The organism is Methylomonas sp. LWB (assembly GCF_001856095.1).
Classification (GTDB): Bacteria; Pseudomonadota; Gammaproteobacteria; order Methylococcales; family Methylomonadaceae; genus Methylomonas; species Methylomonas koyamae_A.
In genome coordinates this window covers 1-194,717 of record NZ_MKMC01000089.1, presented here as the reverse complement: position 1 = coordinate 194,717, position 194,717 = coordinate 1, and the positions used below count along the sequence as shown (strand labels likewise).

At 55.4% G+C, this 194,717-nt stretch carries 182 protein-coding genes and 1 other RNA gene; 115 read left to right on the top strand and 68 right to left on the bottom strand.

The annotated features are described in order from the left end of the window. The 3 genes from BJL95_RS22635 to BJL95_RS22630 all read left to right on the top strand — a co-directional run. On the top strand, positions 1-430 hold a 430-nt coding region (locus BJL95_RS22635; RefSeq protein WP_139306269.1), incomplete at its 5' end, for a transposase. Positions 431-451: 21 nt separating this feature from the next. Further along, complete coding sequence (locus BJL95_RS24350) at positions 452-670, top strand: BrnT family toxin (RefSeq protein ID WP_302848355.1); 219 nt, start codon at positions 452-454, stop codon at positions 668-670. Beyond that, positions 654-959 (top strand): BrnA antitoxin family protein, encoded by a 306-nt coding sequence (locus tag BJL95_RS22630; RefSeq protein ID WP_071160840.1) that lies wholly within the window; start codon positions 654-656, stop codon positions 957-959. The genes BJL95_RS24350 and BJL95_RS22630 overlap by 17 nt, the downstream gene beginning before the upstream one ends. A gap of 6 nt (positions 960-965) precedes the next feature. On the opposite strand, the gene BJL95_RS25365 is transcribed toward BJL95_RS22630, so the two are convergent. The 8 genes from BJL95_RS25365 to dnaA all read right to left on the bottom strand — a co-directional run bounded on the left by BJL95_RS25365 (position 966) and on the right by dnaA (position 12,382). Beyond that, the gene (locus BJL95_RS25365; RefSeq protein ID WP_175463776.1) at positions 966-1,136 is read right to left on the bottom strand and encodes a hypothetical protein; all 171 of its coding nucleotides are present in this window, start codon (positions 1,134-1,136) and stop codon (positions 966-968) included. A 110-nt stretch (positions 1,137-1,246) separates the two neighbouring features. Continuing rightward, positions 1,247-2,590: a hypothetical protein gene (locus BJL95_RS22620; protein WP_071160838.1), complete on the bottom strand. Its 1,344-nt coding sequence runs from the start codon at positions 2,588-2,590 to the stop codon at positions 1,247-1,249. Between the two features lie 11 nt (positions 2,591-2,601). Further along, positions 2,602-4,590: an ATP-binding protein gene (locus BJL95_RS22615; RefSeq protein WP_071160837.1), complete on the bottom strand. Its 1,989-nt coding sequence runs from the start codon at positions 4,588-4,590 to the stop codon at positions 2,602-2,604. Next, positions 4,587-5,420, bottom strand: coding sequence for a Dam family site-specific DNA-(adenine-N6)-methyltransferase (locus tag BJL95_RS22610; RefSeq protein ID WP_071160836.1), 834 nt, complete (start codon positions 5,418-5,420; stop codon positions 4,587-4,589). Before BJL95_RS22610 ends, BJL95_RS22615 begins: the two co-directional genes overlap by 4 nt. A 20-nt stretch (positions 5,421-5,440) precedes the next feature. Further along, complete coding sequence (gene gyrB / locus BJL95_RS22605) at positions 5,441-7,846, bottom strand: DNA topoisomerase (ATP-hydrolyzing) subunit B (protein WP_071160835.1); 2,406 nt, start codon at positions 7,844-7,846, stop codon at positions 5,441-5,443. A gap of 115 nt (positions 7,847-7,961) precedes the next feature. Beyond that, complete coding sequence (recF, locus tag BJL95_RS22600; RefSeq protein WP_071160834.1) at positions 7,962-9,035, bottom strand: DNA replication/repair protein RecF; 1,074 nt, start codon at positions 9,033-9,035, stop codon at positions 7,962-7,964. A gap of 8 nt (positions 9,036-9,043) precedes the next feature. Then, positions 9,044-10,147 carry a DNA polymerase III subunit beta gene (dnaN, locus tag BJL95_RS22595; RefSeq protein ID WP_071160833.1) on the bottom strand — a complete coding sequence of 368 codons (1,104 nt, stop codon included), beginning with the start codon at positions 10,145-10,147 and terminating at the stop codon, positions 9,044-9,046. 918 nt (positions 10,148-11,065) lie between these two features. After that, the gene (gene dnaA, locus BJL95_RS22590) at positions 11,066-12,382 is read right to left on the bottom strand and encodes a chromosomal replication initiator protein DnaA (protein WP_064031437.1); all 1,317 of its coding nucleotides are present in this window, start codon (positions 12,380-12,382) and stop codon (positions 11,066-11,068) included. Between the two features lie 119 nt (positions 12,383-12,501). Between dnaA and gmk the strand changes: the two genes are divergently transcribed. The 10 genes from gmk to BJL95_RS22540 all read left to right on the top strand — a co-directional run bounded on the left by gmk (position 12,502) and on the right by BJL95_RS22540 (position 21,794). Then, the gene (gmk, locus tag BJL95_RS22585; RefSeq protein ID WP_064031438.1) at positions 12,502-13,116 is read left to right on the top strand and encodes a guanylate kinase; all 615 of its coding nucleotides are present in this window, start codon (positions 12,502-12,504) and stop codon (positions 13,114-13,116) included. A gap of 15 nt (positions 13,117-13,131) precedes the next feature. After that, entirely contained in the window at positions 13,132-13,584 is a 453-nt protein-coding gene (locus tag BJL95_RS22580; RefSeq protein ID WP_071160832.1) for a hypothetical protein, read from the top strand. A 350-nt stretch (positions 13,585-13,934) separates the two neighbouring features. Further along, entirely contained in the window at positions 13,935-15,221 is a 1,287-nt protein-coding gene (gene hemL / locus BJL95_RS22575; RefSeq protein WP_071160848.1) for a glutamate-1-semialdehyde 2,1-aminomutase, read from the top strand. Positions 15,222-15,298: 77 nt separating this feature from the next. Then, a complete protein-coding gene (locus BJL95_RS22570; protein WP_071160831.1) occupies positions 15,299-15,547 on the top strand; it encodes a DUF1640 domain-containing protein in 249 nt (82 codons plus the stop codon). A gap of 886 nt (positions 15,548-16,433) precedes the next feature. After that, on the top strand, positions 16,434-17,111 hold the full coding sequence (locus BJL95_RS22565; protein ID WP_071160830.1) for a lamin tail domain-containing protein: 678 nt from the start codon (positions 16,434-16,436) through the stop codon (positions 17,109-17,111). Positions 17,112-17,160: 49 nt separating this feature from the next. Then, a complete protein-coding gene (locus BJL95_RS22560) occupies positions 17,161-18,120 on the top strand; it encodes an SdiA-regulated domain-containing protein (protein ID WP_071160829.1) in 960 nt (319 codons plus the stop codon). Positions 18,121-18,367: 247 nt separating this feature from the next. Further along, on the top strand, positions 18,368-19,639 hold the full coding sequence (locus tag BJL95_RS22555; RefSeq protein ID WP_254786883.1) for a DNA recombination protein RmuC: 1,272 nt from the start codon (positions 18,368-18,370) through the stop codon (positions 19,637-19,639). Further along, positions 19,636-21,090: a DUF3375 domain-containing protein gene (locus BJL95_RS22550; protein ID WP_071160828.1), complete on the top strand. Its 1,455-nt coding sequence runs from the start codon at positions 19,636-19,638 to the stop codon at positions 21,088-21,090. Before BJL95_RS22555 ends, BJL95_RS22550 begins: the two co-directional genes overlap by 4 nt. A gap of 83 nt (positions 21,091-21,173) precedes the next feature. After that, entirely contained in the window at positions 21,174-21,407 is a 234-nt protein-coding gene (locus tag BJL95_RS22545; RefSeq protein ID WP_064031447.1) for a type II toxin-antitoxin system Phd/YefM family antitoxin, read from the top strand. Next, positions 21,408-21,794 carry a type II toxin-antitoxin system VapC family toxin gene (locus BJL95_RS22540; RefSeq protein ID WP_071160827.1) on the top strand — a complete coding sequence of 129 codons (387 nt, stop codon included), beginning with the start codon at positions 21,408-21,410 and terminating at the stop codon, positions 21,792-21,794. A 78-nt stretch (positions 21,795-21,872) separates the two neighbouring features. Here the strand turns inward: BJL95_RS22540 and BJL95_RS25570 are convergent, their stop codons facing one another. From BJL95_RS25570 to BJL95_RS22515, 5 genes are all read right to left on the bottom strand, one after another. Beyond that, complete coding sequence (locus tag BJL95_RS25570; protein WP_071160826.1) at positions 21,873-22,061, bottom strand: hypothetical protein; 189 nt, start codon at positions 22,059-22,061, stop codon at positions 21,873-21,875. A gap of 118 nt (positions 22,062-22,179) precedes the next feature. Beyond that, positions 22,180-24,753: a S8 family peptidase gene (locus BJL95_RS22530; RefSeq protein WP_071160825.1), complete on the bottom strand. Its 2,574-nt coding sequence runs from the start codon at positions 24,751-24,753 to the stop codon at positions 22,180-22,182. Continuing rightward, a complete protein-coding gene (locus BJL95_RS22525) occupies positions 24,753-25,724 on the bottom strand; it encodes an AAA family ATPase (protein ID WP_071160824.1) in 972 nt (323 codons plus the stop codon). Before BJL95_RS22525 ends, BJL95_RS22530 begins: the two co-directional genes overlap by 1 nt. Positions 25,725-25,911: 187 nt before the next feature. Beyond that, complete coding sequence (locus BJL95_RS22520; RefSeq protein WP_071160823.1) at positions 25,912-26,247, bottom strand: type II toxin-antitoxin system RelE/ParE family toxin; 336 nt, start codon at positions 26,245-26,247, stop codon at positions 25,912-25,914. Beyond that, the gene (locus BJL95_RS22515) at positions 26,247-26,522 is read right to left on the bottom strand and encodes a type II toxin-antitoxin system Phd/YefM family antitoxin (RefSeq protein ID WP_071160822.1); all 276 of its coding nucleotides are present in this window, start codon (positions 26,520-26,522) and stop codon (positions 26,247-26,249) included. The genes BJL95_RS22520 and BJL95_RS22515 overlap by 1 nt, the downstream gene beginning before the upstream one ends. Before the next feature lie 144 nt (positions 26,523-26,666). Here BJL95_RS22515 and BJL95_RS22510 point away from each other — a divergent pair, with 144 nt between their 5' ends. From BJL95_RS22510 to BJL95_RS22500, 3 genes are all read left to right on the top strand, one after another. Continuing rightward, positions 26,667-27,299: a DUF4194 domain-containing protein gene (locus BJL95_RS22510; RefSeq protein ID WP_071160821.1), complete on the top strand. Its 633-nt coding sequence runs from the start codon at positions 26,667-26,669 to the stop codon at positions 27,297-27,299. 175 nt (positions 27,300-27,474) lie between these two features. Further along, positions 27,475-30,852, top strand: a complete 3,378-nt coding sequence (locus BJL95_RS22505; RefSeq protein WP_071160820.1) for an ATP-binding protein — start codon at positions 27,475-27,477, stop codon at positions 30,850-30,852. Then, positions 30,849-32,039 (top strand): Wadjet anti-phage system protein JetD domain-containing protein, encoded by a 1,191-nt coding sequence (locus tag BJL95_RS22500; protein WP_071160819.1) that lies wholly within the window; start codon positions 30,849-30,851, stop codon positions 32,037-32,039. Before BJL95_RS22505 ends, BJL95_RS22500 begins: the two co-directional genes overlap by 4 nt. Before the next feature lie 61 nt (positions 32,040-32,100). Here the strand turns inward: BJL95_RS22500 and BJL95_RS22495 are convergent, their stop codons facing one another. Continuing rightward, positions 32,101-32,493 (bottom strand): DUF5675 family protein, encoded by a 393-nt coding sequence (locus BJL95_RS22495; RefSeq protein WP_064031469.1) that lies wholly within the window; start codon positions 32,491-32,493, stop codon positions 32,101-32,103. Positions 32,494-32,741: 248 nt separating this feature from the next. Here BJL95_RS22495 and BJL95_RS22485 point away from each other — a divergent pair, with 248 nt between their 5' ends. After that, positions 32,742-33,128 (top strand): hypothetical protein, encoded by a 387-nt coding sequence (locus BJL95_RS22485; protein ID WP_064031468.1) that lies wholly within the window; start codon positions 32,742-32,744, stop codon positions 33,126-33,128. Between the two features lie 42 nt (positions 33,129-33,170). On the opposite strand, the gene BJL95_RS22480 is transcribed toward BJL95_RS22485, so the two are convergent. The 3 genes from BJL95_RS22480 to recC all read right to left on the bottom strand — a co-directional run bounded on the left by BJL95_RS22480 (position 33,171) and on the right by recC (position 40,065). Next, complete coding sequence (locus BJL95_RS22480; RefSeq protein WP_071160817.1) at positions 33,171-33,356, bottom strand: YjfB family protein; 186 nt, start codon at positions 33,354-33,356, stop codon at positions 33,171-33,173. A gap of 102 nt (positions 33,357-33,458) precedes the next feature. Continuing rightward, positions 33,459-36,977, bottom strand: coding sequence for an exodeoxyribonuclease V subunit beta (gene recB / locus BJL95_RS22475; protein WP_071160816.1), 3,519 nt, complete (start codon positions 36,975-36,977; stop codon positions 33,459-33,461). Then, on the bottom strand, positions 36,967-40,065 hold the full coding sequence (recC, locus tag BJL95_RS22470) for an exodeoxyribonuclease V subunit gamma (RefSeq protein ID WP_071160815.1): 3,099 nt from the start codon (positions 40,063-40,065) through the stop codon (positions 36,967-36,969). Before recC ends, recB begins: the two co-directional genes overlap by 11 nt. A gap of 79 nt (positions 40,066-40,144) precedes the next feature. Between recC and BJL95_RS22465 the strand changes: the two genes are divergently transcribed. The 3 genes from BJL95_RS22465 (at position 40,145) to BJL95_RS22455 (ending at position 42,116) form a co-directional block, all read left to right on the top strand. After that, positions 40,145-40,735 (top strand): DUF4124 domain-containing protein, encoded by a 591-nt coding sequence (locus BJL95_RS22465; RefSeq protein WP_064031464.1) that lies wholly within the window; start codon positions 40,145-40,147, stop codon positions 40,733-40,735. Next, complete coding sequence (locus BJL95_RS22460) at positions 40,732-41,565, top strand: SDR family oxidoreductase (protein WP_064031463.1); 834 nt, start codon at positions 40,732-40,734, stop codon at positions 41,563-41,565. The genes BJL95_RS22465 and BJL95_RS22460 overlap by 4 nt, the downstream gene beginning before the upstream one ends. 164 nt (positions 41,566-41,729) lie before the next feature. Further along, a complete protein-coding gene (locus BJL95_RS22455) occupies positions 41,730-42,116 on the top strand; it encodes a hypothetical protein (protein WP_064031462.1) in 387 nt (128 codons plus the stop codon). Positions 42,117-42,151: 35 nt separating this feature from the next. Here the strand turns inward: BJL95_RS22455 and BJL95_RS22450 are convergent, their stop codons facing one another. Further along, positions 42,152-42,991: a hypothetical protein gene (locus BJL95_RS22450; RefSeq protein WP_071160814.1), complete on the bottom strand. Its 840-nt coding sequence runs from the start codon at positions 42,989-42,991 to the stop codon at positions 42,152-42,154. 99 nt (positions 42,992-43,090) lie between these two features. On the opposite strand from BJL95_RS22450, the gene BJL95_RS22445 reads away from it, so the two are divergent. Continuing rightward, a complete protein-coding gene (locus tag BJL95_RS22445) occupies positions 43,091-43,537 on the top strand; it encodes an Rsd/AlgQ family anti-sigma factor (protein ID WP_254786882.1) in 447 nt (148 codons plus the stop codon). A 40-nt stretch (positions 43,538-43,577) separates the two neighbouring features. Here BJL95_RS22445 and BJL95_RS22440 read toward each other — a convergent pair whose 3' ends face one another. Then, positions 43,578-46,208 (bottom strand): UPF0182 family protein, encoded by a 2,631-nt coding sequence (locus BJL95_RS22440; protein WP_071160812.1) that lies wholly within the window; start codon positions 46,206-46,208, stop codon positions 43,578-43,580. A gap of 238 nt (positions 46,209-46,446) precedes the next feature. Between BJL95_RS22440 and BJL95_RS22435 the strand changes: the two genes are divergently transcribed. Next, a complete protein-coding gene (locus BJL95_RS22435) occupies positions 46,447-48,099 on the top strand; it encodes a multicopper oxidase family protein (protein ID WP_254786881.1) in 1,653 nt (550 codons plus the stop codon). Positions 48,100-48,141: 42 nt separating this feature from the next. Here BJL95_RS22435 and BJL95_RS22430 read toward each other — a convergent pair whose 3' ends face one another. Then, the gene (locus BJL95_RS22430; protein WP_064031459.1) at positions 48,142-49,866 is read right to left on the bottom strand and encodes a multicopper oxidase domain-containing protein; all 1,725 of its coding nucleotides are present in this window, start codon (positions 49,864-49,866) and stop codon (positions 48,142-48,144) included. A gap of 229 nt (positions 49,867-50,095) precedes the next feature. On the opposite strand from BJL95_RS22430, the gene BJL95_RS22420 reads away from it, so the two are divergent. Then, the gene (locus BJL95_RS22420; RefSeq protein WP_071160810.1) at positions 50,096-51,790 is read left to right on the top strand and encodes an exo-beta-1,3-glucanase; all 1,695 of its coding nucleotides are present in this window, start codon (positions 50,096-50,098) and stop codon (positions 51,788-51,790) included. 211 nt (positions 51,791-52,001) lie between these two features. Further along, entirely contained in the window at positions 52,002-52,688 is a 687-nt protein-coding gene (locus tag BJL95_RS22415) for a hypothetical protein (RefSeq protein ID WP_064031456.1), read from the top strand. Between the two features lie 53 nt (positions 52,689-52,741). Here BJL95_RS22415 and BJL95_RS22410 read toward each other — a convergent pair whose 3' ends face one another. The 4 genes from BJL95_RS22410 to BJL95_RS22395 form a co-directional block, all read right to left on the bottom strand. Continuing rightward, the gene (locus BJL95_RS22410) at positions 52,742-54,061 is read right to left on the bottom strand and encodes a GGDEF domain-containing protein (RefSeq protein WP_064031455.1); all 1,320 of its coding nucleotides are present in this window, start codon (positions 54,059-54,061) and stop codon (positions 52,742-52,744) included. A 14-nt stretch (positions 54,062-54,075) separates the two neighbouring features. After that, on the bottom strand, positions 54,076-55,602 hold the full coding sequence (locus BJL95_RS22405; RefSeq protein WP_071160809.1) for a GGDEF domain-containing protein: 1,527 nt from the start codon (positions 55,600-55,602) through the stop codon (positions 54,076-54,078). Positions 55,603-55,710: 108 nt separating this feature from the next. Then, positions 55,711-56,316, bottom strand: coding sequence for a thiol:disulfide interchange protein DsbA/DsbL (locus BJL95_RS22400; protein WP_071160808.1), 606 nt, complete (start codon positions 56,314-56,316; stop codon positions 55,711-55,713). A gap of 370 nt (positions 56,317-56,686) precedes the next feature. Beyond that, positions 56,687-57,358: a cytochrome c gene (locus BJL95_RS22395; protein ID WP_071160807.1), complete on the bottom strand. Its 672-nt coding sequence runs from the start codon at positions 57,356-57,358 to the stop codon at positions 56,687-56,689. 112 nt (positions 57,359-57,470) lie between these two features. Here BJL95_RS22395 and yihA point away from each other — a divergent pair, with 112 nt between their 5' ends. The 7 genes from yihA (at position 57,471) to BJL95_RS22355 (ending at position 65,659) form a co-directional block, all read left to right on the top strand. Then, positions 57,471-58,085: a ribosome biogenesis GTP-binding protein YihA/YsxC gene (yihA, locus tag BJL95_RS22390; RefSeq protein ID WP_071160806.1), complete on the top strand. Its 615-nt coding sequence runs from the start codon at positions 57,471-57,473 to the stop codon at positions 58,083-58,085. Positions 58,086-58,211: 126 nt separating this feature from the next. After that, on the top strand, positions 58,212-60,563 hold the full coding sequence (locus tag BJL95_RS22385; protein ID WP_071160805.1) for a penicillin acylase family protein: 2,352 nt from the start codon (positions 58,212-58,214) through the stop codon (positions 60,561-60,563). Positions 60,564-60,621: 58 nt separating this feature from the next. Further along, on the top strand, positions 60,622-62,211 hold the full coding sequence (lnt, locus tag BJL95_RS22380; RefSeq protein WP_071160804.1) for an apolipoprotein N-acyltransferase: 1,590 nt from the start codon (positions 60,622-60,624) through the stop codon (positions 62,209-62,211). Between the two features lie 253 nt (positions 62,212-62,464). Beyond that, entirely contained in the window at positions 62,465-63,097 is a 633-nt protein-coding gene (locus BJL95_RS22375; RefSeq protein WP_071160803.1) for a hypothetical protein, read from the top strand. Positions 63,098-63,640: 543 nt separating this feature from the next. Next, positions 63,641-64,114, top strand: coding sequence for a type II toxin-antitoxin system VapC family toxin (locus BJL95_RS22370; RefSeq protein ID WP_071160802.1), 474 nt, complete (start codon positions 63,641-63,643; stop codon positions 64,112-64,114). Positions 64,115-64,630: 516 nt separating this feature from the next. Next, positions 64,631-64,888 (top strand): hypothetical protein, encoded by a 258-nt coding sequence (locus BJL95_RS22360; protein ID WP_071160800.1) that lies wholly within the window; start codon positions 64,631-64,633, stop codon positions 64,886-64,888. A gap of 543 nt (positions 64,889-65,431) precedes the next feature. Then, positions 65,432-65,659 carry an addiction module protein gene (locus BJL95_RS22355; RefSeq protein ID WP_071160799.1) on the top strand — a complete coding sequence of 76 codons (228 nt, stop codon included), beginning with the start codon at positions 65,432-65,434 and terminating at the stop codon, positions 65,657-65,659. Positions 65,660-66,069: 410 nt separating this feature from the next. On the opposite strand, the gene BJL95_RS25360 is transcribed toward BJL95_RS22355, so the two are convergent. Continuing rightward, positions 66,070-66,246 (bottom strand): hypothetical protein, encoded by a 177-nt coding sequence (locus BJL95_RS25360; RefSeq protein ID WP_175463775.1) that lies wholly within the window; start codon positions 66,244-66,246, stop codon positions 66,070-66,072. A 211-nt stretch (positions 66,247-66,457) separates the two neighbouring features. Then, positions 66,458-67,507, bottom strand: a complete 1,050-nt coding sequence (locus tag BJL95_RS22350) for a low specificity L-threonine aldolase (RefSeq protein ID WP_071160798.1) — start codon at positions 67,505-67,507, stop codon at positions 66,458-66,460. An 83-nt stretch (positions 67,508-67,590) separates the two neighbouring features. Here BJL95_RS22350 and BJL95_RS22345 point away from each other — a divergent pair, with 83 nt between their 5' ends. From BJL95_RS22345 to BJL95_RS22325, 6 genes are all read left to right on the top strand, one after another. Next, positions 67,591-68,571, top strand: coding sequence for a phosphotransferase (locus tag BJL95_RS22345; RefSeq protein WP_071160797.1), 981 nt, complete (start codon positions 67,591-67,593; stop codon positions 68,569-68,571). Next, positions 68,553-69,431, top strand: a complete 879-nt coding sequence (locus BJL95_RS22340) for a 3'(2'),5'-bisphosphate nucleotidase CysQ (protein ID WP_071160796.1) — start codon at positions 68,553-68,555, stop codon at positions 69,429-69,431. The genes BJL95_RS22345 and BJL95_RS22340 overlap by 19 nt, the downstream gene beginning before the upstream one ends. Before the next feature lie 144 nt (positions 69,432-69,575). Beyond that, a complete protein-coding gene (locus BJL95_RS22335) occupies positions 69,576-69,833 on the top strand; it encodes a type II toxin-antitoxin system RelE/ParE family toxin (protein ID WP_217631724.1) in 258 nt (85 codons plus the stop codon). 9 nt (positions 69,834-69,842) lie between these two features. Next, complete coding sequence (locus BJL95_RS22330) at positions 69,843-70,160, top strand: HigA family addiction module antitoxin (RefSeq protein ID WP_071160795.1); 318 nt, start codon at positions 69,843-69,845, stop codon at positions 70,158-70,160. A gap of 147 nt (positions 70,161-70,307) precedes the next feature. Then, the gene (locus BJL95_RS24335) at positions 70,308-70,478 is read left to right on the top strand and encodes a hypothetical protein (RefSeq protein WP_217631722.1); all 171 of its coding nucleotides are present in this window, start codon (positions 70,308-70,310) and stop codon (positions 70,476-70,478) included. Positions 70,479-70,611: 133 nt separating this feature from the next. Continuing rightward, positions 70,612-71,196, top strand: coding sequence for an NUDIX hydrolase (locus tag BJL95_RS22325; protein ID WP_071160794.1), 585 nt, complete (start codon positions 70,612-70,614; stop codon positions 71,194-71,196). A gap of 107 nt (positions 71,197-71,303) precedes the next feature. Here the strand turns inward: BJL95_RS22325 and BJL95_RS22320 are convergent, their stop codons facing one another. The 5 genes from BJL95_RS22320 to BJL95_RS22305 form a co-directional block, all read right to left on the bottom strand. Then, a complete protein-coding gene (locus BJL95_RS22320; RefSeq protein WP_071160793.1) occupies positions 71,304-71,933 on the bottom strand; it encodes a hypothetical protein in 630 nt (209 codons plus the stop codon). A 167-nt stretch (positions 71,934-72,100) separates the two neighbouring features. After that, the gene (locus BJL95_RS25355) at positions 72,101-72,268 is read right to left on the bottom strand and encodes a hypothetical protein (protein ID WP_175463774.1); all 168 of its coding nucleotides are present in this window, start codon (positions 72,266-72,268) and stop codon (positions 72,101-72,103) included. Beyond that, a complete protein-coding gene (locus BJL95_RS22315) occupies positions 72,249-72,818 on the bottom strand; it encodes a class IV adenylate cyclase (RefSeq protein ID WP_071160792.1) in 570 nt (189 codons plus the stop codon). Before BJL95_RS22315 ends, BJL95_RS25355 begins: the two co-directional genes overlap by 20 nt. A gap of 14 nt (positions 72,819-72,832) precedes the next feature. Further along, positions 72,833-73,489, bottom strand: coding sequence for an FMN-binding negative transcriptional regulator (locus BJL95_RS22310; protein WP_071160791.1), 657 nt, complete (start codon positions 73,487-73,489; stop codon positions 72,833-72,835). A gap of 44 nt (positions 73,490-73,533) precedes the next feature. Further along, complete coding sequence (locus tag BJL95_RS22305; RefSeq protein ID WP_071160790.1) at positions 73,534-74,187, bottom strand: transglutaminase family protein; 654 nt, start codon at positions 74,185-74,187, stop codon at positions 73,534-73,536. A 196-nt stretch (positions 74,188-74,383) separates the two neighbouring features. Between BJL95_RS22305 and BJL95_RS22300 the strand changes: the two genes are divergently transcribed. From BJL95_RS22300 to BJL95_RS22250, 12 genes are all read left to right on the top strand, one after another. Next, complete coding sequence (locus BJL95_RS22300) at positions 74,384-75,763, top strand: L-serine ammonia-lyase (RefSeq protein ID WP_071160789.1); 1,380 nt, start codon at positions 74,384-74,386, stop codon at positions 75,761-75,763. A gap of 174 nt (positions 75,764-75,937) precedes the next feature. After that, on the top strand, positions 75,938-76,357 hold the full coding sequence (locus BJL95_RS22295) for a transposase (RefSeq protein WP_368086619.1): 420 nt from the start codon (positions 75,938-75,940) through the stop codon (positions 76,355-76,357). A gap of 177 nt (positions 76,358-76,534) precedes the next feature. Continuing rightward, on the top strand, positions 76,535-77,128 hold the full coding sequence (locus BJL95_RS22290; RefSeq protein WP_139306386.1) for a hypothetical protein: 594 nt from the start codon (positions 76,535-76,537) through the stop codon (positions 77,126-77,128). 94 nt (positions 77,129-77,222) lie between these two features. Further along, positions 77,223-77,489, top strand: coding sequence for a hypothetical protein (locus BJL95_RS22285; protein ID WP_071160787.1), 267 nt, complete (start codon positions 77,223-77,225; stop codon positions 77,487-77,489). Between the two features lie 691 nt (positions 77,490-78,180). After that, the gene (locus BJL95_RS22280) at positions 78,181-78,579 is read left to right on the top strand and encodes an MbcA/ParS/Xre antitoxin family protein (RefSeq protein WP_071160786.1); all 399 of its coding nucleotides are present in this window, start codon (positions 78,181-78,183) and stop codon (positions 78,577-78,579) included. Between the two features lie 2 nt (positions 78,580-78,581). After that, positions 78,582-79,307, top strand: a complete 726-nt coding sequence (locus BJL95_RS22275; protein ID WP_254786880.1) for an RES family NAD+ phosphorylase — start codon at positions 78,582-78,584, stop codon at positions 79,305-79,307. Positions 79,308-79,309: 2 nt separating this feature from the next. Beyond that, complete coding sequence (locus tag BJL95_RS22270; protein WP_071160785.1) at positions 79,310-79,783, top strand: MEKHLA domain-containing protein; 474 nt, start codon at positions 79,310-79,312, stop codon at positions 79,781-79,783. Between the two features lie 183 nt (positions 79,784-79,966). Further along, the gene (locus BJL95_RS22265) at positions 79,967-80,572 is read left to right on the top strand and encodes a choice-of-anchor R domain-containing protein (RefSeq protein ID WP_071160784.1); all 606 of its coding nucleotides are present in this window, start codon (positions 79,967-79,969) and stop codon (positions 80,570-80,572) included. Positions 80,573-80,586: 14 nt separating this feature from the next. Next, entirely contained in the window at positions 80,587-81,483 is an 897-nt protein-coding gene (locus BJL95_RS22260; protein WP_083386215.1) for a hypothetical protein, read from the top strand. A 110-nt stretch (positions 81,484-81,593) separates the two neighbouring features. Continuing rightward, entirely contained in the window at positions 81,594-81,752 is a 159-nt protein-coding gene (gene tatA, locus BJL95_RS24330) for a twin-arginine translocase TatA/TatE family subunit (RefSeq protein ID WP_083386214.1), read from the top strand. Between the two features lie 506 nt (positions 81,753-82,258). Beyond that, positions 82,259-83,077, top strand: coding sequence for a hypothetical protein (locus BJL95_RS22255; protein WP_071160782.1), 819 nt, complete (start codon positions 82,259-82,261; stop codon positions 83,075-83,077). Positions 83,078-83,256: 179 nt separating this feature from the next. Continuing rightward, positions 83,257-85,422 carry a zeta toxin family protein gene (locus BJL95_RS22250; protein WP_071160781.1) on the top strand — a complete coding sequence of 722 codons (2,166 nt, stop codon included), beginning with the start codon at positions 83,257-83,259 and terminating at the stop codon, positions 85,420-85,422. A gap of 588 nt (positions 85,423-86,010) precedes the next feature. Here BJL95_RS22250 and BJL95_RS22245 read toward each other — a convergent pair. From BJL95_RS22245 to BJL95_RS22235, 3 genes are all read right to left on the bottom strand, one after another. Further along, positions 86,011-86,373: a hypothetical protein gene (locus BJL95_RS22245; protein ID WP_071160780.1), complete on the bottom strand. Its 363-nt coding sequence runs from the start codon at positions 86,371-86,373 to the stop codon at positions 86,011-86,013. 37 nt (positions 86,374-86,410) lie between these two features. Next, a complete protein-coding gene (locus BJL95_RS22240) occupies positions 86,411-86,863 on the bottom strand; it encodes a TerB family tellurite resistance protein (RefSeq protein ID WP_071160779.1) in 453 nt (150 codons plus the stop codon). A 66-nt stretch (positions 86,864-86,929) separates the two neighbouring features. Beyond that, entirely contained in the window at positions 86,930-87,490 is a 561-nt protein-coding gene (locus BJL95_RS22235; protein WP_071160778.1) for a Uma2 family endonuclease, read from the bottom strand. A 336-nt stretch (positions 87,491-87,826) separates the two neighbouring features. Between BJL95_RS22235 and BJL95_RS22230 the strand changes: the two genes are divergently transcribed. Together BJL95_RS22230 and BJL95_RS22225 are read left to right on the top strand one after the other, a co-directional pair. Next, a complete protein-coding gene (locus BJL95_RS22230; RefSeq protein ID WP_071160777.1) occupies positions 87,827-89,701 on the top strand; it encodes an alpha-amylase family glycosyl hydrolase in 1,875 nt (624 codons plus the stop codon). An 83-nt stretch (positions 89,702-89,784) separates the two neighbouring features. Then, positions 89,785-90,255, top strand: coding sequence for a CreA family protein (locus BJL95_RS22225; RefSeq protein WP_071160776.1), 471 nt, complete (start codon positions 89,785-89,787; stop codon positions 90,253-90,255). A 7-nt stretch (positions 90,256-90,262) separates the two neighbouring features. Here the strand turns inward: BJL95_RS22225 and BJL95_RS22220 are convergent, their stop codons facing one another. The 3 genes from BJL95_RS22220 to BJL95_RS22210 form a co-directional block, all read right to left on the bottom strand. Next, the gene (locus BJL95_RS22220; protein WP_071160775.1) at positions 90,263-92,200 is read right to left on the bottom strand and encodes an ATP-binding protein; all 1,938 of its coding nucleotides are present in this window, start codon (positions 92,198-92,200) and stop codon (positions 90,263-90,265) included. Continuing rightward, on the bottom strand, positions 92,197-92,709 hold the full coding sequence (locus BJL95_RS22215) for a YfiR family protein (RefSeq protein WP_082885511.1): 513 nt from the start codon (positions 92,707-92,709) through the stop codon (positions 92,197-92,199). Before BJL95_RS22215 ends, BJL95_RS22220 begins: the two co-directional genes overlap by 4 nt. 164 nt (positions 92,710-92,873) lie before the next feature. Continuing rightward, a complete protein-coding gene (locus tag BJL95_RS22210) occupies positions 92,874-93,725 on the bottom strand; it encodes an aldo/keto reductase (protein ID WP_071160774.1) in 852 nt (283 codons plus the stop codon). Between the two features lie 142 nt (positions 93,726-93,867). Here BJL95_RS22210 and BJL95_RS22205 point away from each other — a divergent pair, with 142 nt between their 5' ends. After that, complete coding sequence (locus BJL95_RS22205; protein WP_175463773.1) at positions 93,868-94,341, top strand: hypothetical protein; 474 nt, start codon at positions 93,868-93,870, stop codon at positions 94,339-94,341. 13 nt (positions 94,342-94,354) lie between these two features. On the opposite strand, the gene BJL95_RS22200 is transcribed toward BJL95_RS22205, so the two are convergent. Then, the gene (locus BJL95_RS22200) at positions 94,355-94,975 is read right to left on the bottom strand and encodes a zinc ribbon domain-containing protein (RefSeq protein WP_231883649.1); all 621 of its coding nucleotides are present in this window, start codon (positions 94,973-94,975) and stop codon (positions 94,355-94,357) included. A gap of 232 nt (positions 94,976-95,207) precedes the next feature. On the opposite strand from BJL95_RS22200, the gene BJL95_RS22195 reads away from it, so the two are divergent. From BJL95_RS22195 to BJL95_RS22180, 3 genes are all read left to right on the top strand, one after another. Continuing rightward, positions 95,208-95,729, top strand: a complete 522-nt coding sequence (locus tag BJL95_RS22195) for a GNAT family N-acetyltransferase (RefSeq protein ID WP_071160772.1) — start codon at positions 95,208-95,210, stop codon at positions 95,727-95,729. 231 nt (positions 95,730-95,960) lie between these two features. Beyond that, positions 95,961-96,797: a matrixin family metalloprotease gene (locus BJL95_RS22185; protein ID WP_083386212.1), complete on the top strand. Its 837-nt coding sequence runs from the start codon at positions 95,961-95,963 to the stop codon at positions 96,795-96,797. 302 nt (positions 96,798-97,099) lie between these two features. Then, on the top strand, positions 97,100-97,783 hold the full coding sequence (locus tag BJL95_RS22180) for a hypothetical protein (RefSeq protein WP_071160769.1): 684 nt from the start codon (positions 97,100-97,102) through the stop codon (positions 97,781-97,783). A 249-nt stretch (positions 97,784-98,032) separates the two neighbouring features. On the opposite strand, the gene BJL95_RS22175 is transcribed toward BJL95_RS22180, so the two are convergent. The 9 genes from BJL95_RS22175 to BJL95_RS22140 form a co-directional block, all read right to left on the bottom strand. Then, positions 98,033-98,881: a hypothetical protein gene (locus BJL95_RS22175; protein ID WP_071160768.1), complete on the bottom strand. Its 849-nt coding sequence runs from the start codon at positions 98,879-98,881 to the stop codon at positions 98,033-98,035. Next, the gene (locus tag BJL95_RS22170; RefSeq protein ID WP_071160767.1) at positions 98,878-100,467 is read right to left on the bottom strand and encodes an AAA family ATPase; all 1,590 of its coding nucleotides are present in this window, start codon (positions 100,465-100,467) and stop codon (positions 98,878-98,880) included. Before BJL95_RS22170 ends, BJL95_RS22175 begins: the two co-directional genes overlap by 4 nt. Positions 100,468-100,488: 21 nt before the next feature. Then, a complete protein-coding gene (locus BJL95_RS25350) occupies positions 100,489-102,249 on the bottom strand; it encodes a restriction endonuclease subunit S (protein ID WP_175463772.1) in 1,761 nt (586 codons plus the stop codon). Beyond that, complete coding sequence (locus tag BJL95_RS22160; RefSeq protein ID WP_254786878.1) at positions 102,246-103,277, bottom strand: class I SAM-dependent DNA methyltransferase; 1,032 nt, start codon at positions 103,275-103,277, stop codon at positions 102,246-102,248. The genes BJL95_RS25350 and BJL95_RS22160 overlap by 4 nt, the downstream gene beginning before the upstream one ends. Then, complete coding sequence (locus BJL95_RS25840) at positions 103,168-103,749, bottom strand: type I restriction-modification system subunit M N-terminal domain-containing protein (RefSeq protein WP_254786877.1); 582 nt, start codon at positions 103,747-103,749, stop codon at positions 103,168-103,170. Before BJL95_RS25840 ends, BJL95_RS22160 begins: the two co-directional genes overlap by 110 nt. Before the next feature lie 137 nt (positions 103,750-103,886). Continuing rightward, positions 103,887-107,294 carry a type I restriction-modification system endonuclease gene (gene hsdR / locus BJL95_RS22155; RefSeq protein WP_071160765.1) on the bottom strand — a complete coding sequence of 1,136 codons (3,408 nt, stop codon included), beginning with the start codon at positions 107,292-107,294 and terminating at the stop codon, positions 103,887-103,889. Positions 107,295-107,326: 32 nt separating this feature from the next. Then, entirely contained in the window at positions 107,327-109,711 is a 2,385-nt protein-coding gene (locus BJL95_RS22150) for a Lon protease family protein (RefSeq protein WP_071160764.1), read from the bottom strand. Positions 109,712-109,715: 4 nt separating this feature from the next. After that, positions 109,716-110,324, bottom strand: coding sequence for a GTP cyclohydrolase II (ribA, locus tag BJL95_RS22145; RefSeq protein ID WP_071160763.1), 609 nt, complete (start codon positions 110,322-110,324; stop codon positions 109,716-109,718). Between the two features lie 58 nt (positions 110,325-110,382). Continuing rightward, a complete protein-coding gene (locus BJL95_RS22140) occupies positions 110,383-110,631 on the bottom strand; it encodes a hypothetical protein (RefSeq protein WP_071160845.1) in 249 nt (82 codons plus the stop codon). A gap of 65 nt (positions 110,632-110,696) precedes the next feature. Between BJL95_RS22140 and mnmG the strand changes: the two genes are divergently transcribed. The 24 genes from mnmG to rimK all read left to right on the top strand — a co-directional run bounded on the left by mnmG (position 110,697) and on the right by rimK (position 133,454). Next, complete coding sequence (gene mnmG / locus BJL95_RS22135; RefSeq protein WP_071160762.1) at positions 110,697-112,568, top strand: tRNA uridine-5-carboxymethylaminomethyl(34) synthesis enzyme MnmG; 1,872 nt, start codon at positions 110,697-110,699, stop codon at positions 112,566-112,568. Then, positions 112,568-113,194, top strand: coding sequence for a 16S rRNA (guanine(527)-N(7))-methyltransferase RsmG (rsmG, locus tag BJL95_RS22130; RefSeq protein ID WP_071160761.1), 627 nt, complete (start codon positions 112,568-112,570; stop codon positions 113,192-113,194). Before mnmG ends, rsmG begins: the two co-directional genes overlap by 1 nt. After that, complete coding sequence (locus BJL95_RS22125) at positions 113,187-113,963, top strand: ParA family protein (protein WP_071160760.1); 777 nt, start codon at positions 113,187-113,189, stop codon at positions 113,961-113,963. The genes rsmG and BJL95_RS22125 overlap by 8 nt, the downstream gene beginning before the upstream one ends. Further along, the gene (locus BJL95_RS22120; RefSeq protein WP_071160759.1) at positions 113,960-114,814 is read left to right on the top strand and encodes a ParB/RepB/Spo0J family partition protein; all 855 of its coding nucleotides are present in this window, start codon (positions 113,960-113,962) and stop codon (positions 114,812-114,814) included. The genes BJL95_RS22125 and BJL95_RS22120 overlap by 4 nt, the downstream gene beginning before the upstream one ends. Before the next feature lie 373 nt (positions 114,815-115,187). Beyond that, complete coding sequence (locus BJL95_RS22115) at positions 115,188-115,556, top strand: ATP synthase subunit I (RefSeq protein ID WP_071160758.1); 369 nt, start codon at positions 115,188-115,190, stop codon at positions 115,554-115,556. A 16-nt stretch (positions 115,557-115,572) separates the two neighbouring features. Continuing rightward, a complete protein-coding gene (atpB, locus tag BJL95_RS22110; RefSeq protein ID WP_071160757.1) occupies positions 115,573-116,340 on the top strand; it encodes a F0F1 ATP synthase subunit A in 768 nt (255 codons plus the stop codon). A 42-nt stretch (positions 116,341-116,382) separates the two neighbouring features. Then, positions 116,383-116,667: a F0F1 ATP synthase subunit C gene (gene atpE, locus BJL95_RS22105; RefSeq protein WP_064028301.1), complete on the top strand. Its 285-nt coding sequence runs from the start codon at positions 116,383-116,385 to the stop codon at positions 116,665-116,667. Positions 116,668-116,745: 78 nt separating this feature from the next. Beyond that, positions 116,746-117,219 carry a F0F1 ATP synthase subunit B gene (locus BJL95_RS22100; RefSeq protein WP_064028299.1) on the top strand — a complete coding sequence of 158 codons (474 nt, stop codon included), beginning with the start codon at positions 116,746-116,748 and terminating at the stop codon, positions 117,217-117,219. Between the two features lie 3 nt (positions 117,220-117,222). Beyond that, complete coding sequence (locus tag BJL95_RS22095; protein WP_064028297.1) at positions 117,223-117,753, top strand: F0F1 ATP synthase subunit delta; 531 nt, start codon at positions 117,223-117,225, stop codon at positions 117,751-117,753. Positions 117,754-117,774: 21 nt separating this feature from the next. Continuing rightward, positions 117,775-119,316 (top strand): F0F1 ATP synthase subunit alpha, encoded by a 1,542-nt coding sequence (atpA, locus tag BJL95_RS22090; RefSeq protein WP_064028295.1) that lies wholly within the window; start codon positions 117,775-117,777, stop codon positions 119,314-119,316. Between the two features lie 11 nt (positions 119,317-119,327). Further along, positions 119,328-120,191 carry a F0F1 ATP synthase subunit gamma gene (atpG, locus tag BJL95_RS22085; RefSeq protein ID WP_071160756.1) on the top strand — a complete coding sequence of 288 codons (864 nt, stop codon included), beginning with the start codon at positions 119,328-119,330 and terminating at the stop codon, positions 120,189-120,191. Between the two features lie 45 nt (positions 120,192-120,236). Beyond that, the gene (gene atpD / locus BJL95_RS22080; protein WP_064028291.1) at positions 120,237-121,610 is read left to right on the top strand and encodes a F0F1 ATP synthase subunit beta; all 1,374 of its coding nucleotides are present in this window, start codon (positions 120,237-120,239) and stop codon (positions 121,608-121,610) included. Between the two features lie 22 nt (positions 121,611-121,632). Further along, the gene (locus tag BJL95_RS22075; RefSeq protein ID WP_064028288.1) at positions 121,633-122,055 is read left to right on the top strand and encodes a F0F1 ATP synthase subunit epsilon; all 423 of its coding nucleotides are present in this window, start codon (positions 121,633-121,635) and stop codon (positions 122,053-122,055) included. 71 nt (positions 122,056-122,126) lie between these two features. Continuing rightward, the gene (glmU, locus tag BJL95_RS22070; protein ID WP_071160755.1) at positions 122,127-123,548 is read left to right on the top strand and encodes a bifunctional UDP-N-acetylglucosamine diphosphorylase/glucosamine-1-phosphate N-acetyltransferase GlmU; all 1,422 of its coding nucleotides are present in this window, start codon (positions 122,127-122,129) and stop codon (positions 123,546-123,548) included. 1 nt (position 123,549) lies between these two features. Next, entirely contained in the window at positions 123,550-125,385 is a 1,836-nt protein-coding gene (gene glmS / locus BJL95_RS22065) for a glutamine--fructose-6-phosphate transaminase (isomerizing) (protein ID WP_071160754.1), read from the top strand. A 360-nt stretch (positions 125,386-125,745) separates the two neighbouring features. Beyond that, complete coding sequence (locus tag BJL95_RS22060) at positions 125,746-126,948, top strand: AAA family ATPase (protein WP_071160753.1); 1,203 nt, start codon at positions 125,746-125,748, stop codon at positions 126,946-126,948. Next, positions 126,945-127,541 (top strand): DUF4276 family protein, encoded by a 597-nt coding sequence (locus BJL95_RS22055; RefSeq protein ID WP_071160752.1) that lies wholly within the window; start codon positions 126,945-126,947, stop codon positions 127,539-127,541. The genes BJL95_RS22060 and BJL95_RS22055 overlap by 4 nt, the downstream gene beginning before the upstream one ends. Positions 127,542-127,907: 366 nt before the next feature. After that, positions 127,908-128,378, top strand: a complete 471-nt coding sequence (locus BJL95_RS22050; protein ID WP_071160751.1) for a hypothetical protein — start codon at positions 127,908-127,910, stop codon at positions 128,376-128,378. 786 nt (positions 128,379-129,164) lie between these two features. Further along, entirely contained in the window at positions 129,165-129,659 is a 495-nt protein-coding gene (locus BJL95_RS22045) for an aspartate carbamoyltransferase (protein ID WP_071160750.1), read from the top strand. A gap of 665 nt (positions 129,660-130,324) precedes the next feature. After that, positions 130,325-130,675: RNase P RNA component class A (gene rnpB, locus BJL95_RS22040), an RNA gene on the top strand. A 27-nt stretch (positions 130,676-130,702) separates the two neighbouring features. Then, positions 130,703-131,326 (top strand): methylthioribulose 1-phosphate dehydratase, encoded by a 624-nt coding sequence (locus BJL95_RS22035; protein ID WP_083386211.1) that lies wholly within the window; start codon positions 130,703-130,705, stop codon positions 131,324-131,326. After that, positions 131,323-131,880 carry an acireductone dioxygenase gene (locus BJL95_RS22030; RefSeq protein ID WP_071160748.1) on the top strand — a complete coding sequence of 186 codons (558 nt, stop codon included), beginning with the start codon at positions 131,323-131,325 and terminating at the stop codon, positions 131,878-131,880. The genes BJL95_RS22035 and BJL95_RS22030 overlap by 4 nt, the downstream gene beginning before the upstream one ends. Further along, positions 131,877-132,551, top strand: coding sequence for an acireductone synthase (mtnC, locus tag BJL95_RS22025; RefSeq protein WP_071160747.1), 675 nt, complete (start codon positions 131,877-131,879; stop codon positions 132,549-132,551). Before BJL95_RS22030 ends, mtnC begins: the two co-directional genes overlap by 4 nt. A gap of 15 nt (positions 132,552-132,566) precedes the next feature. Next, positions 132,567-133,454: a 30S ribosomal protein S6--L-glutamate ligase gene (rimK, locus tag BJL95_RS22020; protein WP_064028416.1), complete on the top strand. Its 888-nt coding sequence runs from the start codon at positions 132,567-132,569 to the stop codon at positions 133,452-133,454. A gap of 10 nt (positions 133,455-133,464) precedes the next feature. Here rimK and BJL95_RS22015 read toward each other — a convergent pair whose 3' ends face one another. Both BJL95_RS22015 and BJL95_RS22010 read right to left on the bottom strand, forming a co-directional pair. After that, the gene (locus BJL95_RS22015; protein WP_071160746.1) at positions 133,465-134,697 is read right to left on the bottom strand and encodes a sialidase family protein; all 1,233 of its coding nucleotides are present in this window, start codon (positions 134,695-134,697) and stop codon (positions 133,465-133,467) included. 144 nt (positions 134,698-134,841) lie between these two features. Then, positions 134,842-137,262, bottom strand: a complete 2,421-nt coding sequence (locus tag BJL95_RS22010) for a TonB-dependent receptor (RefSeq protein ID WP_071160745.1) — start codon at positions 137,260-137,262, stop codon at positions 134,842-134,844. 404 nt (positions 137,263-137,666) lie between these two features. Here BJL95_RS22010 and BJL95_RS22005 point away from each other — a divergent pair, with 404 nt between their 5' ends. Beyond that, on the top strand, positions 137,667-138,155 hold the full coding sequence (locus BJL95_RS22005; RefSeq protein ID WP_071160844.1) for a hypothetical protein: 489 nt from the start codon (positions 137,667-137,669) through the stop codon (positions 138,153-138,155). Positions 138,156-138,182: 27 nt separating this feature from the next. Here the strand turns inward: BJL95_RS22005 and BJL95_RS22000 are convergent, their stop codons facing one another. Genes BJL95_RS22000 through BJL95_RS21990 form a run of 3 tightly spaced genes read right to left on the bottom strand, consistent with a single transcriptional unit; the run spans position 138,183 to position 140,074 of the window. Next, positions 138,183-138,593, bottom strand: a complete 411-nt coding sequence (locus BJL95_RS22000) for a biopolymer transporter ExbD (protein WP_064028409.1) — start codon at positions 138,591-138,593, stop codon at positions 138,183-138,185. Positions 138,594-138,596: 3 nt separating this feature from the next. Further along, positions 138,597-139,265: a MotA/TolQ/ExbB proton channel family protein gene (locus tag BJL95_RS21995; RefSeq protein ID WP_064028407.1), complete on the bottom strand. Its 669-nt coding sequence runs from the start codon at positions 139,263-139,265 to the stop codon at positions 138,597-138,599. Between the two features lie 14 nt (positions 139,266-139,279). Then, positions 139,280-140,074, bottom strand: coding sequence for an energy transducer TonB (locus tag BJL95_RS21990; RefSeq protein ID WP_064028405.1), 795 nt, complete (start codon positions 140,072-140,074; stop codon positions 139,280-139,282). A gap of 236 nt (positions 140,075-140,310) precedes the next feature. Between BJL95_RS21990 and BJL95_RS21985 the strand changes: the two genes are divergently transcribed. Then, positions 140,311-142,197 carry a potassium transporter Kup gene (locus BJL95_RS21985; protein ID WP_064028403.1) on the top strand — a complete coding sequence of 629 codons (1,887 nt, stop codon included), beginning with the start codon at positions 140,311-140,313 and terminating at the stop codon, positions 142,195-142,197. Between the two features lie 65 nt (positions 142,198-142,262). Here the strand turns inward: BJL95_RS21985 and BJL95_RS21980 are convergent, their stop codons facing one another. Continuing rightward, positions 142,263-142,721: a hypothetical protein gene (locus tag BJL95_RS21980; RefSeq protein WP_071160744.1), complete on the bottom strand. Its 459-nt coding sequence runs from the start codon at positions 142,719-142,721 to the stop codon at positions 142,263-142,265. Positions 142,722-142,820: 99 nt separating this feature from the next. Here BJL95_RS21980 and BJL95_RS21975 point away from each other — a divergent pair, with 99 nt between their 5' ends. The 10 genes from BJL95_RS21975 to BJL95_RS21930 all read left to right on the top strand — a co-directional run bounded on the left by BJL95_RS21975 (position 142,821) and on the right by BJL95_RS21930 (position 152,425). Further along, positions 142,821-143,054 (top strand): hypothetical protein, encoded by a 234-nt coding sequence (locus BJL95_RS21975; RefSeq protein WP_139306385.1) that lies wholly within the window; start codon positions 142,821-142,823, stop codon positions 143,052-143,054. A 20-nt stretch (positions 143,055-143,074) separates the two neighbouring features. Then, a complete protein-coding gene (mmoX, locus tag BJL95_RS21970; protein ID WP_064028395.1) occupies positions 143,075-144,658 on the top strand; it encodes an aromatic/alkene monooxygenase hydroxylase subunit alpha in 1,584 nt (527 codons plus the stop codon). 35 nt (positions 144,659-144,693) lie between these two features. Beyond that, positions 144,694-145,872, top strand: coding sequence for an aromatic/alkene monooxygenase hydroxylase subunit beta (mmoY, locus tag BJL95_RS21965; protein ID WP_064028393.1), 1,179 nt, complete (start codon positions 144,694-144,696; stop codon positions 145,870-145,872). Between the two features lie 10 nt (positions 145,873-145,882). Beyond that, positions 145,883-146,305 carry a methane monooxygenase regulator MmoB gene (mmoB, locus tag BJL95_RS21960; RefSeq protein ID WP_064028391.1) on the top strand — a complete coding sequence of 141 codons (423 nt, stop codon included), beginning with the start codon at positions 145,883-145,885 and terminating at the stop codon, positions 146,303-146,305. A gap of 12 nt (positions 146,306-146,317) precedes the next feature. Beyond that, positions 146,318-146,821: an aromatic/alkene monooxygenase hydroxylase subunit gamma gene (mmoZ, locus tag BJL95_RS21955; RefSeq protein ID WP_064028389.1), complete on the top strand. Its 504-nt coding sequence runs from the start codon at positions 146,318-146,320 to the stop codon at positions 146,819-146,821. 170 nt (positions 146,822-146,991) lie between these two features. After that, on the top strand, positions 146,992-147,255 hold the full coding sequence (gene mmoD, locus BJL95_RS21950) for a soluble methane monooxygenase-binding protein MmoD (RefSeq protein WP_064028387.1): 264 nt from the start codon (positions 146,992-146,994) through the stop codon (positions 147,253-147,255). 1 nt (position 147,256) lies between these two features. After that, the gene (gene mmoC / locus BJL95_RS21945) at positions 147,257-148,288 is read left to right on the top strand and encodes an aromatic/alkene monooxygenase hydroxylase FAD-binding subunit MmoC (RefSeq protein WP_231883651.1); all 1,032 of its coding nucleotides are present in this window, start codon (positions 147,257-147,259) and stop codon (positions 148,286-148,288) included. A gap of 5 nt (positions 148,289-148,293) precedes the next feature. Next, positions 148,294-148,581, top strand: coding sequence for a hypothetical protein (locus BJL95_RS21940; RefSeq protein WP_064028385.1), 288 nt, complete (start codon positions 148,294-148,296; stop codon positions 148,579-148,581). 188 nt (positions 148,582-148,769) lie between these two features. After that, positions 148,770-150,452: a chaperonin GroEL gene (groEL, locus tag BJL95_RS21935; RefSeq protein WP_071160743.1), complete on the top strand. Its 1,683-nt coding sequence runs from the start codon at positions 148,770-148,772 to the stop codon at positions 150,450-150,452. 224 nt (positions 150,453-150,676) lie between these two features. Then, positions 150,677-152,425 carry a sigma-54-dependent Fis family transcriptional regulator gene (locus BJL95_RS21930; protein WP_071160742.1) on the top strand — a complete coding sequence of 583 codons (1,749 nt, stop codon included), beginning with the start codon at positions 150,677-150,679 and terminating at the stop codon, positions 152,423-152,425. 11 nt (positions 152,426-152,436) lie between these two features. On the opposite strand, the gene BJL95_RS21925 is transcribed toward BJL95_RS21930, so the two are convergent. Next, positions 152,437-153,303 (bottom strand): fumarylacetoacetate hydrolase family protein, encoded by an 867-nt coding sequence (locus BJL95_RS21925; protein WP_071160741.1) that lies wholly within the window; start codon positions 153,301-153,303, stop codon positions 152,437-152,439. A gap of 150 nt (positions 153,304-153,453) precedes the next feature. Between BJL95_RS21925 and trpE the strand changes: the two genes are divergently transcribed. Further along, positions 153,454-154,938, top strand: a complete 1,485-nt coding sequence (gene trpE, locus BJL95_RS21920; RefSeq protein WP_071160740.1) for an anthranilate synthase component I — start codon at positions 153,454-153,456, stop codon at positions 154,936-154,938. After that, positions 154,935-155,525, top strand: a complete 591-nt coding sequence (locus BJL95_RS21915) for an aminodeoxychorismate/anthranilate synthase component II (RefSeq protein ID WP_071160739.1) — start codon at positions 154,935-154,937, stop codon at positions 155,523-155,525. Before trpE ends, BJL95_RS21915 begins: the two co-directional genes overlap by 4 nt. An 86-nt stretch (positions 155,526-155,611) precedes the next feature. Here BJL95_RS21915 and BJL95_RS21910 read toward each other — a convergent pair whose 3' ends face one another. The 6 genes from BJL95_RS21910 to rlmH are packed head-to-tail and all read right to left on the bottom strand — an operon-like array spanning position 155,612 to position 163,385. Next, complete coding sequence (locus BJL95_RS21910) at positions 155,612-156,208, bottom strand: outer membrane protein assembly factor BamC (protein ID WP_064028373.1); 597 nt, start codon at positions 156,206-156,208, stop codon at positions 155,612-155,614. Between the two features lie 5 nt (positions 156,209-156,213). Further along, complete coding sequence (locus tag BJL95_RS21905) at positions 156,214-157,032, bottom strand: carbon-nitrogen hydrolase family protein (protein ID WP_064028371.1); 819 nt, start codon at positions 157,030-157,032, stop codon at positions 156,214-156,216. Between the two features lie 49 nt (positions 157,033-157,081). Next, positions 157,082-160,876: a YhdP family protein gene (locus tag BJL95_RS21900; protein ID WP_254786885.1), complete on the bottom strand. Its 3,795-nt coding sequence runs from the start codon at positions 160,874-160,876 to the stop codon at positions 157,082-157,084. 12 nt (positions 160,877-160,888) lie between these two features. Then, the gene (rng, locus tag BJL95_RS21895; RefSeq protein ID WP_064028367.1) at positions 160,889-162,346 is read right to left on the bottom strand and encodes a ribonuclease G; all 1,458 of its coding nucleotides are present in this window, start codon (positions 162,344-162,346) and stop codon (positions 160,889-160,891) included. Further along, positions 162,343-162,918, bottom strand: coding sequence for a nucleoside triphosphate pyrophosphatase (locus BJL95_RS21890; RefSeq protein WP_071160737.1), 576 nt, complete (start codon positions 162,916-162,918; stop codon positions 162,343-162,345). Before BJL95_RS21890 ends, rng begins: the two co-directional genes overlap by 4 nt. Before the next feature lie 2 nt (positions 162,919-162,920). Beyond that, positions 162,921-163,385, bottom strand: a complete 465-nt coding sequence (gene rlmH, locus BJL95_RS21885) for a 23S rRNA (pseudouridine(1915)-N(3))-methyltransferase RlmH (RefSeq protein WP_071160736.1) — start codon at positions 163,383-163,385, stop codon at positions 162,921-162,923. Positions 163,386-163,623: 238 nt separating this feature from the next. Here rlmH and BJL95_RS21880 point away from each other — a divergent pair, with 238 nt between their 5' ends. From BJL95_RS21880 to BJL95_RS21850, 7 genes are all read left to right on the top strand, one after another. Further along, complete coding sequence (locus BJL95_RS21880) at positions 163,624-165,096, top strand: NuoM family protein (protein WP_071160735.1); 1,473 nt, start codon at positions 163,624-163,626, stop codon at positions 165,094-165,096. 62 nt (positions 165,097-165,158) lie between these two features. After that, positions 165,159-168,323 (top strand): DUF2309 domain-containing protein, encoded by a 3,165-nt coding sequence (locus BJL95_RS21875; protein WP_071160734.1) that lies wholly within the window; start codon positions 165,159-165,161, stop codon positions 168,321-168,323. Then, positions 168,320-169,891 (top strand): proton-conducting transporter membrane subunit, encoded by a 1,572-nt coding sequence (locus BJL95_RS21870; protein WP_071160733.1) that lies wholly within the window; start codon positions 168,320-168,322, stop codon positions 169,889-169,891. The genes BJL95_RS21875 and BJL95_RS21870 overlap by 4 nt, the downstream gene beginning before the upstream one ends. Next, positions 169,888-171,429, top strand: coding sequence for a NuoM family protein (locus BJL95_RS21865; RefSeq protein ID WP_071160732.1), 1,542 nt, complete (start codon positions 169,888-169,890; stop codon positions 171,427-171,429). The genes BJL95_RS21870 and BJL95_RS21865 overlap by 4 nt, the downstream gene beginning before the upstream one ends. Next, the gene (locus BJL95_RS21860; RefSeq protein WP_071160731.1) at positions 171,422-172,957 is read left to right on the top strand and encodes a NuoM family protein; all 1,536 of its coding nucleotides are present in this window, start codon (positions 171,422-171,424) and stop codon (positions 172,955-172,957) included. The genes BJL95_RS21865 and BJL95_RS21860 overlap by 8 nt, the downstream gene beginning before the upstream one ends. A gap of 174 nt (positions 172,958-173,131) precedes the next feature. Beyond that, entirely contained in the window at positions 173,132-173,764 is a 633-nt protein-coding gene (gene can / locus BJL95_RS21855; RefSeq protein WP_064024003.1) for a carbonate dehydratase, read from the top strand. Positions 173,765-173,795: 31 nt separating this feature from the next. Then, entirely contained in the window at positions 173,796-175,355 is a 1,560-nt protein-coding gene (locus BJL95_RS21850) for a SulP family inorganic anion transporter (protein WP_071160730.1), read from the top strand. On the opposite strand, the gene BJL95_RS21845 is transcribed toward BJL95_RS21850, so the two are convergent. The 3 genes from BJL95_RS21845 to ubiA all read right to left on the bottom strand — a co-directional run bounded on the left by BJL95_RS21845 (position 175,344) and on the right by ubiA (position 177,577). Then, positions 175,344-175,805, bottom strand: a complete 462-nt coding sequence (locus BJL95_RS21845; RefSeq protein WP_071160843.1) for a nucleoside deaminase — start codon at positions 175,803-175,805, stop codon at positions 175,344-175,346. The genes BJL95_RS21850 and BJL95_RS21845 overlap by 12 nt on opposite strands. A 72-nt stretch (positions 175,806-175,877) precedes the next feature. Beyond that, the gene (locus BJL95_RS21840) at positions 175,878-176,624 is read right to left on the bottom strand and encodes an MgtC/SapB family protein (RefSeq protein WP_071160729.1); all 747 of its coding nucleotides are present in this window, start codon (positions 176,622-176,624) and stop codon (positions 175,878-175,880) included. 89 nt (positions 176,625-176,713) lie between these two features. Further along, entirely contained in the window at positions 176,714-177,577 is an 864-nt protein-coding gene (gene ubiA, locus BJL95_RS21835; RefSeq protein ID WP_071160728.1) for a 4-hydroxybenzoate octaprenyltransferase, read from the bottom strand. Positions 177,578-177,889: 312 nt separating this feature from the next. Between ubiA and BJL95_RS21830 the strand changes: the two genes are divergently transcribed. Both BJL95_RS21830 and BJL95_RS21825 read left to right on the top strand, forming a co-directional pair. After that, positions 177,890-178,729, top strand: a complete 840-nt coding sequence (locus tag BJL95_RS21830) for a hypothetical protein (RefSeq protein ID WP_139306384.1) — start codon at positions 177,890-177,892, stop codon at positions 178,727-178,729. A gap of 672 nt (positions 178,730-179,401) precedes the next feature. Then, on the top strand, positions 179,402-179,995 hold the full coding sequence (locus BJL95_RS21825) for a hypothetical protein (protein WP_071160726.1): 594 nt from the start codon (positions 179,402-179,404) through the stop codon (positions 179,993-179,995). 218 nt (positions 179,996-180,213) lie between these two features. Here BJL95_RS21825 and BJL95_RS21820 read toward each other — a convergent pair whose 3' ends face one another. From BJL95_RS21820 to hldE, 3 genes are read right to left on the bottom strand one after another with little or no spacing between them, the layout of a single operon-like run. Next, positions 180,214-180,480 (bottom strand): hypothetical protein, encoded by a 267-nt coding sequence (locus BJL95_RS21820; RefSeq protein WP_071160725.1) that lies wholly within the window; start codon positions 180,478-180,480, stop codon positions 180,214-180,216. After that, positions 180,470-180,748 carry a toxin gene (locus BJL95_RS21815; RefSeq protein ID WP_071160724.1) on the bottom strand — a complete coding sequence of 93 codons (279 nt, stop codon included), beginning with the start codon at positions 180,746-180,748 and terminating at the stop codon, positions 180,470-180,472. Before BJL95_RS21815 ends, BJL95_RS21820 begins: the two co-directional genes overlap by 11 nt. A 41-nt stretch (positions 180,749-180,789) precedes the next feature. Then, positions 180,790-182,220: a bifunctional D-glycero-beta-D-manno-heptose-7-phosphate kinase/D-glycero-beta-D-manno-heptose 1-phosphate adenylyltransferase HldE gene (hldE, locus tag BJL95_RS21810; RefSeq protein ID WP_071160723.1), complete on the bottom strand. Its 1,431-nt coding sequence runs from the start codon at positions 182,218-182,220 to the stop codon at positions 180,790-180,792. Between the two features lie 73 nt (positions 182,221-182,293). On the opposite strand from hldE, the gene arsC reads away from it, so the two are divergent. The 3 genes from arsC to BJL95_RS21795 all read left to right on the top strand — a co-directional run bounded on the left by arsC (position 182,294) and on the right by BJL95_RS21795 (position 184,146). Continuing rightward, the gene (arsC, locus tag BJL95_RS21805; protein WP_071160722.1) at positions 182,294-182,641 is read left to right on the top strand and encodes an arsenate reductase (glutaredoxin); all 348 of its coding nucleotides are present in this window, start codon (positions 182,294-182,296) and stop codon (positions 182,639-182,641) included. Between the two features lie 10 nt (positions 182,642-182,651). Then, complete coding sequence (wrbA, locus tag BJL95_RS21800; protein ID WP_071160721.1) at positions 182,652-183,248, top strand: NAD(P)H:quinone oxidoreductase; 597 nt, start codon at positions 182,652-182,654, stop codon at positions 183,246-183,248. Between the two features lie 64 nt (positions 183,249-183,312). Continuing rightward, entirely contained in the window at positions 183,313-184,146 is an 834-nt protein-coding gene (locus BJL95_RS21795; RefSeq protein ID WP_071160720.1) for a thymidylate synthase, read from the top strand. Between the two features lie 88 nt (positions 184,147-184,234). Here BJL95_RS21795 and smbP read toward each other — a convergent pair whose 3' ends face one another. Continuing rightward, positions 184,235-184,570, bottom strand: a complete 336-nt coding sequence (gene smbP, locus BJL95_RS21790; RefSeq protein ID WP_064023990.1) for a small metal-binding protein SmbP — start codon at positions 184,568-184,570, stop codon at positions 184,235-184,237. 99 nt (positions 184,571-184,669) lie between these two features. Between smbP and nth the strand changes: the two genes are divergently transcribed. From nth to BJL95_RS21765, 5 genes are all read left to right on the top strand, one after another. Beyond that, on the top strand, positions 184,670-185,305 hold the full coding sequence (gene nth, locus BJL95_RS21785; RefSeq protein ID WP_071160719.1) for an endonuclease III: 636 nt from the start codon (positions 184,670-184,672) through the stop codon (positions 185,303-185,305). 105 nt (positions 185,306-185,410) lie between these two features. Next, entirely contained in the window at positions 185,411-185,956 is a 546-nt protein-coding gene (locus tag BJL95_RS21780) for a hypothetical protein (RefSeq protein WP_071160842.1), read from the top strand. Between the two features lie 29 nt (positions 185,957-185,985). After that, positions 185,986-186,549 (top strand): DedA family protein, encoded by a 564-nt coding sequence (locus BJL95_RS21775; RefSeq protein WP_064023988.1) that lies wholly within the window; start codon positions 185,986-185,988, stop codon positions 186,547-186,549. Between the two features lie 3 nt (positions 186,550-186,552). Then, a complete protein-coding gene (locus tag BJL95_RS21770; protein WP_071160718.1) occupies positions 186,553-187,404 on the top strand; it encodes a DUF692 domain-containing protein in 852 nt (283 codons plus the stop codon). After that, entirely contained in the window at positions 187,404-188,159 is a 756-nt protein-coding gene (locus BJL95_RS21765) for a DUF2063 domain-containing protein (RefSeq protein ID WP_064023986.1), read from the top strand. The genes BJL95_RS21770 and BJL95_RS21765 overlap by 1 nt, the downstream gene beginning before the upstream one ends. Here BJL95_RS21765 and BJL95_RS21760 read toward each other — a convergent pair. Continuing rightward, positions 188,140-188,472, bottom strand: a complete 333-nt coding sequence (locus BJL95_RS21760; protein ID WP_064023985.1) for an ASCH domain-containing protein — start codon at positions 188,470-188,472, stop codon at positions 188,140-188,142. The genes BJL95_RS21765 and BJL95_RS21760 overlap by 20 nt on opposite strands. Positions 188,473-188,799: 327 nt before the next feature. Between BJL95_RS21760 and BJL95_RS21755 the strand changes: the two genes are divergently transcribed. From BJL95_RS21755 to BJL95_RS24310, 5 genes are all read left to right on the top strand, one after another. Further along, positions 188,800-189,828 (top strand): methyl-accepting chemotaxis protein, encoded by a 1,029-nt coding sequence (locus BJL95_RS21755; RefSeq protein WP_064023984.1) that lies wholly within the window; start codon positions 188,800-188,802, stop codon positions 189,826-189,828. An 11-nt stretch (positions 189,829-189,839) separates the two neighbouring features. Next, positions 189,840-190,208: a response regulator gene (locus BJL95_RS21750; protein ID WP_064023983.1), complete on the top strand. Its 369-nt coding sequence runs from the start codon at positions 189,840-189,842 to the stop codon at positions 190,206-190,208. Positions 190,209-190,264: 56 nt separating this feature from the next. After that, positions 190,265-190,552: a lipid asymmetry maintenance protein MlaB gene (locus BJL95_RS21745; RefSeq protein WP_064023982.1), complete on the top strand. Its 288-nt coding sequence runs from the start codon at positions 190,265-190,267 to the stop codon at positions 190,550-190,552. Between the two features lie 12 nt (positions 190,553-190,564). Beyond that, on the top strand, positions 190,565-192,736 hold the full coding sequence (locus BJL95_RS21740; RefSeq protein ID WP_071160841.1) for a chemotaxis protein CheA: 2,172 nt from the start codon (positions 190,565-190,567) through the stop codon (positions 192,734-192,736). Positions 192,737-192,750: 14 nt separating this feature from the next. Then, a partial coding sequence (locus BJL95_RS24310; protein ID WP_083386209.1) for an MCP four helix bundle domain-containing protein occupies positions 192,751-194,717 on the top strand: 1,967 nt, incomplete at its 3' end.

Here is a 194,717-nt window from a genome sequence, read left to right as displayed (position 1 = left end):
CGTCGAACAGCGTGGGCAGCGGCGCCAGGAGCAAAGCCGACCGGTTTTGGTCAAAATCGAAGCCCTGCTGCTACAACATCTGCATGCGGTAATCCCCGGTAGTTTGCTGGGCAAGGCTTTGCATTACTTGTCATCGCAGTGGTCCAAACTGATCCGCTTCGTCGACAACGGCGCTTGGCCCATCGACAACAACCTCTGCGAAAACGCCATACGCCCCTTCGTGGTGGGCCGCCGCAATTGGTTGTTTTGCGATACGGTGGCCGGCGCCCGTGCCAGCGCTAATCTTTACTCGTTGATCGAAACCTGCAAGGCCAATAGCGTCGACCCTTACACCTATCTGGTCGATCTGTTCCGAAAGCTTCCCACCGCAAAAACTGTCGAAGAGTTCGAAGCGCTGTTGCCTTGGAATCTCGACGCCCTAACGGACTAATCGCACGCCAACGGTTAAGTCATTGTCCGTTTCAGTTCTAGTGCGTCCTTCAAAGATCGCTTACCCTTGATCATGGAAGACACCCGCCAGGATTATGGCGAACGGCGCTTCAGAGCATTCGGCAGGATTGAAGACCGTCTTTTTGCCGTGGTGTTTACCACCCGTGACGATGCCCTGCATATCATCAGTTTTAGAAAAGCGAATAAACGAGAGGAAAAACGCTATGGCCAATCGAATTAACCCCGCTTCGCTCGACGAGGATAACCCGGAGTGGACAGAACAAGACTTTGCCCGCGCTCGCCCGTCATCAGAGGTGCTACCGGAACTTTTTGGTGCGGAAATGGCAGCTGAAATGCTAAAACCCAAAGGCGGCAGGCCGCGCAAGGCTAATCCCAAAGTGTTTACCGCCATTCGTTTGGATGCCGATATTGTCGAGGCTTTCAAGGCAACCGGAAGCGGCTGGCAAACCCGCATTAATGACGCCCTGAAAACGTGGTTGAAAGAACACCCGGAAAATAGAGCGGGCTGATTTTCATCAGCTTTCACCATAAATTACGACGGGGCCGGTATGCTCGTTGTACAGCAGATAGTAGGCATTGCCCTCGTAATCACCCAGCAACGGTGAGTCGAACAAATCCGCCGCTTGTCTCGTTCCCACCTGCTGCGTGGTAAAGCCGAGCTTGTCCGCGACGCGGTTGAACTCCAAAGTTATAAAAATCTCCAATGAATGCTTTCAACTTTTGTTTACAAACGATCTAAAGCTTTATTTTTTCTACGTTCAGTAAACTAGATCAACAATCGTAAGTTTGAAACCAATTATGGTGACTGCTCCTCGATAAATCGCTGCAAAATGCTCGCCGATGGATAGCTAGACATTGATGCGATTCCGTTTGCAAGTTCAACTGGAAACAAAGCTCCCTCAAACTTATGGCTAACAAGACTCGGGATCGTAGCAACTATACGTTGCAGCCCAATTAGCTGCTCCTTTGTTGGCATCGAAACATCATCCAGATAATCTCCCGTTGGTATGTTCAATACCATGTATGTACCCGGATCAATCTTCAGATAGACCTTCTCACCCCAATTAGTTCTTTTCCCGTAAGGATTAGCAAGGTCCGGGGATCGATGAACTTCCCGGCGGACAAATTCGTGCGACAGCACAGCAAACGAAGGCGATTGATCTCGTTCATGTGGCTGCGCAAAGCGGACTATTGATGCCAAATGATCGAAAAAGGCACCACTTTTTTCCTGACCTATTACATGTACTGGCCTAGAAAGATCTTTTGCATGTTGTAAAAACGCTCGAATATTCGGGACTAACTTCGAGTATTGACTTCGCAACGTAAGTGGACCGTCCTTGATAAACAGAGTGTCAGTGACAAGACTTTTGTCCGTATGCCCCCACAGCACGCGAATTGCGGTAAAAAGCATCAGGGTTTCCATGATCAGCATATAGGCAGACGCCACGGAATCTGGAGCGCTTTCCTCATCCATATCGAGATGAAACCCGATCATATCTGTCAAGAAGACTGTGTTTGTGCAGTTTGGGCATACATCTTCGTCTGCATTCTGTGGTAGTCCCTGGACAATATCCTCGTGGCAGTGGGGGCACTGAAACCCCGGCGAATTAGATGTATTGGCTTTGTCCCATTTCTTATAGGCAATCCACTTAAGCGTTTCGTAGAAGGCTCCGCCCTCATCAATTTTCATCGAATCGCGGACGATATGCCTTACCGCATCATAGTTAGAGCCAAGTACTGTTCTAATGTTTTTCAACGGAAAAACGGTAGCGTGGAAGACGGCGCTTCCGGTCAGAACATCCTGAAGTAGCAGAGGGTGAGGATGATCTTTATCTATGGCTTCGAGGCGGACGCGATCAACAGTCAACAAGGCTGTTTTAACGAATGCAACTTCTCGCGGAGGCTTTTGCTCTGATTGAATAGAAACAAAGGAGCCGTCAACAGCCCAAACATTTCGTAGTGGTGTTACACCCTCTGCGCTATATGTTTCCCAAAGCGTATTTGTTGGATCCTGTTCCTCAGCCTTAGCGGCTTCAAACTCACTTACTAATGCACGTACCCATTCACTCCGGATAACCGCCAAGTGGCCGAGTTTTGAGGCTGATTCCCCTGGCAATCTCGCTCCAGCTGAATATGGCATCGCAATACTCCCTAAGATGCGGTGGCTTCAAAACGATGAGCTTGAACCGGTATCACAAAGCGATGAGACATGGTGAGCATACGCATATAACCCGGAGTTTTAGCCCGAAGAATATCCTCCTCAATACCTGAAAATGCTATCTGGACTCGAGAAAGGCTCCTTGTTTCATCCTGGCTTGAAAGATGACCAACAAAGAAATTTTCAGTTTGAGCCAGAAGTTCACTATTGATCGTTGAAGGTGATTGTGTTGAATACACCATTCCTATATGGAACTTGGCTCCCTCTTTCGCAAACCTGGCATACACACCGGTCAAGTCCTTCGTCTGTGGGGGGAATAGGTTATGGGCTTCTTCGAAATAGAGTTGAACAAAATGACCACCTAAACTATTGCCAACAAACTTCTGCTCTTGATGGCTAAAAACTGCTTTGGACAGCATATCAGCAAAGTAACGCCGTATCTGGTCTGTTGCATTTCCAAGGTCGAGAATTACGGTCTTTCCTGCATCCAATAGCGTCAGGATATCCGCAATAAAATCACCCGCGTCAGGGGCATGATATGTCATATATCCACGCAAAATCGTAGGCCCAGAACCGCTTGCCGGACTTAGAAACTCAAGCAACGCAGCATCATCAGCATCAAACATTCCTTTCCCGCTTGATGACTGAAGAGAAGGATCGTTTGCGTTTTCTCGCCGGAATTGAGCAATTACCTCAAGCTCACTTACCAATGCATCGAGGCTTTGTGGTTCACTCGGTGGTACGGAATTTCTAACTGCCTGATATGCGGCAGTTCGGAGTGAATTATTGAAATGTGGGTCAAAATTTTTCGCGTTTCTGGATGTGAGACCTTTGGTACGCAGACGTGACTCATCTGCTTGGAATCCTGCTTTCTTCAGGATTGCCCAATACATTTGAATCTTTCTAATTGGCCGAGTCTTTTCGTCTGGCCCTATTGTCGCGATCGACTCAATCGATGGCAGCTTCACGTTAGCAAAGCTGCGGACGTAGTTCGACATCTTGTTGTCCTGCTCCAGCATCGAGGCAATGATTTCGATGCAAGATTCAGGCTTCTCATAGAAATTAAGACGGAGCGGTTTCGACGGGGTCGCTGGTCTCTTTGTTAATGCATAGACTTCGCATCGGGATTCGTAAGCTGAACGAATCGATTTATTCCCATCTTGTGGGTTGTCATTGGCGTACTCGCCGTTGATATCAAAAATCAACTGTCCAATACTGTTGTCAGACTTTGTTGATTCCAAAATGCCCTGAGCAATAAGTTTAACGACATTGGATTTACCCAGCCGAGTTTTACCGAACATGGCGGTTCGACAGCCACGGAAGTCCCTGATCGATATGTTGACAGGAATGTTACTAATGCCGCCGTTACTGGAAAGACCGCATTCCATAGTGCGTAGCCTGCCGACCTCAAACTGCTGTTCTGGCTTAACAGTTCCATTAACAATCACTTTGAGTAAGGCTTCATCTGGAGCAAACACTTTATATCGATGAGCACTGACCACATTATTCACATCACCCGAGAATGCTAAGCACTGCATATTGGTAGGATCCGCGTAGAACATACCCAACACATCACAATCAAGAGCGCCCCACTGAAGTTCACTTTGAGTCCAACGGTCGAGCTCAGGCATGGACTTTTTATGGAGTTCGAAATAGGTTTGTTGTACTTGATTACTCAAGGGTGTAGGGGATACTCCCGTTACACGGAGCAGAGTGAAATGGGGGGGTGCATTTCCTGCACTGACAGGAGTCATTATCAAAAACGAACCACGCGGAATTCCTCCAACAGCAAGTTTGTAAGGATCGCTGGTGATGATCTTCGCTGCGTCGTACCCTAATTCCAAGACATAACCAACAAAGCGCATTTTATCGACCTGACGAGCCGCCTCTACTTGCGCCTCTCGGTCTAAGAAAACTCTTAGCGCCTCGATAGGATTACCCTGGGTTGCCGTAGCATTAACCATTTGAAAAAGATCTGTCATGACTGTCCATCGCCTGAGGTAAAAGAAATGATCATTTCGTCGAACTGCTTTCTATGCTTCGATAAAGCAGATATAGAAGAAAAACGTGAAGTTGTATTTAGCTTGAAACCGTAATTTTCGTAAAGGTCCCGAATCGACGAGTGATTTGCATTTGTCGATAGGATATGAACTCCTCGATTCTTGGCGCGGATCAAAGCTTCTGCCAATCGCTCTTGATCCTGCCAAGAGAAGAGTTTTTCGTTGTATTTCACGAAACCGTTGAAGTTATGCCTAACAGTATAAGGAGGATCCGCAAATATAAAATCATCCGTCTGTGCCTCGTCTATAAGAATCTCAAAATCTGCAGAACGAATGTCAGCACTTTCAAGTAGCTTTGCTATCAAATCAAAACGATCACTGGAGAGCAAAACAGAGTCTTTCGTGCCTCTGGGTACATTGAATTCACCGCGAAGATTCACGCGGTAAATTCCATTAAAGCATGTCCGATTAAGATAAATCATTCTTGAGGCACGCCGGATAACATCTTTGGGATGCGAGCCTCTCATTAAATAGAAATACTCATCCGAATGCTGACGACTGTGATATTGCAAGCTTTTCACAACCGCCTTCCAGTTCTCTTTAATTCCACGATAAGCGGCAATCAAATCGGGATTGGCATCGCCAAGTAGGGAGCAACTTGGCTGAAGGTAAAAGAACACCGACCCACCACCAAGAAAGGGTTCGATATACCTATTAAAGTTCTTAGGGATCAAATCCGCATGACGTTGAACAAACCAACGTTTTCCCCCTGCCCACTTTAGAAACGGCGTTATTTCAAACCTGTCAGTCACGACTGCGTTGAAAACAAAAGCTACACATCCAAATTCGCCACATCCAGCGCGTTCTTAACGATGAAATCCCGGCGCGGTTCGACGACGTCGCCCATTAGCGTGGTGAAGATTTCGTCGGCGGCGATCACGTCGTTGATGGTGACTTGCAGCAGGCGGCGGCTGTTGCTGTCCAGCGTGGTTTCCCAGAGTTGTTCCGGGTTCATTTCGCCCAAACCTTTGTAGCGTTGGATGTGCTGGCCTTTTTTGACTTCCTTCATCATCCATTCGAAGGCTTCCTTGAAGTTGGCGACGCTTTGTTCCCGCTCGCCCATCCGCATCACTGAATCCGGACCGAACAGGCTCAGGGTTTGCTCGGCGTAGCGGGCGATTTTTTGATAGTCCATGCCGGTAAAGAAGGTTGAGTGCAGCACGAAGCTTTTGGTGATGCCGTGCAGGCGCTTGTTGACGGTGATGTCGAAGTCGTCGGCACCGTGATATTTAACCTCGGTGCTGAATACGGCCTTGTGGTCGCCGCTGTTGAGCTTCTGTTCCAAATCGGCAAACCAGGCGCTCAGTTTCGCTTCGTCGGCCTTGGCGGTGGCGTCCAGGGGCTGTAAATAGGTCATTTGTTCCAGATACAGGTCGTCGTAGCGTCTGGACAGGCGATTTATGACCGCCATGACCTCGGCGAATTCGGTTGCCAGCTTTTCCAGGCCCTGGCCCTGGATGATCGGCGTATCGGCGTCGGTTTGCAGTTGGGCCTTGTCCAGCGCCAATTGGATCAGGTATTGATTCAAGGCGCTGTCGTCCTTGACGTAATGTTCTTGTTTGCCTTTTTTGACTTTATACAGCGGCGGTTGGGCGATGTAGATATGGCCGCGTTCGACCAGCTCCGGCAATTGCCGATAGAAGAAGGTCAGCAGCAGGGTGCGGATGTGCGAGCCGTCGACGTCGGCGTCGGTCATGATGATGATGCGGTGGTAGCGCAGTTTGTCGACGTTGTATTCGTCCTTGCCGATGCCGCAGCCCAGCGCGGTAATCAAGGTGCCGACTTCTTCCGATGAAATCATTCTGTCGAAGCGGGCGCGTTCCACGTTCAGAATTTTACCTTTCAGCGGCAGGATGGCCTGGGTGCGGCGGTCGCGGCCTTGTTTGGCGGAACCGCCGGCCGAGTCCCCTTCCACGATGAACAGTTCGGACAAGGCCGGGTCTTTTTCCTGACAGTCGGCCAATTTACCGGGCAGGCCGGCGATATCCAGCGTGGTTTTGCGGCGAGTCATTTCGCGGGCCTTGCGGGCCGCTTCGCGGGCGCGGGCGGCGTCGATAATCTTGCCGGCGATTGCTTTAGCAACTTGAGGCTGCTCCAGCAGAAATTCCTGGAGTTTCTCGTTCATCGTCGATTCGACCAGCGGTTTGACTTCCGAGGACACCAGTTTGTCCTTGGTTTGCGACGAGAACTTGGGATCGGGGACTTTCACCGACAATACGGCGGTCAAACCTTCGCGAGCATCGTCGCCGGTGGTGGCGACCTTTTCCTTTTTAGCCAGACCGTTGCTTTCGATGTATTGGTTGATGGTGCGAGTCAGCGCGGCCCGGAAGCCGGCCAAGTGGGTACCGCCATCGCGTTGCGGAATATTGTTGGTGTAGCAGAACACATTTTCCTGATAGGAATCGTTCCATTGCATCGCGACTTCAACAGTGACGCCTTCTTTCTCGGCCTGGAAGTGAAACACTTTTTCGAACAGCGGGGTTTTGTTTTTATTCAGGTGTTGCACGAAGGCGCTGATGCCGCCTTCGAATTCGAACACGTCTTCCTTGCCGGTGCGCTCGTCGCGTAGCGAGATTCTGACGCCGGAGTTGAGGAAGGATAATTCGCGCAGCCGTTTGGCAAGTATGTCGTAGTGGAATTCGATGTTGGTGAAGATGGTCGGGCTGGGCTTGAAGTTGATGTAGGTGCCGCTGCCTTCGGCATCGCCAACGATGGCCAGCGGTGCGACCGGTTCGCCGAGCACATATTTTTGCATGTGCAATTTACCGTTCTTGCGCACCTTCAATGTCAGCTCTTCGGATAACGCATTCACGACCGAAACCCCGACGCCGTGCAAGCCGCCTGACACCTTGTAGGCGTTGTCGTCGAACTTACCGCCGGCGTGCAAGACGGTCATGATGACTTCGGCGGCGGAACGGCCTTCTTCCTTGTGAATATCGACCGGGATACCGCGACCGTCGTCGTAGACCGATACCGAACCGTTTTCGTGTATCACCACATCGACACCTTTACAGTAGCCGGCCAAGGCTTCGTCAATGGAATTGTCGACTACTTCGAACACCATGTGATGCAAGCCGGAACCGTCGTCGGTATCGCCTATGTACATGCCGGGACGTTTTCTGACCGCATCCAGGCCTTTCAGTACTGTGATGTTCGAACTGTCGTATTGTTCACTCATGGTGTGTTCCGTAATGTAGGGTTTTGCCGCATTGACGCCAGAGGGGATCTATTCCTGCATCGTTGCTTCTGCTGGTGAGAGTTATAGTTATTGTGTTGTCTTGTCCGCGTTGCGATCACGGCGTTTGAATTCTTCCGTGTTCCACGTGAAACCTTTTATAAGTTTTGAGAGGCGCCAAATCGCCGAAGTCGGAAAAATCGGTACTGGTGATAAAGACTTGGCAGTTCAGTTCAGCCAGATATTTTAACAATTTTGACTTGTTTTCTGTATCCAATTCCGCCGCCAAGTCGTCGATCAAAATGCAGCAGGCATTCGGGCTAATCCGGTTCAACAACGTTACTTGCGCCATCAGTAAAGCCAGTACATAGAGCTTTTGCTGTCCTCTGGATAGGAAGTCCTTGGCTGGGCGTTTGTCGCAATAACAAATGAAGTCTGCGCGATGCGGTCCGCTATGGGTAAATCCGTAACGCAGATCTCTATCCAAATCCTGTTTCAGGTAATGTTCCAATTCGTTTTCATCAGGCCATCCCGGATGAAAACGAACATCCGCTTGAACGTCCGTTAAAAATTGCCGTGCGGTTTCGTTAAACACCGGCAACAGTTCGTCAACATAGGCTTGTCGAAATTGGTTGATGACCTTGCCGTGCTCGGCCAACTCTCGGTCCCACGCCGGAATTTGTCTGAGTTGGCGAGACTTCAACAGACTGTTACGTTGCTGCAGTGCCTTGGCGTATTTCCGCCAATGACCCAGAAACTGTTTGTGCTGATTGAAAATCCCCCAATCCAGAAACTCGCGGCGAACTTGCGGACCTGCATCAAGCAGGCGGTAACTCTTTGGGTCGATCAACTGTACGGGCAGTGCATAGGCCAAATCCGACTTTTGCCGATTCTCGCCGTCGATGCGAATTTCGCATTGCTTGGCGTCGATTTGAATCCCAATCCGACTTAGCGATTGGCCTTGCTGGCGATTTTGCGCGGACACCACCAGGTGGGTTTGGTCGAAGGCAATGGCTTGCTTGATATGCGTGGTGCGAAAGGACCGGGCGCGCCCAAGAATGAAAATGGCTTCCAGCAACGAACTTTTGCCGCTGGCATTGGCGCCGGTAATCAGGTTGATTGCCGGCGAAGGAGTAAGGCTGGCTTCACGGATGTTTCTAACCGAAAAAACATCCAGTGCGATCAAGGTCATTGTCCCGCTTACAGGCGCATCGGCATGACAATGAATTTAAATAAGGGTTGTTCGGGTTCTTCGATAAAACAACTGCTGGCATTGCCCGCTATCGTCAGCACCGCCAATTCGGAATCAAGATTCGAAACCGCATCCAGCATGTATTGCGAGTTGAAGGAAATACTCAGCGTCTGACCGTGATAATCGATGATCAGTTCTTCTTCCGCTTCGTCGTGTTCCGGGTTATGCGTGCTCAGCTTAAGAACGTCGCCGCCGATGTCGAAGGTCACGCCCTTGTATTTTTCGTTGGACAAGATCGCCACCCGAGTCAGGGCGTCGCGCAACACCTGCTTTTGAATCAGCAACGGCGTCATGAAAGATTGGTTGAAGACTTTACTGAAGTCGGGAAACTTGGCATCTATCAGCTTTGAGGAGAATACCACATCTTTGAATTGGACCTTGATATGGTTGGCCGAGAACTGTACATCCAATTCCGCTTCGGGATCGTCCAGCAAACGGTTTAGCTCCTGAACCGCTTTGCGGGGAATGATGATGCGCGATTCGTAGCCGGTGGCGAAACCGATGTCGTCCTCGAAAATCGCCAAGCGATGGCCGTCGGACGCCACCAGTTTCATCTTCGAATTACTGACGTGAAGCAATAAACCGTTCAGGTAATACCTGACATCCTGGTTGGCCATGCAAAACAGGGTTTTATCCAGGCCCTTCTTAAATTTGCTGGCATTCAACGCAAACCGGTATTCGTATTCCGATTCGTTAAACTCCGGATAATGCTCCGCCGGCAAGGTGCTCAACGAAAATCGGCTACGGCCCGAGGATAGTTTTACCTTGTCTTCATGCAACTCGAACTTGAGCTCCGCACCGCCAGGCAATAACCGGCAAATATCTAAAAACTTGCGAGCCGGTACCGTGATGACGCCAGGGTTTTCTATCGATTCACAATAGACCTTGCTGACGATTTGGATTTCGGTATCGGTACCGGTCATCACCAGAGAACTTTCATCCGCCCACAACAACACGTTGGAAAGAATAGGCATGGTCTGGCGCTTTTCTATAACACTGACGATTTGCTGCAACGATGGCAGAATCAGATCTCGGCTAATAACAAATTTCATAGATATCTATTTTTTATTTTTACTATTAACAAGTCGCAAAGCTGTGGAAAACCCGATTTACACAATATAAAACAAACGATTGTCTTGTACGTAACAAGGCGGCGATCCCGGCCCATAGCCTGTTGACGATTTGTGGACAACGAGAGATGGCAACTTTATCCACAAGTTTCGTGCCAAGAGCGCCAGGTCCTAATGACAGGGTTTTCCACAATTGGTCGGCGTATTATCGTGGAAAAAGCTAGTGCGTGCTTGACGGTTTTCGTCACCCGCGCAAATCTCGAAAAACGAGTTCCACGGGCTTTGTCTGTCTGTTTACCGACTTTTCGTTTCGACCGTCTCGCGTCGAATTAATCAATAACAATGTAAAAGAAATATAGTTTATTACTGCTATTAGCAAGCCCTTTGGTTGTGGGTAAGCCCAATTTTAGAAGTGCTTTCATAGTCTTAGTGTCTGGCGAATCTTGTCTTTTCGGGTAGGTAACGCCTGTGCGGCAACTGTGGACAACTTCGAGTCTTGAAGTTATGCACAGCTGAACCACAATCTACTCGGTGGGATAAAGACAGGATAGTCAACAGCAGAAATGACGGTTTCTCGACGCGCGAATCGACGGTGTAGGCAATGGATTAGGCCGAAGATACCCGTTTGATTGGCGGCTGTTCGAGCGGGAAGGACTAATTTTTAGGGATTGGAGAAATAAGAAGTTTGCGACAAACATCGTTCGCGTTTCGGTCAAGCGAGTAATTCGAAAGATTGCCGTCGGAATGACCGGTCTTTCCGCGCGAATGGGGATACGACCGAGAAACAGGAAGAGCGATCGATGCCTGAACTTCGAGGTTTAGTGTTTGAGCCGGCGTGGTGGCTTTGGGCGGAAAGCGCCCGGAGTTGGCGGCAGCGAGCGATATCGCCCGCTGCAAGGCTTAGTGCGACAGCGTGCGCAGCAGGTTTTTGTAGTCTTCCGCCATTTTGACGTCTTCGTCCTTGAGTTCGGCGACTCGTTTGCAAGCATTGATAACGGTGGTGTGGTCGCGGCCGCCGAAAGCATCGCCGATTTCCGGGTAGCTGTGCGAAGTCAGTTCCCTGGCTAAAGTCATGGCGATTTGTCTAGGGCGGGTAATCGACTGCTTGCGGTTTTTCGACGATAAGTCGGCGACCCGGATTTTGAAGTATTCGGCGACGGTTTTTTGGATATTGTCGATGCTGACCAGTTTGTCCTGCAAGCTGATCAAATCGTGCAAGGCTTCCTTGGTAAATTCGACGGTGATGTCGCGGCCGGTGAATTGCGAATTCGCGACCACCCGCCGTAGCGCGCCTTCCAAATCCCGCACGTTGGACGGAATGCGCTTGGCGATGAAAAACGCCACGTCGTGGCTAAGGTCCACGCCAACCTGTTGGGCTTTCTTGATTAAAATCGCGGTGCGGGTTTCCAGGTCGGGCGGTTCTATCGCCACCGGCAAACCCCAACTGAAGCGGGATTTCAAACGGTCTTCCAGGCCCTCGATTTCCTTCGGGTACTTATCGCAAGTTAGTACCACTTGATGTTTTTGGTCGAGCAGGTTATTAAAGGTGTGGAAAAACTCTTCCTGCGAACGTTCCTTGCCGGCCAGAAATTGAATATCGTCCATTAACAACACGTCGATGTTGCGATAGTAATCCTTGAAATGATTGATCTGGTTTTGCTGCAAGGCCTTGACCATATCCTGCACGAATTTTTCCGAATGCAGGTAGACGATGTTGGCGTCCGGTTTTTTCTGCAGCACTGCATTGCCGATAGCGTGCATCAAATGGGTTTTGCCCAAGCCGGAACTGCCGTAAATAAAGAGCGGGTTGTACACCTTGCCGATGTTGTCGGAAACCGTGACTGATGCGGCGCGCGCCAATTGGTTGGATTTACCCTCGACGAAGCTTTCGAAGGTGAACGCCTTGTTTAAAAAATTGGGTTGGTTTTTTTTCTGAACCGGACTTTTGTTCAGCGTTTGCGTTTTGATCGCCGACGCTTTCTTGCTGCCGATTTCGAAATGCACCGCTAGCGTGGCGTTGGAAAATTCGTTGACCGCGTCTTCGATGCGGGTCAGAAAATGTTGCTTGATATGATCAATGATGAAGCGATTGGGCGCGAGCAGTTTTAACTGGCTGTCGGTTTCCACCGCTTGCAGTGGCCGGATCCACGTATTCAGGTCGGTGCCGGGAATTTCATGTTCCAGCTTGGCCAGGCAGTTGTTCCAAATCACACTCATCGGGGGTGTCTAAGACGTCTAAAAAAGACGGCAAATGATAGCACAGCGGCGGGATAGGGCTTGACTCTTGGTCGTTATCAGAAAAGAATGGCGGCCGCATCGATTTCCAGCTTTTTACAATGACTACCGGCAAACTTTACATCGTTTCCGCGCCTTCCGGCGCAGGGAAAACCAGTTTGGTCAAACGTTTGACCGCCGAACTGGACGGTCTGACCGTATCGATTTCGCATACGACGCGGCCGATGCGGGTTGGCGAACAAAACGGCGTCGATTATTTTTTCGTGTCGCTTGACGAATTCAAAGCCATGATAGAACGGCAGGCCTTTCTCGAACACGCTCAGGTATTCGACAATTTCTATGGCACCGCTCAACGGACCGTCGAATTGGCGTTGGCGGACGGTACCGATGTGATTTTGGAAATCGATTGGCAAGGCGCTCAACAAGTTAGGAATATGCTGCCGGACAGCGAGTCGATCTTTGTCCTGCCGCCGTCGATCGAGATTTTAAAACAGCGCTTGCGCGGGCGCGGTCAGGATACCGAGGAAACCATTGCCCGCCGGATGCAAGACGCCGTCACCGAAATCAGCCACTATCCGGAATTCGATTATCTGGTGGTCAACGACGACTTCGAAACCGCGCTAAACCAATTAAAAAGCATCGTGATCGCCAACCGGGTCGCTCAGCGGCGACAACAGCAACAAATTGCCGGTTTGCTGGAAAACTTACTCAACTAACTATAGATAAGCCACATGAAGACCATCCATCCCAAATCAAAACTTATCGGCGCGGTTCTGCTATCCGTGGCGGCCTTGACGATCACCGCTTGTTCGGAGGATAAGTCGCAGCCGGCCGGTTCGGAAAAATCCGCTGCCAAGGCCAAGGCGCCGGAGAAAAAACACGTCGAGCACGGCGAAGCCACCGACACCGCCAAGTTTCGATTCGAAAAGGAATTCGCACAAAAATGTACTGAACGCGAATTGCGTAACTCGAACAATCCTGATGTGGATAAACCGCGCTTGGAAGAAAGCTGCGGCTGTATCGCTCGGCATATGTCCGAAGACTTGGCAGATACCGAAGCCGAAAAGTATTTGAAAGAACACGAAGATACCCACTCGCTGCAAATCAAGTTCGATGCGGCGGCCTATTTTTGCCTGCAAAACAAACCGGTACCTAAAGGTCCGCATTTGTTCGGCAAGCCTTAGTAAACCCCAACCGGTTTAGGTTGATGCTGGTCAACGATAAACCAGCATTCGCCTCCGAAAACTAATACCCGCGGTAGTGGCTTCAGTCACAATCGGTCCGGTCGAGCGGCTCAATGCGAACAGCCCCGACAATTTCTAGCCGGAGCAATGAGTTCGGGATTAACGGAAAACGGTGGATTCCGTTTTTGGCGAGGTAGAAAAACCGCTAACCGAATTAAATTGTTCGGAGTCTCCTCGGGTTTTAACCTTATTTCACAGTCAACCGCTTGAAAACTAGTGTGCCGGAGAATGGCCGGAAATGCCCTTTTCCCTCGATTAGCGATAGCGATTTGCCAACGGATTTTTTCATCATGACCTCATCCAGCGAACTTTTTTCTCAAGCTCAACAAGTCATTCCCGGCGGCGTCAACTCGCCGGTGCGGGCCTTCAAGGGTGTCAGTGGCACGCCGGTGTATTTCGATCGCGCTCAAGGCGCTTACGTCTGGGACGCCGAAGGCAAACGCTATATCGATTACGTCGGTTCCTGGGGGCCGATGATTTTGGGTCATGCCCATCCGGCCGTGATCGATGCAGTCAAACTCAGCGCGGAAAAAGGTCTGAGTTTCGGCGCGCCGACCGAGATCGAAACGCTGATGGCTCAAACGGTTTGCGAGTTGCTGCCTTCGATAGAAATGATCCGCATGGTTAGCTCCGGCACCGAAGCCACCATGAGCGCGTTGCGCTTGGCGCGCGGTTACACCGGCCGCGACAAGATCGTCAAATTCGAAGGCTGCTATCACGGCCATTCCGATTCCTTATTAGTAAAAGCCGGTTCCGGCGCATTGACGTTAGGCGTACCCAGCTCGCCCGGCGTGCCGGCCGCGCTGGCCGCCGATACCATCACGCTGGCTTATAATGACAGCGACGCGGTGAAGCAGACCTTTGTCGAAGTCGGCGACAAAATCGCTTGCATCATCGTCGAACCGGTGGCCGGCAACATGAACTGCATTCCGCCGGAACCGGGCTTTTTACAAACCTTGCGGGAAGTCTGCGACCAGTACGGCAGCGTATTGATCTTCGACGAAGTAATGACTGGTTTCCGCGTCGGCTTACAAGGCGCGCAAGGTCTATATGGCATCAAACCGGATTTGACCACGCTGGGTAAAATCATCGGCGGCGGCCTGCCGGTCGGCGCTTTCGGCGGCAGCCGCAAGATCATGGAATATCTGGCACCGCTGGGCCCGGTTTATCAAGCCGGCACGCTGTCCGGGTGTCCTGTGGCGATGGCCGCCGGATTGAAAACCCTGGAATTGATTTCCGTATCCGGTTTCTACGAGGCCTTGACCGCCAAAACCACGCAATTGCTGGCCGGCTTGCAGAACGCCGCCGATCAGGCTGGCATCGCTTTCACGACCAATCAGGTCGGGGCGATGTTCGGATTGTTTTTCACTGAAGAAAAAACCGTCAGCCGTTTCGCGCAAGTGATGGCCTGTGACGTCGAGAGTTTCAAACATTTCTTCCATGCGATGTTGGAACACGGAGTTTATCTGGCGCCGTCGGCGTTCGAGGCCGGTTTCGTTTCTGCCGCGCATATGGATGAGGATTTGCAGGCGACCGTAGATGCTGCGGCTGAGGTATTTAAGTACCTGCGGAATTGAATGTAGCGTATGGTTTCAATCCCTGAAAACTCACTCAGTTCTGATACACTGACACGCACATTGAAAGGAGATATGCAATGGCTACTGTGACTTTTGATACTCACAAATTTGTGCGTAAGTTGAAAGAAGCCGGTTTTGACGAAAAACAGGCGGAAGCTGTATCGGAAGCTTTTCGTGACGCCCAAACCGAAGCCGATCCGCTCACCAAAAAGGATTTGCAAATCGAGCTTGCGCCGGTCAAATCGGATTTATTGATCGTCAAATGGATGCTCGGCTTGGTATTTGCCGCCGAAGTCATGCCGCTGCTTGCCAAGCTTTTGGCTTGAACATAAGTTTGCTTATCTGGCCTACAAGCTAGTCTGAACATATTCACTAAATTGTAATTTTTAGTTGTTATGCTTCTTGACTTTTGTAAGCATTATGCTTTCAAGGAAAGCAAATAAAAAAACAGCTATTTGCATTGATTATTGCATCCGCTCTTCTTTCAGGTTGTCTGCCTTTGTCTTGGCGAAATCAGGGGCATCAAGAGTTTTCGGTTATAACGAGCAATAACGTAAATACTGCTAAGACAACTTGCGATCTTAGAAATGCTAAAGGTCATTGGACTACTTCTCCAGATGCAACCATCGTTATTCAACAAGATGACTTACCCATATATATAAGATGTGAAAATAAGAGGAAATGGGGAGCTTCTCGGGCAAACCTTGTTTTGGTAAACCAAGAATTATGGAAAAATTGGTCACGGCAAGGGTTCCAAGCTTAATTCAAAATGAAGTTCAAGAGATTGCTCGTCATCCTGGTATTACTTGCTTTCTTTTTTGTGATGTCCTCGATTTTGTGAATGACTCGCAAGACAAGTATCCGCGCTATGTTTATGTGGATATGAATAAAAGGTAAATTTGCCGAATATTCCTAACGCGTAACCCTGATAAAAACCGCAATGTAGGGCGGATAAGCATAGCGCCATCCGCCGATTAAATGCTGGAATGGCTTTTTGTGGTGGATGACGCTACGCTTATCCACCCTACGTTAATTCAATCCGCAACGATTTATCTCCATGTCCAACTACACCCGTAATCGGTGTGGGCAAGACGCTGCAAAAGTAATAACCGCGTCACATTTTTTTTGTACCTTCCAGCGGGGATCGGCTTTCGCCGCGCAAGCGGCCGATCCGTCCCTTGTTCCCCCAATTCAACAATTTCGGAAGGTACCATGTCAGTCAAAAAATTCCGCCGCGCCGCGGCTTTCGGCATATTCGCCGCTTCCTCGCTGTTCGCCGCGACCGCTTCGGCGTCCACCGTGGCCGTTACCGAATGGATGTATAACGGTGACGAGTTTATCGAATTCACCAACCTGACCAACGCGGCTGTCGATTTCAGCGGCTGGAGCTACGACGACGATTCACGTTCTCCCGGCACGGTCAGCCTCTCGGCTTTCGGCTTAGTCGCGGCTGGCGAGTCAGTGATTCTGGCGGAAAACGATGCCGCTACGTTCAGGAGCCACTGGAATTTGTCGGCGTCGGTCAAAATCATTGGCGGTAACACGGTAAATCTCGGCCGCAACGACGAAATCAATCTTTATAACGCCGCCAACATGCTGATCGACCGGCTGAGTTACGGCGACGGCAATTTTCCCGGCACGATCCGTACTCAAAATGTCAGCGGCAATCCCGGCAACTTGGCCGTCTTGGATCAAGACAACGTAACTTCGGACTGGGTATTGTCTAGCGTAGGTGACAGTTTCGGCTCCATAGCCAGCGTGTCCGGCGAATTTGTCGCCAACCCCGGCAGATTCGCGTTGGCGCCGGCGGCCGTGCCGGTTCCGGCGGCGTTTCCGTTAATGTTGAGCGGATTGGCTCTGTTCTCGATAGGTCGTAAGAAACGCGCATAGGCTTCAGCTACCCCGTTTTGTTATTTATCTTTTTTCAGGAATTTAGTCTATGAAACTCCAATCCTTGATCGGAGCGATCGCGCTGGCGGTCAGTGCCGGCGGCGTCCAAGCGGCAAGCTCTTTGAATTTGGCCAACTACCAATTAACCGGCAACTACGCGCTGGATACCTTGGGTGGTATCGGTCTGGAAGCCTCGGCGGTGACTTACGCCAGCGACCGCAACACGCTGTTCTTCGTCGGCGACGAAGGCCTCGGCGTCGTCGAAGTGTCGTTGACCGGGCAAACCCTGGGTTCCATGGCGTTCAATTGGGCGGGAACCGGGAGCAGCAATAACGATGCCGAAGGCCTGACCTATTTGGGCAATGGCCGGCTGGTCGTTGTCGACGAACGTCCGCAAGTGGCTTATCAATTTACCTACAGTGCCGGCGGCAGCGTGGCGCTAAACAATCAGCCGAAAGTGGCGATCACCGGCAGCACGGCCAGTGTCGGCAATGTCGGAACCGAAGGCATCAGCGTCGATCCGCGCGACGGCAGCTTTTACTCGGTCAAGCAAGACAATCCGGCGCAGTTGCGTAAAAGTACGCTGGACTTTGCGGTCGGCTACGGCACCGCATCGACGACGACGCTGTTTTCCGGTAGCGGTTCGTTGTTTGGCTTGAACAGTCTGTCCGACGTGCAAAACTTGTCCGCCGTCGATAGTTTGGCCGGCGGCGCGGGGGCCGACAACTTGCTGATTCTGAGTCTGGATTCAAAAATGTTGGTGGAATTGACGACGGCCGGTCAAATAGTCAGCAGCTTCGATCTGTCCTCCGTTACCCAGCAAGCCATCGAAGGCGTCACCGTGGATACGCTAGGTAACATCTACTTGGTTGCCGAGAACAACGGCAGCTCCTACCCCAACTCGCGCTTGTTCGTGCTGACGCCGACCGCGGTTCCGTTACCGGGCGCGTTGTGGTTGTTCGGTTCGGCCTTGGCCGGTATCCTCGCGGTTCGCCGTAAATCAGCCTAACCGGCGTTCTTTCTAGCAAGCCCGACGGCAGGCCGAATTCCGGCTTGCCGTCGTCGCGCCGGTTTTTCCAGACTGTCGGCGCCGACTTCCCTTACAATTGACCGACTCGTCCAATCCGGTTCAATTCACCCCTCAAGCACGCGTCGGCGTTGCATCGAAAATGACATTCTTGGAAATCACTCCGTGGCTTTGGCCAGCGAGTCTCGCCGTTGCCGCATCGCTTGGCTACTTTATTGGCGCCCGCCTGATGGGCGCACGGCGCCAGACCCTGCAAGCGGAAATCGATCTGCAACAACAGGTTTTACAGCAACAATCCGTAAAGCTGGCGGTGGCCGAGGAAAGGCTAAGCCTATTGAATCGGCGCGAATCCGAGTTGCAAGCCTTGCAACAACAGCTTCTGGCATTGAAAACCGAAAACGCCGAACTTAATACCCGCCAGCAGGAGCAGCATAAACACAACGAAGAGAAAATCCGCCTACTGCAAGATGCGGAAAATCAGTTAAAAACCCAGTTCGAGAATCTGGCGCACAGGATCTTCGAAGAACGCGGCAAGCAGTTTGTCGAGCATAATAAAGTCAGTATCGAAGGCTTGGTGGCGCCGTTGAAACAGCAACTCGGCGAATTCAAAAGTCGCGTCGAAAGCGTCTACGACAACGAAACCAAGGATCGCATCTCGCTACGCGAGGAAATCGTCTCGTTGCGCCGCGATACTCAGAAGATGAACCAGGAAGCGCTGAATTTGACCCGGGCGTTGAAAGGCGACCACAAGGCGCAAGGCAACTGGGGCGAGATGATTCTGGAAAAGGTGCTGGAACAATCCGGCCTGCGCAAGGGCATCGAATACGAAACCCAGGGTGCTTTCCGCGACGAAGACAACCGACTGTTCAAACCCGACGTGATTGTCCGCTTGCCGGACAACAAGGATGTCGTCATAGATTCCAAAGTCTCGTTGAACGCTTACGAGCGCTACTGTTCCAGCGAAGACGATGCTGAACGTAGCGAAGCGCTGAAACAACACGTCGAAGCGGTGCGCGCCCACATCAAAGGCCTCAGCGGCAAGGATTATTCCAGCCTGAAAGGCCTGCGTTCGCTGGACTTCGTGCTGCTATTCATGCCGATCGAAGCCGCCTTCATGGCCGCGTTTCAAGGCGACGAAAAACTATTCAACGACGCCTTCGAACACAAAATCGTCGTCGTCACGCCAACCACCTTGCTCGCGACGCTACGCACGATCCAAAACATCTGGCGTTACGAGCAGCAAAACGAAAACGCCCGGTTGATTGCCGACAAGGCCGGCGCACTGTACGACAAGATCCGCGGCTTCGTCGAAGACATCGAAAAACTCGGCCACCAACTCGGCACCGTGCAAAAAACCTACGACGGCATCGTCAACAAACTCAGCAGTGGCCAGGGCAATCTGTTGCGCCAAGCCGGCGCACTCGAAGAACTGGGCGTGAAAGTGAAAAAGAAACTACCCAAGAGCCTGACCGAACAAATGGATGCGGACGACGCCGAATGAGCCTGGACTACGCCACGCTGGAGCTGCTGAAACAAAACCACCCGGCTTGGCGCTTATTACGCTCCGACCATGCGCCGCTGATCGCCAGCTTCCTGCACCGGGTCTTCGTCGCCCCCAATCAGCGTCTGATCGGTCAGGCCGATCTGGCCGAAGCGCTGGAAGATGAGTTGTTTGCGTTACGCGAACGGCTGGGTAACGATGCTTTCCCTAAGCCCGCGCTGGACTATCTGAACGACTGGGCCGGCAACGACAAGGCTTGGTTGCGCAAGTTTTACCGGCAAGGTTCCGACGACCCGTTTTTCGACCTGACGCCAGCCACCGAAAAAGCCATCGCTTGGTTGGGCAGCCTGTCCGAGCGCGCGTTCGTCGGCACCGAATCGCGCTTATTAACGTTGTTCGAACTGCTCAAGCAAATCAGCGCAGGCAGCGAAACCGATCCGGAGACCCGTATCGCCGAACTACGCAAGCGCCGTGCCGACATCGACGCCGAAATTGCCAGAGCCGAGGCAGGCGAACTGGCCTTGCTGGACGACACCGCGTTGAAGGACCGCTTCCAGCAATTCACCGGGCTGGCCCGTGAACTGCTGGGCGACTTTCGCGAAGTTGAACATAACTTTCGCGGCCTGGACCGGCGAGTGCGGGAGCGCATCGCTTTGTGGGAAGGCGGCAAGGGCGAACTGCTGCAAGACATCATGGGCGAACGCGACGCCATAGCCGACTCCGACCAAGGCCGCAGTTTCCGCGCCTTCTGGGATTTTCTAATGTCCAGCCGCCGCCAGGAAGAATTGTCGGCCTTGCTGGAACGGGTGTTGGCTTTGGAGCCTGTCGCCGAACTCAAGCCCGACGCCCGCATTCGCCGGGTGCATTACGATTGGTTGGAAGCCGGCGAGCATACCCAGCGCACCGTCGCCGAACTGAGCCGGCAATTGCGCCGCTTTCTCGACGACCAGGCCTGGCTGGAAAATCGCCGGATCATGGAAATCCTGCACGGCATCGAAGCCAAGGCCGTGGCCTTACGCGAAAATCAACCCGCCGGTGAAGTCATGATCATCGCCGAAGCCGCCGCCGACATCGAGCTGCCGATGGAACGGCCGCTACACACGCCACCGGTCAAACCGCGCATCGAAAGCATCGTCCCGCAAACCGGCGACGAAGACCTGGACGCCGCCGCGCTGTTCTCGCAAATCGTCATCGACAAGACGCAACTGGCCCGCCACATCCGCCACGCCCTGCAAGACAAACCGCAAATCACGCTGGCCGAACTCTGCCGCGCCCGCCCGCTGCAACACGGCCTGGCGGAACTGGTCGCCTATCTGCAACTCGGCGGCGACAGCTTTAAAACCACGGTCGATGAAGGCGTGGAGGATGTGATCGTTTGGCAGGCTGTGGATGGCGAAGGACGGGAATTAAGTAAACAGGCGAAGTTGCCAAGGGTGATTTTTGTCCGGTGACTGCTCAATAAAAGGTTGCGTTGCCCCGATGCTGGGGTTTGCTATACTGGCTTGGTCTAATCACTTGGTCAAGGAGCATGCTCATGAGCACTTATACGCTTTATAACGCCAAAACCCATTTATCCAGCTTGGTCGAACAAGCATTTGCCGGTGAGGAAGTGATCATCGCCAAGGGCAAAGTGCCGTTAGTCAAGCTGGTGCCGATCACCGAAAGTCGTCCACAACGGCGATTCGGCGCCATGAAAGGTCAAGCTCCGGTGACCGAAGCCTTCTTCGAGGCATTACCGGACGACGAATTGGATGCTTGGGCGCAATAGATGAATGCGCTGTTGGATACCCATACTTTGTTGTGGTGGTTGGACGGCGACGAGAAGCTATCTTGGATTGCAAAAGAATGGATTGCCGAGCCCAGCCATGTCGTTCTGGTCAGCGCCGCTTCGGCCTGGGAGATCGCCGCCAAGGTGCGTATCGGCAAATTGCCGGGTGCCGAAGCCGTGGTCGATAGCTATCAGGATTGCCTGAAGGAACAAGGTTTTACCCCGCTGGCTATCACAACCGACCACGCTTTGCGAGCCGGCAGCCTGCCCGGCCCGCACCGCGACCCTTTCGACCGAATGTTGATCGCCCAAGCTCAGGCCGAGAATATTGCCTTGATCAGCAATGAGGTGTTGTTCGATAGCTATGGGGTTAGGCGGATTTGGTGAATGGAGATCAGATAATTCATGTTGCCGCGACTCGAATCAATTGAGGTATTTAAATGTGGCTGGGCAATGCTTTTCTGCTCACCATTTTAGAGGTAATTGCTTTAATTCCGCGTGGGCACATAAAGCGTGCCCACCGGGCTGTGAGTGATCGCAAGACCTGACCCCAATTTTCTTCTTGAGTTCGCCTTTGTCGATGAATTTGGTCAACTGCGCCAAAGCATTTTGATAATTGGCGAAGCGCTGTTTCCAGCGAATGTTTTGGTGCATATTGGTTTCTGAAGTTGTGGTGTTTGGAGAAAACTAGCCCATCGGGTGCGTTACATACCGTGAACCGTATCGATCACGTTTAATGCGGTCGCAAACTTACCGACACTCTATATTAGCGCTATTGAATCTTGATTTGAGTTTGAATTCGACTGCGAACTTCCTGATAAATATGAATAGAAACACCTTCCTTGACTTCCATGGTAACTGCTAGTGCATAGGGAATTTGTTCGTCCAGTTTATCGATTGCGTCGGCATTGCATTGCACAGGAATGACCAATTCATCGCCATCCTGATAATAAGATACCTTACTACTTTCCAATATTTCATGTTGAACGGTGCCACGCCTGACCTGATTCCATTCTGCCTCTTGTCTGCTTAATCCGAGAGCATCGGTATTTTTAGGGGCATCAAAAAACAGTTTTGCTTGGCGTAAATAGCGATGGTTAGGATTGATTGGTGTGAACCACGCCAGAGTAATGGTTAAACGCCGCCACTGTTTGGAGTTTGCCAAGGAAGGTGGCAGCGGAAAACGGTATTCGTGGACTTGTTTCTCGCCAATATGCCCACAGCCGATCACTGTCGCGCGTTGTTCCGTGCAAGCCAGAACCCTTGAGATATTGGCGTTGCCGTAACCAATAAATTTGCTGGCATAACTTTTAAACTGTCGAGAGTTGGCTGGTGTCTTTAGATGCTGATCCAATACGTCTTCGGCTCCTTCCCTGGATGCGCCATGCACTAGCAAAGCTTTGATAAGAACGGCAATTTGATCTTCCTTTATGGCTTCGGGCATTTGCCGCCTAAGACTTTCGATGACATCATAAATTTTAGCGCCAGCACGGGAAGCCAATGCCGTAGCGTTACTGCTACCGCGTGTGTAACTCGAAGCTGATAGATTACCTGTATTATCTTCAACAGCAACTTGTTGTCCTGGTGGCGAACCGGATAAAGAAGCACTAAATATGGTTCCAATGGGTGGCGAGTTAAATAGTTGCCTGCCACCTGGCAGTAAAATATCCGGTTTGATTGAGCGTCGAAAGCCCTGGCCTAAGCAGTTTGTGGGGCTAAATAATTTCCTTATCGGAAGAATATCAACGCGCTGGCCTAAATATGAAAAGCTGGAGCTATCATTATGGCTGGCCCCTACAGTAACAGCATTCAACGATTCGGCAGGACTAATAATCCGACGACGATGTGCCGTCTCGTTGATTTTAGCCAGCGTTATTTGAGTTTTTTCCGCTTCGCTCAAGCGATTGAACTCGCCCTCAGAAACACCGAGATCAATCGGTTCACTGATGTTGCCGGTGCTAACGCAAAATAGCACTTTATATTTCCACGACAGCCAGTCTAATAATCTCGCACAAGGACTTGGCGTATGAATAAACGGCCGAAATAAGTCGCCAAAAGAAAGATTAATGATCTTTACCGTATCGGCCTGGGCGGGAACCTCTCCTTCGCCTTCGAACATACGCCGGACGGCACGTTCGATGCGATCTTCATAAAAAATCTCATCCGGTACATGTTCATGCCGATTAGGCGTATGCGGGTCAGGTTGCAAAATTGGGCGAAAATAAACCGGTCTAGTTAACGGAACTTCGTTGGCATCCAACTCACCGTGTATGACTAACGAAGCCATCGCAGTGCCATGTTTTCTGTCGCCGGCTTGATATTCGTTTTCCAGTTCATCGGCATCGTCCAAAATTAACCGGTCTTTTAGCCATGTATGTTGGCTAAACGGTACGCCGTCTAAAATTGCAACTATCGGATCGCCACTGACTGGATATTTCGGCGCAGTTTCTATTGGCGCCGTTTCATCGGGCGAGCTGGTCAACGATTGTCCGGTTGGGCGGAAAAACATAATCGACGGCAGCTTCAATAAGTTGATGTCCAACTCGTTGCGATCAATCTTTTCGACTATGGATTGAATGCTATTTCTGGATAGTTGGGCTTTTGCCGCATGAAAGCCGATTTCCGAGTACTCAAGAAAAGGACTGATTAACTGTCCGGACAATTCTTCCAATAAGGTTTTAAAAACAGCTTCGTTTTGTTTTCTGGCCTGTCTATCCTTACGGTAAAAAAATTCGACTTGAAAATTCATGCGTTCATGTGCCGTGTCCTCGTATTCCAAATCTTCGCGCCAAATATCGAGAACACGGGTTTCGATCAATTGCTCTTGTATGCCCCAGCGCCGAATAACTTTGATTTGGGAAAATACGTCTCTCCATTTAGCTTTACCCGAAGGTAAATCGTTCGTTTTTTGCCATAAGTTCCATAAATTTAGCAATTCGACCAAACCTTGTTGCTTGGTCATGGCAAGGTATAACCGGCCTTCAACTTGTTTGTCCGTTTTCTGTTGTTTACTATCCCTGTTGAAGAAATATTCGTCCGGCTCGAATTCCTTGTCCCATTCGGCTAGCCATTCCAACCCAGGCGTATTGGCAATCGCGCGTTGAAAATCTTCTATGCGCCCAGCCGTTTCAATCACCAACACCATTTCCGGTTCCAAGCCTGCGATTGAAGCGGACAACATCGCCTGATCGGCTCGAAATTGTTTTTCCAAGTTTTCAAACTGCGGCGTTAAGCGCGAAATTTGTATTTGTTTTGCTGGGACATTCGGTGTCGAGAAGCCCGGCCTTCCCTTTGGAGGATCAACAATTTTTGCTTGGGGAAAAATCAATAAAGGTAATTCGGCCATTACTCCGTTCCTTGTTGTTTAGGCTTATATCGGCTTTGCCATTGATGCAATACGGCAGTAGTAATATTTTTGGCGTTATTGGTTTGTTTGCTCAATATTGCTCGCCTGACAATAGTTAGACAGACTTCTTCAATTTCGGAAAAGTTTGTCCCCAGCATTTTCTTAGCCATCGTTTCTGCGGCTAAGCCAAATTTGACCGATGTTTTTTGTTCCATTGCGGCAATGAATAAAGCAATTTTATCCCGTGAAGGAAGGGGCAATTCAACTCTCACCTGAAAGCGCCGCCACACGGCTTTGTCCAACAATTCCGGATGATTGCTGGCTGCGATAACTACCACATAATCCGGCAAATCATCCAATTGCAGCAGCAAAGAACTCACCACCCGTTTGATTTCACCGGTTTCATGGGTATCGCCGCGCTCTTTACCTATCGTTTCAAATTCATCCAAAAACAAAACGCAACGCTGAGTTTTCACATAATCGATGATTTGTTTTAATCGACTGGCGGTTTCCCCCAAATAACTACCAATTAACGTGTCATAACGAATGGAAACTAGGGGATACATCAATTCGGTAGCTATCGCTTCGGCCAAACTAGTTTTGCCGTTACCGGGAGGGCCTACCAGCAAAATTCTATTTCTGGCTGACAAGCTATAGGCGTGCAACAATTCGGAACGGTGCTGTTCTTCGATTAAATCATTAATTTGTTCCAGTGCTAGCTCCGGAACAAAGACTGTGGATAACAATCGCTTTGGCGTTACTTCATAAACTAGGTCATTTTGTTTTTGCGACGTAATAGAACGCTGCGGTACCAGTTCGGTGCCGAAAGAATTTTGTAGCCGGTCCGCTAGAATCCGATGCCCTTTATCACGCTCGTCAGCAATTAAGGATTCCGCCGCTTTGCGAAAAGCTACCTGATCTCCTCGACTGCCGGAGCGAATCAGGCTCACTAAAACGTCCGCTCTAGCCATAAATTTTTTTCCAAAAATACATTAATTTTTCGTTTTACCAAAAATAGTGCGGGTCTTTTATTAACATTACTAGCCAAACTTATTGTCTGATATTTAATCAGCGTTCCTAAAACTTGAGTCGTTCACAGTTGAATGAACTTCATCAAAGGCTGACAAGCGCTTACTGAATAAAAAATTCCCTAATAGTTTATCCACCCAGCAACCGCCTCGCCAGCAAAGCCTGCATGTCGCGCCTGCCATCGGCGATAAGATATACATAGACTCGTCGGGCTATGATGCGATAGACGATGCGGTAGGGTTTGAAGAAGACTTGGCGGTATTCTTGAACGCCGATGGCCGCAAGCTCTTTCGGGAAGTTGCCGCGTTCCGGGAAACTCGCCAAGTCGTCCAGCGTTTGCAACAACTTGTCCAAGACGGCATCGGCATTGGCCGGTGTATCGAATTCGGCGATGTAATCGTACAGGCTTTCCAAATCCTGCTCGGCACCGCGAGTCAACAAGACTTGATAAGATGCTGCGGGCATTAGCTGCTAGTCTTTTTCGCGCGAAGTCGGGCGGCTACTTCGGCCACGGGTTTGACGTTGCCGCTCTCGATTTCCCGGTTGCCCAAGGCCAATATTTTCAATAAGGCCAGGGTTTCCTGGGTTTCCTCGTAGGAGGCCACATCCTGCAATACCGCCTTGGCTTCGCCGTTTTGGGTAATGACCAAAGGTTCGCGGCATTCGGCCAGTTTTAACAGCACTTCGGCGGCGTTGGCTTTCAGGTAACTGATCGGTTTGACTTGAGATGAGTAACGCATGACTGCCTCGAACTTTTTAGAAAGGACTTAATATAGTCTTTAAAAAGTTCTTAGGCAATGCTTGCGCGTGTAAAGCAAGTAGGTTCGATTTCTCCGTCTCTTCCCCGTAAAATCCCCTACTTTATCCCAGCGATCCCAAACGCGATGACAGAAACCGAGCTCGAAGCCGCACCCCAATACGACCTGTCGGCCGTGGTCATTCCATTATTGAAAGGTGTGGTCTATCAGGAAAACGACGGCGGCCTTTGGAATGCCTTGTTGAATCTGCAAGCCAGGGTGCGGGATTACGTGGCGGTGTTGGGTTTGGAGTTGGTGCTGGACGAAGCCGAAGGATATGCGTTCTTGCGTTCGCGTCAGACCGATTCCGAGGACGACGAGGCGGCGCCGAAGTTGCCGCGTTTGATTGCGCGGCGGCCGTTGTCGTTTCCGGTCAGTTTGCTGTTGGCGCTGTTGCGCAAGCGTTTGGCCGAGTTCGACCGCGGCGGCGGCGAGACTCGGCTGGTCTTGTCGCGCGAGGACATCGTCGAATTGATCCGGGTGTTCTCGCCGCAACGCAGCAACGAGGCTAGGCTGATCGATCAGATCGAAACCCATATTAATAAGGTGGTGGAACTGGGCTTCTTGCGCAAGCTCAAGACCAGCGCCAATCAAGCCGCCAGTTACGAGGTCAGGCGGATACTCAAGGCTTTTGTCGATGCGCAGTGGTTGTCCGAGTTCGACGCCCGATTGGCCGAATACCAAGCGCAATGGGTTGGCGGCGGGGAAGGCGGAGAGTGATCATGCGTAGATTTATCCGTATCGCCCTTTCCCGCTGGGACAATGCCATTAGGTATATCGTGGTTTATCCCCCTCTTTTGCAAAGGGGGAGGCAGCTGAAGCCAAGCGATATTTCCACCGTTAGACAGGGCTTCCATTCCGTTTTACAGCGTCTCAAGCCAAATTCCGCTACGCGATGATCACCAATAACGACCTGCAACTCTCCCTGGATTTCGTCGACGATGACGCCTTGTCCGGCTTCCGGCTGCAACGTCTGGAAGTCTATAATTGGGGAACCTTCGACGGCCGGGTTTGGGTCTTGAACTTGAATGGCCGCAACGCTTTGTTGACCGGCGACATCGGTTCCGGCAAATCCACTTTGGTCGATGCGGTGACCACTTTATTGGTACCGGCCCAGCGCATCGCTTACAACAAAGCCGCCGGCGCCGACGCCAAGGAGCGCAGCCTGCGTTCCTATGTGTTGGGCCATTACAAATCCGAACGCAACGAGGTCAGCGGCAGCGCCAAGCCAGTGGCCTTGCGCGGCGACAACAGTTATTCGGTGATCTTGGGCGTTTTCCACAACGCCGGCTACGACCAGACCGTGACGCTGGCCCAAGTGTTCTGGATCAGCGACCGCCAGGGCCAGCCGGCGCGGCTGTTCGTCGGCGCCGAACGGGACTTGAGCATAGCTCGCGATTTTTCCGACTTCGGCAGCGACATCGGTCAACTGCGCAAGAAGCTGCGCGGCTTGGGCGCGGAGTTGCATGACAGCTTTCCGCCTTATGGCGCCTGGTTCCGCCGTCGTTTCGGCATCGACAACGAGCAAGCGCTGGAATTGTTCCATCAAACCGTGTCGATGAAGTCGGTCGGCAATCTGACCGATTTTGTGCGCAGCCACATGCTGGAACCCTCGGATGTCGCGCCGCGCATCACCGCTTTGATCAACCATTTCGACGACCTGAACCGCGCCCACGACGCGGTTTTGAAGGCCAAGCGGCAGATGAGCCTGTTAACGCCTCTAGTCGCCGATTGCCAGCGTCACACTCAACTCAACGAGCAAACCGAAATCCTGCGCGCCTGCCGCGAAGCCTTGCGGCCGTTTTTTGCAGGCCTGAAGCGCGGCTTGCTGGAAAAACGGCTGGCCGGCTTGGACGAGGAATTGGCCAAGCAGAACGCCCAACTGGAGCGGCTGAGCGAGCGCAAGCGACAACAGCAAATGCAGGCGGGCGAACTGCAACGCCATATTGCCGCCAACGGCGGCGACCGCATCGCTCAATTGGGATTGGAAATCGAGCGTCTGCAAGATGATATGGCCCGCCGCCGCGATAAATCCGCCCGCTACGAAAAACTGCTGCAAAGCTTGGATTTGCCGGCGCCGGTAGACGCCGAAGCCTTTCTGGCGCAGCAAGTCCGTTTTCTGGAGTTACGGGACAGTGCGTCCGCGCGCGAAGCCGATCTGCAAAACCAGGCTAGCGAAATCGGCGTGGCGTTTGCGCAAGGCCGCAACGAACATCAACTCCTGCAAGCCGAATTGACCAGCCTGAAGGCCCGGCGTAGCAATATCGACGACGCGCAAATCAAAATGCGCCAGGCGCTTTGTGAAGCGCTGAATCTGGCCGAGGACCGGATGCCGTTCGCCGGCGAATTGATCCAGGTGCGCGATGAAGACAGGGATTGGGAAGGCGCCGCCGAACGCATGTTGCGCAATTTCGGCCTATCGCTGCTGGTGCCGGATGCGCATTATTCGGCGGTAGCCGATTGGGTGGATCAAACCCATTTGCGCGGCCGGCTGGTCTACTTCCGGGTCAGGCCCGGCCAGCGCGCCGAGCTGCCGGAGCCGCACCGCGATTCGTTGGCGCGCAAATTGGCGATTAAACCCGATTCGGCGTTTTACGATTGGCTGGAGCGCGAGATCGGTCACCGCTTCGACGTAGCTTGCTGCGCGACCCAGGAGCAATTCCGCCGCGAGCAAAAAGCCATCACCCGCGCCGGCCAGATCAAGGCACCCGGCGAACGCCACGAAAAAGACGACCGCCACCGCCTGGACGACCGCAGCCGCTATGTGTTGGGCTGGTCCAATGCCGCCAAGATAGCCGCGTTGGAAGCCAAGGCCAAGCTATTGGAAAATCAGCTAGCCGATCTGGCCGGTCGCTTGGCCGACATCGCCAAAGCACAAGCCACGGTCAAGGCGCAATTGGAAACCTTAAGCAAGCTGGGCGAATACCGCGATTTCCGCGAACTGGACTGGCAGCCTTTGGCTGCGGAGATTGCTCGGCTGGAACACGAGAAGCGCGAGCTGGAAGCGGCGTCCGATCTGCTCAAGCAACTGACGGAGCGGCTGGAAGCGCTGCAACATGCTTTGGCCGATACCGAGCACGCGTTGAACGACAAAATCAAGGAAATCGGCGCCACCGAGCAACGCAAACAGGCCGCCGAAGCGTTGCTGACGCAGACTTCCGACATCCTGAACGAAGCCGGCGACGCACACGCCGCGCATTACCCGGCTCTGGAAGTGCTGCGCGGCGAAGTGCTGGCCGAACGGCAAGTCACGGTGGAGTCCTGCGACAACCGCGAACGCGAGATGCGCGATTGGTTGCAGACCAAAATCGAAAACGAGACCAAAAAGCTCAATTATCTGCGCGACAAGATCATCGACGCGATGCGCGGCTATTGCGCGGCCTTCCCTTTGGAAACCCAGGAAGTCGACGTCGGCATCGCCGCTGCCCAGGAATATCAAACCATGCTGGAAGGTTTACAAAGCGACGACTTGCCGCGCTTCGAGGCTCGCTTCAAGGAATTGCTCAACGAAAACACCATCCGCGAGGTCGCCAATTTCCAGTCGCAACTGGCCCGCGAGCGGGAAACCATCAAGGAGCGCATCGCCCTGATCAACGAGTCCTTGACTCAGATCGACTACAACACCAACCGCTTCATCGTGCTGGAAGCGCAACCGACGCCGGACGCCGACGTGCGCGACTTTCAAAGCGAGTTACGCGCCTGCACCGAGGGCGCGCTGACCGGTTCCGACGACGAGCAATATTCGGAAAACAAGTTTCTGGAAGTCAAAAAAATCATCGAGCGTTTTCGCGGCCGCGAGGGCCAGGCCGAGCAAGACCGGCGTTGGACAGCCAAGGTTACCGACGTGCGCAATTGGTTCAATTTCGGCGCCAGCGAGCGTTGGCGCGAGGACAACAGCGAGCACGAGCATTATTCCGACTCCGGCGGTAAATCCGGCGGCCAGAAGGAAAAACTGGCCTACACGATACTGGCCGCCAGTCTGGCTTATCAGTTTGGTTTGGAATGGGGCGCGGTGCGTTCGCGCTCGTTCCGCTTCGTGGTGATCGACGAGGCCTTCGGCCGCGGCTCCGACGAATCGGCGCAATACGGCTTACGGCTGTTCGAAAAGCTCAATCTGCAATTGCTGATCGTCACGCCGCTGCAGAAAATTCACATCATCGAGCCCTACGTTGCGGCGGTCGGCTTCGTGCATAACGAGGAAGGACGTGCGTCCAAGCTGCGCAATCTGAGTATCGAAGAGTACCGCGCCGAACGCGCGGCACGCGGCGGATGAGCAAGCCGGTCTGGACCTTGCCGATCGAGTTGCGCGCCGAACTGGACAAACGCTGGCAACGCGGGCAAATCCTGACGGAAAGCCTGGCGCCCAGCGGATTGTTTCCGTTGCGCATTCCTTTAAAGTCACCCAGCCCGGCGCAATTGGCCGCCGATTTCACCGCCGTACAGGTTTGGGTGGAGCCTTGGTTGGCCGTTGACGCCAAGCATTTTGCCGTCGAATGGCGCGACATCAATCATCGGCTGTCGGGGCGCAACCGTTTGCCGGCGGCGGTGGTTTTCGACAAGCCGGACGACGCGGCGGCGTATTTGAAAAAAGCGAAGGAATTGGCGGTTTTCGGGCAATTGGCGGCATCGCTGGTTGACGATTTCGCCGCCCTGCGGCCTTGGTTATTGAAATATCCGTTACGCGTCTTGGAGCACGCCGACGAATGGCAAAAATTGTTGAGCGTGGCCGGCTGGGTCGTAAAACATCCTCGGCCAGGCATTTATCTACGCCAAATCAGCCTGCCCGGCATCGACAGCAAATTCATCGAAAGTCGCAAGAAGTTGCTTGGCGAATGGCTGGATTTGCTGTTGCCGGCCGCGGCGATCGATACCGCGCAAACCGGCGTAACAGGCTTCGAGGCGCGTTACGGCTTTTTGGCGAAGCCGGCGACGATTCGCTTCCGCTTGCTGGATAGTCGGCTGCGTATCGCCGGATTGAGCGATCTGACGGTGACCGCCGGCGAATTCGCGACTTTGAATTTGCAGGTCAAGCGGGTATTCGTCACCGAAAACGACATCAACGGCCTGGCGTTTCCGCCGTTTGCCGATAGTATGGTGATCTTCGGCAGAGGCTACGGCTTCGATGCCTTGGCGCAAGCCGAATGGTTGAAGGATAAGGAAATTCACTATTGGGGCGACATCGACACTCACGGCTTCGCGATTCTGAGCCAGTTTCGCCAATACTTTCCGCGAACCCACTCATTGCTGATGGACCAAGCGACCTTGTTGGCGCACCGCGAGTCCTGGGTTGCGGAAACCACTCCGGGCCGCGCCGATTTATCCGGTTTAACCTTTGAGGAAACCGCGCTTTACGACGCGTTGCGCGATAACCGTTTCGGCCAAAACTTGAGGTTGGAGCAGGAGTATGTCGGTTTTGCCGCGCTCGGCGCGTTGCTGGCGCGGCTCCAAGCGGAAGCCTAGCCAGGATGAAGCGGAACCCGGCATTCAAAGCGGCAAAAGTTTTCCCAAGCGCCGGGCAATTTCAAACGATGTGGATAAAGATTTTCTCGTTTTCGGCGGCGCGTTTGAGTTTCTCGAACAGCGTTTCGAAAGCCGCCCGGCTGGAGCCGACGAAATCGGCCGATTTCGATTTCCCGACCAGAATGCAGCCCTCGGTATCCTTGGCGCTATTGCCGGGATGTATCCGGACGCCGTCGAAATTCGGCACGTTTAGCAGTAGCGGCAACGGTTTTTTAAAGCGCTCGGAAAAATTGATGATGATTTCGTAGGAGCCGGCTGGAATCGCGGTCATGCCCTTGACTTTGACCGGACGGACTTTGTCCTCCAAGGTGTAACATTCGAAGGCTCCGTTAATACTTAGTTCGCCTATTGTGCTTTCGTCGGTGAATTCGACGCGGGTCAGGTTCAGCTCCATGTGGCCTCCTCGAAGCTAGGATTTTCAAAAATGGATTTCGCCGATTTTTGGTGCGGCTGGCCGGCGATTATTTCGCTCGAAGCACCGGGTTTGTCAAGCGGGAGCGATCTTCGCCGAGCGAGCGGCTTATTCACGCTGAATTCTAATCGCAGACCGACCAATTCGGATAAGTGTTCCGGACGCAGATTCCCCGCCAAAATCCTCCGACAATGCATTAACATGCCGGCCTCAACCAACCGGGGAGTTTTATGAATTTAACCGAGGCGATCTTGCGTAAGGGTAAAACCTTGTATGAAGACGATGACTACATCCTGCTGTGGACCAAGTTTTTCGGGCTGAGCATTCTGGCGCTGACGTCGTATTTCGTTTACGTCAAGGCCAAGCATAGTCTGTTGAAATTGAACGGCCGGGAAAAGGCTTATTTGATGAGCGTGTCGTTTTATCTGACCAAACAGCACGGCGTCAGTCCGCGCGCGGTGTTGGACGACACCTATTTATTCAAGGACTTCGCTCAGGCGATCGCTAATCGCGGTAGCGAAAGTTATCAGAATTACTTTAAGGAACCGAGCAAGGACAAGGCCAAGCACTACGCGGTTCAGTCCGGGCGGCGCTACAGCAAAAAAAACCAAAAATGAACGTGGGCTCCGCCACCGTGGCGGAGCCGGATTGAGGTCGGCCTAGACTCTGACGTCGATGCCGCCGGCCGGCGCGGCGGCCGATTCCAGCAGTTTCAGCGCGGCCTGGCCTTGTTGCTCCTGCAATTCCTTGGCTTTGTTCAGCACGGCGACTTCGAGTTGTTGGCCGGTTTTTTGGTTGGACAATTGCGTCGCGAACGCGGCGATGGACGGGACGGAATCCAGCATGGCGATACCTCGTTGAGTTGGGGCCGGCGATAGCCGGCCTGTCTGGTTAGCGGACGATGGGCCGAAAACTTGAGGGTTACCCAAATTCAATCCGGCCGGGTTTCAGCCGGCGGGGAAGAAAATTGCCGCCAAGCCGTTCAAGGTTTCCCGGTCGGGTCGGTCGGCGTAGACCGCATGGCCGGGTTGATCCGGGCGCATGCCGCGCACGAACAAATATTTGATGCCGCCGAAATGGCGTTGATAGTCGTAATCCGGCAGGCGCAGCCGCAAATAGCGATCCAGCACCACGCTGTACAACCAATATTGCAAACCGTAGTTGTGTTCGCGCATCGCCAACGTGAGCGAGTCGTGGCCGTAATCGGCCAAGGAGTTGGTCTTGTAATCCATCAGAAAATATTGGCCGCCGTGTTCGCAAACCAAGTCGATGAAGCCGGTTAGATAGCCGTTCAGACGTTTTGGAGCCAGGGCTTGATAGGTCGGACAGCCGGCCAACAGCCGGTTGATGCGGCCGGTATCGATAGGATAGGCCAGCGACAAATAAAACGGCATTTCCTTGATACAGCGCTCGGCCGGTAAATCCGCTAGCCGAAACTCGCCGTTCGCGGCTAACGGCGTGCTGACTGTTGCAGCTAGCAGCTGGTCAAGCAACTCCGGTTGAGTCAGGTGTAGTCCGTGGCGCAGACAAGCCATGTCGCGCGGCCGACCCAAATCCGTGCCGGCGGCCAAGGCTTGAAAGCTCAGCGTCTCCAACAAACTGTGTACGACGTTGCCGGTGGCGGCGCCCTTGGGCAGGCCGCCGGCTTCGACGTAGGCGTCGGCCGGTTCGGCGGCCTTGTCGGCCGGCAGTTCCGGAGCGGTATCGTGGCCGGATTCGGCCAACGCGGTATAGCTGCTCATTTGCCACAGGCTACGTAGGTCCCGGGTTTGCCGACGGTATTCCAGTGCGGCAACGGCGCTCGGCCGTTGCGGTTTGGCCGCCGGAATCAAAGTCGCGCCGGCATCGCTTGCCAACAGGCGGTGTTCGAAGCTGGCCGGCTCGGCTTGGGCCAGACCGGCCAAGACTTGCCGTTGACCGGCGAAATCCAGATCGGCGAACTCGAATAAGTAAGCCATCGCCGACTCGTTGGGCCGCTCCTTGCCGCGTACGTCGGCCCAAAACAAATAGCAGCGGTATTTGGCGCGGGTGACGGCGACATAAAACAAGCGCAGGTCTTCGGCCAGTTCTTCCCGCAAGGCGAGTTCCCGGCGCCGCTCGAACTCGGCGGAACCCAAATCCGCTATCATCGCGCCGTCTTCGTGGCATTGCACCAGCCAGCGCTCGTTTTTCAGCCGGTCGCTACGCCGCCATAAGTCAGGGCAGAACACCACCGGATATTCCAAACCCTTGGCACTGTGAGTAGTGACGATCTTGACCGCGTCGGCATCGCTTTCCAGCCGCAATTGCCGATCGTCGCCGCTATCGCGCTCGGCTTGCAAGATCGCGCGCCGCAGCCAATCCAGGGTTTTGTGGAGCGCCAGATGCTCGTCCAGCGCGGCCTGTTGCAGACGTTCGGCCAGGTGGTGAATATTGGTCAACGCTCGCTCGGCCTGGATTTGCCCGGACAAGCGGGTTTCGACGCCCTCGCGCCGTAGCAGTTGCTGCAGCATCGCCAGCAGCCCGTGGCGCTGCCAGCATTGCAGATAATCCTGAAAGCGATTCATCCAGCCGTCCAGCGCGGCTTCGTCTTGCAACAAGCGGTAAAGCGCCTGACCGGTCAAACCGAACCAGGATACGGTCAGCGCCGATTTCAAGGCTTCCAACTGGCCGGCTTGCGCCACGGCTTGCAGCACGGCATGTAATTCCAGTGCTTGTTCGGAAGCAAATACCGACTGCTTGCTGTTCAATACGGCGGCGATGCCGGCGCTTTGCAGCGCGGTTTGGTAATCGGCGGCGGCGCGGTTGCTGCGGACCAGCACCGCGATGTCGCCGGCCGCCAATGGGCGAGTTTGGTTGTTTTCGACGATGGTACCGTCCGCCAGCAGCCGACCGATTTCGGCGACGGTCGCGGCGCGCAGCCGTTCGGCGACTTCGCTGGAACTGCCCTGCCGCGCGGTCCAGTGTGCCTGTTTGTCCGAATGTTTATCCAACTGCCACAACACCAGCGGCGCGCCGTCGGCGAGCTTGCCGTCGGCGCTACCTCGGCCGGCCTGGACTGGGTGAAAGTCCAGTTGCTCGAATAAAAACGGTCTTGGCCTTTGAAACAGCCGGTTGACGGCGCCGACCAGATCGGGATGCGAGCGCCAGTTGTGGGACAGTGTGTAATGTTGCGCGGCTTGGCGCTGGGCGGCGAAATAGGAAAAGATGTCTGCGCCGCGAAATTTATAGATGGCCTGCTTGGGATCGCCGATCAAATACAAATACAGATCCGGCGCGCCAAACAGGGTCGAGAAAATTTGCCATTGGTGCAGGTCGGTGTCTTGAAACTCGTCGATCAACGCGGCCGCGAAACGCCGACGCAATTCGGCGATCAACAATTCGCCGTTGGCGCCGGTCAGAGCGCCGGCCAGCCGGACGATCAAATCGTCGAAAGACATCAGGTTGCGCTGTTGCAGCAAGCCGTCCAGCGTGGCGCGTAAATCAGCCAACAGCGCGGCGCGCAGTCCGGCTTGCAGTTGGCCGGCTGCCGCGGCCAAGCCATCGAAGGCTGTCGTATCGACGCCGAGACCGTCCAGATAAGCTTGTTTCTGTTCGGCCGGCGTTTGCGGTTTGGCCTTGCTGGTCTTGAACTTGACGCCGTTCAAACCGCTGAGCAGGGCTTCGCGGGTTAGGCCGTCCAGACTCGGCAGTTCGGCCGCGCGGTCGGCCAGCCAGGTTTTCCAGGCCTCAAAGCGGGCCGGAAAATCGCGGACGAAGCTGGCGCTGAACAGGCCCTCCGGGAAGGCGGTTTGCAGCGTGGCGGCCAGCGTCGCCAAACCGCTGCTGGCGGCGGCAATCGCATTGTCCAGTTCGGCTAGTTGTCTATCCAGATCGGTGTCGGCCGGTTGAAAGGCTTGCTGACCGCCGACCCGGACGACGCTGGCCAGTAGGCTATCCGGCGTCGGAAAAGCACGGGTCAGCACCGCGATTTGCCAGGCAGGCCGGTCGGCGACCCGGCGGCGCCAGAAATCGTCGGCGCATTGCTGTTGCAGTTCGGCGATATCGCCGCTTAATTCGCAATCGAACAACTGGCCGCTGGCCAGCGCGTGCTCGGCTAGGGCGCGCTGGCAGAAGCCGTGGATCGTGAAGATCGCCGCCTGATCGATGTCCAGCAACGCGGCGTCCAGGCGTTGGCGGACGATGTCCGGCGCTAGCCCCAAGCCGGCCAGCCAAGCGGCGATCGTCGAATCGGCGGCGGCGGTTGGGTTCAGTAAGGCCTGGCGGGCTTCGGCCAGACGGGCGCGAATACGCTCCTTGAGTTCTTCGGTAGCCGCTTTGGTGAAGGTCACCACCAGTAACTGCTTGATGTCCAGTTCGCGTTCGACCACGAAACGCAACACCAGCATCGCGATCGTGTAGGTCTTACCGGTGCCGGCGCTGGCCTCCAACAGATTGATGCCGGTATTCAGCGGCGTGGCGATCGCATCGAAGGCTTCATGCGCCATGCGCGGCCCTCCAGATCGGTTGCAGCCAGTCCCGGCACGCGGTTTCGAAGTCGGGGTCGATTAAGCTGTCCAGGTCGCGGTAAGCCAGCAACTGAGCAATCTCCGGCTCGTAACCCAGCGCGACCGCGTTGACGATTTGGTCCAGCGCGGCCTTGCGCGCTCGCTCGGGTTCGTCGTGCGGCAAGTAGGCCAACGCGGCTTCGCTGAAAAACGCATCCGGCCGACGCCGGCCTTGCTCGAACAGCCCGAGCCAATAGGGTAGTTGGGCGGGATCGGCTAGGTCAGGGGAAAAATGCAGTTCGGCGTCGGCGGCCAATAGATAAGTCGATTGTGGCTGCCGGCGATTGATCAGCAGATGATGCAACCAGGCGGCCAGCAGGTCGCGGCCTTTCAGTTTGCTGTAGCGGTACAACAATCCGCCGTTTTCGTAGAGATTGCCCAATTTGCCGATCAGACGCTGGTCGCCGACATTCAATTCCAGATGGATGGCCGGCAGCGCGGCACCCAAGGCCAGCGCCCGAATCCGCTCGGCGAATTCGGCAACGCCCGGCTCGCGGCGCCGCCAAGCGAGTTCTCCGGGACCTGCCGCCGGCCAGCGGCCTTGGGCTTGCAGCTTGTCCAGCGAAAACGGCCGGCCGGCCAACTCGGCGGCCACCCAGTCCTGAGCGATTTGATAGTCGTCCAGGCCGTTCCCCGCGAACGGCTCGCGTTCTTCGGCATCGGCAATCAACACCGGCAGCCTTACGTCCAGTTGCCGGCGCAGAAAATAGCGTTGCGGATGCTGGAAAAAATTCAGTAATTCGGCAATTTCGACGATAGCCAACGGTTCGGCTTCCAATTCGCCCCGCCACCAGGCTTCGGTCGGGCGGCGCTCGCCGCGCAATTGTGCGGCGGTTGCGCAATCGTGGCCGGCGTAGCTGAACAAGGTCGGTTCGGCACCGTTGAAATAGCGCGGACTGAAGGCATGCAGCGGATGACGGATGACCGGATCGGCCAAGCCGTAATGGTCGCGCAACACGTCCAGCAATTCGCTGACGATCGGCGACGGCGGGATTTCGCTGTTGTCGCGTTGCGATTGGCCAACGTAAGTCAGAATCAGCCGGCGCCGCGCAGACAGCAGGATTTCCAGAAACTGGTAGCGGTCGTCGGCGCGCCGGGAGCGGTCGCCGAGGCGGGGATGTTCGGCCAGCAGATCGAAAGTGGGTTGGCGGTCGAGTTTGGGAAATTCGCCGTCGTTCATGCCCAGTAAGGCGATGATTTGACACGGAATCGAACGCATCGGCAGCATCGAGCAGAACGTCAGCTGGCCGCGTAAAAAGCCGTTACCGGACTTGGTTTCGTCGAGGCGTCCGCTCAACCAGGCGACGACGACGCTCAAGGCTACCGGTTGGTCGTGAATGTCGGCCAGTTCGGCGAGTTCGGCCAGCAGATCCTGCAAGGGCTGGCGGTCGGCCGGATCGGCGCCGGCCAGCAGGCGGCCGGCGTAATAATCCAGGGTTTTGCACCATTCGGCCAGCGACTTGGCGGCGGTCAGTTCGTCCCCTGCCCTAAACAGCAGTTTCAGGAAGTCGGCCAGTCCGCCCAGCGCGGCGGCCGAAGCGCCTTCGATGTCCGGGTAAGGCAGAATGCCGTCGATGAACTCGGTGTCGGCGGCCGCGTAACCGACAAACAGCCGCTCCAGACTGGCCTGCCAAGTGTTTTGGGCAATCGCCGGCAAACCTTGGCTCCGTTTGGCCTCGGCCGAGCGCCCCCACCGGACTCGGGTGTCGAGCAGCCAGTGGCGAATCAGCTCCAAATCATTGTCGTCCAGATCGAAACCGGCGGCGATCAATGGTTGTTCCAGCAAATCCAGCACCGCCTGCCAGCCCAGCCGGCTTTGCGATAACGCCAGAAAGCGGACGAAGGCATCCAGCGCGGCGTTGCTGATTTTCAGGCTACGATCGGCGACGGCGTGCTGAATATCGTCGAAAACCGCGCTGATGAAGGGCGCGTACAATTGAATGTCCGGCGCCATCACGACAATGTCGCGCAAGGCCAAGTTGGGGTCGCTTTCCAGCGCATCCAGCAGCAGATTCTTCAGAACTTGGACCTCGCGCAGCCGCGAGTGGCAGGCGTGTATGCTCAAGCTGGCGTCGGCCGCTTGTGGGCCGGCGGCGGCGCCGGCATTGGCGAGGATGTCGTTTTGCAGGCTGCCCAACAAGCCGGCGGTGTCGGCGCTTTCGAAGCTGCTGGGTTCGAAGGCGAACTCGACTTGTTCCAACAGCATTTGTTGAAATTCGCGGCCTTGTTGGCCTAGTCTGACCAATAAAGGGTGACCGTCGAATTCTTGACGTTGCGCCAACAGCCGCTTGCCGGGCAGGTCGGCCCAGTAGCCTTGCACCGGATTCAGCAGGTAGAGATGCACGTCGCAATGGCGCGACAAGGCTTGCAAATAGTTCAGTAGCAACGGCGGCAGGCTGTTGACGCCGAACACCGAGACTCGTTCCGGTAAATCATGCCGCCAAGTGCCGGGCGGTGCCGTGTTCAATTTGGCGATCGTTTCCAGCCAGTGCTGGCCGCGATGTTTGCCGCCGGCAGCCGAGAGGCGGCGCCACAGCGCGGCTTGCCAACGCTCGTTGTCGTTGTCGTACAACGTTTGCCGACTTTGCCAGGCGCTGAGCAGGTCTGGCCTGAGCATCTGGTATTGGTCGAATAGCCGGGCCAGTTGCAGTGCGAGTTGGTAGCGTTTCAAATCGACGTTGTCGCCGGCTAGATATTGGCGTGGAGCCTGATAGACTTCGTCGTCGAGATCGCGTAGCAAGGCTTCGAAACGCCACAGCAGGCGTTGGCGGTCGAAATCGGCATCCGGTAGTTGCTCGTGCAGCCGAGCCGCCAGTTCCCCGAAAAACTTGGCCGGAAACAGATAGCGAAAATGGCCCCAGACCTGAAATCGTTCGGCCAGTTGTTGCGACAGCCAGCGTTCCATGCCTTGGCTTTGAATCAGGAAAATTTCCGGGGCGAACGGCGACGCCAGCGGTGCCGCGCCGATGACGGTCGCCAAATGCTCCAGCAGGTTTTCAGTTTTGTTGGAGCTGTGCAGAACGAACATCGGCGGTGGAAAAAAATGATTTACAGGCGGCGTAAGCTGGGTAATAGTTTTACAGTAGCGTTTAACCGACAGGAATACAATGAGAAAACTTTTCTGCCTTCTAACCCTGTGTCTGGCCGCCGAAAGCTGGGCCGGCGTTTATAAATGCACCGATGCTTCCGGCCATACCAATTACCAATCCTCGCCCTGCAACGAGGAACACAAGGCCGAGCAGGTCAATACCATCACCGGCGGCAAGGTTGATTTGACCGCCAGCGAGCGTTTGCAGGCCGAGGAAGCCGAACGGAAGAAACAGCAATCCTTGCAGGAACAGGCCGAACAACAGGCCAAGCTGGACGCGATCGTCCAGCGTAAGCAAGACGCCAAGGCGCAAGCCGAATTGACGCAGGCGCTGATCAAGCAGAATCCATTGCAGTTTTCGGCGTTTGCGATTCCGCCTTACGATCCCGAAAAATTGCCGGCTCAGGTCAAGCCTTTCGAAAGCCGATTGCCGGATGTCGAGAAATTCCGTCGGCTAGCCGCGCAAAAAGCCTTGAGTAGCGGCGAGTGTCAACGGGTCGAAGCCGACGAATTGACCGCCAAGAGCAAGCTGGAACAATTGGTGTTTTTGATCAATTGCAGCAGCGGTAAGACCTTTACTTTCACTGAATCGGAATTAAGTCCACCATGACCTCCAGCAAAATCGTGCTGATCACCGGCTGTTCGTCGGGTATCGGCTACAGCACCGCCTATTACTTACGCGAGCGCGGTCACCGGGTAATCTGCTCGGCGCGTAAACCCGAAGATGTCGAACGCTTGCGGTCGGAGGGATACGAATGCCTGCAACTGGATCTGGCCGATTCGGCCAGCATCCAGGTGGCCGTCGCGGCCTTGATAGAACTGACCGGCGGTCGAATCGACGCCTTGTTCAACAACGGCGCGTTTGGCCAGCCCGGCGCGGTCGAGGATTTGAGCCGCGAGGTGTTGCGGCATCAGTTCGAAACCAATTTATTCGGTACTCACGAATTGACCAATCTGATCTTGCCGCTGATGCGCAAGCAAGGCCATGGCCGGATCATTTACAACAGTTCGGTGCTGGGTTTTGTGGCGATGAAATTTCGCGGCGCGTACAACGCCAGCAAATACGCGTTGGAAGGTTTGGCCGATACCTTGAGATTGGAGTTGCGCGGCAGCGGCATTCACATCGTGCTGATAGAGCCCGGTCCGATCAAGAGCAATTTCCGGCAGAACGCTTTCGCGCTTTACCAAAAATACATCGATCCGGAACACAGCGCGCATCGAGACACTTATCTGGCGATGGAAGCCCGACTGCAAAAACAAGGTCCGGCTTCGCCGTTTACATTGCCGGCGACGGCGGTGGCCGAAAAAGTCCGCCATGCGTTGGAGTCTGAAAAGCCGCGCAGCCGTTATCCGGTCACGCTGCCGACCTATGTGTTCGCCTGGTTGAAACGGCTGTTGCCGACGGCTTGGCTGGACCGCTTGCTGGTCAGCGTCGAATAACATTGGTATTTTAAAGGAAATGGCCGTTTTCGAGGTCATTTAGGGGTAATAAACGGGTCGCAAACCGCATGATCTATGCTATTATCCCGGCCCGACATATGGCGGTTAACGCGGTCTATTAACCAGTCTATGTTCTTAATAAAAACAACTGTGAGGTTTATTACATGAAAATTTTCAAAAGTGCTGTTGTCGCTTTCTCCTTGGCTGTCGCGATGGGTTCTTTTTCGACTTCGGCCAGCGCCGAGTCCGACAAAGGCCGGGTTAGTTATAAGCCAATCGACGCGGTCAACATCGTGATCGAGCGCATCAGTGCAGCCGAAGCCGCAATCAACAACGGCGCGGAAGACGCCGAAGTTGCGGCTCTGATCAAAAAAGCCGCTGATTTCTCAGAAGAAATCAACGCCAACGACAAAGTTTCCAGAGAAAACTCCAAAGTCAGGGGTCACCTGAAAGCAGCTATCACTTCCGCGAAATCCGCGAACCTGCAAGAAGCGAAAGAGCATTTGGCAAAAGCTAAAGCCGGTACCGAAGGTCTGAAAAAATTGCTGTAATGTTTTTTAACAGGGTGCCTTTGGCACCCTGTTTTTTATCCCCCGTCGGTTTCGCGCAACGAAAACGGCATCTCCGCCAATTTATTTTCCAGCCAATTCAACGCATCGGCGGCGCTTCTCAACGTAGAAGGGTCCCAGTCGGGTTCGGCGTGTTTTGTCAGTAGGTCCCACCGAGCCAGCAGGTTCTTCAGTTTGCCGGCATTGCTGACGCTGAAATGCCAACGAGCCAGACAAGCGTCATACCAATCGTTTCCGCCACCCACGGCGATTTGCCGACGTAAGCCCTGTAATTGTCCGAGTACGTTCTCGATCATCGGCACTTGAGTGCCTATCCAGCTTTCGACTTGAGTTTCGCTAATCGCCGCTATCGATCGACCGGGGTTGTCGGAGACGATTTTCAAGCAATGGATCAATTCGCTGCTGCCGAAGCGGACGGCGGTTTCGTAAAACGCCGACGCTTCCATGTCATATAAGGCGTCTTGGAGGTATGCCGTGTTCGGTTTCGACGAGGTGATCAGGCTGGCGGTCGGGCAGAGAACGTCGAACGGCAACTGCGGAAAGAAACAGCGGCCGGTGTCGGCGTCGACGACCTTGTCGGCCAAACAGACGTGGCCGATCGGATATTCCGGATGACCGGCGACGCCGAGATTAAGCAATACCGGATTAGTTACCGGCCGCAGGGCTAAGGCATACGCCACCGCGCCGGCCATCGCCGTTTTGCCGATACCGCTGACGACCACGGTGCCGGCAGGGCCGGTGTACATCGAAAATGCCGAACTGTCGGAAGTCTTTTTCAGACTCCAGGCTCGGATCAGCGGTTTGGCTTCGCAGGCGAGCGCGGTAAAAACAAAGCGGTAAGGTGCAGAGTGGGTCACATTTTTCGAGAAAATTATCTTTATTAATTAACAGATTGTTGAAGCTTATTAATAACTCACTTAAATTTAGACTTCGTCAATTTGAAAAGGAGACGTACCGTGATCGCATCCCATTCGTCAGTGACCGAAACCACATCCACCCATCTGCACTGGGTTGAAGCCCTGCGCGAGGAACGTAGCGCGCTTTGGTCCCTGTATTGCCAAATCGCGGAAATGAAACCTTTCAGCGATGCTGGTCAGGTTAGGCCGATGCTATCCCAATTCTCGCAACTGCTGATCGATTACGTGTCGCTCGGTCATTTTGGGATCTACGAGCACGTATTGAGTGACGCTGAAGGTGCGTCGGAATTGCTGTCTTACGCAGGTAAGATTTATCCGGTGTACTCGAATACCACCGAGTCGGCGGTGACGTTCAGCGAACGCTACGACGACGGTCGGCGCAATTTCAAGACCGACGATTTAGCCAGCGACCTGTCCAAACTCGGCGAACATCTAGCCGAGCGGATGGAACTTGAAGACCGGCTTTGTTCTATGTTGCTGCATTGACCGATCTTCGCTACCGCCGGTCCAACCAGCCGGCGGCAAGCTATTTCGGTTCATCGCCCGAGGTGCCGGAAGACGAACCGCTGGCACCTTTGACGAACAAGTCTTTCATTCGGCTGAAGGCCGCCAGCAGAGTTTTATCCATTACCACTTGATTGCCGATCGAAACGATGACCCTGGCCAGTTCCGGTATCCGGGTTTTTGTCGCCAACATATAAATCGGCTGCACATACAATATCGAATTGCCCATCGGCAATATCACCATACGGCCTTTCCGAACTTCGGAGCCTTGTTGGTTCCATAGCGTGAATTGGGCGGCGATTTCCGGATTTTGGTCGATCAGCGCATTGACCTGGGATGGACCGTTGACCTGGACCGCTTTGGGAAACTTGAATATCGTCAAGCCGGGTTGGTAGCTGTGATCGCAATTGATCGGGTCCATCGTGCCGGCAACGCCTACCATGCTCAAATTGTCTCTGTGCACCGGCGTCATTGGATTGATCATGACGAATTCTTCTTCGTCGTTACAGCGGTCGAAGTCCATCGTAATGAAATAAGGCAACACCGATTGGCCGTCCACGCTAGCGTATTCCCAGGTTTCGGCCTGCTCGTAGAAAAGCTCCGGGCTGCGCTGATGATACTTTGCGTAGATCTTCATCTGCATGTAGTACAGATCGCGCGGATAACGCAAATGTTGCAGCAGTTGGTCCGGCATATCCTTGAGCTTTTTGAATAGCCCTGGATATGCCCGATTATAGGTGGCGATAATCGGATCTTTGGGATCGGAGATGTAGTAATCGACGTCGCCGTCATAGGCGTCGACAACGATTTTCACCGAATTGCGAATGTAATTGAATTTATGCTTGCCGTCCAAATAATCGTCGGCGGCCGGCTTGGAGACCGGATAGTAATTGGATAGCGTGTAAGCGTCCTGAATCCAATAGAGCCGGTCTTTGTCGACGACCAGATAGGGATCTTTATCCAGATGCAGGAACGGCGTCAGTGCGGTAATCCGCTCGTCGATATTGCGGCGGATCAACACCTTGCTTTGGTTGGAAATGTTCGGCGAGAAAAAGATCTTTTCGTCCCGCAAATAAAACGCCAGCAACATTTTCCGAAAATACGATGGAATCGGGATGCCGGATTTGCCTTCGTAGTTGCTGCTGTCGCGCGAGCTGGAAATGTCCTTGACCGTTAAATTGTTCGGTACGATCGCGTATTGATACTTTTCCTGACCGTAGTAAATATCCGGGTGCGTGACCGAGAAGCCAACTTCGGAACTCATGTTCAGGTCGCGCAAATACCAAACGATAGGGATGCCGGCATCTTGAGCGGCCGGCGAAATCACCGCGCCATAACCGTGCGTATAGCGCAAGTGTTTGTTTTCCCAGTTTTGCGCTTCCTTGGGCAGGCGTTCGATATTGACCTCGCGTGCGGCCAGATTGACTTGTTGATGATGGCCGTTGATGAAATATCGATCCTCGTCAACGGTCGGAAACACGTAATACGGCCGTATGCCTTGCAATTGCATGTAACTGTCGATCAAAAATTCGCGGTCCCAAACCGGAATATTTTCGAAATGCTTTTTGGTCGACCACTCTTCGATGTCCTTGGTGGCGTCCAGATTGACCTGAAAATCAATAGTTTTGATATTGTTCAGGTCGTATGCCGCCAACGTGGCGTCGATGTTACTCAACATCGATTCGCTTTCGGTACGCGTAAAATTGGGCTTGACGATGAATTTCTCGATCATCTCGGGAATAGAATGCGTGTGTTTCAAGCCGCCCACGCTCAGTAAACCCAAGGTCGCCAGCACCGCCGGCACCTTGCTGCGATGGCGTTCGGAAAACACGTAGAACAGCGCGGCCGCGGCGATCGCTACCACGAAGAAGATTTCCAGCCAGATCAGCGGCAGCTGATAGTGCAACTCAACGAAGCCGGGGCCGAAAAACACCGGTTCGTTGCTGTCCACGTACAGTAGCGAGAAACGCTCCAGCAAATATCCCCAGATCACGAAAGCAACGACGAACAGGAACAGTGCGCCCAGATGGATTTTCGCGCCAAGCGGGAATTCCTTGCTCTGGTTGGGAACGAAGATGTGCTCCAGCCAATAGAGCACGCCGGTGGCCGCCAACACTAGAGTGGCGGTGATCAGCAACTCTTTCTGAATCAGTATGTAGATCGGGTAGGCAAACATGTAAAAGCTGACGTCGTTGCCGTAAACCGGATCGATGACGCCCGACGCGTTGCCGAAAAAAAACAGCAAGGCTTGTTCCCATTGCAGATAGAACGGTACGGCGATCGCGATCGCCAGTAGCAGGGATACCGGCGTGTAGATCTTGGTCGAGCCGCTCATGAAGATTTCGGCGAAGCGTTGGAAGCGTTTACGTTTGCCGTCGTCGAGCAGCACCTCGTCGGGTGGATTTAGGCCCAGGTAGCGGGAGGCGATCCAGAAATGGAACATGAAGACGGCGAAGAAGAATACCGTCACGGCACCGGAGAAGATGAAGCGATAAAGTAATCTCAGCCAAAAATAGGGTTCGAATTCCAGCGAACGAAACCACCACAAATCGACAAAAAAATCGAGAAACACGAAGTAAAACGCGACGTATGACACGACAACGGCGACCAAGGTCGCCGCCACGAACGCGGGTAACAGTTTCCAGTTACGCATAATTTCCTCTTTGCTTAGATTCCGGCACCGCCGCGATGGGCGCTTTGCCGCGCGGCCGGTGATTAGAGATCGCCCCCAGCCGAGCATTCTAACACCCAAATCCGGATTGTGACCTTTCGCGGTAAGGGACTCGGTTGGCGTAATAGGGCGTTGTTTAGGGGTAGGAAAAAGAGTATGGTCGGCGTCAATAACGAGAGCTTATCGATTAAGCCAATCACAACGAGGAAGGGGGGAACTCATGGGTACATCCATGTCTATCGACGCCGGCAGACGCCGGTTTTTAAAGTATTCCGCCCTGGGCGGTGCGTGGGCGGCTTGTCCGCGATGGGTGAGTGCCGAGACGCTTCGAAATGCCCCGACGGCCGGTTTCCATCCGGACGTCGAGCTGGACTTCACGGCCAAGCTCGCTCGGGTCGAGATATTGAACCAAGGACCGGCGACGGCGGTGCAGAAATTTTTCGGTACTGTGCGCAAGGGCCCGGCGAATAGCCTCGTGCAATTGCCCAACAACTACCTTGGGCCGATTTTGAACCTCCAGCAGGGCCAGAAAGTACGGGTTTATTTCACCAATCAGCTTAGCGAGGCCACAATCATACATTGGCACGGCTTGCATGTTCCGCAAAGCAGCGACGGCCACCCGATGTATACGATAGCGCCGGGCGGGCAGTATGTGTACGAGTTCGAAGTACGTAACCCGGCCGGCACCAGTTTTTACCACTCGCACGCGCATAATCTGACCGCCGAGCAGGTCTATCGGGGATTGTCGGGGTTGATCGTGGTCCGGGACGTCGAGGAAGCCAAGCTGGATTTGCCGGACGGAGACTACGACCTACCGCTGGTGATACAAGATCGAAGCTTCGACAACCGCAACCAGCTCCGTTATGTACACGGCATGCCGCAACGGATGATGGGCTTTCTCGGCGATACGATTCTAGTCAACGGCAAGCCGAACGCCGGGTTTCAAGTCAAATCCAGGGCCTATCGGTTCAGGGCCTTGAACGGGTCCAATTCCCGAATTTATAAGCTGGGCTGGGACGACGGCACGCCGCTGACCGCCATCGCTACCGACGCCGGTTTACTGGCCCGGCCGGAAACCCGGCCCTATCTGATGTTGGCGCCGGGCGAGCGTATCGATTTGTGGCTGGACTTCAGCGGCCGCGCGGTCGGATCGAAATTGACGCTATATAGTCTGCCGTACAGCGGGGCGATGCCGGCGATGTACGAACGGATGGGGCACGGAGGCATGATGCACGGCGGTATACACCAAGGCGCTAAATTTCCAATCGCGGTATTCGAAGTTACCGAAAAAGTCTCCGATTCGCCGAAATTGCCGGAAAAACTGGTGCCGTTCCGGCGCTTGACCGCCGCCGACACCGACAATGCCGATAGCCCGCTGCCGATCGCGCTTTCGATGCAGCCGATGCGGCCGCTATTGAACGGCATGTCGTTTGCGATGGACAGGGTCGTGGAAGCCGAGAAAGTACCGTTGGGATCGATCAAGAAGATCCGGATTTTTCACGACCATTCCCGCGGCGGTCACCGTGGCGGCATGGGTATGATGGGCGGTATGCGGCATGGAGGCGACGCCGACCGGAACCCCGAGCATGATATGGGGGGAATGGGCGGAGCGATGATGAATATGGCCCATCCGATTCATCTACACGGCCAGCAATATCAGATTCTGTCCCGACATGCCGCCGATACCGATGGCTACGCCAGCGTCAAGGACGGATTTATCGACAGCGGTTGGAAAGATACGGTGCTGGTGATGCCGGGAGAAGTCGTGGAAATCGCCAAACCGTTTCAGGATTATAAAGGCTTGTTTCTTTACCACTGCCATAACCTCGAGCACGAGGATTTGGGGATGATGCGGCAGTTTTACGTTTATTGACGCGGGAGCGGCTCCGAGCGAGGCGCTCGGAGCCGTGCAGCATTATTTTTTGGCGAACATCGACAGGATGCGTTCGCGGTTGATGTAAGCCGCGTACAGCAAGCCGCCAAGCAGAATACCGTTAAACAGTTGACCGAAGAACGACGTGTCCGAGCCGGTCGGTTGCGCTGTTGCGTCGGTTTTCGGCGCTACCGGCGGGGGCGGCACGAAAGCGGCCTGCTTTTTAGTGGTGATTTCCGGCAAGCCTAAACTTTTCCAGGCGTCGTAATCTTGCCAGGCCGGAAATTTGCCTTGCCAGAATTCCTTGGTGAAATAAGGCGCCAGACTCATGCCGTGAACTTTGGGTATGCCCCGTTCGTCCATGAACCCTTTGTAGACGACCAAGCTGATGTCGCCGCCTTCGCCCATGCCGTTGGTCGTGAACGATTTTTCGACGTGGTCGTGGAACATCCACACGCCTTGACCGAAGCTATTCAGGCCGTCGTCGACGCCGTTCAGTTCCAAATCCAGACGCTGCGCCGGCACCATGCCGTGTACGTCGCGTTTGATGTATGAAGACGGGCCGTTATCGACGCCGTCGTAGTGCGTCACCATCGGCTTGTGGCCGTGTATGTGCAGCGCGAAGGCTTCTTCATGACCGTTGAGAACCCGCAGTTTCACCTTTTTGTTTTCTTCCATCAGAATCAACGATTCCCGCAAGGTGTACGGAAACGAGCGCCCGTTCAGCATGAAGTAATCCGGCTTGGCATCCGTGATGTCGTATTCCTGATTCAAGCGGCGCGCCAATAGGCGCGGATCATTGGCCGACCGAGCCATTTCGTGCAATTCCTTGTCGGCGGACTGGTAGTGTAAGTCGTATTCGGCCGCGTACTTTTCCTTGACGGCGACCGAAGGATGGCGAACCTGGCCGTTGCCGACGTTGAAAACTTGCACCCAGTTGTTTGGCCGGTTTTCCTCGACGACGAAAATGCCTTGCAAGCCCATCGGAATGTGGACATGCGGTTGGACGTGGCAGTGGTAATACATCGTGCCGGGTTGGCGCGGCTTGATCACGTAAGTTTTGCTTTGGCCGGGCAGCACGTCCATTTGGCTGGTTTGACCGACGCCGTCGTTGCCTTCGCCGCTATGATCCATGTAGGGATGGTCGATGCCGTGCAAATGGATGGAGTGCGGAAAGTAATGATTGTTTTCCAGTACGATCCAGACAATATCGCCCTGCTCGACCCTGATCGTCGGCGACGGCGCTCTGAGCAGAGGGTTGGCGATGGGTTCGTAAAGACTCAGCGTCGACATGTCGCGAGTTTTCGGCGCGAATACCCAGAAGGTCGGTTGAATGCCGGGCGCGATGTCGAAAGTGGTGGTCGGTTCGCGCATGTCGGGCGAATGGCCGTTCAGTTCGGCGATTTCCAGCTTGATGATGTAATGGTCGGGATCGCCGTCGCCGTCCATATCGTTGCTGACAGTCAGCGCGTCGGCGGCCAACTGTGTTTCCATCAGCGTCGCCATCGATATATTGTTGGTGCCTTTGACGAAGGCCGCGACCTCGGCGGGATTATCTGGGTTACACATCCGTGATTCTTGTATTTCCACACCGTCGATCACTTGCGCGTCACGCCATTTGGCATCGGTAAATTCCGAACAAACTTCCTCTGCCGCACCCAATTTAACGCTGGTCGAGCTCGGCAGCTTGTCGGCGACCGCTAGGGCAAGCGGAGACAACGGCAGCAGCAGAGCCCCACACAGCATGGGGATAACCTTTTTATGCATAGAAAAACCTCATAAAGCAGACGACTATCTAGCCACCCGGGTGGCGGCCAAGAACATTAGAAAAGCGCGATACTGTAACCAGAACCCATAGGCAAAGTACAGCAATTCTTTATTACCGGAGCCGCTTGGATAGATGCGGTTTTCGCAAACCAAACAATGCCCTTTATAATTCCACGACGCTAGCAAATTACTAGCCGATCCGGCCTTCTTCACTGATTTCATCGCTATCATGCCCAGCTCCAGAATCCTGCTGTTCCTATTGTTGATACTTGCCGTTCACGGCGGTTACGACTGGTTGTCCAATCGCCCGCAAGACGCGGGTACTGACGTGCCTTCCGGCAAACTGCGCAGTTTGTCGTTCGCGCCATTCCGCGAGGGCTATAGTCCCCTAGAAGAGATTTATCCGCTCGCCGAACACGTCGAAGAAGATTTGCAGGTGGTGGCCGATAAGACCGAAACCATCCGCACCTATTCGAGTCTGGGCGGTTTGCAGCCGACGCCGGATTTGGCCCGCAAATCCGGCTTGAAAATGATACAGGGCGCCTGGATAGGCGGAGGTTATAAGGATAACCGCAAGGAAGTCGATGCGTTGATCCAATCCGCCAATGCCAATCCGGATGTGGTCAAACGGGTCATCGTCGGTAACGAGGTGCTGCTGCGCGGCGAGTTGGACGTGGATCGGCTGATCGGCTACATCCGCGAGGTGAAGCGGGCGGTCAAGCAACCGGTGTCTTACGCCGATGTGTGGTCGATGTATATGAAGCATCCCAAGTTGTTCGCCGAGGTGGATTTCATCACCATCCATATTTTGCCCTATTGGGAGGACGAGCCGATTTCGGTCGATAACGCCTCCCAGCATTTGGAAAAGATCGTTCGCCAAGTCGAAAACGAAGCGCGCGGCGTGGCACCGGGCAAGCCGATATTAATTGGCGAGTCGGGCTGGCCCAGCGCCGGGCGGCAACGGGGCATGGCGGTACCCGGCGTGGTCAACGAAGCCAAGTTCATTCGCGGCATGATACAGGTCGCCAATCGGCACGGCTTCGACTACAACATCGTGGAAGCCTTCAACCAACCCTGGAAAAGCGAGCTGGAAGGCGTGGTCGGCGCCAATTGGGGTTTGTTGTCGGTCGATAGGGAGCCGGTGTTTCCGTTGACCGGACCGGTTTACGAAAACCCGGATTGGCCGATTACTTATGCGCTCGCCTCGTTATTGCTGCTGTTGGCGGCTGGGCTTTTTCGAAATTCACTGGCGACGTTGCCTATTAGTCGCTTGATTTTGTTTTTGGCGTTGGCCCAAGTGTTTGCCGCCTGTTTGGTGGGTTTGGCCGACTTTCTTTGGTATACCAGTTATAGCGTTTGGCAACGCGCCTATACCGTGGTTATCACGCTTGCCAATACCGGTTTGGCGGCCGCGTTGTTGTATCGTTGTTCGGCGATTTTACGCGATAAAGCCGGCGATTTCGGAATGGCCAATATCTTGCGCACCGCGTATATGCTGTTTATCGGTTTGGCGTTCTATAAAACATACGGTTTAGCTTTTCACGGCCGATATTTGAGTTTTCCAATCGAACAGTTTGCAATACCCGCGCTCGGTATCCTGGGTTTGATGGCTTGTCAGTGGCTGGCGCACGGCAAGATCAATCGTCAGCTATTGTCTTTCGATCAATTAATCGGTTGGAATTTAGGTCGTCGGCGCGATCCGCTGATCGCTTATTTCCTGATGCTAGCCTGTTTGGCGATGGTCTTTGGAGAAGCTATGGCCTTCTTGGGCGGCCGAGATTTTATCCAGGCCCATCCTGGATTGTCCGCAGGTTTACCGGTCGCGTTGGAATATACCTTATATAACCGGCAACTCTTGAGCTGGTTAGGTTGCTTGGTAACGTTGTCGCTGCCGTTCTGGACCAATCGTCACCGCGCCGAATGACATTGATTCCGGGCTAACCGTGTGCGAAGTAATTTTGACGCGGATCGAGTGACAGTTTGCCGCGCGGCAATTTGTCACATTTCCAAATCGAGAGGATGCCAATAAACTATGTGCAACTCTTGTATGCGCTCCCTCTCCTAAAGGGTAAAGAGTTTAATATCCTTCCTCAATGCGGCCTCAGTGCCGCATCTTTTTTTGGACGAGGTTACTTATGGAACGGAACTTTTGCTCTACTAAGTCCGCGTTTGTTCATCCCAACGAGCTAAATCGGCGGACGGCTTTCCATGAAGCGGGGCATGCCGCCGCGATACATTTAGGCAATCGCCAAAAACAATTACCCCCGGTATTTTTCGAAATCCAACTTAAACGTCCCAGCCTCGATAGTCGATACTTTACCGCCAAAGTCGTCGATGGCAATTTAATTCAAAATTTGCCGATAGCGGTGCTGGAAAGTTTCGCCACATTTTCCGACGAACCCTATCAGCATAGTTGTCAAAGGGCTTACGAAGCCGATGTCGTCAACTTATTGGTCGGGCCTTTGGCCGAAGCTAAATATGTGGCTATTCGAGACGACGAGGTTTTCAACCTGGGTCTAATGAGTTTTGAAGCCCTACATAATTACGGCGGTTACAGCGACTTGGAAAAAGCCGAAGGGTATTTGGAATGTTTCATCGCTTCCAAAGCTCAGCGCGAAGAAAAAATGCAGGAATTGCTGGAACAGGCTTTCCGTTTCGTCGAAAACTCCTGCCATTGGCAATGTATATTAAGTTTGGCGAATTTTATCCTGGATAGTCAGCAGGAAGTCATTTCCTGTGACGAGGCAATCGGTATTTTCGATCGTTGCTTGGAGCCGGTAGCTCTATTTCAAAAGTTTACGAGAACGGTAAGTTACGCGTAATCGTTATTGCCACCGAATTTAGCCGTTTTGTCGAAACAAACAAGTCGATTCGGTTAGTTGTCAATCTCGGCCGCATACACCGTGCATCGGTTGCGGCCCAAGCGTTTTGAATGGTACAAGGCCTTGTCGGCTCGGACAAAGACATCGTCGTGCGTATCGTCGTTGTCGAATGCGCTAATACCGCAGCTTAACGTCAGATCGATTTGCTCGCCGTTGGAATTAAAGCCGCATCCTTGAATCATTTTCCGCAAATGCTCGGCGACTTCCAGTGCTTGCAGCGCGCTGGTGTTGGGCATCAACATCACGAACTCTTCGCCGCCATAGCGCGCCACGAAATCGGTTTCGCGACAATTGTTAGCCAGCAATTGACCAACCAGGGTCAGGGTTTTGTCGCCGGCTTTGTGTCCGTAAGTATCGTTGATGCGCTTGAAATAATCGATATCCCAAATCACCAGAGACAACGGCGAACGATAGCGGCGCCACCGGTTTTGCTCCATTTCGGCCCGGTTGTTGTAGGCGGCGCGGTTCGGTAGCCCGGTCAACGGATCGCCCAAGGCGCGGTCGTGTTCAATTTTCAGTTTGGTCCGTAGCGATTCGGTTTCCGATTCCAGTTCCATCAGCTTGAGTGCCATCGTCTCAATCTTCAGCTGGGCTTCTTGTTGTCTGGCATCTTCTTGCTGTTTGTGTTCCAACAGTTGTAGTAACAGCCGATCCAGATGTTCGCCGGTCTTGCTTTTGACGCTGCTCAATTCGTCGACAGAACGCATCGTATCCTGAAAATCGTGAACTTGGCGTTGTATCGAATGATTCAACGAGTCGCGACTATCGATCGACAGTCGATTCGCTTCGCTGGCGATTTCAGCTTGTTGCTCGATCTCGATCAATTGATTGCTCAAATCGGATAAGAACGCATCAACGCCGGATTGTTCGGAAACGGTAAAATCCCGAACGTTCAACAACAGGCTGAATGCCGAATCGATAACTTTTCGATAGGATTGTTCGCCGTCGCGTTCTCGAATGCGTTGCCGCAATGACGTGGTATGTTGCTGGAAGCGTAGCGGTACTTCGGATTCGGCGAGCAGTTCGTCCAGGCGGTTTAATAGATAATCGTCCTGGGCGGCTGGGTAGGTTTGCGTTTCCGGTTTGACGTCCTGTTTGGTTTTGGAAATATGTAGCAGGGTTTTGGAAACCGAGTGTAAGTCGCCGATCAAATCGTTCAAATTGGCGCCGTTTCTGAGCTTGCCGCCTATCGTCACCAAATGGGGTTCCAATAATTTGTGGCTGCCCTGGCTAAATATCAGCAGTTGCAACACCAATTTGTACAAAAACTTTTCGATGTCGGCCGGTTTGGCGTACGGGGACATGACTTCCATTTAATAAATCCCGATTATGCGACTATGCAACGATTTCGGCCGTTCTGTTTGGCTTGATATAAACCTTTATCGGCCCTGTCGAAGATGGTTTCTTGGGTGTCGTTGGCGGCAAATTGACTGATGCCTCCGGAAATCGTGATCGCCAAACGGTTACCGTTCGCTACGAAGCCGCTGTTGCCGACGATGGCCCGCAATTTTTCGGCGACCGACAATGCCGCTTGGGCATCGGTGTCCGGCAACAGCATCACGAATTCCTCGCCGCCGAAGCGGGCAACGAAGTCGCTTTGCCGACAGTGTTTGGATAACAGTTTGGCGATGGCTACCAAGGCCTTATCGCCGGATTTGTGGCCGTAGGTGTCGTTGATGGCCTTGAAAAAGTCCACGTCCCAGACGATCAACGAGAACGCCTGAAGAGTGCGTCGATAGCGCGCGATTTCGAGGTCAATCCGTTCTTCGAACGCAAGCCGGTTTGCCAAACCGGTCAACGGATCCCGCGTGGCGCGGTGTTGCGCTTGGTCCAAGCGTTCCCGCAATTCGCCGGATTCCGCTTCCATGTCTTTCAATTTTTCCGATAACACCCGCAATTCGCGGTCGACTTTTTCGCGTTCCTGCTGTTCCAGTTGATTGTGAGCTTGGATTTGTTGGCTAATGGTCTGCAAGCGGCTATTGATCAACTGTTTGAGGGGTTCGAGCTGGGTGGCGTTGGCCGATTGCGTTTGCAAATCCACCAGTTGATCCGAGACCGTGCGATCCAGCAGGTTACGTTTTTTGGCCGAAGATTCGTTAGCCAGATTGACGCCGATGGCCTTGATGCCCAGCTCGGTCAACTGTTCGGTCAATTTCGACAGAAACGCCGCCATTTCCAATTGCTCGGCTTCCATGTATTTTTTGATGGTGAGCAATAACGCCACGGTGTCGTCGAAAATGGGTCCCAATGACTGGTTTTCGTTCAGACGGTGCTTGATTTGCGCCGATTTCTCGGCGAATTGGGTTGGAATATCGATGCTTTCAAGCAGTCTCATTAACTGCAGATTGATGGCCTTCTTGTCGATCTCGGCGAAATCCAGCGCCAAATCGATACTGTTGGCCGATTTGTCCTGGTCGACCAACTCCAGCAGCGCCATGTACAGCGCTTGATTATTGGCGAATTGCCGGTTTTGGTAGCGTTGCTGTATATCTTCGAACTGGTCTGGCCATTGCGGATACAGCTTGCCCAGAAATTCGAACAGCAATGTGGAATCGAGCGGATGATTGGCGCCATCGTCTTCCAGCATGATCAAGGCACTGGAGAACGCGGTCAGTTCCTTTTGCAGCAACTGGCTTTGCAAGCCATTTTTCAGTAGGTTGCGTATCCGGTTTAAGTGGGGGTCCAATTGGCGATTGAGACCCTTAACCGCCAACGCGAAACGGACGATGGTTTTACAAAGCAGATCTTCGTTGGCCTTGTACTGTTTTTCGGTTTTTTCCTGGTCTTCAAGCAGGCGGAAGTACTTTTCCTTCCACTGTTCCTGCCCGTCATCCTTGTTCCTGAAAAAAACCATGAAACATGCCCCAAAATTTACAATTCGCCGACGGAGAATTATAGACTATTCAATATAAGTCGCGCGGCGGCCGGACCTTGGCCCGGCCGAACAACGCGCTGGGGCTGGTTATTTCTTTTGGGATTCTTGCGCGATTAGTTCGTTGGTCACGCTAATCATATTGGCTTGGGATTTGGCGGATTGCCCGGTCACTTTATATTTGCCGTTAATAATCAGGGCCGGTACGCCGGTGATGCCGTAGCGCGGCCCCATCGCTTCGGCCTGGCGTAATTTGGCGTCGACCATGAAGGAATTGTAAGCATTGCGAAAATCTTCGTCCTTGACGCCGTGTTCGGCGAAGAATTTAGCCAGTTCGTCTTCGCTGATCAGTTTTTGTTTTTTGTTCTGAATGGTGTCGAAAAAGTCGGCGTGGACTTTATCCAGCACGCCGAGGGCCTCGGCGGTAAAAAACGCCTTGGCGTGCTTGCCCCAGATGTCGCTAAAAACCGCGGGTTGGCGGATGAACTCGACATTGGCCGGCTTGGTTTTCAGCCATTCCGCCATCGACGGTTCCAGGCTGTAGCAATGCGGGCAGCCGTACCAAAAGAATTCGATCACCTCGACTTTCTCCGGATTTTGTACCGGTTGGGCGGGGGTCAAGGTTTCGTAGCCGCCTTCCGCGCGCGCCAGCGCGGTGAAGCAAAACAGGCCTAATATCGCGATTTTTTTCAACATCTATAGTTCTCCGTAAGAATGAAATCCCAACAAAAATGTTATCCCGGTCGGCATGAATGAAACAGGCTACATGGCCGCCGACCCGGCATTGTCGGTTCAGACTCGGCTGTCCCGATAAAGTGCCGACACTATAGCGGGCACGACGAAAAACGCAAAATTCGGGCGGATCAAGACGGGTTGGCGCGACGGTTGGCGTTACGCTGGACGCCGATTCGGCAAGCTCCGCATCCGGCTGTTTTAGGAGGAGGTCGGATGTCGCCCGTTGCGGGCCGACAATGCGGAGGGAGGCGGTGAGCCGATTCAACCGGCTTGTTTGGCGAAACAGCGACAGACGGCGCCGCCGGTCCGAAAAGGCCGGCGGCGGATTAGGCTACTTCATCGTGGAGATGTAGTACGCAACGGCCTGGATTTGCTGATCGGTCATTTTTCCGGCAATCATGTGCATCATGTTTTCGGGATCGTTGCTGCGGGCGCCTGATTTGAAATCGGTCAGCGACTTAATCAAATAATCGGCGTGCTGAGAGTGCAGCGCCGGGAACGAGGCGGGTTTGTTGCCTTCGCCGAAGGGGCCGTGGCAGGCCACGCAAGCGGAAACTTCGCGGCTCAGATCGCCGTTGCGGTACAGGTCGCTGCCTTGAGCGATCAGCGCGGTCAATTCGGCCTTTTTCTGTTCGTCGGTTTTGGCGGGCGCCTCGTCGTCATTGTCCGGTAACTTTGGAGCCGGGTTGCCGGCGATGCGGTTAGCCGAATAATAGGTGGCGATTTCTTGTATCGCTTGTTCGTCCAGGCCGGCCGCCAACGGCGCCATCATCGGCGAATTGCGGGTGCCGGATTTAAACGCTTGCAACTGTTTAGCCAGATAATTTTGGTGTTGACCGGCCAGTTTGGGAAAGCTAGGCATCATGCTGTTGCCGTCTTCGCCGTGGCAACCGGCGCAAGCCGCCGCCTTGGTTTTGCCCGCGCCACTATTCCCCTGCGCGTACGCGTGGCCGGTAAAGGCCAGAGCCAAGGTGACGGAAACAGTCAGCAGTTTTTTTATCATTATTTGAAGCCCCTGTTCAGGATGATGGATCGACATAAGCAAATGGACACTTGCCTATAGACGTTATAATGCCGGGATTCTAACCGATTTAATTTGACTAAGCGAGATCGTCATGAACCCCCTTTATCATCAGGCCTCATTCGTCGCCAGCGCGCCGAGATTGCAAGATGCGCCGCCGGATCAAGGGATGGAAATCGCCTTTGCCGGCCGTTCCAATGCCGGCAAATCCAGCGCGATCAACACGCTGGTGCAGCAAAATGCGTTGGCTAGGGTCAGCAAAACCCCCGGCCGCACCCAATTGTTGAATTTCTTTCGCATCGACGACGACCGCAAGTTGGTCGATTTGCCCGGCTACGGCTACGCCAAGGTGCCGGAGGCGATGAAACGGGAATGGCAACAAATGATGGAAACCTATCTGAAGAATCGCAAAGCGCTATCCGGCATCGTGTTGGTGATGGACATTCGCCATCCGCTAACCGATTTCGATTGGCAAATGGTCGAATGGTGCGAGGTCAGCAAGTTGCCGCTGCACATCCTGCTGACCAAAGCCGACAAATTGAAATTCGGCGCCGCCAAAACCACGTTGTTGCAAGTGCAGCGCGATTTGAGCCGGGCCGAAATCGTCGTCAGCCTGCAATTGTTTTCGGCCTTGAATAAAACCGGCATCGACGACGTACACCAGGTGTTGGACGAATGGTTTGGATTTTCGTCCGAACCGAGCGATTGAAAGCGCCGGATAGTGCCGGCGATCCCGCGTGAAGGCTAGCTCAAGCCTATCCGCAATCTCGATCGTCGAGGTCCGGCGCGAGGCTTCGATCCGTTCCATCCATTCAACAGCGAACCAATTGCCGCCATGAAAACCGCCGGTTTTTCGATATTCGGATTGATCCTCGCCATCGCCGCCGTAGTTTACGGACTGCTCGCGGCATCGTTGCCGAACCAAGACGGCGAGATCCGTTTGTCGGGCTTGTCGGCGGAAGCGACGGTGCGGAGCGACGAGCTGGCGATTCCGACCATCGCGGCGCGGAATCGGGACGACGCCTTTCGGGTGTTGGGCTTTCTGCACGCCCGCGACCGGTTGTTTCAAATGGAATTGATGCGGCGCAAGAGCGCCGGCCGTCTGGCCGAGTTGTTCGGCGATTCGGCGTTGGCCCTGGACCGCAAGCAGCGGGTGTTTGGTTTCGAGCGGGTCGCCGGGCAAATCTTTGCGGATATGCCGGAAACCCAGCGCTCGGCTTTGCAGGCCTACGCCGCCGGCGTCAACGCGTATCTGACTCGAACCACGATATTGGCGCCGGAGTTTCTGGCGCTACGGTTTCGGCCGCAGCCGTGGCGGCCGGAAGACAGTCTGCTGGTGGTGTTGGCGATGTTCCAAACCCTGAACGGCTACGAGCAGGACGAACGCATGGCCAGCGTGATGGCCAAGGCGTTGCCGGCCGATTTGCTGACCTTCCTAACCCCCGACACCGATCTCTACGCGACCGTGCTAATCGGCGGCGACCGGCCGCGCCGCTACAGCCCAAGCATACCGCGTCGGGCGCTGGCCGGATTGCCCGCGGCCGGCACGCAACTGGCCCGGAATAGCGTCGATGCCGACAACGCGGTCGCCGGTTCCAACAATTGGGCGGTGTCCGGACGCAAGACCGCCGACGGCCGGGCCATCGTCGCCAATGACATGCACTTGGCGCTGGGCCTGCCCAACATCTGGTACCGCGCCGAGCTGCAATATCAGGGGCGGCAGGTCGCCGGCGTTACGCTGCCCGGCGTACCGGGCGTCATCGTCGGCGGCAACGGCCGGGTGGCCTGGGGCTTTACCAACGTCACCGCCGACCTGTTCGACTTGGTGAGCCTGGAAACCGACGCCGACCACCCCGGCGCCTACCGCACCCCGCAAGGTTGGCAACCCTTCGCCAGCCGGCGCGAGACCATCAAGGTCAAAGGCCAGCCGGACACCGACATCGAACTACGAGACACGATTTGGGGACCGGTATCGGACCAGCCCTTGCTGGGCAAGCCGGTGGCGATCAAATGGACCGCGCTGGAACGCCACGGCGTCGATTTGGGCTTGCTCGATCTGGACGCCGCCGCCAACGTCGATCAGGCATTGACGCTGATCAATCAAGCCGGCGGTCCGCCGCAAAACGTGGTGTTCGCCGACGCCGACGGTCATATCGGCTGGACCTACATGGGCCGCTTTCCCAAGCGGAGCGGCTTCGACGGTTTGATCAGCCGTTCCTGGGCGGACGGCGACATCGGCTGGCAAGGCTTCATTCCGCCGGAGCAGTTGCCGCGCCTAAACAATCCCGAGCAAGGCTTTATCGCCACGGCCAACAATCGCACGCTAGGCGCCGACTATCCGCACGTGATCGGCCACAATTGGGCGCAGGGCTACCGGGCCTACCGGATTACCGAACTGCTGCGCGAAAAGGACCGGATCGACGAGCGCGACATGCTGGCAATCCAGCTCGACAGCCGGGCCGGCGCGCTGGACTTTTACCGGCAACTGGCGCTGGACGAACTGCGAAACCTATCGGACAAGGACGGCGATTTGCAAAGCGCCGAACGCGCGTTGCAGGCCTGGGACGGCCGCATGAACGCCGCCAGCGTCGGCGCCGCCGTGGTCAACGAATTCCGTAAACGCTTGGCCGAAACGGTGTTCGCCAAGATCGTCGCCGCCTGCCGGGTCTACGATCCGGAATTTCGCTACGCCTGGCGGGCAATGGAAACTCCGCTACGCCAACTGCTGACCGAACGCCCGCCAGGCTTGCTGGCCGAGTCCTACCGCGACGATTGGTCGGCGATGATCGCCGATACCCTGCGCGAAACCGTGCGGGCGCTGCGGCAACAATATCCGCGGACCGCGCCGGATCGGCTGACTTGGGGCGAAGCCCATGCCATCGGCCTGCAACACCCGTTCACCAAAGCGATGCCGCAACTGGCCGCCGTGTTGAATCTGCCGGCCTTCGCCAGCGACGGTTGCGCCAGCGTTTGCGTGCGGGTCATGGACAACGCCCACGGCGCCAGCGAGCGCCTGGTGCTGTCGCCGGCGCACCCGGAAGACGCGATCCTGCAAATGCCGGGCGGCCAGTCCGGCCATTTTCTGTCGGCGCATTACCGCGATCAGCAAGCCTTCTGGCAAAATGGTCAAGCGGCGGCGATGTTCGGCCCGGCTCGGCCGGGTGTGCTCGAGGTCTTGCCGGAATAAGCCGGCGCCGGACCCTCCTCTTTCCTCAACCGAATCCGGCCCGGCCGGACAACGACTCATGACAAGTATTTCGACGGCGCCGGCGGACCGGGCGCGCAACCTTTCCGAGTGGTGGCTGCCGGTTCTGTCCGGCCTATTCATCGGCACCAGTTACATTCCGTTTCCGCCCTGGGCCTCGCTGTTCGGCTTCGTGCCGTTGTGGCTGTTCTGGCAGCGGCAAACCGCGTTGAAGCCGGTCGTTTACGGCGGCGTGCTGACCAGTACCGTCTATACCCTGATCGGCTTCAATTGGGTGACGTATACGCTGCACGAATTCGCCCAGGTGAATTGGTTGGTCGCCGGGATCGGCATGCTGATTTTCGCGATGTTCGGCCATGTGTTCGCACCGCTTGCCGGAATCGCCTGGTTTGGGTTGCGCCGGTTCGCGGCCGGCCGCGCCGGGCTGTCCTACGGACTGATGGCGCTAACCACCGCCCTGGCCGAGTTGTACGTGCCGATGCTGTTCAAATGGAATTTCGGTTATAGCTGGTACGGCGCCGGCCTGCCGGTTTACCAGTGGGCCGAGTTCGTCGGCTTCGCCGGCCTCAGCATGCTGACGATACTCGCCAATCTGTGGCTGCTGTTCGTCTGGCAACGCCGCCGGCAATGGACCGGCAAACTGGCCTTGCTGGGATTTTTGCTGGTCTTCGCCAGCGCCAATGGTGGCGGCCTGTGGCTAAAACAGCGCTTGCCGGAGCCGGACGCCGCGTTGGACGCGTTGCTGGTGCAAGCCAATATCGACAACGGCCAAAAGCGGGCGATGGAAGGCGGTAAGGGTTACCGGGCCGAAATCCTGACCGAATATTTCCGGGCCACCGACCTTGGCCTGGAAAAATCGCCGAACGTGCATTTCGCGATGTGGTCGGAAACCGCGTTCCCGTCGCTGCTCGGCGGCGAATTCAACCAATCGCCTTACGCCGCGTTGCTGAGCGAATACCTGCGCAACCGGCAATTGCCGCTGCTGACCGGCGCCTATGGCCGCGACCGCAACGGCGACATCACCAATTCGCTGTTCGCGGTCGATCAGACCGGCAAGGTGCTGGAACCGCACTACAGCAAAACCATTCTGCTGGCGCTGGGCGAATACCTGCCCGGCGCGGAAACCTTTCCTTGGCTGAAAAAGCTGCTGCCGATGGTCGGCCAATTCGGCCGCGGGCCGGGGCCGACCGTATTGCTGGAGATGAACGGCTTCAAAATGGGGCCGCAAGTCTGCTACGAAAGTCTGTTTCCGGAATTTTCCAAGGGCCTGGCCGACTTGGGCGCGCAATTCATCGTCAACGTCACCAACGATTCCTGGTACGGCACCTGGCAGGAACCCTACCAGCACCTGTACATGACCTTGGCGCGCGGCATCGAATTCCGCCGCCCGGTATTGCGGGTCACCAATACCGGCATTTCCACCGTCTCGCTGGCCAACGGCGACGTGCTGCCGTTTTCGCCCTTCCACACCCGTTGGGCCGAAGCCTACCACGTGCCGTTCCTGGCCGAACCGCCCGCCACCTTCTATCAGACCCATTTCTATCTGATGCCGGGATTGCTATGGGCCGGGCTGTTGGGATTGCTGGCTGCGGGCGTGTTGCTCAATAAACGGAAGTGCCGGGAAACGTGAGGACGATTGATGGGTTGGGTATTCGGTTGGTGCTTGTGGCTACGGGCGTCTCGCTTGACATAGAGTGCCTACCTGATAGAGTCGGTAGCAATAAATATGCAGGTAGGATTGCCTGGTTTACCGGCTAACAGCAAGTTATCAAAGCAAACATGCCCACTTCTCCGGATAAGAAGGCAAAACTGCCTGAAAAGGCGTTTAATATCAACTTATATGGGCAGATTTGCTTGATAGTCAATTGTTGGGAGTCAAAGACATGATCGAGGCTGTGGGTGGATTCCTTGGCAAAACTCTCGGAACCCTTGTCGGCCCGATTTGGCGATATCTGATCGCAACTTTTCAACGTCCTCGTATCCGGCTAACCAAAGCCCCTAAGAATCTCTTGGAACATCTGACGCCTGCTGTATCACAAGACCGCGTGCGCGAATTGCTTGGACCCGCTCATCAAGTGATAGATCAGTATTGGTTTTATCGTTTCGCAGATGCTCTTGTACAACTGGAATTCCGCAAAGGTGGGGGCGCGAAATCAGTCGCGCTCGGGCTTGTTGGAAAACGGAAAGAGCATCGCTTTCCCGTTCCCAACTTCAAGAAGTCTCTTGGGCAATTATCGATTGCTGACGTCAAGTGCGAGGGGAGCATGCTTCGCTACCGTGATTCATTGCGACACCGAGAGATCCTTGTTGAAGTACGACTCGGCCCGACCGGAGCCTGGAGCTATTGGACATACGGGGCAATGATGGCATTCGGGAGCCAAGCGCTCCACGAGTCGCTCTTTGAATGGGACACGAAATCCAATTGCTTAATTACGGACCCATCGTTGGTGTTAGTCAATTGGATAGCGATCTCTGATGGAGGCGACGAGGTGTACTTTGATTGGTCCATGGCCTGAGCACCCTAAGGCCGTAAGGCGCAATAACCAACGGGCATTGCGCCGAATTTAATTCACAGAGTGGACGATAAAAAAATGGATTACCGTCGAATTTGGCCAGGTAGGGTGGGCACGGTGTTTGTGCCCACGCGGATTGAAAGTAAATTTATTTTGTGTTTCGCTAACGTGAAGCTGATTTTAATGTCGGGTTTCGGCCCGACAGCCGAGATACTTTTCTTTGCTTGTCCAAAGAAAAGTATCCAAAAGAAACGACACCCCATGCCGCTTACATCCTGCGCTCCTGCGGGTTTGAGCGGGGTTTTTGGAAGGGCTATCCATAGCCCTCCAAAAACGCGCGGCATCCCTGCCGCGCCCCTGTCGGGCAATTCCCGCTCAAACCCTTCGGTGCTCGGCGCGGCATCAGGGGACTAACCCGTAACCCCTAAGGCGGAACGCGTTAGCGGTTCCGCCAAATCGACAGCCAGGGCGGGCACGATTTAGCGCGGTAGGGCGGGTTAGCGGAAAGCGTAACCCGCCGACTGGGCTAATAAAATTGGAGGTTCTTTGAAAGCAACCGTTTATATCGAAACATCCATTTTCAGCTATTTGACAGCAAGGCCAAGTAACGATTTACGTGCCACGGCAAATCAAAGCGTGACACTGGAGTGGTGGGAAATCCAACAACCCAATTACAGGGTTTTTGTGTCTGAACTCGTTATATCTGAAGCCAGTAAAGGTCATCCAGAGGCCGCACAGCGGCGGTTGGCCGTAATCGGCGATCTGCCATTGCTACAAATATCTCCCGAGGTCCGGATTTTGGCGCAAGCACTTATCGAAGACCACGCGCTTCCCGCGAAAGCCGAAGCAGATGCTTATCATGTGGCTATTGCCGTTGTAAATGGCATCGAGTATTTGCTTACCTGGAATTGTACGCATATTGCCAACGCCCATACACGGCCTAAAATAGAAGCGACCTGCCGGGCGCATGGCTACGAACCGCCCGTTATCTGCACCCCATTGGAACTTACCGAGGAATAACTATGTGGAAAGACCCCATTGTTACCGAAACACGCGCACTTAGGGAAGAATATGCACGTCAGTTTAACTATAACGTTGACGCTATGTTTGAAGACCTTATGGCAAAACAAGATACCCACCTGGAGCGAATGGTTTCATTACCACCACGCAAAGTTAGTGTATCAACTGGGAGCCTAACCCAACGCTCCAGTGAACTCCGCTAACGCTCCGCCGCTAAGCGTTGCGTTAGCCGTCATGCTCCGTCTCGCCTCGGTGCTCCTGTCCCTTGCTGTCGTAGTTGCGCTATCGACAGGCGGTTTCAGTTCGGCGCCAACAGCGCCCTCCTTCCAGCTGGTGGATCAAAGGCCAGCCGCAGAGAGAGAAGGATTCCCCTACCCCAATAGCTCGTTCCGCTACACGATGCACGGAGATAGATCGCTGGAGGTTGACAGACTTCAACTTTTGCAGGTCCGACTTATGGAGCGCTTCCAGCACGAGCTCGCGGGGAAGCAGTGAAGACTGCAGAAGTTCTTTGTCATGGAAGCAATTCTCCGCGATTCTTTCGTGCGGGACGCTTCAGGTAAGAATGTGCCAAATACGGGGCCGTTTGAACCAACGCTGGTCGCAGAGCTTGCTGTGTTTGTAGGTGATGATCCTTTCGTTGGATTCGCCCAGCTAAAGCTGCCGCAGAATTCACGCGCGACCCATGGCGCTCTCGACAAGGTTACAAAAGAGGCAATCGACGACCTGCTAAAGGAGATGGCGACGTCTTGGACGATAAAAAATGACGGCTAGCCGAATAGGGTGGGCACGGTGTTTGTGCCCACGCGGCACGCTGTTACCGATTCATTACTCTGAAAGTCACCCGACGCGGTCACTCAATTAGGTGTCGTAGCGTTGTCAATCGCGGCTAAAGCCGCTCCCACGCCAGGGACTTTCATTTGCCGGGGCGACGCAACTGCTTCATGAGCGTTGGGCATTGGAAATTCCTGATTGGCCGGTTTTCAAATCGTAAACAGCTGCCATGCATGCGCCGCATGCCATTTTCGAGGTTTCCGATGAAGAAGGTACGCGGTGTGTACCCTACCAGGTTATTTGGTTAAGTTGGATGTTCTATTTCTACCTTGCCACCATTCATGTCGTGCTTCGGAAGATCGAGCACGACGGCACTACCGAGTAAGCAGGGAATTCAACCATGAAACCTAACCCTAACTCTGCGTTCGAGCTGACCTGCGCGAAAAGCCGCGCAGGTCAGCTCACTTTCACGTTAGCCCTCTGTTCGACATTGGCAGTAAAGCTCGGTAGAATTCTTAGTTAGCTTTGAACGGGGGCCAGATCATGAATACACAACTCTTACAGCAAGCTCGTGTACTTGGCATTGATGAGCAGATCGAACTGGTTGAAGCTATATGGGATGGTATTGTTAGTCGTGGCGCCACGCCATCGTTGACCGAAGCGCAAAAAACGGAGCTTGACCGCCGCCTCGCAGATCACCTTGCCAACCCCGATGATGTAGTTCCCTGGAGTGAAGTAAAAGCCGCTGCTCTTGCCAAAATCAGGCAATGAGTCTGCGCGTCACGTTTCATCGTGCCGCGCCCGGTTAGCTCTACGTTAGCCGTCATGCTCCGTCTCGCCGTCTCTTGCTGTCGTCGTTGCGCTATCGACAGGCGGTTTCAGTTCGGCGCCAACAGCGCCCTCCTTCCAGCTGGTGGATCAAACCCGTAAGGTGGAACGCCTGATGGCTTCCGCCCTACCTGACCTCAATCCCCAACCATTGGTCCCGCGATTCCGGCGGGGCGTTTGATGGACTTCCCTGAGCCTAAATAAACCGCGTTTTGCTCGATTAGGCGGAGCAAGTTCTGGCCGAGACGTTGTTAAGCCCATCCACTCGATTTCTCCCTGCGGCGCTTGGCGTAGGGGAACGTCGCATTGGAGTGCAAACCTAGGTTTGTACTCCGGCCGAGTGGCTTGGGTGACTACGGCTGGCGGGAAAGGCGGGTTCGAATCGCCGGTGGTCGGCCGAGCAAAAAACACTCGGCATCGAGTATCGTCGGTTCGACGCCGGGCAAAAAAGACTCGGCGTCGAGTATCGCCGGGTCGGCTTCGAGTAAAAAAGACTCGGCGTCGAGTATCGTTGGTTCGGCGTCGGGCAAAAAATGCTCGACGCCGTATGTGGCTGGAGCTTAGCCAAGGGCGGGACGGCTTTGTGATCAACGAAATGTTTGAATCATCGGGCGTGGCGCTGAGTGTCCGTGATTCATTTTTATTAACGCCGGTAACCCTAGAATCCCAAACCTTTGGATGTTTGCGATTTTTGGGTCGGTGAACACTCGGCGGAACGCGTCGGCGGTTCCGCCGTATCGATTAACCCAGCACATCGATAAACCGCTCCACGTCGTCCGGCTGCGTGGCAAAACTGGCGACCAGGCGGACCAGGGTTTCGTGCTCGGCGAGCAGGCCCGGCGCGGCGTGCGGCGGATTCCACGGATAGAACACCGCGCCGGCCGCGCGCAGCCGGGCGGCGTCGGCCTGGGTCAATATCGCGAACACCTCGTTGGCTTCGGCCGGCCAGGCCAGCCGGGCGCGGCCGGAGGCGGCGATGCCTTGTTGCAGTCGCGCGGCCATCGCGTTGGCGTGGCGGGCCAATGCCAGCCACAGGCCTTCGTGCAGATAGGCCTGGAATTGCGCGGCGATAAAGCGGCTTTTGGAAAACAACTGCGCCGCGCGCTTGCGGATGAAGGGCAGATCCTTGGCGGCGGCCGGGTTCATGAACACCAACGCCTCGGCACACCAGCAACCGTTTTTGGTGGCGCCGAACGACACAATGTCCACGCCCAGCCGCCAAGTCATATCGGCCGGCGTCAGGTTTAGCGCGACCAAGGCGTTGGCGAAGCGGGCGCCGTCCATGTGCAGCGGCAGTCCGTGAGTTTGCGCCACCTCGGCGATCGCGGCGATTTCGTCGGGACGGTAAACGGTGCCGATTTCGCTGGCTTGGGTGATGGACACCGCCATCGGCTGGCCGGCGTGGATGAAATCGGCCGGAAAGCGGCGAATCTCCGCCGCCAGCTTGGCCGGATCGATCTTGCCCAACTCGCCGTCGACCGCCGCCAGCCGGGCGCCGTGGGTGAAAAACTCCGGCGCGCCGCATTCGTCTTCCAGCATGTGGGCTTCGCGATGACAAAAGGTCACGCCGCCGGGGCGGTTGATCGCGGCCAGCGCCAGCGAATTGGCGGCGGTGCCGGTGCCGACGAAGTACACCGCCACCTCGCGTTCGAACAGTTCGTTAAAGCGCTGCTCGACGGCGCGATCCAGCTCGCTGGCACCGTAAGGCGCGGCGAAACCGGCCGACGCGGCCAGCAATTGTTGGGCGATGGCCGGGTGAGCGCCGGCCCAGTTGTCGGAGGCAAAGTTCATCGCAAATCCTGAGTGCAAATGTCGCGCTACCTTAACCCAGATCGCCGCTTTGTATAATGACGATTTTCTCAGCCCGACTGCTTATGCCGCCCGACATCGCCGCCCTGATTTGCCAAGCCACCGGCGCCGTTCAGGCCGAGCCGCGACAGGTGGTGCAGCGCTTGTGGAGCGGCTACGGCCGGATCGTGCGCTACCGCTTGCACGGCGCCGACCGCGCCGGCGTCGTGGTCAAGCACGTCAAGCCGCCGCGCATCGGGCACGGCGACCTCTCGCACCGGCGCAAATTGCGCTCCTATCAAGTCGAAACCATCTGGTATAGCGATTGGAGTTCGCGTTGCGACAGCGCTTGCCGGGTGCCGGCGAGCTTGGCGTCGGCGGCGTTCGGCGACGAAGTGGTGCTGATCCTGGAAGACCTGGATGCCGCCGGTTTCGGCCGGCGCCGCTCGCGGATTGCGGAGGACGATTTAAGCGCCTGTTTGGCCTGGCTGGCGAATTTTCACGCGACTTTTCTTGGCGATAAGCCGGAGGGCTTGTGGCCGACCGGCACTTACTGGCATCTGGCGACCCGGCCCGACGAGTTGCAGGCGTTGAACGATCCGCCGTTACAACAGGCCGCCGCCGCGATCGACCGGGCGCTGAGCGCCAGCCCGTTTCAAACCCTGGTCCACGGCGATGCCAAGCTGGACAACTTTTGCTTCGCCGAGCGTGCCGGCCCAGTCGCGGCGGTGGATTTTCAATACGTCGGCGGCGGGCCGGGCATCAAGGACGTGGCCTACTTCATCGACAGTTGTGTGCCCTTGCCGGAATGCGAACGCCGCGAGTCCGAACTGTTGGCGATCTACTTCGCCGCCTTGCGCCGGGCCTTAAGCGTCAAGCGCCCGGATATCGACGCCGACGCGCTGGAACGCGACTGGCGGGCCTTGTACCCGCTGGCCTGGACCGACTTTCACCGCTTTTTAAAAGGCTGGAGTCCCGGCCATTGGCCGAGCGACAGCTACAGCGAACGGCTGGCGCGGCAAGTCATCGCCCAATTGACGGAGATCCGATGCGACTCAGCGACCTAGACTTGCACTTGCTCGGCCAAGCCGGCATATCCGCCGCCTACCAGGCCGGCCATCTGATCGCCCGCCACGCCAACCGGGAGGTCGCGGTCAACACCAAGGCCGGCGGCGCCAGTCTGGCCGCGCAAGTGGTCACCGAAGTCGACCATCTCAGCCAGGACGCGATTTTGCAAGTGTTGCTGCCGACCTGCGCGCATTACGATTTGGCGTTGTTGTCCGAGGAAAGCCCGGACGATAGGGCGCGGCTGGACCGGGATTATTTCTGGTGCATAGACCCGCTGGACGGCACCTTGCCGTTTATCGAAGGCGTGCCGGGCTATTCGGTGGCTATCGCGCTGGTGGCTCGCGACGGCACGCCGGCGATCGGCGTGGTCTACGACCCGTTGAGCCAAACCTTGTATAGCGCCGTTGCCGGCCGGGGCGCTTGGCGCAATCGGCAACGGTTGCCGGCGCGTCCGAGCAGCCCGATCCTGACCTTCGTCACCGATAAAAGCTTCGCCGACGACCCGCTTTACGCCGCGACCTTGCCCGAGCTCGAGCGCATCGCCGCCGAACTGGGTTACCCCAGGGCCGAATTGAAACTGCAAGGCGGCGCGGCCCTGAACGCCTGCCTGGCGCTGCAAACCCCGGCTTGCTACTTCAAATACCCCAAACCCCAAGTCGGCGGCGGCAGCATCTGGGACTATGCCGCCACCGCCTGCCTGTTTCGCGAAGCCGGCGCGCCGTTTAGCGACATGCGCGGCCGGCCGCTGGCCTTGAATCCGGAAGGCTCGACTTATCTAAACCATTGCGGCGTGTTGTATTGCAGCGACGGCGGGATCGCGGAGCGGGTGCTGGCCTTGTATCGGCGTTTATCTGGTTAAAACGGGCGAGGGATTCGAATGGGGTAAGGCTCGCCGCCCCAAGCTTCGGATGAGTTTACCGGGAATCCATTGGCGAATGGACTAAACGATGCTTGTTAAGCTGTGTTCATGATCGTTGCATTCAAAGATTAGGCTACCGAAGATATTTTCAACGGCGTATCTTCGGCGATCGCCAGAAAAGCTTGCCCGCAAGCCATTTGGCGAATCGCCGCTAGAAAGCTTGATCAGTTGGATTCGGCCATTTTTCTGGAGGAATTAAGGGTTCCGCCGGGGAATCGTCTTGAAGCGTTATCGGGGGACAGAAAAGGGCAATACAGTATTCGCATTAACGATCAGTTTAGAATTTGTTTCAAGTGGTCGGAGTCAGGGCCGGACGAGGTCGAAATCGTCGATTACCACTAGAGGTGACCCATGGTACGCATACCAACCCATAGAAAACCCACTCATCCGGGCGAAATGTTAGAAGAAGAGTTTTTAAAGCCGATGCAAATTACGGGTCAGCAATTGGCCGAAGCGATTCATGTGCCGCTGCAAAAAATCGAGGATTTGATTCAGCAAAATGATAGCGTTAACTCCAGCCTTGCTTTACGGCTCGCCCGTTTTTTTGGCATGTCCGCCGATTTTTGGCTGAATATACAAATTCGTTGGGATCTTTATCAAACCCAGCAATTTGAACAGGCTGAGTTAGATAGCATTCAGGATTTTCATCATTTCAAGAAAAGCGCCTGACTCCAATAAGGTTTTCGGAATTTAGCGATACCGTCATGCCCGCCGGGAAGCGGGCATCCAGTGCCACGGATGATGGCAAGCTTCGATTCGTTCGTGCCGTCTGGATTGCGGAATTGAAGCGAAGGCATTGCCCGTATCCATGGTTTCATGAGTTTTCACGTTTCCCCGTATAAAGAAGCCACCAGAGATGGTGCGCCGCCGATCGATCTGGTTGATGGCGACGAGTTAGCGGAGAAATTGAAAGAGTTGGCGCTCGGGGTAAAAACGGAACTCGTGGAACGCGTCAGCATTGATACGGCATGGTTCGAAAGCTTATGACGTATAACTCGGCAATTGCCATGGACACCAGCCGGTCGCGAATTTTTAACGCGGCGGAAAATCGCTATTTGCCATCGAGAAGTCGCCGTATAGTATTGGCCGATCGATACATTGCCTTCGGGGAGTTCGAACCATGCGCTTCATTCTTTCGGTGCCTATTGCCGTATTTCTGTGGTTTATCGTCGGCCCATCCGTTGCCGAACCGGGGCCGCCGGCCGGCATCGCGGCGTATGCGTGCCGGAATGGGCAGATTCTTCATCTGTTGGCGTTCGACGACGCGCCGGGACGGCAAGGTTGGGCCCATTTCGGCGGCACGTGGGAAGGCGGCGAGTCGCCAATCGAGACGGCTAATCGAGAATTCTTCGAGGAGTCGAACTGCGTCTATCGATTGGCGGAGCTTACCGATGCGAATATCCGCGGGCCGTCCCGGTCGCCGGACTCAGCGTTTCTAACCTTCGTCGCGAAAGTGCCGTTCGTGCCGGCCAACGTGCTGGCGATGCAGCGAGAATGCTTGCACGTCGAGCGTAAGCAATGGGTCTGGATCAGAGATGGCGAGCTCGGCAAGGCCTTGGACTCGAGTGCCGACGATCTGCGGGTTTCGGTCTACGACGGCCCGGTCGGCGAAATTTATTTTTGGCCGAACTCGCTCAAGGCATTGCGCCAAGCCAAAACGGACGGGCTGTTGCCATCGGCGGCGGAGTGCCCGACCGACCGTTGAGCCTAGGTATTATCCGGCCGACACACCGGTAATCGCAGTTAAAGCCTCTCCCGGAAGGACGTGTTTCATGCTCAGCGCGAAATCCTTTTTGTGATCGTCAACTTGCCCTACTTTTTCATCTCCACGCAAACGCCCGTGAACACGTAGCTGTGGTTTCCGCCGTTTTGGTTGTCGAGTACTTTCCAATCCGAAGTTAGATTCCAGCCGGGTTTGTTTTCGTTGGGGTTGTAGTAGTAATCCTTGCCGCCTTCGCGGGTCACCAAGATATTGTGCATACCGGTAAAGGTGCCGGTGGCTGCTTTGGCACCGTTAAACATCAAGTAACTGGCGTTATAGAAAACGCCGTCGGTTAGCGTAAGGCTGGTGCTTGTCCCGCCGCCTTTAATCAAATTAAACAGCGAACCCAGCCCTTGTTTTGTTGCGAGGTCGGTTACGTAAACCAGCGCGCCGGTTTTTTGGCTATCGTCGCAAACCAACTCGGCCTTTACCGTCTTGTTCGAGATTTTGTCGGTTTCAGTGATGATTTTGCGCGGGTCGCTATTTTTGGCGGCGGCGAGCTGGTCGATTCCGGGCGCCAAACCGCCCGTGGATACGAATTGGATGGCCGGCCAGACGGTTTTTTCGGCAAATGTCTGGTCCAAACACAGCTGATTGTTAGAAAGTTCGGCGATCGCAATGACCGTGCAATGCGCCGCGCAAGAATTGCCGTTTTGTTTGGGGAGAGTTTTCGATGGCATGATGCCTCCTAGGCGATAGGCTGGTTGGATTGGCGGGTGTGAAGGGGGCGACGGCGGTTCGCGCCGCGCTGTTTGGGTAATGGTCGATTCGGCTTGCGATTTCCGATTTCCGACATCTGAAGTTAGATCAAAACCGGCTAATGTCCATCCCTGCCCAAGATAATCGCCTACTCTTTTTCTTTGTCCGCCATCGGCCCGAACAACATCCGGTACCAAAACCCGGCCTCGAAAACGCCGCCGACCGCGAACGCTATCGTGCCGGCGCCGGCATAGCCGGCCCCATAGCAGGCGAGCGCGGTCAGCAGCAGCGCGGTGCTAAGCAGATGGCGTTTCATCGTCGCGACTCGGGTTCGCCACCGAATCCTCGCAAGGCCGAGCCTCGGCCAGCAGATCCAGGTAAGCGGCGGCCAGCAATTGTTCCGGGCGTATGTCCAACGCCGCGATCAAGTCGTCGGCGACCGCTCGGCCGGCGGTTTCGGTTTCGGCGTCGCCCAACACCACTTCCAACTCCAGAAAATCGCCCAGGCCTTCGACCTGATCCAAATGAATGCGGGTGCGGCCGACCAAGAACAAGGTGCGTTGCTTGCGGACCCGGCCGATGGTGCCGTAGGCCAGCGTCAGCGCATCGCGCAGGCTGGCCGGGGCGTCGGTGGGCGAGATTCGGTAGAACGAAGTTTTCGGTCCGGTTTGATCCGGACGCTGGTAGAAAATCAGTTCGCCGCTGTTTTCGGAAAACGCCCGCAACTTGAGGCGGCCGTTCGGGCACTGAAAAAAGGTGTCGTCCTGTGTCAGCGCGAACGGTCCCTGATCGGCGATACCGGCGACCAGCGGCAGCAGCGCGGCGACGCTGGCGATTCGGGCTTTGATTTCGATGTTTCTGGCCATAGGAGGTCCGTCGTTCAAGTTTCGGGTGGGTTGCGGGCGGCGGGTTCGGAGCGTTCCGCAACCAAGTCGGCCATGCTTTCGTGCCCGGTTTCGCGTAAACCGGCGATCACGCTGCTCCGGTTCGCCGCCGGTTGATTTTGGCTGACTTTCCATTTGCCCAGCAAGCGGGTTATCCGGATTTCGATGCCGACGATTTGGGTCAGCAGGCGTTCGGTAAAATCCGCCGGGGCGTCGGCGACGGCCCAAGGCTCGGCAAACGCCGCCTCCTGTGCCGCCGTCATAGCCACTATTTGATCGCGTATCCAGACCGGATCGTCCACGGCTCGTAAACGTCCGTAGGCGTGGACGGCGGCATAATTCCAAGTCGGCACCACTCGGCCGGTTTCGCGTTTGCTGGCGTACCAGCTAGGCGAAATATAGGCATTCGGGGCTTGGAAAATCGCCAGTAGTTCCGCGGACGACTCGCCGGCGCGCCACAGCGGGTTGGCTCTGGCGACGTGACCGCGCAAGCAGCCATAAGCCGAGCCGTCGTCGCCGCATAAATGCAGCGGAACGTGGTTGGCGTTCAGACCGTCGCCGGCTAGCGTTACCAGGGTCGCCAACGGATATTGGCGGATTAGGTCTTGCATGACTTCTATGCGGGGTTCGGCGAACTGTTCGGGACTGTACATGGGGCTCAGCGGCGATGGTTGGGAGGATGCGTTGGGAAGCCGGGCTATGGCACTTGATGCGCGCCATTGCGTTGGCCGTGGAACGGGAGCAAGGCCGGGCCAAGATCGCCAGGCTCGAAATCGGGTAAATGGCGGTAAACCTGTTCGATGTCGGCGTGCGCGGTCAAGGCCCGGATTACCGACGGCAACGGTTCGGCCCAAATGCCGGCGATGTCGGTTTCGCCCGGCGCGCGCGGTACGAAGGCCAAGCGTTCGGTCGGCGGGCAAAACTCGGCGGCGACGCCGGCTTTGTTGCCGCGCGCGTCGAGCCGGTACCAACCGTGGTCGGTCAAATACACCGCGTTCAAGCCGTGCAGACAATACGGCGGAATGTCGCCGTCTATAGATAGGCGCTGGTAGCACAAGCCGGCCGGAATTCGGTTGGCGCGCAGCAACGCTGCCAGCAAATGGCTCTTGGCGTAACAATAGCCGGTGGCGTGGCTTAAAACCTCGGAGGCGCGGCAGGTCACCGGGTTTTTGCGGTAATCCCAACTGTGTTGGATGCGGTCGCGGACGAATTCGAAGCAGCGTTTGGCGATGTCTTCGTCGCCGCCCGCGCCGGCCGCCAAAACGGCGGCTTGGGCCAAAACGGCCGGATGCCGCCAGTCGATGTATTCGCTGGCGGCCAGGAAGGCTGCGGGGTCGGTTGGGTTGGTCATCGCGGACTTCGAATGCTTGGCAAAGGGTGGGCACGATTATCGCATTCGTCTGGGGTCTGTGCGATGTTCGCGGCTAAGCGAGAAACCGTTCGCCGCCGTTTGCCGGCCGGGTGCCGCCCAGAATGCCGATCGACGCGGCGTTTTGCGCTGCAATTGGTAAACTGCCGATATTCCTTTCGAATTTCGGGCAACCTTCATGGCAATCAGCGTTTTCGACATTTTTAAAATCGGCATCGGCCCGTCCAGTTCGCATACCGTCGGACCGATGCGGGCGGCGATGACTTTCGCCGCCAACATGGAGCAACGCGGTATCGCCCCGGCAATCAGCCGGGTCAAAATCGAGCTGTTCGGCTCGTTGGGCGCCACCGGCAAGGGGCACGGCAGCGACAAGGCGGTGATGCTGGGCCTGGAAGGCGAAGCGCCGGACTTGATCGATCCGGCGATTATCCCGACCCGCTTGGCGGCAATCCGCGATACCGGCCTGTTGAACCTGCTGCAACGTTATCCGCTGCCGTTTAACGAAAAAGCCGACTTGCTGTTTCACCGCAAGGCGCTGCCCTATCACGCCAACGGCATGCGCTTCAGCGTGTTCGACGCGGACGGCGCCGAATTGGCGCAAGCGGATTTTTATTCGGTCGGCGGCGGCTTCGTCGTCACCGACGCGGCGGCGGCGCTGGACCAACTGACCCACGACGATACCCGCTTGCCCTACCCGTTTCGTACCGGCGCCGCGCTGCTGAAGCTTTGCCACACCCACCGCAAGCCGATTAGCGAGCTGATGCTGAGCAACGAAAAAGCCTGGCAAAGCGAGGAGCAAATCCGCGCTAAATTGCTGAACATCTGGCACGTGATGCAGGCCTGCGTCGAACGCGGCTTGCACGAGGAAGGCATTTTGCCGGGTGGCATGAAGGTCAAGCGCCGCGCCGCCAATCTGCACCGGCAATTGACCGGCGAAATTCCCAGCCAGACGCCGAACCTACCGGTCGGCACGATGGAATGGGTCAATCTATTCGCGCTGGCGGTCAGCGAGGAGAACGCCGCCGGCGGCCGGGTCGTCACCGCCCCGACCAACGGCGCGGCCGGCATTATCCCGGCGGTGCTGCATTATTACTGGCGGTTTTGCCCGGACGCCAGCGAAGACGGCGTCATCCGCTTCCTGCTGACGGCGGCGGCCATCGCGATTTTGTACAAGGAAAACGCTTCGCTGTCCGGTGCAGAAGTCGGTTGCCAGGGCGAGATCGGCGTGGCCTGTTCGATGGCGGCCGGCGCCTTGGCCGAGGTACTGGGCGGCACGCCGGAGCAAGTCGAAAATGCCGCCGAAATCGGCATGGAACACAATCTGGGCCTAACCTGCGATCCGGTCGGCGGCCTGGTGCAAGTGCCTTGCATCGAACGCAACGCGATGGGCTCGGTCAAGGCCATCAACGCCGCGCGCATCGCGCTACGCGGCGACGGCAAACATTTCGTGTCGCTGGACAAGGTCATCAAAACCATGCGCGAAACCGGCGCCGACATGAAAACCAAATACAAGGAAACCTCGCGCGGCGGCTTGGCGGTGAACTTGATCGAGTGCTGATGAGGAGGCGCGCGGTATTACTCGCAGCCTCTTGCGTCGGAATAGTCGGTGGTGAATGCTAGCAATCGACCAATAGGGTTTATCCAATGACCGTATGTGGGCTAATTGCCCACTGTACTGTAGGATGGGTAGAGCGTAGCGAAACCCATCAATCGAAGCACCGATAAATGAGATATGACAGAATATCGCCGATATCGCCTCAAAGGCGGTTGTTATTTTTTCACAGTCAATTTGGCGGAACGAAATCGGACTTTGCTGACCGACAGGATTAAATTGCTTCGAGAGTCTTTTCGTAACGTAAAAGATCAACACCCGTTTAATATCGACGCGATTGTTGTGTTACCGGAACATCTCCATACCATTTGGACCTTGCCGGAAGGTGACGATGATTTTATTTGTCGCTGGCGGCTGATCAAGACCCGCTTTACCAAACAGGTCGAAAAAGGCGAACGAATTTCCAAAAGCCGCGAACGCAAACAGGCGTGCGGTATTTACCCAAAGGGCACAAGTGGCAGAGACGGTTTTGGGAGCATCGAATTAGAAACGAGGGCGACTTCGTCAAGCATGTCGACTATATTCATTACAATCCAGTAAAACACGGCTGTGTCCGTTATGTTGCCGATTGGCGATATTCTTCATTTCATGATTTCGTCAAACGCGGTATTCTCCCTGCAAATTGGGCGGGCGGCATCTATCCTGAATTGGATATGGCGTAATCAATGGTGTTTTTGATGGGTTTCGGCTAGCGCCTCTACCCATCCTACGAGCTTCGTGGAATATTCTGAACTAGAAAAGCTAATTGGGCGTGCCGATAGGTTTAGAAAAAGGCTTCACGAAAAACAAGGTGATGGAACCGGTTGGTCTTTTACTCTAAAAAATGGCGAAACGCATTACATATCTATTCATGGAGTTAAGTCTCCTGAAGAATTAGAAGATGATATTTCATCCATGTTTATATGGCTTTGGAGTCTTAAAGATTATGTAAAGAAATATGTTGTTAAACGCGGAAAGAACAAGGATTGGGTAGAGATTAAAGTAAATGGAGATCCATATTTATGTATATGTGCTGATTTAGCAAATGCTCTGAAGCATGGAGGTCTTGATCAAAATCCACGATTTACATCTCGTTCAGGGAAATCACCGCAGCTCGGAGTATTAACGTATCAGGTCCCACAGAAAGCAATTGGTTCGCTATGCATCGGAGCTTATGACGTGAATGTGATGATCACCAATCCTAAATTCGTGAATTTAGAAATGATAGTGCTCGGCGAGGACGGCAAAAAACTCGGTGACGCTTTTAAATATCTAGAGTACGCACTGAAAGCATGGGAAAAGATTGTTAACGATGCGGGTAAAGTCGTATAACAACCGCATTAACTCCGGCCTTCGCCACGATGCGGCTCAGTCGGGTTATGCAGAACGTTATGTTTTTAAATTATTTTGCTAAGGGGAATCAAATATGCCGCTCGTTAGGAAGACTGCTATAAATCGTCATTTAGAAGAGCTTGATAAACGATACAACGAATTAAGAGAGGCTCTGGTAGGCAATGATCCTTCGACTAGCTTATGGAACTTTTACGCATTAAGTGAAGATGATTTTCTTCGTGATTATACAACTATAAACAGAGATAGGCTTGAATACGCTCTCAATGACTTTAAGACCGTGTTGTCTGTTTTAAACAAATTTAAGGCGCATAAAGAACAAAAACTTCATTCTGTTAAATAAACATAACCAGAGGGTAAACTTGATCGGCCAAAGATACGCGACTATCGTTGTTACGCTTTTGCCGTCAAGTTACCCTTATCGTTGGGCGTAAAAAATATGACCGGTAAAACCAGAGAGAAACTTCCAAGCACGGTTGCCTGCGGAAATAAGGTCTGTACGCGAAGCAACTTGAGCGTCATATCGTATCAGTGTTCATATCCTGATGATAACGTTGAAGACGAGCGTATTCATTGGTGTGCCTATCCAAGAATCGCAGGGCACGTTATTCAATGCACATGCGGTCATTACACTATCTTTTACAATCCAGCGGAACAGTCTCCGCTAAAGCGGCGCGTCTGAGCTTTAACGTTGAGCAAAGTCATGAAGCTTCGTAGGGTACGCACCGCGTACCTTTTGGCTTTCGTTGCCTTGATGGCCCGCCGCTGGTACGCGATGCGTACCCTACATCCGGTATCAGAAATACCCAATCATTGACGGCATAGGGTTTGTTTGCCGCCGTTGGTTTAAAGCGCGCGGCATGGTCGCTTTCTGACCATCCCTCCGTATTTGGAAACGGTATCGCGGTTTCCGATTCGGGCCACGGAATACCTCTGCCTTCGGTATTTTCGCTTGCTCTTTTCGTTAGGCGGCTTGACAAAGTCCATTAATAGACTTATTTTCAATTTAAGTTTATTCGAAACCGGGAGGGCTGATGTTGGCCCCAGCGCAAAATCCCTTAGCCGCCGATAGCGCGGCCGTGGCCGGCGCGGCGTTGCGGACCTTTTTCAATATTGCCGAGGCTTGGAAACTCAATGCCGAACAGGCGATGGTGTTGTTGGGACTGGATTCGCGCAGTACTTACTTCAAGTGGAAGAAGCAGCCGGAGTCGGCCAGTTTGAATGCCGACAAGCTGGAGCGCTTGTCTTACATCTTTGGCATATACAAAGCCCTGCAGATTTTACTGCCGCGCGCCGAGGCGGCCGATGAGTGGCTGCACCAAGCCAATCAGGCCGCGCCGTTCGCCGGCCAGTCGGCCTTGCAACGCATGCTGTCCGGGCGGGTGGCCGATTTGTACGTGGTCCGCCAATATCTGGACGGCCAGCGCGGCTAGCCGTGATCGATCCGGCGACGATCGCGGTCAACCGCATTACCTGGCTGCCCTGCTGGCGGCTGGTGCCCAGCCGGTTTCCGCCGGACGGCTTGTTTGACCGGGTGGCCTCGCCGGCCGATCTGGACATCGTGTTCGCGATCGAAGCCCTGACCAACGACCGCTTGCGCGAACAAGCCGGCGACATTCGGCTGGTGGCGCCGGAGGACAGGATCGCCGGCCCCGGCACGACGCCGATCATGGCGGCCTTCACCCATTTGAATCCGGAAGGCAGCCGGTTTAGCGACGGCAGCTACGGCGTTTACTATGCCGCCTACGACCTGGATACCGCGATCGCCGAAACCTGTTTCCACCGCGCCCGCTTTCTGAGCGCGACCCGACAACCGCCGATCGAAATCGACATGCGTAGTTACGCCTCGGATTTGGATGCGGACTTACACGACATTCGCGGCCGCCAAGCCGAGTGGCCGGAAATCTACGCCGTCGATACCAGCGCTTACGCCGCCGCCCAGCGGTTGGCAAAACAAGTGCGGGACACCGGCGGCAACGGCCTGGCCTATGCCAGCGTCCGCAATCACGGCGGCGAATGCGTCGCGGTGTTCAAGCCCAGGCTGCTGGCGCCGGTCAAACAGGGCGCGCATTTTTGCTATGTTTGGGATGGCGAGCGCATCAAGGCCGTCTATAAAAAAGAACTGTATTCGCCCGACCGGCCCGCTTTTTCGGAGAACTGACCATGCTGGATTTGCATCCGCCCGGCCCCGACAACCACTATCACCAAGCCCACATCGAATTGCTGTTGGACAGCTATCGGCGCTTGCTTGGCAAGCCGTTGCTGGACGCGGTCGGCGACGATTTTGGACGGGTGGTTTACGAAGCCGACTTCGCCTTGCTGTCGCACAACACCGATCCCGATCCGCTGTTCAACTACGCCAACCGCAAAGCCTTGGGATTGTTCGAATTGACCTGGCAAGAACTGGTCGGCTTGCCGTCGCGGTTTTCCGCCGAACCGGTCAACCGCGAGGAACGCGAGCGCTTGCTGGCCAAAGTCGCCCGGCAAGGCTATATCGACGATTATGCCGGCGTGCGCATCGCCAAATCCGGCCGGCGTTTCATGATACGCGGCGCGGTGGTTTGGAACGTACTGGACGGCGCGGGCCGGCCTTACGGACAGGCGGCGTGTTTCAGCGACTGGGACTGGCTGGCGTGATTCAAGAGTTATTGGCTCGCGCCTGGCGACTCCGGCCTGAAATTGGGCGTTTTATAAAGATTTACAATATTTTACGCCGGTTTACGTCTATTAACCTTTGATACGCCTATTATCAGTCCGCAACAAAGGGAAAGCGGATTTTTTAATATTAAATAATAGGATAATCAAATGGTTGGAACAAATATGACATGGGTGTTGCCGGTTGCGGCCGCGTTCTGGATTTCGGGTGCGGCGCCGGTGCAGGCCTCTGGATTCGGCGAAAATTTGGCAGCCGATTCTGGCGGAACAATAACCGTCAGCGGTAGTACTTGGGAAGCGCAAAGTTTTAGCACCGACAATCAGGCTTACTTGCTGGATTCGATAAGTTTGCTGATTTCCAGTCTCGATCAGGGAACTTCGGTCAGCCTCTATTCCGACGCCTATTCGGCGCCGTCTCAAGCGCTGGCGACCTTAACGTTGAGCGGTGCCTATTCGTCCAGTCTGGCAGCCACGACGTTTTTGGCGGGCGATTTCTCCCTTACCGCCAACACCACCTATTGGGTGGTACTAAGCAATGTCACCGGCGCTACCGACTGGTCTTTCCAGGCTACCGACGACGGCAGCGCCAATGCTTGGGCCGAGTGGGACGGCAGCTATTGGTCCTCCTCCACCAGCTATCCCTTTCAGATGAGCGTCAGCGTGACGCCGGCCGCGGTACCCGTGCCGATGTCGCTACCGTTGATGCTGACCGGTCTGGCTGGCATTGTCGGATTCGCTCGCGGCCCACGCCTCGGCGTTATTGCTGCTTGATTAAGGACATAGTTATGGAAAATTCAAAAGACTTAACAATGCCGGCTCGCCGGGATATGTTGCTGATGACCGCCAAGGGTGCCGCCGGCTTGGTCGCCGCCACCATGCTGGGTGGCGTCAGCCGTTCGGCACTGGCAGCCTACTCCTTGGCGCCCACCGTTACCGAAGGGCCGTTTTGCCTGGACAGCGTTGCCAACAACTTGCTGCGCTCCGATATTCGCACCAGCAGCGTAACCGGTAAGATTGCGGCCGGCTTCCCGCTGGTTCTGACGGTCACGGTATCCAAACTGAACGCCAACGGCACGATTTCGCCGATCAACGGCGCTTACGTCGACATTTGGCACTGCGACGCCGACGGTAACTATTCGGGCGAGACCAATATGGGCGCTGCCGACCTGACCGCCGAGGATTATTTGCGTGGCTACCAAATCACCAATGCGCGCGGAGCAGTGAAGTTCATCAGCATTTATCCCGGTTGGTACACCTCGCGCACTACACACATCCACGTCCGCATCCGTACTTTCTCGGGCAGCACTGCTGTCTACGATCAGGCGACTCAGTTTTTTTTCGACGAATCGCTAACCGAACAGATCTACACCACGATCAGCCAATACCTTTCCCACGGTTTGAAAGATACCGCCAACGCAACCGACTCGGTATTCACCGGCGGTTCCAATCAATCGGCCACCGACGGCATCACCAGCGATTCCGGCGACCATCTGATGCTGACTTTGGCCAACAACGGCAATTATGTGACTGCGTCGATCAATTTGGTCATTGCGACCAGCGAGGGTGTGGCCAGTTTGAGTTGTCCGACGGTTGCCGATACCTCCGGCAGCACGTCGGGTGGCGGCACGCCACCTACCGGTACACCTCCCACCGGCACACCGCCAACACGCCCCGGCGGTTAGTCCGGCCTTGAGCCAGCGTGACTCGCCGTGCGCCGGATGCGCGCGGCGGTTTTTTCCAGAGCGGCGCAAAGACGCGTTCGCGATATCGATTACCTATTTTAGGAGGCAGTATGGGCTTAAGCGTACCGCATTTGTTGGTGGTGCTGGCGATTGTTATGTTGGTGTTTGGCACTAAACGATTGCAAGGGGTCGGCGCTGATTTGGGCGAAGCGATCAAGGGCTTCCGCAAGGCTGTAAAAGAATCCGACAAAATAGAGGAACTAAACTAATCCTAAACGTACTAACATAACGGTATGAGCGGCTATACCCTGTCCGTGGTCAGCAAAGATATTCGACCCACGCTTTGCACCGGACATAGCCGCCATGCAGGGATGACGCGTCATCCTCCAATCCGAATGGTTGGTTCGAAAGTTATGGAATCGTCTGCCGAGCGGCGGCGAGTAGCGAACGGTTCCGGCTTCGACCAGGCTAAGGGTGCCACGAATAAGTGTTTCGGCAGGCTGTCACGTACGGAAAGCGCTTTTCCGTTCGTAACGCGCTTGGCGAATTCGGAAAGAAAACGACTTGTTCGAAGCGCCTTCACTCGCGGCAGTCAAAACGCTAGTGTTCGCAGCTATGGGATTGGACTTTCGGCTGAGTTTCGCATTCGCTTTTGCTGTTTTGAGATTGCGCGACTGTCGCCGGAAGCCCCGGTTTTCTCTATAGAGAGTAGGCCGGAATGACGTGTTCGATGGCTTGATATTCATCACACTCAACTACGCCGACAACATTTGCCATGAACAATATTCAAACCCCCAAAATGCCGGGTTATCCGGAGAGTTTAATCATGACCGTCAAGGGATCGATGGCGATCTGCGACGCCGCCACCTCCGGTAGACTTAACCGGGCGGTGTTGACCAAGCATACGCTGGCGCCGACCGTGGCGGCCTGGCCGTTTCGCCTCGATAGCGTTACACACGACCAACCTCGCGCCGATATTCGGGTCAGCAGCGCAACAGGTACGGCTGCCACTGGCTTTCCGTTAGTGCTGAAGTTGACGACTTCCGAGCTCGACGGCGATGGCAACATCGCCCCACTACCGGGCGCCTGCGTCGATCTGTGGCATAGCGATGGCGACGGCCATTATTCCGGGATGACCAATCCGGGCGGAGCGAATCTGGCCGACGAGGACTTCTTGCGGGGTTACCAGGCAACCGATCATTGCGGCGAGGCCAAGTTTTTCAGCGTCTATCCCGGCTGGCACGATCCGGAGACCGCTCATATCCAGGTGAGGATTCGCGACTACGTGCATGGCCGGTTCAGTTTCGACCGGGCGACTCGACTGGTATTCGACGAACACTCGATTGACAAAATCCATACCGTGATTTCGCAGTTTTTTCCGGCAGGTTTGACCAAGAACGGCGAGCCGATCGAAGACATGGTCGACGACCACGCCGGCATGGCGCTTGTCGACGAAATCGCCAATCATCCGGCCGACCGCTTCATGCTGAAAATAGCCCCCGGCGCCCGCTTCGTCAGCGCATCGGTCCATCTGGTGATCGCTCGCGGCGAAACGCTGGCCGAGTTGAGCCGGACGGCTTTGGCCGAATCCTGATTCTTAGCCGTTCCAATACCGAACCGCCGGCGCATTTCGCGCCGGCAGCGCCGGTCATATCGCTACCCGACCCCATCTCGCGCTATCATGCCCCCGCCGCGAGTCGGCTCGAAATAATAATAACGATAAAGCCGCCCAACCCGAAAGACCGGGGAACGAGCGGTGCACTGGGGGAGCGCATGAATTCAAATCCCGGCCGAAACATCCCGGCCTATCGGCAGCTCAAGCGCTTGCGGACCGCGTTGGCGGTGGCGCAGGGCGTGCGCTTGCAGGCCAAATTGGCTCAGGAGCTGGAAGCCACGGTGTCGCACGATCAAACCAAGCGGGTGACCTATCTAACCAGCCTGTTCACCCGGATACACCGGGAAATGTTCAGCGACTGGAAGGAACAAGTCACGGTACACCACCGGCCGGGCACGATGCCGGAAGCCGATTGCCGCACGCGATTTCGGATCGCGATTGAAAGCCTGGTGCTCGACGGCGACGACAATCTCGAAACCGCCTTGTTCGACAACAACGGTTTCGTGGTGTGCAGCGCCGATATCGCCGACCGGCTGGCCAAGCTGTATCAAGCCTTGCGCGGCATTCGGCCCTACGGCTACGGCAACCGGATCACGCTGGATTTTTTCATCACCGCGCTCGGCAATTTACCGGCCTTCAAGGCGGTGTACGAACAGGGCATCGATTTTCGCCGACTGAGCTGCGACGACGCTCGCGCCTTGCACGATCCGGCCGCCGATCACGCCGCGTTGCGTCGGGCTTTCGAGCACGCGCTGGACCCGGCGCGCACCCAAAGCCTGAGCAATCAGGCCAACCGCTACGGTAAGTGGCCGGAGAACAAGTATTTTCTGCAAGGCTTGCCGTTTTTGTCCTATACCACGGCGGACGGCGTCAAATGCCTGGTGACCGTGACCGGCGGTCTGGTGCCCTTGCACAGTTTCCGAGCCGAGGAATTCATCACCGGTCAGCATTTCGTCGACAATCCGCTCGGCGTGTCCGAGTACATTCTCGGCTATTTGCCGGGTACCGAGGACTTGCGCCAGCCCGGCAAGACCGAGATCGACGCGATTCCAATCCGCGCCGACGGCGTGGCGCCGCTGTTTTGCCTGGACATCAACATCCTGACATCGCTAAGGCCGCCCAGCCACGCCGAGCTGTTGGACTTGTTGAAGCAATGCGCCGGCGAGCAGGCCAGTTTGTTTACGCTGGCCGGCAACGAGCCGTTGAAAAACAAGATGCTGGCCGCCAGCCACGGCGAAAACCGCTTGATGCGCACCGTGGAGATCGCCTATCAGCGGCTGACCAAAATCGACGGGATTTTATCGGCTATCCTCGAGGCGATTTTCGCCGGCAAGGCGCCGGTCGAGCGGCCGACCTTGTTCATGTGCATGGGTGGGGCCGGCGCCGGCAAAACCGCGGTCGAGGAAATCGCCAAGGCGCGATGCGGCGATAATTTCGTGATTGCCTCGCTCGACGAATTTCGCAAACTCAGCGATTTGTACCGTCTATTGACCGCCGCCGACCACCACAGCGACGACTATGTCTACGTCGAACCCTTCGCCAACCGCTTGCGCGATTTGGTCGCCGAGCAAGCTCGCTTGCGGCGCATCAACATCCTCTACGACGGCACCGCCATTCCTTATCAGCCGCGCTATTCGACGATCGTCCAGCAATACCACGCCGCCGGCTTCAACACCCAGATCGCGGCAGTCGATGCATTTTTGGTGAAGCCGGCCGGCCGCGAGCAGGAGTTGTCGCGGGCCGGGGTGATCGGCAGCGTCACGGCCCGCTTCGAAACCACCGGCCGCGCCCTGCCCTGGGTGGTGACGATAGACAAACACATCCGCTCCCCGCACGCCTTTTTGCTGGCCTTGGCCGATACCGCGCTGGACAAGTTGGCGCTGTTCGCCAACGACGGCGAGCGCGACCGCCATTATCTGGTCGCGGAAAGTTTCGTGTGCGGCGACGACGAGGTGCGGGCGATGCAGCGTCACCAGCTCAACGGCAGTCTGGCCCTACATTGGCGGGCGTTGGTCTGCAAGCGGCCCGATTCGGTGTTGAAAAATCTGGCCGCCGACAACGCCGCGCTGGACGCGCTGATCGCCCGCAATCCGGCGCTGAGCGAGGACAACGTCGGCTATCTGATTTACGCCGGCAGCGAGACCAACCGGGTGCTGGCGATCTACCATTTGCGCCGCTTGGTGGATTTCGTGCAAAAGCGCCAACTCAACCCCAACGCCTCCGGCGAGGACGGCCTGCTGCACAAACCGGCGGCGCTGGCCTTCCACGTCGATCCGGCGGCCAGGGAGTCCTGGATCACCCGTTTGCAGGGCAGCGTGGAATAAGCCGGACCCGGCCGGGCGGTCGCGGGACGGGGCGCGGAGCAGAATGCCCTAAGTGAGGTCTTTTACCTGAGGCTTACTATCGCCCCCAGGTTGCCTCGCAAGGCATTTAGAGTTGCGCACAAGGCGAAAGCCTTTGCGTTTGCCGCCGCCAAACCGACCGGCCGATCAAAGGTAAGAAGCTAGAAGTGAACTGTTGGGCTTCCTTTCTGTATATCTGGTCCGGAGCCTATAACGTTCGGTCAAATGCTAATTGCATATCAGATTTAGGGTACGCACTGCGTACCCTACCGGGCTTATCCCAATGGCTTTCTAGCGCCAGCTTCTGGCCGGCGGTGGCGCGACCCTGGCGACGGATGAAGCTGCGAATTTTGGAGGGGTCTATTTTTTGGGTGAGGTCATCAAATGCAGATCTTTTGAAGTGAGTGCGGTCGAAGCTATAAATCAAATTGATGATTTAACGAAGCGGTATATTTGAAAAATGAATTTTCTGACCAGCATTTTCGCAGCCAGCATCCTCAAGCAGCTTTTTAAAAGGTGAAAACTTGAATAAGGCCTTTATGTGTGACGGTCTTGAACCAATCCGACAAACTAGAATTGTTCAGCCATCAACCCCGCGATTTGGGCCTTGGCATTACATTGGCTAATGGCCTCGTCCCGCTGCGACTGAGTGAGTTTATGTTTAACGGCTGCCGTACCGTGCCAATCGAATGCTTGATATTCTTTTTGCGCAAATGTGGCAATCTGGCATTTTTTAGCGGGCGAGTTCGCAAACGGCATTTGGCTATCGGCCGTTAACGGCTCCATGCCTTCCGAGCTAGGTGCGTAAATCAAAAAATCGCCATTGATCGCCAGGACCGCACGGTATTGCCGGGCGGTGGTGAAGTACAAATCACCGGCCTCGATTTCAGCTTCTTTTAGCCACAGATTTTTATTTTTCTTGATCTTTTTCATCAGCGATTGGTTTTAAACGGTGTTGGTCCGGCGATATTCAGGGATTGGGATTCGCGCGCAGTTTGGCCAGAATAAAATCGGTGTGCGAGACGCCAAGAAGGTCGGCAATCTTCCGCACCATATACTCCTCTTGCGGGTCGATATTGCCGTCGGCATAGGCGATTTGCCAGAGAGACTTAACAAACTTTGTCTTCTCCTCAGGGCTAAAACATTGGTTGATCGTCGACGTGAATTCGTAATAATCAACCGCCTGCCGACGCTTTTGTTCGGCATTGGTCATCAAGGTCTCAGCCTGTTCGGTGGAGAGCGAAAAACACTGTTTAACCAAGGACAGAATCTTGGTTCGTTCGACATCTTGACAGACATCGTCCATGGTCATCATTTCCGTCATTAAGGCCGTTAACGCCTCTTGAAGCTGCGTTTCTGTTGCAACCTCGGGTGATGGTAAGGACAGGTGTTTTTCAAAAAATAATTTAATTTGCTCAAGCATGTTGGCTGTCCGGTATTCGTTGCGCCGGTTCCCAAACCGGAGTTTGGGAACCGGAAAAACCTCGGATTATCCCGCGAACACCCCTTCATAGATATCCGCTACCGCCAGTTCAAAACCCAACGATTGGAAAACCGCCTGCTGGCCTTGTTGATAAATCTGTAGATCCCAAGCATCGCCGCGCCGGTAACATTCCACGCGTGGAGTGTCTTGGGCAATTAACACGTATTCTTCCAGGCTGGCCAGTTTGCGGTAATGGTGGAATTTTTCGGCTCTGTCGTAGCGTTCGGTGGCATCGGACAGCACTTCGACGATCAACTTGGGCTGGCTGTTGAACAGCTCTTCGTTATCGCTGGCCGAGCAGGTGACATGCAGGTCGGGGTAGAAAAAGCAGTCGGCGGCGGCGGTTTGCACGCGGACTTTCATTTCGCCGGAGTGGACTCGGCAGGATGTGCCACGTAAATGAGCGTGCAAAAACGCAATCAAATTGGTGGTCACGGTATCGTGAGCACGTTTTACGCCCACCATCGCATACACTTCACCATTGATATATTCGTATTTAACTTCGCTGACCAGTTCGCCTTGCAGGTAATCCGCCACGCTGAGGTTTAATTTTTCCGCCAATGCCATATCGCCATCCTGTCCTGAATGTTAACTGTTCCGATTGTATCCCGCCCCTGATCACTTCAACAAACGGCTATTGCAAACCCGCCGCCACCCGCGCTGTTAAAATCCACCGCGATTCTTTCAAGGCCAAGAGTCGAAGATTGATGTTCCAGCAGCCATGCCGCTAAGAAATTTCGCGCAAACCGCTCGGTGGCGCATGCGGATCGCCGCTTGCCTGAGTGTCTAACTTCACTTGCTTTCGCCGGGTGTCTTTGTTAGAAGGTCTAACAGCGATGCGGCTTACCCATGGCCGCGTCCGCCGCTGTTTATCGCCTTCCCATTTCCCGCCGGAGTGCCGCCATGTCCGAATCCCGTTTAGCCGATGTCGATTTGAGTCAACTTACTTCCAACGTTTCCTACACCCCTTCCCCTACCGCGTGGGAGGATAAGGTATTGTACTTTTTGATGCTGGACCGGTTTTCCGACGGTAACGAAAGCGGCGGATTCCGCGATATCGACGGCAAGCCGGTCGCCGGTGGCGCCACGCCCTTGGGCCAGGCCGCCGACAAGCGCAACGCGATTCAAACCCCGGCCGCCGCCGCGAAATGGAGCGACGCCGGCGGCAAGTACGTCGGCGGTACCCTAGCCGGGCTGCAGAACAAGTTGGGCTATTTAAAACGCTTGGGCGTGACCGCGATCTGGATCAGCCCGATCTTCAAGCAGGTGGCGTTTCAGGAAACTTACCACGGCTACGGCATCCAGGATTTTTTGCAGGTCAATCCGCGCTTCGGCACCAATCAGGCATTGAAGGACTTGGTGGCCGCCGCACACCAGCAGGGGATTTTGGTGATCCTGGACATCATCTTGAATCATTCCGGCAACGTGTTTAGTTACGATCCCAACCGCCAGCCCAACTATAAAGACGGTAGCGGCCATTTCGACCCGCGCTGGGACGGCGGCCACTATCCGGTGACCGGTTTTAACGACGCGGCCGGCCACGCCAATATTCCGTTCGTCACCGCCAATCCGGCGGCGCCGGCGAGCTGGCCGGCCAAGGACGGGGCGATCTGGCCGGTCGAATTTCAGAATCCGGAATACTTTACCCAGAAGGGCCGTATTGCCAGCTTCGATTACGACCCGGAATTTCGCGAGGGCGATTTCTTCGATCTCAAGGATTTGCATCACGGCTTCGGCGGCACCGACGACTTTGCGCCGGCTCTGGGCTTGCTGTCCCTGATCGAAGTCTACAAATATTGGATCGCGTACGCCGATCTGGACGGCTTTCGGATCGATACCGTCAAACACATGCAGGACGGCGCGACCCGGATATTCGGCTCGGCGATTCACGAATTCGCGCAAAGCATCGGCAAGGATAATTTTCTGCTGGTCGGCGAAATTACCGGCGGCCGCTACCGGGCCTTCGATACGCTGGAAACGACCGGTCTGGACGCGGCATTGGGCATCGACGATATTCCGAGCAAATTGGAATTGATGGTCAAGGGGGCCGGGAACCCCAACGACTATTTCAGCTTGTTCCGTAATTCGCTATTGATCGGTAAGGATAGCCATACTTGGTTCCGCAACAAGGTCGTGACGATGTTTAACGACCACGATCAAGTCGGCCGGGCCAAGGCGAGGTTTTGCGCCGATGCCGATAAGGCCAAACTGGTGTTGAACGCGCTGGCGGTCAACGCGCTGACCTTGGGGATCCCTTGCGTGTATTACGGCACCGAGCAGGGTTTCGACGGCCACGGCGGCGATTCGGACCGCTATATCCGCGAAGCGATGTTCGGCGGCGAATTTGGCGCATTCGAGTCCAGAGGCGTGCATTATTTCGACGAGAACCATCCGGTGTACAGCGAATTCGCCAAATTGATGGCGATCCGCGCGGCTCAACCGGCCTTGCGGCGGGGGCGGCAGTATTTACGGCCAATTTCCGGAGACGGCCAAAATTTCGGTTTGCCGACGATGTCGGGCGGCAAATTGCTGTCGCTGGTGCCGTGGTCGCGGATTCTGGCCGACCATGAAGTCGTTGTGGCGATCAATACCGACCCCAATGCCGCCAAAACGGCCTGGGTGACGATAGATGCGGCGCTGCATAGGCCGGGTGAAAAACTGACCTGTTTGTACTCCACCGATTCGGCCCAGATCGGCACGACCGCCGACATACAACCGAAGAACGGTTTGGCGGTGCGGCTAACGGCGCCGGCGGCCGGCTTGGTAATTTACCGGTGAAGCGACGATGCGGGCGGGTTTGCGAGAATCCCGCAAGCTTGTTAGGCTGACGGTCTGTGTTCAATCAGGGTTGGGAGTATGCGATGCGCGCGTTTTCGAAGAGATCGGCTTGGCTGTTTTGCGGTTTGGGCTTGTTGGCCGGCGCGGTCCGCGCCGAGGAAGTGGGTTGCGTGACCACCGCGTGGAAATTGATCGGCGCCAATCATAAGGTCTGCGTCGATGCCTTCGAGGATCCGAAGATTCCCAACGTGATCTGTCACATCAGTCAGGCCCGGACCGGCGGCATCGCCGGCGGGTTGGGTTTGGCGGAAGATCCGTCGCAGTTTTCGCTGGCTTGTCGGCAGATCGGCCCGATCAATTTGCCGGCCAAATTGCCGGAAGAGGAACTGGTGTTCAGCGAAGGCACGTCGTTGTTGTTCAAATCCACCAATATCACCCGGCTATGGGATGCCAAGCACAATACACTGGTGTATCTGGCAATCAGCCGGAAAGTCATCGAAGGCGCGCCGGCCAACAGCGTCTCGACCGTGCCGGTGATGCCCTGGGGCAAATGATCCGGGCTTAGACGCCCAGTTGCGTGCGGTTTTCCAGAGTCTGTTCGGCGTTGATCCATTTCAACAACACCTCATAAAGCTTGGCGGGCAGGATGGGTTTGCCGATAAAGTCGTTCATGCCGGCGTCCAGGCATAGCTGGTGGTCGGCGCTCATTACATTGGCGGTCATCGCAATCACCGGTAATGCTTGACAGGCGGGCAGCTTGCGCAGTTCGCGGGTGGCTTGATAACCGTCCATGACCGGCATTTGCACGTCCATCAGCACGCATTGGTATCGATTTTCCCGCAATTTGGCCAGCGCGATTTCGCCGTTCTCGGCGACATCGACCCGGATGCGGGCCTGTTCCAGCAATTCGATCGCGACCATCCGGTTAATCTCGTTATCCTCGACCAGCAGGACCCGGCTGTCGTGCAAGGGCTCCAAGCGCAACGAATCCATGCTGGCACGGTGTCGGCGGAGTTGGAAGTGGCGTATCGTCGCCAAGTCGCTCAAACCCAGCGCGACACTGAAGGTAAAGGTCGAGCCGATATTGGCTTGGCTGGTCACGCCGATGCTGCCGCCCATTTGCTCGACCAATTGCTTGGAGATAATCAAACCCAGGCCGGTGCCGCCGTAATTGCGGGTCACGCTACTGTCTCCCTGACTAAAGGCTTGAAACAACTTGGGTTGCTGTTCGGGTTTGATACCGATGCCGGTGTCCTGAATCGAAAATTGCAACACGATGCGGTTATCGTCGCGGCTGAGTTCGTTGAAAGCGATGGCGACGTGGCCGCGCTCGGTAAATTTGATCGCGTTTCCGATCAGATTGATCAGCACTTGCCGCAAACGCTGCGGGTCGCCGACCACCGCGTGATATTGCGGGCCGCAGTCGGGGAGAATCAGGCGGATGCCTTTGTCGGCGCTGAGTTGCGACATCGTCGAAAACACGTGCTCCAACATTTCCTCGAGCAGGAAGGGAATGGTCTCGATCTGCATCTTGCCGGCTTCCATTTTGGAAAAGTCCAGAATGTCGTCGATCAAGGTCATCAACGAATGGGCCGAGGATTCCACGCGTTGCAGATATTCGCGTTGTTTGTAGGTCAACTGGGTATTCAGACTCAGTTCCACCAGACCGACGATGGCGTTCATCGGCGTGCGGATTTCGTGGCTCATGTTGGCCAGGAACTGACTTTTGGCGCGATTGGCGGATTCCGCGTCGCGGGTGGCGATTTCCAGCTCGCGGGTGCGGGTTTGCACCTGGGTTTCCAGATCCGCTTCGTTGGCCTCGATCTGTGCCAGCATGTTGTTGAAGGCTTCGGCCAAATCGCTGATTTCGTCGTTGCCGTCGTAGCGCGAACGCCGGCTGTAGTCGTGATCTTTTTCAATTTGATGGGCGGTGTCGGCCAAATTCAGCAGCGGCCGCAGGAAAATGCGTTGCAAGCGGCGCACATACAAGGCGGCCAGACTCAATGCAATCATCACGATGCCGGCGTTGATCGACGCATTCCAAAGCATCGTCCGATACGGTTGGACCATGCTGGCGATCAGCGAAATATGACCGACGATGCGTTGGTTTTTGTGCAAGATCGGTTGCGTGTATTGTTGGGTTTTCGGTAACCAGTCCGGCCACCACGCCGGCCAGCGCGGCGCTTCCTTTTGGTGGCTGACCAGAGCCTGGCCGGTCGGTAGCCGGATTGAGCCGGCGATGATGTCCGGATCGTAGACCAGGGCGTCCAGAATTTCCTGGGCGGTTTGGGTGTCGTCGAATACCAGGGCCACGCTGCTGTTTTGGCCGATCAGGTTGGCGGTCAGCTTCAACTTGTTGTCGATGGCGTCTTGCAACGCGGAATATTCGCGGATCGACAGTGAGAAGGTCGCGACGGCCAGACTCAGTACCACCATCAGCCGCAGATTGTTGCCCAACTTGCGGCTGATCGAAATACGTGGGGGGGGTGACGATGTCATTCGATAATCTCCGCCATCCGCAGCAATTTGGAGCTCAATTTTAAATCCGCCGATTTTACCGAACCTAAATTTACCACTAGTTTCAACTTGTTGTCGCGCAATGTGAATTGCACCATGCCGCCTTGGGCGGCGAAACCGTCCACGTCGCCGACCAACAGGATGTGGGCGGCGCGGGCTTGTTCGAACAGGCGGGGCTTCAGTTCGTCGATATCGCCGACAAACAGGATGTTGCAAGCTTCCAGCGTGGCCGGCGGCTCCAGCAAAACATGGACTATATTGCCTTCGATTTTTTGACCTTCCAGCGCCGGTAGAAAATGCCGTATCGGACTGTCGCCCCTCAGACAAATCGTGATCGGGCCCATGGCCGGCCATTGCGTTAATTCGGCGAAATGAAACAGATAGGCGGATTTCAGTTGGAATTCCCGGCTGGGGTTATCCAGGGCAAAAGCCGGCTCGCTCAGCCAAACGCTGGCGCTGAGCAGCGCGGATTTAAGCAGGCGGGTAAGCACGAATAGTCGGGATACGATTAAACCCGCCAGGCTTGCGCCGGGCGGTTCCGGAATAAAAGGCCGAAACGGTGGAGAATTCGGCGGTTCGAATACGTGGTGGCCGGATTAACAACAAACCAATGAACTATTGTAGCTTAGCCGGCGCGGGACGGCGGCGGTTGGCGCTAGTCCAATAGTGTCGCCAACTCGGCGCATTCGGCTTCGCTGAGTTCGAAATCGAAAATCGCCAAATCCTCGCGCATGTGATCGGCCGAGGTGGTGCCGGTCAACGGTACGATGCCGATTTGGGTCAAAAATCGGAAAAACACTTGTGCCGGGCGGCGGCCCAAGCGCTCGGCCAGATTGGCGACGACGCTGCCGGTCAATATTTTGGGGTTGGCCGTCAAGGTCCAAAAACTTTGGTAAATCACGCGGTTAGTCCGGCAGAACGCCCGTAGCGCCTTGTCGTAACCGGTGTCGGCGTAAAACCGGTTTTGCAGCACGGCGGGTTTGACCTCGGCTTGTTGGTACAGGAATTCGAAGAGCTCCGGGTCGTAGCAATTGCTGATGCCCAGTTGCCGGGTGCCGCCGTTGCGCTGAATGGTCTGCATGGCTTGCCACACGGTTAACAGCTGCTGGCGGTCGGCTAGCGGCGAGTGCAATACCAAGCAGTCCAAATAGTCGGTGCGCAGATTTTGTAGCGACACCGCGAACGACTGGGCGACTTGCTGTTCCAGGCTGGCGTTCGGGTCGTAAGGAATGCGTAGCGGATCGTGGCCGTTGAGCGGCGTGAATTTGGTTTGTAGATAAATCGCGGCGCGATCCAGGTTCAAGCGAGTCAGCGCGGTCGCCAGACCGGCCCCAACGCCGGCTTCATGGTAATGTTTGGGTTGACAGGCGGTATCTATACCGCGAAATCCTTGGGTGAGAGCGAGTTCGACCCACTCGGCGGTGCGTTCCTGTTTCCAGGCGGTGCCGTAAATGAGTGGCGGCATGCGCACGCCGGACGCGGATTCCAAATAGGCGTTTTCAATCATCGGTGGTTCCTGCGCTAAAGAGGCGGCGTTATCCTCGCATAGTTGAGCCGCCACGGCTACCGGCCGGTAAGATTGCAGACTGCGGACGGCTTGGGCCGCGATCGGTTATAGTGGTCGGCGATACCGGCATCCCGAGGAAATCATGAACAGATTATTGCTGACCTTGTTGGCCGTCGCGCTGATCGTCGAGGAATGGCTGTGGGATTTTCTATCCGCTTGCGGCCACTATCTGGCGCTGGCGCTGGGCCTGGAACGCATCGAACGCTGGCTAAGCCGCTGCTCGCCGGGTGTCGCGCTAATAGCCATTACCGTACCGATTTTACTGGTTACGCCGTTGAATCTGGCGGCGCTGTGGTTGCTGCTGCACGGTTTGTTGCTGCAAGGTTTGGTACTGGAAATCGTCGCCAAATTGTTGGGTACGTTGTTGGTGGCGCGCGTGTTCACTCTGACCAAGCCGCAATTGCTGAGTTTTGCGGTATTGGCCTGGCTGTACGGCACGATTACCGGCTGGTTACGCTGGGCGCACGCCAAAATCGCCGAGACGGCCTTGTACCGTTGGTCCAGACTCGCCAAACAGCGAGTTAAGGACCGTGTGAAAACCTGGCTGAAGCGTTAACAGTCCGGCTCGGTTAGCGCCGCGCCGCCAGGATGGCGCGCTGCCGAACCAGAATAGCGCTTCCGCCGGCCAGTGCCGCCAGCATCGTCAGCGACCCGACGAATTTGGAAAATTTGGCGATGGCGTGATCGTGGGCCAGCTGGCCGGATTCGGTCAGCAAATATTCCCAGTCGTGAAAACCGTAAGGTGCGGAATGGCCGAAGTTGCCGCCCAGCAACGGTAGTTGCCCGGCCCGAGCGTCGTCGATGTAGGGGGCGATGTCCAAAAAATTTTCGCCCAGCCACCACAAACACAGCGCGGCACCAAACGGGTCGCGGGTTTTTATGAACAGGGTTGCCATGCAAATCGTCGGCATCAGTAACTGGCCCAATGTGCCGCCCAGCGATGTGACAAAGGCGCCGAAGGGTCGGAAAATGAGATGGCCGGCTTCGTGGAAAGGCAGATTGACCAAATGCAAAAACGACGAGCCGGCGGCGTTAGCGGCGATCGGCGGAACGATCAATATCCAACTCCATAGCGCGAACAACGCGAGCAATAGCGCTCGGCCCCAGAAGGCGAACTCGCTGTCGGCATAGGTATCCGAGACCCAATCGGCCGAGGGCGTTGGCGCAAATTCGACCCGAGTGGTTGGCATCGGGGCTGGCCGGTTTGGATCCGCGTGATAGCGCAAATACTTTTCGAACACCACGCCGCAGTGGGGGCAGATGGTCGGGGTGGGTTGTGCTAGGGCGTGTTGGCATTTAGGGCAGGTGTCCACGGCGGGCTCCCGAAAACATGCGCTTGAGCGCGGTCTGGTTATCGTCTAGCCTAGCAGCAATTCCCGACCCGGCCCGAGTGCCGGCAATTTCTCAACGCCAGATCACCGTATGTTCCCACTGACCTTCCTGCGTGCTCAACTTCACGATGCCCCAGCCTTGGCGGATTTAGTCAATTCAGCCTATCGCGGCGAGGCCAGCCGTTTGGGTTGGACCACCGAGGCCGATTTGCTGGACGGCAAGCGCACCGACGCCGAGGAGCTGACGGCCGCGCTGACGGACCCCGCTGTATTAATGGTTGCCGGTTTCGAAGCCGACCGGCTGGTGGCTTGCGTGCAAGTGCGCCTGGCCGATCGCGAAGCCCAGATAGGCATGCTTACGGTCGATCCGGCGCGGCAGAACCGGGGCGTGGGCCGGCGCTTGTTGGGCGCCGCCGAAGACTTGGCGGCGCGAACTTGGGCGATCGAACGTTTCGCGATGTTCGTGATTCCACGCCGCGCCGAATTGCTAGCGTATTACCAGCGCCGCGGTTATCGGCGCACGGGCGTTCTGCTCCCATTCCCGGAAAATCCAATGCTTTGGCAGCCTAAGGTGACCGACTTGAGCTTGGAGCGACTGGAAAAGCCGGTCTGACGCCAAACGCTAGGCACGGTCAAGCAAAAATTTTTGATTTTTTTAAAAAACGTGCTATAGAGCGCACTGGCGCGGCAAATTTTGTGATGTGCGTCAAGTAAAAACCGGTCTGGCCCGCGTCGATGCCGGCCTGGAACCGGAGTATCTGGTGCCGAGCGGCCCGCGCCCGGCTCAGTTTCGGTGTCGGTTTCGCCGGCGCTTTCATGAGTTTTTGTTTTGGAGGGGGTATTTATGGGTTATCGATCGTATGCAATGGTGGTCGGTTTGGGTTTGGCGGTATTGTCCGGGGCCGCTCAGGCTTACGCGACATTTCCCGACGGCAACGGCGGCGTTTTGAAATGGGGTGGCGACAATACGCCCGGTACCCCCGGCGGCAGCGTGACTTGGGGCTTCATTCCGGAAGGCACGGCCGGTTCGGCTTATTGCGATAGCGCCTGCTCCGGTACCGCGAAAACGTCGATCTGGATTGAAAATTCACCCGGCACCGGTTATACGCTGACACCGTTGACCAATTTGGTGGGCTACATCCAGGCGGCGTTCGACAAATGGGCCGGCGTTGCCAACATCAGCTTTGTCGGGCCGCTGTCCGATTCCGGTTTGCCGATCAATCATGCCGGCGCGGGTGTGCCGGACATTCGCATCGGCGCCTTCGATTTCAGTTCCGGCGGCGGCGCGGTCGGCTACGCGCCACCGCCCAACGGCGGCACCGGTAGCGGCGACATCATCTTCGCGGCTAACTCGTTTTATGCTTTCCAACCGGGTAACGATGGCGATTTGTTCCCCAGCGCCTCCACCGCGCCTAACGATTTCGAGAGTTTGTTGCTGCATGAAATGGGGCATGCGCTCGGCTTGGCACACCCGCCGGTCGGCGGCGGTTGTCCGGTGATGCAGGTCGTCGATTCGGCCTGCTGGTTCCGAATCAATCGCGAATTGGACGCCGACGACATCGCCGGCGCGCAATACTTGTACGGCGCGCCGGCCGCGGTACCGTTGCCGGCGGCGGCCGGGTTGTTTGCAAGCGGTTTGTTCGGAGTTTTGGCAGGTCGCCGAAAACGCCGGATGGTTTAATCCCTGAAGGCCGCCGGCCACCGGCCACCGGTCGGGCGACCTTCTCTTTCCGATGACTTTGGCGCCCGGTATTTGCTCGGCGGAGGCAAAGTGCAGTATTCGCCGGTTGGCGGTGAAATAGTTCACCGCCAACCGGCCCCCGTCTTTTTTACACTTCCCAACGCTAACGATTCGAGACGATGGAGTACACGGTTTACGTGGTTCGCCGGTGTCTCGCCTAAGCCCGTTTCGGTAATGGTCGCGTTGGCGTGAACTCATGTCGGCCGCGACGGCCGGTTCTTAGAATTGACGGGAGAAACATCATGGATTACTTCTATTCCGACACCGGCGCGGGGCGCTGGATAGCGCCGGCTTGCAAGGCCGGTTTGTTTACGCTGGGATTGGCATTAACGCTGGGTTTGTCGAGTCGGGCGGCGTTGGCCGATATTGTCGATCAAGCCAACGACAGCACCGTTTCCGGCGGTTTTACTCTCAACGCCGGCCCGATCGGGCAAAGCTTCCGGCCCGGTCTGGCGTCGCTGCATTTCGTCGAGTTGATGATCAACGACCAAAATCCGGATTTCGGAGCCGGCGACGACATTGCGCTCAGAATTCGCGAAGCCGACATTAGCGGCACGATTCTGGGCGTCAGCGAGACGGTGTTTTTTGCCGATCAACCGGAGTCGCGGCCTTTTCATGCGCCGGAATTGGTGCGTTTCAATTTCGCCGCGCCGGTCGGTTTGACGGCCGGCAATACTTACGTGTGGGAAGTTTTCCGCAACGGTGCCGAGTCCTCGGACCTGGGCATCTTCGGTACAGGGTTTAAAATCGATGCCTATGCGCAAGGCGAGCCGTATTTCGGGGGGGCCGTTTACGCGGGCAGCGAGGCGCCGTTCGATCTGTGGTTCCGGGAAGGTATCGCGACGGTCCCGGTACCGGCCGCGTTACCATTGATGCTGTCCGGAATCGCGATCTTGCGCTTACTTGGCGGAAGGCGTTCGGCCTAGCAAACTTGATTCTTCCCCGCCGCCGAGCAAGCCGAGCCGGGGAAGGATATTTCGCCGCCTTAAGTCGAGCTTGGGAGGCTGCCTTGGCGGTGTCAGCCGGTTTCAGTTTCGTTGTCATCGGCTGAATAGGGTTTAGCTATATTTATTTTAAATTTTTAAGCTAAACATATAGTTACTGTAAATGTTACTGTTATTTTTCGCTTTCACTCCGGGTGTGTCCCAAATTTTGTGTAAAATGGATGTACAACGCTAAGCCACCACCGTAAAACTTGCTAATCGCTTTAAAAGCAACTGGCCGACTTTATGAGCCTCAAAACAAGCTTTTATCGAACCCGTAAAACTATGGGATTGGGATAGATAGACTTCCAATGCCTGCAATTTTTCTTCGGCTTTGCCTTTTGAGACCAAACACTGTTCGTTCTTATATTTCAAAAGCAACTTAGCATATTCATTAAACTGCGCAGTTAATGACACCCAAAGCTCCTTTCGTTCATTACACAACTCTCTGTCATCTAAACCGTAATGTTTAATGGAAAATTCTATACGCTTTAAATCCCATTCTGTTAGGTCCACGATGGGGTTTGAGCATGGTTCGGGATAACCATGCGAGTTGAAGCTGATTAAATCGACGTCTTCCTGACTGACAGGATCCAAAAACAACGGACTCTCCCGGGTTACAGCAATTCCCGGCCTGTGAACCGCCTGGCTATGGTCGAGTAACGGAAAATAAGTACCCTTTCGCGTATTAGGAACAGGCTTAGAAAGCCGGTAATTTTCAATATCAAACGCCAGCCACCAATACCCATCGTGGCATTTTTCCCAAGCTTCATTGCGGGCGCAGCTTTTGGGGCGGAAGTGTTCCAAATGTGGGTATTCGGCGGTGAATCGGGCTTCGGTATACCAGCACTTACCATCAGACAGTTTTTTAAGAAATTCCAGTAAACCGGCATCCCGCCAATGCGCTCTGTTACGATGAATAATGGCTTTGCGCTTTTGGTCATCCTTCTCGTTTTTCATCTCTTCCAATATCTCGTTGGATTTTTGCAACCAAACTTCCAACTCGTCTTTACTGGCTTCTTTCAGCGGGATATATCTCATACGTCCGCCTCACCACTTTTGCCGTCGATTATGCCCTGCAACAATTCGTCGGTAAGTTCTTCCAGATCAGAAATATCGTCGGCGCTAAAATCCTGCTTGCTCATGATCGGATTGCGCGCCAAGGCTTGAGAGAATTGGTTGAAATAAGGATGCGGGAAGCTATGGGCAATCCCCAACTCGCCTAGCTCTTTTGTCAGCCTTTCAAGATCGGCGGCCATTTCGGCGGTTTTGTTGCGAATGCCCAGCAATTTATATCGATCTGTAAGGCGCTGAACCACACTTGGCGGTAACACCGACTTCAAACCAAATATTTCAGACTGCAACAAGCCATCAACGCCCATACCGATGGGGTCTTCATCAGGCACATCGGCAGAAATTGAATGCTTTCCGTCTCGATCATGTCGGTTTAGCAAGCGCACCTGCTCACGTTTCAGTCCGCCAATCATCAGCGGGTTGTGAGTGGCAATCAAAAGTTGAGATGACTTATCTACCACCTGATTTTCCAATAGTTGCAGATATTCATAAGTCCAAGCCGGGTTTAAATGGGTGTCAGGTTCGTCTAGCAAAAACAGGCACTCCTCACCTTTTGCAATATGTAACAACCCTAGAACAGTTAATAACTGTTGCTCACCTTCTGACAATTGCTCAAACCTAATGATTTCACCGCATTCATGATTTACTGAAACACGTATTTCTTCTAGCAAATCAGATAAAAACAACCCTTCGATGTGTGAAAAAAAATCAGCTATCGACTCGCCTGGATACCTAAGGTTTTTGAGGTCTTCCTTGTTTTTCACATAAAGATAAAATCGTTCAGAGTCTTCGTTGCGGTTGCGAAAATCTTTCGGTATCGACTCTTCACTTTTGATTGGCGCTAAAGATTGACGCCATAGTCTGTCTAAAAAGGACTGGAAAGCACCTCTGGCGTGCCAGAAAAGGGAATCACCTTCTTCTAATTCAATTTGTTTTGGTTTTCCTGAACTTCTCCAGAAAGGTTTATGCATAACAAATAATGCAGACTCAAAATCTTTGATTTTTAAATACCGGCTTAAAAAGCCTTCAATCTCTGGTTGAAAATCCAGTAGAAAAAATGCAAGCAAGGCAAACTGGCTGTAGTTCTTTCTACAAAAGAACAGTCGTCTCAAAGGAATGGTGTCTGATGTACCGCCTTTGAGCCATTTTCGATAAAGATCGGAAGTGGGCTTATCAAACAACTGCTCCAGGCGGCGGTTCCAGCCGGAGTAATAAGCAAACACATATTTGGGAAGATACTTGTCCTCCTGCTTTTCGAAAGCCTCTTTGGTGGTTTTCGTGCCATTGATGATGATTTGCTGTTTCGGCCGACCAGTTGGATCATTGATGATTTGAACGTCATGTTCACGAATCTGGTAATTCAGCTCGTAGCAAAAGTCTGACGCGTCACCGGCTTCCAGATCACGGAAGATCACCACCAACGCTTCAATCAGATTGGATTTACCGGCTCCATTGCGGCCCAGCACCACACTGGTTTGAGCGTGCAAGTCTGGACAGAACTCAAAATCCCGCAGGTTGCCATAATCCTTGACGTATAAACGGTTGATCCGCATGGCTAATACCTCCTTTATCCCTTACCGATTGGCGACCTTCAATTTGCGCAAGGCTGGGTCCGGCGAATTCTTGTCCTCGACAATGCGGTTGCTCAGCATTTCCTGCTTTAGTTTGGCGTAAAAATCATCGATCGCCAGTTCGGATTTTTTCCATAACACCTCGGCATGGCTTTCTCCGCCGAGTTGGGCAAGGAGGTCTAACAAATAGGTTTCCGGTGCATCCTTTAATTGCATAATATTCGTCTTGGTCTGATTGGGGACGGCATTGTTTTGGTTATTTCGTTTACCAGTTTTGCGTTTTGGCTTATCGGCAGCCTGCTGCTGGCGCTCGGCCTGGATGCGTTTCAGTAATTCGGTGGCGGGTTCGTCGTTCGGGTCTTGCGGCACCAGTTCGCCGCGGAAGGCTTTGGCCAGCAGCGATTGGCTCAGGCGGTCCAGGCGTTGTTTGGCGGCGCGGTATTGTTTTTCGACGGCGTCGGCTTGGGCGAAGAGGGATTCTACGCGACGGACGATTTCTTTTTGTTCTTCGATGTGGGGTACAGCAAAGCAAATTTTTATCATCCGCGTTAACCCCAAATCTCTATTGGCAACACCATGTGTGTAATATTGAGAACGTTCATAGCATTTCGGAGAATTCAGTACCAAAGCAACAAAATCAGGATAAATAACTTTGTCGCTCGAAACTCTTAGGACGGCGACATGAACCCAAACATTAAATTCAATATCAAGCTTATTAACACAAGCTATCCCTGTTGTTCCGCCTTTCGTATAGAGAATATCTCCTTTTACAGGTTTACATCTTTTACTCAGCTCCTCATGAAGTTCCATTGATATGAATTTACAAGTGGCAAGCTCAACACCTTTTTGAGTTACATTTCGTCCGCTAATAAAAGGTATTCCTTCGTCAGTATATTCAGGACTAAAGTGTGGCCCATCCTTAACAAACCTAGTTATTTGATCAAGAGACACAAAAATCCAGTTTTCAGGGAAAACTCCGAATCTCTCAATATCTTCTTCACTTGGTAAATAGGGGCTTGGTATTTTTTCTTTCCAACTATCTGATTTAGGTAATTTACCTTTGGCAGCAAAATCTTGTTGTGTTTCTAAAATCCAACCGTCTCGATATACTTCTGAAATTGCATTTTGGGATAACAAAATATCTTTTCCCTCCCGCCACTCCTTCGTCAACTCCCCCGAAGCGGCGGCGGCGAGGACGGATTGGCGGAAGCGTTTGAGCAGGGCTGGGATTTTTTCCAGCCGCGCCTGGGCCGCATCGACTTTGGCAAGTACGCTGTCGAGTTTGTCGGCGATGCGAATTTGTTCGTTTAGGGGTGCAACAGGGACTACTAATTCAGATAGGCTAGTGGCATTTACATTTTGAACAGCAACACCTACTGCCTTCGATTTCAATTGCTCCCAATAATCTCGGCTTCTTAGGAATAAAGAAAGATATTCTGGAAAAATAGCTTTATCAGGTTTGAACCGAATCAAATATGAAGCAAATACGGTTTGAGCGGGCGGCTGCTTCACCAAACAATGAAATCCAACAGAACCAGCACGGGAAATAACAATGTCGTTATCTTCCAATTGATACCGTTCATCGTCGGGTTCAGTAATGCAAAACGGAACCTTATCCCAATTTATCTTTCCCGAAGTCAAGTCAGTCGTACGAAGATACTTAACCTTTCCCTCTACGGTGCTTTTGGTGGTAAAACCATATTGAGGCTTCGAGCATAAATCACCTAGCGTAACCGCAAACCATCCTTTTGGAAGCTCGCTCATCCCAGAATCTCCTCACCTTCTTCCGCCGCCCCCAACTCCACCAATATCGCCTGCAACCCCTGCATCGCTCCAGTCATTTCTTCCAACGCTTCGTTAATCAACACATCCGGCTCCGGTAGGCTGGCGCTGTCTTCGGCGCTATCGTCGCGTATCCAAGCCAGGTCTAACGAATCGTCTTTCTGGCGGATTTGTTCGCGGCTGAAACAGCGCAGGCGGCAGTCGTCCGGGGTGCCGCCGTTTTCGACGTGGCGCTCGATAAAACTTTGCCGCGCGGCTTCGTCCACTTGGGTCAGGTCGTGGCCGACGGCTTGGCAGAATTCCTGTAAATGCTGGGCGGTGAATGGGGTGCGTTTGCCGAATTGCGGCATGTTGGCGCGCAGGTCGTAGACCCAGAGGTTTTGGGTGTTGGCTTTGTCTTTATTCGGGTCTTTGGGTTTGCTGAAAAACAGCACGTTGGTTTTGACGCCGGCGGCGTAAAAAATGCCGGTGGGCAGGCGCAGGATGGTGTGCAGGTTGCATTTTTCCATCAGGTCCTGGCGGATGGTTTTGCCGGTGCCGGCCTCGAACAGCACGTTGTCCGGCAAGACGATGGCGGCGCGGCCACCGGGTTTGAGCAGGACGTGATACATCAAATGCAGAAACGCCAGTTGTTTGTTGCTGGTGTAATGCACTAGATCATCGCGGGTGGGTATGCCGCCGCCCTGTTTAGTGCCGAATGGCGGGTTAGCCAGAATCAGGCTGGCTTGCGGCAGTTGCTTGCCTTCGTTGCTGAGGGTGTCACCAAACAAAATGCCGGCGTGCTGGTCGTCAATGGCCAGGTCGTGCAGCATCAAATTCATCATCGCCAGCCGCCGGGTATCGGGCACGAACTCCATGCCGTAAAAGGTTTTGTGCTGGTATTGGTCGTAGTCGAATTCGTTAAGAGCGCTGATGTCGTGATGCTGCTTGATGTAATGGTGGGCGCTGATCAAGAAGCCGCCGGTGCCGGCGGTGGGATCGACGATGACGTCGTCCAGCGTCGGTTTCATCAATTCGACCATGGTGTTGATCAACACCCGTGGCGTGAAAGTATTGGCCGGCACCGGATTTTTTCTCGGTGGCGTTGATTTCCAACAGTCCTTCGTACATGTCGCCCAGGCCTTCGGTTTTGGCGCTGTACCAGTCTAGCTTGTCGATTTCGGTGACCAGTTTGTTGAGCGTGGCCGGTTTGCGAATCACGGTGTTGGCGTTGTTGTAGATGGCCTGAGTAATCTGCGAGCCGTGGCTGCCTAAATCGACCAGCATTTTTTTGTAGGCTTCCAGGCGGGTGGCGGAATTCATAGCCTCCAGATCGGACCAGCGGCAACCCGATGGAATCAGTTCATCCTGGCCGGTTTCTTCGACCATTTTTAGGAACACCAGAAAGGTCAGTTCGTTGATGTATTCGTGGTAAGTCACGCCGTCGTCGCGCAGCAGGTTACACAGATTCCAGAGTTTGGCGACAAGGTCTTGGGTGCTCATAAGTTTGTATGATCGATTAATGCTTAAAAAGGGTTCGGTAGGGTGGATAAGCGCAGCGCCATCCACCAGAGGGCTGGATTCGGCGGATGACGCTACGCTTATCTGCCCTACGTTTAATTGCTAGTCTCGTAGAAAACTCATTGCAATAGCGCTCGATTAAAACGCTCCAACACCTCGGCCACCGGCTGCTCGAACAATTTGTCGGCGCGTTTGATGCCGCCCTGATGCTTAAAGATGCCCTGGTTGAGTGCAGCTTCATCGACGATGGTGGTGGCTTTCATTTGCTGGGCGATCAGTTGCAGCCACTCACGTTGCGGGGTTTTCCAAGGTTGGCTGTTCAGGATTTTTTCCAACGCTTGATCAACCCGTTGTTCCCACGGAATCAAGGCTTCACCGAGCGCGGCCTGACGGATAAAGCCGATGATGCGGGCGGCGGTTTCTTCCTGTTTCACATCGCGCCAGGCGGCTTGCAGGTCTTGCTCGCGGAAACGGTTGCGGTCTAATTCCACGGCCAGTTCTTTCAGGCTTTGCCGACTCAAGCCCCAGGGTTTGTTGATGACGGTCTGGATAGCCGCTAAGCGGTTGCTGTTGGCGTTGATGAAGTCTTTAAAGGCATTCAGGTAGTCTTGCGGTTTTTGGCCTTCGCCGTAACCGGTGGTAGTTTTGGTGACATGGTCGTCGCCCTCATGAATCACCACGGGTGGCATGAAGCCGCCGTTGCCGGTGATTTTAGCGTCCAGTAATTCCCCCAGGCCAGGGTGCCGTGTAAACCATTGCGCCACCTGTTGCAACGGCATGGTTTTCAGTTGCTTGGCGAATTCGGCGGGCGACTGGCCGACGATGGTTTCGAATTGGTCGGCTTGCTCGTCGGTCAGGAACTGTTTTTTGACCTGCAATTTGGCAATGAATTGCTTTCTGGCCAAGTCTTGCAAATCGGGCGCGGTGGTTTGGCCCATTTCCGCTTCCAGATCGCTGAAACGAATGTCGACGTTGGTCACCACCGGCTTCATGGTGCTGACTTTTTCCAGTTGTTTGTAGATGTCCACCGCGTCGTAAATCCGAAACGGGCCTTTGCCAATTTCCGGGCACAAGCGGGTGGCGCGCCCCAGCATTTGCTCGAACAAAATGCGGCTGTTGACTCGGCGTAAAAACACCAGATTGCAGATTTTCGGCACATCGACGCCGGTGGTGAGTAAGTCGACGGTGACGGCGATGTTAGGCAGGCGGTCGTTTTTGTAGCTGCGGATTTTGTCCAAGGGCTTGTCGCTGGCGCCGGTGATTTTTTGTACGGCGTCGTCTTCCACTTCGCCGTGGTAGTTTTCGATGGCGGTTTTGAAGGCTTCCACCACGTCGTCGGCGTGTTTGTCGGTGACGCAGAACACCAGGGTTTTGGCCGGTGAATAAGGATTGATCGCATCGCTTTCGATCAGCCATTGCGTGACGACTTTGGTGAACTCCGGGGCGATGACTTTGCGGTTGAAGTCGGCAACCTCGAAGTTGAGTTCGTCCGGGGTGTTGTAGGTTTCGACGCTGTTGTTTTCGGCGTCGTAGACCTTCACTTCTTCATTGATGGCGTATTTGATGCCTTGTTCCGCGAGCTTGGTATGAATGCGGATTGGCGGCAGGTGGTCGTTCAAATAGCCGTCCAACACCGCTTCGGTGTAGCTGTAGGTGAAGGCCGGCGGTCCGAAAATTTCGGTAGTGTGCAACGCCGGAGTGGCGGTGAGGCCGATTTTGAAGGCGTCGAAGTATTCAATGGCCGCGCGGTATTTGGATTGGTAATCCTGCTGGTCGCGGAACAGAATTTCGGTGTCGCTGAGTGTTCGGTCGAGCAAGTAGCCACGGTGGCATTCGTCGACGATGATGCAGTCGTACTGGCCAACACCGGGTTTATTGTCGTTATCGCCGGGATAAAGAATGCGCTGCACCAAGCCTTGCACGGTGGCGACATGCACCTTGGTGTCATCGTTGGGATTGGGTTTGACGGGCTTGTTGGGCTCCATGCCCATCACATCGAAAGTATCGGCAAAGGTGTTGAGGTGTTCCAGGCGGACTTCGCTGAAGTCGCCGGTGGTTTGTATGCCCAGCGCGGCACGGTCGACCAGAAACAGTACGCGGCGAAAACGTTCGGATTTGAGTAAGCGATAGATCAAGGCAATGGCGGTTTTAGTTTTACCTGTGCCGGTGGCCATGGCGATTAACGCCGACTCTTTGCCCTGTTTAATGCTGTTTTCGACGGCTTTAATAGCGTTAACTTGGTAGTCGCGCAGTTTCAGGTGGTAATCAAACGCCATGTCGTCCAACTCGGCTTCCGCCTGCTGAGGCGTTTGCCGGAGATAGATTTTGATTTCCTGTGGCGTGTACCAACCCTTCAACACTTTGCGGCGGTTGCTGTTGTCGCGCACATCCAGAAACCAGATGCCGCTTTCCTGTTGCAGTTGTTGCAAATAAGGGCGGCCATTGGTGGCGAAGGTCAAAGGTACTTTGAATTCGCCGTAGCGGGTTTCGATAGTGAATGCGCCTTGGGTCTGCAAGCCTTTGGCGTAGCGCTTAGCCTGGCCGATGTCGTCGTAGACATTTTTGGCGGACTTTTTGGCTTCTACCACGGCAACCGGGGTTAAGCCGATAAACAGCACATAGTCGGCGGGGCCGGAATCGGTTGGCCATTCGGCAATGGCGCGGTTAGCGTTGGGTATCGGCCGAGCGCCTTTGGAAAACCTGAGATTGACGGTATCGGCTTCCCAGCCCGCTTCGATCAGTTGCTGATCGATCAATACCCGGGTTTCGGCTTCGTTAAGTTGTAATGTGGATTTTTCGACGCGGCGGATTTGCTCGGCTTGCTGCGGCTTTTCCAGTTGAGCAAAGTGTTCCAAGTATTTGATATTGGCCGCGTCCATTTTGGCGCGGTATTCCGCCAGTTTAGTCTCGTGTTCGGTGGCGATTTGTTCCCAGACTTTGCTTTCGCTGGCCATTTGCTCGGCGCGCTGCTGCTCGGCGGCGGCTTTTTGGACTTCGATGGCTTTTTGTTGTTCGGCGAGTGTTAAGCGGTCTTCTGCGAATTTGCTTTGTTTTTGCAATTCAAGCAAGGCTTGTTCGAGCTGGCGAACTTTTTCAGAAGGGTCTTGCGGCTTTAGGAAAGGCTCTAGCTTGAAGCCTTTGGCTTTGTCGCCACCGAATTGCACATGAAACCAGGCGCTGAGTGCATGGCCAATCTGCAAGGCCTTGAGCGCATCGCGGTGAGAAGACGAGGTGATGTCGTGGGTTGCGGGGTTCCCTAACTTTCTCAAGGAGTGGAAGGCATCTTTGACCTGCTTGTCTAGCTTGAGGGTGTAATCCAGCTCTTTTAACAGATCGACCTGTTTAATCTCGCTGCCGGATTCCACTCCTACGCGAGAGGCGATGGTTTTAGCCAGTTCCTCGCCCAGTTGACGCATCTTGATAAGCGTGGTGTTCGGATCGGGGACGAAACAGGCCTCGGCGGTTTGTGCCAGACGCACTAGCAACTCGTCGTGGTACTTTAGAAAGTCAAAATTACTCAGCTCCATTTTCAACTTTCCCTTTGTATGTAGCCCATGCGCTAACCGGTTTCGGTTTCCTTGTCGTCGTCGGAGGCCAGATCGGAAATTTCCTTCAAGCGGGCCACGGCCTTGAAATTCACGCTGCCTTCCGGATATTGCCCTGTTTCGTTCATCGCGCCGGCGTCTTGGCCGGTTAACAGACTGAGTGCTTCGTCGGCCTTGGATACCGCGTAAATTTCGAACAGGCCTTTTTCCACCGCGTCGATGACGTCCTGTTTCAACATCAAATGGCGTTTATTGGAGGTTGGTATGATCACGCCCTGGGTACCGGTCAGGCCGCGCGCCTGGCACAGCGCGAAGAAACCTTCGATTTTTTCGTTGACGCCGCCGATGGCCTGCACTTCCCCGTATTGATTGATCGAGCCGGTCATCGCCAAATCTTGTCGGATCGGGGTGCGGGTCAGCGCGGAGATCAAGCAGCACAACTCGGCCAGCGAGGCGCTGTCGCCGTCGATGTGGCCGTAGGATTGTTCCATCGCGATGCTGGCCGAGATCGCCAGCGGAAATTGTTGGGCGTAACAATGGCCCAGATAGCCGGTCAAGATCATCACGCCCTTGGAATGGATGGGCTGGCCGAGTTCGACTTCGCGTTCGATGTCGACGATGCCGCGCGAGCCGGGATGTACCGTCGCGGTGATTCGGGCCGGCGCGCCGAAGCTGCTGCCGCCGATGTCCATTACGGTCAGGCCGTTCACCTTGCCGATGGCTTGGCCGTCGGTATCGATCAAAATCGTGCCGTCCAGCATTTCCTCGAGTATCGCCTCGGCGATACGGCCGTTGCGCTGCTCGCGGGCGCTCAGCGCCAGTTCGATTTCCGGTTTGCCGATGTCGTCGGCGCCGGATTGTCCGGCGAGTAAATTGGCCTCGGCGATGATTTCCAGGCATTGATTGACGTGGGCCGACAAGCGGCCTTGGTCCTCCGCCAAGCGGCAACTGTGTTCGATTAGCCGCAGCAAGGCCTGGTCGGTCAAGGCCTTGGCGCCGGAGTCGGCGGCGTGGCGGACCAGCAGTTGCACGAACTGGCCGACGTTGTCGGGCGTGCGTTTGATGTGGTCGTCGAAATCGGCCAGCACCCGGAACATCTCGTTGAATTCGCTATCCAGCTCTTCCAGCAGGTAGTAGATGTCGCGATCGCCGACCAGAACGACCTTGACGTTGAGCGGAATCACTTCCGGTTTTAACGTGATGGTGTTGATGCCCAATTCCGAGTACGGCGATTCGATTTCGATTTTGCCCGCTTTCAGCGCCCGTTTCAGGCCTTCCCAGACAAAGGGGTAGGTCAACACTTTTTCGGCGTCGAGGATCAGATAGCCGCCGTTGGCGCGGTGCAGCGAACCGGGACAGATGCGTCGATAGTTGGTGACTAATGTGCCTTGGTCGCTGACGTACTCGATGCGGCCGAACAGATTTTGGTAAATCGGATGCGGTTCGTAAATTACCGGCGCGCCGACGCCGTCGTGTTTGCAATCGACCAGAATATTCGGCAGATATTGCTCGATCAGGATTTGGCGTTTGCTGACGAATTCGCGGCCTTCGCCGCTGCGGCTGGGCATCAGTAGGTCGCCGATGGTCAGGCTCAGGTTTTTCTCGACTTCGGCCAGATAGGTGATGACGTCGTCGACGTTCTGATAGGTGCCTGTCAATTCGGCCAACAGCGGCTCCAAGGCCAGCTTGATGGTGTCGTTGTCGAGCTGGCGCATTTCCTCGACCAGCGCCCGCCGCCACTGCGGCAGCTCCAGCAACACTTCGCTCAGATATTCTTCCAGTTCCTCGGTGTGTTGATGGAAGGCGTCGCGCTCTGCTTGCGGCAGCAGTGTGAATTGTTCCTCGTCCAGCGCTTTGTTGTTTTGGATCGGCAAAAAGGTGATGGCGTCGTTGTCGCGGTACAGCGCGACATCCATCTCGCGGGCCTTTTTGTCGACCAGATCGATCGCGCTGTTATAGCGTTGGCTGAAACGGCGCTCGATCGCGGTTTTTTTTTGCTGGTAACTGGGACTTTCGAACGAGGCCGGAAAGGTGGCCAGGACGCCGTCTATCAATTTTTCGATGTCCTTGGCGAAGTTATGGCCTTCGCCGGACGGTAGCTCGATGGCGACCGGTTCGCGCGGGTTGTCGAAATTCTCGACATAGGCGTAGGACAGCGGCGATTCCTGGCGTTCGGCCTGTTCGCCGAGATATTGACTGACCATCGACAGTCGGCCGGTGCCGGGTTCGCCCATCACGAAAATATTGTAGCCCGGCGCCTTCATCGCGATGCCGAAGGCCAGCGCCGACTGGGCGCGTTGTTGGCCGAGGATGCCGGACGCCGGGTGTGGGGGCGTTGGGTGCGGCAGGTCTAACGTCAGCTTCAGCGCGGACGCGGGTAGTTTCAGATGGTCCAGCATAGATTTATTCGCTGTCGGGCATGTTCAGCATGTGGCGCATGCGTTCAGCCTTGGTTTTCAGATAATCGACGTTGTCGTCGTGAACCCGGGTTTCGATGGCGATCCGGTCGTGAACCTTTACGCCCAGTTTGGTCAGTTCGTCGATTTTTTGCGGATTGTTGGTGATCAAATTGATCGAGCGTACCTGTAAGGCGCTGAGAATCAGCGCGGCGATGTCGTATTGCCGCTCGTCGGCCAGATGTCCCAGTTTGATATTAGCATCGACGGTGTCCAGCCCCTGATCCTGCAAATTGTAAGCTTGCAGCTTTTTCAGCAGGCCGATGCCGCGGCCTTCCTGGCGCAGGTAAATCAACACGCCGCAGCCGGCCTGCTCGATCAAGCCCAGCGCCATGTCCAGTTGCGCGCCGCAGTCGCAACGCCGCGAACCTAATACGTCGCCGGTGAAGCATTCGGAGTGTATGCGTACCGGTACGTTGTCCTTGCCGGCGACCTCGCCCTTGACGAAGGCGACGTGTTCCTTGTCGTCCAGACTGTTGCTGTAGTAGTGCAGGATGAATTCGCCGTGTTTGGTGGGAATTCGGGTTTGAACTTTGTCTTCTATGCTTGCTTTCACTGCGTGGGAAATCCTCAAAGTACGGCCAGGGGGCGGCCGGAATCGTCTCGATGGGCGGTTAGCGTAGTCTGGTGGAACCGACCGGCCCGAGGCGGGTCGGAACACGCTGGCTTAGTTCGGCTAAGCCCTTTGCCATCGGCTCGGCCGAAACGATGGCAAAGGGCTCCTGCCCGCGGTGTTTGCCTTTGCGTTGGTAGGCGCGTTTATCGGCGAAAATTTGGTGTTTGTTGTAACGGTGGGCGAATTTCGCGACCGGGTTATGGGTGGGCGGTTCATGCAAACCCTTGCCCTGCTTTTGTTTTTTCATGCTTTTTTCTCCGTAAGCCATTAAAATAGCGTGTTATTTTAACCCTATTCGAGCGTGAATTGCCTGTGAAATTCCAGAAAGACTTTGATGTGATCGTGGTCGGCGGCGGCCATGCCGGCACCGAGGCGGCGCTGGCGGCGGCTCGCACCGGCGCGCAAACCCTGCTGTTGACCCAAAACATCGAAACCTTGGGGCAAATGAGCTGCAATCCAGCCATCGGCGGCATCGGCAAGGGCCATTTGGTGAAAGAGGTCGATGCGCTTGGCGGCGTCATGGCCAAAGCCATCGATAAAGGCGGCATCCAGTTTCGGATTCTGAACGCCAGCAAGGGTCCGGCGGTGCGCGCGACCCGCGCGCAGGCGGATCGGATGCTGTATAAACAGGCGGTGCGTTCCGCGTTGGAAAATCAGCCGAATCTGGCCTTGTTTCAGCAAACCGTTTCGGACTTGATCGTGCAGGGCGACCGGGTGACCGGCGTTAAAACCCAGATGGGCTTGGAATTTAGCGCCAAAGCCGTGGTGTTGACCGCCGGTACCTTTCTGGCCGGCCGCATCCACATCGGGCTGGAAAATTATAGTGGCGGCCGCGCCGGCGATGCGGCTTCGATCGATTTGGCGCAGCGCCTGCGCGAACTCCCGTTTCGCATCGGTCGCTTGAAAACCGGTACGCCGGCCCGGATCGACGGCCGGACCATCGACTACGGCAAATTGCAAGAGCAGCACGGCGACACGCCGCTGCCGGTATTTTCGTTCATGGGCAGCCGCGAACAGCATCCAAGGCAAATCTGCTGTCATATCACCCGCACCAACCAGCAAACCCACGACATTATCCGCTCCGGTCTGGATAGATCGCCGATGTATTCCGGCATCATCGAAGGCGTCGGCCCGCGTTATTGCCCGTCGATAGAAGATAAGGTGGTGCGCTTTGCCGAGCGCGATTCGCACCAGATTTTCGTCGAGCCGGAAGGTTTGAATACCAACGAAGTCTATCCGAACGGCATTTCGACCAGTTTGCCGTTCGATATCCAATACCGTTTTATCCGCACCATGCTGGGTTTCGAAAACGCCGAAATCGTCAGGCCTGGCTATGCGATCGAATACGATTTCTTCGACCCGCGCGATTTGAAAACCTCGCTGGAAACCAAGCATATGAATGCGCTGTTCTTCGCCGGCCAGATCAACGGCACCACCGGCTACGAAGAAGCCGCCGCTCAAGGTTTGATCGCCGGCTTGAACGCGGCAAGATTGGCGAAAGGTTTGGAAAGTTGGTGCCCCGGCCGCGAGGAAGCCTACATCGGCGTGATGATCGACGATTTGATCACTCGCGGCACCGCCGAACCCTACCGGATGTTCACCAGTCGCGCCGAATACCGCCTGCAGCTGCGCGAGGACAACGCCGATTTGCGCTTGACCGAACAAGGCCGGGAGCTGGGCTTGGTGGACGACGCCCGCTGGCAACGCTTTGAAGAAAAGCGCGAAGCCATCGCCAATCTGCAAGGCAAACTGGCGAAGAAATGGATACGCGCGGAAAGCGACGAGGCCGCGCTGGCCGAGCAGATCTGGGGCAAAAAACTGGTCAAGGAAGCCAGTCTGATGGAGATGCTGCGCCGGCCGGAAGTGGACGTCGACAATTTATTGCAGCATTTCAGCGACGAAGGCGACATCGACGAACAAGTCGCCGAGCAAGTGGCGATCCAGGCCAAATACGCCGGCTACATCGACCGCCAACAAACCGAGATCAACCGAACTCAGCGCTACGAGCATTTGAAGCTACCGGAAAACGTCGATTACAGTCTGGTATCTGGACTGTCCAACGAAGTCAGCGAGAAGCTGAAAAAACAAAGGCCGGAAACCCTGGGCCAGGCGTCGCGGATTCCCGGCATCACCCCGGCGGCAATTTCGCTGTTATTGGTGCATCTTAAAAAGAAAAGCGCCTGATGGATGCTTGCCGGGAAAAACTGCTGCAAGGCTTGACGGCCTTGGCTTTGCCGACCAGCGACAGTGAGATCGACGCACTGCTGCGCTTCATCCAACTGATGGTTAAGTGGAACAAGGCTTATAATCTGACCGCCGTGCGCGATCCGTTGGAGATGGTCAGTCTGCATTTGCTCGACAGTTTGGCGATTCTGCCGCATTTGAAACCGACCCGAATCGCCGACATCGGTACTGGTGCCGGTTTGCCGGGTATTCCTCTGGCGATTTGCCGGCCGGATTGCCGTTTTACGCTGGTTGACTCCAATTCCAAGAAAACTCGTTTCGTGCGACAGGCCGCGCTGGAACTAAAGCTGGGCAATGTCGACGTCGTGCATGCGCGAGTCGAACAATGGGCGCCGGATGCCGGATTCGATGCGGTGTTGACTCGCGCTTTCGCTTCGTTGCCCGACATCGTCGCGCTGACCGGCCATTTACTGGCCGAAGACGGTATCCTGCTGGCGATGAAGGGCCAAAATCCGCGCGACGAACTGGCGGGAATCGACGCCGAAACTCAACTGATACCGCTGACGGTGCCCGGCATAGACGCCGAGCGTTGTCTGATTCGGGTACAAGGACTCAAGCATGGCTAAGATTATCGCGATTACCAATCAAAAGGGCGGAGTCGGCAAAACCACGACCAGCGTCAATCTGGCGGCGGCCTTGGCCGCCACCAAGCGTAAGGTGTTATTGATCGACCTCGATCCGCAAGGCAACGCGGCGATGGGCTGCGGCGTGAACAAGGATGAGCTGGAATATTCCAGTTGCGAATTGCTGCTGGAAGAGGTGCCAGTCTCCGGTATCATTCTGAAAAACAAAGAATTGGGTTTTGACCTGATTCCCGGCAACGCCGATCTGACCGCCGCCGAAGTCAAATTAATGGGTGCCCAGCACCGCGAGCGGCGGCTGGCCGACGCCTTGTTGCCGGTCAAGGAGCAATACGATTACATTCTGATCGACTGCCCGCCGTCCTTGAACATGTTGACGCTGAACGCCATGGTGGCCGCCCATAGCGTACTGATTCCGATGCAGTGCGAGTATTACTCGCTCGAAGGCTTGTCGTCGCTGATGTCCACGTTGCGTAATATCCGCGACAGCGTCAACCCCGGCCTGCATCTGGAAGGCATCCTGCGCACCATGGTCGACAATCGCAGTCGCCTCGGCAAGGATGTGTCCGACCAATTGATCGAGTATTTCGGTGACAAGGTGTTCAGGACCACGATACCCCGAAACATTCGGCTGGCCGAAGCGCCGAGTCACGGCGTACCGGTGCTGACCTACGATAAGGCTTCGCGCGGCGCGGTGGCCTATATCGCGTTGGCCGGCGAACTGATACGAAAACACAAGGCTGCCAAATCATGATGCAAAAAAAACGCGGTTTAGGCCGGGGATTGAGCGAGCTGCTTGGCGACGTGGTATCGCCACCGGCCAGCGCCGAGAAGCCGCAAGACGTGCAAAAACTCCCCATCGAATTTCTGCAGCGCGGCAAATACCAGCCGCGCCGAGACATGGACCCGGAAAAACTGAAGGAACTGTCGGATTCGATTGCCGCGCAGGGCATCATTCAGCCGATCGTCGTGCGCAAGACCGACGGCGAAAAATACGAGATTATTGCCGGCGAGCGTCGTTGGCGCGCCGCTCAGTTGGCGGAACTCGCCGAGGTGCCGGTCATCGTCAAGGACATCGATGATCGCTCGGTGATGGCAGTGGCTTTGATCGAGAACATCCAGCGCGAGGATTTGAATGCGCTGGAAGAAGCCGAGGCCTTGCATCGTTTGCTCGACGAATTCGAATTGACGCATCAGCAGATCGCCGAATCGGTCGGCAAATCTCGGACCACGGTGACCAATTTGCTGCGTTTGCTGGACCTCGCCGGTGAGGTCAAAACCATGCTGGCGCGCGGCCGGTTGGAAATGGGTCATGCCAGGGCGCTGCTGGGCTTGGATGAAGCCGAGCAAGTCGAAATCGCCAATAAGGCCGTCAAACAACATCTGACCGTGCGCGCCGTCGAGAAATTAGTCAGGGAGTTGCACGGCGAAAAGCCGGCCGTCGCCAAGAAGGCCGACCCCGACACGTTGCGATTGCAACGCGAGTTGTCCGAACGCACTGGTGCCAAGGTCGAGATCAACCATCAAAGCAATGGCAAGGGCAAGCTGGTGATCAATTACAGTAGTTTGGAAGAGCTGGAGGGGATTATCGGCCGGATAGGCTAACAACGAGCTCTATCGGACCGATTCGAGAGCCGCGCGGGCAGCGTGGGGGATCGTCTTGGCGGTCCAGGAGTGGGTCTGAGAGGATTGGTTGTCTTCATTCGGCGAATGTCTTGGACGAGAAGCTTTCAGTGTCGGGCTTACGCCATCGGGCTGGTGAAATTGTAGGGTTCGCAACAAGGAATGCGTTGGAATGGTCAGGAAAACCGGCTTAGTTGTGCTGGCATGACAGTTGCTTATACTCCGAAAACCTAAAATCACAGATGATTGTTGTGGTTTCTGGGGGCCGGTTGGAGCGGGGCTTCCCAAGCCCTTACCTTGCTTTAGCGGGTAGGGCTGGATATAATCCCTCGGCTTAAAAGAAAAGGGGAAACGGATGGCAGTTGGAAATGCGTTTTCTACTGTCGGAAAAGTCTTGCTTGGACAGGTCCTGATGGCCACATTGGTGGCATCGGGATTTTTATTGATGGGCGCTTGGAAATCCGCGCTGTCGGCTTTGCTGGGCGGTCTGGTGGCATTGATACCGAATCTGTATTTTGCCTACCGGCTGCATCTCGTCAGACATGCCGGCGCCAGAAAAGTTGTGAATGCCTTTTATTCGGGTGAAACGATCAAATTGGCTTTGACAGCGGCGCTGTTCATCTTGGCGTTACAGATTCCCGTCATCGATTTTTTGATGCTGCTGTTGGGTTACATTGCAGTATTATCGGTATTTTGGTTTGCGCTGCTGACGTGGCGTATTTAGATTTTTGCGAGGAAAAATGGCTAGTGAAGGTGGCGCGACGGGTTATATAGTCCATCACTTGACTCCGCTGTCGGTTGGCGAGGGTTTTTGGGCTCTACATCTGGATACTCTGTTTTTTTCGGCCGTATTGGGTGGTTTATTTCTGGGCTTTTTTAAGACCGTCGTCGGCAAGGCAACCACCGGAGTGCCGGGCTTGGCGCAGAATTTCGCCGAGCTGTTGATCGAGTTCGTCGATACCCAGGTGAAGGACACGTTTCACGGCCGTAGCAAATTGATTGCTCCACTGGCGTTGACGATTTTCTGTTGGGTATTCCTGTGGAATGCCATGGACATGTTGCCAGTCGATTTGTTGCCAATGTTGGGCGGCTGGATGGGAATCCCCTATTTGCGCGTGGTACCGAGTACCGATTTGAACGGGACTTTCGCGTTGTCGCTGAGCGTATTCGTGCTGATCTTCTTCTATAGCATCAAGATCAAGGGTGTATGGGGCTTTATCAAGGAATTCACGCTGACGCCTTTCCATCATCCGGTCATGATTCCGTTCAACCTGATCCTGAAAACCGTGGAAGAGCTGGCCAAGCCGATTTCTCTGGGTTTGCGGTTGTTCGGTAACTTGTATGCCGGCGAATTGATCTTTATTCTGATCGCGTTGCTGCCGCCGGCGATACAGCCGATCTTGGGTTTTCCTTGGGCGATATTTCACATTCTGGTTATCACGCTGCAAGCCTTCATCTTCATGGTCCTGACTATCGTTTATTTGAGTCTGGCCCACGAAGACCACTAATTCATTCACTTTATAACTACTTACCTTTTATTAGGAGACACTATGGAAATCGCATCATTAATTGCCAATGTTCAAGCCTCTACCGCAATCGCAGTGGGCATTATCCTCGGCTTGGCCGCCATTGGCACCGCGATTGGTTTCGGTCTGTTGGGCGGTAAATTCCTGGAAGCCGCCGCTCGCCAACCTGAATTGGTGCCGATGCTGCAAGGCAAAATGTTTTTGATCGCCGGTCTGTTGGACGCGGTAGCGATGATCGGTGTGGGTCTGGCGTTGATGTTGGCGTTTGCAAACCCGTTCCTGGCGGCCGTTCAAGCGGTTGCTGGCTAATTGCAAGATTGTCGATCGGGGTTACGGCATAGCCTTACCTCAATAATCAATCGGGCAACGGTATAACGAGGAACATTCATGAGTATCAATCTAACCCTAATCGGGCAGATGATTACCTTCGCGCTTCTGGTGTGGTTCACCGAGAAGTACGTCTGGTCATACCTATTGGGCGTTTTGGAAGAGCGCAGAAAAAAGATCGCCGAAGGATTGGCGGCGGCCGAGAGAGGCCAAGAAGAAATCAAATTGGCCGAGAAAAAAGCCAAATCCATCTTGAAGGAAGCCAAGGAGCAATCTTCCGAGATTGTCGGTGCCGCTCAAAAGCGTGCCAACCTGTTAGTCGAGGATGCCAAGGACCAAGCCAAAAAAGAAGGCGAACGGTTATTGGAAGCGGCCAAGGCCCAAATCGAGCAAGAATTGCTGCAAGCCAGGGAAAGTCTGCGTAAGGAAGTTTCCTCGTTGGCGTTGCGCGCGGCCGAACAGATATTGAAAGAAGAAATCGACAAGGCCAAGCATCAGGATATTCTCAGCAAAGCAGCGGACCAATTGGGTTAGGCCATGGCTGAGTTAGCGACACTAGCAAGACCTTATGCCGAAGCTGTGTTCAAGCGTGCCAAGGAGGGCGACGCTGTCGCCGCATGGTCCGATTCGTTGGCTTTTTTGTCTTTGGCGCTGCGGGAACCGGCCCTGTCCGACATTTTGAATAACCCTAGAGTGGGTAAACAGAACATTACGAACTTGGTTTTCGACATTTGCGGAGACCATGTTCTGGATGAAGCGAAAAATCTGATCAAGATACTGATAGACAACGACAAGCTGTCGCTGTTGCCGCAAATTGCGACAATGTTCGAACAGCACAAAGCCGACGACGAAGGCTATGTCAATGTCGACTTGTACAGTGCATACGCGTTGAGCAAGGCCGAGCAAGGCAAATATGTCGCCATGCTTGAAAAAGTCTTGAACAAAAAAGTCAACGCTGCCGTTTCTGTCGATAAATCGTTAATTGGGGGCATACTCGCCAGAGCCGGCGATAAAGTCATCGACGGTTCCGTCAGAGGCCAGCTTCATCAATTAGCCAAAAGACTTTAAGAGTTAGAGCGGGAAAATAACATGCAATTAAATCCATCAGAAATCAGTGATCTGATCAAGAAGAAGATCGAAAATTTCGACGCCCACCTCGAAGCCCATACGGAAGGTACCGTGGTCAGTGTGACCGACGGTATCGTTAGGGTTCACGGATTGTCGGAAGTAATGCAGGGCGAAATGCTGGAGTTTCCCGGCGGCTCTTATGGCATGGCATTGAACTTGGAACGCGATTCGGTCGGTGTGGTCATGTTGGGCGGTTATCAAGACATCACCGAAGGCGACACCGTCAAATGCACCGGCCGGATTTTGGAAGTGCCGGTTGGGGACGCGCTGTTGGGTCGCGTGGTCGACGCGTTGGGTAATCCGATCGACGGCAAGGGTCCGATCGATACCGCCTTGAGCTCGCCGATCGAAAAAATCGCTCCGGGCGTTATTGCCCGTCAATCGGTTGATCAACCGGTCCAAATCGGCTTGAAAGCGATCGACTCGATGATTCCGGTCGGCCGCGGCCAACGGGAGCTGATCATCGGTGACCGTCAAACCGGTAAGACAGCAATTGCCGTCGACGCGATCATCAATCAAAAAGGTACCGGTATTAAATGCATCTACGTTGCGATCGGGCAAAAACGCTCGTCTATCGCCAACGTGGTACGTAAATTGGAAGAACACGGCGCGATGGATCACACCATTATCGTCGTGGCGTCAGCCTCGGAATCCGCCGCGCTACAATTCATCGCGCCGTACACCGGCTGCTCGATGGGCGAATACTTCCGCGATAAAGGCGAAGACGCGCTGATCATTTACGACGACTTGACCAAGCAAGCTTGGGCCTACCGTCAAATCTCCCTGTTGCTGCGCCGTCCGCCAGGACGCGAAGCTTACCCTGGCGACGTATTCTACATTCACTCGCGCCTGTTGGAGCGCGCGGCCCGCATCAATGCGGCTGAAGTCGAGAAGCTAACCGGCGGCAAGGTACAAGGCAAAACCGGTTCGTTGACCGCTCTGCCGATCATCGAAACCCAAGGCGGCGACGTTTCAGCCTTCGTTCCAACCAACGTGATTTCGATCACCGACGGCCAGATCTTCCTGGAGACCGGTCTGTTCAACTCAGGTATTCGTCCGGCGGTCAACGCCGGTCTGTCGGTATCGCGGGTTGGCGGCGCGGCGCAAACCAAGATCATCAAAAAACTGGGTGGCGGTATTCGTCTGGACTTGGCGCAGTTCCGCGAGTTGGCGGCTTTCGCCCAGTTCGCATCCGATTTGGACGAAAGCACCCGCAAGCAAATCGAGCGCGGCCAACGCGTCACCGAGTTGATGAAGCAAAACCAATACGCGCCGATGTCGGTTGCCGAAATGGGTGTTTCGTTATACGCGGCGAACTCCGGTTTCCTGGATAGCTTGGAAGTCAAGCAGGTCCGTGCGTTCGAAGCCGCGCTGCTGGATTTCATGCGCAACGAAGAGTCCGCGCTGATGGCTAAAATCAACGAGAAAGGCGACTACAACGACGAAATTCAAAAAGGCATTCACAGCGCCATCGAGCGTTTCGTCAAGACCGGTAGCTGGTAAAGGGTCCGCACATGGCTGTTGGCAAAGAGATACGTACCAAGATCGCGAGTATCAAAAATACTCAGAAGATCACCCGAGCCATGGAAATGGTGGCGGCGAGCAAGATGCGGAAAACCAAGGACCGCATGCAAGCAACCCGGCCTTACGCAAAAAAAATAGGTCAGATCATTCGGCATCTGGCCTATGCCAATCCGGAATATAAACATCCGTTCCTGATCGAACGCGAGGTTAAGCGGGTAGGCATTATCGTGGTCAGTTCCGACCGCGGCTTGTGCGGCGGTTTGAACGCCAACCTGTTCAGGAAGATCTTGGTCGAAATGCAGCAATGGCGCGCTAACGGCATCGAAGTCGATGTGTGCGCGATCGGCGGCAAGGCGGCCGTGTTTTTCAACCTGCTGAATGCCAACCTGATCGGTCAAGCAACCAAGCTCGGCGATACGCCGCACCAAACCGACATCATCGGGACGGTGAAAATCATGCTGGATGCCTACGAAGCCGGCCGGATCGACCAAGTGTTTCTGATCAGCAACGATTTCGTTAACACGATGACGCAGAAACCGGTGCTGCAACAACTGCTGCCGGTGCAAGTCGGCGAGTTGGAACCGGCTTTGTCCGGCCATTGGGATTATTTGTACGAGCCCAATGCCAAGGACGTTCTGGACAGTTTGCTGATTCGTTACGTCGAATCCACGGTGTTTCAAGGTTTGGTGGAAAACAACGCTTGCGAGCAGGCCGCCCGGATGGTGGCGATGAAGAGTGCTTCCGACAATGCCGGAAACATCATCAAGGAATTGCAACTGGTTTACAACAAAGCCAGACAGGCCGCCATCACCCAGGAAATTTCCGAGATCGTTGCCGGTGCATCCGCCGTTTAGGCCTTTCAAGACAAGTTTAGATAGATTTTTAAAGAGGACGACATAATGAGTTTGGGTAAAATCGTTCAGATCATCGGAGCGGTCGTCGACGTGGAATTTCCGCGCGAAAACCTGCCGAAAGTATACGACGCGTTGAATGTTGACGGCGGTCTGGTTCTGGAAGTCCAGCAACAATTGGGCGACGGCGTGGTTCGCACGATTGCGATGGGTTCTACCGACGGTCTGAAACGCGGCGCCGGCGTCAGCAACACCGGTGAAGCGATCAAGGTACCGGTCGGCCAAGCCACGCTGGGCCGTATCATGAACGTCCTCGGCGACGCCATCGACGAAAAAGGGCCTATCGGCGAGAAAGAAAAATGGGTTATCCACCGCGACGCGCCCTCTTACGCCGATCAAGCGCCAGCCAATGAGTTGCTGGAAACCGGCATCAAGGTGATCGACTTGGTTTGCCCGTTCGCCAAAGGCGGTAAAGTCGGCCTGTTCGGCGGCGCGGGCGTAGGCAAGACCGTGAACATGATGGAATTGATCCGTAACATCGCGATCGAGCACAGCGGTTATTCGGTATTTGCCGGCGTTGGTGAGCGGACCCGCGAAGGTAACGACTTCTATCACGAAATGACCGATTCCAACGTTATCGACAAAGTATCGTTGGTTTACGGACAGATGAACGAGCCGCCGGGAAACCGTTTGCGCGTTGCGTTGACCGGTCTGACCATGGCGGAGTTTTTCCGTGATGAAGGCCGTGACGTGTTGTTCTTCGTCGATAACATTTATCGTTATACCCTAGCCGGTACCGAAGTATCGGCGTTGTTGGGCCGTATGCCTTCCGCGGTAGGTTACCAGCCGACCCTGGCGGAGGAAATGGGTGTTCTGCAAGAACGGATTACCTCGACCAAAACTGGTTCTATCACGTCTATCCAAGCGGTTTACGTACCGGCCGACGACTTGACCGATCCGTCGCCAGCCACTACTTTCGCTCACTTGGACGCGACCGTGGTATTGTCCCGTCAAATTGCCGAGTTGGGTATTTACCCGGCGATCGATCCGTTGGATTCCACCAGCCGTCAGTTGGACCCGCTGGTGATCGGTCAAGAACATTACGAAACCGCCCGAACCGTGCAAGGTATCTTGCAACGCTATAAAGAGTTGCGCGATATCATCGCCATCTTGGGCATGGACGAATTGTCCGAAGAAGATAAGCTGACGGTGGCTCGCGCGCGTAAAGTGCAACGCTTCTTGTCGCAACCGTTCTTCGTGGCCGAGGTATTTACCGGTTCGCCCGGCAAATACGTGTCCTTGAAAGACACCATCGCCGGCTTCAAAGGCATTATCAGCGGCGAGTACGACAGCTTGCCCGAACAAGCTTTTTATATGGTGGGAACAATCGACGAAGCCATCGAAAAAGCCAAAAACATGTAACTCGGCATAGGAGGGTTCGATCATGGTAATGACCATCCATGTTGACATAGTCAGCGCCGAGCAGGAAATCTATTCCGGTTTGGCGGAAATGTTGTTCGCGCCGGCCGAAATGGGCGATGTCGGTATCGCGGCGCGGCACGCACCGCTGATCACTAAATTGAAACCCGGCGAAGTCAGGGTCAAGATCAGCGACAAGGAGCAGCACGCGTTTTACATTACCGGCGGCTTCCTGGAAGTGCAGCCGCATGTCGCCACGGTATTGGCCGACACCGCGATTAGGGCCAAGGACATTGACGAAGCCGCCGCCTTGCAAGCCAAGGCCAAAGCCGAGGAAATGCTGTCCGACAAGAGCGGTAAAATCGACTACGCCCTCGCGCAGGCCGAATTGGCCGACGCGGTCATGAAGCTACGGACTCTGGATAGATTAAGAAAACGTGGCGCGTAAGCTCGGAATCGCGTAAAAATACAGCCCGATGGCGCTAGACGTCATCGGGCTTTTTTGTTTTAGGAATCACGATGTCGATAAAAACCATAATACTCGCCGCCGGCCAAGGTACGCGGATGCGTTCGGCTCGGCCCAAAGTGCTACATGAAATCGCCAACCGGGCATTGCTGGAGCACGTATACCAAACTAGCCGCGGGCTAGAGGACAATCAAATCTTTATCGTCTACGGCCACGGTGGCGAGGCGGTTAAACAAACCCTGAGTGCGTTGGACGCCACCTGGATAGAGCAAAAGCAGCAGCTTGGCACCGGTCACGCGGTACAGCAAGCCATCGATCATGTCGAAGACGGCGATACCGTCTTGATCCTATACGGCGACGTACCGCTGCTGAAAACCCAAACCATACAAACCCTGTTGCGCAAAGCCAGTCTGACTTCATTGGCGTTGCTGACCGTGACTTTGGACGATCCTACCGGCTACGGCCGCATCGTCCGCGACAAGGATCATGCGGTCATCAAGATCGTCGAACAAAAAGACGCCAACGAGGCAGAGGCGCAAATCAACGAAGGCAATACCGGCATCCTGGCTTGCAAGGGCAGCCAGCTCAAGCAGTGGCTGGCACGGCTGTCCAACAACAACGCCCAGAACGAATACTATCTGACCGACATTATCGAAATGGCGGTAGACGACGGTTTGACGATAGAAACCAGTCAGGCCGCCAGTGCCGACGAAGTGCTGGGTGTCAATAATCGCGCGCAATTGGCCCATTTGGAAAGGGTTTACCAACGCGAACAAGCCCAGGCGCTGATGGAGAAAGGCGTGACCTTGCGGGATCCGGCCCGCCTAGACGTGCGCGGCGTTTTCGCCGAGCTTGGTCAAGACATCGACATCGACATCAACGTGATCTTCGAAGGCGTGAACCGCATTGCCTCCAACGTCAAGATCGGCGCAAATTGCATCATCAAGAACGCCACTATCGGCGAAGGCGTGGAAATTCTGCCTAATAGCGTCATTGAGGACGCCGGAATCGGCGCCGGCAGCCGGATCGGCCCGTTCGCCCGTCTGCGACCGCAAACCCGCTTGGCCGAGCAGGTCCACATCGGCAATTTCGTCGAAATCAAGAAAGCCGACGTCGGCGCCGGCAGCAAGATTAACCATTTGAGCTATATTGGCGACAGCGAAATCGGCAGCAAGGTCAACGTCGGCGCCGGCACCATTACCTGTAATTACGACGGGGTGAATAAATTCAAAACCGTCATCGAAGACGGCGCCTTCATCGGCTCCGACTCGCAATTGGTGGCACCGGTCAGAGTCGGCAAAAACGCCACGATAGGCGCGGGTTCGACGATTACCAAGGACACCCCCGCCGAGCAATTGACCCTAAGCCGCGTCAAGCAAGTCAGTATCGCCGGATGGCAAAGACCGGTTAAACAAGCGGGCCCTGAAACAGACAGTGCTCCGCACTCCCAACAAAGCAGTCGGCCGGAGAAATAATATGTGCGGCATAGTCGCGGGCGTTGCCCAACGCAACGTGGTTCCGATTTTGATTGAAGGTTTAAAGCGTCTGGAGTACCGGGGTTATGATTCGGCCGGACTGGCCGTCATCAACGGTGGCGAAATCTTCCGCAAGCGCGAATTGGGCAAGGTCAAGGGCCTGGAAGCGCTAATCGCCGCCGACCCGATCGAAGGCCGCATCGGCATCGCCCACACCCGCTGGGCCACCCACGGCAAGCCGAGTACCCGCAACGCCCACCCGCACGTCAGCAAGGATAGAGTAGCGGTGGTGCATAACGGCATCATCGAAAATCACGACCACCTGCGCGCCGCGTTGCAGGAAAACGGCTACGTCTTCACTTCCGAGACCGATACCGAAGTCATCGTCCACAAGGTCGCCGAAGAACTGAAAGAAACCCAAAGCCTGCTGGACGCGGTTACCAAAACCGTCAAAAGCCTGCGCGGCGCGTATGCGCTGGGCGTGATCGACTGCGAGCAACCGGACGTGCTGGTCGCCTGCCGCAAAGGCAGCCCATTGGTGATCGGCATCGGCATCGGCGAATACTTCATCGCCTCCGACATCGCCGCCTTACTGCCGGTCACTCAGCGCTTCATCTTTCTGGAAGACGGCGACGTGGCCGAATTGACCATCAACGGCGTCACCATCTTCGACGAAGCCGGCCGCCGCGTGGTCCGCCCGGTCATCGAAAGCCAACTCAAGGCCGACTCGGTCGACAAAGGCAAATATCGCCACTACATGCTCAAGGAAATCTACGAGCAAGCTTGGGCGGTTTCCGAAACCCTGGAAGGCCGCTTTATCGACAACCGCTTGCAGGACAACGCCTTCGGCCACAACGCCGCCGACGTGTTCGACCAAATCAAATCGGTGCTGATCCTGGCCTGCGGGACCAGTTACCATTCCGGCTTGGTTGCCCGCTACTGGTTCGAAAAATACGCCCGCGTGCCCTGCGCTATCGAAATCGCCAGCGAATTCCGCTACCGCAACCCGGTGGTGGCGCCGGATACCTTGGTCGTGACCATTTCCCAGTCCGGCGAAACCGCCGACACGCTGGCCGCTTTGCAGGAAGCTAAAAAGCTCGGCGTCAAGCACTCGCTGGTGATCTGCAACGCGCCGGAAAGCTCGCTGGTGCGCGAATCCGAATTGGTGTTGATGACCCGCGCCGGCCCGGAAATCGGCGTCGCTTCGACCAAGGCCTTCACCACCCAGTTGGTGGCCTTGTTGATGCTGATTATCGCGGTCGGCCGCCGCTTCGAACTCAGTGCCGAGAAAGAGGAACACATCGTCTCGCAACTGTTCGCCCTGCCCGGCAACATCGAAAAAGTGCTGAAGCTGGACAATGCCATCGAACTGCTGTCGCAGCGCTTCGCCGACAAGCACAATGCCTTGTTCCTCGGTCGCGGCACCCATTACCCGATCGCGATGGAAGGCGCCTTGAAGTTGAAGGAGATTTCCTACATCCATGCCGAGGCCTATCCGGCCGGCGAATTGAAGCACGGCCCGCTGGCCTTGATCGACGCCGAAATGCCGGTGGTCACGGTCGCGCCCAACAACAACCTGCTGGAAAAGCTGAAATCCAACATCCAGGAAGTCAGCGCTCGCGGCGGGCAGTTGATCGTGTTCATGGACGAGGACTTGGCCGAAAGCGACGCCGCCGACGAGAACGTACAAATCGTCAAAATGCCCAGCGTCGCCAACGCCATCTCGCCGATCATCTACACGATACCGCTGCAACTGCTGTCCTACCACGTCGCCGTACTCAAAGGCACCGACGTCGATCAGCCCAGAAACCTGGCCAAGTCGGTGACGGTGGAATAGCGGCGATTTAGACGGAACGGATTCCGAGGGGTTGCGATTGTAAGTTAAGGGCTTGTCGAATCAATGTTTGGCAAGCCCTTTGCATTTATTCTCGGCCTGTTATTTATGTGCAGACTCGTAATCGTGTGTGTTTATGAGATCAAGTGAAGCTTGATGCACATCCAATTCCCGTCCGTATAATAATTTCCAAGGACAAGAAAGAACAATTTAGTTGTTATTCGAATAAGTGTTGAGATTAGATTGCGCATTTCAGGTCGAAATCAACGTTACTCCAATTGTGCGGCAACCAAAAGCTATATGCGTAATGACGGAATTGTTTGACCGCTGTTGTTGTATATCCACTCTAGAGAGCCTAGCCCCATGGCCCATGCCCATATCACTCGCGTCGTATTACGGAACTACAAAAGCATCGGTTATTGCAACGTAAAATTGGACCAGCTGACTTATTTGGTTGGGGCAAACGGTTCCGGTAAAAGCAATTTCCTCGACGCCTTACACTTGGTGCGAGATGCCTTAACCAGTTCGTTGGACAACGCCTTAAACGAACGCGGCGGCCTGTCGGAAGTGCGCAGATATTCGAGCGGCCACCCAAACCATTTCGGCATTCGTCTGGAATTCTCGCTTGCTAACGGGCAAAAAGGACATTATGCATTCAATGTTGGCGCGCTTTCCGGCCAAGGCTACAAAGTGCAGACCGAGGAATGCGTATTGGAAAGTATCGGTAGAGGCCCGTTTTTCCAGATCGATAAAGGTAAACTGCGCAACACTAGCGAGTCGACGTTCCCCTCTGTGACCTCCGACCGCTTGGCCTTGGTCGCCGCTTCCGGCTTGACCGAATTTCGTCCGGTTTTCGATTTGCTCTCCACCATGGGATTTTACAATTTGAATCCCAAGCTAATGCGCGAGCTGCAAAAACCGCAAGAGGGCAGGTTATTAAAGCCGGTTGGAGAAAACATCGCTAGTGTCATAGGTCATTTAGAAAGAGTTTCTCCGGAACGCATGACCATCATCCAGGACTATTTGCAAACCGTCGTACCTATGGTTCATGGCGTGGAGCGTAAGTCCATTGGCCCGATGGAGACTTTGGAATTTCGGCAGGACATGGCCGGCGCTAAGCATCCCTGGCGTTTCCTGGCGCAAAACATGTCGGACGGCACGTTAAGGGCACTGGGAATATTGGCTGCGCTATTTCAGGGTAACCGGGATTATGCCCCCACCTTGATTGGTATCGAAGAGCCGGAAACGGCTTTGCATCCGGCGGCAAGTTCGGCTTTGCGAGAAGCGCTGAATCGGGCGTCGCAAGAAACTCAGATCATTGTTACCAGCCATAGTCCAGACCTGCTCGACGATTTGCAGTTAAGCGCCGATTCATTATTGTCGGTGGTTTCCGAAAAAGGCGAAACCCGGATAGGTCCCATCGACGGAGCCTCTCGGCAAATGATTCGAGACTCGCTGTTCTCTGCCGGCGAATTGCTGCGCCTCAATCAACTGGTTCCCGACCGCAAACAACTGGAATTGGAAGAACAAAAGCAAGCTGATTTATTTGGAGATAGTCGGCCGTGATCAATGTAACCACGATTGTGGAAGGCGATGGCGAAGTCATTGCTTTACCCATTCTGTTACGGCGACTCAACCAGTGGTTAACCCCGGACATATACGTCAATGTGGGGTATCCGATTCGAGTTCGTCGCGACCGCTTTTTAAACAGAGAGGACGAATTTCGCCGCCACTTAAGTCTTGCCGCTAACAAATGCGGGGACGAGGGCTGGATATTGATTCTTTTCGACGCGGATGATGACTGCCCCGCAGAACTGGGCCAAGAGATTTTACACCGCGCTGAAAGTATCGTCCCGCACCGGAAAATTTCCGTGGTGTTGGCAAACAGAGAGTACGAGGCCTGGTTTATCGCAGCCGCCGAATCGCTGCAGGGATATCGAGGCTTTACTTATGATTCGGCAAAGCTTGTCGATCCTGAACAGCCGCGCGATGCCAAGGGGTGGATTAAGGCTTGCATGACCAACCGTTCGTATGGCGAAACTACCGATCAACCGGCATTTTCCGCGCAAATAGACTTGCAGCTAGCGTTTGACCGTAGTCGCTCGTTTAGAAAGCTTTGTAGCGAATGGAGCAAACGGGCGCAGGCTGCTAGCGGGTAGCTTGTCTTCAGTAGATCGTCAATTTCAGATTCAGCAAGGGCCAACCTCCTCGTTCCGCTAACTCTTTATCGACGCACAAGACACGCCCCGATTGCAATCCTATACACTACCAGCCGGTTATCCATTCGATAGCGGTTACTAAAGCTGAAGCGCGGTGATTGGCAAATGTTCGCTTTGAGCCATAAGGTAATCATTGGGAATTTAATTCCCAATATTGGGTTAGGTTCGCTTAGCCCACGCGACTTACCAAAAAAACGCCCATATCTAACATATAAAACCACTCATTTTTAGAAAAATAGCCTACGCTTTTGCTGTGCGGACCGGCGCGGTCGGTGCGCGTATTCGGCAACTTTGTAGGAGATCGAGATGAATCAAAATTTGGTTTCGTTAACTTTCAGCGAAGCGGCGTTGGCGGAGATCGACGCGGCTTTGAGTACTTTGGAACGCCACTTCGCCGATTTATCGTCGTTGTCGCCCGAGCAGCGCCGCAATATTTTGAAAATGGGCGATAAGACCGAAGCCTTTTGTCGGCAGACCATGCTGCTGGCCGCGCAGAATAGCCAGGCACTGCCGCCCAGTCTGAATATGTCCGAAGCGCAAGCCGATTTCCACTGCCTGGATCAAATCCGGCCTCGCTTGCATCGGCTGCGGGATTTGCTGGCGCGGGGCGACGATACCGATATGGCCTTGGGCAGCGACATCTACAGTTTTTGTCTGGATGCCTATGCCTCGCTGAAAATTGCCAGCAAGGGCGCGGCATTGGAAACGCTGCGCCAGGCCATGGCGGCGCGCATTAATCGCGGCGCCAAGGCTAAAGTCGAACCACCCGCCCGCTAAGGATCGCGGCGGAATATGCGGCCGGACTCGGGACCATGCCTTTAAGTGAAGCGGTGACAGCCCGTGTAAGCCGCTCGGGGGCTACGACTCCGCTCAGCCAGCGAGCGGAGTCGTAGCCCGTCATTTCGTTTCGGTTTTGCTCTGCGAACGGATTAACTTAACGGTATTGAGCCACGGGTGACGGGCTGGCCGCCATTTTCCGCCGCCGATAATAAACGCTATTCGGGGTGGGCGTTTTGCCGCAAGCGTTAGCCTGATTCGCGTAACCACCCCGCTTTCCGGAAATCCGCTAAACATAAGTGCCGGTCGCGCTCTGTCATTCGCGATCCCGGCCAAGCTATTGGTGCAAATGTCCCGGCGGAAAAGCCCGCTCGATGACCGAATCGGCGGTCGCTTAAGCCAAATCGCTGCAAGGCCAAGCCGAATCGGTCGAGGCGCCAGCCGATTTGGCGTTCGATTGCGGCACATCGCTTTAATCGCCAACCGATAGCGGTTCTCGTGCAAGCCTAACAGGGCATCCGTTGCACCAACGTGGTTCAAAAGTGGGGCTGGATAAGCGCGTGCTTGGGCCGATTTGCTACTCGGCCAAGCCAAGTCGCCGCAAGCTGGGACCTGTGTGCTGCTCGAGCGAACCGAAACGGTCCTCGCCGCCGGCAAATGGCTGTCAGCGCAAGCCTCGATGAAATCGAGGATGCCGGCGATACCTTGGCTTTCGGCTGAACTACCGCCGCCAGTCCGGGTCTTCTTGTTTTACGTTCGCAATGTCGAATCGACAAGGGGGAGGCCATGAAAACCATCCTATTATTGATCGTTGCCCTGTTCGCGGGCGGGGCGGCAGCGAAACCAACGGCCGAGCCGCCGTCGGCGGCGCATAGTCCATCGGTGCCTTATGACAGGGCTCAGGCCTTGGAGTCCTTCTCGAAAACCGTCCACGGCGGCATCCTGCATATCGTGGCGAAATCGGCGAGCAACGCCGAGCAGGTTCGGCGGATACAAGACTATTTGCGGCAAACCGCCGCCGAATTCCAGAAAGGCGACTTTTCGTCGACGGAACGCTATCACGGCCCGGACATGCCCGGTTTGGCGCAGATGAAAGCGGCCCAGCCCGGCGAGATTCGTTACGACTTTAAGCGATTGCCCGACGGCGGCCAAATCCATTTCTCGACCGAATACGCGCCGCTGCTGACGGCCCTACACCATTGGTTCGACGCGCAGATCGCCGAGCATGGCAGCGCGGCGTTGCCGGAGCACAGCCAGCACCACGCCACACCGACCGAATAGACCGCGATTTGCCGGCTTTGTTGCTGGCGCTTGGGGGCTCGTTACTGATGTTCCCTTCGGCTCCGCTCAGGGAGCGGACTCCAGCTGAGCGGGGAATGTTCCGGGTGATTGGGAACGCGTGAGCCGCTTGGGGGGAAATTAGCCGTTGTTCCCTTCGGCTCCGCTCAGGGAGCGCACTCCAGTTGCGCGGGGAATGTTCTGGATGTTTGGGAACGCGTGAGCCGCTTGGGGGAAATTAGCCGTTGTTCCCTTCGGCTCCGCTCAGCGAGCGGACTCCAGCTGAGCGGGGAATGTTTCGGATGGTTGGGAACGCGTGAGCTGCTCGGGGGAAATTAGCCGTTGTTCCCTTCGGCTCTGCTCAGGGAACGGACTCCGGCTTTCGGGCACGTGCGGCGCTGAGGCGCTCAGGGAACACGCCCCGCGTTCCCTGAGCGGAGCCGAAGGGATTCGAGTGGCAAGCGCTAGATTCTGATCGTTTTGCCTGCAACGCAAAAAACCATGCGCGCAAGTTTCTCCGTCTTGGGTGCTCGGAAGCCGGCGTCCGTTCGAATCTAGCGGGCGACAGCGATGCCGCCGTGCGGATTGCCGAGTGGGTAGGTTGCGCTTTGGCGACCTTTCGCGTTCGTCCCGCCCAATTTTTTGGCTTTGTCTGTATAATCGCCGCCAGAGTTGGCCGAACAGTCGCCGTTTCGCGTAAGCGAGAGGGAGGAAAGTCCGGGCTCCATAGGGCAGGGTGCCAGGTAATGCCTGGGAGGCGCGAGCCTACGGAAAGTGCCGCAGAAAATATACCGCCTGGTTCGAATCGGACTCGGTAAGGGTGAAATGGTGCGGTAAGAGCGCACCGCGCAACTGGTAACAGGTGTGGCAGGGTAAACCCCACCCGGAGCAAGATCAAATAGAGGAGCATTGGCGTGGCCCGCGCTGTTCCTGGGTAGATTGCTTGAGCGCTTGGGTGATCAAGCGCCTAGATGAATGGCTGTTCACGACAGAACCCGGCTTACAGGCCAACTCTTTCCCTTCTTTTGCAATCCGCAAAATATTCCATGACATCCAAGACCGACGAATTTTTCCGGAAGGCGGAGCAATTGATTGCCGCCGGCCGTTTCATCGACAGCAAGGGCTGGGTGCCGGCGACCAGCGGCAATTTTTCGGCCAGACTTTCCGACGGCAATATCGCGATCACCGTGTCCGGCCGCCACAAGGGCCGGCTGGAACCGGACGACATCATGTTGATCGACAGTCGCGGCCAGTCGCTGGACGGTAAGAAGCCGTCGGCGGAGACCTTGCTGCATACCTCGATTTACCAACGTTTTCCGCAAGTGCAAGCGGTGTTGCATCCGCATTCGGTCAACGCCACGCTGACGGCGCGCCTGTTTCAACACGAAATCGTGCTGGAAGACTACGAATTGTTGAAGGCCCTGCCCGGCATCGCCACCCACGAAACCCGGATCGTCGTGCCGATTTTCGCCAACGATCAGGATATTCCGCGCTTGGCGGCCAGGGTCGAGGCCTATATGGATGCCCACGGCGATGTCCACGGCTACATCATCGCCGGCCACGGGTTTTACACGTGGGGCGCGTCGGTGGACGATGCCTTGCGCCATTTGGAAGCCCTGGAGTTTTTATTCGATATTGAAATTCGCCTACATGGAGTAACACGCTTATGAGCGCTTTAACGATTTTTCCCGCCGGCCAACCCGATCAAGGCCGCAGCTTCCGCGAGTTTGCCGACATCGCCGATCGTTTGCGCGATTTAGGCGTGCAATTCGAGCGCTGGCAAGCCGAGCAAGCGTTCGGCGCCGATGCCGATAGCGACACGGTTTTAAGCGCTTACCAAGCTTCGATCAACCAACTGAAACGGCAATACGGTTTTCAGTCGGTGGACGTGATCAGTCTGAACGCCGAGCATCCGAACAAGGAGGCTTTGCGGCAGAAGTTTTTATCCGAGCACACCCACAGCGATTTCGAGGTGCGGTTTTTCGTCGAGGGTAAGGGTTTGTTTTATCTGCATGTCGAGGACCAAGTCCACGCGGTGTTGTGCGAGCAAGGCGATTTGATCAGCGTACCGGCCAACACCCGGCATTGGTTCGATATGGGCGAGCATCCCCATTTCAAATGCATCCGCCTGTTCACGACCGAGGACGGCTGGGTGGCCGAGTTTACCGGCGACAAGATTGCCGAGCGCTTTCCGACTCTGGATCAATACCTGGCGACGCTATGATCGAAGCCATCGTCACCGACATCGAAGGGACTACGTCGTCACTGTCCTTCGTCAAGGAGGTGTTGTTTCCTTACGCGCGGACGCATTTGGCCGATTATGTCGCCAGCCACGCCGACGAGCCGCAAGTCCGGACGTTGTTGGACGATGCTGCTCAATTGATGGGCGGGACGCCGGATCGGGCCGCGATTGTCGAACAATTGAGAGCCTGGATAGACGCCGATCAAAAGATTACGCCTTTGAAATCCTTGCAAGGCCTGATCTGGCTGGACGGCTACCGCAACGGCGATTTCACCGGTCACATTTATGAGGATGCGGTACGCAATCTTAAGGCTTGGCATGCCCAGGGCTATCAGCTGTACGTGTACTCGTCCGGCTCGGTGCAGGCGCAAAAATTGTTGTTCGGCCATAGCGATTTCGGCGATTTGACGCCGCTGTTTTCCGGCTACTTCGACACTCATATCGGCGGCAAGCGCGAAGCCGATTCCTACCGGCGTATCGCCGCCGCGCTGGGTTTCCCGGCCGATCGGATTTTATTCCTGTCGGACATACGCGAAGAATTGGATGCGGCCCGCGAAGCCGGCATGGCGACGCGCTGGCTGGTGCGCGAGCAAGTACCCAATCTCGATGCGGAGCATCCGCAAGTCGCCCATTTCGACGCGGTTCAACCCTAACCACGGCCGGCGGCCATGAAAATTGCGATTCTGTCCCGCGACGCTACTCTGTATTCCAGTGTGCGTTTGGTCGAGGCCGCCACTGCGCGCGGACATCAGGCCAGGGTGTTCGACCCGACCCATTGCTATATGAACATCACCTCGATGAAGCCGTCTATCCATTATATGGGTGAGGATTTGTTGAGTTACGATGCGGTGATTCCGCGCATCGGCGCGTCGATCACCTTTTACGGCACGGCGGTATTGCGCCAGTTCGAGGTGATGAACACGTTCACGTTGAATAACTCGGCGGCGATCAGCCGTTCCCGCGACAAACTGGCATCCAGCCAATTATTGGCCCGCAAAGGTATCGATCTGCCGATTACCGCGTTCGCGCACAATCCCGACAACATCGAAGACCTGATCGCCGAAGTCGGCGGAGCGCCGCTGGTGATTAAATTGGTGGAAGGCTCGCAAGGCATCGGCGTGGTGCTGGCCGAAACGCATAACGCCGCGCATAGCGTGATTCAGGCCTTTATGGGTTTGAACGCCAACATCATGGTGCAGGAATTTATCCAGGAAGCGGCCGGCAGCGACATTCGCTGTTTTGTCATCGGCGAAAAGGTGGTGGCGGCGATGAAACGCCAAGGCCGCGAAGGCGAGTTCCGCTCCAATCTGCATCGCGGCGGCAGCGCCAGCGTGGTCCGGCTGACGCCGCAAGAACGCGCCACCGCGGTCGGCGCCGCGAAAGTGATGGGTTTGGATGTCTGCGGCGTGGATTTGCTGCGTTCCAAGCGCGGACCGTTGGTGATGGAAGTCAATTCCTCGCCGGGGCTGGAAGGTATCGAAAAAACCTGCGGTAAGGACATCGCCGGCTTGATGATCGAATATATCGAAAAAAACGCCAAAAAAAAGCCGGCATAAGTTCGGCTGTTTACTGGGTCAGCGGAACGAAGCGGTAGCCGCGATCCGTTTGCCAGGACAAATACACGTCCCGGTCGTCTCCGATCAGAAAGGCGTCATCGGCCTTGCCTGTCGTGGTTGCCAAGGTTTCTGCCGGCGACCAGCTTTCGCCGGAATCGCCCGAGTGCAGGTGCCTCACTATATTCCGATTGCCGTCGAATTCGGACCAAACCACCCAAACTTGTCGGTCTTTGGCTAGCACCTGGGGGTGTTTGGCGCCGGCGCCGCCAAATGGATACGGCGGGGAAAAGTCTCGGCCCTGATTGATCGAGCGGGTATAAAACAGGCCCGGCCGGGATTCGGTGCCGCTAAACCAGACCACATGATAGGCGCCGTCGTCGATGGACAGCGCCGGGCCGTGGTGAGGACAGGCGTCGATTTTCCAGTTTGCGTTTTCGACGCGCTTGACGGGGCCAGGCGTGTCCCAGTCTACGAATTTGTCGATGGCGTGATCGCGGATGCCGCCGTCGAAAACATGCCGCCAAAGGACTACCGGCAGATTGTCGCTGTCGATCTCGGTACCCAGACGGCAGCATTCGCAACTGTGAGGGGCCAGTATCCGGTTGGGTTGAAAGCTTTGTCCGCCGTCCCGCGACCACGTGAAATAGACCGCCGAGCCGTCGAAGGGCCGATTTTCGGCTTTGGCCTTGTCCTTATCGCGAGCGTCCAGCCATGCGATGAAGACTTCGCCATTTTGTCCAACCGCAAGGCTGTCGAAGCGGTGGCCGGTGATATTGGGATCGTCGTTGATCGTGACCGGTTTGCTAAAACTTCGCCCGCCATCGTTGGAACGAGAAAATCGAATGTGCCCGCTATGGCGTTTTTCCAGATTTTGAGTCCAAGTCACGAATAAATTGCCTTGTCGATCGGCTTTGATTTTAGGCCGATATTCGCCGTGCGAGGCGACGGCTTCCGGTTCGGCATTGACCCGCGATGGCTCGGAGAAGTGCTGGCCTTTGTCGGTCGAGGATTGTAAATAAACGTGCTTGTCGTTGGCCCAGACGATCCAAAGCGTGCCGTCGGCGTCGAAGGTCGGCGTGACGGTATCCGAGCAAGCGCGATGGGGTGTCGGTGCCGGGCAAGCCGGCGCCTGATCGGCGGGCGATGCTTCGGCCAAGGTTGGCGATTCGGTCGACAGCGGTTGTTCGGCGCAGCCATTAAATAGCCAAAGCGCCGCGATTGCAAAAACAAAGGTTTTTTTCATGAGGTGAAGTGTTTAGCCGGCGCTCCGGTCGTGCTTCCGGAAGTCGGCGGCGGTTGTCGGGCGGGGCTGTTTCCAATAGCCCCGCTGTTTCGGGTCCGGGCCGCTGGGTAGCGGACATCGGTTGTTCGGTGGCGGGTTTGCCGTCTAGAACTTGTAGCCGATTTGAGCAAAGAATGTCCGTTGCGGCAACGGATGGTTAAAGAAGGCTTGATAGTCGTTGATATTATCGACCCCCGCCGAGATATGTCCGGCGTTGTTGAAGCGGTAGGTGGCTTTCAGATCGACGTAGACCGATTCGGTAAAAGCCGCGTAATAGGGCAATTGCAGATCCTTGTTGTCGAGCTGGGCGTACATTCTGCCTTGGTAGCGAGTGCCGACCGAAAAGTCCCAGTCTTTGCCGTAGTGGTAGGTCGTTAACAGGTTGGCGCGGTAGTCAGGTAGCAGCGGAAAGCTCTTGCTGACGTAATTGACGTTGGCATCGTTCTTCAGAATCTTCGAATTCAAAATCGTCGTATCCAGTTTGATGTCGAAATTCGAGTCGAATACCCGGTCTTGGTTGATTGTCAGATCGATACCGTTAATTTCCACTTCGTCTATCGACGCCAACAGGCTGCTGAAGTTACTGGCGTTCAGGTTCAAGCCGCCCGGCCCGAAGGTAGCGGGGTCTTGAGCGATCAATAACGAGTTGGAGATCGTCGAACTGTAAATGGCGTTGCGCACGTTTTCATGGAACAGATTCAAGCGGATATACCCGTTATTGAAATCGTACTCCCCCATCAGGTTGTGGTGGGTTCCGTCTTCCGGCTTCAATAGCGAATTGGCCAGACTGACGCTACCCCTCAAACTGTTCGAGTTGTCGAACAATTCGCCCACCAGCGGAAACCGGTAGGCTTTGGCGACCGAGTAGCGGAATTTCCAGCGGCCCGGTTCGTAGCCCAACGAGAATTTTGGCGACCATGTCGATGCTTGACGGTCCCGTGGCGAGTAATTATTGTTGCCGGACAGATAAATGCCGTCCGACACGTTCCAACGTTCCAACCGGCTACCGAATGTGGCGTCCCAGTCCTGGATAAACCGCCATGACAGTTGGCCGAACAGGCCGTAGGTGTCGGTCGCGCCGCCGCTACGCAAGGTTAGCCGATCGCGGTTGGTGGCCGTATAGTTGCTGGTACTGTATTGGCTGGTGAACATTTTGGCGTGTTGATATTCCATGCCGGTCGAAAACGACAGGTCTTCGCGATCGAAGAACTTTTGGTTGTCGAATTTCGTTGAAATATTGACCCAGCCCATGCTGTCGACATCGCTGATTTGGCCGGCATTGGTATTGTTGGGGTCGCTGGGATTCAAGGACGAGGAGATCGTCTGGTCGTGCAGGACGTCAAAATAACTGACGTGGGTGTCGGTGTTCCAATTGCCGAATAGCTGGCCTTTCAAGCCGCCACCTAGCGTTAGAGTTTGCCGATTTTGTTGGCTGGCGCCGAAATTGGTCCCGACCGGGACGATCCGTAAGCCGTTGTAGTTGTAAGTCGTGCTGCCGTTACCGTAGACCGGCGTACCGTCGGCCTTGCGCAGATAAGTTTGGCCAACGCTGGTGACGTCCAGATTTTCGAAAGCGACGGTGAACAAAGCGTCGAGTTGCGGATTGATTTGATAGCCGCCTTTCCATTTGTACAAATCGTCCACCGAATGCACGACACCGCTGTCGCCATAGGATAGTCGAGGCTGGCCGGCATAACCGCCTTGGTTGGCCTGATTTCCGACGGCTCGGGGATTGCGCTCGAGATAGGCGCCGCTGACCGATCCGGCTCCGGAGGTGTAGGCTCTTAGCGCGCCGCCGTTGGCACCGGACGTATTCGAGTAGTTATAGGTGGTCATCGGCTGGCCTTCGTTCTCTAAATGGTTGTAAGAGAAGTAGCTGCTGAAGTCGCCGAACTTATCGCCGTAAGAGCCGAAGGTCCGGAATCCTTGCAGGTTTTTGCTGGTGCCTTCGAACTGATAGGGTTGGAAGATATAGGTTGCCTCGGTATAGACCTCGCGCTTTTGCGGTAGCAGAGTATTGAAGTTGATCACGCCGCCCATGGCGTTGCCGCTGTATTCGGCGGAGAACGGTCCCGATAGAATATCGACCGATTTGATTTCGCCCGGACCGATCAATCCCCAGCGCGGCGAGCCGTTGAACGAATATTGCAAGGCGTTCCAGATTGGCATGCCATCCATAAATACCATGACCCGGCCGCCTTGGTAAGGATTGGAGCCGCGCATGCCGACCGGTGCATTCGGATCGCCGATATAACGTTGTCTGACGAATACGCCGGATTCGAATTTGATTGAATCGGAGGTGGTGACGGCGTTGGTCTCGGCGATGTCTTTCTTGGAGATTTTGGTTTTAGGCGTTGATAGGTCGGTTTTCGAGGGCTTTTCCGGGCGGCCGTCTTCGGAATCTTCCGAAACGATAACATCGGCTAGTGTGTTGTCCTTGGATTCCGCCGCTTGCAAATTATGCGATGAATGCAGGATGGTGGGTAGTGCCAGTAGCAATGATGTCTTTTTTATGGTTTCTCGCATGTCGAGTGTTCCTTGAAAATAAAATTGGCTCGCCAAGGCCGGACGGAAGCGTGTTCGCCCGGTTTTGGGAATAGCGTTGCGCGAGCAATTTTGGAGCCTGTAATTCAAGGCAATGATAAATAAATGGTTTTATTCGGGAGGGAGCCAATATTTAAATAAACTATGTTATATAAAATATTAATGGCTGGCAGTATCTGGGAAATCACCGAAAATGGACTGCGGCGGGGTCCGGCAGATTGGCGGTTATTAAGCCGTTGAAGCCAAATCTGCGATAGTGCTCAAACAATTTTCGGCAATTCGGGCGAACCGTGACGCTTGAGATTCTTGGTCGCAAAATGGTGGCGGCAAATGATTTTAAAACTATGTTATTTGACGGAGTTTTACTCCGTATTGCCGAGGAAATGATGAAAATACTTAGATGGCTGGTTTGGGTTGCGTGCGTGCTGGCCGGCTGGCATTCGGCTGTTGCCGATGAGATAGCGTTCAAGCCGTTTCGGATCGATAGCTATCGGCAAATTCTTGCCGAGTCCGCGCACGCGCCGTTGTTGTTGGCGATTTGGTCGGTGGATTGTCCGTCCTGCCTGAAAGACATGAAGAACTTAAGGGCGCTGCACGAAAAACATCCGGAGCTGAAGATCGTCATGCTCGCGGTCGACGACGGCGAGGCTTTGCCGGAGATACGCAGAATCATTGGCGATGAGCGCCTGGCGGCGCTGGATAACTGGGTGTTCGCCGACGAAAATCCGGAAAAATTGCGTTATGAAATCGATCCGGCGTGGTTCGGGGAATTGCCTAGAACCTATTTCTTCGATGCGGCCCATCGGCGAACAGGCAAGAGCGGTGCCTTAACGATGGACGAGTTTGAGGCCGAACTCGCCAAGTTAAAGCACTAGGCCTTAGGCAATGCTTGGTTTGGCGCCTTATTGCTCGACGGTGACGAAGGCCAGTTTGGAAATACCGGCATGTTGCACCGTTGCCATCACTTCGGCGACCTTGCCGTAGTTAACGCCTTGGTCCGCGTAGATGTGGATCACGATGTCGGGATTGGCGGCTAATTCGCCCTGCAACGTGGTCTCCAATCCAGCCAAGTCGGCGATCGGGTTTTTGTTCAGCGTGACGCCGCCCTGCGCGTCGATGCCGAGTTGCATCGGTTGTTTTTCGGTGTCCGGGGTGGTCGAGGCGGTTTTGGGTAGCGCCACGTTGACCGATTGCGTTAACAGCGGCGCGGTGACCAGCAGGATGATCACCAGTACCAACATGACGTCGACCAGCGGCGTGACGTTGATTTCGCTAACGGCTTCGTCTTCTTCGGAATTGGTTTTAAAGCCCATCGATTACTCCTTGTCTTTGGCGTTGTCGCCGAACGCGATATGCAGGAAACCGTCCACGAAATTTTCCAGTGAGGCGCGGTGATGCTTAGCCCGGCGCATGAAAAAATTGTAGGCCAATACGGCCGGAACCGCTACCGCGATACCGATCGCAGTGGCGATTAGCGCGTCGCCGATCGGACCGGCGACCACGTCCAGACTGGCCGAGCCGCTGGCGCTGATGTCGTGCATTGCGTGCATGATGCCCAACACTGTGCCGAATAAGCCGACGAACGGCGCGGTGCTGCCGATACTGGCCAGCATCGTCAGTCCGCTTTCCATTTTGCGCTGTTCCATCTGGGTTTGGTGCCGCAAGGTTTGCTCCAGCAAGTCTTGCGGCGAGCCGCGGAATCGCAAGCTTGCGCAAGTCTCGGGATGGCTCATTTCAGCCAGCCAAGTAAAGCCGCAGGTTGCGACACGCGCCTTAGGGCCGCGCAACTTTTCGGCTGGCAATTGCTGGGCGGCGGATAGATCGGCGGAGTCCCAAAACGCTTCGTTGAATTGCTTGTTGTAATAGTTGTTTTTAGCGAACTGCCAGATTTTGAAAAAAATCAAAGTCCAGGTTATCAACGAAAACGCCAGCAACGTATACAACGTGGCGTCGATAACCAATTCCGGGGCTATATGGTAGGGCATTAATTTCTCCGTTTTTATTCACGCAATGTAAAGATGATGGGGACGATCACCGAGCTGGCTACCGGTGTTTCGCCGCGTTTGGCAGGGATGAATTTCCATTGTTTGACCGCTTCGACCGCCGAGTCGTCCAAAACCTCGTGACCGCTGCTGTGCTCCACCGCCACGGCATCGGCCAAGCCTTCGGCGGACACTTGCACTTTCAGCAATACCTTTCCCTGCCAGCCCCGGCTTTTGGCGATCATCGGATATTCCGGCTTGGGATTATGAGCGTAGTTAGCCCGAAAATTGGCTTCGGTAAAGGGCTCGGCCTGAGTTGCGGTACTGGTGGTTTGCGTCACCGACGGCGACGGATTGGCCGGTGCGGTCACTGGCGTCGGCTGGGTTTCGGCCGCCGCTTCGCTGGGCGCGTACTCCGGTGCTTTTTGCACGATGGGTGGCGCCTTTTTGGGCAGCGGCTTGGGTTTGGGCTTGGGTTTGATTTCGGGCGGTTTTTTCTCGGGAGGCGCCGGGGCGGGCGGTGGCGGCGCCACGCTGGGTTTGGGCGCCGAGATCGCGATCATCGACACTTCCATCATCAGCGGTTGCGCTTGCGTTAAGGCTTCCACAGGCTGCAACAGTTGTCGCAAGCCCCAAACATGAACCAGCAGTACCAACACGCTCAGCAAACTCAGCATATTGGAAGGCTTTTCCTCGCCCAGCAATGTTCGCCAAATCGAAGTTCTCGCCTCCCGCGGAGATGGTCCCGTGCCGCCAAAGTTTGCTAGCGGGCTGATCTGCAAAGCCTCTTCGTGGGTTTTAAATAAATACATGAATGCAATGAGTGCTGGAAGGTATGCAGGTTCTAAATTCGATCTTACATTGTAAGTTATTTGCTGGTCCGGGATGAACTTCGCTTCATCTGCGAGTTAGTCATTCCCTGGAAAACAGCCTCATTAACATAAGACGATTCAGAAAATAAAATCCCCACCAAAGAATTGCGATTGCGGCCAATTCTGGGTTATGTGGCATAATTTCAACAGCTTTTCGCTTGCATCCAACACTCGCCATGCCTTCGAAACACCCATTCCCCCCCAAGGAAAAACTTTCTACTCTCGCGCTAAGCGCTATCGGCGTGGTGTTTGGCGATATCGGCACGAGTCCGCTTTACGCGATGAAAGAGGTGTTTCACGGCGGCTTGCCAACCGATACCGAACACGTGCTCGGGGTGTTGTCGCTGATCTTTTGGTCGCTGACATTGGTCGTCAGCACCAAATATGCCACGTTTATCATGCGGGCCGACAATCGCGGCGAAGGCGGCATCATGGCCTTGATGGCGCTGGCGCTGCGAGGCGCCAGAAACGATCCGCGCCGTAAGGGATTCATTGTCACGCTGGGTTTGCTTGGCGCCTCATTGTTTTACGGCGATAGCATTATTACGCCGGCAATCTCGGTGTTGGGTGCGGTGGAGGGCTTAAAGGTCATCGCGCCCCGTTTACACGAATACGTCGTGCCGGCCGCGATCGCGGTATTGAGCTTGTTGTTTATTTTGCAAGTCAAGGGTACCGGCGTCGTCGGCCGCTTGTTCTCGCCGATCATGTGCGCTTGGTTCGCCACCCTGGCATTGCTGGGCATCGTCAATATCGGTAGCGCCCCCGAAGTCTTGATGGCGATCAATCCCTTTCATGCCCTGCATTTGTTGGTAGAGATCGGCTGGAAGGGCTTTTTGATCATGGGAGCCATCGTGTTGGTCATCACCGGCGCTGAGGCCTTGTATGCCGACATGGGGCATTTCGGTTTGAAGCCGATACGTTGCGCATGGTTCTTCGTGGTGTTTCCGGCGCTGATGCTGAATTATTTTGGTCAGGGCGCCTTGCTGATCAGCGATCCGTCGGCGATACGCAATCCGTTTTATCTGTTGGCGCCGAATTGGGCGCAATATCCGCTGCTGATTTTGTCGACGCTGACGACGGTGATCGCTTCGCAGGCCGTGATTTCCGGCGCGTTTTCGGTGACCCGGCAGGCGATACAACTCGGTTATTGTCCACGGATGACCGTGCGGCATACCTCCGGCTATGAAATGCGCCAGGTTTACGTGCCGGCCATCAACGGCTTGATGGCGGTTTGCGTGTTCGTGCTGGTGTTAAGTTTTAAATCGGCTTCGGCGTTGGCTTCCGCTTACGGCATCGCCGTGACAGGTACCATGATCGTCGATACAGTTCTGGCCTTCATCGTCATTCAGGGCTTGTGGCGTTGGAATCGCCCTACTAGCATCGCATTTCTGTCTATTTTCCTGTCGGTGGATTTGTTGTTCTTGGCGTCCAACAGCTTGAAGATTCCGACCGGCGGCTGGCTGCCGCTGGTGGTGGGCGCAATATTGTTCTTGGTGATGACGACTTGGATCAAGGGGCGCGAATTACTGGCCAAATATCTCGAAGATCGGCGGGTGTTGTTCGAAGAACTGGAAGAACGGTTGAAGACCCAGCCGCCGGTGACGGTGCCCGGCACCGCGATTTACATGGCCCGCAGCATGCACGGGGTTCCGCAAGTTTTGTTGCACAATTTGGAGCACAACCGGGTGTTACACGAGAAGATCATCGTGTTGACGATCGTGACCACCGAAGAGCCTTACGTCGACGAATCTCATCGCGTAAAAATCAGGGCGTTCGGCCATAACCGCAGTTTTTACCGAGTGAAGCTCTATTTCGGTTTTCAGGAGGAACAGGATGTGCGCCGCGCTTTGCAACTGTGTTGCCATGAAGGTTTGGACATCAACCAAAAGACCGTGTCGTTTTTCATTGGTAGCGAGCGCTTGTCGTTCCGCCGTAAGAGCCCGATGCCTAAATGGCGCCGTTCCTTATTCAGTTTCCTGACTCATAACTCGACCAGTGCGATCGAGTATTTCAAAATCCCCGTCGAGCGCGTGATCGAGTTAGGCATTCGCATAGAACTCTAAGCGACTAAATCCCGTTGGCCGAGGCCCGGCTAACGTCAGGTCGCTGCTTTCCCAAGCGATGATTCTCAATGGCGGCGTTCGCCGTGTTCGTGATGGCGATGATGTTCGCTGCCGGCGGCATTGGCGGTAGGCCCGCCGCTGAAATCGTGTCTTGTCTCGGTCTCGCTCCGATGGCCGCGTTCCCCCCAGCCCTCGCTTCCGTGCGACTCGTGGTGCCCCACCCCGCCATGCCAGTTACTCTCGTGATGTTCGTGGTTTCCGGAATTCGATTCGCGTCGCTCATGGTGCTCATGGCGATCCCTATCGTGATGATCGCGGTAGTGGCCGGGTTGAATGTAATAGGTGCCGTAGTTGAATTGCGTGCCGGGAGAGTAATAACCGCTACCGTAACCCTGATAGGGCTGATACACGCCGTAACTGGAGCCATACCCGTAACCGGTGTAGCCACGTTGGTAATAACCCGTCGCACAACCCGACAGGGTGAACGCGGCAATCGCCAGTATCGTGACTTGCAAGGTTTTCATACGGTGCCTCTGGGCTGTTCGCTCGATTGATTTGAGTGGGTTCCAGAGTAGCCGCGTCCCCTTAATGGCCGCTTAATCGCCGCGAACCGGTCGCTTCGATTGAACGTCTTATTTCTAAGCAACGTCCAGAAAGTGGACGCTAATTCCGCTGTATTGGCGCTGGCTTCGGCGGCTTTCAAATTATTGATTCAGATCAAAAAAATTGCTTTTGTTCAAGTTGGTACGCTGCTTGCACTATTAGGCACCGAGGCCTGCGCCGCCCCGCAGATGAAAGCACTTCAAGACGACGAAAAGCACCCCGCCGATCGGCGCCGGCCTCGATCAAACCTATAACAGTACAATGAGGAATCAACATGGCTATAAGTGCAGCAACAAAAGCCGCAACCGATGCCTTGGCCGTCAATCGCGCGCCAACCAGCGTCAACGCCCAGGAAGTCCATCGGTGGTTGCAAAGTTTCACTTGGGACTTTGACAAAAATCGCACCAAGTATCCTACCAAGTACAAAATGGCGAATGAAACCAAGGAACAGTTCAAGCTGATCGCCAAGGAATACGCCAGAATGGAGTCGGTCAAGGACGAGCGCCAGTTCGGCAGTTTGCAAGACGTGCTGACTCGCTTGGATGCGGGCAATCGCGTACATCCGAAATGGGGCGAAACGATGAAAGTCGCTTCCAACTTCTTGGAAGTCGGCGAATACAACGCCATCGCCGCGACCGGCATGCTGTGGGATTCGGCTTCCGCGCCCGAGCAAAAAAACGGCTACTTGGCTCAGGTGTTGGATGAAATTCGCCACACCAACCAATGCGGTTACGTAAACTACTACTTCAGCAAGCATTTCCACGATCCCGCCGGCCATAACGATGCACGCCGGACTCGTACCATCGGCCCGCTGTGGAAAGGTATGAAGCGGGTGTTCTCCGACGGCTTCATTTCCGGTGATGCGGTCGAGTGCTCGGTTAACCTGCAATTGGTCGGCGAGGCTTGCTTCACCAATCCGTTGATCGTCGCGATCACCGAATGGGCGGCGGCCAACGGCGACGAAATTACCCCGACCGTGTTCCTGTCGATCGAAACCGACGAGTTGCGCCACATGGCCAACGGTTATCAAACCGTGGTGTCCATCGCCAACGACGCGGCGGCTTCCAAATATCTGAACACCGATCTGAACAACGCGTTCTGGACCCAACAAAAATACTTCACGCCGGTATTGGGTATGTTGTTTGAGTACGGCTCGAAATTCAAAGTCGAGCCTTGGGTCAAAACCTGGAACCGCTGGGTTTACGAAGACTGGGGTGGCATCTGGATCGGCCGTCTAGGCAAATATGGTGTCGAATCGCCACGCAGTTTGCGCGATGCGAAAAAAGACGCGTATTGGGCTCACCACGACCTGTTCCTGTTGGCCTATGCCTTGTGGCCCACCGGTTTCTTCCGCTTGACGCTGCCGACCGCCGAAGAAGCGGACTGGTTCGAAGCCAACTATCCAGGCTGGTACGACCAATACGGCAAAATCTACGACGAGTGGCGCGCGCGCGGTTGCGAAGATCCGAACAGCGGCTTTATTCCGTTGATGTGGTTCATCGAAAACAACCATCCGATCTACATCGACCGCGTTTCGCAAGTACCGTTCTGCCCTTCATTGTGCAAAGGCGCCAGCACGCTGAGAGTCCACGAGTACAACGGCAAAAAACATTCGTTTAGCGACGAATGGGGCGAGCGGATGTGGTTGAGCGAACCGGAGCGTTACGAGTGCCAAAACATGTTCGAACAATACGCGGGACGCGAATTGTCCGAAGTAATCGCCGAACAGCACGGCGTGCGTAGCGACGGTAAAACCTTGATCGCCCAACCGCACACCAACAAAAACGGCAAGTTGTGGACCTTGGACGACATCAAAAAGCTGAACTGCGTGTTTAAAGACCCGTTGGACGCTCTGTAAACGTCGTTCTTACCACTATCTTAGGAGACAGCTCAATGTCTGTACAAGTACAACAAGGAAAACGCGGATTGACCGATCCGGAAATGGTCAAAGAAATTCTGGAAGCCATTCCCGATCAGCCGCTGGATACACAACGCAAGATGAACTACTTCGTTAAGCCGCGCGGTCGCCGGCTGACCGAATACGAAGTATTGACCTGCTACGCCCAACCCACCCCGGACTGGATTCCCGGGGGGTTGGACTGGGGCGATTGGACTCAAAAATTCCACGGCGGCCGTCCGTCCTGGGGTAACGAGACTACCGAACTGCATTCCACCGACTGGCACAAACACCGCGATCCCGCTAAACGTTGGCACGCACCGTACGTGAAAGACAAAGCGGAGGAATGGCGTTACACCGATCGTTTCCTGCTGGCGTATTCATCCGAAGGTCAAGTGCGCTCGATCGACCCCATTTGGCGCGACGAAGTATTGAACGACTATCTCGGCGCGTTTTGCTTCAACGAGTACGGTTTGTTCAACGCGCATTCCTCGGCGTCCCGCGACTGCCTGGGCGATACCTTGCGGATGAGTATCGCGATGATCGGCTTCGATAAAGTCGATAACGCGCAAATGATCCAATTGGAAAGAACCTTTTTGGCGAAATTGGTGCCTGGATTTCCTGAATCCACCGACGAACCGAAACGCGAATGGACGCAAGGGGCCATCTACAAAGGTGCGCGCGAAACGGTTCAGGACATCTGGCAAGCCACGTACGACTGGAACGAAATCCTGTGGTCTTGCCACATGGTTTACGATCCCTTGTTCGGCCAGTTCGTGCGTCGGGAGTTTTTCCAACGCCTGTCCTCCTACTACGGTGATACCTTGACGCCGTTTTTCATCAACCAAATGCAGTTGTATTTCTCGCAAACCAAGGGCATCACCTCCGACATGTTCTTCGAATGTCTAGGTGACGACGCTGAGTTCGGCGACTACAACCGCCGGATGATGCGGGCTTGGACCGACAAATGGTTGCCAAGAACAGTGCAAGCATTGCAGGATTTCATGGGCATTTTTACAAAAATCCCGACCATTCCCGGTGTGACCAGCAAGGATGCCGTTGAGGCTGCGTTAGAGCGGGTCTTCGACGACTGGAAACTCGATTATGCCGACAAAGTCAGCTACAAATTCGACAAAGCGGCCATTATCAAAACCATTCTGCAAGGCTTGAAATAAGGAGAGCAACATGTCAGTCAGTTCTAACGCGTACGGCGCCGGCATTATGGCCAAAACCGGCAAAGCTTTTGCCGACGAGTATTTCGCCGAAGAAAACCAAGTGGTGCATGAAAGCAACGAAGTGGTTCTGGTGCTGAAAAAATCCGACGAGATTAACATCGTCGTCGACGAAATCTTGCTGGGCGATCGCAAGGCCGACAATCCGACTTTAGTGGTCGAAGACCGCGCCGGCTACTGGTGGTTGAAAGCCACCGGCAAAATCGAAGTCGATTGCGAGGAAGTCTCGGAGTTGTTGGGTCGTCACTTCAGCGTCTATGACTTCCTGGTGGACGTTTCGTCCACGATCGGCCGTGCCTTTACCCTGGGCGAGAAATTCACCATCACTTCGGAGTTGATGGGCCTGGATCGTCAATTGGAAGACCTGAAATCATAGGAGTTTTTACCCATGGCAAATTACAACATTCATGACAACCCGGTTCGCGATGAATGGATCAAAAAAATCGGTTCGCTCAATACGCTGGCCAAAGGCGTGGAAATGCTTAACGAGTTTCGTCTCAAGTACACCACGCCGCTTCGTGCAAGCTATGATCTTGAACTCGATTGGGGTTGGATCGAGTGCAAGCTCGAGGAAAAAGTAGCCTTGTTGAAACACAAGGAGCTTAACGATCAGCAAATCCAAAACCAATGCGCCAACGGCGCCGATGCCCAGAAGGAAGCGGATGCGGTGCTTGCCAAAATGGCGGCCTGCACCGATAAATTCGCGGCGGAAAAAATCCATATTGGTTTCCGCCAAGCCTTCAAGCCGCCGATGATGCCGGTCAACGTATTCATGGATACCGACCGCATTCTCGGCACCAAGCTGATGGAGTTGCGTAACACCGACTATTACGAAATGTCTCTCGAAGATCTACGCAAAGTGCGTGGCGTCAGAGTCGTGACATTGCAATAGTCGGGCATCGAATTGTCGGCGAACGGGCCTTTATTCGTATGCGGGAGGCCCGTTCTCCGGCATGTTAGGGTTCCGCCATGGATGGCGGGCTCTTCTTTCCCCCGGTTTTTTCGGTTGGGGCGCCGGATCGCGTCTCGGCTTATTCTCAATCTAACTCGATAGACAGTACGATGGATTTACTAGCCAATATCAAATCGGCGACGCCACCGCCGTTTCCGGACGCCTCCGCGCCGGTGACCAAGTTATACGATGTTGCCCCCTATACCGCATTCGGCGAAGACTTGGACTTCATGTGGCGCTGGACCATCTACCGCGACCGCAAGCTGGTGCAAGAAGGGTGCTCGTTGACGCTGGACGCCTCTCGCCGGGCAGTTGAGCACGTGATGGCGTTTTTCAATGTCTCTGCGGCGCGCGTCGGCCAGGGAGACGCTTAACATGATGCATAATGTCAAAATCATCACCGAGGACGGTGAATCGGTCGCCTTCGATTGCGGAGACGACGAAGATATCATCAGCGCCGGATTGCGCCAGGATATCTATCTGATGGCCTCATGTCGCGAGGGCGGTTGCGCGACCTGCAAGGGATTTTGTACCGAAGGCGATTACGAAATCGGTAAGGTCAGTGTCCAGGCCCTGCCGCCCGACGAGGCCGAAGAGGGTTTCGTATTGTTGTGCCGTTGTTTCCCGACGACTAATCTGGAAATCGAAGTGCCGTATACCTATGACCGGATTTCGTTTTCGCCGGAGGGTTTGGAATTCGACGCCGAAATTGTTGAATTGGCGCAGGTGTCCAGTAACGTTGTGAAATTGCGTTTGCAAAAGCTCGGTGACGATCAGCAAATTCGGCTGGATTCGGGACAGTACTACAACTTGGTCATTCCGGGTACGGAAATCAGTCGGTCTTATTCGCCGGCCAATACCGCCAACAATCGCGGCGAGTTGGAGTTTTTAATTCGTATCGTCGACAACGGTAAGTTTTCTTCCTATTTGCAACAGGATGCCTATGTCGGCCAGACCATTCACGTAGTTGGGCCCTTGGGCGTGTTCGGATTGAAGGAAAACGGTTTTACGCCACGTTATTTCGTGGCCGGTGGTACCGGACTGGCACCGATCCTATCAATGGTACGCCGCATGCACGAATGGGAAGAACCTCAGCCCTGCGTGATCTATTTCGGCGTCAACACCGAGCAGGAAGTGTTCTACGGAGATCAGCTCCAGCAACTGGAACAAGCCATGCCGACCTTGTCGGTGCGTATTTGCGTTTGGAAGGCCAGCGACGGCTGGCATGGCGAGAAAGGCAGCGTCGTGGATATTTTACGCCGTGACTTGCAGGGTACCGGCGTCAAACCGGATTTGTATTTGTGCGGTCCGCCGGGCATGGTCGATGCCACTTACGCGGTCTGCGCCGAAGTCGGCATCCCGCGCGACAAAATCTACTTGGAAAAATTTTTGCCTAGCGCCGCTTGAATCCGATGAAAAGCGAAGATCAAGCGTTTATCAACGAAATGGTCATGGAATTGGAAGACAGCATTCGGGCGCTTGCCGCCGAAGAAATCCGTTTGGTTGCCAAGCTCGGCGACGAGCGCGTTGCCGAGTTGCTGGAGTACTGGGAAAGGCGCATGCCGCCCGAGGACGAAGAGGCCTTTCGACTGGCGCTGGACCATAACGACAAAAAACTGACTTGGGTTTGGCTGAGGCTGAAGCGGGCCAGATTGTCGCGGGCGCGGGCGGGTCAGGCGTTGATGAAAAACCGAACTTGATTGCCGCACTAGTTCCCAACCTTCCCCAAAGGCAAAAGGATACCTTTCTGAAAAGCTGTTCCGGACGAATGGCTTTTAGGGGGCGGTTTGGGTTTTAAGAACTTGGGTTAGCGCCCTCGCCGGTTCTCCCTTCGGGAGCAAGCCGATTTTGGCGGGGAGCGTTGGTCCGTCACCAGCATACGAGACCTATGAGTAAACAAATTATTTACAACCCCGAGGCCCGCTTGCGGATCATGCAAGGCATGGACACCGTGGCTAGGGCCGCGGCGGCAACGCTAGGCAGTTCCGGGCCGGCGGTACTGATTCAGCACCGTACCGATGGCATGCCGCCCATCTTTACTCGCGACGGGGTGACCGTCGCCAACTCGATCATTCTCGAAGACCGGGTTGCCGATCTGGGTGGGCGAATGCTGCGCGACGTCGCGGGATCCGTGTCGCGGCAAGTCGGCGACGGCACCACCACGGCGATCGTATTGGCTCGAGCGATCGCCGCGGAATGTTTGAAAAGCGTCGCGGCCGGCTTCCATCCACTGCAATTGCAAAAAGGCCTGGATCTGGCGCTGACGCTGGTTGAAATTGAATTGCGGCGCCGGGCATTGACAGACGTCACGCCGGAATGGATCGCCCGAATAGCGGCAGTCGCCAGCAAGGATGAGCCCGGCGTCGGCACATTGCTCAACCGAGCTTTCGCCGAATTGGGTCAAGATGGCCCCTTAACTTTTCAACTGGGTAACGGCCGGGACGACGAACTGGATATTGTCGAGGGTATTCGCTACGACCAGGGCTATTTGTCGCCCTATTTCGTGACCGACCGCAATCGGGCCACGGCGGAACTTGAGCGTCCTTACATCCTGCTCTGCGACCGGGAAATCGTCGACTTGATGGATTTGGTGCCCATCTTGGAACAAGTCGCCGACCAGCATCGTTCGTTACTAGTGATCGCCGACGATGTCCGCGACAACGCGTTGACCGGCATGCTGCTGAACCACATTCGCGGCGTGTTCAAAACTGTCGCGGTCAAGCCGCCCGGTTTTGGCGACCGCCGGCTGGAAAGATTGAACGACTTAGCCTTGTTGACAGGCGCCACGCCGGTCCTACAAAGCCACGGTACTCGGTTGGAAGATCTGACGTTGGCGCAACTGGGCCAGGCGGAGCGCGCAATCGTCGGCGCGGAAACAACTACCATACTGGCCGGTGCCGGTGATTCCGAAGCCGTCGCGCGGGTTGTGTCCGGCTTGCGTCAAGCGCTCGCGGACGTGCGCGCCCGCAAACCGGGCGACGGCTCCCCGACCGGCAATCAGCACGAAGCGGACGAGTTGGAAGAACGCATCGCGATGCTGTCCGGTAAAACCGGGGTGTTCAGCGTCGGAGGTGTTACCGACATCGAAATCAAGGAACGCATGGTCCGCATCGAAAACGCCTACAAGTCGGTGCAAGCGGCGCTGGAGGAAGGCGTCATGCCCGGCGGTGGTGCCGGGCTTGTCGCCGTCGCGGCGGTCTTGGACGAGGTCATCGCCGAGAATGCCGAACAACATCGCGGCGTGGCGATTTTGAGTCAGGCCTTATTCGCGCCGTTGCGACAAATACTCAGCAACGCCGGTCTGAATGGGGAAATCGTCGCGGCGGACTTACGCCGATACGCCGGCGAGAGTTATGCCTACGATACGCAGCGGCAACGCTTGGGTCCCTTCTTGGACATCGGCATTATCGATCCGGTGAAGGTAGTCCGTTTGGGATTACGTAATGCAGTGAGCATCGTTGGCACGTTAATGGCCAGCGAATCAGTGGTGATGGATGTGCCCGATCCCGCCATTATGGCCGGCTATTCGCCGGAATGGGCCGCGGCGACTCGCGAGGACCCGCGCGCGTGATGCAACCTACCTCTTAAACCTCCTCTCTCGACTAGAGGATTCTCCGCTCCGGGAATCTTGCAACTCCGAGAACAGGCAATGTGACGTTATGTCGCATTGCCTCTTTTTTTTATTTTGTTATGGTGCGCGTTCTACTCAAAACGAACGAAAAACAGTCTAAGCCGCTGTTTTTTATTTAGTTTCGCGCCAAAACCAAAATCGGCGCCCGGACATCGAGACAAGAAATGGATATTGCGTTACGGTTACCCGAAACCGCCAAAATTGTTCAGGAAACCTTTCTGTACAAGCGTACGCTGGAATTCGAAGTCGACCGCCCGGTTCAAGCCTGGCGATGGATGAATCAAACCCGCTCCGTGCCCGATCAGAGCGACTGGGTTCGGCCGGAAGTGGCCGAAGCTTGGCGGCGTTGCTTGGAGGACTATCAATTGCCGCTAGGGAATTTCGCCAATTGGCAGCGTTCGGGCCAGGGCGCTGTCGGCGGCGATGCGCAGTCCCGCCAGATCGCCGAGTCGCTAGCCGACTTGGGTCACCAATTTCACGTGTTTTTGAAAGAAGCCGGCGTGATGCTGGTGCTGACCGCCGCCGACGGCGCGTTGTTACAAGCTCTAGGTGAAAATCCCTTCCCCAGCCCGTTCATGCGCAACCTGTACGAACAAAACAGCCGTTGGAGCGAAGCGGTGCTGGGCAACAACGGTATCGGTAGCGCGGCCTTGCTGAAACGGCCGGTCGCCTTTCAAGGCATGGAGCATTTCTTAAGTTTGTTACATCCTTTCAGCACGGTCGGTTACCCGTTGCTGGACGACAGCGGCGAATTGCTGGCGGTGATCGGCCTGGTTGCCGATCGCCAGGAGAGCATGAATTCCTTGTTCGCCTTTCTGCATCTGCTATGCGTGGTGTTGAATACCAATCTACCGTTAACGCGCAGTCCGGCGGCGCAGGCCAGGGTCTTGGAAAAAATCCCGTTCAAATTAGCGAAAAGGCCGCCGCAAACCGAGGAACCGGCCATGTCGGAGCAATTGGCGGCCTTGGTTGATAAGGCGGTCAAGTTGCAGCAATACAAGATTCCCATCCTGATCACCGGCGAATCCGGCGTCGGTAAGGATCACTTCGTCAATCTCCTCAAGCATGCCGGGCCACGCCGGGAGCAACCCTTGATCGCGATCAATTGCGCCTCGATACCGCACGATTTGATCGAAAGCGAGTTATTTGGCTATGAAGCCGGCAGCTTCACCGGCGCCCGCAGCGGCGGTAAACCGGGCAAATTTTTGTTGGCCGACGGCGGCATTTTGTTTTTGGACGAAATCGGCGATATGAGCCTGGATTTGCAATCCACGTTGCTCCGGGTATTGGAAACCTCCGAATTCACGCCGGTCGGCGGTGCCAAGCCGATTCGGGTCGATGTGCAGATCGTCGCGGCCACCAATGTGCCTTTGCTGGATGCGGTCGAGGCCGGTCGCTTTCGGCGCGACTTGTATTACCGTCTCAACGGCGCGCAAATCCACCTGCCGCCATTACGTGAGCGGCAGGACAAACAGGCCATCATCCATCACATTCTGCAGCGCGAACTCGCGAAAATGCCCAACGCACAAGCGATCGGTATATGTCCCAGCGTCATTGCCTTGATCGAGCAGCATCCGTGGCCAGGCAATATTCGGCAATTGATCAACGTAATACGCGCCACGCTGTATACCGCCGGCGGTAATTTCATCACGCGTGAGGATCTGCCGGTGGACTTTGTCGCGGAACTGGCGAAAACCGCGCGGGAGTCCGAACCGGAGTTGGAGGCCTCGCCCAGGGCGTCTCAGCCGGGACGGGCGATGACGCTGGAGGATTGGGAGCTTTACGGCATCAAAACCACGTTGCGGGCCTGCGCCGGCAACATTTCGCAGGCGGCCAAGGCGCTAGGTATCACCCGCACCACGCTGTACAAGAAAATCGACCGTTTCGGCCTAAGCCGGATGGCCAGCGAGTAGCGCGGCGGTCTTTACGCGCCCTGATTTCCGGGCGGTTCGGTAATCACCGGATTGCTTAGCGCACCAAGTCCCTCGATTTCGATGCGCACGGTCTGTCCAGGTTTCAAATAGCCGCGCGGCTTCATCTTTACGCCAACGCCGGCCGGGGTGCCGGTGGTAATGACGTCCCCCGGCTCCAGTGTCATCGCCTGGGTCAGATAGGCGACCATTTCGTAGCAATTGAAGATCATCTCACCGGTGTTGGCGTTCTGCCGCAATTCGCCGTCCACCCAGGTCTTCAACGTGAGATTGTGCGGATCGGCAATTTCGTCGGCGGTGACCAGCCACGGGCCGAGCGGACCGTGGCTGTCGAAGGATTTGCCCAGCGTCCAGGTCGGCGTACGTGCCTGCCAGTCCCGAACCGTGACATCGTTGCAGATGGTATATCCGGCGATGACGTCGCGGGCGTTCTCCACGCCGACATATTTGCAGCGTTTGCCGATTACGAAGGCCAATTCGCCTTCGTAATCGACCTTGTCCGATATTGGCGGGATATGGATCGCGGCGTCGGGGCCAATGACACAAGTGCTTTGTTTGGTGAAAAAAGTCGGGTATTCGGGCTTTTCCCAGCCGGTTTCGTTGATATGGTCGGCATAGTTCAGGCCGATGCCGAGCAATTTGCCGGGTCTGGGGATCGGCGCCAGCAAGGTCACGTCAGCCAATGCCCTTCTCGGCGCGCCGCCGTCGATCAGCGCTTGCAAGGCCCGTCTGGCTTCGACGCCCGCCGCCAAAAAACCGATCATATCGTTCGGCAAGCTGTCGTCGGCGGCGACGATCGCATCGCCGACCAGAGCGCCGATCTTGCAAGCGCCGTTATCCAGAAAAGTTACCAGTTTCATATAATCGCTCGATCCGAAAATCGGTCATTTTAGCCGATCGGCCGGGTTTTGGCGGCCGCGCTCGGCAGGCGTTCGCCCGCTAGTCGCGTTGTGGGGTACAATCGCACGTTGATTCGCAACGGTCGTTACGACCCATTCTGAGCAACACTGATGACTCCCGCCCAATTTGCCGAATACGCCCAGCAGGGCTACAACCGCATTCCGGTTTGCCGCGAAGTTTTAGCCGACCTGGATACGCCGCTCAGCGCTTATTTGAAGCTGGCCGACGGCGCTTATTCCTATTTGCTCGAATCGGTACACGGCGGGGAGCAGTGGGGACGCTATTCGATTATCGGCTTGCCGTGTAACACGCGCATCAAAATCCACGGTTTGAAGATCACGGTCGAACGCGACGGAGCGGCGGCCGAGACCTTCGAACACGCGCGGCCACTGGCATGGATTGAAGAGTTTCGCAGGCAATACCAGGTGCCGGACGTGCCCGGTCTGCCGCGCTTTAACGGCGGTTTGGTCGGCTATTTCGGCTACGAGACCATCGCTTACATCGAACCGCGCCTAACACCCGGCGACAAACCCGATCCCATCGGCGCGCCGGATATCTTGTTGATGGTCTCGCAGGACTTATTGGTGTTCGACAATCTGTCCGGCAAAATGCTGTTGCTGACTCACGCCGACCCGGCCCAGGACAATGCCTATCACAACGCCAAGGCCCGGCTGGATAGCTTGGTTGCGAAGCTGCGCGAGCCGCACGCCCACCCGCAATCGAGCGCGACGACCAAGCATGTGCGGGAAACCGACTTCGTGTCCGGCTTTACCCAGCAAGGTTTCGAAGCCGCGGTCATGAAAGCCAAGCAATACATTACCGACGGCGATTGCATGCAGGTGGTGTTGTCGCAACGGATGTCGATTCCGTTCGAGGCCTCGCCGCTGGATTTGTACCGGGCCTTGCGTTGTTTGAATCCATCGCCGTACATGTTTTTCATGAATCTCGGCGATTTGCACGTGGTCGGCTCGTCGCCGGAAATTTTGGTCCGCCTGGAAGACAACGAAGTGACGGTGCGGCCGATCGCCGGCACCCGCCGCCGAGGCGAAACCCACGAGCAAGATTTGGAACTGGAAAAAGAACTGCTCGCCGACCCCAAGGAAATCGCCGAACATTTGATGCTGATCGACTTGGGCCGTAACGATACCGGCCGGGTCGCCAAAATCGGTAGCGTCAAACTCACCGACAAGATGATCGTCGAGCGTTATTCGCACGTGATGCACATCGTTTCCAACGTCACCGGCGAATTGCAGGAAGGCAAAAACGCCTTCGACGTGCTGGCGGCCACCTTCCCGGCCGGCACCGTCAGCGGCGCGCCCAAGATTCGGGCCATGGAAATCATCGCCGAACTGGAGCCAGTTAAGCGCGGCATTTATTCCGGCGCGGTCGGTTACATCTCCTGGTCCGGCAATCTGGATACCGCCATCGCCATCCGCACGGCGGTGATTAAAGATCAAACCCTGCACATTCAAGCCGGCGCCGGCATCGTTTACGATTCCGTGCCGCGCAGCGAATGGGATGAAACAATGAACAAGGGCCGCGCGGTGTTCCGCGCCGTCAGCATGGCCGAAGCCGGCCTCGGAGGCAAAGCATGAGCGGCGTCAGATTGGTGATGGTCGACAACTACGATTCGTTCACCTACAACCTGGTGCAATATTTCGGCGAACTGGGTGCCGAGGTGGCGGTGGTGCGTAACGACGAAGTGACGGTGGAAGACATCGAAGGGCTGCGCCCGGACAAAATCGTGATTTCCCCCGGCCCCTGCACCCCCAAAGAGGCCGGCATCTCGGTCGAAACCATCCACCGCTACGCCGGCAAGTATCCGATTCTTGGCGTCTGCCTGGGCCATCAAAGCATAGGCTACGCCTTCGGCGGCAACATCATCCATGCTAAGCAAATCATGCATGGCAAGGTGTCGCCGGTGTATCACAAAGATTTGGGTGTGTTCAAAGGCTTGAGCAATCCGTTTACCGCCACCCGCTATCACTCGCTGGTCATCGAACAGGCGACCATTCCCGATTGCCTGGAAGTCACCGCCTGGACCCAGGACGAAGCCGGTAACATCGACGAAATCATGGGTGTGCGCCACAAAACCCTGGACATCGAAGGCGTGCAGTTTCACCCCGAGTCGATTTTGACCGAGCACGGGCACGACATGTTGCGGAATTTTTTGGAGCGCTGAGTCGGTTTGACCGGAGTTCGTAGCGAGACGCTTCCATCGCCATCGCGTTCAAGACGGCCGAACAGTGCCGAACGGGCTCCCAGCGCTTACTCCTCCGGTTTTGCCTTCTCGTCGCGGTTGATGATCTTCTTATCGATGGTGTCGTGCAGCAGGCGGATCAGTGCGGCCGAGCCGTCTTCGTTGGCGGCGAAGTCGTCCGGTTTGCCCAGAGCGGCATTGACTTTGACGCCGGAAATCGCGTCGGTCAATGAAATGGTGTATTCCGCTTCCGGGAAGTCGTTATCCAAAAATAGCCGGTTCAACAGGCTTTTGGTTTTGCCGCCGGTATCCGGGTCGTAGCGGACTTGGATTTTGTTGTCGTTGCGGTTTTTGTCGACGATGTCGATATCGCTCAGCGTCAGCGCGGTTTCCACCATTTCCCAGGCCCGATCCAGCCGGGTCATCAACGTTAGCTGCGGTTTTTGACCGTCGTCCTTGAAGTCAACCAAGCCCGCCAGCATGGATTTTCCCCCGCTTTTCGAGCCGGTCAGATCGTCGGCGGCGATGGCTGGTTGCGGATGGGGATTCTCGATCGGCAGTACCGGCGGCAATTCCAGGTGCTTGATGTCGCGATATTTTTCCGGGGCGTCGGCGCAACCGGCCAATAGCAGACAAGGCAGGGTGTAACGCAACGTTTTCAACATGGGGCTTACTCGCAAAAAAAGCGGCGATGTTCCAGGACCGGAAACGACGCTCGGGTTTTTTCCAGACGGCCACGGTCCACGTCGCCGCTGACGAAGCCGGGGCCGGTTTTATAGCAATCCAGCACGACGCCCCAGGGATCGACGAACATGCTGTGGCCGTAGGTTTGTCGGCCGTTCATATGAAAGCCGCCCTGGTTGGGGGCTAAGACGTAGCATAGGTTTTCGATCGCGCGCGCCCGCAGCAGAACCTCCCAATGCGCCGCGCCGGTTTTGGCGGTGAAAGCGGCCGGCAACACCAGAATGTCCATGCCCTTGCGCGCCATCGGCCGAAAAAACTCCGGGAAGCGTAGGTCGTAGCAGACCGCGATGCCGATCTTGCCGAACGGTGAATCGATCAGGCAAGGGGTTTCGCCGGCCTCGATGGAATCCGATTCGCGGTAGACCTCGGCCGAATCCGGCACGTTGACGTCGAACAAGTGTACTTTGTCGTAGCGGGCTACTCGCTCGCCCTTCTCGTCGAACACCAGGCAGGTGGCGCGCACCTTGTTGGCGGCTTCGCCGAATACCGGTATCGTGCCGCCGATCAGCCAGATCCCGTATTTCTTGGCGGTGGCGGCGAGGAAGTCCTGAATGGGGCCGCTGCCGTCTTGTTCGCCGACCTTGATCTTGTCGGTCTCGTGCATGCCCATGATCGCGAAATTTTCCGGCAGCGCGACCAGTTTAGCGCCGGCCTTGGCGGCCTCGGCGATCAGTTTGTCGGCTTCGAGCAGATTGGCGCTGACTTGCGGCCCGGAGGCCATTTGAATGGCGGCACAGATAGTCATGTTGTCCTTGTTGTTCTAATTGTTTGGCGAGGAGATTGGCGGTATCGCGTTATTTTGTCAGATCGTTCAGCCACTCGAAGCCGGTCAGACTGCGCCAGGCCTTTTTCACCAGACCGTCTTGATCGTGCAGCGGCGTGACTTCAACATTGCCCCAAGGGCCGGCGAGTTTGTATTGGGAGCCGAAGAAATAACCTTCTTTATAATCGTCGGTAACCACTTGCGTAATCATCGCGGCAATCCCGCCCACGATTGTACCAGCTATGGGCAAGGCGTCGGAACTCTTGGGTATTACCGCGACGCGATGGTCCACGGTCTTTTTGGCGAGATCGGCGGTGCCGGCCAAACTAAGCTTGGCGGCCACGCCGTCGATGACCAGATCGTCGGTGTAGGCTTGGGCGTTGCTGAAACGGAAATGGCCGGTAATCCGGTCGAAGGCAAAGCCCTGGCGGTAAACGTCGCTGAAATCCAGGCTCAAGCGTTTGGCCCATTGTTCCATCGCAATCAGGCCCAGCAGTCGGCCGAAGCCAGGCTCGATGCTGGAAATCCGGCCGTCGCTGAGGTCGATTTGGACGGTGCCGTCGAAGCCGGCCAGCGAAAACTGATGCGGCGCGCCGCTCCAGCCGCCGTTGATGCTGATGTCGGCATGGGTTTCCTTGATTTCATCGGTGTAACCCAGTTCGGTCAGAAATTGGCCGAAACCGTCGGTGGTCAAGCGGCCGCTCAATTGGGTGACGCTGGCGCCGGCCAATTTGGTCCAGTCCGCGCGGAATTCCATGGTCCGGCCGCCCTTGTTGAGTTGGATCTGCTTGAAGTGCATGCCTTGCGGACGGCGTTCGCTACGCAATTTCAATTTGCCCAGATCGACGCCGCGCCAGAGCAATTGCTGGCTGTCGATTTCGATCAGCGGCAATTCGGTGACGACGTCTTCGGCGGCGTCGAAATCCAGTTGATCGGCCGCCGACAGATTCAAATAATCCATGTTCAACACAAAACGTTCGCCGCCGCCGCGCAGGTCGGGAATATTCAGCTGACCGCGGGCGAATTTGCTGTCGATACTGCCTTGCCAGCCTTGATCGCGACGGGTCAAACTGCAATGAAAGGGGCCGATGTCGCGGCCCTGCCAGATCAATTGTTCGGTGGTCAGACCAACCTCCCGCAACGGCGGCAGGCGCTGCTGTTGCTCGCTGTCGCCGAAGGCGGCCAGGGCTTCGGACAATTTAAAGGTCGGTCGGTCGATGTCCAGCTTCAGACCGGCGGCCGGATAGGGCTCGGCTTGGCTGCCGCCATAGACGACATGGCCGGAATATAGCCGATTCTGCTTGGTGTCTATCGTTAGCGCCAAGCTCAGATCCTGACCGTAGCGGATGTCCAGCGGCAGGCGGTCGCCGCTGTCCAAACGAAAATTCAGCGCGATCGGCAGACTCTGTTCGGCCGATTTGGCCAGCCAGTCGGGACCGTTGACGGCGACGCCTTGTAAGTCGCTGGTGATCGTCAAGACCGACGGGCGTTCGGCGGCGTAGGGTATCAGCAAATCGGCCCTGTAACGGAATGTCCCGGCGGCGCTTTGGTTTTTCAGGAAGGCGAATTGCTTTTGCAATTCGGCGGTACCAGTGGTCCCGTCTAAGACCAGTCGGGTACTGCTTTGGTCGTGACTCAAAGTACCGCGAATCGGGTGGCCTAGCGCGCGGGCGTCCAGGCGTTCGCCGCTAGCGCCGTCTTCGCTGAAATGCAGAACGCCGTTGATGTCGGAGATCGCCAGCGCCACCGAATTCAACGTTAATTTCGCCTCGGTCAAATGGGCGGCGACCTCGGAGACGGTCGGTTGGTTCTCGTAATACGGGATCTTCAGATCCAGGTCGACGCGGACCTCGCCTTCGGCGCTAAAGGCCTTGACCAGCGGATCGACCTTGCCGTGCAACGGCGTCTTTTGCAGATAACTCAGGCCGGCCGCCAGCTTGCCGCCGACCCGGCCCCACACGTAAACCGCCTCGCTATTGGCCAAATCGGGTATCGCCACGACCGCTTGGCTTATGTCGACCTGTTCGCTGTGCCCGCCGTCGATGGCCACCTGCAAGTCGGCGCCGAGAAACTGCACGTCGGCGTGTACGTCTTGCAGATGCGGCCAATCCTCGTTGATCTGAATTTCGCCGCCGTCGATCGCGAAGACTGTTTCGAAACGGCCGTTACCTTGTTCGAACGGAAAATCCGCCAGACGGCCGGACAAGACCATTTCGCCGCGTTCGATCCGGCCGGCGACGAAGGCGTCGTCCAGCCAGGCCACCGCGTCCTGGCTCATGACTTTGGCCGGGAGATACAGCGGTACTTTGCCGATGTCGTTAAAGTCGCTGAAGCGGGTACGCATCGCCAGCATCGGGCTATCGCCGTTTTTAGGCACGAGTAGGTCGAATGCGCTGGCGGTGCGCATATCGGCGTCGATCATCAGATCGGCGCCGTGGATTTGCCAGGCGTCGGCGGTTTGTCGCCAGCTCAGACTGCCGTCGAGGTTATGCAAGGTCAACGGATTGCGGAACAGCGCCGGTGCGTTCAACAAGACTTCGCGGCCGTTCAGTCGCAGGTGGCCGCCGGCATCGGCGATCGAGAACGTGCCGTTCACGGATTGGAGTTGCGGAAATACGTCGGCGGCTTCACTGCCCAGCTCGGTAAAGTCGCCGTGCAAGGCATAGCGGTCGAAGTTGGCGTCGGCGTAAAAGCCGACTTGCCGCAGAATCCCGTGCGGATTGATCTTCAGCCATTGGGCCTGCCTATCGTCGGCCGGGGTCCAGGCGGCGGCCAAGTGCATCAGCGCTTGCAAGTCGATCCTTTCTATTAAACCGGACAACGCGCCGTCGGCATTGCGGCCGACGCAGAATTCGGCATTCGGCCAACGTTGGTGCTTGGCGACGAGATTGACGTCGTAGCCGCACCAGCGTTGGCTGCCGGCCTCATCGCGCCAAACGAAGTTACCTTCCAGCGTGTCGAGTTGCAACGCCGCGCCTTGCGGACGGCTGAGCTGGATTTGTTGCGCCTGCGCATAGCCGGCGATCCGGTAAGGTAGCGCGTGGCGCCATTCGCTCCAGATTCGGAAATCGCCGGAACCGGAGTTCAGCCTCGGGCCTTCGGGAAATGCGTCGTTCAGCCAAGCCGGGCCTTGCAGATTGTCGGCTTCGAGGTAAAGGCTGCCGTCTATTGTGTCCGGCTGGAACGGATTGCCTGTCAGCCGCGCGGAAACCCGCAGTCGGTCGCCGTGGCTTTCCGGCAGTTTCGCCAGCAGATGGACTTCGTGATTGGCGCCGTCGGCGGTGTTTTTAATCAGCAAATCGAAGTCGTCGACGGCGACTTTCGGGCTGCCGCGTTTCAGGTCTTGCCAAGTCAGCTGGCTTTGCAGGATCTCGTACTTTCCGCCTTGCAACAGCCACAGCGGTTGTTCGTCGCTGCTCGGCAAGCCCTTGACAGCCAGGCTGCCGTCGCTGTTGCGAATAATGTCCAGCTTGGCGCCGACCAAGCTGACCCAGCCCGAGGCCATCGGGTCCTGGCTGAACAGCCAGGCCAGCAGATCGATGCCGATCCGGATTTCCCTGAGGCGGATGGCCGGCCGGGCCGCCGAGTCGGCCGAGTCGACGGCAATGTCGATCAGTTTCAACTCCGGGCTGAAACCGCGCATGTTCGCATCCAGCCGGCCGATATGCACGGCGATGCCGGCCGCCTCCCGGATGCGCCGTTCCAGCTCCGGTTTATAGTCGGCGATGTCGGTCAGCCAAATCCGGAAGGCGCTGAGCAACAGCGCCGCCGTTATCAGCGACCAGAATAGCAGATGCCGACTCGCGCGGCTGACGTGTCGAATCACCAAGGCGACGGCCTATAACAGCACCACGTCGTAGTGTTCCTGATTGTATTCGGCTTCGGCGCGAATCTTGATCGCCACCTTCAGAAACATTTCCAGTTCGGCCAGCATGTCCGCCTCTTCGTCGAGCAACATTTCGACGACCTGCTCGGAGGCCAACACCAGAATTTGCTGAACCGAATATTGGCGCACCACTCGGATAATCTCGCGAAAGATTTCCAGACAAATCGATTCGGCGGTTTTCAGCACACCGCGTCCGCCGCAAGTGGAGCAAGGCTCGCAGAGTATGTGTTCCAGGCTTTCGCGGGTGCGCTTGCGGGTCATTTCCACCAGACCCAGTGCCGAGACCTCGGTGATTTTGGTCTTGGCGTGGTCTTTGTCGAGGTTGCGCTGTAGGGCCTGGAGCACTTGTTTTTTGTGCTCGTCGCTCTGCATGTCGATGAAATCGATGATGATGATGCCGCCCAGATTGCGCAAGCGCAGTTGTCGGGAAATGGTCTGCGCCGCCTCCAGATTGGTCTTGAAGATGGTTTCTTCCAGATTGCGTCCGCCGACGTAGCCGCCGGTATTCACGTCTACCGTCGTCATCGATTCGGTTTGGTCGAATACCAGATGTCCGCCGGATTTGAGTTTGACCTTGCGATCCAATGCTTTGCTGATCTCGTCCTCGACATTGTAAATGTCGAACACCGGCCGCTCGCCGGAATAGTGCTCGATGACCGTGACCACTTCCGGCACGAAGGTTTCGGCGAATTCGACCATGCGCAGATAGGTTTCCTTGGAATCGACGCGGATTTTCTCGATGCCTTCCTTGTACAAATCGCGCAGGGTGCGAACGCTGAGTGGCAAGTCCTCGTGGATCAGGGTCTTGACCTTAGCTTTTTGACTTTTTTCCAGGATGGATTCCCAGAGCTTGTGCAAAAAAGTCATGTCCGAATACAGAATGGCTTCCTCGACGCATTCTGCGGCGGTGCGGGCGATAAAGCCGCCCGGCACGCTGTGTTTTTGCTGATAGGACTCGATACAGGCGCGCAGACGGCCACGTTCGGCTTCGCATTCGATGCGTTGCGACACGCCGGAGTTGCCCGCGTAGGGCATATAAACCTGGTAGCGCGACGGTATCGAAATATCGGTGGTCAGCCGGGCGCCCTTGTTGCCGATCGGGTCCTTGGTGACCTGGACCACCAGTTTCTGACCTTCCTTCAGATAGTGTTCGATGTTTTCCGAGGCCTTCTCGGCCAATTCCTGGCTGCTGAAATCCGACAAATGCAAAAATGCCGCCCGTTCCAGGCCGATGTCGACGAAGGCGGCCTGCATGCCCGGTAGTACCCGACAAACTTCGCCCTTGTAGATATTGCCGACCAGGCCTTTCTGGCGCAGCCGCTCGATGATCAATTCCTGCAAGACGCCGTTTTCGATGACCGCGACTCGGGTTTCCGGCGGCGTCACATTAATTAAAATTTCTTCGCTCATGGGAGGATGGTAATGCCTTGTTGGGCCAGTAATTGGGCGGTTTCGAATAGCGGCAAACCCATCACGCCGGAGAAACTGCCGGCCATCGATTCGATAAACGTGCTGGCCAAGCCCTGTATGGCATAGGCGCCGGCTTTATCGCATGGTTCCCCGGTTTGCCAATAGGCGACGATTTCCTGGTGGCTGAGCGGTCGAAAACGCACCTCGCTGACGCTGATGGCTTGCCAATGCCGGTCGCCGCGTAGCGACACCGCGCTGAAAACCTGATGGGTACGGCCGGACAGCCGGCTCAGCATCTCGATTGCGTGTTGCAAGTCTGCGGGCTTGCCGAGGATGCGGCCGTCCAGGATCACGCTGGTATCGGCCGCCAGAATCGGCAGGCCGGAACGGTCTACAAGTCGGCAGGCTTCGGATTTTTCGGCGGCGACCCTGGCGACATAAGCATCCGGTGCTTCGTGGGGCAGCGGTGCTTCGTCGATGTCGACCGAGACGACGCGGTGGCGCACGCCGATCTGCTTCAGCAATTCGCTACGGCGCGGCGAGGCGGAGGCGAGAATGATTTGTGGGCTCATGGTCAGCGGTGGTAAGGATGGTGGTTGAGCAGACTCCAGGCCCGGTAGATTTGTTCGGCCACGACGATGCGAACCAGCGGGTGGGGAAAGGTCAACGGCGACAGGCTCCAGGATTCCTTGGCGACGCTTTTGACTCGCTCCGACAGGCCCTCCGGGCCGCCTACCATCAACGCTACCGGTTGGCCGTTGCCCAGCCAGCGTTGCAGGGCTTGCGCCAAATCCGAGGTGGCCCAGGGTTTGCCGGGGATATCCAGGGTCACGACGTGAGCTCTGGGCGGCAACGCCGCCAGCATCCGCTCGCCTTCGTCGCGGGCGATACGAGCAATGTCGCCGCTTTTGCGCTTATCCGGCGCGATTTCCCGCAAGACCAGTTCGCATTCGCGCGGCAGGCGTTTGGCGTATTCATTATAACCTTGCTGTACCCAGTCCGGCATCTTGTTGCCGACTGCTATCAGGTGAATTTGCATCGTGGTTTGAGGCGGACACCGAGGACGCGGTGGCGGCCTGCGCGGGGTTAAAAAGTAGCGTCACCCGTGGGCGACGCCAGCCGGCTAGAGTACACGAAGCCGCCGGATTTTTAAACCGAGCGGCCGATTCCGACGCCGAGCCGGCCCGGAAAACGGCCCAAGCCGCGAATTCAGGCTGGTCAAGCCGGGCCGGCTGCCTTTAGAATGGCCGGAATTGGACTTCAACCACCACCTCGAAATGGCGATTTTAAGCGCGTTGCTGTGGACCCCGGCGCTAGGGGCGCTGATGTTGGTACCGGTTTCCGGCGACCGTGTCAGGCTGATCCGCATCCTCGGCAACCTCGTGAGTCTTTGCGCGCTGGCCTTGGCCGGCAAGCTGTTGTTGGATTTCGACGCCGGCGACAGCGCGATGCAATTCGGCGAATTCTATCCGCTCAATCCCAAGCTCGGCAGCGCCTACGCGCTCGGCATCGACGGTTTGTCGCTGCCGATGCTGGTCTTGGCCACCTTGCTGACCGCGATTGCGTTGCTGGCTTCGGTGTCGGTCAGCGACGGCGTCAAGGGTTATCACATCTGCGTGTTGCTGCTGGAATTCGGCATGTTGGGCGTGTTCATGGCGCAGGATTGGGCGCTGTTTTACATTTTCTGGGAAGTCACGCTGATTCCGCTCTACTTCCTGATCGATCGTTGGGGCGGCAAGCGCCGCCACGCGGCCAGTCTCAACTTCGTGTTGTACACGATGGGCGGGTCGGTATTCATGTTGCTTAGTCTGCTGGCGATCAGCGAGTACGACCTGGAAAAGCAGGGTTCGCTGATGGCGGCAATGGGTCAGGCGGCGCAAACCATGCCGGTGGTCGAGCAAGTTCTGGTTTTGCTGGGTTTCTTGATCGGCTTCGGCGTCAAAATGCCGATTTTCCCTCTGCATGGCTGGTTGCCGCTGGCGCACGTCGAAGCCCCCAGTCCGATCAGCATTTTGCTGTCCGGCATCCTGCTGAAGATGGGCGCCTACGGTCTGATCCGGTCGTGCGTGATGCTGCCGGTCGCCGCCCAATTGCTGCAGCCGGCGTTGCTGTTCCTGGCCTTGTTCGGCATGCTGTACGGCGGCTTGCTGGCTTGGCGGCAGACCGACATCAAGGCGATGGTGGCCTATTCGTCCTTGAGTCATATGGGCGTGGTGCTGCTGGGCATCGCGGCGTTGAATCATACCGGTTTCACCGGCGCGATTTTGCAGATGACCGCGCACGGCCTGATCGCCGGCGCCTTGTTCCTGCTGGTCGGACTGCTCTACGAACGCACCCATACCCGTCACCTGCCCGACTACAGCTCGCTGGTCCAGGTCATGCCGCGTTTCGCGGTGTTTACGACGCTGACCTTGCTGGCGGCGATGGGCTTGCCGGGCTCGGTCGGATTCGTCGCCGAGTTGCACACGCTGATCGGCGGTTTCCGGCAATGGGGCGGCTTGATGGTGTTTTTCAGCCTGAGCATCCTGATCAGCGCCGCTTACGCGATGCGCACCGTCGGCCTGTTGTTTACCGGACCGGTCAAGCCGCAAATGCGCGAGATCGCCGATTTGCGGCCGGTCGAAATGCTGGCGTCCGGGGTGTTGGTCGGCGGCATCGTCGCGTTGGGTTTGCTGCCGGCGCCGCTGATAGAGTTGTCCAGCGTCACGGTGGATAGAATGTTGGCGGTGATAGGAGAGCGCCTGCCGTGAATTGGATAGTCTCTCCGGCCGGCCGCGTGGATCGCCGCCCTGCCGTTTTCCGGATTTAAGCCATGTCAGCCTCCACCGCCGCCGGCCGGGAGCCGCGCCAAATCGTTCTGGACGCCATCGCCCATCTCGACCATGTGTTGCCGGGTCAGGCGCCGATCCACGATTTCGTCCACCACAATACTCTGCACGGCTTTCAACATCTGCCGTTCGAACAGGCCTTGGCCGAATTCACCGCACTGACCGGTATCGATTGTTATCTTCCGATCGAGCGCTTTCGCGAGTTTTACCGGCAAGGGCGGATTTCCGACGCCGAATTGGACGCCGAACTCGCCCGCCATTTCGGCGACGACATCGAGTCGGTGATCGCTCGCAGCGGCGGCCGGCCGGTCACGCTCCGCGCGTTGTACCGCTTGGCGCTACTGGAAGACATCACTCCGATATCCTCGGCGCAATGGTCCTGGCAGGTTGGCGAACTAGGCGTATTGGCCGAGCCGGAAGCCGCTGCCGCTTGGCGGGCGCTGCTGGCGGTTCTGGAATTGCGCGAACCGCAACTGCATGCCGAGGATTTGCTGGATTTGAGCGCCGAGCAGGCCGAAGATTGGCTGAGCGGCGAAGGCGATTTGCGGCAACGGGCGGCTGGCGTCGTTGACGAGTGCTTTGCCCGGATCGGTCACGGCTTGAGCTTACGCGGTTTGCTGGCGGCGCTGACCGGTGTCGATGTGCTGGATCAGGTGCGCCCGATATTAATCGGACTGTGCGCCTCTTGGCTGGACGAAGGTTTGGCGGCCTGGCAGTTGCCCGACCGCGAGGGATTGGGTTTATATCGGGCCTGGCGGCGCAATTTGGATTTCGATCCTAGCGGTTTTTTTCACGATCTCGACGATTGGGACGATATAGTCGCGGCCCTGCCGGACGATGCCGCCGATGCGGTCGTTCAGCAACTGCAAGCCCTGGCGATACCGGAAGATCGCTGGTCCGGGTATCTGCAACGTTTGTCTCTGGAACTGCCGGGTTGGTCCGGCTTGATCAACTGGCGGCAGACCCATCCCGGCTACCGGAACGGCGCGGCTCGCCCAGAATTGGCTGACTACCTGGCCCTGCGCTTGATTTTGGATCGGGCCTTTCTGCAAACCCATTGTCGGACTCTGTGGCACTGCGATGCCCGCTACGACAAATTGGCGGGTTATTTCGGCAAGCACGTTTACGAATTTTTCGTGCGCGATGCCTTATTCGGCGGCGACTTGCCGGAATATCTGGTGCAAGCCTGTCAGGCGCAGATTGCCGACGGCGGCCGCGATAAGTCGGCTTGGCAAGGGCTGGCGGAGCGGATTCGGACTTGGCAACGCAGCCCGCTGGCGGCGGTGGGCGGCGGTTTGGCGGTTTACGATCACGGTTGGCGCTTGTGGCGGATTTGCCGCGCCTTGGGGCTGAATGCCGCCGAGATCGGTCAGTTAAGCAAGGCCCAGTTGCTGCATTGGCTCAGCGCCAGCGACGGGTTCGACGACAGCGCCCGGCGCCGGGTCTGGTTGGGGGCCTACGAACGCCATTACCGCGATCAGGTGTTGCAAGCACTGCACGCCAATCGGCGACGCGGGCGCTGGGCGCGGCGCGAGCACCGTCCCGCCGCGCAAATCGTGTTTTGCATGGACGATAGAGAGGAAGGCTTCCGCCGCCATCTGGAGGAACTGAATCCGGACGTCGAGACCTTGGGCGCGGCCGGATTTTTCGGGGTGCCGATGAATTACCGGGGCTTGGACGATGCGGCCAAGACGCCGTTGTGTCCGGTGGTGGTCGTGCCAGCCCACGATGTCGAGGAACAAGCCGCGCCGGGCACCGCGCCGCTTAGGGCCAGCCGGCATAGGGCCGGCGGCGGAGTCGTGCGCGGTCTTGCGGATTTTATACACCACCGCTTGCGCCGCGATCCCTGGCTGGCTTATCCGGCAATTAACGCGATGGCGCCGTTGACGCTGGCCGGCTTGGTCGGCAAGACCCTGTTTCCTAGGACTCAACAAAATCTGTTGGCCGTCGCCGCCAAAATCGTCGCGCCGGATCTGAAGACTCGACTGAATTTTTCCGCGACCGAGCCGACCCCGGCCACGCCGGAGCAACCGAGACTGGGGTTTACCGACCTTGAGCAAGCCGAGCGGGTCGCCGGTTTTTTGCGCAATACCGGCCTGACCTACGGCTTTGCCGAATGGGTGGTGTTGATGGGCCACGGCTCGATGAGCCGCAACAATCCGCATCTGGCCGCTTACGACTGCGGTGCGTGCAGCGGCCGGCACGGCGGGCCGAACGCCCGCTTGTTCGCGGCGATGGCTAATCGTGCCGAGGTGCGGCTGCTGTTGGCGGAACGCGGCATCGTCATTCCGCCCGATACCTATTTCATCGGCGCCGAGCACAATACCTGCGACGAAGACATCGCTTGGTACGATCTGGACGGTTTGCCGGCCGAGCGCCGATCGGATTGGCTAAATCTGAACGAGCAATTGCGCCATGCCCAACGCATGTCGGCCCACGAACGCTGCCGAAGGCTGGCGTCGGCGCCGCGCCAACCCAGACCGGCCCAAGCGTTGCGGCATTTTTTGAACCGCGCCGCCGATTTTTCGCAAGCCCGGCCGGAATTGGGCCACGCCACCAACGCGGCCGCCTACGTCGGTCGGCGCGCGGCTAGTCAGGGCGCGTTTTTCGATCGGCGCTTGTTCTTGATTTCCTACGATCCGACCCAGGACCCGAGCGGTCAAATTCTGGAAGGCATCTTGCTGGCGGTCGGCCCGGTCGGCGCCGGCATTAATTTGGAATACTACTTTTCCACGGTCAATAACGAGCGGCTGGGTTGCGGTTCCAAGGTGCCGCATAATCTGACCGGCTTTTTCGCGGTCATGGAGGGCGCCGGCAGCGATTTGCGCACCGGTTTGCCCAAGCAGATGATCGAAATTCACGAGGCGATGCGCTTGCAAATCATCGTCGAGGCCAAGATCGGCGTACTGACCGAGATCTACCAACGGCAGGACGGTCTGCGGGAATTGATCGGTGGTGGCTGGGTGCATCTGAGCGCCCAGGACCCCGATAGCGGGGAGATTTTCGTGTTCGAGCGCGGCGACGGCTTCGTGCCGTGGCAGCCGTTGCCGGACGAATTGCCGATCCGGGAAAATTCGCCGGATTGCTACCGCGACGCCAGCGAGCCGGTGGCGCCGATGCTGATCCGGCAAGCGGGAGTCGAGCGATGAGCGCGTATTGGTTGGCCTTGGTACCGTTGTTGCCGCTGTTGTCGGCGCTGGCGATCGGCGCTTTACAGTTCGGCGGCGCACTGAGCGGCGATGCCGGCGAAAAAGTCACGGCTCGATTGGCTTTGCTGGGGATAGGCGCGGCGACGCTGCTGGTGTTGGCGCTGGCCTGGAATGCTTGGCCGGCCGGGCTGGACGCACAGGCCTACGGCGACTGGCTGCGGCTGGGCAAGATCAGTATCGGTCTGGAACTGGCCGGCGACCGGTTCCGCCTGGCCGTGGCCGGGGTGTTCGGTATTTTGCTGTGGGTGGCGCTGCGTTTCTCGGTCAATTACATGCATCGCGAGGCCGGCTTTCACCGCTTCTTTTTCCTACTGAGTTTGTTCGCGGCTGCGATGTTGTTGCTGGTGTTGGCCGGCAATGCCTTGCTGACTTTCGTCGGTTGGGAACTGGCCGGCTTGTGTTCGTACTTGCTGATCGGCTATGCCTACGACAGGCCGATCGCGACCTCTAATGCGTTGCGGGTATTCGTTACCAATCGGATCGGCGATGCCGGTTTTGTGCTGGCCATCGGTTTGAGTCTGGTTTGGCTGGAAAGCTGCGACTGGCGGACGATCAACGACGGCGCGGCGGATTTGGAAAAAGGCGATGCGTTACTGTTGGCGACTTGTTTCGCGCTGGCGGCCAGCGTCAAGTCGGCGCAATTTCCGTTTACGTTCTGGCTGGGGCGGGCGATGGAAGGGCCAACACCGTCCAGCGCGATTTTTTACGGCGGGGTGATGACTCACGCTGGGGTGTTTTTGCTGATTCAATTGCAGCCTTTGTTCGAGCAGGCCTCGCAAGCGATGGCCCTGTTGACCGAGCTCGGCGCGTTGACCGCGCTCTACGGCTATTGGGTCGGCTTGAGTCAGACCGACATCAAGAGTTCGCAGATTTTCGCGGCGGCGGTGCAGCTGGGTTTGATGTTCGTCGAATGTGGGTTGGGCTGGTGGACGCTGGCGTCCTGGCATTTGCTGGCCCATGCGGTGGTGCGCTGCTATTTGCTGTTGTCGGCGCCGTCGATTCTGCAAGCCACCGCCTGCCGGCCGACCGCGCCGGTGCCGGCCTGGCTGGCGCGGCGGCGTTGGGCGTTTTTGGTGTCGCTGCAGCGCGGTTGGTTGGAACCGGCGCTGGATCGGCTGTTCGTCAAGCCGGTGCGGCGCTTGTCCGAGGATTTAAGGTATCTGGACGAGCACGTCATCGATCCGGCCCTGGGCGCGCCGGCGCCGGCGATGCGGGCGATTTCGTCGCTGGCGCAATGGGAGGAGCGCAAGCTCGGCGCGAACTTGGACAGCGACCGCGATAGTTTCGCTTACGGCAGCGGTCTGGCCGGTAAACTGGCGCAATGGAGCGCGGCACTGTTGGGCTGGTTCGAATATCGCTTCATCTTGCGCGGCATCGGCGGGGACAGTATTCGGTTCGGCCGGCGTTTGGGGCGTGCCGCCAATCGCTTCGAGAAATTGCTGCTGAGTCCGCGCTATTTGGCGCTGTTCGTTCTGATTACGTTGATGGTGGCTCTGGGATACCGATGACAACCGATATCGTTTATTGGCAAGCCGCCGCCGCGTTGCCGGTCTTGAGCGTTCTGACCTTGTTGCCGCTGCTGACCGCGTTGGCGGTGATGGCGGCACGGCCGCCGCACGCGCTACGCCTGGCCTTCGCCGGCGCGTTGCTGAATGTGGCCTTGAGCGTTTACATGCTGTGGGTGTTCGACGCCGAAGCCCCCGGCATTCACTTGGCCGAGAGCTTCGAATGGCTGGGTTTGCATTACCGTACCGGCGTGGACGGCACCAACGTGCTGTTCATCCCGCTGGCGGCCATCCTGGGCTTGTTGGCCTTGGTCTACACCTTGATTACCCGCCACCGCGACGACCGTTTGTTCGTCGCCTGCCTGCTGGCCTATCAGGGCATTCTGATCGGCGCGTTCAGCGCGTTGAATACCTTGCAGTTTTGGTTTTGGTGCTTGCTGGAACTGGTGCCGGTGGTGCTGCTGACCGTGTTTGCCGGCACCGGTCGCCAACGCAACCGCGTCGTCAAGGCGGTGTTGCAATACTGGTTGTCCGGATTGGCGATGAGTCTTATTGGGTTCGTACTGCTCAGCGGCGGTCTAGCCCAGAATGGCATGCCGCTCAGTTTCGATTGGTTGGCGCTTAAGCATCACGATTTGGCGATTCCCAACGAGACCTTGATTTTCATCCTGCTGCTGTTCGGTTTCGCGGTGCGGATGCCGCTGTTTCCGTTTCACGCCTGGCTGCCGCCGCTGGCCGAGCACGGTACCGCCGCCAGCGCCGCGATCTTTCTGCACGGCATCAAGTTGGGCATTTACGCGCTGATTCGCTTCATCCTGCCGCTGGTACCCGGCGCCGCCGAGCAATGGGCGCATTTCGTACTGACCTTGGGCTTGATTGGGATTTTTTACGGCGCGTTGTTGGCGCTGATGCAGATCAACATGCGTCGGCTGGTGGCCTTCGCGGTGATCAGCCATACCGGCATGCTGGCGATCGGGGTGTTTTCGTTCAACGATTTCGCGTTGGAAGGCAGCATTCTGTTGTCGGTTGCCTACGGTTTGGCGACCGCCGGCATGCTGTTCAGTATCGGCCTGATTTACGAACGCACCCGGACCTCGTTTCTACCCCGCCTGGGCGGATTGTTCGAGACCAACACCACGCTGGCGCTGCTGTTCATGATCTCGGCGTTGAGTACGATGGTGATGCCCGGCACGCCCGGCTTCGACGCCGCGCATTTGTTGATCGAAGGTACGATAGAAGAGCATGGCTGGCTGATTGCGATCGCGATATTGCTCGGCAACGTGCTGGCCGCGGCATTTTTGCTGTGGGCGTTTCAACGCCTGTTCATCGCCCACCCGCGGCGTTGGGTGCAGCCCTACGGCAGTATTCATCATCCGGTGATCAAGGAACGCATTATTGCCGTCGTGATTTGCGGCTTGTTGATCGGCACCGGCTTTTACACGACGCCGTGGTTGAAATTCATCGATCAGGAAGCCAGCGAAATCGGCGAACACTACCCCGCGCACCATAGCCACCACAGAAATACGCCGCATCATGAGTAACGGATTTCCGCTGTTATCGCTTTGTCTGTTCTGGCCGCTGTTGGGAGCGCTGCCGTTGGCGGTGCCGATCGGGCGGATGTCGGCGCGGCGTTGGGCCTTGGCGGTGGCCGGGTTGGAGCTGCTGTTTTGTTTGTGGGCATTCGCGGTATTTCGGCCCGAGGACGGCGATTTCCAACTGGTCGAAGACCATCCCTGGATACCCGGCTTGAACGCTCGATTTTTGCTGGGCGTGGACGGCATTTCGATCGGTTTTCTGCCGATGACCGCGCTGGTGACCTTGGCGGCCCTGCTGACCGGCTGGAATGCGGTACAGCGCCTGAACCGGTTTTATCTGGCGCTGCTGCTGGCCTTGGAAAGCGTGACGATAGGCGTGTTTACCGCGCTGGATACCGTGTTGTTTTTTTTGTTTTGGGAACTGACCCTGCCGCCGTTGTTTTTTTTGATCGGCTTGTGGGGCGTGGGTCCGCATCGGCGTTACGCGGCGATGAAATACACCTTGTATATGTTGTTCGGCGGAGTGCCGCTGCTGTTTGCGTTCATATTGCTGGCGACCGCCGGCGAGCCAGGCGCGTCACTTGTGTTCGGCTTGCCGGAATTGCTCCGGTCGCCTCTACCGGCTTCGGCGCAGACGGTGGTGTTCGGCCTGCTGCTGCTGGGCTTCGCGGTCAAGGCGCCGCTGCTGCCGTTTCATACCTGGTTGCCGACCGTGGCGATGGAGGCGCCGCCGCAAATCGCCGCTTTGCTGCTCGGTTTGAAGCTGGGGGTTTACGGCATCGTGCGTTTCGCGATTCCGTTGGCGCCGGCCGCCGCGTCCGAATACCGCTGGCCGTTGGCGATAGGCGGCGCGGTGACGTTGATCTACGGCGCGCTGGTCGCGCTGAGGCAGACCAATCTGCGCCGTTTGTTGGCCTATGCCGGGGTCAGCCATGTCGGCATGGTGATCCTCGGTATTGCCAGTTTTAACCTGCTGGGTTTGCAAGGCGCGCTGATGCAGTTGTTGAATTTCGCCAGCGTCGCCGCCAGTTTGATGCTGATCGCCGGCATGTTGCAACAACGCCTGGGTAGTAACGACGCGTTGCAGTTGGTCGGCCTCGCCAAGCCGTTGCCGCGTTTGACCGCGCTGTTCTTCCTGTTCGCGCTGTCGTCTATCGGCGTGCCGGGCGGCAACGGCTTTCCGGCCGAATTGTTGATGATTTTCGGGATTCTGCAAGCCTATCCGGTACTGGCGTTGGTGGCTTTACTGGGGGCCGTGCTCGGCGCGGCCTATACCCTGGACTTCATCCGCAAAGGCTTTTTCGGGCCGCTAAAAGCGCCGGAATTGGCCGGATTGCGGGATTTACGCGCCAGGGAGTTGGCGGCGTTGATCGTCCCGGCCTTGTTGGTGCTGGCGCTCGGTTTGTCGCCGCAATGGCTGTTGTCCCGCCAGGAGGCCACGCTGACGGCATGGCTGTCGCGGGTGAATCCGCCGGCGCTAAGGCTCGCGCCCGTCACGGGTTTTCAGGCGCCGGCGGCGGACCGGTCGATTTAAGCCGATTTCGCGTTTGAACAAAAAACGGGTTACGGGTTGATTAAGCGAAGAGCTTGGAATATAGTTTTGATTCGATATTAAATGCCGAGGGTTTTCCGCCGCTCGGGTGACCGACTGAACAAAGCCGCCGGTCGAACATCTATCTCCCACCCGACACTGATAAGGAAGAGTTTTATGCATACACCCGCGAAGTTGCTGTTGGAAAACAAGGCCTGGTCGCAGGAGGTTTCTTCGAAGAACCCGGAGTTTTTCAAGAATCTGGCCAAGGAGCAAAAACCCGAATTTTTGTGGATAGGCTGCGCCGACAGCCGGGTACCGGCCGATACCATCGTCAACGCCCAGCCCGGCGAAATCTTCGTCCATCGCAATATCGCCAACCAGGTCATCACCACCGACTTCAATTGCCTGAGCGTGTTGCAATACGCGGTGGACGTGCTGAAGGTCAAGCACATCATCGTCTGCGGCCATTACGGTTGCGGCGGTGTCAAGGCGGCCTTGCAACCGCAAAGCGCCGGATTGGTCATCGCCAACAAATGGCTGATGCACATCAAGGACGTCTACCGGCTGCACCAGGAGGAACTGGATTTCACCGCGCCGGACAAAAAACTGGATCGCTTGATCGAATTGAACATCGTCGAGCAGGTTTACCGGCTCGCCCATACCTCGATTATTCAGTCGGCCTGGAAACACGGCCATAAGCCGTCGCTGCACGGCTGGGTTTACGGTTTGCACGACGGTTTGATCAGCGAATTGATCAAGCTCGACCACAACACCCAAATCAATCCGATTTACCGTTACGCCGATTGAGTCACCACCGCCCCTAACGAGAGAGACGCGCATGAAATCGCAAATGGATTACTATCTTAAAAATCTCGGCCAGGACGTACCGGCCAGTATCGTGGTGTTTCTGGTGGCCCTGCCGCTATGTCTGGGGATCGCGCTGGCGTCCGGCGCGCCGCTGTTTTCCGGCGTGATTGCCGGCGTCATCGGCGGGTTGGTCGTCGCCTGGGCCAGCGGGTCGCAACTCAGCGTCTCCGGTCCGGCCGCCGGCTTGACCGTGATCGTGTTCAACGCGATCGAAGCGCTGGGGAGCTTCAACGGCTTCTTGTTCAGCCTGGTGCTGGCGGGAGGCTTACAGATGCTGCTGGGTTTTCTGCAAGCCGGATTGATCGGCGCGTTTTTTCCGGCGGCCGTGATTAAAGGCATGCTGGCGGCGATCGGCCTGATCCTGATTATCAAGCAAACGCCGCATGCCACCGGCTACGACGCCAGCTTCGACGGCGACGAGAGTTACATGCAGGAAACCGCCGAATCCAGTTTCTTCGAACTGTTGGAAGCCTTGGAAGGCATTTCGTTGGGTGCCACGCTGGTCAGCGGGGTGGCCTTGATCATCCTGGTGATTTGGGATGCGCCGGCAATCAGGCGGATAAACTGGCTGCGCTTGGTGCCTGGGCCGTTGTTGGCCGTGGTCTGGGGCGTGTTGTTCAATCTGTGGGCGGTCGAGAATGCGCCGGCTTGGGCGATCAGCGAGCGCCACTTGGTCGCGTTGCCGGATCTCGGTAGTTTGTCTAATTTCATCGGCCAATTACGTTTTCCGGATTGGAGTTCCGTCAGCAACCCCAAGGTTTACAGCGTGGCGGTCACATTGGCGATCATCGCCAGCCTGGAAACCTTGCTGAGCCTAGAGGCGGTCGACAAGCTGGACCCGCACAAGCGCGTGGCGCCGACCAACCGGGAGTTGAAGGCGCAAGGCTTGGGCAACTTGCTGAGCGGGCTGATCGGCGGCTTGCCGCTTACCGCGGTCATCGTGCGCAGCTCCGCCAATATCAACGCCGGCGGCCAAACCCGGATATCCTGCTTTTTGCACGGCGTGTTGCTGTTGGTCAGCGTGTTGTTTTTCGCCGAGTATTTGAACAAAATTCCGCTGGCTTGCTTGGCGGCGATCTTACTGCAAACCGGCTTTAAGTTGGCGAAGCCGCATTTGTTCATCGAATTCTATCGGAAGGGCTGGAATCAGTTTTTACCCTTCGTCATCACTGTCGCGGCGATCTTGTTGACCGATTTGCTGCAAGGCATCGCGATCGGCATGGCGGCCGGTATCTTCTTCGTGTTGCGCGCCAATTTCCACGAAGCGATTACGTTGACACAACACGGCCAGAACTATTTGTTGCGGATGCACAAGGACGTCTCGTTTTTGAATAAAGCGCTGTTGCGTCGGCACTTAAGCAGCATACCGGACGACAGCGATTTACTGATCGACGGTACCAAGGCCTTGTTCATCGATCAAGATATTCAAGAGGCGATTGCCGATTTCCTACAGGCCGCGCCGGATCGCAACGTCATGGTAGAGTTGCAGGGGTTTAACGTGGACAATGTCGCACCCGGCTCAGGGCATTGAAGGGGCGGGCGGCACGCCGATGTCTTCGTACCAGATCGTCGGCGACCGTTCGATAAACCGACGCATCAGCGCAATGCATACAGGGTCGTTTAGTTCGACGAGTTTGACGCCGGCCTCGCGCAGCCAATCCGGGTGGCCGGCGAAGTTGGCCGATTCGCCGATCACGACGGTGCCGATGTTGAATTGGCGGATTAGGCCCGAACAATACCAACACGGCGCTAAGGTCGTGACTAGAATTTTGTCGCGGTAATCGGTCTGGCGGCCGGCCTTGCGAAAGGCGTCGGTTTCGCCGTGTAGCGACGGATCGCCGTCCTGCACTCGCCGATTGCGGCCGCTGCCGAGCAGGCGGCCGTCGGCGGCAAACAACGCGGCGCCGACCGGCACGCCGCCTTCCTCGAATCCGATTCTGGCTTCATTCATAGCAACGGCCAGTAACTTTGCGTAATTCATCGGCGGCTCCACGGCGAGTTGAGGTGACGGAGTCGGCAAATCTAGTCGAATAAGACCCGTTGCGCTCGCGGCTCAGTTGCGGGCAAACGCCACTTTGTGACCCGCGACCAGCGAGCTGGCTTGTAGGCCGGCCGACAGCGCCGGAATCGACACCGGCCGCTCGGAGGTTGCGATAAACACCAAATGCCATTCGGCGTGCTCGCCGTCGTGGACGATAGCAGTGGCACCGTCGGCGATTCGGTAACCCAGACCGGCGGCAAGCTCCCGAACCTGTTGCTCGCTGGGAATCTGGCCGGGACGGAATGTCAGTTGCACCGACGCGGAATGCCGGGAGGGCAGGATATTTTCGATATGGCCGCCCCAGATCATCGTCACCGAGGCGATCAGCGTCAGAACGATGGCGGCAAAATAAAAGCCGGACCCGCACAGGATGCCGATGGCCGACGAGGCCCAAATCGATGCCGCCGTGGTCAGGCCGCTGATGTTCAAGCCTTCCTTCATAATCACGCCGGCGCCCAGAAAGCCGATGCCGGTGACGATGCCTTGTATCACCCGAGTCGGATCGGCGGCCGGCGTCAACGGTTGCAAGCCGCCGAACCAGTAATGCGGGTAGCCGACGATGATGGTCAGGGCCGCCGACGCCATGCATACTAAGCCGTAGGTGCGCATGCCGGCGGCGCGGCCGTGAAACGAGCGCTCGTAACCGACCACCATGCCCAGCAATAGCGCGCCGACGATGTTCATCAAAATCACGACGTTGACTTCGATCTGCGGCGCGGACCAATAGGAAAGCAAGATATCGGGCGAGATCGGGTTCATTGGATGTCAGGAGTAGCGGAAGACTGAATTTTAAAACTAACCGTTGGCCGAGCGGAGTCGAAGCCGAGATAGCCGTCACTTCGCCACACTTACACCAGATAGGCCAAAACCAAGCCGGCAAATACCGCCAGCCCAAACCAATTATTGTTCAAAAACGCCTTGAAGCAGTCCGGCTTGTGAAAATAAAAAATCAACTTTTGCTGATAGATCGCCAGGCCGGTCGCCACCGCCAGGCCGCCGTAATACGGCCAGGCCAACATTTGCTCGCTGCCTATCCAGACTAACAGACTCAAGATGACAATCTGCAAGCCGCCGGTAATCTCCCTTACCCGTTTACCGAACAGGATGGCCGTAGATTTGACGCCGATTTTCAAATCGTCGTCGATATCGACCATCGCGTACATGGTGTCGTAGACCAAGGCCCACAGTAGGACCGCCAAGTACAGTACCCAGCCGTGCAGTGGAATATCGTTGGTCTGCGCCGCGAACGCCATCGGCACCGCGAAACCGAACGCCGCGCCCAGATAAGCCTGAGGCAAATGCGTGTAGCGTTTCATGAACGGATAGCTGGCCGCCAAAAACGCGCCGATGAAGGACAAGCCGATGGTGTACCAGTTCATCAGCAACACCAAGCCGAAAGCGGTCAGGCACAATACCGCGAACACGATCAGTGCTTCCTTAGGACTAACCTTGCCGGCGGCAATCGGCCGTTGCTTGCAGCGGTCGACATGCGGATCGAAATCTTTGTCGGCGTAATCATTGATCACGCAGCCAGCAGCGCGCATCAATACCACGCCCAGCGTAAACACGACCAGTACCAATAAATCCGGCTTGCCGTCGCCGGCAATCCACAAGGCCCACAGCGTCGGCCATAGCAAAATGAAAATACCGATGGGTTTGTCGAAGCGGGCCAGGAGCCAGTATTGGTGGAGGCGGTCTTTCAGTATTTCCATGATTCCGGGTAGTCGGTGTCGTCAGAAAGGATGTGTTTTCCAGGCATTTTAAAGCAATTTGCCGAGATAAAACGCCTGAGAGTAGCTTGTCGGAATTTGGTAACAACTCGAGGCATTGCAGGTCATTGCGTTGTCTGATTAAATGGCACCGACGTTAGCAATATTCGACATGGCGGAGAGCCGCCTATGATATACAGAAAGAAAAATTATATGCCGAACAATAAGTTATCGACTTGAAGACCATATGTCGGTGGATATACGGAAACTATCTAATTACTTGTTAGGCTCACTATTTTACCTGCTACTAATCAGATGACCAAACAACTTTTACTTTGTAAGCGCCTTTTCAGCGAAGGCTCATTTTATGCTGATCGTTCTGACTCTATTTCTAGCGGAATATCAATTTCTCTTTTTCAAGATGCTGTTGAAATGTATGTGTGGACTTTGATTAAAGAAAAAAATATTTCTATAAAAGATGGTGCTTCTTTCACAAGCAATTTGGAAGCTGTTCAAAAGACTGGAGTTCAATTGTCGCAAGTTGCGAAACTAATTGAGTTAAATAAAGCACGGGTAGGTTTTAAACACTATGGAAACTTACCTGACTCAACCGAAGTAACTAAGTATCAAGCTTATGTAGAAGATTTTTTACGCACATCTTTTCAAAATCATTTCAATCAAAATTTTGATGACTTATCTCTAGCCGATCTCGTTTCTAATATTGAAGTGCGGGAAAGATTAAAGGCGACAGAGTCATTGGCAATGACTGGTGAGTATTTAAATGCAGCAAGAGAGGCGGCAATTGCTAAAGCTATGTTGTTTGCACAACTTACTCAGTTCATTCCTAAGGTTGATAACAACCTTAAAAGTATGGATTCGATAGTAAACAAAATCCCAGAACTTAGAGGTTCTCGAACTTTCCAGTATCTCGCTGAATATCTTAATCTGCTTCGAGAAACAACATTAGCATCCCTTTTAAAGGTTCCTTTGCAAGAATATACATACCTTAGCAAAGTATTACCCACTGCACATAAAATGGGAGATGGGAATTGGCAAACTATGCCTAAAGGATTTCTTCAATATAATGAAGCAATGTGCAAGCGTATATTAACTTGTTTGGTCAATATTGCTATTCGCTTGGAGACTATTATTTGAACGCGGTAATCCGGTCTGTTTGGGTTAGTGGTAGCTGGGCTTTGGTAGGTATTGACGAGCCTAACAAGTCGGTCAAATGGACGCGCCGCCCGTTGGCGGTTTTTGAAATTCGGTTTTTATCAAAGTTCGGTGGCTTCGTTTCGCTTTCGTTAGCGGCGCGCCCCTTACCGTAACGTTATACGTACGGATGACATGGAACAAATTTTAAGTAATCTAACCGATCCATCATGGTGGTTCACAGGAGTATTTTTTTGCGTTATTGGGCTGTTGCTCGCCGCGACTGTAAAACATGTACCTTTGGGATTAAGAAGGCTATATCGAAATAGAAAGGCAATCAATTTACGCAAAATTAAATCATTGAGGACATGCCAATCGGTAATAAATTATGAAATAGCAAAATCGAATTCATATTTCATTTTGTTTGTCATGGTTGTATGTTTGTTTTTGTTTTGGTTTGTATCTGGTCCGCTTAATCAAATTGCGAAATCCAGCATAATTGCTGCGCTTATTTTAAGTTCACCGATTTATGTTTTTGAATTTTTGTGGCTAAGTCAAGATAAGTTCACAAGGGACTTAATTGCACGTAGCCGCAAATTACGTATAACCCGTCAGTCAACTTGACGTGCTACCGCACGCAAGTTACTTTTTGCGTTATACGGCAAAGGAAATTTCGTGGAGTATTCCGAACTAGAAAAGCTAATTGGGCGTGCCGATAGGTTTAGAAAAAGGCTTCACGAAAAACAAGGTGATGGAACCGGCTGGCCTTTTACTCTAGAAAATGGCGAAACGCATTACATATCTATTCATGGAGTTAAGTCTCCTGAAGAATTAGAAGATGATATTTCATCCATGTTTATATGGCTTTGGAATCTTAAAGATTATGTAAAGAAATATGTTGTTAAACGCGGAAAGAGCAAGGATTGGGTAGAGAATAAAGTAAATGCAGATCCATATCTATGTATATGTGCTGATTTAGCAAATGCTCTAAAGCATGGAGGTCTTGATCAAAATCCACGATTTACATCTCGTTCAGGGAAATCACCGCAGCTCGGAGTATTAAGATATCAAGTCCCACAGAAAGCAATTGGCTCGCTGTGCATCGGAGCTTATGACTTGAATGTGATGGTCACCAATCCTAAATTCGTGAATTTAGAAATGATAGTGCTCGGCGAGGATGGCAAAAAACTCGGTGACGCTTTTAAATATCTAGAGTATGCACTGAAAGCATGGGAAAAGATTGTTAGCGATGCGGGTAAAGTCGTATAACAACCGCATTAACTCCGATCTTCGCCACGATGCGGCTCAATCAGGTTATGCAGAACGTTTTCCAGCATGCCTTCCTAGGTCGTTACGACTTCTAAACAAATTTCGGTTGCTACTTGTGAAAAATTTGCCGTTTTATATTCGAATGCTGATCTATATACGACAAAATTTTTACCTCGCGGATTTTGACGAGCGGATCATTACGGAACCGGCTAAACTTGTTATGTTTCCAACCGAATTTTGCCGGTAGCATATTGATGCACCAGTGAAGAAATCAGCGTTTGGTAAGGGATACCAACATCTTGCGCGCGATTTTTAATCAATGTCACGTCGCCCAAACTCAGGCGAATAGTGACATTTTTCGATTTAGACAGATATTCTTTAGCCGCCTGTTTTGCCAAGGCAATTTCTTCATCCGCGTTGACGCTACGTATCAGTTGGTCATTTTCCAATGCGGTTAATATCGACATTTCTTCGTCATCGAACATGGCTTTCCCCTTTGTAACGTTTTTTGGCTTTGCGACTTGGAATGATGGTTTTAAGAAAAATGCCGTCTTCGTTCTGTAAAAACGGCACCAGATAAACATAATCAAGCGCCTCAACCACATAAATTTTTTGCTGCGGATACTGTATTTGATCGGGATGATCAAATACATCCAATATCTTCCCTGCATTGATGGCCGCGATAATATCCTCAAAGCCAATACCTCGGCTTTGCTTCAGCAATTCATTTTTCTCGCGACCAAATGAAATCATAGAACGCCACTTTTATACATACATTGTATTGGCGGGATAGCCTAGTTGCCAGTTTTATCTTTAATCGTTTGAATAATAGCTGTCGTCGAATGCCCTTCGATAAACGACAAAATCTTCACTTCGCCGCCTTTCGCCAATACGCTTTCGTGGCCGGCGATGCTGGTGATGTCGGTGTAGTCGCCGCCCTTGACCAGGATGTCCGGCAATAGTTGGTCGATGACTTGTTTAGGGGTGTCGTCCTCGAACGGCACGACCCAATCGACGCAGTCCAGCGCGGCCAGCATTTCCATCCGGTGTGCCAGGCCGTTGACCGGACGCTCGGGACCTTTCAGGCGTTGCACCGAGGCGTCGCTGTTGACCAATACCACCAAACGGTCGCCGAGGGTTTTGGCTTGTTGCAGGTAGCGGACGTGGCCGGGATGGAGGATGTCGAAGCAGCCGTTGGTGGCGACGATTTTTTCGCCGTTTTGCCGCGCTGCCCACCGTTCCTCCAACAGCTCCGGTAAGCTCAATACGCCTTTGCGATGGGCGCGCGGGCCATGCAGTGCGTCGGCGAGCTCCACGGTGTTGACGGTGGCGGTGCCTAGTTTGCCGACCACGATACCGGCCCCGATATTGGCCAGTTGCGTGGCCTCGGCCAACGGTTTTTTGGCGGCCAGGCTGGCGGCCAATACCGAGATGACGGTATCGCCGGCGCCGGTGACATCGAACACCTCGCGGGCGTGGGTGGGCAGGTGCAGCGGCGCTTCGTTCTTGCCGAGCAAGCTCATGCCGTGCTCGCCGCGGGTAACCAGCAGGGCATCCAGGCCTAGGTCGGTAATCAGATTGAGACCGCGCTCGACGATTTGGACTTCGTCGGCGCAGCGGCCGACCACGGCTTCGAATTCGCCGAGGTTGGGGGTAATCAACGTCGCATCCCGGTAGATCGAGAAGTCGTTGCCCTTCGGATCGACCAAGACCGGTTTTTTCAGTTGTCTGGCTAACGCGATGAATTGTTGAACCCGGTTTAGCGTACCCTTACCGTAGTCGGACAGCACCGCGACCTGCGACTGCATCAATTCGGCGTGATAAAGATGGATTAATGGGTCGCTGTCGACGGCATGAAAGCCGTCTTCGAAGTCCAGCCTGATCAATTGCTGATGACGGCTCATCACCCGCAGTTTGGTAATGGTCGGATAGCCGGGCACGGTTTGAAACAGGCACAGCACGTGGGCGGCTTGCAGCAATTGCTTTAACGCGCCGGCGGCTTCGTCCTCGCCGGTAAAACCCAATAACGAGACTTTGGCGCCTAGCGCGGCGACATTTAACGCCACGTTGCCGGCGCCGCCGGCCCGCTGTTCGTCGAGATTGACGTGGACCACTGGCACCGGTGCTTCCGGAGAGATACGCGAAGTGGCGCCATGCCAGTAACGGTCCAGCATCAGATCGCCTGCCACCAGGACGCGGGCGGCGGAATAATTGGGTAATTGCATGGTGATCCGGGGCTTAACGGGAAAACGAAGGGTGCTATTATAGCCGCAACCCGATCTCGGAAAGGTGCCAAGCATGAGTGTCAAGATTTACCATAACCCGCGTTGCGGCAAGTCCCGCGATACCTTGAAATTGTTGGAATCCAAGGGTATCAACCCGGAGATTGTCGAATATTTGAAAACCCCGCCGACGGTTGCCGAGTTGCGCGATATTCTCGGCAAACTGGGCATCAAGCCGCGCGATTTGATGCGGACCAAGGAGCCGGAATATAAAGATAATGGTTTGGGCGACCCGTCGTTGAGCGACGAAGCCTTGATCGAGGCGATGGTTCGCATCCCGAAATTGATTGAACGGCCTATCGTTCTGAAAGACGGCAAGGCGGTGATCGGTCGGCCGCCGGAAGCCGTACTGGCGATATTGTAACGGCGGCGCGATGGCGAATATTCTGGTTTTGTATTACAGCCGCGATGGCGGTACCGCGGCGATGGCCCGGCAGATTGCCCGCGGCATCGAGTCGGTGGCCGGCGCGGAAGCCGTGTTACGGACAGTGCCGGAAGTTTCGGCGGTGTGCGAGAAAGTGGCCGACAGTATTCCCGATAGCGGCGCACCCTACGCGACCCAACAAGACTTGGAGAACTGCGATGGCTTGGCGCTGGGCAGTCCGACCCATTTCGGCAATATGGCGGCGGCGCTCAAGTATTTTTGGGACGGCACGACCGCGCTTTGGTTTACCGGTGCGTTGTCGGGGAAACCGGCCGGGGTGTTTACATCGGCAGGCAGCATGCACGGCGGTCAGGAAAGTACATTACTGTCGATGATGTTGCCGTTGATGCACCACGGCATGCTGGTCATGAGCATGCCTTGCAACGAAATCGCCCTGCGCGAAACCGTCAGCGGCGGCACGCCTTACGGGCCGAGCCGCTGCGCCGAGAGCGACAACGGTTTGACCGAGCACGAAAAGCGTTTGTGCTGGGTGTTGGGCGAGCGCTTGGCAAAAACGGCGGTGGCGGTTAAAAGCCTAAACGGTTAAAGGTTGCCGCTCGCGGATTACCGGTCGTCAGGTATACTGCCCGGCAATTTTGCGTTAACCGACTATGAAAGCCTATCTGGAACTGCTCGCCGATATCATGGATAACGGCCTCGACAAAAGTGACCGCACCGGCACCGGCACCCGCTCGGTATTCGGTCGGCAGATCCGCTACGATCTCAGCGACGGATTTCCGTTGCTGACCACCAAGAAACTGCATTTCAAATCGATCGCTTACGAATTGCTGTGGTTTTTGCGCGGGGATACCAATATCCACTACTTGCGCGAGCACGGCGTAACGATTTGGGACGAATGGGCGACCGCCGAGGGCGAGCTTGGGCCGGTTTACGGCGCCCAATGGCGGCGCTGGCCCGGACCGGATGGTCGCGAATTCGATCAAATTCAAGTATTGGTCGACGGTTTGCGGCAAAAGCCGGATTCGCGCCGTCATATAATCAGCGGTTGGAACGTGGCCCATTTGCCCGACGAGTCGGTCGGTCCGCGTGAAAATGCCGCCGCCGGCCGGATGGCCTTACCGCCCTGCCATGTGCTGTATCAGTTTTATGTCGCTAACGGCCGATTGTCGTGCATGATGACGCAACGTAGCGCCGATTGCTTTTTGGGAGTGCCGTACAATCAAGCCAGCGTGGCGTTATTGACCGGGATGCTGGCCCAGCAGTGCGATTTGCAGCTGGGCGAATTGATTATGTCCTTCGGCGACGTGCATATTTATCGCAATCATTTCGAACAGGTCGCGTTGCAACTTAGCCGCGAGCCGCTGCCGCCACCCCTGCTCAAGTTTAAACGCCGGCCGGCGTCAATTTTCGATTACGCGTTCGAGGACTTCGAGCTGGTCGATTACCGGGCGCACCCGCATATCGCGGGAACCGTTTCGGTTTAGTCGAGTAGCCCCGGCCGCATTAGGCCGGGGCCGTTTGGCGAGGTTTTAAGCAGCGGACATTTCCGCTCTGGTTTTGCTTGATTGACGCTTATTTGTTGCCGGCCTTGATGTGTTCGACCGCTTCCTCGGCGGCTTTGGTTGCCATATCGGTGTGGCCTAGTTTGCCGTGTTCGATGGCGCTTTCCAGCGACTTGACGCCGGCGCTTAAGTGGGTTTTGGCCTCACCCTTGGCGACTTCTTCGCCTTTTTTGGCGTGAGGTAGCGCGGCTTCGGCATGTTCGACCAAGACGGACGCGTGGCCGGCCTTACCGTGGACCACTGCTTGGTTGGCGTGTTCTAAAGCTGTCGCGGCATGCTCTTCGGCGAAGGCGCCGGTCGCGGCGAACAATAGGGTGCTGATGGCTAACGTGATTATTTTATTCATAAATCCCCCGAAAGTAGTTCCAATGCATCCGAACTGGATGCCTAGCAGTGACTCTCTAGGTTACCGAATGGTTCATATTTAAACCGATCTTCAACTGTCATGAATACTTCCAAGCGTCTGGCGATCTTTCAACGATTGGCCGAAGCCATCCCCGAGCCCACTACCGAGTTAAACTACAAGACGCCGTTCGAATTGTTGGTGGCGGTGGTGCTATCGGCTCAGGCGACCGACAAAGGCGTCAACAAGGCTACCGCGAAATTATTTCCGGTCGCGAATACGCCGCAAGCGATTCTGGCGTTAGGCGAAGTGGGGCTGAAGGAACACATCAAGACCATAGGCTTATTCAACAGCAAGGCGGCAAATGTCATAAAACTTTGTCAGACTTTGATCGAAAAGCACGGCGGCGAGGTGCCTCGCGACCGGGCGGCGCTGGAAGCCTTGGCCGGCGTTGGCCGCAAAACCGCGAACGTGATTTTGAACACGGCCTTCGGTGAACCGACGATCGCGGTGGATACCCATATCTTCCGGGTTGCTAATCGGACCGGCTTGGCGGCGGGCAGAAATGTATTGACGGTGGAGAAGCAATTGGACAAGACCGTACCCAAGCTTTTCAAGAAAGATGCCCACCATTTACTGATCTTGCATGGCCGTTATATTTGCGTGGCCAGAAAACCGCGTTGCGAGGCTTGTTGCATCGCCGACCTGTGCGAATTTAAAGACAAGAATTTAACCTGAGTATGCAATAATCAGAATGAACGAATACGGTTGTACATCGGTCGTAGCAACGGTTTCGGGTTGCCGACCAAAATTATTATAAAAATTCAACGAGAGGATAACAGTATGAAAAAATTCAACAAATCTCCGCTGGTCGCCGCGATGGGTACCGCCGTTTTGTCCAGTTTGGCCGTCAATGTCCTAGCCGATGCCAATCCCTTTTCGCTGACGGAAATGGACGGCGGTTACATGCAGTTGGCCGAAACTCATCCTAGCCATTCCAACGGCAGAATCAGCGAAGGTGCCTGCGGTTCGAATGCGATGGATAGCAACGGCCAAAAAGTCGTAAAAGGCGCTAAAAAAGCCGAACCTAAAAAAACCGAGGGTTCCTGCGGCGAAGGCATGTGCGGCGGGATGATGCAGGGCGGCAAAATGAAACCCGGCATGGAACATTCCTGCGGAGCGATGATGAAAGGCAAGGATGGGGCGTGCGGCATGATGATGGGCGGCATGAATCATGACAATGATAAGGATAAAAAGTCGTCCGAAGGCAGTTGCGGAGCGATGATGCAAGGCGGCAAGGGTGGCGAAGCTTCTTGCGGCGCGATGATGAAGGGCGGCGAAGGTAGTTGCGGCGGCAAAGTGGACGCCGATAAAGCGGCCGGCCATTAATTCTTGGTATGACCGTATAGACCCTCATTATGGATTTTCAGGATTTACAGCAGCTCGTTATCGACTACGGTTATCTCGCGCTATTCATCGGTACCTATTTGGAAGGGGAAACCATTCTCGTGATAGCCGGCTTTCTGGCTCACGGTGGTTATTTGGAGTTGCAATGGGTGATGCTGACGGCTTTTCTCGGCACGTTTGCCGGGGACCAGACTTTTTTCTATCTGGGGCGCTGGAAAGGCATCGCCTTTCTGGAGAAGCGGCCGCTCTGGCACAGCAAGACCGACAAAGTGTTTGAGTTGCTGCACAAGCATCAGATACCGGTCATATTGGGTTTCCGGTTTTTATACGGCGTGCGTAACGTCACGCCGTTTGTGATCGGGGCCAGCAAGATCCATCCGTTGAAGTTCTTCGCGCTGAATTTTCTTGGCGCGGCGATTTGGGCGATAGCGGTTGGATATTTAGGTTACACCTTTGGTCAGTTTGCCGAATCCATCATGGGCCAAGTCAAAAAATACGAAATGTATATTCTGGGCGTGCTCGTGGCGATTGGATTGGTGTTGTTTTGGCGATCCACGCACAAGCCGGAGGAATAAGGTATGGACAGCGTTCGCAATCTCGTGCATGGCGCCGGCCTGGGATTGCGGCGCGGCTTTATTGGTGAAATCCTGAATGCACCGCCGACCAATGTCGGTTTTTATGAGGTCGCGCCGGAAAACTGGATGCCGATCGGCGGCAAATATGGCAAGCAATTTCGAGCGCTGACCGAGCGCTACCCTTTTGTTTGTCACGGTTTATCGCTGTCGATCGGTAGCAGCGATCCCTTGGACGAGCAATTTGTTCGCGATTTGAAAGGGTTTTTGCGTCTGCACGGCATCAAATTTTACAGCGAGCATCTGAGTTATTGTAGCGATGGCGGGCACTTATACGATTTGATGCCGATACCGTTCACCGAAGCTGCGGTCAGGCATGTCGCGGGGCGGATTCGCCGGGTTCAGGATATTCTGGAGCAGCGCATCGCCATCGAAAATATTTCCTACTACGCCGCGCCGGGCCAGGAAATGGCCGAGATCGACTTCTTTAACGCCGTGGTCGCCGAGGCCGATTGCGACGTGTTGATCGACATCAACAATATCTACGTCAACAGCGTTAACCACGGCTACGATCCCGGGGCGTTCTTGCGGGCGATGCCGGCGGAACGGATTGCATATGCTCACATCGCCGGGCACTACGTCGAAGCCGAGGATTTTCTAATCGATACGCACGGCGCCCCCGTGGTAGACCCGGTTTGGGGGTTGCTGAATAAGGCCTATGACTGGTTCGGCGTATTTCCGACCCTGCTGGAACGCGATTTCAATCTGCCGCCGTTGACCGAATTGTTGCGGGAAGTGGATACGATCAGCCAAATCCAACAGCATTGGTTGATGGATAGCCGTAAGCAGGTTGCCTGATGGTGGTCGACTTTTCGACCACACAACGCGAGTTTGCCGGCTATATTCGCGCGCCCCTAGCCAACCGGCCGCCGGCTGACGTCGATTCGGGCAGGATGGCGATGTACCGCGAATTGTTCTTCAACAATATTGACAGCTTCTTAGCAAGCAACTTCCCGGTTTTGAAAACCGTGCTGACCGACCAGCAATGGCGGGAGATGGCCGAGGATTTTTATGCCCGTCACCCGTGCCGAACGCCATACTTTTCGCAAATCGCCGAAGAGTTTCTAGATTATCTGCAAAACCAACGGGATAACCCAGCGGATTACCCTTTCCTACTGGAGTTAGCTCATTACGAATGGGTGGAAATGGCGTTGTCGATCGCCCAAGAGCAAGCCACGATTGGGGATGCCGACTTTATAACCGATTCGCTGAATCGCGTCGTCCGGCTGTCGCCGCTGGCTTGGCCCTTGCTTTACCAATTTCCAGTACAAGCTATTTCTCCGGCGTTTCTACCGGAAATGCCGGGCGATCAGCCGACATGTTTGATTGTTTACCGCGATATCGATGACGACGTGCATTTTCTGAAAACCACGCCGTTAACAATTCGAGCCTTGCAAATCTTGGACGAATGCGGCGCAATGCCGGGGCGAGCCTGCCTGGATAAACTCGGTGAAGAGTTCCCGCAGCTCGATCGCACCTCGGTTTTGGAGTTTGGCGCGAGGATGTTGACCGAACTCGCCGAGAAAGGCATCGTTATTCCAGGCGCCGGCTGAAGCGGTGAACCCAAACCAAGCCGTCCTCGTTCCATTGCATGCCGGCATGCATGCTTAAAATCACTGTCTTGTAGCTTGCTAAATCCGGATAGCCTTCGGCGTCAGCGTCGGCATCGGTCATGTCTCCGAGGCGTTGGCGATCCACGCCGATAATCTCGAACTCGATCCCTTCCAAAAAAAATCTCTCTCCGGGATAGGCATACAGGCCGTCTCGGCGTTGCTGGGTTTTATGTCCGGCCAGTGCGGAGGCAATCAATTTTGGGTGACGGATCAGTTTATCGATCGAACAGGTTTTTTCTGGCAAAGCATTCATAACGTAAGGTTTGTTGGATTAAGGTGTAAGGATTCTAGTTAATCTGGTTATTGTTTCACAGCTATAAAAAATAGCGGGGTCTTGTCGCGCAATATTTCAAATATCCCCATTTCGCCACAAAATTACTGTTGGCAATGCGATAGCCATGACAAATTATTCTTTCCGTCATGGTTGTCAAGGTAATTGCTGTCTATACTTTTTTCAGGGTTGTCGCCGCAACCGTAGGTGAGATGCGGTATCAACGGGTCCGTCGAAATAGTGGAGGTCCGGCAAGTGCCTATCTATCTGATTGCAGTCTTAGTGGCGGTGGTACTTATTGGTGGTGTAATGATTGGCGTTAGGATTGGCTATCGGCGTTTATTGCGGGAACAGCGCAACCTGCCCCCCCCCGCTCCGGTATTGCCATTGACCGAGGTTGAGAAGTACGCCAACGGGATCGAACGTTTTGCTACCGAAGTTACGCCGATTTGGTCGGCGCATATCGAATCTTCGCGCCAACAAATGGAGCAGGCCGTTTCAGAGTTGACGATGCGCTTCGGCGGCATCATTCGGAACCTGGATGTCGCACTCAGCGCGTCATCGGCGACCTTGCAGAGTGGCGACCAAGATATATTCGGTTCCAGTAACGCGCGTTTGCAGCAAGTCGTTCAAGCGCTTGATGCCGCGCTACAAGAAAATGTCGTGGTATTGGAAAGAATTCGCTCCCTCAGCGGTTTCGTCGGTGAATTGAAGAATATGGCCAAGGAAGTGGCCAGAATTGCGGAACAGACCAACTTAATTGCATTGAACGCGGCAATAGAAGCCGCGCGAGCCGGAGAAGCGGGGCGCGGGTTTGCGGTGGTGGCTGACGAAGTCCGCAAATTGTCCAATCAGTCCGGCGAGACCGGTAAATTAATCGGCGCCAAGGTCGATCAGGTCAGCACCGCGATTCACGGGACCTTGAGCGCGGTCGAAAAAAGTACCGAAAAAGAAGCGGCTGTTGTCGCGGCCTCCAGCGAAAACATCAGGACCGTATTAGCTGGTTTGCAGCAAGCGTTTGAAAATTTGCAGAATAACGCGGTCAATCTGAATCAGTCCGCGCAGATGATCAAGCAGGAAATCAATGGCTCGATTGTGCAGTTTCAGTTTCAAGACAGAATTGGCCAGGTGTTAGTCCATGTGCGCGATAGCATCAACGATTTTCCGCGTCAGGTTCAATTGAGTCATGCCGGCGGCACCTTGTCGTTGAAGCCGCTGGTGGCCGACGAAATCTTGCATGCGCTGACGAGCAGCTACACTATGGAGTCGGAGCACGTGCATCACGGCGCCGGCTCTCCGGTTAACGAACACCACGCTTCCGAAATCACTTTCTTCTAAGGTAACGACATATGGCAAAAACTATTTTAATCGTTGATGACTCGGCTTCCGTTCGACAAGTAGTCGCAATCGCTTTGAAAGGCGCTGGATATGACGTCATTGAGGCCGTGGACGGCAAGGATGGCTTGAGCAAGTTGAACGGCCAAAAGATTCACTTGATCATTTCCGACGTCAACATGCCGAATATGGACGGCATTACGTTCGTAAAGGAACTCAAGCAATTGGCGGCTTACAAGTTTACACCGGTGATCATGCTGACCACCGAGTCGCAAGAATCCAAGAAGCAGGAAGGCCAGGCCGCCGGTGCGAAAGCTTGGGTTGTTAAACCGTTTCAACCGGCGCAAATGTTGGCGGCTGTTTCCAAATTGATATTGCCCTGATCCGAATGCTGGCTTTGAGCTCGGCGACCGATCGGTTAGAACGGAGGTAACTCGCAATGCAAACGCTCACTATAGACGATGAATTGACCATCTTTACGGCCGCCGAGCAAAAGCGGAATTTGCTCAATTTTCTAAGTACCGGCGATGACTTGGAAATTAACCTTTCGCAAGTCGCGGAAATGGATACGGCGGGCCTGCAATTATTGATCTTGTCGAAGCGCGAGGCTGGTCTGGCCGGCAAACAGTTAAGGTTCGTCATGCACAGCAAAGCGGTGCTGGATATTTTGGAATTGGCGAATCTGACGACCGCATTCGGCGACCAGGTCGTCCTGGCACAAAACTAAGAGGTGGGACAGATGAGTATCGACGACGAAATGAAGCAAGCCTTGGTGACGTTCACCATCGAAAGTTTGGAATTGTTGCAGGACATGGAAGATTGCCTGCTGACGATCGAGAACGGTGAAGATCAGTCCGAACGCATCAACGCGATATTTCGGGCCGCGCACACGATAAAAGGCTCGTCCGGCTTGTTTGGTTTGGACCACATTGTACGTTTCACTCACGTGGTCGAGAGTGTGTTGGATGCCTTGCGGGACGGCGTTTTGGAGGTTACACCGGAGTTGGTCGCCATCTTGTTGCCGTGTTGCGATCAGATTGCGCTGTTGATTCGAGCAGTTGCCGATGGCAATACCGACGAAGACCCTGATTTGACGGTAGCTGGCGACGAATTACTGGCCAAACTGCGCCCGTTTCTGGAGCAGCCGGATTTAGCCAAAGAGGTGGTCGCCGCCGGCCCTGATCGTGTGGAGGCCATCGGAGGCGGAGGCGTTATGGAAAGCGGCAACTGGCATATTTCCTTGCGCTTCGGTTCGGATAGCCTGCGGAACGGCATGGATCCGTTGTCTTTCATTCGCTATTTGTCCACCTTGGGAACCCTGGTCAATCTAACCACGATCAGCGAAGCGATTCCTCCGGCGGAGCAGATGGACCCCGAGACCAATTATTTAGGCTTCGAAATCGACATTAAGAGCGAAGCCGGCAAGGAGGCGTTGGAGAATGTATTCGAGTTCGTGCGCGAGGATAGCTTGATTCACATTTTGCCACTGGAAAGCGCTATAGGTGAATACATCGAGTTGATCCGCGCATTGCCGGAAGACGATACCTATTTGGGCGAACTTCTGGTCAAAAGTGGCGTATTAACGCGCCGGGAGCTTGAGGAAGGTTTAAGTCAACAGCAGGCTACTACGGAACCGACCAAATCCGCTCAGCCTATCGGTGAAATTTTAGTCGAGCAACAATCCGTCCAGCAGCCCTTGGTGAATGCCGCGCTGGAAAAACAAAAGCAGATTAAAGACAACAAGGCCAGAGAAAACCAGAGTATTCGTGTCGATGCGGAGCGCTTGGACAAGCTGATCGATTTAATCGGTGAGTTGGTGATATCCAGCGCGGGTGTGAACCTGCGCGCGTCGCAGACCGCACAGACCGCATTGCTGGAAGCGACCGGGGAAATGATGCGTTTGGTCGAAGAAGTCAGGGACAGTGCCTTGCAACTGCGAATGGTGCCGATAGGCACCACTTTCAGTCGTTTTCAGCGCGTGGTTCGCGATGTCAGCAAGGAGCTGGGAAAGGACATTGCGCTGGCGATTTCCGGTGGCGAGACCGAAGTGGACAAATCGGTGGTCGAAAAAATCGGCGATCCGTTAATGCATTTGGTCCGCAATGCGATGGATCACGGTATCGAATCAGCCGAAGTCCGTCGGGAGAATGGCAAGTCGGCCCAAGGCACCCTGCGGCTCAATGCCTATCACGAGTCGGGCGTGATTGTCATAGAAGTGCAGGACGACGGTGGTGGTTTGAATCGGGAGCGGATTCTGGCCAAGGCCATCGAAAAAGGTTTAATCCAGCCCGATGCCAAACTGACTGATCAGGAGGTTTATGCATTGATTTTCGAACCGGGATTTTCCACGGCTCAGCAAATCTCCAATCTATCCGGACGTGGAGTCGGAATGGATGTGGTCAAGCGGAATGTTACCGATTTACGCGGATCGATAGAGGTTGATAGCGCGCAGAACGTCGGCACCACCGTGCGCATCCGTTTGCCGCTGACGTTGGCGATTATCGACGGGTTCTTGGTTGGCGTCGGCAAGGCATCCTTTGTGATTCCGCTTGACCGGGTCGTAGAGTGCGTCGAACTCAGCCATGACGATGACGAGCACGACTATATGGATTTGCGAGGTGAAGTCCTGCCTTTCATCCGTTTGAAGAAATTATTTGGCGTTCCTGGCGAATCGGCGCGGCGTGCCAACGTGGTGGTGGTCGAGGTGGCCGGTGCGAAGACTGGGCTGGTTGTCGATCGATTATTGGGCGAATTTCAAACAGTTATTAAACCACTGGGTAAATTGTTCGGCCACGTTCAAGGTTTGGGCGGTTCCACAATACTCGGTAGCGGCGAGGTGGCATTGATACTGGATATCCCGGTATTGGTGGGTGCCTTCGAGCAGTATATGGTGCGCGGGTTTGCGGCGTAACAGTTAATGCAGGGATGAATGTTGGTTGGGTCGGTTTTAAGGATGCTTGCGTCAAAGCATCGCTTGTTCTATTACCCAAGTTTGCGAATATTTATCCTGCGGACAGCAAAAACGAAAGTTTCCGTGGGCATGGGGTTGAAAAGATGACGATTAAACAACGAATGCTGCTTCTGGTTTTAGCGGCGGTTTTGGGTTTGGGGGGGCTAGCTGGATTTAATTATGTTCAGATCGGCCGTGTCTATACCGCAGCCAATTTCAACACGGAGAATACTTTGCCGAGCGTGCTTATTCTGAACGAGATTAGTTTTGAACTGGCAAAAATGCGCACTAACGTTTGGCAACACTTGCTGCAAAGCGAACCGGCGGCAATGGATGAACTGGAGCGAGGTTTTGCCGAGAGCGACAACAAAATCGATAAATTAATAAAAGATTACGAACCGCTGTTGGCCGACGACGAAGATAAAAAACTTCTTGATGCAGATAAAGCCGGGTTGGCCGAATACGGAGTATTTTGGAACAGGGTGCGCGAGTTATCGCGTGCCGGCCAAAAATCTGAGGCTAAGAATCTGATTCTTGACAATCAAGCCTTAATGAACCGGACCGTAAATAATTTTAGGCGCCACGGCGAATACAACGCCGATTTGGGTAAAAATTCCTCCGCATCCGCGGAAGCGATACGTGGAAGTGCAGCGCTCCTCTCCAGCCTGATCGCTTTGTTGGGGATAACGATCATCGGTGCGATCGGAGGGCTGATTACCCGTAATCTGATGCGTCAAATGGGCGGAGAACCGGATTTTGTCGCGGCATTAGCTGCGAAAGTGGCCGTCGGCGACTTTTCGTCTCGAATCGAGTTGCAAGACGGCGATCACGTCAGTGTGATGGCCGCTATGAAGCGAATGAGCGACAACGTCAAAGCGCTGCTGGCCGAAATGGAGCGAATGAGCAGCGAGCATGAAAAAGGCGATATCGACGTGGTGGTCGATATCGCGAAATTCCAGGGTGATTACAAAGCGATGGCTCAAGGCGTCAACGATATGGTTAACGGCCATATCGCGGTCAAAAAGAAAGCGATGGCAGTCTTTACAAAGTTCGGGCAGGGAGATTTCGACGCCAGTATGGAGAAATTGCCTGGTAAAAAAGCGTTTATCAATGACACGATCGAATTGGTGCGTGGTAACTTGAAAGCGGTCATTCAAGATGCGGACCATTTGGTAAGTGCGGCTGTGGAAGGGCGATTGGCAACTCGCGCAGATGCCAGCAAGCATCAGGGCGATTTCCGGAGATTGGTGGAAGGGGTCAATGCGACATTGGATGCGGTGATCGGGCCGTTGAACGTGGCGGCGGATTATGTGGACAACATATCCCGAGGCAACATTCCGGCTAAGATTACCGACAGTTACAACGGCGACTTCAACACGATTAAAAACAACCTGAATAACTGTATCGACGCGATCGGCAATATGGTCGCCGAAGCGGCGAGCTTGGAAAAAGCCGCGATCGAAGGTCGGTTAGCGACGCGCGCGGATGCGAGCCAGTACCAAGGTGACTATCGGAAGATCGTACAGGGTGTAAACAATACGCTGGACGCGGTGATTGGGCCGTTGAACGTGGCGGCCGACTATGTAGACCGCATTGCAAAAGGCGCCATCCCGGCGAAAATCACCGACAGTTACAACGGCGACTTCAATGTGATCAAAAATAATTTGAACACGTGTATCGACGCGGTCAATGCGTTAGTGGCGGACGCGGTGATGTTGTCGCAAGCGGCGGTGGAAGGCAAACTGTCGACTCGCGCCGATGCGACCCTGCACCAAGGCGATTACCGCAAGATTGTCGAAGGTGTCAACGAAACCCTGGATGCGGTGATTGGGCCGTTGAACGTGGCGGCGGATTATGTGGACAACATATCCCGAGGCAACATTCCGGCTAAGATTACCGACAGTTACAACGGCGATTTCAATACGATTAAAAACAACCTGAA

Excerpts from the sequence above, each read along its gene's own strand:
- BJL95_RS21890 (WP_071160737.1), bottom strand. The coding sequence starts at position 162,918 with ATGAGCCCACAAATCATTCTCGCCTCCGCCTCGCCGCGCCGTAGCGAA.
- BJL95_RS22525 (WP_071160824.1), bottom strand. The coding sequence starts at position 25,724 with ATGGCTAGAGCGGACGTTTTAGTGAGCCTGATTCGCTCCGGCAGTCGA.
- BJL95_RS22520 (WP_071160823.1), bottom strand. The coding sequence starts at position 26,247 with ATGCCCGCAGCATCTTATCAAGTCTTGTTGACTCGCGGTGCCGAGCAG.
- BJL95_RS22465 (WP_064031464.1), top strand. The coding sequence starts at position 40,145 with ATGAGAAAACTTTTCTGCCTTCTAACCCTGTGTCTGGCCGCCGAAAGC.
- BJL95_RS22615 (WP_071160837.1), bottom strand. The coding sequence starts at position 4,590 with ATGACAGATCTTTTTCAAATGGTTAATGCTACGGCAACCCAGGGTAAT.
- BJL95_RS21845 (WP_071160843.1), bottom strand. The coding sequence starts at position 175,805 with ATGAATTACGCAAAGTTACTGGCCGTTGCTATGAATGAAGCCAGAATC.
- BJL95_RS22395 (WP_071160807.1), bottom strand. The coding sequence starts at position 57,358 with ATGATAAAAAAACTGCTGACTGTTTCCGTCACCTTGGCTCTGGCCTTT.
- atpG (WP_071160756.1), top strand. The coding sequence starts at position 119,328 with ATGGCTGTTGGCAAAGAGATACGTACCAAGATCGCGAGTATCAAAAAT.
- mmoZ (WP_064028389.1), top strand. The coding sequence starts at position 146,318 with ATGGCAAATTACAACATTCATGACAACCCGGTTCGCGATGAATGGATC.
- BJL95_RS21750 (WP_064023983.1), top strand. The coding sequence starts at position 189,840 with ATGGCAAAAACTATTTTAATCGTTGATGACTCGGCTTCCGTTCGACAA.
- glmU (WP_071160755.1), top strand. The coding sequence starts at position 122,127 with ATGTCGATAAAAACCATAATACTCGCCGCCGGCCAAGGTACGCGGATG.
- BJL95_RS21995 (WP_064028407.1), bottom strand. The coding sequence starts at position 139,265 with ATGCCCTACCATATAGCCCCGGAATTGGTTATCGACGCCACGTTGTAT.
- BJL95_RS22530 (WP_071160825.1), bottom strand. The coding sequence starts at position 24,753 with ATGGCCGAATTACCTTTATTGATTTTTCCCCAAGCAAAAATTGTTGAT.
- ubiA (WP_071160728.1), bottom strand. The coding sequence starts at position 177,577 with ATGGAAATACTGAAAGACCGCCTCCACCAATACTGGCTCCTGGCCCGC.
- BJL95_RS21815 (WP_071160724.1), bottom strand. The coding sequence starts at position 180,748 with ATGATTTCATTTGGTCGCGAGAAAAATGAATTGCTGAAGCAAAGCCGA.
- BJL95_RS22210 (WP_071160774.1), bottom strand. The coding sequence starts at position 93,725 with ATGATTGAAAACGCCTATTTGGAATCCGCGTCCGGCGTGCGCATGCCG.
- BJL95_RS22100 (WP_064028299.1), top strand. The coding sequence starts at position 116,746 with ATGAGTATCAATCTAACCCTAATCGGGCAGATGATTACCTTCGCGCTT.
- rimK (WP_064028416.1), top strand. The coding sequence starts at position 132,567 with ATGAAAATTGCGATTCTGTCCCGCGACGCTACTCTGTATTCCAGTGTG.
- BJL95_RS21940 (WP_064028385.1), top strand. The coding sequence starts at position 148,294 with ATGAAAAGCGAAGATCAAGCGTTTATCAACGAAATGGTCATGGAATTG.
- BJL95_RS22480 (WP_071160817.1), bottom strand. The coding sequence starts at position 33,356 with ATGCTGGATTCCGTCCCGTCCATCGCCGCGTTCGCGACGCAATTGTCC.
- BJL95_RS22505 (WP_071160820.1), top strand. The coding sequence starts at position 27,475 with ATGATCACCAATAACGACCTGCAACTCTCCCTGGATTTCGTCGACGAT.
- BJL95_RS22250 (WP_071160781.1), top strand. The coding sequence starts at position 83,257 with ATGAATTCAAATCCCGGCCGAAACATCCCGGCCTATCGGCAGCTCAAG.
- BJL95_RS22075 (WP_064028288.1), top strand. The coding sequence starts at position 121,633 with ATGGTAATGACCATCCATGTTGACATAGTCAGCGCCGAGCAGGAAATC.
- dnaA (WP_064031437.1), bottom strand. The coding sequence starts at position 12,382 with ATGAGTGTGATTTGGAACAACTGCCTGGCCAAGCTGGAACATGAAATT.
- mmoY (WP_064028393.1), top strand. The coding sequence starts at position 144,694 with ATGTCTGTACAAGTACAACAAGGAAAACGCGGATTGACCGATCCGGAA.
- BJL95_RS21875 (WP_071160734.1), top strand. The coding sequence starts at position 165,159 with ATGTCAGCCTCCACCGCCGCCGGCCGGGAGCCGCGCCAAATCGTTCTG.
- gyrB (WP_071160835.1), bottom strand. The coding sequence starts at position 7,846 with ATGAGTGAACAATACGACAGTTCGAACATCACAGTACTGAAAGGCCTG.
- BJL95_RS22300 (WP_071160789.1), top strand. The coding sequence starts at position 74,384 with ATGGCAATCAGCGTTTTCGACATTTTTAAAATCGGCATCGGCCCGTCC.
- mmoB (WP_064028391.1), top strand. The coding sequence starts at position 145,883 with ATGTCAGTCAGTTCTAACGCGTACGGCGCCGGCATTATGGCCAAAACC.
- BJL95_RS21980 (WP_071160744.1), bottom strand. The coding sequence starts at position 142,721 with ATGAAAACCTTGCAAGTCACGATACTGGCGATTGCCGCGTTCACCCTG.
- tatA (WP_083386214.1), top strand. The coding sequence starts at position 81,594 with ATGGGCTTAAGCGTACCGCATTTGTTGGTGGTGCTGGCGATTGTTATG.
- BJL95_RS22325 (WP_071160794.1), top strand. The coding sequence starts at position 70,612 with ATGCGCTTCATTCTTTCGGTGCCTATTGCCGTATTTCTGTGGTTTATC.
- BJL95_RS22000 (WP_064028409.1), bottom strand. The coding sequence starts at position 138,593 with ATGGGCTTTAAAACCAATTCCGAAGAAGACGAAGCCGTTAGCGAAATC.
- trpE (WP_071160740.1), top strand. The coding sequence starts at position 153,454 with ATGACTCCCGCCCAATTTGCCGAATACGCCCAGCAGGGCTACAACCGC.
- BJL95_RS21775 (WP_064023988.1), top strand. The coding sequence starts at position 185,986 with ATGGATTTTCAGGATTTACAGCAGCTCGTTATCGACTACGGTTATCTC.
- BJL95_RS22440 (WP_071160812.1), bottom strand. The coding sequence starts at position 46,208 with ATGCGTAACTGGAAACTGTTACCCGCGTTCGTGGCGGCGACCTTGGTC.
- BJL95_RS21990 (WP_064028405.1), bottom strand. The coding sequence starts at position 140,074 with ATGTATTTATTTAAAACCCACGAAGAGGCTTTGCAGATCAGCCCGCTA.
- BJL95_RS21905 (WP_064028371.1), bottom strand. The coding sequence starts at position 157,032 with ATGACTATCTGTGCCGCCATTCAAATGGCCTCCGGGCCGCAAGTCAGC.
- BJL95_RS22045 (WP_071160750.1), top strand. The coding sequence starts at position 129,165 with ATGAAAACCATCCTATTATTGATCGTTGCCCTGTTCGCGGGCGGGGCG.
- BJL95_RS21910 (WP_064028373.1), bottom strand. The coding sequence starts at position 156,208 with ATGTTGAAAACGTTGCGTTACACCCTGCCTTGTCTGCTATTGGCCGGT.
- BJL95_RS22305 (WP_071160790.1), bottom strand. The coding sequence starts at position 74,187 with ATGACCAACCCAACCGACCCCGCAGCCTTCCTGGCCGCCAGCGAATAC.
- BJL95_RS22175 (WP_071160768.1), bottom strand. The coding sequence starts at position 98,881 with ATGAGATATATCCCGCTGAAAGAAGCCAGTAAAGACGAGTTGGAAGTT.
- BJL95_RS22495 (WP_064031469.1), bottom strand. The coding sequence starts at position 32,493 with ATGGAGCTGAACCTGACCCGCGTCGAATTCACCGACGAAAGCACAATA.
- smbP (WP_064023990.1), bottom strand. The coding sequence starts at position 184,570 with ATGAATAAAATAATCACGTTAGCCATCAGCACCCTATTGTTCGCCGCG.
- BJL95_RS21820 (WP_071160725.1), bottom strand. The coding sequence starts at position 180,480 with ATGTTCGATGACGAAGAAATGTCGATATTAACCGCATTGGAAAATGAC.
- BJL95_RS22220 (WP_071160775.1), bottom strand. The coding sequence starts at position 92,200 with ATGACATCGTCACCCCCCCCACGTATTTCGATCAGCCGCAAGTTGGGC.
- BJL95_RS22265 (WP_071160784.1), top strand. The coding sequence starts at position 79,967 with ATGACATGGGTGTTGCCGGTTGCGGCCGCGTTCTGGATTTCGGGTGCG.
- BJL95_RS21765 (WP_064023986.1), top strand. The coding sequence starts at position 187,404 with ATGGTGGTCGACTTTTCGACCACACAACGCGAGTTTGCCGGCTATATT.
- BJL95_RS22005 (WP_071160844.1), top strand. The coding sequence starts at position 137,667 with ATGAAAATACTTAGATGGCTGGTTTGGGTTGCGTGCGTGCTGGCCGGC.
- BJL95_RS21795 (WP_071160720.1), top strand. The coding sequence starts at position 183,313 with ATGAAAGCCTATCTGGAACTGCTCGCCGATATCATGGATAACGGCCTC.
- recB (WP_071160816.1), bottom strand. The coding sequence starts at position 36,977 with ATGGCGCATGAAGCCTTCGATGCGATCGCCACGCCGCTGAATACCGGC.
- BJL95_RS22280 (WP_071160786.1), top strand. The coding sequence starts at position 78,181 with ATGTTGGCCCCAGCGCAAAATCCCTTAGCCGCCGATAGCGCGGCCGTG.
- hldE (WP_071160723.1), bottom strand. The coding sequence starts at position 182,220 with ATGCAATTACCCAATTATTCCGCCGCCCGCGTCCTGGTGGCAGGCGAT.
- BJL95_RS21745 (WP_064023982.1), top strand. The coding sequence starts at position 190,265 with ATGCAAACGCTCACTATAGACGATGAATTGACCATCTTTACGGCCGCC.
- lnt (WP_071160804.1), top strand. The coding sequence starts at position 60,622 with ATGACAAGTATTTCGACGGCGCCGGCGGACCGGGCGCGCAACCTTTCC.
- BJL95_RS22410 (WP_064031455.1), bottom strand. The coding sequence starts at position 54,061 with ATGGAAGTCATGTCCCCGTACGCCAAACCGGCCGACATCGAAAAGTTT.
- BJL95_RS22435 (WP_254786881.1), top strand. The coding sequence starts at position 46,447 with ATGGGTACATCCATGTCTATCGACGCCGGCAGACGCCGGTTTTTAAAG.
- BJL95_RS21925 (WP_071160741.1), bottom strand. The coding sequence starts at position 153,303 with ATGAAACTGGTAACTTTTCTGGATAACGGCGCTTGCAAGATCGGCGCT.
- BJL95_RS21880 (WP_071160735.1), top strand. The coding sequence starts at position 163,624 with ATGGCGATTTTAAGCGCGTTGCTGTGGACCCCGGCGCTAGGGGCGCTG.
- mtnC (WP_071160747.1), top strand. The coding sequence starts at position 131,877 with ATGATCGAAGCCATCGTCACCGACATCGAAGGGACTACGTCGTCACTG.
- BJL95_RS22115 (WP_071160758.1), top strand. The coding sequence starts at position 115,188 with ATGGCAGTTGGAAATGCGTTTTCTACTGTCGGAAAAGTCTTGCTTGGA.
- BJL95_RS25570 (WP_071160826.1), bottom strand. The coding sequence starts at position 22,061 with ATGCACCAAAACATTCGCTGGAAACAGCGCTTCGCCAATTATCAAAAT.
- BJL95_RS22060 (WP_071160753.1), top strand. The coding sequence starts at position 125,746 with ATGGCCCATGCCCATATCACTCGCGTCGTATTACGGAACTACAAAAGC.
- BJL95_RS22125 (WP_071160760.1), top strand. The coding sequence starts at position 113,187 with ATGGCTAAGATTATCGCGATTACCAATCAAAAGGGCGGAGTCGGCAAA.
- BJL95_RS22010 (WP_071160745.1), bottom strand. The coding sequence starts at position 137,262 with ATGCGAGAAACCATAAAAAAGACATCATTGCTACTGGCACTACCCACC.
- arsC (WP_071160722.1), top strand. The coding sequence starts at position 182,294 with ATGAGTGTCAAGATTTACCATAACCCGCGTTGCGGCAAGTCCCGCGAT.
- BJL95_RS25350 (WP_175463772.1), bottom strand. The coding sequence starts at position 102,249 with ATGAGCGAGCTTCCAAAAGGATGGTTTGCGGTTACGCTAGGTGATTTA.
- BJL95_RS24335 (WP_217631722.1), top strand. The coding sequence starts at position 70,308 with ATGAGTTTTCACGTTTCCCCGTATAAAGAAGCCACCAGAGATGGTGCG.
- BJL95_RS22355 (WP_071160799.1), top strand. The coding sequence starts at position 65,432 with ATGAATACACAACTCTTACAGCAAGCTCGTGTACTTGGCATTGATGAG.
- gmk (WP_064031438.1), top strand. The coding sequence starts at position 12,502 with ATGACTACCGGCAAACTTTACATCGTTTCCGCGCCTTCCGGCGCAGGG.
- mmoD (WP_064028387.1), top strand. The coding sequence starts at position 146,992 with ATGGATTTACTAGCCAATATCAAATCGGCGACGCCACCGCCGTTTCCG.
- BJL95_RS21865 (WP_071160732.1), top strand. The coding sequence starts at position 169,888 with ATGACAACCGATATCGTTTATTGGCAAGCCGCCGCCGCGTTGCCGGTC.
- BJL95_RS21740 (WP_071160841.1), top strand. The coding sequence starts at position 190,565 with ATGAGTATCGACGACGAAATGAAGCAAGCCTTGGTGACGTTCACCATC.
- glmS (WP_071160754.1), top strand. The coding sequence starts at position 123,550 with ATGTGCGGCATAGTCGCGGGCGTTGCCCAACGCAACGTGGTTCCGATT.
- BJL95_RS22225 (WP_071160776.1), top strand. The coding sequence starts at position 89,785 with ATGCGCGCGTTTTCGAAGAGATCGGCTTGGCTGTTTTGCGGTTTGGGC.
- BJL95_RS21760 (WP_064023985.1), bottom strand. The coding sequence starts at position 188,472 with ATGAATGCTTTGCCAGAAAAAACCTGTTCGATCGATAAACTGATCCGT.
- BJL95_RS22360 (WP_071160800.1), top strand. The coding sequence starts at position 64,631 with ATGGAAGCAATTCTCCGCGATTCTTTCGTGCGGGACGCTTCAGGTAAG.
- BJL95_RS22035 (WP_083386211.1), top strand. The coding sequence starts at position 130,703 with ATGACATCCAAGACCGACGAATTTTTCCGGAAGGCGGAGCAATTGATT.
- BJL95_RS22420 (WP_071160810.1), top strand. The coding sequence starts at position 50,096 with ATGCCCAGCTCCAGAATCCTGCTGTTCCTATTGTTGATACTTGCCGTT.
- BJL95_RS22260 (WP_083386215.1), top strand. The coding sequence starts at position 80,587 with ATGGAAAATTCAAAAGACTTAACAATGCCGGCTCGCCGGGATATGTTG.
- BJL95_RS21830 (WP_139306384.1), top strand. The coding sequence starts at position 177,890 with ATGACCAAACAACTTTTACTTTGTAAGCGCCTTTTCAGCGAAGGCTCA.
- recF (WP_071160834.1), bottom strand. The coding sequence starts at position 9,035 with ATGACCTTGATCGCACTGGATGTTTTTTCGGTTAGAAACATCCGTGAA.
- BJL95_RS22235 (WP_071160778.1), bottom strand. The coding sequence starts at position 87,490 with ATGGCATTGGCGGAAAAATTAAACCTCAGCGTGGCGGATTACCTGCAA.
- BJL95_RS22230 (WP_071160777.1), top strand. The coding sequence starts at position 87,827 with ATGTCCGAATCCCGTTTAGCCGATGTCGATTTGAGTCAACTTACTTCC.
- atpA (WP_064028295.1), top strand. The coding sequence starts at position 117,775 with ATGCAATTAAATCCATCAGAAATCAGTGATCTGATCAAGAAGAAGATC.
- BJL95_RS21870 (WP_071160733.1), top strand. The coding sequence starts at position 168,320 with ATGAGCGCGTATTGGTTGGCCTTGGTACCGTTGTTGCCGCTGTTGTCG.
- BJL95_RS22205 (WP_175463773.1), top strand. The coding sequence starts at position 93,868 with ATGAACAGATTATTGCTGACCTTGTTGGCCGTCGCGCTGATCGTCGAG.
- BJL95_RS22050 (WP_071160751.1), top strand. The coding sequence starts at position 127,908 with ATGAATCAAAATTTGGTTTCGTTAACTTTCAGCGAAGCGGCGTTGGCG.
- BJL95_RS22550 (WP_071160828.1), top strand. The coding sequence starts at position 19,636 with ATGAGCCTGGACTACGCCACGCTGGAGCTGCTGAAACAAAACCACCCG.
- BJL95_RS22295 (WP_368086619.1), top strand. The coding sequence starts at position 75,938 with ATGACAGAATATCGCCGATATCGCCTCAAAGGCGGTTGTTATTTTTTC.
- BJL95_RS22540 (WP_071160827.1), top strand. The coding sequence starts at position 21,408 with ATGAATGCGCTGTTGGATACCCATACTTTGTTGTGGTGGTTGGACGGC.
- BJL95_RS22510 (WP_071160821.1), top strand. The coding sequence starts at position 26,667 with ATGACAGAAACCGAGCTCGAAGCCGCACCCCAATACGACCTGTCGGCC.
- BJL95_RS22345 (WP_071160797.1), top strand. The coding sequence starts at position 67,591 with ATGCCGCCCGACATCGCCGCCCTGATTTGCCAAGCCACCGGCGCCGTT.
- BJL95_RS21860 (WP_071160731.1), top strand. The coding sequence starts at position 171,422 with ATGAGTAACGGATTTCCGCTGTTATCGCTTTGTCTGTTCTGGCCGCTG.
- BJL95_RS22570 (WP_071160831.1), top strand. The coding sequence starts at position 15,299 with ATGGCTACTGTGACTTTTGATACTCACAAATTTGTGCGTAAGTTGAAA.
- atpB (WP_071160757.1), top strand. The coding sequence starts at position 115,573 with ATGGCTAGTGAAGGTGGCGCGACGGGTTATATAGTCCATCACTTGACT.
- atpE (WP_064028301.1), top strand. The coding sequence starts at position 116,383 with ATGGAAATCGCATCATTAATTGCCAATGTTCAAGCCTCTACCGCAATC.
- dnaN (WP_071160833.1), bottom strand. The coding sequence starts at position 10,147 with ATGAAATTTGTTATTAGCCGAGATCTGATTCTGCCATCGTTGCAGCAA.
- BJL95_RS21780 (WP_071160842.1), top strand. The coding sequence starts at position 185,411 with ATGAAAAAATTCAACAAATCTCCGCTGGTCGCCGCGATGGGTACCGCC.
- atpD (WP_064028291.1), top strand. The coding sequence starts at position 120,237 with ATGAGTTTGGGTAAAATCGTTCAGATCATCGGAGCGGTCGTCGACGTG.
- BJL95_RS25840 (WP_254786877.1), bottom strand. The coding sequence starts at position 103,749 with ATGAGCACCCAAGACCTTGTCGCCAAACTCTGGAATCTGTGTAACCTG.
- hsdR (WP_071160765.1), bottom strand. The coding sequence starts at position 107,294 with ATGGAGCTGAGTAATTTTGACTTTCTAAAGTACCACGACGAGTTGCTA.
- BJL95_RS21755 (WP_064023984.1), top strand. The coding sequence starts at position 188,800 with ATGATTGGCGTTAGGATTGGCTATCGGCGTTTATTGCGGGAACAGCGC.
- BJL95_RS22555 (WP_254786883.1), top strand. The coding sequence starts at position 18,368 with ATGGGCGCACGGCGCCAGACCCTGCAAGCGGAAATCGATCTGCAACAA.
- BJL95_RS22385 (WP_071160805.1), top strand. The coding sequence starts at position 58,212 with ATGAAAACCGCCGGTTTTTCGATATTCGGATTGATCCTCGCCATCGCC.
- BJL95_RS22240 (WP_071160779.1), bottom strand. The coding sequence starts at position 86,863 with ATGCTTGAGCAAATTAAATTATTTTTTGAAAAACACCTGTCCTTACCA.
- recC (WP_071160815.1), bottom strand. The coding sequence starts at position 40,065 with ATGTTCGTTCTGCACAGCTCCAACAAAACTGAAAACCTGCTGGAGCAT.
- BJL95_RS22185 (WP_083386212.1), top strand. The coding sequence starts at position 95,961 with ATGGGTTATCGATCGTATGCAATGGTGGTCGGTTTGGGTTTGGCGGTA.
- BJL95_RS25355 (WP_175463774.1), bottom strand. The coding sequence starts at position 72,268 with ATGAAACGCCATCTGCTTAGCACCGCGCTGCTGCTGACCGCGCTCGCC.
- BJL95_RS22330 (WP_071160795.1), top strand. The coding sequence starts at position 69,843 with ATGGTACGCATACCAACCCATAGAAAACCCACTCATCCGGGCGAAATG.
- BJL95_RS22030 (WP_071160748.1), top strand. The coding sequence starts at position 131,323 with ATGAGCGCTTTAACGATTTTTCCCGCCGGCCAACCCGATCAAGGCCGC.
- can (WP_064024003.1), top strand. The coding sequence starts at position 173,132 with ATGCATACACCCGCGAAGTTGCTGTTGGAAAACAAGGCCTGGTCGCAG.
- BJL95_RS22455 (WP_064031462.1), top strand. The coding sequence starts at position 41,730 with ATGAAAATTTTCAAAAGTGCTGTTGTCGCTTTCTCCTTGGCTGTCGCG.
- BJL95_RS22430 (WP_064031459.1), bottom strand. The coding sequence starts at position 49,866 with ATGCATAAAAAGGTTATCCCCATGCTGTGTGGGGCTCTGCTGCTGCCG.
- BJL95_RS22580 (WP_071160832.1), top strand. The coding sequence starts at position 13,132 with ATGAAGACCATCCATCCCAAATCAAAACTTATCGGCGCGGTTCTGCTA.
- BJL95_RS22565 (WP_071160830.1), top strand. The coding sequence starts at position 16,434 with ATGTCAGTCAAAAAATTCCGCCGCGCCGCGGCTTTCGGCATATTCGCC.
- BJL95_RS22485 (WP_064031468.1), top strand. The coding sequence starts at position 32,742 with ATGAATTTAACCGAGGCGATCTTGCGTAAGGGTAAAACCTTGTATGAA.
- BJL95_RS22310 (WP_071160791.1), bottom strand. The coding sequence starts at position 73,489 with ATGTACAGTCCCGAACAGTTCGCCGAACCCCGCATAGAAGTCATGCAA.
- BJL95_RS22315 (WP_071160792.1), bottom strand. The coding sequence starts at position 72,818 with ATGGCCAGAAACATCGAAATCAAAGCCCGAATCGCCAGCGTCGCCGCG.
- BJL95_RS22630 (WP_071160840.1), top strand. The coding sequence starts at position 654 with ATGGCCAATCGAATTAACCCCGCTTCGCTCGACGAGGATAACCCGGAG.
- yihA (WP_071160806.1), top strand. The coding sequence starts at position 57,471 with ATGAACCCCCTTTATCATCAGGCCTCATTCGTCGCCAGCGCGCCGAGA.
- BJL95_RS22140 (WP_071160845.1), bottom strand. The coding sequence starts at position 110,631 with ATGAAAAAACAAAAGCAGGGCAAGGGTTTGCATGAACCGCCCACCCAT.
- BJL95_RS22160 (WP_254786878.1), bottom strand. The coding sequence starts at position 103,277 with ATGAAACCGACGCTGGACGACGTCATCGTCGATCCCACCGCCGGCACC.
- BJL95_RS22255 (WP_071160782.1), top strand. The coding sequence starts at position 82,259 with ATGAACAATATTCAAACCCCCAAAATGCCGGGTTATCCGGAGAGTTTA.
- mmoC (WP_231883651.1), top strand. The coding sequence starts at position 147,257 with ATGATGCATAATGTCAAAATCATCACCGAGGACGGTGAATCGGTCGCC.
- BJL95_RS22500 (WP_071160819.1), top strand. The coding sequence starts at position 30,849 with ATGAGCAAGCCGGTCTGGACCTTGCCGATCGAGTTGCGCGCCGAACTG.
- BJL95_RS22170 (WP_071160767.1), bottom strand. The coding sequence starts at position 100,467 with ATGCGGATCAACCGTTTATACGTCAAGGATTATGGCAACCTGCGGGAT.
- rsmG (WP_071160761.1), top strand. The coding sequence starts at position 112,568 with ATGGATGCTTGCCGGGAAAAACTGCTGCAAGGCTTGACGGCCTTGGCT.
- rng (WP_064028367.1), bottom strand. The coding sequence starts at position 162,346 with ATGAGCGAAGAAATTTTAATTAATGTGACGCCGCCGGAAACCCGAGTC.
- BJL95_RS21770 (WP_071160718.1), top strand. The coding sequence starts at position 186,553 with ATGGACAGCGTTCGCAATCTCGTGCATGGCGCCGGCCTGGGATTGCGG.
- BJL95_RS22180 (WP_071160769.1), top strand. The coding sequence starts at position 97,100 with ATGGATTACTTCTATTCCGACACCGGCGCGGGGCGCTGGATAGCGCCG.
- BJL95_RS21915 (WP_071160739.1), top strand. The coding sequence starts at position 154,935 with ATGAGCGGCGTCAGATTGGTGATGGTCGACAACTACGATTCGTTCACC.
- rlmH (WP_071160736.1), bottom strand. The coding sequence starts at position 163,385 with ATGCAAATTCACCTGATAGCAGTCGGCAACAAGATGCCGGACTGGGTA.
- BJL95_RS21930 (WP_071160742.1), top strand. The coding sequence starts at position 150,677 with ATGGATATTGCGTTACGGTTACCCGAAACCGCCAAAATTGTTCAGGAA.
- BJL95_RS22195 (WP_071160772.1), top strand. The coding sequence starts at position 95,208 with ATGTTCCCACTGACCTTCCTGCGTGCTCAACTTCACGATGCCCCAGCC.
- BJL95_RS22270 (WP_071160785.1), top strand. The coding sequence starts at position 79,310 with ATGCTGGATTTGCATCCGCCCGGCCCCGACAACCACTATCACCAAGCC.
- BJL95_RS22515 (WP_071160822.1), bottom strand. The coding sequence starts at position 26,522 with ATGCGTTACTCATCTCAAGTCAAACCGATCAGTTACCTGAAAGCCAAC.
- BJL95_RS22320 (WP_071160793.1), bottom strand. The coding sequence starts at position 71,933 with ATGCCATCGAAAACTCTCCCCAAACAAAACGGCAATTCTTGCGCGGCG.
- BJL95_RS22245 (WP_071160780.1), bottom strand. The coding sequence starts at position 86,373 with ATGAAAAAGATCAAGAAAAATAAAAATCTGTGGCTAAAAGAAGCTGAA.
- BJL95_RS22620 (WP_071160838.1), bottom strand. The coding sequence starts at position 2,590 with ATGCCATATTCAGCTGGAGCGAGATTGCCAGGGGAATCAGCCTCAAAA.
- BJL95_RS22375 (WP_071160803.1), top strand. The coding sequence starts at position 62,465 with ATGATCGAGGCTGTGGGTGGATTCCTTGGCAAAACTCTCGGAACCCTT.
- BJL95_RS22095 (WP_064028297.1), top strand. The coding sequence starts at position 117,223 with ATGGCTGAGTTAGCGACACTAGCAAGACCTTATGCCGAAGCTGTGTTC.
- BJL95_RS22120 (WP_071160759.1), top strand. The coding sequence starts at position 113,960 with ATGATGCAAAAAAAACGCGGTTTAGGCCGGGGATTGAGCGAGCTGCTT.
- BJL95_RS22415 (WP_064031456.1), top strand. The coding sequence starts at position 52,002 with ATGGAACGGAACTTTTGCTCTACTAAGTCCGCGTTTGTTCATCCCAAC.
- BJL95_RS22400 (WP_071160808.1), bottom strand. The coding sequence starts at position 56,316 with ATGTTGAAAAAAATCGCGATATTAGGCCTGTTTTGCTTCACCGCGCTG.
- BJL95_RS22560 (WP_071160829.1), top strand. The coding sequence starts at position 17,161 with ATGAAACTCCAATCCTTGATCGGAGCGATCGCGCTGGCGGTCAGTGCC.
- hemL (WP_071160848.1), top strand. The coding sequence starts at position 13,935 with ATGACCTCATCCAGCGAACTTTTTTCTCAAGCTCAACAAGTCATTCCC.
- mmoX (WP_064028395.1), top strand. The coding sequence starts at position 143,075 with ATGGCTATAAGTGCAGCAACAAAAGCCGCAACCGATGCCTTGGCCGTC.
- BJL95_RS22350 (WP_071160798.1), bottom strand. The coding sequence starts at position 67,507 with ATGAACTTTGCCTCCGACAACTGGGCCGGCGCTCACCCGGCCATCGCC.
- BJL95_RS22200 (WP_231883649.1), bottom strand. The coding sequence starts at position 94,975 with ATGCCAACCACTCGGGTCGAATTTGCGCCAACGCCCTCGGCCGATTGG.
- BJL95_RS21985 (WP_064028403.1), top strand. The coding sequence starts at position 140,311 with ATGCCTTCGAAACACCCATTCCCCCCCAAGGAAAAACTTTCTACTCTC.
- BJL95_RS22285 (WP_071160787.1), top strand. The coding sequence starts at position 77,223 with ATGCCGCTCGTTAGGAAGACTGCTATAAATCGTCATTTAGAAGAGCTT.
- BJL95_RS21850 (WP_071160730.1), top strand. The coding sequence starts at position 173,796 with ATGAAATCGCAAATGGATTACTATCTTAAAAATCTCGGCCAGGACGTA.
- BJL95_RS21840 (WP_071160729.1), bottom strand. The coding sequence starts at position 176,624 with ATGAACCCGATCTCGCCCGATATCTTGCTTTCCTATTGGTCCGCGCCG.
- groEL (WP_071160743.1), top strand. The coding sequence starts at position 148,770 with ATGAGTAAACAAATTATTTACAACCCCGAGGCCCGCTTGCGGATCATG.
- BJL95_RS22545 (WP_064031447.1), top strand. The coding sequence starts at position 21,174 with ATGAGCACTTATACGCTTTATAACGCCAAAACCCATTTATCCAGCTTG.
- BJL95_RS22460 (WP_064031463.1), top strand. The coding sequence starts at position 40,732 with ATGACCTCCAGCAAAATCGTGCTGATCACCGGCTGTTCGTCGGGTATC.
- BJL95_RS22340 (WP_071160796.1), top strand. The coding sequence starts at position 68,553 with ATGCGACTCAGCGACCTAGACTTGCACTTGCTCGGCCAAGCCGGCATA.
- nth (WP_071160719.1), top strand. The coding sequence starts at position 184,670 with ATGAATACTTCCAAGCGTCTGGCGATCTTTCAACGATTGGCCGAAGCC.
- BJL95_RS22015 (WP_071160746.1), bottom strand. The coding sequence starts at position 134,697 with ATGAAAAAAACCTTTGTTTTTGCAATCGCGGCGCTTTGGCTATTTAAT.
- BJL95_RS22405 (WP_071160809.1), bottom strand. The coding sequence starts at position 55,602 with ATGGTTTTTTTCAGGAACAAGGATGACGGGCAGGAACAGTGGAAGGAA.
- wrbA (WP_071160721.1), top strand. The coding sequence starts at position 182,652 with ATGGCGAATATTCTGGTTTTGTATTACAGCCGCGATGGCGGTACCGCG.
- BJL95_RS22150 (WP_071160764.1), bottom strand. The coding sequence starts at position 109,711 with ATGCTGGACCATCTGAAACTACCCGCGTCCGCGCTGAAGCTGACGTTA.